General features: G+C 60.0%; 193 protein-coding genes, 3 tRNA genes, 1 other RNA gene and 1 pseudogene (1 of these 198 running past the window's edge). 84 read left to right on the plus strand and 114 right to left on the minus strand.

Translation table 11 applies throughout. The annotated features are described in order from the left end of the window. Nucleotides 1-720 precede the first annotated feature (720 nt). The 3 genes and pseudogenes from BUC36_RS05115 to BUC36_RS05125 all read right to left on the minus strand — a co-directional run bounded on the left by BUC36_RS05115 (nt 721) and on the right by BUC36_RS05125 (nt 4,132). A pseudogene (locus BUC36_RS05115) lies at nt 721-1,946 on the minus strand (IS256 family transposase). Nucleotides 1,947-2,288: 342 nt separating this feature from the next. Then, nucleotides 2,289-3,437 (minus strand): glycosyltransferase family 4 protein, encoded by a 1,149-nt coding sequence (locus BUC36_RS05120; RefSeq protein WP_073272349.1) that lies wholly within the window; start codon nt 3,435-3,437, stop codon nt 2,289-2,291. Next, complete coding sequence (locus BUC36_RS05125) at nt 3,437-4,132, minus strand: class I SAM-dependent methyltransferase (RefSeq protein ID WP_159435987.1); 696 nt, start codon at nt 4,130-4,132, stop codon at nt 3,437-3,439. Before BUC36_RS05125 ends, BUC36_RS05120 begins: the two co-directional genes overlap by 1 nt. A gap of 23 nt (nt 4,133-4,155) precedes the next feature. On the opposite strand from BUC36_RS05125, the gene BUC36_RS05130 reads away from it, so the two are divergent. Then, complete coding sequence (locus BUC36_RS05130; protein WP_073272354.1) at nt 4,156-4,554, plus strand: GtrA family protein; 399 nt, start codon at nt 4,156-4,158, stop codon at nt 4,552-4,554. Here BUC36_RS05130 and BUC36_RS05135 read toward each other — a convergent pair. The 4 genes from BUC36_RS05135 to BUC36_RS05150 all read right to left on the minus strand — a co-directional run bounded on the left by BUC36_RS05135 (nt 4,547) and on the right by BUC36_RS05150 (nt 8,920). Continuing rightward, the gene (locus tag BUC36_RS05135; RefSeq protein ID WP_073272357.1) at nt 4,547-5,125 is read right to left on the minus strand and encodes a class I SAM-dependent methyltransferase; all 579 of its coding nucleotides are present in this window, start codon (nt 5,123-5,125) and stop codon (nt 4,547-4,549) included. The two genes, BUC36_RS05130 and BUC36_RS05135, sit on opposite strands and share 8 nt — an antisense overlap. Then, the gene (locus tag BUC36_RS05140) at nt 5,122-7,032 is read right to left on the minus strand and encodes a hypothetical protein (protein WP_073272359.1); all 1,911 of its coding nucleotides are present in this window, start codon (nt 7,030-7,032) and stop codon (nt 5,122-5,124) included. Before BUC36_RS05140 ends, BUC36_RS05135 begins: the two co-directional genes overlap by 4 nt. A 19-nt stretch (nt 7,033-7,051) precedes the next feature. Continuing rightward, nucleotides 7,052-8,284, minus strand: coding sequence for a glycosyltransferase family 2 protein (locus BUC36_RS05145; RefSeq protein ID WP_084535625.1), 1,233 nt, complete (start codon nt 8,282-8,284; stop codon nt 7,052-7,054). 159 nt (nt 8,285-8,443) lie between these two features. Further along, nucleotides 8,444-8,920: a pilin gene (locus BUC36_RS05150; protein ID WP_200797188.1), complete on the minus strand. Its 477-nt coding sequence runs from the start codon at nt 8,918-8,920 to the stop codon at nt 8,444-8,446. 410 nt (nt 8,921-9,330) lie between these two features. Between BUC36_RS05150 and pilB the strand changes: the two genes are divergently transcribed. From pilB to BUC36_RS05165, 3 genes are all read left to right on the plus strand, one after another. Next, nucleotides 9,331-11,043, plus strand: a complete 1,713-nt coding sequence (gene pilB / locus BUC36_RS05155) for a type IV-A pilus assembly ATPase PilB (RefSeq protein ID WP_073272363.1) — start codon at nt 9,331-9,333, stop codon at nt 11,041-11,043. 130 nt (nt 11,044-11,173) lie between these two features. Further along, a complete protein-coding gene (locus tag BUC36_RS05160; RefSeq protein WP_073272365.1) occupies nt 11,174-12,385 on the plus strand; it encodes a type II secretion system F family protein in 1,212 nt (403 codons plus the stop codon). 5 nt (nt 12,386-12,390) lie between these two features. Further along, the gene (locus tag BUC36_RS05165) at nt 12,391-13,275 is read left to right on the plus strand and encodes a prepilin peptidase (RefSeq protein ID WP_073272367.1); all 885 of its coding nucleotides are present in this window, start codon (nt 12,391-12,393) and stop codon (nt 13,273-13,275) included. A gap of 72 nt (nt 13,276-13,347) precedes the next feature. Here the strand turns inward: BUC36_RS05165 and BUC36_RS05170 are convergent, their stop codons facing one another. Then, nucleotides 13,348-13,725: a type II toxin-antitoxin system VapC family toxin gene (locus tag BUC36_RS05170; protein WP_073272369.1), complete on the minus strand. Its 378-nt coding sequence runs from the start codon at nt 13,723-13,725 to the stop codon at nt 13,348-13,350. Continuing rightward, nucleotides 13,722-13,922: a type II toxin-antitoxin system VapB family antitoxin gene (locus BUC36_RS05175; RefSeq protein WP_073272371.1), complete on the minus strand. Its 201-nt coding sequence runs from the start codon at nt 13,920-13,922 to the stop codon at nt 13,722-13,724. Before BUC36_RS05175 ends, BUC36_RS05170 begins: the two co-directional genes overlap by 4 nt. 477 nt (nt 13,923-14,399) lie before the next feature. On the opposite strand from BUC36_RS05175, the gene coaE reads away from it, so the two are divergent. Both coaE and yacG read left to right on the plus strand, forming a co-directional pair. Continuing rightward, nucleotides 14,400-15,002, plus strand: coding sequence for a dephospho-CoA kinase (gene coaE, locus BUC36_RS05180; protein ID WP_073272374.1), 603 nt, complete (start codon nt 14,400-14,402; stop codon nt 15,000-15,002). Nucleotides 15,003-15,007: 5 nt separating this feature from the next. After that, complete coding sequence (gene yacG / locus BUC36_RS05185) at nt 15,008-15,217, plus strand: DNA gyrase inhibitor YacG (RefSeq protein ID WP_073272376.1); 210 nt, start codon at nt 15,008-15,010, stop codon at nt 15,215-15,217. 114 nt (nt 15,218-15,331) lie between these two features. Here yacG and mutT read toward each other — a convergent pair whose 3' ends face one another. From mutT to mraZ, 19 genes are all read right to left on the minus strand, one after another. Further along, on the minus strand, nt 15,332-15,733 hold the full coding sequence (mutT, locus tag BUC36_RS05190; protein WP_073272378.1) for an 8-oxo-dGTP diphosphatase MutT: 402 nt from the start codon (nt 15,731-15,733) through the stop codon (nt 15,332-15,334). A 10-nt stretch (nt 15,734-15,743) separates the two neighbouring features. Continuing rightward, nucleotides 15,744-16,946 carry a bifunctional glutamate N-acetyltransferase/amino-acid acetyltransferase ArgJ gene (argJ, locus tag BUC36_RS05195; RefSeq protein WP_073272380.1) on the minus strand — a complete coding sequence of 401 codons (1,203 nt, stop codon included), beginning with the start codon at nt 16,944-16,946 and terminating at the stop codon, nt 15,744-15,746. A 229-nt stretch (nt 16,947-17,175) separates the two neighbouring features. Further along, nucleotides 17,176-19,920 (minus strand): preprotein translocase subunit SecA, encoded by a 2,745-nt coding sequence (gene secA / locus BUC36_RS05200; protein WP_073272382.1) that lies wholly within the window; start codon nt 19,918-19,920, stop codon nt 17,176-17,178. A gap of 211 nt (nt 19,921-20,131) precedes the next feature. After that, on the minus strand, nt 20,132-21,067 hold the full coding sequence (locus BUC36_RS05205) for a M23 family metallopeptidase (RefSeq protein WP_073272384.1): 936 nt from the start codon (nt 21,065-21,067) through the stop codon (nt 20,132-20,134). 267 nt (nt 21,068-21,334) lie between these two features. Further along, a complete protein-coding gene (gene lpxC / locus BUC36_RS05210; RefSeq protein ID WP_073272386.1) occupies nt 21,335-22,246 on the minus strand; it encodes a UDP-3-O-acyl-N-acetylglucosamine deacetylase in 912 nt (303 codons plus the stop codon). A 521-nt stretch (nt 22,247-22,767) separates the two neighbouring features. Beyond that, nucleotides 22,768-23,985, minus strand: a complete 1,218-nt coding sequence (gene ftsZ, locus BUC36_RS05215; protein ID WP_073272388.1) for a cell division protein FtsZ — start codon at nt 23,983-23,985, stop codon at nt 22,768-22,770. 139 nt (nt 23,986-24,124) lie between these two features. Then, entirely contained in the window at nt 24,125-25,360 is a 1,236-nt protein-coding gene (gene ftsA, locus BUC36_RS05220) for a cell division protein FtsA (protein WP_073272394.1), read from the minus strand. A gap of 129 nt (nt 25,361-25,489) precedes the next feature. Beyond that, a complete protein-coding gene (locus tag BUC36_RS05225) occupies nt 25,490-26,290 on the minus strand; it encodes a cell division protein FtsQ/DivIB (RefSeq protein WP_084535629.1) in 801 nt (266 codons plus the stop codon). Between the two features lie 99 nt (nt 26,291-26,389). Next, on the minus strand, nt 26,390-27,850 hold the full coding sequence (gene murC / locus BUC36_RS05230) for a UDP-N-acetylmuramate--L-alanine ligase (RefSeq protein ID WP_073272396.1): 1,461 nt from the start codon (nt 27,848-27,850) through the stop codon (nt 26,390-26,392). Between the two features lie 18 nt (nt 27,851-27,868). Beyond that, nucleotides 27,869-28,966, minus strand: a complete 1,098-nt coding sequence (murG, locus tag BUC36_RS05235; protein ID WP_073272398.1) for an undecaprenyldiphospho-muramoylpentapeptide beta-N-acetylglucosaminyltransferase — start codon at nt 28,964-28,966, stop codon at nt 27,869-27,871. Continuing rightward, nucleotides 28,966-30,189, minus strand: a complete 1,224-nt coding sequence (ftsW, locus tag BUC36_RS05240; RefSeq protein WP_073272400.1) for a putative lipid II flippase FtsW — start codon at nt 30,187-30,189, stop codon at nt 28,966-28,968. The genes murG and ftsW overlap by 1 nt, the downstream gene beginning before the upstream one ends. Beyond that, nucleotides 30,186-31,610, minus strand: a complete 1,425-nt coding sequence (gene murD / locus BUC36_RS05245) for a UDP-N-acetylmuramoyl-L-alanine--D-glutamate ligase (protein WP_073272404.1) — start codon at nt 31,608-31,610, stop codon at nt 30,186-30,188. The genes ftsW and murD overlap by 4 nt, the downstream gene beginning before the upstream one ends. 138 nt (nt 31,611-31,748) lie before the next feature. Further along, entirely contained in the window at nt 31,749-32,834 is a 1,086-nt protein-coding gene (mraY, locus tag BUC36_RS05250; RefSeq protein ID WP_073272406.1) for a phospho-N-acetylmuramoyl-pentapeptide-transferase, read from the minus strand. Next, on the minus strand, nt 32,834-34,213 hold the full coding sequence (locus BUC36_RS05255) for a UDP-N-acetylmuramoyl-tripeptide--D-alanyl-D-alanine ligase (RefSeq protein ID WP_073272408.1): 1,380 nt from the start codon (nt 34,211-34,213) through the stop codon (nt 32,834-32,836). Before BUC36_RS05255 ends, mraY begins: the two co-directional genes overlap by 1 nt. Next, on the minus strand, nt 34,210-35,775 hold the full coding sequence (locus BUC36_RS05260) for a UDP-N-acetylmuramoyl-L-alanyl-D-glutamate--2,6-diaminopimelate ligase (RefSeq protein WP_073272410.1): 1,566 nt from the start codon (nt 35,773-35,775) through the stop codon (nt 34,210-34,212). Before BUC36_RS05260 ends, BUC36_RS05255 begins: the two co-directional genes overlap by 4 nt. Further along, complete coding sequence (locus BUC36_RS05265; RefSeq protein ID WP_073272412.1) at nt 35,772-37,532, minus strand: peptidoglycan D,D-transpeptidase FtsI family protein; 1,761 nt, start codon at nt 37,530-37,532, stop codon at nt 35,772-35,774. The genes BUC36_RS05260 and BUC36_RS05265 overlap by 4 nt, the downstream gene beginning before the upstream one ends. A gap of 38 nt (nt 37,533-37,570) precedes the next feature. Continuing rightward, nucleotides 37,571-37,846 (minus strand): cell division protein FtsL, encoded by a 276-nt coding sequence (gene ftsL / locus BUC36_RS05270; protein ID WP_073272415.1) that lies wholly within the window; start codon nt 37,844-37,846, stop codon nt 37,571-37,573. Continuing rightward, nucleotides 37,843-38,769 carry a 16S rRNA (cytosine(1402)-N(4))-methyltransferase RsmH gene (gene rsmH, locus BUC36_RS05275; RefSeq protein WP_073272417.1) on the minus strand — a complete coding sequence of 309 codons (927 nt, stop codon included), beginning with the start codon at nt 38,767-38,769 and terminating at the stop codon, nt 37,843-37,845. The genes ftsL and rsmH overlap by 4 nt, the downstream gene beginning before the upstream one ends. Before the next feature lie 23 nt (nt 38,770-38,792). Continuing rightward, nucleotides 38,793-39,236 (minus strand): division/cell wall cluster transcriptional repressor MraZ, encoded by a 444-nt coding sequence (gene mraZ, locus BUC36_RS05280; protein ID WP_073272419.1) that lies wholly within the window; start codon nt 39,234-39,236, stop codon nt 38,793-38,795. Between the two features lie 1,116 nt (nt 39,237-40,352). Here mraZ and BUC36_RS05285 point away from each other — a divergent pair. The 4 genes from BUC36_RS05285 to BUC36_RS05300 are packed head-to-tail and all read left to right on the plus strand — an operon-like array spanning nt 40,353 to nt 45,249. Beyond that, a complete protein-coding gene (locus BUC36_RS05285) occupies nt 40,353-41,567 on the plus strand; it encodes an NnrS family protein (RefSeq protein WP_073272421.1) in 1,215 nt (404 codons plus the stop codon). A 24-nt stretch (nt 41,568-41,591) separates the two neighbouring features. Next, nucleotides 41,592-42,656: an NAD(P)/FAD-dependent oxidoreductase gene (locus BUC36_RS05290; RefSeq protein WP_073272423.1), complete on the plus strand. Its 1,065-nt coding sequence runs from the start codon at nt 41,592-41,594 to the stop codon at nt 42,654-42,656. A gap of 16 nt (nt 42,657-42,672) precedes the next feature. Beyond that, nucleotides 42,673-44,058 (plus strand): oxygen-independent coproporphyrinogen III oxidase, encoded by a 1,386-nt coding sequence (gene hemN, locus BUC36_RS05295; RefSeq protein ID WP_073272425.1) that lies wholly within the window; start codon nt 42,673-42,675, stop codon nt 44,056-44,058. 18 nt (nt 44,059-44,076) lie between these two features. Continuing rightward, complete coding sequence (locus BUC36_RS05300) at nt 44,077-45,249, plus strand: NnrS family protein (protein WP_073272428.1); 1,173 nt, start codon at nt 44,077-44,079, stop codon at nt 45,247-45,249. Between the two features lie 104 nt (nt 45,250-45,353). Here BUC36_RS05300 and BUC36_RS05305 read toward each other — a convergent pair whose 3' ends face one another. Together BUC36_RS05305 and BUC36_RS19375 are read right to left on the minus strand one after the other, a co-directional pair. Further along, nucleotides 45,354-45,806, minus strand: coding sequence for an RrF2 family transcriptional regulator (locus tag BUC36_RS05305; RefSeq protein ID WP_073272430.1), 453 nt, complete (start codon nt 45,804-45,806; stop codon nt 45,354-45,356). 2 nt (nt 45,807-45,808) lie between these two features. Next, a complete protein-coding gene (locus BUC36_RS19375) occupies nt 45,809-46,294 on the minus strand; it encodes a YbaN family protein (protein ID WP_073272432.1) in 486 nt (161 codons plus the stop codon). 114 nt (nt 46,295-46,408) lie between these two features. On the opposite strand from BUC36_RS19375, the gene ytfE reads away from it, so the two are divergent. Both ytfE and BUC36_RS05320 read left to right on the plus strand, forming a co-directional pair. Next, complete coding sequence (gene ytfE, locus BUC36_RS05315; protein WP_073272434.1) at nt 46,409-47,074, plus strand: iron-sulfur cluster repair protein YtfE; 666 nt, start codon at nt 46,409-46,411, stop codon at nt 47,072-47,074. Nucleotides 47,075-47,085: 11 nt separating this feature from the next. After that, nucleotides 47,086-49,374, plus strand: coding sequence for a nitric-oxide reductase large subunit (locus tag BUC36_RS05320; RefSeq protein WP_073272436.1), 2,289 nt, complete (start codon nt 47,086-47,088; stop codon nt 49,372-49,374). Between the two features lie 460 nt (nt 49,375-49,834). Here BUC36_RS05320 and rnpB read toward each other — a convergent pair. Then, an RNA gene (gene rnpB, locus BUC36_RS05325) (RNase P RNA component class A) lies at nt 49,835-50,187 on the minus strand. Between the two features lie 429 nt (nt 50,188-50,616). Here rnpB and BUC36_RS05330 point away from each other — a divergent pair. Then, nucleotides 50,617-51,456 (plus strand): helix-turn-helix transcriptional regulator, encoded by an 840-nt coding sequence (locus BUC36_RS05330; RefSeq protein ID WP_073272438.1) that lies wholly within the window; start codon nt 50,617-50,619, stop codon nt 51,454-51,456. A 59-nt stretch (nt 51,457-51,515) separates the two neighbouring features. Here BUC36_RS05330 and BUC36_RS05335 read toward each other — a convergent pair whose 3' ends face one another. The 5 genes from BUC36_RS05335 to BUC36_RS05355 form a co-directional block, all read right to left on the minus strand. Continuing rightward, entirely contained in the window at nt 51,516-52,931 is a 1,416-nt protein-coding gene (locus BUC36_RS05335) for an NAD(P)/FAD-dependent oxidoreductase (RefSeq protein ID WP_073272441.1), read from the minus strand. Between the two features lie 35 nt (nt 52,932-52,966). Continuing rightward, nucleotides 52,967-55,300, minus strand: a complete 2,334-nt coding sequence (locus BUC36_RS05340; protein ID WP_073272443.1) for a TonB-dependent receptor — start codon at nt 55,298-55,300, stop codon at nt 52,967-52,969. 195 nt (nt 55,301-55,495) lie between these two features. Next, nucleotides 55,496-56,887: an APC family permease gene (locus tag BUC36_RS05345; RefSeq protein WP_234994890.1), complete on the minus strand. Its 1,392-nt coding sequence runs from the start codon at nt 56,885-56,887 to the stop codon at nt 55,496-55,498. 59 nt (nt 56,888-56,946) lie between these two features. Next, nucleotides 56,947-58,374 (minus strand): aldehyde dehydrogenase family protein, encoded by a 1,428-nt coding sequence (locus tag BUC36_RS05350; protein ID WP_143186887.1) that lies wholly within the window; start codon nt 58,372-58,374, stop codon nt 56,947-56,949. A gap of 143 nt (nt 58,375-58,517) precedes the next feature. Then, the gene (locus tag BUC36_RS05355; protein ID WP_073272447.1) at nt 58,518-59,477 is read right to left on the minus strand and encodes a LysR substrate-binding domain-containing protein; all 960 of its coding nucleotides are present in this window, start codon (nt 59,475-59,477) and stop codon (nt 58,518-58,520) included. Between the two features lie 132 nt (nt 59,478-59,609). Here BUC36_RS05355 and BUC36_RS05360 point away from each other — a divergent pair, with 132 nt between their 5' ends. Both BUC36_RS05360 and BUC36_RS05365 read left to right on the plus strand, forming a co-directional pair. Then, entirely contained in the window at nt 59,610-60,848 is a 1,239-nt protein-coding gene (locus BUC36_RS05360; RefSeq protein ID WP_073272449.1) for a Zn-dependent hydrolase, read from the plus strand. 180 nt (nt 60,849-61,028) lie between these two features. Next, nucleotides 61,029-61,940, plus strand: coding sequence for a dimethylarginine dimethylaminohydrolase family protein (locus BUC36_RS05365; RefSeq protein ID WP_073272451.1), 912 nt, complete (start codon nt 61,029-61,031; stop codon nt 61,938-61,940). Nucleotides 61,941-62,001: 61 nt separating this feature from the next. On the opposite strand, the gene rsmI is transcribed toward BUC36_RS05365, so the two are convergent. Further along, nucleotides 62,002-62,844, minus strand: a complete 843-nt coding sequence (gene rsmI, locus BUC36_RS05370) for a 16S rRNA (cytidine(1402)-2'-O)-methyltransferase (protein WP_073272454.1) — start codon at nt 62,842-62,844, stop codon at nt 62,002-62,004. 51 nt (nt 62,845-62,895) lie between these two features. Between rsmI and BUC36_RS05375 the strand changes: the two genes are divergently transcribed. The 4 genes from BUC36_RS05375 (at nt 62,896) to BUC36_RS05390 (ending at nt 66,428) form a co-directional block, all read left to right on the plus strand. Beyond that, entirely contained in the window at nt 62,896-64,815 is a 1,920-nt protein-coding gene (locus BUC36_RS05375; protein ID WP_073272456.1) for a penicillin-binding protein activator, read from the plus strand. Then, a complete protein-coding gene (locus BUC36_RS05380; protein WP_073272458.1) occupies nt 64,802-65,176 on the plus strand; it encodes a YraN family protein in 375 nt (124 codons plus the stop codon). Before BUC36_RS05375 ends, BUC36_RS05380 begins: the two co-directional genes overlap by 14 nt. Nucleotides 65,177-65,243: 67 nt before the next feature. Continuing rightward, nucleotides 65,244-65,834 carry an SIS domain-containing protein gene (locus BUC36_RS05385; RefSeq protein WP_073272460.1) on the plus strand — a complete coding sequence of 197 codons (591 nt, stop codon included), beginning with the start codon at nt 65,244-65,246 and terminating at the stop codon, nt 65,832-65,834. A 3-nt stretch (nt 65,835-65,837) separates the two neighbouring features. Beyond that, on the plus strand, nt 65,838-66,428 hold the full coding sequence (locus BUC36_RS05390; protein ID WP_073272464.1) for a BON domain-containing protein: 591 nt from the start codon (nt 65,838-65,840) through the stop codon (nt 66,426-66,428). Between the two features lie 199 nt (nt 66,429-66,627). Here the strand turns inward: BUC36_RS05390 and BUC36_RS05395 are convergent, their stop codons facing one another. Continuing rightward, on the minus strand, nt 66,628-67,818 hold the full coding sequence (locus BUC36_RS05395) for an acetyl-CoA C-acyltransferase (RefSeq protein ID WP_073272468.1): 1,191 nt from the start codon (nt 67,816-67,818) through the stop codon (nt 66,628-66,630). Nucleotides 67,819-68,179: 361 nt separating this feature from the next. Between BUC36_RS05395 and BUC36_RS05400 the strand changes: the two genes are divergently transcribed. The 6 genes from BUC36_RS05400 (at nt 68,180) to BUC36_RS05425 (ending at nt 77,672) form a co-directional block, all read left to right on the plus strand. Continuing rightward, the gene (locus tag BUC36_RS05400) at nt 68,180-68,776 is read left to right on the plus strand and encodes a LemA family protein (protein ID WP_073272472.1); all 597 of its coding nucleotides are present in this window, start codon (nt 68,180-68,182) and stop codon (nt 68,774-68,776) included. A gap of 3 nt (nt 68,777-68,779) precedes the next feature. Continuing rightward, nucleotides 68,780-70,744 carry a M48 family metallopeptidase gene (locus BUC36_RS05405; protein WP_073272475.1) on the plus strand — a complete coding sequence of 655 codons (1,965 nt, stop codon included), beginning with the start codon at nt 68,780-68,782 and terminating at the stop codon, nt 70,742-70,744. A gap of 495 nt (nt 70,745-71,239) precedes the next feature. After that, nucleotides 71,240-73,537, plus strand: a complete 2,298-nt coding sequence (locus tag BUC36_RS05410; RefSeq protein ID WP_073272477.1) for a TonB-dependent receptor — start codon at nt 71,240-71,242, stop codon at nt 73,535-73,537. Nucleotides 73,538-73,546: 9 nt separating this feature from the next. Then, nucleotides 73,547-75,547 (plus strand): amidohydrolase, encoded by a 2,001-nt coding sequence (locus tag BUC36_RS05415; protein WP_073272479.1) that lies wholly within the window; start codon nt 73,547-73,549, stop codon nt 75,545-75,547. A 23-nt stretch (nt 75,548-75,570) separates the two neighbouring features. Beyond that, nucleotides 75,571-76,911, plus strand: coding sequence for a serine hydrolase domain-containing protein (locus BUC36_RS05420; RefSeq protein WP_073272481.1), 1,341 nt, complete (start codon nt 75,571-75,573; stop codon nt 76,909-76,911). A 131-nt stretch (nt 76,912-77,042) separates the two neighbouring features. Beyond that, the gene (locus BUC36_RS05425) at nt 77,043-77,672 is read left to right on the plus strand and encodes a TetR/AcrR family transcriptional regulator (protein WP_073272483.1); all 630 of its coding nucleotides are present in this window, start codon (nt 77,043-77,045) and stop codon (nt 77,670-77,672) included. Between the two features lie 40 nt (nt 77,673-77,712). Here the strand turns inward: BUC36_RS05425 and BUC36_RS05430 are convergent, their stop codons facing one another. The 13 genes from BUC36_RS05430 to zapE form a co-directional block, all read right to left on the minus strand. Continuing rightward, nucleotides 77,713-78,327 (minus strand): Yip1 family protein, encoded by a 615-nt coding sequence (locus BUC36_RS05430; RefSeq protein ID WP_073272485.1) that lies wholly within the window; start codon nt 78,325-78,327, stop codon nt 77,713-77,715. A gap of 409 nt (nt 78,328-78,736) precedes the next feature. Continuing rightward, entirely contained in the window at nt 78,737-79,132 is a 396-nt protein-coding gene (locus tag BUC36_RS05435; RefSeq protein ID WP_073272487.1) for a ClpXP protease specificity-enhancing factor, read from the minus strand. Nucleotides 79,133-79,277: 145 nt separating this feature from the next. Beyond that, complete coding sequence (locus BUC36_RS05440; RefSeq protein WP_073272489.1) at nt 79,278-79,904, minus strand: glutathione S-transferase N-terminal domain-containing protein; 627 nt, start codon at nt 79,902-79,904, stop codon at nt 79,278-79,280. 113 nt (nt 79,905-80,017) lie between these two features. Then, complete coding sequence (locus BUC36_RS05445; RefSeq protein WP_073272491.1) at nt 80,018-82,219, minus strand: ubiquinol-cytochrome c reductase; 2,202 nt, start codon at nt 82,217-82,219, stop codon at nt 80,018-80,020. Then, the gene (petA, locus tag BUC36_RS05450; protein ID WP_073272493.1) at nt 82,216-82,815 is read right to left on the minus strand and encodes a ubiquinol-cytochrome c reductase iron-sulfur subunit; all 600 of its coding nucleotides are present in this window, start codon (nt 82,813-82,815) and stop codon (nt 82,216-82,218) included. The genes BUC36_RS05445 and petA overlap by 4 nt, the downstream gene beginning before the upstream one ends. A gap of 329 nt (nt 82,816-83,144) precedes the next feature. Continuing rightward, nucleotides 83,145-83,537 (minus strand): 30S ribosomal protein S9, encoded by a 393-nt coding sequence (rpsI, locus tag BUC36_RS05455; protein ID WP_073272495.1) that lies wholly within the window; start codon nt 83,535-83,537, stop codon nt 83,145-83,147. Between the two features lie 14 nt (nt 83,538-83,551). Further along, nucleotides 83,552-83,980 (minus strand): 50S ribosomal protein L13, encoded by a 429-nt coding sequence (rplM, locus tag BUC36_RS05460; RefSeq protein ID WP_073272498.1) that lies wholly within the window; start codon nt 83,978-83,980, stop codon nt 83,552-83,554. Between the two features lie 103 nt (nt 83,981-84,083). Next, nucleotides 84,084-85,343 carry a sensor histidine kinase gene (locus BUC36_RS05465; RefSeq protein WP_073272500.1) on the minus strand — a complete coding sequence of 420 codons (1,260 nt, stop codon included), beginning with the start codon at nt 85,341-85,343 and terminating at the stop codon, nt 84,084-84,086. Further along, a complete protein-coding gene (locus tag BUC36_RS05470; RefSeq protein WP_073272502.1) occupies nt 85,344-86,024 on the minus strand; it encodes a response regulator transcription factor in 681 nt (226 codons plus the stop codon). A gap of 22 nt (nt 86,025-86,046) precedes the next feature. Continuing rightward, entirely contained in the window at nt 86,047-87,147 is a 1,101-nt protein-coding gene (locus tag BUC36_RS05475) for a type 1 glutamine amidotransferase domain-containing protein (RefSeq protein WP_073272504.1), read from the minus strand. 67 nt (nt 87,148-87,214) lie between these two features. After that, complete coding sequence (locus tag BUC36_RS05480) at nt 87,215-89,710, minus strand: ABC transporter permease (RefSeq protein WP_073272506.1); 2,496 nt, start codon at nt 89,708-89,710, stop codon at nt 87,215-87,217. Next, nucleotides 89,707-90,378: an ABC transporter ATP-binding protein gene (locus tag BUC36_RS05485; protein WP_073272508.1), complete on the minus strand. Its 672-nt coding sequence runs from the start codon at nt 90,376-90,378 to the stop codon at nt 89,707-89,709. Before BUC36_RS05485 ends, BUC36_RS05480 begins: the two co-directional genes overlap by 4 nt. A 371-nt stretch (nt 90,379-90,749) precedes the next feature. Beyond that, nucleotides 90,750-91,874 carry a cell division protein ZapE gene (gene zapE, locus BUC36_RS05490; protein WP_073272510.1) on the minus strand — a complete coding sequence of 375 codons (1,125 nt, stop codon included), beginning with the start codon at nt 91,872-91,874 and terminating at the stop codon, nt 90,750-90,752. A gap of 158 nt (nt 91,875-92,032) precedes the next feature. Here zapE and BUC36_RS05495 point away from each other — a divergent pair, with 158 nt between their 5' ends. Continuing rightward, nucleotides 92,033-92,491: a Z-ring associated ZapG family protein gene (locus BUC36_RS05495; RefSeq protein WP_073272512.1), complete on the plus strand. Its 459-nt coding sequence runs from the start codon at nt 92,033-92,035 to the stop codon at nt 92,489-92,491. Nucleotides 92,492-92,616: 125 nt separating this feature from the next. Here BUC36_RS05495 and sat read toward each other — a convergent pair whose 3' ends face one another. Beyond that, nucleotides 92,617-93,807, minus strand: a complete 1,191-nt coding sequence (sat, locus tag BUC36_RS05500) for a sulfate adenylyltransferase (RefSeq protein ID WP_200797189.1) — start codon at nt 93,805-93,807, stop codon at nt 92,617-92,619. A 194-nt stretch (nt 93,808-94,001) separates the two neighbouring features. Between sat and BUC36_RS05505 the strand changes: the two genes are divergently transcribed. Together BUC36_RS05505 and BUC36_RS05510 are read left to right on the plus strand one after the other, a co-directional pair. Further along, the gene (locus BUC36_RS05505) at nt 94,002-95,141 is read left to right on the plus strand and encodes a S1C family serine protease (RefSeq protein WP_073272514.1); all 1,140 of its coding nucleotides are present in this window, start codon (nt 94,002-94,004) and stop codon (nt 95,139-95,141) included. 18 nt (nt 95,142-95,159) lie between these two features. Continuing rightward, nucleotides 95,160-95,597 (plus strand): nuclear transport factor 2 family protein, encoded by a 438-nt coding sequence (locus tag BUC36_RS05510; RefSeq protein WP_073272516.1) that lies wholly within the window; start codon nt 95,160-95,162, stop codon nt 95,595-95,597. A gap of 63 nt (nt 95,598-95,660) precedes the next feature. On the opposite strand, the gene hisD is transcribed toward BUC36_RS05510, so the two are convergent. The 5 genes from hisD to BUC36_RS05535 all read right to left on the minus strand — a co-directional run bounded on the left by hisD (nt 95,661) and on the right by BUC36_RS05535 (nt 100,250). Continuing rightward, entirely contained in the window at nt 95,661-96,968 is a 1,308-nt protein-coding gene (hisD, locus tag BUC36_RS05515; RefSeq protein ID WP_073272518.1) for a histidinol dehydrogenase, read from the minus strand. A 23-nt stretch (nt 96,969-96,991) separates the two neighbouring features. After that, complete coding sequence (gene hisG / locus BUC36_RS05520) at nt 96,992-97,621, minus strand: ATP phosphoribosyltransferase (protein WP_073272520.1); 630 nt, start codon at nt 97,619-97,621, stop codon at nt 96,992-96,994. Between the two features lie 204 nt (nt 97,622-97,825). Continuing rightward, the gene (gene murA, locus BUC36_RS05525; RefSeq protein WP_073272522.1) at nt 97,826-99,088 is read right to left on the minus strand and encodes a UDP-N-acetylglucosamine 1-carboxyvinyltransferase; all 1,263 of its coding nucleotides are present in this window, start codon (nt 99,086-99,088) and stop codon (nt 97,826-97,828) included. A 177-nt stretch (nt 99,089-99,265) separates the two neighbouring features. Beyond that, nucleotides 99,266-99,502, minus strand: coding sequence for a BolA family protein (locus BUC36_RS05530; protein WP_073272524.1), 237 nt, complete (start codon nt 99,500-99,502; stop codon nt 99,266-99,268). Between the two features lie 94 nt (nt 99,503-99,596). Beyond that, nucleotides 99,597-100,250, minus strand: coding sequence for an MlaC/ttg2D family ABC transporter substrate-binding protein (locus BUC36_RS05535; RefSeq protein ID WP_234994891.1), 654 nt, complete (start codon nt 100,248-100,250; stop codon nt 99,597-99,599). Between the two features lie 418 nt (nt 100,251-100,668). Between BUC36_RS05535 and BUC36_RS05540 the strand changes: the two genes are divergently transcribed. The 12 genes from BUC36_RS05540 (at nt 100,669) to yjgA (ending at nt 110,317) form a co-directional block, all read left to right on the plus strand. Next, nucleotides 100,669-101,640, plus strand: coding sequence for a KpsF/GutQ family sugar-phosphate isomerase (locus BUC36_RS05540; protein ID WP_073272528.1), 972 nt, complete (start codon nt 100,669-100,671; stop codon nt 101,638-101,640). 88 nt (nt 101,641-101,728) lie between these two features. Then, nucleotides 101,729-102,268: a KdsC family phosphatase gene (locus BUC36_RS05545; RefSeq protein ID WP_084535633.1), complete on the plus strand. Its 540-nt coding sequence runs from the start codon at nt 101,729-101,731 to the stop codon at nt 102,266-102,268. After that, nucleotides 102,268-102,834 (plus strand): LPS export ABC transporter periplasmic protein LptC, encoded by a 567-nt coding sequence (gene lptC / locus BUC36_RS05550; protein ID WP_073272530.1) that lies wholly within the window; start codon nt 102,268-102,270, stop codon nt 102,832-102,834. The genes BUC36_RS05545 and lptC overlap by 1 nt, the downstream gene beginning before the upstream one ends. Beyond that, nucleotides 102,821-103,375: a lipopolysaccharide transport periplasmic protein LptA gene (gene lptA, locus BUC36_RS05555; protein WP_073272532.1), complete on the plus strand. Its 555-nt coding sequence runs from the start codon at nt 102,821-102,823 to the stop codon at nt 103,373-103,375. Before lptC ends, lptA begins: the two co-directional genes overlap by 14 nt. Before the next feature lie 114 nt (nt 103,376-103,489). Further along, nucleotides 103,490-104,215 (plus strand): LPS export ABC transporter ATP-binding protein, encoded by a 726-nt coding sequence (gene lptB / locus BUC36_RS05560; RefSeq protein ID WP_073272534.1) that lies wholly within the window; start codon nt 103,490-103,492, stop codon nt 104,213-104,215. 272 nt (nt 104,216-104,487) lie between these two features. Then, the gene (locus BUC36_RS05565) at nt 104,488-105,942 is read left to right on the plus strand and encodes an RNA polymerase factor sigma-54 (protein ID WP_073272536.1); all 1,455 of its coding nucleotides are present in this window, start codon (nt 104,488-104,490) and stop codon (nt 105,940-105,942) included. 249 nt (nt 105,943-106,191) lie between these two features. Beyond that, the gene (gene hpf, locus BUC36_RS05570) at nt 106,192-106,482 is read left to right on the plus strand and encodes a ribosome hibernation-promoting factor, HPF/YfiA family (protein WP_073272538.1); all 291 of its coding nucleotides are present in this window, start codon (nt 106,192-106,194) and stop codon (nt 106,480-106,482) included. Nucleotides 106,483-106,485: 3 nt separating this feature from the next. Then, nucleotides 106,486-106,947 carry a PTS IIA-like nitrogen regulatory protein PtsN gene (gene ptsN, locus BUC36_RS05575; protein ID WP_073272540.1) on the plus strand — a complete coding sequence of 154 codons (462 nt, stop codon included), beginning with the start codon at nt 106,486-106,488 and terminating at the stop codon, nt 106,945-106,947. 125 nt (nt 106,948-107,072) lie between these two features. After that, nucleotides 107,073-107,954 carry an RNase adapter RapZ gene (gene rapZ, locus BUC36_RS05580; RefSeq protein WP_073272542.1) on the plus strand — a complete coding sequence of 294 codons (882 nt, stop codon included), beginning with the start codon at nt 107,073-107,075 and terminating at the stop codon, nt 107,952-107,954. Between the two features lie 32 nt (nt 107,955-107,986). Then, nucleotides 107,987-108,256: an HPr family phosphocarrier protein gene (locus BUC36_RS05585; RefSeq protein WP_073272544.1), complete on the plus strand. Its 270-nt coding sequence runs from the start codon at nt 107,987-107,989 to the stop codon at nt 108,254-108,256. A 137-nt stretch (nt 108,257-108,393) separates the two neighbouring features. Further along, entirely contained in the window at nt 108,394-109,737 is a 1,344-nt protein-coding gene (gene mgtE, locus BUC36_RS05590) for a magnesium transporter (protein ID WP_407661772.1), read from the plus strand. 64 nt (nt 109,738-109,801) lie between these two features. Then, nucleotides 109,802-110,317, plus strand: a complete 516-nt coding sequence (gene yjgA, locus BUC36_RS05595; RefSeq protein ID WP_073272550.1) for a ribosome biogenesis factor YjgA — start codon at nt 109,802-109,804, stop codon at nt 110,315-110,317. Nucleotides 110,318-110,385: 68 nt separating this feature from the next. Here yjgA and BUC36_RS05600 read toward each other — a convergent pair whose 3' ends face one another. The 8 genes from BUC36_RS05600 to BUC36_RS05635 form a co-directional block, all read right to left on the minus strand. Next, nucleotides 110,386-111,222, minus strand: coding sequence for a hypothetical protein (locus BUC36_RS05600; RefSeq protein WP_073272552.1), 837 nt, complete (start codon nt 111,220-111,222; stop codon nt 110,386-110,388). A 76-nt stretch (nt 111,223-111,298) separates the two neighbouring features. After that, nucleotides 111,299-111,835 carry a peptide-methionine (R)-S-oxide reductase MsrB gene (msrB, locus tag BUC36_RS05605; RefSeq protein ID WP_073272554.1) on the minus strand — a complete coding sequence of 179 codons (537 nt, stop codon included), beginning with the start codon at nt 111,833-111,835 and terminating at the stop codon, nt 111,299-111,301. 66 nt (nt 111,836-111,901) lie between these two features. Then, the gene (locus BUC36_RS05610; protein WP_073272556.1) at nt 111,902-116,056 is read right to left on the minus strand and encodes a YhdP family protein; all 4,155 of its coding nucleotides are present in this window, start codon (nt 116,054-116,056) and stop codon (nt 111,902-111,904) included. A gap of 159 nt (nt 116,057-116,215) precedes the next feature. Beyond that, on the minus strand, nt 116,216-117,706 hold the full coding sequence (gene rng, locus BUC36_RS05615) for a ribonuclease G (protein WP_073272559.1): 1,491 nt from the start codon (nt 117,704-117,706) through the stop codon (nt 116,216-116,218). Then, entirely contained in the window at nt 117,703-118,332 is a 630-nt protein-coding gene (locus BUC36_RS05620) for a Maf family protein (protein WP_073272561.1), read from the minus strand. Before BUC36_RS05620 ends, rng begins: the two co-directional genes overlap by 4 nt. 248 nt (nt 118,333-118,580) lie before the next feature. After that, a complete protein-coding gene (gene mreD / locus BUC36_RS05625; protein ID WP_073272563.1) occupies nt 118,581-119,060 on the minus strand; it encodes a rod shape-determining protein MreD in 480 nt (159 codons plus the stop codon). Next, on the minus strand, nt 119,047-119,895 hold the full coding sequence (mreC, locus tag BUC36_RS05630; RefSeq protein WP_327049686.1) for a rod shape-determining protein MreC: 849 nt from the start codon (nt 119,893-119,895) through the stop codon (nt 119,047-119,049). The genes mreD and mreC overlap by 14 nt, the downstream gene beginning before the upstream one ends. Before the next feature lie 132 nt (nt 119,896-120,027). Next, entirely contained in the window at nt 120,028-121,062 is a 1,035-nt protein-coding gene (locus BUC36_RS05635; RefSeq protein WP_073272567.1) for a rod shape-determining protein, read from the minus strand. A 373-nt stretch (nt 121,063-121,435) separates the two neighbouring features. Here BUC36_RS05635 and gatC point away from each other — a divergent pair, with 373 nt between their 5' ends. The 7 genes from gatC (at nt 121,436) to cysZ (ending at nt 129,522) form a co-directional block, all read left to right on the plus strand. Beyond that, entirely contained in the window at nt 121,436-121,723 is a 288-nt protein-coding gene (gatC, locus tag BUC36_RS05640) for an Asp-tRNA(Asn)/Glu-tRNA(Gln) amidotransferase subunit GatC (protein ID WP_200797190.1), read from the plus strand. A 65-nt stretch (nt 121,724-121,788) separates the two neighbouring features. Continuing rightward, the gene (gatA, locus tag BUC36_RS05645) at nt 121,789-123,249 is read left to right on the plus strand and encodes an Asp-tRNA(Asn)/Glu-tRNA(Gln) amidotransferase subunit GatA (RefSeq protein WP_073272570.1); all 1,461 of its coding nucleotides are present in this window, start codon (nt 121,789-121,791) and stop codon (nt 123,247-123,249) included. Nucleotides 123,250-123,260: 11 nt separating this feature from the next. Then, nucleotides 123,261-124,712, plus strand: a complete 1,452-nt coding sequence (gene gatB, locus BUC36_RS05650) for an Asp-tRNA(Asn)/Glu-tRNA(Gln) amidotransferase subunit GatB (RefSeq protein ID WP_234994893.1) — start codon at nt 123,261-123,263, stop codon at nt 124,710-124,712. A 263-nt stretch (nt 124,713-124,975) separates the two neighbouring features. Next, a complete protein-coding gene (locus BUC36_RS05655; protein WP_073272574.1) occupies nt 124,976-126,664 on the plus strand; it encodes an AMP-binding protein in 1,689 nt (562 codons plus the stop codon). 126 nt (nt 126,665-126,790) lie between these two features. Next, nucleotides 126,791-128,323: an amidase gene (locus BUC36_RS05660; protein ID WP_073272576.1), complete on the plus strand. Its 1,533-nt coding sequence runs from the start codon at nt 126,791-126,793 to the stop codon at nt 128,321-128,323. 52 nt (nt 128,324-128,375) lie between these two features. Beyond that, complete coding sequence (locus tag BUC36_RS05665; RefSeq protein WP_073272577.1) at nt 128,376-128,675, plus strand: PA4642 family protein; 300 nt, start codon at nt 128,376-128,378, stop codon at nt 128,673-128,675. Between the two features lie 13 nt (nt 128,676-128,688). After that, entirely contained in the window at nt 128,689-129,522 is an 834-nt protein-coding gene (gene cysZ, locus BUC36_RS05670) for a sulfate transporter CysZ (RefSeq protein WP_073272580.1), read from the plus strand. Nucleotides 129,523-129,626: 104 nt separating this feature from the next. Here the strand turns inward: cysZ and BUC36_RS05675 are convergent, their stop codons facing one another. From BUC36_RS05675 to BUC36_RS05685, 3 genes are all read right to left on the minus strand, one after another. Beyond that, nucleotides 129,627-130,775, minus strand: a complete 1,149-nt coding sequence (locus BUC36_RS05675) for a hypothetical protein (RefSeq protein ID WP_073272582.1) — start codon at nt 130,773-130,775, stop codon at nt 129,627-129,629. A gap of 173 nt (nt 130,776-130,948) precedes the next feature. Next, the gene (gene rhlB / locus BUC36_RS05680; RefSeq protein WP_234994894.1) at nt 130,949-132,511 is read right to left on the minus strand and encodes an ATP-dependent RNA helicase RhlB; all 1,563 of its coding nucleotides are present in this window, start codon (nt 132,509-132,511) and stop codon (nt 130,949-130,951) included. Between the two features lie 119 nt (nt 132,512-132,630). After that, nucleotides 132,631-133,260, minus strand: coding sequence for an HvfX family Cu-binding RiPP maturation protein (locus BUC36_RS05685; RefSeq protein WP_084535635.1), 630 nt, complete (start codon nt 133,258-133,260; stop codon nt 132,631-132,633). A gap of 77 nt (nt 133,261-133,337) precedes the next feature. On the opposite strand from BUC36_RS05685, the gene BUC36_RS05690 reads away from it, so the two are divergent. Beyond that, nucleotides 133,338-134,708 (plus strand): MATE family efflux transporter, encoded by a 1,371-nt coding sequence (locus BUC36_RS05690; RefSeq protein ID WP_073272586.1) that lies wholly within the window; start codon nt 133,338-133,340, stop codon nt 134,706-134,708. 137 nt (nt 134,709-134,845) lie between these two features. After that, nucleotides 134,846-136,381 (plus strand): succinylglutamate desuccinylase/aspartoacylase family protein, encoded by a 1,536-nt coding sequence (locus BUC36_RS05695; RefSeq protein WP_084535637.1) that lies wholly within the window; start codon nt 134,846-134,848, stop codon nt 136,379-136,381. Here BUC36_RS05695 and BUC36_RS05700 read toward each other — a convergent pair. The 4 genes from BUC36_RS05700 to hemA form a co-directional block, all read right to left on the minus strand. Further along, a complete protein-coding gene (locus BUC36_RS05700; RefSeq protein ID WP_073272589.1) occupies nt 136,378-137,295 on the minus strand; it encodes a cation diffusion facilitator family transporter in 918 nt (305 codons plus the stop codon). The genes BUC36_RS05695 and BUC36_RS05700 overlap by 4 nt on opposite strands. Before the next feature lie 63 nt (nt 137,296-137,358). After that, nucleotides 137,359-138,186, minus strand: a complete 828-nt coding sequence (gene prmC / locus BUC36_RS05705) for a peptide chain release factor N(5)-glutamine methyltransferase (RefSeq protein ID WP_073272591.1) — start codon at nt 138,184-138,186, stop codon at nt 137,359-137,361. Nucleotides 138,187-138,237: 51 nt separating this feature from the next. Continuing rightward, nucleotides 138,238-139,320: a peptide chain release factor 1 gene (prfA, locus tag BUC36_RS05710; RefSeq protein ID WP_073272593.1), complete on the minus strand. Its 1,083-nt coding sequence runs from the start codon at nt 139,318-139,320 to the stop codon at nt 138,238-138,240. Next, entirely contained in the window at nt 139,317-140,594 is a 1,278-nt protein-coding gene (gene hemA / locus BUC36_RS05715) for a glutamyl-tRNA reductase (protein WP_073272595.1), read from the minus strand. The genes prfA and hemA overlap by 4 nt, the downstream gene beginning before the upstream one ends. A gap of 238 nt (nt 140,595-140,832) precedes the next feature. Here hemA and BUC36_RS05720 point away from each other — a divergent pair, with 238 nt between their 5' ends. From BUC36_RS05720 to BUC36_RS05770, 12 genes are all read left to right on the plus strand, one after another. Further along, the gene (locus BUC36_RS05720) at nt 140,833-142,656 is read left to right on the plus strand and encodes a tetratricopeptide repeat protein (RefSeq protein ID WP_084535639.1); all 1,824 of its coding nucleotides are present in this window, start codon (nt 140,833-140,835) and stop codon (nt 142,654-142,656) included. Beyond that, a complete protein-coding gene (lolB, locus tag BUC36_RS05725; protein ID WP_073272601.1) occupies nt 142,640-143,260 on the plus strand; it encodes a lipoprotein insertase outer membrane protein LolB in 621 nt (206 codons plus the stop codon). Before BUC36_RS05720 ends, lolB begins: the two co-directional genes overlap by 17 nt. 63 nt (nt 143,261-143,323) lie before the next feature. Beyond that, nucleotides 143,324-144,217, plus strand: a complete 894-nt coding sequence (ispE, locus tag BUC36_RS05730; protein WP_073272602.1) for a 4-(cytidine 5'-diphospho)-2-C-methyl-D-erythritol kinase — start codon at nt 143,324-143,326, stop codon at nt 144,215-144,217. 13 nt (nt 144,218-144,230) lie between these two features. Then, a tRNA-Gln gene (locus BUC36_RS05735) sits at nt 144,231-144,305 on the plus strand. After that, nucleotides 144,274-144,516 carry a hypothetical protein gene (locus BUC36_RS18730; protein ID WP_143186888.1) on the plus strand — a complete coding sequence of 81 codons (243 nt, stop codon included), beginning with the start codon at nt 144,274-144,276 and terminating at the stop codon, nt 144,514-144,516. The genes BUC36_RS05735 and BUC36_RS18730 overlap by 32 nt, the downstream gene beginning before the upstream one ends. A gap of 75 nt (nt 144,517-144,591) precedes the next feature. Beyond that, a complete protein-coding gene (locus tag BUC36_RS05740) occupies nt 144,592-145,521 on the plus strand; it encodes a ribose-phosphate pyrophosphokinase (protein WP_073272604.1) in 930 nt (309 codons plus the stop codon). A 199-nt stretch (nt 145,522-145,720) separates the two neighbouring features. Further along, nucleotides 145,721-146,353: a 50S ribosomal protein L25/general stress protein Ctc gene (locus tag BUC36_RS05745; protein WP_073272606.1), complete on the plus strand. Its 633-nt coding sequence runs from the start codon at nt 145,721-145,723 to the stop codon at nt 146,351-146,353. A gap of 5 nt (nt 146,354-146,358) precedes the next feature. Beyond that, nucleotides 146,359-146,958: an aminoacyl-tRNA hydrolase gene (gene pth / locus BUC36_RS05750; protein WP_073272609.1), complete on the plus strand. Its 600-nt coding sequence runs from the start codon at nt 146,359-146,361 to the stop codon at nt 146,956-146,958. Nucleotides 146,959-147,028: 70 nt separating this feature from the next. Then, entirely contained in the window at nt 147,029-148,120 is a 1,092-nt protein-coding gene (gene ychF / locus BUC36_RS05755) for a redox-regulated ATPase YchF (protein ID WP_073272611.1), read from the plus strand. A gap of 79 nt (nt 148,121-148,199) precedes the next feature. Further along, a complete protein-coding gene (locus BUC36_RS05760; RefSeq protein ID WP_073272613.1) occupies nt 148,200-149,114 on the plus strand; it encodes a DMT family transporter in 915 nt (304 codons plus the stop codon). A gap of 107 nt (nt 149,115-149,221) precedes the next feature. Next, nucleotides 149,222-149,298: transfer RNA gene (locus BUC36_RS05765), tRNA-Met, on the plus strand. Between the two features lie 38 nt (nt 149,299-149,336). Further along, nucleotides 149,337-149,411: transfer RNA gene (locus tag BUC36_RS05770), tRNA-Gln, on the plus strand. Nucleotides 149,412-149,811: 400 nt separating this feature from the next. On the opposite strand, the gene BUC36_RS05775 is transcribed toward BUC36_RS05770, so the two are convergent. The 13 genes from BUC36_RS05775 to pgi form a co-directional block, all read right to left on the minus strand. Continuing rightward, on the minus strand, nt 149,812-150,855 hold the full coding sequence (locus BUC36_RS05775) for a sulfite exporter TauE/SafE family protein (protein ID WP_073272615.1): 1,044 nt from the start codon (nt 150,853-150,855) through the stop codon (nt 149,812-149,814). Between the two features lie 117 nt (nt 150,856-150,972). Then, nucleotides 150,973-151,689, minus strand: coding sequence for a SapC family protein (locus BUC36_RS05780; RefSeq protein ID WP_073272617.1), 717 nt, complete (start codon nt 151,687-151,689; stop codon nt 150,973-150,975). 212 nt (nt 151,690-151,901) lie between these two features. Continuing rightward, nucleotides 151,902-153,860: an alpha/beta hydrolase family protein gene (locus BUC36_RS05785; RefSeq protein ID WP_073272620.1), complete on the minus strand. Its 1,959-nt coding sequence runs from the start codon at nt 153,858-153,860 to the stop codon at nt 151,902-151,904. A 117-nt stretch (nt 153,861-153,977) separates the two neighbouring features. Further along, complete coding sequence (locus tag BUC36_RS05790; protein ID WP_073272622.1) at nt 153,978-154,988, minus strand: cupin-like domain-containing protein; 1,011 nt, start codon at nt 154,986-154,988, stop codon at nt 153,978-153,980. A 4-nt stretch (nt 154,989-154,992) separates the two neighbouring features. Further along, nucleotides 154,993-155,706: a SapC family protein gene (locus BUC36_RS05795; RefSeq protein WP_073272624.1), complete on the minus strand. Its 714-nt coding sequence runs from the start codon at nt 155,704-155,706 to the stop codon at nt 154,993-154,995. A 107-nt stretch (nt 155,707-155,813) separates the two neighbouring features. Further along, nucleotides 155,814-158,447 (minus strand): TonB-dependent receptor, encoded by a 2,634-nt coding sequence (locus BUC36_RS05800; protein ID WP_073272626.1) that lies wholly within the window; start codon nt 158,445-158,447, stop codon nt 155,814-155,816. 433 nt (nt 158,448-158,880) lie between these two features. Then, nucleotides 158,881-160,317 carry a pyruvate kinase gene (pyk, locus tag BUC36_RS05805; protein ID WP_073272630.1) on the minus strand — a complete coding sequence of 479 codons (1,437 nt, stop codon included), beginning with the start codon at nt 160,315-160,317 and terminating at the stop codon, nt 158,881-158,883. Between the two features lie 78 nt (nt 160,318-160,395). Continuing rightward, nucleotides 160,396-161,427, minus strand: a complete 1,032-nt coding sequence (gene gap / locus BUC36_RS05810) for a type I glyceraldehyde-3-phosphate dehydrogenase (RefSeq protein ID WP_073272632.1) — start codon at nt 161,425-161,427, stop codon at nt 160,396-160,398. An 84-nt stretch (nt 161,428-161,511) separates the two neighbouring features. Continuing rightward, a complete protein-coding gene (locus BUC36_RS05815) occupies nt 161,512-162,138 on the minus strand; it encodes a bifunctional 4-hydroxy-2-oxoglutarate aldolase/2-dehydro-3-deoxy-phosphogluconate aldolase (RefSeq protein ID WP_073272634.1) in 627 nt (208 codons plus the stop codon). 21 nt (nt 162,139-162,159) lie between these two features. Beyond that, on the minus strand, nt 162,160-162,870 hold the full coding sequence (pgl, locus tag BUC36_RS05820; protein WP_073272636.1) for a 6-phosphogluconolactonase: 711 nt from the start codon (nt 162,868-162,870) through the stop codon (nt 162,160-162,162). Between the two features lie 30 nt (nt 162,871-162,900). Further along, nucleotides 162,901-164,361 carry a glucose-6-phosphate dehydrogenase gene (gene zwf, locus BUC36_RS05825; protein ID WP_073272640.1) on the minus strand — a complete coding sequence of 487 codons (1,461 nt, stop codon included), beginning with the start codon at nt 164,359-164,361 and terminating at the stop codon, nt 162,901-162,903. Between the two features lie 53 nt (nt 164,362-164,414). After that, a complete protein-coding gene (gene edd / locus BUC36_RS05830; protein WP_073272642.1) occupies nt 164,415-166,232 on the minus strand; it encodes a phosphogluconate dehydratase in 1,818 nt (605 codons plus the stop codon). A 24-nt stretch (nt 166,233-166,256) separates the two neighbouring features. Then, entirely contained in the window at nt 166,257-167,921 is a 1,665-nt protein-coding gene (pgi, locus tag BUC36_RS05835; RefSeq protein WP_073272644.1) for a glucose-6-phosphate isomerase, read from the minus strand. A 342-nt stretch (nt 167,922-168,263) separates the two neighbouring features. Between pgi and BUC36_RS05840 the strand changes: the two genes are divergently transcribed. Further along, the gene (locus tag BUC36_RS05840) at nt 168,264-169,313 is read left to right on the plus strand and encodes a LacI family DNA-binding transcriptional regulator (protein ID WP_073272646.1); all 1,050 of its coding nucleotides are present in this window, start codon (nt 168,264-168,266) and stop codon (nt 169,311-169,313) included. 132 nt (nt 169,314-169,445) lie between these two features. On the opposite strand, the gene BUC36_RS05845 is transcribed toward BUC36_RS05840, so the two are convergent. The 4 genes from BUC36_RS05845 to nagK all read right to left on the minus strand — a co-directional run bounded on the left by BUC36_RS05845 (nt 169,446) and on the right by nagK (nt 174,003). Further along, nucleotides 169,446-170,786, minus strand: a complete 1,341-nt coding sequence (locus BUC36_RS05845) for a sugar MFS transporter (protein WP_073272649.1) — start codon at nt 170,784-170,786, stop codon at nt 169,446-169,448. Nucleotides 170,787-170,848: 62 nt separating this feature from the next. Next, complete coding sequence (gene nagA, locus BUC36_RS05850) at nt 170,849-171,976, minus strand: N-acetylglucosamine-6-phosphate deacetylase (protein ID WP_073272651.1); 1,128 nt, start codon at nt 171,974-171,976, stop codon at nt 170,849-170,851. A gap of 17 nt (nt 171,977-171,993) precedes the next feature. After that, entirely contained in the window at nt 171,994-173,037 is a 1,044-nt protein-coding gene (gene nagB-II, locus BUC36_RS05855) for a glucosamine-6-phosphate deaminase NagB-II (protein ID WP_234994895.1), read from the minus strand. A gap of 18 nt (nt 173,038-173,055) precedes the next feature. Beyond that, nucleotides 173,056-174,003 (minus strand): N-acetylglucosamine kinase, encoded by a 948-nt coding sequence (nagK, locus tag BUC36_RS05860; RefSeq protein WP_073272655.1) that lies wholly within the window; start codon nt 174,001-174,003, stop codon nt 173,056-173,058. Nucleotides 174,004-174,698: 695 nt separating this feature from the next. On the opposite strand from nagK, the gene BUC36_RS05865 reads away from it, so the two are divergent. From BUC36_RS05865 to BUC36_RS05875, 3 genes are all read left to right on the plus strand, one after another. Further along, nucleotides 174,699-176,018, plus strand: a complete 1,320-nt coding sequence (locus BUC36_RS05865; RefSeq protein WP_084535641.1) for a phosphate ABC transporter substrate-binding protein — start codon at nt 174,699-174,701, stop codon at nt 176,016-176,018. A gap of 91 nt (nt 176,019-176,109) precedes the next feature. Next, complete coding sequence (locus BUC36_RS05870; protein WP_073272660.1) at nt 176,110-176,976, plus strand: DUF6279 family lipoprotein; 867 nt, start codon at nt 176,110-176,112, stop codon at nt 176,974-176,976. A gap of 98 nt (nt 176,977-177,074) precedes the next feature. Beyond that, nucleotides 177,075-178,349 carry an aspartate aminotransferase type Ic gene (locus tag BUC36_RS05875; protein ID WP_073272662.1) on the plus strand — a complete coding sequence of 425 codons (1,275 nt, stop codon included), beginning with the start codon at nt 177,075-177,077 and terminating at the stop codon, nt 178,347-178,349. A gap of 51 nt (nt 178,350-178,400) precedes the next feature. Here BUC36_RS05875 and BUC36_RS05880 read toward each other — a convergent pair whose 3' ends face one another. The 5 genes from BUC36_RS05880 to BUC36_RS05900 form a co-directional block, all read right to left on the minus strand. Then, entirely contained in the window at nt 178,401-180,074 is a 1,674-nt protein-coding gene (locus BUC36_RS05880; protein ID WP_073272664.1) for a bifunctional ornithine lipid synthase OlsF, read from the minus strand. Continuing rightward, a complete protein-coding gene (locus tag BUC36_RS05885; RefSeq protein WP_073272666.1) occupies nt 180,071-180,862 on the minus strand; it encodes a UDP-2,3-diacylglucosamine diphosphatase in 792 nt (263 codons plus the stop codon). The genes BUC36_RS05880 and BUC36_RS05885 overlap by 4 nt, the downstream gene beginning before the upstream one ends. 180 nt (nt 180,863-181,042) lie before the next feature. Further along, nucleotides 181,043-181,807: a hypothetical protein gene (locus tag BUC36_RS05890; RefSeq protein WP_073272668.1), complete on the minus strand. Its 765-nt coding sequence runs from the start codon at nt 181,805-181,807 to the stop codon at nt 181,043-181,045. 20 nt (nt 181,808-181,827) lie between these two features. Continuing rightward, nucleotides 181,828-183,201: a hypothetical protein gene (locus BUC36_RS05895; RefSeq protein ID WP_073272671.1), complete on the minus strand. Its 1,374-nt coding sequence runs from the start codon at nt 183,199-183,201 to the stop codon at nt 181,828-181,830. Between the two features lie 324 nt (nt 183,202-183,525). Next, nucleotides 183,526-183,858, minus strand: coding sequence for a DUF1820 family protein (locus tag BUC36_RS05900; protein WP_200797192.1), 333 nt, complete (start codon nt 183,856-183,858; stop codon nt 183,526-183,528). 235 nt (nt 183,859-184,093) lie between these two features. On the opposite strand from BUC36_RS05900, the gene miaB reads away from it, so the two are divergent. The 6 genes from miaB (at nt 184,094) to BUC36_RS05930 (ending at nt 191,111) form a co-directional block, all read left to right on the plus strand. After that, nucleotides 184,094-185,473, plus strand: a complete 1,380-nt coding sequence (gene miaB, locus BUC36_RS05905) for a tRNA (N6-isopentenyl adenosine(37)-C2)-methylthiotransferase MiaB (RefSeq protein ID WP_073272673.1) — start codon at nt 184,094-184,096, stop codon at nt 185,471-185,473. Nucleotides 185,474-185,676: 203 nt separating this feature from the next. Then, entirely contained in the window at nt 185,677-186,702 is a 1,026-nt protein-coding gene (locus tag BUC36_RS05910; protein ID WP_073272675.1) for a PhoH family protein, read from the plus strand. An 18-nt stretch (nt 186,703-186,720) separates the two neighbouring features. Next, complete coding sequence (gene ybeY / locus BUC36_RS05915; protein WP_073272677.1) at nt 186,721-187,194, plus strand: rRNA maturation RNase YbeY; 474 nt, start codon at nt 186,721-186,723, stop codon at nt 187,192-187,194. Between the two features lie 80 nt (nt 187,195-187,274). Next, a complete protein-coding gene (locus BUC36_RS05920; protein WP_234994896.1) occupies nt 187,275-188,168 on the plus strand; it encodes an HlyC/CorC family transporter in 894 nt (297 codons plus the stop codon). A 191-nt stretch (nt 188,169-188,359) separates the two neighbouring features. Continuing rightward, nucleotides 188,360-189,925: an apolipoprotein N-acyltransferase gene (lnt, locus tag BUC36_RS05925; protein ID WP_073272679.1), complete on the plus strand. Its 1,566-nt coding sequence runs from the start codon at nt 188,360-188,362 to the stop codon at nt 189,923-189,925. A 268-nt stretch (nt 189,926-190,193) separates the two neighbouring features. Then, the gene (locus tag BUC36_RS05930; protein WP_073272682.1) at nt 190,194-191,111 is read left to right on the plus strand and encodes a TIGR01777 family oxidoreductase; all 918 of its coding nucleotides are present in this window, start codon (nt 190,194-190,196) and stop codon (nt 191,109-191,111) included. A 142-nt stretch (nt 191,112-191,253) separates the two neighbouring features. On the opposite strand, the gene BUC36_RS05935 is transcribed toward BUC36_RS05930, so the two are convergent. From BUC36_RS05935 to BUC36_RS05945, 3 genes are all read right to left on the minus strand, one after another. Further along, entirely contained in the window at nt 191,254-191,628 is a 375-nt protein-coding gene (locus tag BUC36_RS05935) for a hypothetical protein (RefSeq protein ID WP_073272684.1), read from the minus strand. Between the two features lie 171 nt (nt 191,629-191,799). Then, the gene (locus BUC36_RS05940) at nt 191,800-192,546 is read right to left on the minus strand and encodes a YdcF family protein (RefSeq protein WP_234994897.1); all 747 of its coding nucleotides are present in this window, start codon (nt 192,544-192,546) and stop codon (nt 191,800-191,802) included. A 32-nt stretch (nt 192,547-192,578) separates the two neighbouring features. After that, on the minus strand, nt 192,579-193,028 hold the full coding sequence (locus BUC36_RS05945; protein WP_073272688.1) for a zinc ribbon-containing protein: 450 nt from the start codon (nt 193,026-193,028) through the stop codon (nt 192,579-192,581). A gap of 162 nt (nt 193,029-193,190) precedes the next feature. Here BUC36_RS05945 and leuS point away from each other — a divergent pair, with 162 nt between their 5' ends. From leuS to BUC36_RS05970, 5 genes are all read left to right on the plus strand, one after another. Next, complete coding sequence (leuS, locus tag BUC36_RS05950; RefSeq protein WP_073272690.1) at nt 193,191-195,788, plus strand: leucine--tRNA ligase; 2,598 nt, start codon at nt 193,191-193,193, stop codon at nt 195,786-195,788. Nucleotides 195,789-195,834: 46 nt separating this feature from the next. Continuing rightward, the gene (locus tag BUC36_RS05955; protein WP_143186889.1) at nt 195,835-196,314 is read left to right on the plus strand and encodes a hypothetical protein; all 480 of its coding nucleotides are present in this window, start codon (nt 195,835-195,837) and stop codon (nt 196,312-196,314) included. Further along, nucleotides 196,311-196,838: an LPS-assembly lipoprotein LptE gene (locus BUC36_RS05960; RefSeq protein ID WP_073272695.1), complete on the plus strand. Its 528-nt coding sequence runs from the start codon at nt 196,311-196,313 to the stop codon at nt 196,836-196,838. The genes BUC36_RS05955 and BUC36_RS05960 overlap by 4 nt, the downstream gene beginning before the upstream one ends. 15 nt (nt 196,839-196,853) lie before the next feature. Then, nucleotides 196,854-197,855: a DNA polymerase III subunit delta gene (gene holA, locus BUC36_RS05965; protein WP_073272697.1), complete on the plus strand. Its 1,002-nt coding sequence runs from the start codon at nt 196,854-196,856 to the stop codon at nt 197,853-197,855. 191 nt (nt 197,856-198,046) lie between these two features. Then, on the plus strand, nt 198,047-199,720 hold the full coding sequence (locus BUC36_RS05970) for an acyl-CoA dehydrogenase family protein (RefSeq protein WP_073272699.1): 1,674 nt from the start codon (nt 198,047-198,049) through the stop codon (nt 199,718-199,720). Between the two features lie 126 nt (nt 199,721-199,846). On the opposite strand, the gene BUC36_RS05975 is transcribed toward BUC36_RS05970, so the two are convergent. From BUC36_RS05975 to BUC36_RS18735, 8 genes are all read right to left on the minus strand, one after another. Further along, on the minus strand, nt 199,847-200,587 hold the full coding sequence (locus tag BUC36_RS05975; protein WP_073274598.1) for an SDR family NAD(P)-dependent oxidoreductase: 741 nt from the start codon (nt 200,585-200,587) through the stop codon (nt 199,847-199,849). A 34-nt stretch (nt 200,588-200,621) separates the two neighbouring features. Continuing rightward, on the minus strand, nt 200,622-202,670 hold the full coding sequence (locus BUC36_RS05980; RefSeq protein WP_073274599.1) for an aminotransferase class I/II-fold pyridoxal phosphate-dependent enzyme: 2,049 nt from the start codon (nt 202,668-202,670) through the stop codon (nt 200,622-200,624). Nucleotides 202,671-202,917: 247 nt separating this feature from the next. Then, nucleotides 202,918-203,322 carry an NUDIX hydrolase gene (locus tag BUC36_RS05985; protein WP_073272701.1) on the minus strand — a complete coding sequence of 135 codons (405 nt, stop codon included), beginning with the start codon at nt 203,320-203,322 and terminating at the stop codon, nt 202,918-202,920. A gap of 2 nt (nt 203,323-203,324) precedes the next feature. After that, nucleotides 203,325-204,479, minus strand: a complete 1,155-nt coding sequence (locus BUC36_RS05990) for a phospholipase A (RefSeq protein ID WP_234994898.1) — start codon at nt 204,477-204,479, stop codon at nt 203,325-203,327. Between the two features lie 50 nt (nt 204,480-204,529). Continuing rightward, on the minus strand, nt 204,530-205,579 hold the full coding sequence (locus tag BUC36_RS05995) for a phospholipase A (protein ID WP_234994899.1): 1,050 nt from the start codon (nt 205,577-205,579) through the stop codon (nt 204,530-204,532). 117 nt (nt 205,580-205,696) lie between these two features. Further along, complete coding sequence (locus BUC36_RS06000) at nt 205,697-206,422, minus strand: hypothetical protein (RefSeq protein WP_073272706.1); 726 nt, start codon at nt 206,420-206,422, stop codon at nt 205,697-205,699. A 162-nt stretch (nt 206,423-206,584) separates the two neighbouring features. Continuing rightward, a complete protein-coding gene (locus tag BUC36_RS06005) occupies nt 206,585-207,082 on the minus strand; it encodes a GNAT family N-acetyltransferase (RefSeq protein ID WP_073272708.1) in 498 nt (165 codons plus the stop codon). A gap of 58 nt (nt 207,083-207,140) precedes the next feature. Further along, a complete protein-coding gene (locus tag BUC36_RS18735) occupies nt 207,141-207,338 on the minus strand; it encodes a hypothetical protein (RefSeq protein WP_143186890.1) in 198 nt (65 codons plus the stop codon). Nucleotides 207,339-207,474: 136 nt separating this feature from the next. Between BUC36_RS18735 and can the strand changes: the two genes are divergently transcribed. From can to BUC36_RS06025, 4 genes are all read left to right on the plus strand, one after another. After that, nucleotides 207,475-208,131, plus strand: a complete 657-nt coding sequence (gene can, locus BUC36_RS06010; protein WP_073272710.1) for a carbonate dehydratase — start codon at nt 207,475-207,477, stop codon at nt 208,129-208,131. A gap of 90 nt (nt 208,132-208,221) precedes the next feature. Then, nucleotides 208,222-209,883: an FAD-dependent oxidoreductase gene (locus BUC36_RS06015; RefSeq protein WP_073272712.1), complete on the plus strand. Its 1,662-nt coding sequence runs from the start codon at nt 208,222-208,224 to the stop codon at nt 209,881-209,883. Between the two features lie 122 nt (nt 209,884-210,005). Then, nucleotides 210,006-210,518, plus strand: a complete 513-nt coding sequence (locus tag BUC36_RS06020; protein WP_084535842.1) for a flavin reductase family protein — start codon at nt 210,006-210,008, stop codon at nt 210,516-210,518. 130 nt (nt 210,519-210,648) lie between these two features. Next, nucleotides 210,649-211,422, plus strand: a complete 774-nt coding sequence (locus BUC36_RS06025; protein ID WP_073272715.1) for a glycerophosphodiester phosphodiesterase — start codon at nt 210,649-210,651, stop codon at nt 211,420-211,422. 91 nt (nt 211,423-211,513) lie between these two features. Here BUC36_RS06025 and BUC36_RS06030 read toward each other — a convergent pair whose 3' ends face one another. From BUC36_RS06030 to BUC36_RS06045, 4 genes are all read right to left on the minus strand, one after another. Continuing rightward, a complete protein-coding gene (locus BUC36_RS06030; RefSeq protein WP_073272717.1) occupies nt 211,514-214,117 on the minus strand; it encodes a TonB-dependent receptor plug domain-containing protein in 2,604 nt (867 codons plus the stop codon). Between the two features lie 493 nt (nt 214,118-214,610). Next, nucleotides 214,611-217,091: a Lon protease family protein gene (locus tag BUC36_RS06035; RefSeq protein ID WP_073272719.1), complete on the minus strand. Its 2,481-nt coding sequence runs from the start codon at nt 217,089-217,091 to the stop codon at nt 214,611-214,613. An 88-nt stretch (nt 217,092-217,179) separates the two neighbouring features. Beyond that, on the minus strand, nt 217,180-218,379 hold the full coding sequence (locus BUC36_RS06040) for a pyridoxal phosphate-dependent aminotransferase (RefSeq protein WP_073272720.1): 1,200 nt from the start codon (nt 218,377-218,379) through the stop codon (nt 217,180-217,182). Then, nucleotides 218,376-219,818, minus strand: a complete 1,443-nt coding sequence (locus BUC36_RS06045; RefSeq protein WP_073272722.1) for an amidase — start codon at nt 219,816-219,818, stop codon at nt 218,376-218,378. Before BUC36_RS06045 ends, BUC36_RS06040 begins: the two co-directional genes overlap by 4 nt. A 233-nt stretch (nt 219,819-220,051) precedes the next feature. On the opposite strand from BUC36_RS06045, the gene BUC36_RS06050 reads away from it, so the two are divergent. Beyond that, nucleotides 220,052-220,660, plus strand: a complete 609-nt coding sequence (locus BUC36_RS06050) for a DUF2799 domain-containing protein (protein ID WP_073272724.1) — start codon at nt 220,052-220,054, stop codon at nt 220,658-220,660. Nucleotides 220,661-220,700: 40 nt separating this feature from the next. Here BUC36_RS06050 and BUC36_RS06055 read toward each other — a convergent pair whose 3' ends face one another. The 3 genes from BUC36_RS06055 to arfB all read right to left on the minus strand — a co-directional run bounded on the left by BUC36_RS06055 (nt 220,701) and on the right by arfB (nt 222,878). Continuing rightward, complete coding sequence (locus tag BUC36_RS06055) at nt 220,701-221,279, minus strand: HD domain-containing protein (protein ID WP_073272727.1); 579 nt, start codon at nt 221,277-221,279, stop codon at nt 220,701-220,703. Between the two features lie 98 nt (nt 221,280-221,377). Beyond that, nucleotides 221,378-222,436 carry an Ldh family oxidoreductase gene (locus BUC36_RS06060; RefSeq protein WP_073272728.1) on the minus strand — a complete coding sequence of 353 codons (1,059 nt, stop codon included), beginning with the start codon at nt 222,434-222,436 and terminating at the stop codon, nt 221,378-221,380. A gap of 25 nt (nt 222,437-222,461) precedes the next feature. Further along, nucleotides 222,462-222,878, minus strand: a complete 417-nt coding sequence (gene arfB / locus BUC36_RS06065; protein ID WP_073272730.1) for an alternative ribosome rescue aminoacyl-tRNA hydrolase ArfB — start codon at nt 222,876-222,878, stop codon at nt 222,462-222,464. A 420-nt stretch (nt 222,879-223,298) separates the two neighbouring features. On the opposite strand from arfB, the gene BUC36_RS06070 reads away from it, so the two are divergent. From BUC36_RS06070 to BUC36_RS06080, 3 genes are all read left to right on the plus strand, one after another. Further along, complete coding sequence (locus BUC36_RS06070; protein WP_073272732.1) at nt 223,299-225,284, plus strand: BCCT family transporter; 1,986 nt, start codon at nt 223,299-223,301, stop codon at nt 225,282-225,284. A 248-nt stretch (nt 225,285-225,532) separates the two neighbouring features. Beyond that, nucleotides 225,533-227,899, plus strand: coding sequence for an autotransporter outer membrane beta-barrel domain-containing protein (locus BUC36_RS06075; RefSeq protein ID WP_073272735.1), 2,367 nt, complete (start codon nt 225,533-225,535; stop codon nt 227,897-227,899). A 149-nt stretch (nt 227,900-228,048) separates the two neighbouring features. Next, the gene (locus BUC36_RS06080; RefSeq protein ID WP_073272737.1) at nt 228,049-228,576 is read left to right on the plus strand and encodes a GNAT family N-acetyltransferase; all 528 of its coding nucleotides are present in this window, start codon (nt 228,049-228,051) and stop codon (nt 228,574-228,576) included. Between the two features lie 106 nt (nt 228,577-228,682). Here BUC36_RS06080 and BUC36_RS06085 read toward each other — a convergent pair whose 3' ends face one another. Together BUC36_RS06085 and BUC36_RS06090 are read right to left on the minus strand one after the other, a co-directional pair. Continuing rightward, nucleotides 228,683-230,389 carry a sodium:solute symporter family protein gene (locus BUC36_RS06085; protein WP_073272739.1) on the minus strand — a complete coding sequence of 569 codons (1,707 nt, stop codon included), beginning with the start codon at nt 230,387-230,389 and terminating at the stop codon, nt 228,683-228,685. Between the two features lie 9 nt (nt 230,390-230,398). Further along, nucleotides 230,399-230,686, minus strand: partial view of a DUF4212 domain-containing protein gene (locus BUC36_RS06090; RefSeq protein ID WP_073272741.1) — the 3' portion only. It continues 30 nt past the right edge of the window; only the last 288 of its 318 coding nucleotides appear in the window; its start codon lies off the right edge, out of view; it ends in the stop codon at nt 230,399-230,401.

Consider the following 230,686-nt stretch of genomic DNA (forward strand, 5'->3'; position numbering starts at 1 on the left):
CGTCATACTATTAAGAGTACAGGAGAACGAAGGTCCGTCTTGATGCGCCCCGGCATCAGCCCCGCGTCAGGGTCAACGAGATATTCAAATACAGCCGTAGCGCTGCAGGCAGCCAGGCAATTTTAGGAATACTCTACGACCAAGAGATCGTCATTGGGCGCTTTAAAGTCCGCAGTTTAATACGTGAGGCGGGACTCTGAAGGCAGCCAGGGTCTCATGAGTACAAACCGGCAACAGTTGAGGGGTAGATATACCGAATCAGCTGATCCGACAATTCGATGTCCAAAAGCCCATTTAGGTTTGGTGCGGGGATATCACCTATATCTGGGTCGGCTCGCGCTGGTTCCACCTCACCACAGTCATAGACCCATTTGCTTGCCGGATCGTTAGCTGGACTATCTCGGTATAGCCGGATGCCGCGTTAACCGTGAAGGCATTGGAAATGGCTTGGGAGCAACTGGGCCGTCCGACGGACGTCATTTTCCACTCGGACCAAAGCAGCCAATGCGGCAGTCGTTTAATCTGTCAGCGGCTGTGGCATTATTGTATGACTCAGAATATGACTAGCCGAGGGAATTGCTGGAACAATGCAGCGATGAAAAGGATAGTCCGCAGTCTGAAAAGCGAATGGGTGCCGACTCTAAGCTACGGCTCCATCGCAGAGGCTAGCCGAGAGATCGAGAGTGTAAATAATTCTGTGTAACCGCCCCTGCCAGTTGTTTACTGGTAGTCGGCAAGTCGCTCGCCGAACTCGATCATAAAGCGCTTCAATGCCGGCTTCCAGTTGCGGATCGGCATTGTCCATTTCTTTGAGGCAGCCTGCATAGCCAGATACACCACCTTCATTGCAGAGTCATCTGTGGGAAACACTTTACGCTGCTTGGTTGCCTTGCGGATGACGCTGTTGAGGGACTCAATCGCGTTCGTTGTATAGATCACTTTGCGGATCTCAGGTGGATACTCGAACAGCGTGATTAGGTTTGGCCAGTGCGCGGCCCAGGATTTGCTGATCTGTGGATAGGTGTCATCCCACTTCTCTGCAAAGCGCTCTCGCTCGGCCTGTGCTGTCGATTCAGTGGCCGCGGTATATATCTCCTTCAGGTCTGCTGTAACCGCCTTGTAGTCCTTCCAGGAGACGTATTTCAGCGAGCTACGCACCATATGCACGATACACAGCTGAACCTTGGTCTCGGGGTATTCAGCCGCGATGGCTTCGGGGAAGCCTTTCAGGCCGTCGACACAGGCGATCAGGATGTCTTCCAAACCACGGTTCTTCAGCTCGGTGAGCACGGACAGCCAGAACTTAGCCCCTCGGTTTCGGCGAGCCACAAACCCAGTAGTTCCTTTTGGCCTTCCATGTTGACGCCGAGAGCGACGTACATGGACTTGTTTATCACCCGCTTGTTCTGGCGGATCTTCAGGACAATACAGTCGAGATAGACAATGGGGTAGACCCGATCCAGTGGGCGATTCTGCCACTCTGTGACGGCCTCTAGGACTTGCTCAGTGACCTTGGATACCAGCGTTGCAGAAACATCGGCACCGTACATCTCTTTGAAGGCGTCGACGATGTCTCGGGTACTCATACCCTTCGCGTACAAGGCCAGAATCTGATCATCCATCTGTGTAAGACGGGTTTGACCCTTGCGCACAAACTGAGGGGCAAAAGAGCCTGCCCGATCTCGGGGTACGCTGATCTCGACTTCTCCGTGCTGGCCCTTGAGGCGCTTGGAGCTTGTGCCATTGCGGCTGTTGCCAGAGCCTCGCCCATTGGCGTCATGCTTGGCGTAGCCGAGATGCTCGTCCAGTTCAGCCCCCAGGGCTGCTTCCACCGTCATCTTGACTAGCTTCTGGGTAAGGCTATTGAGGTCGGCTTAAGATTTAACGCCCTTTGCGAGCTCTGTGACGTGGGCTTTGAGTTGCTGTTCGAGGTCTTTATTGTCCATTGTTCTGCTCATTGTATCCTCCGGTGCAGAGTACGGGGGCATGAGCAGTTACACAATTTAAATTACAGTCTCGAGAGATCAGCTACTGCCTGGTGACCTACTACAACTGGCAGCGCCCCATCAGCACAACAACGGAATACCGCCTGGAAAGTGGAAGTAAAGCTTAATTTACTGTCCGGAAGTAGTTGACCACTAGATAGGGACCTCCAATCCAAGCTGTTGCCATCCACCTATCAACAGTAGAATTAACAATACTAACTCTCATCATCAAGACAAATCTCCTTGAACACAGGAGAAATCAAGCCTCTTAGGAGCGAATAGATACAGTGAATTTCGAAGGAATTAGATATCGACCAACTTGCGATAACATTCAATATATGATCGCGCAGAATTATCCCAGCTCCAGCGTTGAGAAAGAGCAACTGCACCTCGAGAAGCAGTAACCCTTAGCTTATTTAACTCAATCAAGCTCAAAATCCTCTCCCTCAGCGTATCGGTCTTACCAGAAGCAGAGATATTGACGGAGAATACACAACGAATGTCGACCTCAGGAAAAGTGTCATAGACATCCCTAGATACAAGTACAGGCACACCACACGCTAGCGCCTCCTGAACGACCAAAGGGAACCCCTCACCTACGCTAGGCAACACTAAAAGATCTGCCCAGTGGTAAAAATCCACTACATCTTTTCCGCGCACATTATCAAAAACCTCAACGTCTTTCCCCTCACACTCAGGCCAAAACACCGGTGAAAGCGGTCCATGCCCAACAAATCTCCACTTGGTGCCGGGTAAACTAAGGCTATTACGTAGCAGCTCAACGCCTTTTTTTTCAACAAAGCGCCCAACGAAAAGAATCTTGCAAAATCCATCCACATTCGTCTGCGGACCGGGTCGGTACACTCTGTGGTCTACGCCATTAGTAATAAGCGCAGGAGGATTATCGAACTTAACGAATCCGGAAAATAACTCGCGAACGTGAGCCGAAATGAACGAAACCTGACTCACAGACTGCATAACAAGGCGTCCGAGCAGGCGGTTTAGTAACCATATGCAAAACCGGCTAACTCGTGAATTATATGGAATATCACCAATATGCTGAGTAAGTAATACAGGCTTGTGGAGAATTCTCGCGAAGAAAATACTGAGCAAAGAGGGCAGGTACAGAAAATCATGAACATGAACAACATCTGCCCTTTTTACCTCAGCCCAAAGCGTAAGCACCCCTCGCACACCCCAGATTGGAACAGGCAATCTAAGCAATCGTTCGAATATCCCGATCGAACGAACAGGAACCAAGCGAACCCCGGTGAAGGCGTCAACATCCGGGATTTCATCTTCGCACCCTCCCGCAATCCATGCAAAATTTTCTATTACCCTGCCACAACGCTTCGCTATTTCGCCTGCGACGACCTCTATACCACCACCATGTCGCGGAAAGTAAGCACTGACCTGCAGTACAGAAATGCCGAGCAATTTATCTTCGCTCATTACGCCTTACTCGCCACTACGACATATATTGCTGCATTAGAATCCTTAAGCGCCGGAGGTGTTACAAAGTCTTCTGCCACCATCCGTAAGTAAAACAGAGCGTTGGACACACGCGCAAAAAAACGGCCTAAAACACCAAACTTTTGAAATAGGTGCGAATATGCGAGACACCTAAACTGACTCGTCCAGGCAAGCGGGCCGACCACAGGAATGATCGAATCAATTATATACCCTCTCGATTCAATTTCTTTTAGCAGACCATCTCGCGTCCAGCGGCGAAAGTCTGTGGGGTGAGGATGGTATAACCAAGTACCATGAGTGGAAAGTAACAGTTTGCCGTCAGCACTCAAAAGTCTACGACATTCCAAAAGATAAGCATCGATATCCCAAACATGCTCAAGAACCTGGAACGAAACCACACAATCGGCGAAACCATTACCTAACTCTACAGCGCGACCATTTTCCAGGACCACGTCAATACCCGGCCCATTACAGATATCACAAGAAACGTATGTTGCTCCGCGCGCCTGGAATAGCCGACAATAAGGGGCGCCACCAGCTCCCATATCGACAACAACACCCGGAAGAGTGCCATCTTCATCCAAATCATTTAATATTCGCTCAATTGCAACTTGCAACCTACGCAACGTAAAGGCATCCTGCTTCCATAATGGAGCATTTAGTCGTTCTCCCACGATAAAACCCTCAACACAATACAATGCAAACAGTATTCATCAGCAAGCAGTTCCTAAAATTTCTAATAGTCGGCGGAACCTGCTTTATCACCAATATTCTCGTTCTTTACATAGGAACCGACCTACTCGGCCTTCACTATTTGGTGTCGATGCTATTCTCAATTGCAACCGTCAACTTTATCGGCTGGGCTTTAAACAGACATCAAACGTTCAAAACTAAAGATGCTGACGCACTCCCGGAATTTACAAGATATATCCTGGTCAACCTTACAAGCATGATCACCAGCCTATGCACAATGTACCTGCTGGTATCCACTGTGGGTTTACATTATATAGTTGCCAGCACGGTCATTGCCGCCGGCATGACCACCATCAACTTTTATGCACATAGACAATGGAGCTTCAAAACTAAGCCTAGCTGACGCGCTCATATAGAGATATATATTGCAGTTGATTTGTCAGCGTGCCCAAAACCCCAATATGGCAACGTTCAGGAAACTTTTTATTTGCAACAGACCACCCCCGCTGCTGAAGGAACTCTTCCCACTCCCAACCTCTCTGATATGCGTAATTAGAAGGAATTCCAAATCTCCGGTTACCAATTTCATCCATCACCGCAAGGGCCATTTTTCCGAAGAGTCCGGAATAAGTATGGTCCTTGATCAGTAGATACCTGCTGCTAACCCGCGACAGCTCGGCAAGATAGTCGAGAGGGCTATCACAATGATGGAGAACATCCACCGAAAAGACGAGGTCAAACGAGCGATCCGAAAACGGCAGTCCACGCCCTCCATCGTAGATAAGGGGCTCCACGTACTGCGTGTGCCTCCGCTTTACATCGAGGGAAACGAGTTCCCCTGCAAATCCAGCCTCCGTCACTCGCTTCGAGAACCACCCATCCCCACAACCAAAGTCCAGCGCCTTACTCAGTGGCCCGAGGCGTGAGAGAATCATTTCCATGTCAGCCCAGATATTTTGCCTGTACGAATTCATTTTTTTTCCAACAACATCGAGCAGTCACCAACCAATAAATCAGGGGCCAAATCAGCCTCCGCTTCCGCCGCCCGAAACTGTGCAAATTTAGTGCTTCGCAAGCTCGGCCAGCGGCTCACCCAGATCGCCCCGGAACGATCCAACTTCAGACGAACGTCATTAAACATATAAAGTTTTGACCAAGCATCACCATTTTCCGAAGCACTTCCAACGGGTGACAACTCGCTCGGACAGTGTGCCTCGACTGCACTAAAAAACCTCTCAGCCTTGGCGAGTTCCTGGCGATAGCCTGACTTTACAGACTCGTCATAACGCATTCGACAGGTAAAAAGTGTGGTTGCAGCAGTCGCCGAGTCGAGCACAACATCAAAACACTGATCAACCGCAGGAACGAAGCCATACATCCGGAATTTTCCATACAGCCTATAGATATCTTCTGCCCCAATCTCGTGGACACTCGAATTCGACCGCAGATCATCCATGACAACTGCATAAACGCCCAGATCCCTAAACTCTGCAATTCGCTGCTCCAATTTAAGGTCAAGAGCCCCATTTAGCGGAGCCAAATAATCGCCACCAATCCCAATAAACACCGAACCTTTGGGAAAATTCTGATAATAAGAAGCAAAAGTGAGGTTTGAGGCGAAGAGATAAACTCCTTTCTGGAAATACTCACTCTTTGAAGACACTGAAAACCATGAATTTGACCAGGGCGCCTCTCCCCACCTCGGTATACCTGACATAAACAAAGAAAAAGCCTGGGCAACCAATGTCAACAGGAGAACGGGCTGCCAGTAACGCGGCATTACCATCGAGACTACCAATGGCAACCCCACCCCCAGCATCAGAAGTGGAAATAGACCATAACGTCCATTGCCGGTTGTAATCTGCCAAACCAGAAGACACGCCAGAACATAAATCAGGAACAGCGAATTCTTACTCACTAGACGATTGGGTCTGGAGCGAACAGTCAATAGCAAAATAGCAGTAAAGAAAAACACCAGGAAAATGAAGTAACGGACATCTGGTGCAATTAGCTCAAAGTATGCAAAAAAGCTGGGCAGTGCTACAAACACCGGAAACAATACATGATCTAAAATCGAATCAGGCTGAAAACGACTGTGATAGACACCCACTGCAGGGAAGTAAGGTGACTGAAAAATATTATTGAAAAGTGGGAAGAATGGGTTCCCAAACTCCTCATACAGGCGCAATCCCCACGGGAAGTACAGCACCACGAACGAAATTAAGGCGCAGAAGCCGAAAACGAAATTATCCCTAAGCCATGCTGAAAATCCACGACCGGGCTGGACCAAGAGTATCGTTATCAGAACGACAAAAGGAGCAACAGTGAACTTAAGTGCGACCGCCACACCCGCGAGAACACCAGGAAACCAAACGCCACCCTTTCCTCGCTCGAGCAATAAATAAACCGATACAAGAAGAGGAACTGTCGCGATGGCATCTCCCAAGCTTGACCCGAGGCCCGCCAGAAAAACTGGCGTAGCGAGTGCCAGAAAAAGACTGGAGACCGGCAGCAACAAACTCCCAGGTGCAAAAATGCGTCTCGCAATCAGATAGACGAAAACGATATTTGCAGAGTGAATAACCGCCAGGATAATTACAGTAGCTTTAGGCGACACGCCCAGTTTTAGCAACAGAAAAAATGGCAGGTATAGATAAGGAGTCTGGTACCCCTGAAAGCCCGCGGCCATCAAATCCTTATCTAGACGCTCCCCCCAGAACGCCCATCCCAAATAACCATGGTAATGCGCCGCGTCCCAGCTTTTTGGCTCACCAAAACATAGAATAAATAACACTGCTGCAAGTGGTATCAAAAGTAGCCAAAACAGGTTTTGCTTTCCACTTGGGAAGGCCAAGCTTCTCCCCGCTTCAAAAAAATACATCAACTATTCTCTAATACTGTCACAACACACGCCTATCTTGTATCAAGTAATCAACCGCTGAAAGCAAGATAGAATTCGCCACGACTAATACTCCGACGACAACCATCGTTACTGCCGGAATGGCCTGCCTCATGATATCGGATGGATCAAGGGCACCGAAATCGACACTAGCCCAAAATCCAAGTGGCTTAATTGCGAGCCCAACACCTATCGAGGTGATCACCGTGCCTAGGCCGATCACCCAATCCAAACGATCGACAAGCCGCAAGCGCCTCCATTTTGAGTCCACACTCAACAAGCCAGAAGCCTCAGAGAGAGTCGAAAATAAAAAATACATAAACAATAATTCAATTCCCACTACAATCATCGCCGACGCATATAACAGCGAGTGCACACCGGGCACCAGCCCGCTACTGGAGAAGAATATACCCGTACCAAATAACACATTTAGTGTAATTACCAGGCCCAGCAATATAGATATGGCACTAGGCCCCAGAAAAGCGACTTTCGGAGCAAGCATTAAAAGAAACTTCAGGTGTCGCCAACCATCACGCCAGGTTCTCAGGTGGGGGCTCCGGTCTCTTTTATCCACCCGCAAGGTGGTGGGCACCTCGCAAATATCCAATTTGTGCTTGGCAGCCTTTACAATCATTTCGCTCGCGAATTCCATGCCTGGACAGGACAGACCGAGCTTTAAAATAGATTCTTTGTTAACCCCACGAATGCCACAGTGAAAATCGCCTATTTCAATTCGATAGAAAAGACGGCCGAGAAAACTTAGGACTGGATTTCCCAGATATTTATGGAGTACCGGCATGGCCCCAGATTCTATTCCACCTTTGAATCGGTTGCCGCAAACCAAGTCAGCACCTTCTCGCAGTTTGCCGAGAAATTCGTCAATTGCACTGAAATCATAACTACAGTCGGCATCCCCCATAATTACATACTTGCCACGTGCAGATTCAATACCCTTAATGAGGGCCGCCCCGTAACCACGCTTCTTTACGCCAACAACCCGGGCACCATTACTGTGCGCGATTTCAACCGACCCATCTGTCGAACCGTTATCGGCAATTAAAACCTCTCCCACAACAGATAGTCGCTGAAGTGAGGAATATGCAGCCAAAATACACTCTGAAAGTGTTTTTTCCTCATTGAGGCACGGCATCAGTATGGTAACTTCTACACGTTCCGGTGTATTCGCAGTAACCGTATCAGTCGCAACCAAATGAGATTCACACAGTGCAGCCATATTGAGCCTCAAGCACCTCAATCAAAAATCATCGTCCCGGCAAAACATAGCCGAGTTAGACACGTCGGGAAATCTAAAAAAGGAAACATAAAAACAAAAAGCCCCGTGCAAACGGGGCTTTTATGACACAACCAAATCTTAGGTCTAGCACTAACCTAATTAGCTACGGCAAGACCCCGGCAGGTATTTGGGATCGATGCCGCTTGTAGCACCAGGACCACATCTCCAGTGGTGAACAACAACACCCACATTAGAAGAACCAATTGCGGTGGTGGCATCCAAGTAAGGAACCAGACGCACGGTTTTGCTCTGAACGGCAGACGGCAGGTCCGCAGCAGTTGAGGTGGTAACGGTCACAACACCATTACCGTCAGTCGCGATGGATGCAACATATTTAGTTGTTGCCGTGCTGCTTTCGCAACCCCAAGCACCGCCGGCCGGAAGTGAAGTACCTGTAGTAGATTGAATAGTTTCAGTAATACTGGTACGACACTGAGATGCAGCCAGCACTACTTCTGACATCTTGGCGCGCACGGTGTAGTCCTGGTAAGCCGGCAGCGCAACCGCAGCCAGAATACCGATGATCGCTACCACGATCATCAATTCAATAAGAGTAAAACCCTGTTGCTTTTTCATTGTAACCGTCTCCATACAGACTTGTGGTTTTAGATGAATCCCGTGAGGAAGTCGCGGAACAAGATACAAGCTTTGTGCCAACTGTGGCAAGCGCGACACGCCCCGTAAACACCACATTTGGGACAATAGTCACGCCAAAGCTGGATATTATCTGTTCACGGCACCTGTTTAGTGACGTATCGAATTCATAGCTGACAAATAATGTCAGATTTAGACAATGGAAAACATTTCTCGTAGAGGCCGCGCATCGCTCAGCAAGCCATTAGGAGGTTTGGCGGCGGGGGTTTAATTCGCTATATTTGGAAGCTTGGCAGCCATTTCTTGCTTACGGCCCTTCAGGTCAAAAAACAAGCAGCGGCCCCCGAGCAGCACAAATAATAAGCAGTAGCTTTCATGCGGCGGTCTTATCCATGAGCACTACCTCCCTGAGCGGCCTGGCCAAACGCTTGGTTGCCGACCAGATTCTCGACGAACCCACGGCAGCCTCCGCTGCCAAAGCGGCGCGCCGCGAGAATCAGACATTTGCCCAGCACGCTGTAGAGGCCAAGCTGGTATCGAGCCGCGAACTGGCAAGAGTCGCTTCTTATGCTTTCGGGTCTCCCCTATTCGACCTGAGCAGCTATAACTTCGACCTTATCCCAAAGGATATTGTTGATGAAAAGTTAATCAGCAAACACTTTGCCCTGCCCCTGTACAAGCGCGGCAACCGGTTGTTCGTCGCTGTCGCAGACCCTACTAACCTGGCAGGCCTGGACGAAATCAACTTCAATACCGGCCTGAATACCGATGCGGTGCTGGTCGAGGCGGACAAACTGGCCAAGGCGATCGACAGCTATCTCTCCGACAACTCGGATATAGGGGCCGGCCTTGAGGGGATGGATGACGAAGAGCTTGACGCACTCGATGTCGAAGGGGGGCAAGCGGAGCGCCCGGATGATAATGATCTGGGCGGCGACGAGGCCCCGGTTGTTCGTTTTGTAAACAAAGTACTTCTTGATGCAATCCGTACCGGTGCTTCGGATATTCACTTTGAACCCTATGAAAAGACCTACCGCGTGCGGCTGCGCACAGACGGTGTACTGCACGAAGTTGCCAAGCCTCCAATTCAACTGGCCCCCCGAATATCAGCGCGCCTGAAGGTGATGTCCAAGATGGATATCTCTGAGCGGCGTATCCCCCAAGATGGCCGCATCAAGATGAAGCTGTCGAAGAACAAGGCAATCGACTTCCGGGTCAACAGCCTGCCTACCTTGTGGGGAGAAAAGATTGTGCTGCGGATCTTAGATCCCTCCTCAGCCAAGCTCGGCATCGATGCACTGGGCTACGAAGAAGATCAGAAGAAGATCTACCTCGATGCCCTCGCCCAGCCCCAGGGTATGATCCTGGTTACCGGCCCGACAGGCTCGGGCAAGACCGTTTCCCTATATACCGGGCTCAATATCCTCAACACCCCGGAACGCAATATCTCTACCGCAGAAGACCCTGTGGAGATCAACCTGGAGGGGATCAACCAGGTGAACGTCTTGCCTAAAGTGGGGCTGAATTTTGCCGAAGCGCTGCGCTCTTTCCTGCGCCAGGACCCGGATATTGTGATGGTAGGGGAAATTCGCGATTTGGAGACCGCAGAAATCGCCATCAAGGCGGCCCAAACCGGTCACTTGGTGCTGTCTACTTTGCATACCAACTCGGCACCGGAAACCCTGACCCGCTTAATGAATATGGGTGTTCCCACGTTCAATATTGCCACTTCGGTCAGCGTGATCATTGCCCAGCGCCTTGCCAGGCGCCTGTGCAACGAATGCAAAACATCTGTAACTCTGCCGGACGAGGTACTTAAAGAAGAAGGGTTTGGCTCGGTAACTATCCCCAAAAGCGAATGGAAACTCTACCAGCCCGTTGGATGCGAACACTGTTCCAAAGGATACAAGGGCCGCGTAGGTGTGTATGAAGTGGTTCGCATCACCGATGGTATCTCCAGAATTATAATGGAAGGCGGGAATTCTATTCAGATTGCCGACCAGGCTCGCAAGGAGGGCTTCAGTAATCTGCGTACCTCCGCGTTGCGCAAGGTAGTAATGGGTGTTACCAGCCTGGAAGAAGCGAACCGGGTTACCAAAGACTAGACCGAAATACTGGATTCCGACCTTCGCCGGAATGACGAATTGCTGGATTCTGGCTTACGCCGGAATGACGAAACAAAAATAGAAATAGGCACGATAGTATCTGTGCCAGTTAGGAAATGGGAAGATAGCCATGGCCAACGCCACTGCAGTCGCTTACACCTTTAAGGGCGTAGACAATAAAGGCAATAAGGTCGAAGGAGAGATCAGCGCTGCCAGCCCAGCGCTGGTGAAGGCGCAATTACGCCGCCAGGGCATCATTGCCAATAAAGTACAAAAAAAACCAAAGCCTTTATTCGGCGGCAAGAAAAAGATCAAGCCCGGCGATATCGCAATATTCACTCGCCAGATGGCAACTATGATGAAGGCCGGTGTGCCATTGGTACAGAGTTTTGACATTGTTGCGGATGGTCTCGACAACCAGGGGCTGAAAGAGCTGATTTTCAAGGTTCGAGACGATGTCGCTTCTGGTACCGCCTTTGCCGAGGCTTTGCGTAAACATCCGCTCTACTTCGATGATCTATTCTGCAACCTGGTTGCGTCCGGTGAGCAGTCTGGTGCATTGGAAACCATGCTTGACCGGATTGCTACATATAAGGAAAAGACTGAAACCCTTAAAGCGAAAATAAAGAAGGCTATGACATACCCGATTGCGGTTGTCGTTGTTGCAATTATTGTTACATCTATTCTTTTGATAAAAGTTGTTCCTCAATTTGCTGAGACATTTTCGAGTTTTGGCGCGGAGCTGCCGGCATTCACTCGGCTCGTAGTCAGTATGTCCGAATGGATGCAGGCCAATTGGTTTATCGCCCTGATTGCAGTTGTGGGGGGCATCGGTGGCATTCTCGAAGTTAAAAAACGCAATAAAAAGGTAGCGGAATACTTTGACCGCCTCATTTTACGCTTGCCAATTTTTGGGCAGATTACCTACAACTCTATTGCGGCGCGTTTCGCCCGGACACTATCGACAACCTTTGCAGCCGGTGTTCCGCTGATCGATGCACTCAAATCTGTTGCCGGCGCAACTGGCAACTCGGTATACGAAGAAGCCACACTCAAGATACGTGATTCTGTGGCAACTGGTATTCCCTTAAATGGCGCCATGCGCCATTCAGGTCTGTACCCAACCATGCTGGTGCAGATGGCCGCTATCGGTGAAGAGTCCGGTGCACTGGATGAGATGCTCGCTAAAGCTGCTGATTTTTATGAGGAAGCGGTTGACAATATGGTGGACAACCTGACGACCCTGCTGGAGCCCATGATCATGGCGGTGTTGGGTGTTTTGGTTGGCGGTTTGATGATCGCGATGTACCTGCCGATCTTCCAGCTGGGTAATGTGGTATAAAATTAATGCTAGATTTTCTGATTTCGCACCAAGCGCTGCTATTAAGCAGCGCTTTTGTTTTGGGGCTTCTGCTCGGCAGCTTCCTGAATGTCGTTGTCTATCGACTGCCCATCATGATGGAGCGGGAATACAAGCGCGATTTTTACAGTTACTTTGAGACAAAGCCTGCCCCTGCCGAGCAGATAGAACTGGAAGAGTCTTTCAACCTGATACTGCCCCACTCCCACTGCCCCAAATGTGACGCCGAGATCAAACCCTGGCAAAACATCCCAGTAGTCAGCTATCTACTGTTGCGCGGCAAATGCGCTTTTTGCGGGACGGCTATATCCAAGCGCTATCCGTTGGTGGAGCTGGCTACCGGCCTGTTGACCGCCATCGTCGTATGGCAACTGGGCTTTACCTGGCAGGCGCTGGCGGGCTGTGTATTTACCTGGGCGCTGGTGGCCCTGACTGGTATCGACTTCGACAAGCAGCTACTGCCGGACAGCATCACCCTGCCACTGCTGTGGGCGGGACTGCTGATCAACCTGTGGGGTGTTTTTGTACCGTTGCAGGGTGCGGTAATCGGGGCCATCGCCGGTTACCTGGCCCTCTGGTCGGTATTCCATATCTTCAAGCTGGTGACCGGCAAGGAGGGAATGGGGGCCGGGGATTTCAAGATTCTGGCTGCTATCGGCGCCTGGTTTGGATGGCAGATGTTGCCGCTGGTGATTCTGCTCTCGGCCGCAGTCGGTGCCGTCGCCGGCCTGACCTGGAGCGTGATTGCCGGGCGGGATAGGAACCTGCCTATTGCCTTCGGGCCCTACCTGGCTGGAGCGGGGTGGATTGCGATGCTCTGGGGGGATCGGATTGTGGGGTGGTATCTCAGTTACTCCGGCTTGAATGGATAAATAGCGGGCCTTATGGCCCGCTTGCCGAGCTGGCGGCGGGCGCTCCCGAACTGCGCGGTTCCGGGGAAAAGGTCAATGATGCGGAATGTATGCTACGGCAAACCGCTCCGCCAGGTCGGCAAGACGCTTGTCCAGCGTCCATAGCTTGGCGCCCGGGGTGATCAGGGTGGATGCGAGCAGCGCCATGTCCACCAGACCGCAGCCCTGCCCGTACAGCTTTTCGCGCTCTACGAATTCGGTCAACTCAGCCAGACTTACCTGATTAGCTGCTTGCAAAAGCCCTATGTAGCCGAGCGTTTGCTGGCGCGGCTCTGGCGGCGTGCCACAGGCGAGTTCGACCAGGACCATCGGGTGCGTAAGTGCCCAGTCACTCTCGAGTAGCGTTACCAGGGTATTGTCGCGGCGTCTAAAGTGATTCACCCACACCGACGTATCAACGAGTACGCTCACGCCGCCGTGCCTCGCCGGCGAGGCACGTCTTTCATTTCTGGCGCGGCACCACCCAGAGCCGCCAGGCGTTTAGCCGCCTGCACCCTCACGAAGGTCTTGATGGCTTCTCTGAACAGTTCCGACTTGTCCATGTCTTGGTCGGCCATCTCCAGCGCCTTCTGGTACAGGGCATCGTCGATAGTGACTGTGGTTCTCATGGCAATGGCTCTCCCGCGTCTAATTTGATGTAAGAATACATCATTTTAGTCATCACGACTCTTGGAACCTATATCTGAACGGTGATGGGTAGCGGGTATTGCAGAGCATTGAAGCGTGATTTCGGGGCGGGACCGGAGTCTGCCGATTGCCTTTGAGCTCTATGTGGCCGGGGCCCGGTGGATTGCGATGCTGTGGGGGGAGCGGACAGTGGGGTGGTATCTGGATTATTCCGGGTTGGGGCACTAGAGCCCAATGCAGGCGGGCTATGTTAATCGCCTGCAGGGCAGGCTCCCTCAGGGGGACTGGATTAGGTGATGCGCCTGCTCACTTCGGCATCCATGCCTACGTGTCCGGCCTGCGCCGGAATGACGAGACGGTGTCGAAGGGCGAACCAAATGGTTCGCCCTTTGTTTATGGCCGCGTTAACAGGCCACCGCTACAATGGACCCTCTTTTTACGGATTCAGGGCTGACTCTGTGCTTACTATTGGCCTGACTGGCGGTATCGGCAGCGGTAAATCCGCAGCGGCGAGTTGCTTCCGCGCGCTGGGTATCAACGTCGTCGACGCGGACTGGGCGGCGCGGGTGGTGGTGCAGCCGGGGCAGCCGGCGCTGGCTAAGATTGCCGAGCACTTCGGTGCCGATGTGCTGCTGGAGAATGGCGAGCTGGACCGGGCCAAATTGCGCGGGCTGGTGTTCGACAATGCGAACGAGCGAAGCTGGCTCGAGGGGCTGCTACACCCTTTGATTCGCGAGGAGATACTGCGGGCACTGGCGGCCAGCCAGAGTGCCTACGCGATCCTGGAGTCACCGCTGTTAATCGAATCGGGGCAGTATAAACTGGTGGACAGGATCTGCGTGGTAGACTTGCCCGAAGAGCAGCAAGTGGCGCGCGCCGGGGCGCGTGACCGAAGCGATGCGGAGCAGATTCGCAAGATCATGGCCGCGCAACTGCCGCGCCAGCAGCGCCTGGAAAAGGCCGACGATGTGCTGGACAATTCCGGCGATCTGGCGAGCCTGGAAGCGCAGGTAGAAGCGCTGCATCAGCTGTACCTGCAATTAGTAGAAGAGAATTACTGAAGTACATGTCTAAAGAGTCACCTACCCTCAACTGCCCCACCTGTAAGAAGCCCATTGAGTGGAACGAGAAGTTCCCCTTCCGGCCGTTTTGCAGCGAGCGCTGTAAGTTGATCGACCTGGGTGAGTGGGCCAGTGAGGGGCACAAGATTCCGGGGGAGCCGGTTTACGATGATGTGTTGAGTGAAGAGCTGGATGAGTCCAAGACTCGGCATTGAGGTTCCACCCTCTCCATATACCCAATAGGGACTCTGGGTGTTCGCCTGCAAGCAGGCTCCTACGGCGGGCCTTCAGCCCGCTTGCCGAGCCAGGGCTCGGCGGTCCCGGCGCCTCTACGCGGGCCAGTCAGCCTGAATTGCTTCAATGATCGCCTGGTTGGCATCTGGAAACTGGTACTCCCCCAGCGCCGACAAGTCGACCCAGGCGATTTCCTGCCCTTCACGGCCGTGTGCCTCGCCTTCGAACTCCGTCACCCACCAGGTATCCAGCAGCACCGTCTTCTCCGGGTACTCGTGGCGGATTTCCGTCAGCGGGCGCAGGCCTTTCACCTCGATGGCCACTTCTTCATGCAGCTCACGGGTCAGTGCCTGCTGCACCGTCTCCCCGGCTTCGACCTTGCCGCCGGGGAACTCCCAGCGGCCGCCCATATGCAGGTGGTCCGGGCGGCGGGCGATCAATACCTTGCCGTCGCTGCGCAGCACGACGCCCACGGCCACATGTACTAGCTTGCTCATAACCTGCGCCTTAGGTCCGGTACTCCGCATTAATGGTCACGTAGTCGTGGGAGAAGTCGCAGGTCCAGATATGTTCGCTGCAGTCGCCGCGGCCCAGATCGACGGTAATGGTGAATTCCGGCTTGGAGAAGACCGCCTGGCCGGCCTCTTCGGTGTAGCCGGCGGCACGGCCGCCGGCTTCCACGACCTGTACCCGGTCGAGGTAAACATCCACTTTCGCGGTATCCAGCCCTTCGACACCGGCATTGCCGATGGCCATCACCAGGCGACCCCAGTTGGGATCCGACGCGTAGAGCGCGGTTTTAACCAGCGGGGATTCGCCGACCTCGAACGCGACTTGCAGCGCTTCTTCACTGTTCGCGGCACCTTGCACCTGCACGGTGACAAATTTGGTCGCGCCCTCACCGTCTTTGACAATCGCCTGGGCCAGCTCGATATGCACCTCGACGATTGCCGCTTTTAGTCGCTCGTATTCCGCACTGTGTTTATCGGCAATCTGCGGGCCGGTAGCACCGCTGGCAATCAGCACGCAGGCATCGTTCGTGGAGGTGTCGCCATCGATACTGATGCGGTTGAAGGAAGAACTGACCGCATCCCTGACCAGCTCATCCAGCAACGGCTGGGCGATGGCCGCATCTGTTGCAACGTAAGCCAGCATGGTGGCCATATTGGGCTGGATCATGCCGGCACCCTTGGCAATTCCGACAATGGTGATCTGCTCGCCGGCGATCTCCACACTGCGGCTGGTGGTCTTGGGGCGGGTGTCCGTGGTCATGATTGCGCGCGCGGCATTATCCCAACCATCGATACTGAGCTGGTCCGCAGCCACGGGAATCGCATCGAGCAGTTTCTGCAACGGCAGGTGTTCGCCAATAACGCCGGTGCTGAACGGCAATACCTGTTCCGCGCCGATTTTCAAAGCATCCGCGACCGCGGCGCAGCAGCTGCGCGCATTATCGATACCGCGCTCACCGGTAGCGGCATTGGCATTGCCGGCGTTGATCAGCAGCGCGCGAATATTGCCGTTGCGGATATGCTCTTTCGCCACGGTAACCGGTGCGGCACAGAAGGCGTTCTGGGTGAAGGTTGCGGAGACCGCCGCGCCTTCGCTGATGTCAATCAACAGCAGGTCGTCGCGCTGCCAGTTCTTGATTTTGGCGGCAACGCTGGCAAGACGAACGCCCGGAATTTGAGGCAGTGATGATTCTGGCATAACTGTAACGGCAACAGGCCGCCCCCGGCTGTGCGGTCCGCCGGTCGTGGCGGCACTCGCGGAAAAGGCGACATTATCGAAGCGGGCACCGGCCCTGACAAGCAGATCGCCATCAATTCTGCGGAATTAGAGTGCAGAACCGCAGATAATTCTGCACCCTGCATAAAAAAATGCCCCGCGCGAACGGGGCATTTCGAGAACTACTGCAGGCTACAAACGGCAGACTCGCTTAGCTCTGGGTCGAGGACGCCAGTTTGCCGTGGCACTGCTTGTACTTCTTGCCGGATCCGCACGGACACGGATCGTTGCGGCCGACCTTGGGTCCGCGGCGCTCCGGCAGCGGTTGCGCCTGCTCGGCAGCTTCCAATTCCGGCATGGCAGAGGCCTGGGCATGTTGCAGCTCCAGCTGCTGGCGGCGCTGCTCTTCCAGACGGCGGCGCTCCATCTCTTCCATCTGCTCGCGGGTCATCGGCTCGACGTGGGCGAGGATGCGCACCACTTCATGCTTCAGGTTGTCGAGCATGCTCTGGAACAGGTGGAAAGACTCACGCTTGAACTCCTGCTTCGGGTTCTTGTTGGCATAGGCGCGCAGGCCGATGCCGGCGCGCAGGTGGTCCATGCTGGACAGGTGTTCCTTCCACAGCTGGTCCAGTACCTGCAGCATGATCTGCCGCTCAACCGTCGGCATCAGGTTTGCATCGCCAGACGATTCGGCGATGCGCGCCACCTTGGCCGCATAGGCTTCCTGGGCTGTCGTGGCGATCTTCTCGCGCAGGCTCTCTTCGTGCAGGGTGCGATCTTCATCCAGCCACTGCTGGACCGGCAGTTGCAGCCCCAGCTCGCCGGCCAGCTGCTTTTCCAGTCCGGGGATATCCCACTGCTCTTCCACGCTCTGCGGCGGTACATAGCCGGAGATCAGCTCGTTGACCACATCTTCGCGAATCGCGGCGATGGTATCGCTGATCGTCTCCGCTTCCAGCAGCTCGTTGCGCTGGCTGTAGATGACGCGGCGCTGGTCATTGGCGACATCGTCGTATTCCAGCAGCTGCTTGCGGATATCGAAGTTGCGGCCTTCGACGCGGCGCTGGGCCTTCTCGATGGCATTGGAGACCATGCGGTGCTCGATGGCCTCGCCCTTCTCCATACCCAGCATCTGCATAAAGTTCTTCACCCGGTCGGAGGCGAAGATACGCATCAGGTTATCTTCCAGGGAGAGATAGAAGCGGGTCACACCCGGATCCCCCTGGCGACCGGCGCGGCCGCGCAGCTGGTTGTCGATACGGCGGGATTCGTGGCGCTCGGTACCGATGATATGCAGGCCGCCGGCCTCGATCACGGTGTCGTGGCGCTTCCGCCAATCTTCCTTGACCGCGGCGATCTCGGCCTCGGTCGGCTCGCGGTCTTCCTTCAGGCGCAGTTCGTTGACTTCCGCCTCCCAGTTGCCGCCGAGCACGATATCGGTACCGCGGCCGGCCATGTTGGTGGCGATGGTCACGGTGCCCGGGCGGCCGGCCTGGGCGATGATCTGCGCTTCGCGCTCGTGGTATTTCGCGTTCAGCACCTGGTGGTCGATGCCGGCCTTCTGCAGCATGCGCGACATTTCTTCCGAAGTCTCGATGGAGGCGGTACCGACGAGGATCGGTGCCTGCTTGTCACGGCAGTACTTGATGTCCTCGATGATGGCGTCCATCTTCTCTGCTTTGCTCAGGTAGACCAGGTCGTTCAGGTCGTCGCGCTGCACTTCGCGGTTGGTCGGGATCACCACCACGTCCAGGCCGTAAATCTGCTGGAACTCGAACGCTTCGGTGTCGGCGGTGCCGGTCATGCCGGACAGCTTGGGGTAGAAGCGGAACAGGTTCTGGAAGGTGGTGGAGGCCAGGGTCTGGCTCTCGCTCTGAATCTGCACCTTTTCCTTGGCCTCGAGTGCCTGGTGCAGGCCCTCGGACAGACGGCGGCCCGGCATGGTGCGGCCGGTGTGTTCGTCGATCAGCACCACCTGGCCGTTCTGCACTATGTAGTCCACGTCTTTATTGAACAGCACATGGGCGCGCAAGGCGGCGTGCACATGGTGCAGCAGGCCCAGGTTGCCGGGAGCGTACAGCGACTCATCTTCCTTCATCAGGCCACTGCGGGACAGCAGATCCTCGATCAGCTGGTGGCCGTCTTCGGTCAACTCCACCTGACGGGTCTTCTCATCCACGGTGTAGTGGCCTTCGCCCCCCTCTTCCGCGCGCTGCAGCTGCGGGACCAGCTGGTTCATCGCCAGGTAGAGGTGCGAGGAGTCCTCGGCGGCGCCGGAGATAATCAGCGGCGTGCGCGCCTCGTCGATCAGGATGGAGTCCACCTCGTCGACAATGGCGAAGTGCTGCGGGCGCTGGGTGCGATCTTCCTTGCGCAGCACCATGTTGTCGCGCAGGTAGTCGAAGCCAAATTCGTTGTTGGTGCCGTAGGTAATATCGGCCTGGTAGGCGGCTTTTTTCTCTTCCGGATGCTGTTGGGAGACGATCACACCCACGGTCAGGCCGAGGAATTCGTAGACCGGACGCATCCAGTTGGCGTCGCGCGAGGCCAGGTAGTCGTTCACGGTCACGATGTGCACGCCCTTGCTTTCCAGGGCGTTCAGGTAGGCCGGCAGCGTCGCAACCAGGGTCTTGCCCTCACCGGTGCGCATTTCGGCGATGCGACCCTCGTGCAGGGTCATGCCGCCGATCATCTGTACATCGAAGTGGCGCAGTCCCAGCGTGCGGCGGCTGGCTTCGCGCACAGCGGCAAAGGCCTCTGGCAGTAGCTGATCGAGCTTCTCGCCGTCGGCGAGGCGCTTCCTGAATTCGTCTGTCTTGGCTTTCAGGGCGGCGTCGTCGAGCTTCTCGAACTCCTCCTCCAACGCATTGATCTGCGTCACAACACGACGCATGCGCTTGAGTTCGCGGTCATTTTTTGAACCGAAGACCGATTTAATCAGTTTGCCAATCATTATGTAGAAACCACTTATCTTATTTACGCGGCCGACTTCGCGGACCGGGGGGAATCATTCCACACCAACGCTAATTTCAACGAGGGGTGCAAGTAAACAGGAAGGCGCAACGACTGGCAACTCCTATACCCTGAGCTGCCGGCGCCCTCCTTGGGCCGCGGGCATTCTCGGGGAAGCTACCAGTGGTGGCGCGATAAAGACAGGATAGATGTTATCTGCCGGTGCGGCGGATGTAGCTGGCCGGGTCCACGGCGCGGTTGTTCTTGTACACTTCGAAGTGCACATGGGGGCCGGTGGAGCGGCCGCTGGAGCCCATCAGCGCGACAACCTGGCCTTTCTTGACCACGTCACCGAGCTTGACCTTGATCTCACTGTTGTGACCGTAACGGGTGGAATATCCGTTGCCGTGGTTGATTTCCACCAGCTGGCCGTAGCCGGAACGATCTTCTGCCCAGGTCACCACGCCGGCGGCAACAGAGACCACGTCAGAGCCTTTCTTACCGGCGAAATCGACGCCTTTGTGCCAGGTGCGGCGGCCGGAAAACGGATCGGTGCGATAGCCATAGCGGGAAGACATCCAGCCGCGACTGATCGGGCGACCGGCAATAAACTGCTCGTCCTGCAACTGACGCTTGGCCAGCAGGGTTTCGAGGGTGTTCAGCTGCATCTGTCGGTCTTCAATCTGCTCCGACAGTTCGCCGATCACTTCGAGGAATTCGGGTGGCTGGTAAGGCAGCTCGGAGGCACCTGCGATACCCGGATCCTCCGGGCCGCCGACCGCGGGAGCACTGCCGAACTGGAATTCACCTTCATCCAGCTTGGCCGCGGTGGTCAGTCGCTCGCCGAGGGCATCCAGGCGGGTCAGGCGCGCCTGCATTTCCGCCAGCTTGACCGTCAGCGCGGTCAGCTGCTCACGGGCCTCGCGGTCCGCCTCGCCGATCTGTTCCTGCTGTTTGCGCAGTGCCTTGTTCCAGGCCTTGGCCGTGCGGGAGTCAAAGACATCGGTCTCTGCGACCGGCAGATTGACGCCGATCAGAAAGGCGCCCACTGGCAGACCCAGCAGACACAGGCTCAGCAGGGCCTTGCTCAGGCCGCCGAAGCTGAAGCTGCGCGTACCGCCGCGCTCATTAACTAGGATTACTTTCATATCAGGCGTGTGGAATTCGACAGTTTGTTGTTTTCGTTAGTCCTGTTGTGAGGCCCGAACAACCGGATTCCCGCCTCACTCTCACGCCTTTCCAATGGCAACTCAGCCGACCAACCCATCCAATGTAACACTGGCCGACTGACAATAATCGTTATCAGTGCACAGAACCGCGCTCAGCGACCCATCCACCAATAGTCGGCGGGCAATCTCTCCGGCCCCCCGATACGCAAAAGCCGGCAATTTCCATGCCGGCTTTTTTTATTTGGCTCAGACAGCCAGGATTGGCTTCACGTAGGAGATGGGCGCTTCCTGTTCGCCCTCGAAAGTCACCATCTCCCAGGCGTCTTCCTGCGCCATCAGGGTGCGCAGCGACTTGTTGTTGAGCGCATGACCGGATTTGTGCGCCCGGAATTCACCAATCAGGCTGGTGCCCAGCAGATACAGGTCGCCGATGGCGTCCAGAATCTTGTGTTTCACAAATTCGTCTTCGTAGCGTAACCCGCCCTCATTCAGAATGCGGTACTGGTCGATGACGATCGCGTTGTCCACGCTACCGCCCTGCACCAGTCCCTTGGAGCGCAGATACTCGATCTCGTGCATAAAGCCAAAGGTGCGCGCACGGCTTACTTCCTTCACGAAGGAAGTGCTGGAAAAGTCCACCGAAGAGGTCAGGTTGCGCCCCTGGAAAACCGGGTGATCGAAATCGATGGTGAAAGACACCTTGAAGCCATTGAACGGCAGGAAGCTGGCTACCTTGTCGCCCTCTTCCACGGTTACCGGCTTCTTGATGCGCAGGAATTTCTTCGGCGCAGACTGCTCCTGGATGCCAGCGGACTGGATCAGGAACACGAAAGGACCGGCGCTGCCGTCCATAATCGGCACTTCCTGCGCAGACAGCTCGACGACGGCGTTGTCGATACCCAGCCCCGCCATGGCGGACAGCAGGTGCTCGATGGTGGCTACCCGCACGTCACCCTTCACCAGGGTGGTGGACAGCAGCGTATCGCCGACATTTTCCGCCCGGGCTTCAATCTCAACCACCGGGTCCAGGTCGGTCCGGCGGAACACAATGCCGGTATCCACAGGCGCCGGTTTAAGGGTCAGGACAACCTTTTTACCGGTGTGCAGACCTACGCCAGTGGCGCGAATAGCATTCTTAAGTGTGCGCTGTTTGATCATGAAACACTCTTTTCCCAGTCGGTGAGCGGCATACGGGCCGCAGCGAGCCGGCGATCATAGCAGAAATATTACGCCAAAACTAGCAATGGACTGACAGTCATTTCGCTACGTCGGCTTCTATTTTCAGAATAGCCCAGCACGGCAACTGCGACGCCACGCCTATTCCTTTGACTGCATTGTAAGGCGGTGTTCTCCCCAACCGCTGTTAAAAATTGTTAACCCGGGACTAGCCCGGGTTAACAAATTTGCCGACCAATAAGTCAGCATCTGAACCGCTCGCCGTCTCGGCGATTGCCCGGCCCGAAGGCCGGGCGGACATGAGCGGGGTTCGCCTTAACGGCGCGGCGGTCCAGCAATCGCTAGTGTCCCGAATTAGAGGTTACTGTTCAATTTTGGCGGTGTCTTTTGCCGCCATGCTGCGTTGCGACTTCTCGCCATAGCCCTGCTATGACTCGTCGCCGCGCCTTGCCTGGCGACAAGATCCCCTCGCCAATTCTTGAACGAACCTCCAACTCGCGACACTAGTCCGCCTGACGGCGCAGGAACGCGGGGATATCCAGATATTCCATATCGGTATCGGCCGGGTTCAACGCCGGGGCCGGGCGCTTGGGACGCTCGGTTTCCACGCGGGCACGGTTATCGGCACCTTCGCGACCGGCCAGGCCGGACGCATTGGCCTGGCTGTCACGCGCCTCGCGCCCCTCGTGCAGTTGCGGACGACGGGTGTTGTCCACCACCTTAGTAGGGCGGGCAGCCTGCTGTACCCCCTCACCGAGACCGGCGGCAACGACGGTAACACGCATCTCGTCACCGAGTTTGTCGTCCACCGCGGTACCGATCACTACGGTGGCATCGTCGGAAGCAATCTCCTGAACGATCTCGCCAACTTCGGAGTATTCGCCCAGGGTCAGTTCCTGGCAGCCACTCTCTTCACTGCCGGTGATGATATTCACCAGGATGCCGCGGGCGCCCTGCAGATTGACGTTGTCCAGCAGCGGGCTGCGCACGGCCTTTTCCGCCGCCTCGCGCGCGCGATTCTCACCAACCGCGGAACCGGAGCCCATCATCGCCATGCCCATTTCGGACATGACGGTGCGCACATCGGCGAAGTCGACGTTCATGATGCCGGGGCGGATCATCAGGTCGGCGATACCCTGCACAGCACCCAGCAGTACATTGTCCGCTTCTTTATAAGCCGCCTTCATGGTGATCTTGTTGCCAAGCACTTCGAGCAGGCGGTCGTTCGGGATGGTGATCAGTGAATCGACCTTGTCGCGCAGTTCGAGGATGCCCTCTTCCGCGACCACAGAGCGCTTGCGCCCTTCGATCTTGAACGGACGGGTAACCACCGCCACGGTCAGGATGCCCAGGTCCTTGGCGATCTCCGCGACGATCGGCGCACCACCGGTGCCGGTACCACCGCCCATACCCGCGGTGATGAACACCATGTCGGCACCCTGCAGTACTTCGGCAATGCGCTCGCGGTCTTCCAGTGCGGACTGACGACCGACATCCGGGTTCGCACCGGCTCCAAGGCCGCGGGTAATGTTGTTACCCAGCTGCAGAATGGTACGCGCCTGAACATCTTTCAGCGCCTGCGCATCGGTGTTGGCACAGATGAAATCCACACCTTCCACTTCACTGAAGATCATGTGCTTCACGGCATTGCCACCACCGCCGCCGACACCGATCACTTTGATGACAGGTTTGTCCTGTACGCTATCGACTAGTTCGAACATCTCTGTTCCCCTTTTTTGCTCATGTCAAAATTTATTGTTCGATCCCTAAAAAAACCTTGCTTGTGGGAGCCTGCCCTGCAGGCGATATTTGCCAAAGCCCGAGGCAATTCGCCTGCAGGGCAGGCTCCCACCGCACTGATTACAGGTTTCCCCTGAACCAGTGCTTTACCTTGTCCCACCACTGATTTTCTTGGCGCACCGGGCGCTGCCCGCGCTCACTGCTCTCCTCCTGCCGCATCGCGTACATCAGCAGGCCGACGCCGGTGGAGTAGATCGGGTTGCTCACGATATCGGTCAGCCCCGCCAGGCCCTGTGGCACTGCGAGGCGCACCGGCATATGGAAAATTTCTTCGGCGAGTTCGACTGCGCCCTCCATTTTTGACGAGCCGCCGGTCAGCACCACGCCGGCCGCGCAGAGATCTTCGAAGCCGCTGCGGCGCAGTTCCGCCTGTACCAGCGTGAACAGCTCGTCGTAGCGCGGCTCAACCACTTCCGCCAGGGCCTGACGGGACAGATCCCGCGGTGCGCGATCGCCGACGCTCGGCACCTTGATGGTCTCACCTTCGCGGGCAAGTTTTGCCAGCGCACAGGCGTATTTGATCTTCAGCTCTTCCGCGTGCGGCGTCGGCGTGCGCAGTGCCATGGCGATATCGTTCGTCACCTGATCGCCGGCAATCGGAATCACACCGGTGTGGCGGATAGCGCCGCCGGTAAATACCGCGATATCCGTGGTACCGCCACCGATATCCACCATGCAAACACCGAGTTCCTTCTCATCGTCAGTCAGTACCGCGTAACTGGATGCCAGCTGCTCGAGAATGATGTCCTCGACTTCCAGGCCGCAGCGGCGGATACATTTTTCGATATTCTGCGCTGCGTTCACCGCACCGCTGACGAGGTGTACCTTGGCCTCCAGGCGCACACCGGACATGCCCAGCGGCTCCTTGACGCCTTCCTGGTTATCGATCAGGAATTCCTGCGGCAGAGTGTGCAGAATTTTCTGGTCTGCCGGAATCGCCACCGCACGCGCTGCATCTATCACCCGATCCAGATCCTGCTGGGTTACTTCGCGGTCCTTGATTGCAACGATGCCGTGGGAGTTCAGGCTGCGGATATGGCTGCCGGCAATACCGGCGTAGACCGAGTGAATCTCACAGCCGGCCATCAGCTCGGCTTCCTCCACCGCGCGCTGTATCGACTGCACCGTGGATTCGATATTCACCACCACACCTTTCTTCATGCCGGTGGATCGGTGCGAACCGATACCGACAATATTCAGCTCACCATCGCCGGAGACTTCGCCGACGATCGCGACCACTTTGGAAGTGCCGATATCCAGACCCACGATCATGCGGTGATCGGATGCTTGTGTCATTTTTGTACCAACCTCGCTGAACTGTGCTCCGAACCGCATTCCCCCTCTTCGGAATAAGAGACGGGCCAGGGCACAGCGTTCGCTTTTTAAATTTTGTTCTTCATCGCAGCCTGTGGACTGCGTTCAGTTTTACTCTTTATCGTTTTTCCACTGCACCGCCACTGCGTTGCTGTAGCGGGTATCCACCCTGGCAACCTGAGCCAGGTGTGGCGCCAGTATGCTGCGACTCAACTGCAGGAAACGGTTGACCCGCTCCAACAACTCGTCGTGTCCAAGGCGCAACTCCACACCGGAAACCAACTCCAAGTGCCACCCTGCCAGGTCGTCAAATGACAACCGTTTCACTTCCATATCCCGCGTGGTCAGCAACCCCGCGAGGGCCTGGTACTGCGACATGATGCGCTCGACCAGCTCCTCGTCGCCTGCCAGCTCCGGCAGGCGACCGGTATTCATCTGCACTGGCCGCGGCAACAACTCGCCACTCGCCACCAGCAATTTATCTCGCCCCCAAACCGCGAGCGGTTGCGCTTCCTCCACCGCCACCTCGACGCCGCGCGGCCAGCGCCGGCTGACCGATGCCGAGGTTATCCAGGGGTTTTCCTCCAGCGCCGCGCGCATGCCGCGGATGTCCACAGAGAAAAACCCTTCCCGCAAGTACGGCAGTAGTATCTCCTCGATCTGCCGCTGGGTCACGGCGTTAAATGGACCTTTGACCCTCACCTGCTCCAGTGCATCGACCCGGCTCAATTCCTGCACCGGGGTGCGCTGCCACAACCACAGGCCGCCATAACTCATCCCCGCCAGAACACCGATCGCCAACACCGCCATGAGCACCGGTCGCCAGTTGCGCTTCGCGCACTCGTTGCGGTCCTCAATCGGACGCGCGCCGCGCACATTTTTCTTTTGATGGGCACGCTGTGCTTTGCCCATCCTACGGAGCCTCTGTAGGAGCCTGCTCGCAAGCGACTGATTGCAGAGCTCCGTAGCCTTTCGCCTGCAAGCAGGCTCCTACAAGGTCAAGTGCCATCATCATTCCGCATTGCCCTCGCCCAGGCGCCACTGAGCCAGCTGCTGGGCCAGTGCACCCACGTTACCCGCGCCCTGCGTCAGCACGATATCACCGGGCTCAAGCAGGTCTGCCAGCACCGGGGGTACCTGTTCGATTGTCTCGACAAAAATCGGATCGACCTGCCCCCGGTTGCGCAGGCTGCGGGCCAGGGTTCGGCCGTCGGCACCTGGAATCGGCGATTCGCCAGCGCTATATACGTCGAGCAGAATCAGTTTGTCTACCTGCGAAAGCACCTGCACGAAATCCTCGAACAGATCCCGCGTCCGCGTGTAGCGGTGCGGCTGGTAAATCATGACCAGGCGGCGCTCCGGCCAGCCATCGCGAACCGTCTTGATCGTCGCGGCCACTTCGCGCGGATGGTGGCCGTAGTCGTCCACCAGCATGACCTTCTCTGCACCGCCATCGTCACTGACCGCAAAGTGGCCGTAGATCTGGAAGCGGCGGCCCACGCCCTGGAAGCCCTCCAGCCCCTTGCGGATCGCCTCGTCGGCAATGCCTTCATCCGTCGCCACGGCAATGGCCGCGGTCGCATTCAGCACATTGTGTATACCGGGCGTATTGACACACACTTCAAGCACTTTGCCGTCCGGGCGCTGCACGCTGAAATGGCTGCGCAGCGGCTCCTGTTTCACATCGACGATGCGGAAGTCATTGCCCTCGTCGAAGCCATAGGTCACAACCGGGCGGGAAAACTTCGGGATCACTTCCTGAATATGTTCATCGTCACCGCAGACAACCGCGAGACCGTAGAACGGCAGGTTGTGCACGAAATCGATGAAGATCTGTTTGACCTTCTCAAAATCGCCACCGTAGGTCTCCATGTGATCCGCATCGATATTGGTAATCACAGTCACCATCGGCTGCAGGTGGATGAACGATGCATCGCTCTCGTCCGCCTCGGCGATCAGGTAGCGACTCTCGCCCAGCGCCGCATTCGCACCGGCCGCATTGACCAGGCCGCCGATGACAAACGTCGGATCTTTCTTGTCCGCGGCAAAAATCGACGCGATCAGGCTGGTGGTCGTGGTCTTGCCATGTGTGCCGGCCACCGCGATACCGTAGCGGTAGCGCATCAGCTCACCGAGCATCTCCGCGCGGCGCACGACCGGAATGCGTTTTTCGTGCGCGGCGATCACTTCCGGATTGTCACCGTGGACTGCGGAAGAATTCACCACCACGTCCACGTCGCAGATATTTTCCTGGCTGTGGCCTATCTGGATCTTGATGCCCAGCTTGCCCAGTCGCTCGGTGACCGAGGACTCGCGCAAATCGGAACCGGAAACCTCATAGCCCTGGTTCTGCAGTACTTCGGCAATTCCGCTCATGCCGGCACCGCCGATACCGATAAAATGAATACGGCGGATCCGGCGCATCGTGGGCACGCTGTAATACTTGTCTGTGGTCGTCAGTTCTGATGGCATTCTCTTACCTCTCACCCACTATCTGGCCAGGGCCAGCTCTTCGCCGCAGGCCGCGAGCACCTGCGCCGTCGCATCTGTTTTGGCGACTCGCCTTGCGGCTTTGGCCATCGTCAACAGCTTTTGCGGCTCGGAAAACAGCTCCTGCAGCAGACCGGCCAGCATTTCCGCATCCAGTGCATCCTGTTGAATCACGATGGCGCCGCCGGCCTGTTCCAGCCACTCGCCGTTCTTGGTCTGGTGATCATCGATCGCGAATGGAAACGGCACCATAATCGCGCCCACACCGGCGGCGGCGATTTCCGAAACCGTCAGCGCACCGGCGCGGCAGATAATCAAATCGGCATTACTGTAGGCCGCCGCCATATCGGCAATAAACGGCACCACTTCGGCATCCACCTGCGCGAGGCGATAGGCCTCCCGCGCCACATCGAGATGGCGTTTGCCAGCCTGATGCACTATGCGCGGCCGCAGCGCCGGCTCCAGCAGCAAAACGGCCTGAGGCACCAGTTCATTGATCGCCACGGCGCCGAGGCTGCCGCCCAGTACCAGTAGGCGCAGCGGCTGCTTTTTGCCGATGCGCTCCTGCGGTTCCGGCAGCTGCGCGATTTCATTGCGCACCGGGTTGCCTACCTGCTGGGCACGCGGCAGTCCGCTGGGAAACGCCTCCAGTACACGGCTGGCGATGCGGGCCAGCAGGCGGTTAGTCGTGCCGGCCACGGCATTCTGCTCGTGAATAATCAGCGGTACGCCGCTTAGCCGCGCCGCGACGCCACCGGGCCCGGTGGCAAAGCCACCAAAGCCGAGCACGGCATCCGGCCGCACTCTTTTCACCACGGCGCGCGCCTGCGTGACGGCGCGCACAATTTGCAGCGGCGCCTTCAGCAGTGCCAGCTTGCCCTTGCCGCGCACACCTTCAACAGTAATAAAGTGCAGAGGTATATCTGCCTCTGGAATCAGCTGCGACTCGATGCCGCGTTCAGTTCCCAGCCACTCGACGGCGGCGCCCTGCTCCTGCAGCGCGCGTGCAACTGCCAGTGCCGGAAACACATGGCCGCCGGTACCGCCGGCCATGATCAGGAATTTCTTGCCGGAAAACGGCGCACTATTTACAGACATCAGGCCGCCTCCCCTTTTAATTCGCGATCTCCCACCTGCAGGGGATTAAAGATCGGCAACTGGCGAATTATGCCCGCGCCGGATTTCTCGCCGTCCACATTCTCGTGCAATTCAGCCTGCAGACGCATTGCCAGCGCGAACAGCGCACAGCAAACCACCAGGCTGCTTCCGCCGGAGCTGACAAACGGCAGCGTCAGGCCCTTGGTGGGCAGCAACCCGGAAGCCACCCCCATATTCACAAACGCTTGACCGGCCAGCAGCACCGCAATACCGAAGGCGAGCAGTGCGGCAAAAAATTTCTGCTGTTCAAGCGCACCGCGCACCAGGCGCAGGAGCGACCAGGTCAGGGCGACAAACAGTCCGATTACCACCAAGCCGCCGGCGATACCCCACTCCTCGGAGAGAATGGCGAAGATAAAGTCCGTGTGCGCTTCCGGCAGGTAAAACAGCTTCTGCACACTGTTGCCGAGACCGACTCCAAACCACTCACCGCGACCAAAGGCAATCAGCGACTGGGTCAGCTGGTAGCCACTGGCGAACTGGTCGCCCCAGGGATCCAGAAAAGTCATCAATCGCTGCAGGCGATAGGGACTTACCAGGGCCATCAAGGCCAGGCCGCAGGCCGCAACACCTACCAGCAGGAAAGTGTGCGGCAGGCGCGCGCCGGCGAGGAATACCATCGCCAGCACGGTGCCGGAAATCACCACCACCGAACCGAAATCCGGTTGCGACAGCAGCAGTACCGCGACGATACCCAGAATGACTACCGGCACCATGAAACTGCTCCAGTGGCGCAGTTGCTGGTTGCGGCGCGTCAGAAAACTCGCGAAAAAAATCAGCAGGCAGAACTTCGCCACTTCCGACGGCTGTACGGTGATGGAACCGAGTGCCAGCCAGCGGCGGCTGCCATTTACCTCGCGGCCGATGCCCGGCACCAGGACGGCCATCAGCAGCAGGCAGGAGAACAGCAGCAGCGGCCAGGACAGGCGCGACCACACCGACAGCGGCACCTGGCTCACTACCAGTGCGGCCAGGGCACCAACGCCCAGATACATCAGATGGCGCTTGAGGAAGTACCAGGAATCGCCATACACATCCGCCGCATAGGCAATCGATGCCGACGCCACCATCACCACACCGATACTGACCAGGGCCAGTACACAGAACGGCAGCAGCCAGTCCAGATTCTTGCTGTCCTGCACCAGCGCTTGCGCCTTGCTCATTCGGCACCTCCGGCCGTGAGGCTGCCGGACAGTGCCGCAACCGCACGACGGAAATCGTCGCCGCGCGCTTCAAAGTTGCGGTACATGTCGAAGCTGGCGCAGGCCGGCGACAGCAGTACGTAGTCCCCGCACCTAGCCAGTGCGCGCGCCTGCGCTACTGCGTCATCCATCGACTCGGCGCGGTGAATCTCGGTTCTGCCTTCGAACACCTGTGCAATCTTGTCCCCGTCGACGCCGATAGTAACCAGCGCGCGCAACGCCTCGGCGGCTTCTGCCAGCGGTGCGAAATCGGCACCCTTGCCGTCGCCACCGGCGATCAGCACTATCTTGTTCGTTGCCGTTGCGAGGCCATCCAGTGCTGCGCGCGTCGCACCGACGTTGGTGCCCTTGGAGTCATTCACAAAGGTGACGCCATCCAGGTCCGCAACCCGCTCGCAGCGGTGCGGCAGGCCCTTGAAGCTGCGCAGGACCGACAGCATGGCGGCCATCGGCAGGTCCACCGCATTGCCCAGTGCCAGGGCCGCCAGCGCATTGGCCACATTGTGCTTGCCGACCATCGCCAGTTCGCTGACCGGCAACAGCTTTTCCGTGCCCCGCACCAGCCACTCTTCCTGTGTTCCGCTTTCGCCGGCACCAGCGTAGCTGCGCAGGCCGAACTGCTGCAGGTCCGGCTGGTCCAGGCCGAAACTCCACTCGCGGCTGTCGCGGGACAGAGGCCCGCGCGTCAACGGGTCCGCACGGTTGACCACCAGCTGCTTTGCATTGCGATAAATACGCTGCTTGGCGCGGTGGTAATCCGCCAGGCTCGCATAGCGGTCCATATGGTCCGCACTCAGGTTCAGGATCGTCGCAACGGCGGGCGCCAGGGAATAAGTTGTTTCCAGCTGGAAGCTGGACAGCTCCAATATGAACAGCTGCGGCAGCGCGCTCTTCTGTTCTGCTAAAGGCGCCAGCAGGTCCAGCACCGGCACACCGATATTGCCGCCCACGCGCACATCCACACCGGCCTCTTCCGCCATCAGGCCCACCAGTGTGGTAACGGTGCTCTTGCCATTGGAGCCGGTGATGGCCACGACTTTCGGCGGCTGCTCGAGCTGCGCCAGCTCTCGCGCAAACAGTTCAATGTCGCCGATGACCGGAATGCCGGCATCGACCGCCTGCTGCAGCGCCGGCTCCGCCAGAGCGATACCGGGGCTGGCGATAATCTCGCTGGCCGCCAGCATCGTTTCGCTGTTCAGCGGCCCGGTTTCCACCGCCACTTCGGGAAACTCCTCTCGGAAAGCATCGAGCCCCGGCGGCTGCTGGCGGCTGTCGGCGACCACCGGAGAAAAACCGGCGCGCAGCAGGAAGCGCACTACCGAACAACCGGTAGCGCCCATGCCGATTACCACTTTTTTCTCCGAGGTCGCGATCAAAGCCATTCGCTTATCTGCTTATTTATCCAATCTCTTTTTTCGCAAGGGCCACATTCGTAGGATGGGCAAAGGAGCACAGCGACGTGCCCGTCACCACTGCCATCACCACTGATGGGCACGCTGCGCTTTGCCCATCCTACGGGTCTAGCGCAACTTCAGGGTTGCCAGGCCGGCCAGCACCAGTACCACGGTAATGATCCAGAAGCGCACGATTACCCGCGGTTCCGGCCAGCCTTTCAGTTCAAAATGGTGATGCAGCGGCGCCATGCGGAAAATACGTTTTCCGGTCAGCTTGAATGACGCCACCTGCAGGATTACCGATACGGTCTCCATCACGAAGACACCGCCCATGATGAACAGCACGATCTCATGGCGGGTAATCACCGCGATAATGCCGAGTGCCGCACCCAGCGCCAGCGCACCGACATCGCCCATAAATACCTGGGCGGGATAGGTGTTGAACCACAGGAATCCGAGCCCCGCGCCGCCCAGCGCCGCACAGAAGACAGCAAGCTCACCGGCTCCGGGAATCGACGGAATATGCAGGTAATTGGCAAACTCCACGTGACCGGCCAGGTAAGCGATAACACCCAGCGCACCACCGACCATTACGGTCGGCATGATCGCCAGACCGTCGAGACCATCGGTCAGGTTCACCGCATTACTGGTGCCGACCACGACGAAATAGGTCAGCAGAATAAAGAAGACCGGGCCCAGATCGATGGCCACATCCTTGAAAAATGGCACGAAGAGCTGTGTTTCCGCCGGGCTGGTCGCGCTCATGAACAGATAGATAGCGGCGCCCAGACCGGCAATGGACTGCCAGAAATACTTCCAGCGCGCGATCAGTCCGCGCGGGTTCTTGTGCACCACTTTCTTGTAGTCATCGACGAAACCCACGGCGCCGAAAATAAAAGTCACTATCAGGGTTACCCAGACATAGCGGTTGCTCAGATCCGACCACAGCAGTGCCGAGGAAAAGATCGAGGCCAGAATCAGGGTACCACCCATGGTCGGGGTGCCGGATTTACTCAGATGGGTTTGCGGGCCGTCATCGCGCACCGCCTGCCCCACCTGCAGCTGGTTCAGCCAGGTGATCATGCGCGAGCCTACGACCAGGGAAATACCCAGCGCGGTCAGCGCAGCGAGAATCGCGCGCACCGTCAGATAGTTGAACACCGCAAAGGTGCTCACATGTTGTTGCAGCAGTTCTGCCAGCCAGAGCAGCATTAGTTATCCTCTCCGTCGTTCCCGCTCAGCGCCTGCACTACCAGTTCCATACGGGCACTGCGGGAACCCTTCACCAGCACTGTGGTGTCTTGATTCAGTTCGTGAGACAGCGCCGCCACCAGCGGCTCCCTGTCCCGGTAGTTGTGCAGCGGCTGATGCCGCCCCGCACTGAAGGCGACACTGGCGGCAGTCCCCAGGGGCCCCAGGGTGAACAGCGCATCCAGACCGCGCTCCCTCGCCAGTTCGCCCACTTGCCGATGCATCTCCTCTGCGTCAGCACCCAGCTCGGCCATATCGCCGAGCACGAGGATTTTCTTTCCAGCGCGCTGCGCCAGCAGTTCTATCGCGGCACTTACCGAGCCGGGATTGGCGTTATAGCTGTCGTCGATGATGGTCGCACCCCGCAAACCCAGCAGTTCCTGCAGGCGACCGGACACGCCCTTCAAGTTGCCGAGACCGCTGGCGATGTCAGCAGCCGGCACGCCGGCGGCAAAGGCGCAACCGGCAGCAACCAACGCATTGTGCACATTGTGCTCGCCGAGCAATTGCAGCTTCACCGGATGCACCAGCCCCTCGATCACCAGGTCGAAGGCAGGGCAGCCGTGTTCATTCATCGCAATATTGTCGGCGTGAATCGCACATTGGTGCCCCAGGCCCACCTCCAGAGTGCGCACACCTGCCGGCATATGATCGCGCCAGTAATCCGCATAGCCGTCATCGGCATTGATCACTGCCGTTCCGCCCACTTGCAGGCCGGTATAGATCTGCCCCTTGGCCTTGGCGATAGCTGCCACTGAGCCAAAGCCTTCCACATGTGCGGGCATCACATTGTTCACCGCACTTACCTGCGGCTTGCCGATGCTGCACAGGTAACCGATGTCATCCGGACCGCTCGCGCCCATTTCGAGAATCAGCACGTCGTGATCCCGCGACAATCCGAACAGCGTCATTGGCAGGCCGAACTGATTGTTCAGGTTGCCACGCGTTACACAGGGGGTGTGGCGCTGGGAAAAAATGGCCGCGAGCATTTCCTTGACGGTTGTTTTGCCGCAGGAGCCGGTGATCGCGATCACGCGCCCTTTGAACTGCTCGCGACACAGCAACCCTATCTGCCCGAGGGCGATAGTCGTGTCCGCCACGCGCCACTGTGGCAGCTTGCAGCCGGGCACTTCCCGGTCGACCACCAGCCCCAGCACCTGCCCTTCCAGTTCGCCGACAAAGTCGTGCGCATCGAAGTTTTCGCCCACCAGCGCAACAAATAGAGCCTGGGCATCAACCTTACGTGTATCGGTGCACACGCGATCGAACTGCACGGAGCCATTGATCAGCTCGCCGCCGAAGCGCCCTTGTAACTGTTGCAGGGAAAGCGCGCTGATCACTCGGCTTCCCCCTTTATTTCGTCGGCCTGTGCCGAACTGCCGGCACGCCGCTGCAGCGCCGCGGCGGCCTGCTCGCGGTCACAGAAGTGAATTTTCTCACTGCCGATAATCTGGTAGTCCTCATGCCCTTTGCCGGCGATCAGCACTATGTCACCGGGCTGCGCAGAAGCTACGGCTCGCGCAATGGCGGTGGCGCGGTCGATTTCCACTTCGATATTGCTGGCGGCGTCATCTACGTTGCTGGCGGCGCCTTCGAGAATATCGTCGATGATTTTCTGCGGATCCTCACTGCGCGGATTGTCGCTGGTGACGATCGCGTGGTCGGCCATTTCCGAGGCTATGCGCCCCATCGGCGCGCGCTTGCCGGTATCGCGGTCACCGCCGCAGCCGAATACGCACCACAACTTGCCGCGGCAATAGGGGCGCGCTGCCGCCAGTGCCGCGCGCAGCGCATCCGGTGTGTGGGCGTAATCCACCAGCACACCCACTTCACCTTCGCCACCGGCACTCGCGCCAGCGATCTTCACCCGCTCCATACGGCCGGGCACGGCTTTGATGGTCGGGAAAACGGCGAGAATATCTGCAAACGGCATGCCCGCGGACGCCGCCGCGGCGACCACCGCCAGCGCGTTGTGAATATTGAAGTCGCCGATCAGCGGCGCCTTCAGCTCACCACTGCCCCACGGGGTGGTCAGCTTCACGGAAAATCCACCCTCGTGACGGCGCAAATCGGTCGCGTGCAGGTCACCCGCCTGCAGTCCGTAGGTGATGACTTTCAGGTTGCGCAGCTTGCAGCGCTCCGTGAGCTGCGCACCGAAGGGATCGTCGAGATTGATAATGCCGCGCTTCAGCTTCGGCAGGCCGAACAGTTTTTCTTTGGCGGCGCCGTAGGCGGCCATATTGCCGTGGTAGTCCAGGTGGTCCCGCGACAGATTGGTGAAAATCGCCGTATCGAAAATCAGACCGTGTACACGCCCCTGGGACAGGGAGTGGGAGGAGACCTCCATCGCCGCCGCGCGCACACCCTGATCGCGGAATGCGGCGTAGTCCGCCTGCAGGCGTACCGGATCGGGCGTGGTAAGGCCCGTCTCCTGCAGCTCGATATGGCCGTCGGTCCAGACGCCGTTGCCGATAGTCCCCATCAGCGCGGCGCTGCCGAAATGGTGCGCCAGCAACTGTGAAGTCAGGTAGGCACAGGTGGTCTTGCCGTTGGTACCGGTCACGCCCACCAGGTGAATCTGCTCGGTCGGATTGCCGTAGAAACGCGCGGCGATTTCCCCGACACGCTTGGCCAGCCCGGGAACGCTGACAACCTCGATACCGTCGCGGGTCTTGCACTCCAGCTTGTCGCCGTCGGCCAGTACGGCGCCGGCACCGGCGGCAATGGCCGCATCGATATATTCACGCCCGTCGACGACGGTGCCGCGCAGCGCCATAAACACATCGCCCGGCTGTATGAGGCGACTGTCCAGCGCCACACCGGTCACTTGTACATCTGGGATACCCGCATAGCCGGGCACCAGTTCTTGTAATGAAACGCTATGTTGTTCGCGCTGACTCACGATTTCTTACCTCTCTCGCTCAACTGCGCAGCCAGCTGCTGCTCCGCCGACGGCAACTCTGCGGGCGACACCTGCAGCAGGCGCATGGCGCCAGCCATTACCGAGCCAAATACCGGCGCGGCCACTTCGCCGCCGTAATATTTTGCGTGGCTCGGGTCGTCAATAACCACAACCGCCGCCAGGCGCGGCTTGTCGGCGGGAATAAAACCGGCGAAAACCGAGCGGTAGCGATTGTCGGCGTAGCCGTCGCTGCCCACCTTGTGCACCGTGCCGGTTTTGCCCGCCACCCGGTAACCCTCGACCGCGGCGCGCTTGCCGGTGCCTTCTTGACTGATCACGGTTTCCAGCATCGCGGTGACCTGCTCAGCCAGGCGGCCTTCCACGACCTGCTCCGGCTCGGCGGACACTTTATCGCCGGACAAAACCAAAGAAACCGGGCGCTTGAGCCCGGCGTTGGCCAGCACACTGTAGGACTGGGCCAGCTGCACCGCATTCACTGTTAAACCGTAGCCGAAGGCGAAGTTGGCCCGCTCGATTGGGTGCCAACGACTGCGGCTGGGCAGTATTCCCGCTGTTTCACCGGGGAAGCCACTGCCGACGGCCTCCCCCAGCCCCAGGCGGTAAAAGAGTTCCCGCAGCGAATTTGGTTCCAGATCCAGGGCGATTTTTGTCGTACCCACCTGGCTCGACTTGGTGAGCACCTTGGTCAGGTCGATCACCCCGTAGTTCCGGTGATCCACCAGGGTCTTGCCGGGCAGACGGATATAACCCGGGTTGGTATCGATCGGTGTATGCGGCTGGTAGCGACCGCTCTCGAGCGCCGCCAGCGCGGTCAGCGGCTTGACGGTGGAACCCGGCTCAAACTGGTCGATCAGGGCGCGGTTGCGCATCGCCGCCGCTTTCACACCGCGGCGGTTATTCGGGTTAAAAGAGGGCTGGTTGGCCATCGCCAGCACGTCGCCACTGCGGGTGTCCAGAATCACCATAAAGCCGGACGCGGCGCCGTTTTCGCTCACCGCACGCTTCAGCTCGCGATAGGCCAGGTATTGCAGGCGCATATCGATGGACAGGCGCAGGTCGCGCCCGGGGCGCGCTTCACGTTTGGTGGCCAGATCCTGCACGGTGCGGCCCTTCAGATCCTTGACCACCTGCTGGGCACCGGGCTGACCGGACAGCCAGTCGTTATACGCCAGCTCCAGCCCTTCCTGGCCACTGTCATCAATATCAGTAAAGCCCAGCAGCTGCGCCACCACCTCACCGGCGGGATAGAAGCGGCGGTACTCCTTCTTGGCGAAGACGCCGGCGGTATCCAGGCTCAACACCCTGTTCGCCTGCTCGGGCGCCAGGTGGCGGCGCAGGTACATGAATTCTTTATTGCGGTACTTGTCCAGGCGCTTGGCCAGGGCAGCCGGCTTCATTTCCAGGGCCGCTGCCAGTCGTCGCAGGTCATCGGCACTGGCTTCGCGCAGCAGTTGCGGATTGGCCCAGAGACTGTGCACCGGGGTACTTACCGCCAGCAGCTCGCCATTGCGATCGACAATGGAACCGCGGTAGGCGGCGATTTCTTCGGTGCGGATAGTGCGGGCGCGGCCTTGGTCCTGCAGGAAGCGGTAACCCCGCTCGGCCTCCGGCAGCACCTGCAGGCGCGCCAGGTGATAGACAAGGGCCAGGGCGAGCAGACACAGCAAGGCCGCCACCAGCGCAAAGCGCCAGCGGGCGATACCCGGCTGAATCTGCTGTTTCCTGACTGCGCCCATAACAAAGTCCCTGTGAGACTTATTCGAGATCGTAAACGTTATTTTTTCGGTACCAGTACCCGCTCACCCGCGGCCGGTACATGCATTTTCAATTTTTCCCGCGCCACCTTTTCAATGCGGCTGTAGGCGGACCAGGCGCCCTTTTCCAGCAACAGGCGCTCCTGTTCATAGCGCAGTTCATCCCGCTGCTTCTGTGCGCGCCCCAGCTCGGCGGTGAGCTCCCGGTTGCGCTGGGTGGTGTGCACCACCGCCAGCGCCGAGGCGATGGACGCCAACCACAGCAGCGCCGCCACCAGTAATTTCTTCCCGCTCAACCCAGCTTCTCCGCGACCCGCATTACCGCACTGCGTGAGCGCAGGTTCTCATCCACTTCCACCGTATCGGCCTTGACCGCCTTGCCGACGGAGCGCAGCGTCTTTGCGATCTGGCTATCCATCACCGGCAGTCCCCGCGGCAGTTGTGGGCCGCGCTCCTTGTCGCGAATAAAACGCTTCACCATGCGGTCTTCCAGCGAATGGAAGCTGATCACCACCAGCCGGCCGCCGGGGGCGAGCAGCTGCACTGACTTTTCCAGCGCCTGTTGCAGGTCTTCCAGCTCGCCGTTGACGTGGATGCGGATCGCCTGGAACACGCGGGTGGCCGGATGCTTGCCCTTTTCCCAGGCCGGGTTGGCAGCCTTGACCACTTCCGCCAGGTCCAGTGTGCGCTCGAACGGCTTCTCCGCCCGGCGCCGCACTATGGCTGCGGCCATACGGCGCGCGAAACGCTCCTCGCCGTACTCCTTAAACACCCGCGCCAGCTCCGCTTCCGCTTCCGTGTTAACCCACTCCGCAGCACTGATGCCGCGGCTGGTGTCCATGCGCATATCCAGCGGACCATCCTGCATAAAGCTGAAGCCGCGCTCGGCCTGGTCCAACTGCGGCGAGGAAACCCCCAGGTCCAGCAAGATGCCGGTCACCTGGCCCGCCCTCTCCGCAGCGGCCTCATCCATATCTGCGAACGAACCGTGCCAGATCGCAAAGCGCTTCTCGTTGGCAAAGCGCTCGTGCGCGTAATCTATTGCCTGCGGGTCCTTGTCCACCCCCAGCAGGTGGCCGCTCTCGTTCAGCCGCTGCAAGATCGCCGCACTGTGACCGCCACGACCGAAGGTACCGTCTATATAAAAACCGCCCGGGTCAGTGACCAGGGCGTCCACGGCCTCGCGCAACAACACACTGCGATGCAGTTCTTGAGACACCCTGATTCTCCTTAAAGAGTCCCTTATAAAGAGAGGGATGCCATCTCCTCCGGCATCTCACCCTCGCCTTCACTGTCGTCGAGCCAGTTCATCCAGCGATCCTCGCTCCACAACTCCAATTTCTTGCCCTGCCCCACCAGCATCAGCTTCTTCTCGAGGCCGGCATATTCACGCAGGGTCGGCGGAATCAATACGCGGCCATTGGCGTCCACCTGCAGCTCGCAGGCATAACCGATCAGCAGCCGCTGGGCGCGACGCGCCACTTTGTTAAAGCTGGACAGCGCTTCAATCTTCGGAAGAATTTCCTGCCACTGGGGCTCAGGGTAAACCAGCAGGCAGCGCTCCTCGGTGTGGGCAGTGACAACCAGGCGCCCAGCACAATCTTCCAGCAGGGTGTCGCGGACCCGTGCCGGAATTGCCAGACGCCCTTTAGCGTCCATGTTGATTGCGTGGCTGCCTAAATACACTGGATGTTCGTGTGCGCTGTTTATGCACCGCTGGTGCTATGTGTTTTTGTTCGAACTTCTCTTTATCGATCTCTTGTGGGGTGAAATTTTGCGCAATTTTCATCCGGACGGTGTAAATACCCACTCACAGCCACGAACGAACCACCAATCTCCACAAATTTCCACTTTTCCCCACTGCTCACACTATAAATCTGGACTGCATAAAGTCAAGGAAATCAACGGCAATCCGCCACGAAAACCCAGTGATTTCGCGGGCTGCAGACGAGAAAGATGAAAAAGAGGACGTTTTTAACGCGGCACAATTACAAAACGAAGCAAGTACTTACTCTTTGAAGGTGAGAGATTACTTTAACTTCTGAAGGGAAAAGGTTGAAACGAAAAATGTTAGCGGGCACTAACAGCGGTTGGCGCAACTTTCTACAGAATTGCCCAACCCTCACTATCACCCAGTGCGGCCGGTGATAATCAAGCCAATCAACCAGCGCCCGAAATAACTGAAAAAACTCCCAGCAACACCACAAACGAAGGCGTACCGTAAGCGCAGTACTGCCGTACCAGGCAAAGCGCCATCTACGCACGGACTAAGTCCACTCTAAGCATCGACGTTAAAGAGGGGCATCCGCCGCAATAGCCAACAGAGCCATAGCCGGTGCTGAAGTCGACTGGCACCCCGACAGCCGCATGGTGAGACGGGACCCTGGCCGCCCTGCAGACACCCGGCCCGCGAACCCAAAACGATCCCAACGCATATAGATTCTTCTTTTTATTCTTTTTGATTACATGTAACAAATAAGATGCATTTTACTTGCATCTTATTTGAATAGGCATAAACTGCCTACCTGAAAGTTGTATTGCGCATACATCTTTATAGCGAGAGCGAAGCTTCAACACCGCAGCGGAGGGCAGCCCCCCACCAAGGTCAGGTCACCCTATGAATAGTCGCCTTCAGGCAGTTAACCAGGCTCACCGGATGGCCATCGCACAAGGTTCACGGACCGCCAGCCGCGGGAAGAGCAAACACGCTACAGCGCTGATCCGCGCCAGTTTTGCAGGCGAGGAGCTCTGCCAACGTGAACAGCCTGCGGCTGCCTCACTCGCCTGGAAAGGACACAACGCATGAACAATATTTTGCTACAAGACGGCAGTATCGCACCGAAACAAGTCGACCGTACGTGGCCGCTATTCAGGCTGGCCTTCCGGCCTTTTTTCCTTTTTGGTGCCCTGTTCAGTCTTGTCAGCTTGGCCGCCTGGCTTGGCTTGTTGAGCGGCAAGGTAACGCTCAGCGTTCACGGAGGCCCGCTGTGGTGGCACATGCACGAAATGCTCTTTGGCTTCGTCGGCGCCATCGTTGTCGGCTTCCTGTTATCAGCCGTGCAAACCTGGACGCGACTGCCGAGCATCAAGGGCGTCCCGCTCTTTCTACTCTTTCTGTTGTGGCTGGCGGCCCGGGTTCTGCTGTGGCTGCCCGACCTGATTTCGCCCTGGACAATTGCCGCTATAGATCTGCTGTTCTTCCCCGCGGCGGCACTGGTACTGGCACGGCTGGTTGTCAAGGCGAAGCTGTGGCGGAATATCATTTTCATCCCCCTGCTGGCGGCCATGACACTGGCCAATGCAACCATGCACTACGCTGCCGCGACGCAGCGGCTGGACCTGGCATCGTCCTCCGCAACCGCCATGGTTTTGCTGGTGACCCTATTGATGTGCATGATGGGCGGCCGCGTCTTTCCGATGTTTACTGCCAACGGCACACAAACACCGCGTGTTCAGCCGATCGCCTGGCTGGAAAGAGCCGCCATCATCAGCATGCTGCTGGTGGTTATCTCTCAACTCGGCAGCTTCGCACTGCCAACCTGGCTAAGTGCCACACTGCTGTTTGTTACCGCCGGAATACATTTTATTCGCGTCTTTCGCTGGCGCATCTGGGTGACGTTCAAGACGCCCTTGGTGTGGCCGCTGCACGTCAGTTACTGGTGTATCCCCATTGGCCTGACCCTGCTCGGTATTGCTGAGCTCACCGACTGGATAACCCGCTCCCAGGCCATTCACAGCCTCACGGTCGGCGCCATGGGCATCATGATTCTGGCCATGATTGCCAGGGTATCTCTGGGCCATACCGGGCGGGCAATACAGGTGGGGAGGCTAATGAACGGCGCCTTCCTGATATTGACCGCCGCGTTTCTCGTACGGGTATTTGGCAACTTCGCGTTCTCCGACTACAGCCACATTTTCAAGGCCGCGACTGCCCTCTGGGTTCTGGCCTACGGTTGCTTCTTCGTTCTGTACCTGCCGATTTTGACGCGGCCGAGAATAGATGGCCAGCCCGGATAACCCTCCCCCGCTTTGGAGCAAGTTATGAATGTCCAAACAGAGTTCAACGCAGATGTCGGCATCATCGGAGCGGGCCCTTCCGGCCTGTTCCAGGTCTTTGAACTGGGCATTCACGGATTGACATCGATGGTATTTGAGGCGCGGCCGAACACCGGCGGGCAGTGCATCGAGCTCTATGCGGATAAGCCGATATACGATATACCGGCGTGTCCGGGCATTTCGGCCCGGGACCTGATCGGCAATCTGGAGAAACAGGTGCAGCCGTTCTCTCCAATTTGGAAATTCAACCAGACAGTTACCGAAATAGAAAAAACTGAAAATCCGTCGGGATTTCGCATAGGCACCAGCGGCGGAGAAACGTATCGGGTGAAATACATAGTGATAGCAACCGGCGCGGGGACCATGCGCCCGGTGCCCCTGAAGATCCCCGGAATAGACCAATTTGAAAATCGCTCTCTATTCTACCGCGTGGAAAATATAGACACACACAGGAACAAATCTATCGCCATTTTGGGTGGCGGCGATGCGGCGCTCGACTGGGCGCTGGAACTGAGCAAGATTGCCGGGGAAGTTGTGTTAATACACCGCTCAAGCCGTTTCCGGGCGATGCAGAAGTCTGTCGACGACTACATGCAACTGTGCCGCGATCAACGAGCCCGTTTTATACAGGGACAGGTGATAGATTTCAGTACAGACCAAAACCAAAACCTCTCCCACTTGAAAATCAGATCTGCGGATCAGGTAGTAAGGACGCTTGCCATCGATCAGCTGTTAGTGTGCTTCGGTATGTCTCCCAGCCTTCAGAACCTGCTGGATTGGGGAATAAAGCTGCACAATCACAAGATTGAGGTGAACACCGACTCGTTTGAATCGTCAACCGAAGGCATCTATGCGATCGGTGACAGCAACTACTACCTGGGCAAGAGAAACCTGATCCTGTCCGGATTTCACGAAGCGGCCCTGGCGGCTTTTGCCATCAAGCAGAAGGAACAGCAAGGCAGAAAGGTAATGCTTGAATACACAACCACGAGCCCAAGGATCCTCGAACGCCTCGGCATATCTGCAAATTCAATGCTGCGAAATGCATAGCTACCGGTGAATTAAGATGAAACTTAGCCCCAAATATGACAAAGAGCTGCTGCATCGTTACGACAGGCCATTGCCGAGATATACGTCCTACCCTACGGCCGTCAAGTTTGAAGAGGGATTCCGTTTGGAAGACTGGAGAAAGGGACTGGGCGAGAGCATTCAGAAACCCACACCATTCTCCCTCTATTTCCACATCCCGTTTTGCCGCTCTCCGTGCTTCTACTGTGCCTGCAATCGCATTATCACGCGGGACTCCTCGCGCAGCCAGCCTTACCTGGAAGCCATCTATAAGGAAATAGAGCTTGTCGCACGGCAACTTCCCGCTGGCGGGCGCAATGTCAGCCAGGTGCATTTTGGTGGAGGAACCCCCACTTTCCTGAGCAGCGTTCAGCTGGAAGAACTGTGGAGAACCATCAATCGGCACTTCGAACTGGATCCGGATGGGGAATATTCCATCGAGGTCGATCCACGCGCGTCCAGCGTGGAGCTGATCGAAAAGCTCACTCAGCTGGGATTCAACCGAATGAGCTTCGGAATCCAGGACCTCGACCCCGAGGTGCAGAAAGCGGTCAATCGCCTGCAAAGTGCCGAGGAGACATTTGCCCAGATCGCCGCCGCAAAGAAAAATGGTGTCAAATCGGTCAATGTCGATCTTATCTATGGATTGCCAAAACAGACCGCGAATACATTCGGCAACACCATAGAGCAGGTGATTGACGCCCGCCCCGAGCGGGTGGCGGTATATGGCTATGCCCATATGCCACACTTATTCAAGGCACAAACGCAGATCGACAAATACGACATTCCCAGCCTGTCGGAAAAATTAGGGCTGCTGGAGATCGCCATTGACCAGTTTCTGGCCGCAGGCTACGAGTATATCGGGCTCGATCACTTCGCCCTGCCAGATGACGAACTCGCAATTGCCCGCCGCCAGAATACGCTGCACCGCAACTTTCAGGGTTACTCGACGCAGAAAGAGTGTGACATGCTGGGATTCGGTGTCACCGCCATCGGCAAAATCGGCGATATTTTTTATCAGAACCTGAAGTCGGAAAAGGATTATCTGGACTGCCTTAAAGGGGAACAGCTCCCGATCAACAAGGGCTACCGAATGACGCCGGATGACAAAATTCGCGGCCAGCTCATCATGTCTTTGATGTGCCATGGCAGACTGGAATTTGATGATTTCGAGTCCCTTTCCGCGGCGAAATTTACCGACTATTTCAGCGATGTGATCGATGATATCGCGACGCTGGAATACGATGGCCTGATTGAGACAGACTCACATGGCGTCACGGTAACCCCTGTCGGCCAGCTGTTACTGAGAAACATCTGTCACGTTTTTGATGAATATCGCAAGCCTCGCGAGAGCAAAACGCGAATCCATGCGCTTTCTATATAGGAGCCAGATAGCAGGCTAATGCACAGATATCCGACGCAAAGGCTGTTCTTTGTTTCCGCTACAGTGCTGGCGATAATCGCTCCCTGGTTACTGTTACTGACCCTGACCGGGCAACTGGGCCTGCAATTTACCATCGCGGCCCACTCAAAGAGCATGCTGTTCGGATTCGTCGGGGCGCTGATTGCCGGCTATCTGGCCGGAAAACAGCGTCTGGCAAGCTTGCTTCTACTGTACGGATTGTGGCTTTCCGGCCGTATTCTGGAGGTCTTTGCGACCGACGAACTTGCCACAGGACTCGCATATTCCGCGTTTGGCATCCTATTGGCCCTGTTGGTAGCCCCCAAGTTCAAGGCGGCAAAGAAGTGGCGCAACAGGACGATGATGCCGCTCATTGCGCTTATCGGCTGCTTTCCGTTGGCAAGAGAGACTCTGCCGCTAATGACCGATACTTTCGAGTTTTCCAACATCAGCTTTGTACTGATGATATCGACATTGATGTATTTTATGGGCGGCCGCCTGATCACGCCGTCACTTACCCGGGCCTTTGCCGAATCGGGCCTGCCAATCGTTCATCGTGTGCAGCCACAATTGGAAGCTGCGACATTGGCGCTACTCTTTGCCGCCATCTGCGCCAGCCTTTTTTCCGCTCCGACCGGTTGGATAGCATCGCCGGCAATCGCCGCCGCCCTGCTGATCCTTTTCAGACTTTATCGTTGGAATCTGAGTAAACTGGGAAGCAGCTACTCTAGCCTGTGGGCCTTTGTCGCAGGCTATATTTGGCTCGCCCTGGGCATACTGGCTGTTAGCTTTGCTCTCGTGCTGGGCCACCCGCTTCAGTCGGGGATACATATCATTACGATTGGCGCGCTGGGCACTCTATCTTCGACAGTTATCCTGAGATTTTGCGTAGCGAACACTGATTCGAGCCGCCACTGGTATTATTCGTCCATATTATTGCTGGCTGGAGCGACGGCAATTCGATACTCGGTAAATCTGCTACCGGAGAATGCCACCGGACTCTTGTTTACCAGTGCCTGCCTCTGGAGCCTGAATTTTGCCGTCATTCTGTTTGGTGCTTGCCGGCGGAAATTGCAGGACAGGCCCTGCAGAAATCAGCGGGAGACAATAACTAATAACCCGGCAAATCTAAATTGCCGGGTTAATAGTGAGAGTTCGACCGGGCGCCAGTAACATTGTGCCATCGCGCGCGGGTACCAAGTGCCGCCAAGCGGGACGCGCCGCGCTATCCATGATCCCTTCCATGATCCCTTCCATAATCCCTTCGCACAGAAGTATCACTCTGACGACGCATCATCAACGGACAACAAATCGAGCAGTTCCAACTTCTGCCGGCCACCGACAAGGTCCTCGAGCGTATATTCGTCCAGAGTCGCAAAAAAGCTCTCCATAGCCTTGGCGAAAATCAACTTCAGCTGACAGGTCGGGGTAATGACGCATTGATTGTTCTTGCCAAAACACTCGACCAGCTTGCTCTCATTCTCGAGTTCGCGCACCAACTTGCCGATGTTGATACTGCGCGGCTCGGTGTTCAGCCGGATACCGCCATTTTTTCCCCGAATGGCCAGTAGGTAGCCTTTCGCATTCAGGTCCTGAACGATTTTCATCAGGTGGTTCTTGGAAATATCGTAACTCTTGGCGATGTCAGCAATGGTGCACAGGCCGTCGGTATTGACGGCCAGATAGATCAACACGCGCAAGGAGTAATCGGTATATCGAGTGATATGCATGGCTATTCCTGTTCAGTCGAAAGCAGGCAGCGGCTGCCGATCGTACTGGCTTCGTGACGGGTATTCGCGGTCGGGATACGGCAGATAAACAGTATTACCCCGCAGAAGATAACCCCCGAGAGAAGCAGCCCTAGCCGGCCAACTCCCAGGGCCAATAGTCCTATCCAGTTGGCGGCCAGCATTGCGACCACAAGGCGCTTGGTGGCCAACGACAGGCTACGCTCCCGCTGCCACTGCCGGATCGGCGGCCCGAACCGGCGGTGGTTGAGCAACCACTCTACCAGGCGAGAGTCTGCCTTGGCGCTGAACCACAGGCAACACAATAAGAATGGCGTAACAGGCAGCAGAGGCAGTATTGCTCCCAGGCAGGCGAGCAACAGACAGCACCAGGCCGCAAATCGATAGAGATGCCTGCGCCAAGCCACACACGGCTGATTCCGCGACAGCTTCATTGCCCTCAACATCCACCTCACCTCATAAACATGCATTGAGTTTACATCTTAAAAAGATGCAAGTACAATCCTCGCCATAAAGATGCATCACAAATACCTCTTTATAGTTCTAGCGTTCAGACTTGACCCCTCGGGGAAATGGGAGAAAACATGGACCTTTTAGACATTCCTTTAGCACTGTTGGCCCGGGAAATACCCGGCGCCACCTCGGTATTCAATCAGCACGGGTTGAGTTTCTGCAGCGGGGGAAAAAAGCCCCTCAAGGAAGCTATCGCCGATGCGCATCTCGACGAGCAGCAGGTACTGAATGACCTGCTCGAACTCACCGACCGAACTGCCGGCGACAAGCGGGACTGGAGTAACGCCAGCGACAGCGAATTGATCGAGCACCTATTGGAGCGCTTTCACCAGGTGCACCGGGCGCAACTGACGGAACTGCACCGCCTGGCGGAGCGCGTCGAGACAGCGCATTTTGCGAAACACGATTGTCCGCGAGGGCTGGCCGAACATCTGCGCCAGATGTCCGCCGAGCTCGAACAGCATATGCAGAAGGAAGAGCAAATTCTGTTCCCGATGCTGCTGCGCGGCCAGGGCCTCATGGCCGGGGGACCGATACGGGTGATGCTCCAGGAACACGACGAGCACGCAGCGGCAATCGCCAGGATCGACGAGCTGACCGACGGCATCACCACACCGGAAGACGCCTGCAATACCTGGCGAGCGCTGTATCTCGGCTTGCGCAGTTTCAAGGCCGACCTGCAGAAACATATCCAGCTCGAAAACGACATTCTGTTTGCGCGCAGTCTCGCAGCATAGGGGAATAAATCATGAGTAAGTACTACAAGCTATGGTGGACACTCATAGCCGTACTGGCCGTAACCTTCGGGGTACTGGGCTATTTCGGCAAGGAGGTCTACCGGGTAGCGCCACCGATACCGGCACAGGTCATGTCGGAAAACGGCACTGTCCTGATGACCAAAGACAGCATTCTCAACGGCCAGACAGCCTGGCAGTCCGTCGGCGGTATGCAGCTCGGCTCCATCTGGGGGCACGGCGCCTACCAGGCACCGGACTGGACCGCCGATTGGCTGCACCGCGAACTGGTTGCCTGGCTGGATCTCGCCGCGCAGGATAATTACGGCAAAGCCTATGCCGACCTGGACGCCGAGCAGCAGAACGCACTGCAGTTCCAGCTGAAAAAGGCCTACCGGAAGAACAACTACAACAAGGACGCCGATTCACTGGTCCTGAGCGAACGCCGCGTACAGGCAATCCAGGCCACCGCCGACTATTACCACAGGCTGTTCGGCGATGACCCGGAGCTGCAGCCCACCCGCAGCAGCTATGCGATGAAAGAGGCCACTCTGCCAAGCGCGGAGCGCCGCGATCGCCTGACCGAGTTCTTCTTCTGGACCGCCTGGGCCGCGGCCACTGAGCGGGAAGCCGGTGGTGCCACCTACACCAACAACTGGCCGCACGAACCCCTGATCGGCAATGTCCCTACCGCCGAGAATGTGGTGTGGTCGATTGTCAGTGTGGTACTGCTGATCGCCGGTATCGGCGGCCTGGTGTGGGCCTGGTCGTTTATGCGCAACGAAGATGAAAAGGAGCCGGCAGCACCCGCGCGGGACCCGCTGACCACCTTTAGTCTGACCCCATCGCAGAAAGCTCTGGGCAAGTACCTGTTTATTGTCGTTGCCCTGTTCACCTTCCAGGTTTTCCTCGGCGGCTTTACCGCGCACTACACGGTCGAGGGCCAGTCCTTCTACGGTCTGGAAACCTCCAAGTGGTTCCCCTACAGCCTGGTGCGCACCTGGCATATCCAGTCGGCGCTGTTCTGGATCGCCACCGGATTCCTCGCCGCCGGCCTCTTCCTGGCGCCGATCATCAACGGCGGCAAGGACCCGAAATTCCAGAAACTGGGCGTGGACATCCTGTTCTGGGCACTGGTGACTGTCGTTGCCGGTTCCTTTATCGGTAACTACCTGGCGATTGCTCAGATAATGCCGCAGGAGTGGAGCTTCTGGCTCGGCCACCAGGGTTACGAGTACGTCGACCTCGGCCGCCTGTGGCAGATCGGCAAATTTACCGGCGTCGCCTTCTGGCTGGTGTTGATGCTGCGCGCGATAGTGCCGGCGCTGCGCCAACCGGGCGACAAAAACCTACTGGCGCTGTTGACCGCCTCAGTAATCGCGATCGGCCTCTTTTACGGTGCCGGGTTCTTCTACGGTGAGAAAACGCATATTTCCATTATGGAGTACTGGCGCTGGTGGATCGTGCACCTGTGGGTGGAGGGCTTCTTCGAGGTCTTCGCTACCACGGCGCTGGCATTCATCTTCTGCAGCATGGGGCTGGTATCCAAGCGCATGGCAACCGTTGCCTCACTGGGTTCCGCGTCGCTGTTCATGCTCGGCGGCGTGCCGGGTACCTTCCACCACCTGTACTTCTCCGGCACCACCACACCGGTGATGGCGGTCGGCGCCACCTTCAGTGCGCTGGAGGTCGTGCCGCTGATCGTGCTCGGATACGAGGCCTGGGAACACTACCGCCTGAAGAACCGCGCCGCGTGGATGCAGCAGGTCAAGTGGCCGCTGCTGTTCTTCGTCGCCGTTGCTTTCTGGAACATGCTCGGCGCCGGTGTACTGGGCTTCTCCATCAACCCGCCGATTTCGCTGTACTACGTGCAGGGGTTGAACACTACGGCTACCCATGCCCACGCGGCGCTGTTCGGTGTATACGGCTTCCTGGCACTCGGCTTTACGCTGCTGGTACTGCGCTATATTCGCCCGCAACTGGTCTTCGACGAGAAGCTGATGAAAACCGCCTTCTGGTGGCTCAACGGCGGCCTGGTATTGATGCTGTTCACCAGCCTGCTGCCGGTCGGCATCATCCAGTTTGTCGCCAGCGCCTCCGAGGGACTCTGGTACGCACGCAGCGAGAGCTTTATGCAGGGCGACCTGCTGCAGACGCTGCGCTGGATCCGCACCATCGGCGATGTGGTCTTTATCGTCGGTGCCGTGGCGGTCGCTTGGCAGGTGGTCAAGGGTCTCTTGAATATCGGTACGCAAGGCGTAACCCAGCCAGAGATCAGCGACCAGTCAGCGCTGACGGACTAAACGCTTGATAGCACATAACGCCGGAGAGTGATTTCCTCTCCGGCCAAGCTTCAACGAAGTCTAATTTCATCTTTTGTTACAGCACCTTTTTCTAGGGTGCTGTACCTTTTCCTCACAGCTACTCGCGACCGGCCATGTCCGTCTCGCGGACCATCTCTCCGACTCTCCTTTGTTCCAACAGAAAATCCGGCAAACCAATCGACAATTCGTGCCGTTGAAAACACCGAAAATTTGAAGAATGGAGGAGCTCGCCGGCAAGCCCGGAGCCGCTGTGGAGAGGTATCGAGCGGATTGCCGCCCGCGACAATCATTCACCTGCCGCTGTAGCGGCAGGCAGATGACTGAAAGGAATTTGATGAGCTGGCCTGTAAGCCCAGAGCGGTTCTGAAGAGTCGTCGAGCGGATCGCCGCGCGGAACAATCATTCATCCACGGCGCAGCCGTGGCAGAATGTTGGGAATTTGGTGAGCTGGCCTGTAAGCCGGGTTCTGTCGAGGACAATCATTCATCTGGGATGCATGTCGCCACACACCTCAAGCGACCTACCCGCCCTCAGTGCGGGTCACACCTATAGAGGGCCTATTTGGTCTTGCTCCGGACGGGGTTTACCATGCCGCGGACTGTTACCAGCCGCGCGGTGCGCTCTTACCGCACCCTTTCACCCTTACCTGTGCCCGCGAACGGGCCATCGGCGGTCTACTCTCTGCTGCACTTTCCGTAGGCTCGCGCCCCCCAGGCGTTACCTGGCGTCCCACCCTATGGAGCCCGGACTTTCCTCCACCGCCTGAGCGACAGCGATTGTCCGGCCAGCTCGGACGCAAGAGTAATGACCCGGTTTCCCTTTGGCAAGTAAAACAGGCTCCTACGTAGCTGAGCAGCCGCTTCCGTCCCGGAGGACGGCAGCTCCGTCCATCCAGAAGTATAACCAGAATGTCGAACCACAAGCCTTCGCCCGCCATACGGGATGGCAACCGGACCCGTCGGGTGAGTATCGCAGAGCAAAGCAATAGTGCAGCGACAACCTGCACACATATAACGAATTAAATTTACTCCAACTTCAACCACAAAGAGTATTTTATTCCACGAACAGAGCCCAGCAACTTGCGGTGAAAAAACCTTTACAAGATCGCTCCTCACTCAATAGAAAATCCGCAAAAACGATCCGCAACATTCTGAAATTTTGCTAGTATTGACGGCCGTGATTCCCGCAATGGGACAGCCTTTATCGACTGCAAAAATAAAGATGATTACTGGCAACAATCTCACAAACTGGCATCAGACCATCGCCAGAATATTCGAAAGTGAAACTGACTCAGAGAGCATCTACGAGCTCCTAAAAGGGGTGGAAGCGCTGGTGCACGGCAACAGCAGTATGGCCATCCTCTATCCGAAAAAATCCACTCCCCAGGTCACACACCACCGCCTGCTCGCCAATGAGAAGCCCAGTGCTCAGGTCGACCGCTATATCGACGGCGCTTACCTGCTCGATCCCTTCTTTCGCGCGGCGATAGACGAATCCAGCGAGGGCCTGTTTCTGCTGCGTGAAGTGGCACCCGATGCCTTTGAGCAGACGGAATACTTTCGCGTCTACTACAGCGGGGCAAACCTAAGCGACGAGGCCTGCTACCTGGTGCAGGGAGAGGACGGCACTGTTGCCAGCCTGTCGATCGGGCGTGCGGCGGACCTGCATGGAGGGAGATTTTCGACCGATGAAGTCACTTTACTGCGCTCACTGTTTCCGCTGGTAAAGAGCGTACTGCGCAAGTGGATATTGGATCGCGATAGTGCGGAAACCGAGACGTTCGGCAATCGCCTCGACAGCGCGCTGGAAAATTTCGGCAATTCCGTGCTGACCAAGCGCGAATGCGAAGTCCTGCATATGACCATGCAGGGCCACTCGATCAAATCGATGGCGGAAAGGCTGGATGCGAGCGTCGATACCATCAAGACCCACCGCAAGCATATCTACTCCAAGCTCGACATCACCTCACAGTCAGAGCTCTTCTATCTGTTCATCAGCGCATTGCGCCACCACTCCGAATCCGACAAGGATCCACTGGTAAGCCTGGACCAGGCGAGCTGAAACCCCCAATAAAAAAACCCCGCAATAGGGATTACGGGGAAAGATAGGCAACAGGTGGATTACTTTTGCGTGACCGGGAAACCCATGCGCTCTACCATGCGAATCCAGGGTATGCGCCAACCACCCTTCTCATCGAGTGTATCCAAGGCATACATGGTGATCTTTGCCCCCAGCCAGCGAAAGGGTTCCGGCGGAATATAATTGGGCTGGGAGCTGGCAAATTTTAGCTTTCTCTCCGGCACATTTTTATCGTCGAGAATTGCCAAGCCGACTCGCGCACCAAAACGCGTCGCGGTGACGCCGAAACCGGAATAGCCGCCCGCGTATATCATCTTGCCGCCGTGGTAGTGCTGGTAGTGCACTGCCATACGCGTCGTCAGGGCGATAGGCCCACTCCAGGCATGGGAAAAACGGATCCCGCGCAGCATGGGGAAGGTGCGATAAAAATTGTCGATCAACCGCACATAGGGTTCTGGTGTCTTGTCCTGCTCCGGATCGGTGTTGTCACCGAAGAAATAGGCCAGGCGGCCGCCAAATAATATGCGGTTGTCCGCCGTCAGGCGCATATAGTTGAGCTGAGTACGAGTATCGTAGATGCCCTGACGGTTCTTCCAGCCAATCGATTCCATCTGCTCGTCGGTCAGCGGCTCGGTGACGACGATGCGGTCGCGAATCGCAGCGACCCGTCGGCGAATTTCTTTGCTGCCGTCCGCAAAGGCATTGGTGGCCAGCAATACCCGGTCGGCCTGGATACTGCCATCCGGTGTTTGCACAAACACACCGCCTTTTTTCTTGCGGTTGCGCAGCATGGGCGTATTTTCATAGATGCTGACCCCCAGCTCCATGGCCACACGTTTCAGGCCCCAGGCCAGCTTGGCCGGGTGCACGGTGCCGCTGCGCTTCTTCGACCAGAGGCCGCCGTTGAACAGCGGCGAGCGAACTTCCCGGTGGATGGCCTCCTTATCGAGCAGGTGCGCATCGTGACCGTAGCGGCGGTAGAGTTTGTATTCCTTTTCGATATCCGGAATTCCCTCCGGTCCCACGGCCACGGTCAGCTCACCGCCCCACTCGAGATCGCAATCGATGTTGTAGCGTTCAATGGTCGCGCGAAAACCGTCGAGATTCTCCTTGCCCAGCTGTTCCAGCACCTCCATATCTTCCGGAAACAGCCGCTGGGCATTTTCGAGGCCGTGCATCACCGAAGTGGACAGGATCGCCGCCGGGCGGCCGGAGGCGCCGATGGCGATGCTGTTGGCCTCGATCAGAACCACTTCCCGCTGCGGGTCCGCCTCCTTGGCCTGCACGGCCGCCCACAGGCCGGTAAAGCCGCCGCCGACAATCAGCAGGCTGCAGCGCAGATCGCGCGCGAGTGCGGGTTCTTCCGCCGGCCGCTCGGATGAATCCAGCCAGTAGGGAAAAAACGTAGTGTCCTCAAGCGCCTCTAGTGCCTGCGCCCTGATCTGTTCTTCACACATGATTACCTCACATCACCCTGAACCGTCGGCGCGGATTAATAGAAGTTGTACTTGACCGATACCCCGTAGATAGTGGGCATCTGGCGATAGAAGGAGCGACCGGCGAAGCTGGAAAATGCATAGGTCTCCCCGTCTTCGTCGCCTATATTTTTTACCCAGGCGCTGAAGCGCCACTGTTCCGCGGTGTCACTCAAGGCGGCCTCCGCATCCCAGGAACTGACCGGACCCGACAGCGCGTTGGTATCCGCCAGCTGCGCGGTCATTTCGTCACTGTGGCTGTAGCTGGTTTGCAGGCGCAGGTTCAGGTCGCTGCCGATAGGCAGGTCGTAGGCGGCGAGGCCGTTGTAGCTCCACTCCGGCGACTGCGACAATGCGGCGCCCGCGGGCAGGGGCGCGGCCAGTGCATCCACAAACAATTGGCTCACGCCGTCGGCCATGTCGTTGCCGCTGGGGTCAGCCGCAATACCGCGCATGTCTGCGGTGCCCGGCGCGCTGGTCACTTCGCTGTCGAGATAGGCGATACCCGCGATCAGCGTCAGGTTGTCGGTGGGCAACCAATGCATATCCAGTTCGAAGCCCTGGGTCTTGGATTCCGGCACATTGACCAGGGTGGTATCCGCGACCGGGAATTGCAGGTAATTACTGAAATCGTCGACGATGATGGTTACCAGCGACTGGCGGTCGGTGTAGTCGAGACTGAACACGGCACCGTTCAATTGCAGGGAGGCATCGAACAGTGTCGCCTTGAAGCCGGCCTCATAGGAAAGCACCTTCTCCGGCGCGACGTAGGCCCAGCTGATATCGTCGAGAATCGCCGCACCGTAGTAGGCGCCGCCCTTGTAGCTGTTGGCCACGTTGGCATAGAGCAGCAGATCGTCTTTCAGTTGCCAGTCCAGGCCCAGCTTGCCGGTCACCGCGCTTTCGCTGCTGCTATCGTTCAGTTCCGCAATCGTGTCGTTAAACGAGTAAACGTCATCGTGGTTGGTGGAAATACCGTCGAAGCTACGCTTGTCATTGCTGTAGCGCACCCCGGCGATCAGGTTCAGGGAGTCGTTGAGCGCGGTTTCCGTATGCAGGTAGGCACCGTAGGACCTGGTCACCTGTTCGTAGGAAGCGGTCAGCAGGTCCCAGCCCTGTACGGGCACATCCGTCGGGTCGAGTACAAAGGTGCTGGCCACCGAGTCGGTAACAAAGAAGGAATCGTCGAAGCGGTCCGTCACGTCCACTTGGTCCTCGGAAATATTGATACCCGCAATCCAGGTAACCGGGCCGTCGCCGGCACTCACCACACGGAATTCCTGCGACCATTGACTGATGCTGTTGTCCTGGTACAGATCCAGAATTGCCGCGGCGGAACCGCCGTAGTTATCCACCACTTCGCGGTCGTAACTGTCTACGGCGCTGATGGAGATAAAATCGAAATTCTCGAATCCGTAGCTCAGGTTCAGAGATGCGCCGTGACCAGACTCGTCACGGCCGACGTTCAGATCACCCACACTCACTCGCGTGGCATCTTCGGCGGAGTTGAGTACCGCGAAGGACGGATCGCCGAAAGCTTCGGCCAGACCGCTCACCTGTGGCGATACCGGCGTGGACTTGTCGGTGGTGACATAGACTTTGGCAATAGCCTCGCCGTTACCGGCAAACGGGAAGATCAGCTGGCCGCGTGCGGCGGCGCGATCCGTACCGCCAAATTCGCGGCCGGTATCCACGTCTTTCTGCCAGCCGTCCGCCCTGGACATTTGCACGCTGACCCGGCCGAGCACCTCACCGGCCACTTCGCCGCTAACCACACCGGTCAACTCCTTGGCGTTGTAGTTGCCGATACCGACATCCACATAGGCCTCGAATTCACTGCTCGGTTTGCGGGTAATAAAATTGATCGCACCGCCGGTGGTGTTCTTGCCGTACAGGGTGCCCTGTGGACCTTTCAACACTTCCACACGCTCAATGTCAAACAGCTGGCCGCCGAGAAATGCCGGGTTGCTGGCGAAGACTTCGTCGGTGTAGATACCCACACCACTGCTGTTGTTGGGGCTGAAATCGTCGAGGCCGATACCGCGAATTGCGAATATCGGCGTGCCACCGGAGGTGGAATTTACGGTGACCAGGCCGGGCGTGTGCGCCCCCAGGTCCACGGCACTGTCGATACCCAGGTTTTCCATCTGTTCACCGCCGAAAGCGCTGGCGGAAACACCGATATCGTTGACAGACTGCTCGCGCTTCTGCGCGGTAACACTCACTTCCTCGATCTGATTGGCGTGGGAAGCCGCCGAAAAACCCAGCCCCGAAAACAGGGCTCCGGTAATGGCGACGGTCAGAATTCTCTTGTCGAAACGAAACAGGCTTATTTCAGTTGGCGAACACATGTCTTTCCCTCTTCGTCGTTATTACTTTTATCGATGAGAGAAATATAAAAATTGTCGCGCGCGGAAGGTATCACCTGATGGGGTGAGAAAACCGAATTGAAATTCGAATTTATATTTTCGGCAGGAAACGCAAAAATCCCCGCAACCTTAATCGGCTGCGGGGCAAAAACTTTGACTGATTGGCAAAGAATTAAATCAACAGACGGCCGGCGAAATTTCTGCCCTATTCTGTTTTTCCGCCCAGACGATTGCCACCTCGCCCAGCAGGATCGTGATCACCGAACCGATCAACACCGGCCACTGGATTCCCTCACCGGGAGTGTAGGTAAACAGAACGATACAGATTACCAGCACCGTTACACAGAATCCCGTAAGAATCACAGCTACTGTGTCACCGCCGGGCACGGCAAAGGGTCGCGGGCGCGCGCCATCGATGCGGCGCATTTTCAGGAAGGCCAGGAACATGCCGATATAGGGCAGCAGAAAGATCACGCCGCTGAACGCAAACAGGGACCAGAACAGATCCTCGTTGGAATTCACCAGGAATCCGTACAGCAGCAGGATCAGCGTACTCGCCACCCCCATCAGCACCGCGGCGCCGACCGGCGTATTGCGAGTCTCGCTCTTCAGGGCAAAGGCCCGCGGCAGCTCGCCCTCTTCCGCCGCCTCCGCCGCGGCGCGGTTGCCGCCGATAGCCCAGGTCACGCCGTTGGAAAAAAACGTATAAAGTGCGGCGAGCCCCAGCAGTACCACGAAAGCCTCGCCTATTGCAGAACCACCGAAGAAAAGTCGGAGGGTATCCACCAGGCCTTCCACCAGGTCGATATCCGCTGCCGGGATGGCCGCCAGTATCGCGGTGGTGCCGAGGGTGTACAGGACGAGAATCAATATACCGGATACCAGGATCGACAGCGGCACATCCCGCCGCGGATTGCGCATCTCTTCACTGCTGGCACTGATCAGCTCGAAACCGAGCATGCCGTAGATGATCGCCGGCAAATACTGCAGGCTGCTGCCCCAGTCGGGCTTGATGCTGGCGAGGGAAATCGGGTTGGCGAGACCGTTGTCGGCGGCGTAATAGCCGGCGCCGACTATGATCGACAGGAAAATGAGGATTTTAAAAACCGCGCCGATGTTCGGTACCCACTTGCCGATATTCAGGGTCACCACATTGGCGGCCACCGCGATCCAGGTCAGCACTATGCCGATGGCGATCTGGTGGGCGACCGTCATTTGCGGAAAAAACAGTTGTTTCGCCACTCCGGCAAACAGGATAAATATTGCCGGCATCCAGATGGCCACATTGACCCAGTAGCTCCAGCTGATACGCGATCCCCAGCGACCGCCGAAGGCATCGCGCACCCAGGCGTAGATACCGCCCTGTTCCGGATAGGTGCAGCCCAGTTCCGCCGATACCAGCGCGAAGGGCACGAAAAAAAATACCCCCAGAAACAGCCACCAGAAAATGCTCGAAGTGCCGATGGCCGCGGTGGCCGCCAGGGTGTCCACCAGCAGAATGGCGGAGACGGTAAACAGGATCATATCCCGCTTGCCGAGGTTTTTTTTGACTGCTGCAAGCTCTGTCACGGTGACCTCCCGTGTTGACTATTGTTATTGACTTCCAGTCGCTCTATTTATTTGCGCTATTACTCGGCCGGTTTGCCCAGCTGCACCGATTTGATTTCGGTGAATTCCTCCACCCCGTGGGCGGAGAACTCGCGCCCGTTACCGCTCTGCTTGTAACCGCCAAACGGAGCGCGGTAATTGAACTCGCCGCCGTTGACGAAACACAGGCCCGCGCGAATGCGGCGCGCAATGGCCAGCGCATCCTGTTCGGTAGCGGCATAGACGCCGGAGGAGAGACCGTAGGGGGAATCGTTGGCGATGGCCACCGCCTCGTCGAGACTCGAGTACGGAATCACGCACAGTACCGGTCCGAATATTTCCTCGCGGGCGATGCGCATATCGTTGCGCACGTCGCTAAAGACCGTGGGCTTTACGTAGTAACCGGTGGTGTGTCCGTCCGGCTTGCCGGGGCCGCCGCACAGCAGGGTGGCGCCCTCTTCGAGGCCGATGCCGATGTAATCCTGCACCTGCTGCCACTGGCGCAGCGACGATACCGGCCCCATAAAGGCGCCCTCGTCGGCGCCCACAGAAATCTCTGCGACTCGCGCCCGGATCAAGTCCGCCACCTCGTCACTGCGCTCCGCCGGCACCAGCATGCGCGTCAGCGCGGTGCAGGTCTGGCCGCTATTGATCATCACATCGTCGACGCCGTAGCGCACCGCCGCCGCCAGATCCGCATCTGCGGTAATGATGTAGGGGGATTTGCCGCCGAGCTCCTGGGTCACCCGCTTCACGGTCGGTGCCGCGGCCCTGGCAATTTCCACACCGGCGCGGGTGGAGCCTGTGAAAGACACCATGTCCACCTGCGGATGCTCGCACAGTGCCTGCCCCACCTCGGCGCCGCGCCCGGACACCAGATTGAAGACACCGGCCGGCAGGCCTGCCTCGTGCATAATCTCCGCCATCAGGAAGTCCTGCAGCGGCGTCTGCTCGGAGGGCTTGACCACCATGGTACAGCCGGCCGCAAGCGCCGCGCCCAGCTTGCCGACGAACTGGTGCAGTGGATAGTTCCAGGGATTGATAAACGCGCAGACACCAACCGCTTCGCGCCACACCAGCGAATGGCCGGCCTCACTGGTCTGTTCGGTGATACCGGTGTGCTCGGCAAACAGGCGCATAGCCTCGATGGGCCCGTTCACCTGCAGCCAGGTGGCGATGTGCTGCGGGCAACCCATGCTGGCGGAGATGGCCGTGGTAAGTTCGGCCTTGCGCGCCTCCATCAGCTCGGCGATGCGCAGCAGTATGCTGCGGCGCTCATCACTGGAAGTTCTGGACCAGCCGTCAAAGGCACTGCGGGCGGCGCGCACCGCGCAGTCGACATCCGCGGCGCTGCCTTGCGGCACACGGGCAATACAGGTTTCGGTCGCGGGATTGATGACCTCGAGCTGACCGGCGCCGGCGGGCGGCTGCCAACGGCCATCGATAAAGAGCTTGTTATAGTTGTCCACCATGCCTCCGGGCTTTTATTGTCGGGCCCTTGAACGATTCGGCAATCCGGCCAACCCATCCAAACGGGTTAAAGATTAACCGAAACCGAATATTTCGTCAGTAATTAGTATGATGGCTTGCCGGTGGGGCAACTATCACCTGTTCAGGTGATGACGCCCTCCCCGCCCGCCGCCAGTTCACGCTGTAAGTCCTTAGCTCCCGCCTGCAATGGCGCACCCCGGCTGCTCAGCCACTCAAAGATCAGTCCCAGCACCAGGCGCGAACGGGCGTTGAGCTCGGGGCCGCGGCCGCAGGCCAGGTAGAGGGACTGGCCGATGGTGAAGGGGCGCTCGATCACCGTCACCAGCCGCCCCGCCTTCAGGTCCTCGCCGACCTCCTGGCGGTCCGCCAGCGCCAGCCCCATCCCCAAACGCGCCGCCTCGATTGCCTGATAGGCGTAGTCGAACTGCACTTCCCCGGCGCCTGGAACATAGTCCACGCCCTGGCTGGTAAACCAGCTCGGCCACTGCTGCAGGGTGTCGTGCAGCAGAGGCAGCTGCAGCAGGTCCCGCGGCCGGCCGAATCTGCGCTGTTGCAGCAGCTGTGGGCTGCAGACGGGCAGGTAATGTTCTTCATAGAGCGCCGTCACCCGCCGCTCCGGTGCCTCCGGCTCCCCCAGACAGATAGCGATATCGATATCGCTGTGCAGACGACGCGCGCGGGGCTCGATGGTGGTCAGGCGCAGGCGGATCTCCGGATACCTGGCGCGCACCTCGCGCAGCAGCCGCAGCATCCAGCTCAGAGAAATGGTGGCGGTGGTCGCGATCACCACCTCGCCGCTCAGGCTCTCGGGATCCAGATACAGAAGCCCCTTTTCCAGCTGGGTGAAGGCATCGCTCACGACCCGGTGCAGGCGCCGGCCGGCGGCGGTCAGTGCCAGGCGGTTGCCGCTGCGCTCGAACAGCGGCGTGCCCAGGCGCGCCTCCAGCTCGCGGATCTGGCGGCTGAGTGCCGGGTGCGACACGTGCAGCTCATCGGCCGCGCGCCGCATATGGCAGTGGCGCCCCACCGCGTGGAAGGTGCGCAGTGACGTGAGGGACAGGTTTCTGAGCTGGGCGGCCATGGAACTCTCGCTTTTGGTATCTAAAAGGCACCGTTTTGGCAATTAAAAGTTAATTGCCTGCAAGAAATCAAACCATAGACTCATGTTTCTCACCCCTAGACCTGCGAATGAATAACAACGGAGCCAGGCAAAATGACCGCCAGCAGTAACTTACGCGTAAACGGCCAGCGACTCTGGGACTCGCTGATGGAGATGGCCACCATCGGCGCCACCGCCAAGGGCGGCTGCAACCGCCAGGCACTGACCGAGCTGGATCGCGACGGCCGCGACCTGTTCGTGCGCTGGTGCCGCGAGGCCGGCTGCAGCATCGACATTGACGCGATGGGCAATATCTTCGCCCGCCGTCCGGGCCGCAATCCGGATCTGCCACCGGTGCTGACCGGCTCTCACCTGGACACCCAGCCCACCGGCGGCCGATTCGACGGCGTCTACGGCGTACTGGCGGGGCTGGAAGTAGTCCGCAGCCTCAACGACGCCGGTATCGAGACCGAAGCGCCGCTGGAAGTGGCCGTGTGGACCAACGAAGAGGGTGCGCGCTTCTCTCCGGCGATGATCGGCTCGGGTGTCTGGAGTGGTGAGTTCGACCTCGACTACGCCTACAGCCGTACCGACAAGGACGGCAAAACCTTCGGCGACGAACTGCAGCGCATCGGCTACCGCGGCCAGACCGCGGCCAAAGCGCGCCCGCTCGCGGCCGCCTTCGAGGTGCATATCGAACAGGGGCCGATCCTGGAACAGGAGCAGAAACAGATCGGTGTGCTCAGCGGCGTCCAGGGCATGCACTGGTACGACCTGACCCTTGTCGGCCAGCCGTGCCACGCCGGCCCCAGCCCGATGGAGGGCCGCCGCGATCCGTTTATGGCGCTGCACCGGATTCTCGAGCAGCTCTACCGCCTGGCCGAGGACCACGGGCCCTGGGCGCGGGTGACCTTCGGTGATATACGGGCCGAGCCCGGCAGCCGCAATACGGTGCCGGAACAGCTCGTCCTCGCCGTGGACCTGCGCCACCCGGACCAGCAGATACTGAATGCGATGGATCACAGCTTCCGCGAGATCGCCGCCGCGGCCGCGGCGGAAGTGGGCGTGGAGGCTTCGATCCGCGACGAGTGGCGCTCGCCGGCAGTGGCCTTTGCCCCCCAGTGCGTCGCCGCAGTGCGCGAATCGGTGGCCGATCTCGGCTACAGCAACAAGGAGATGGTTTCCGGTGCGGGGCACGACTCGGTGTACATCTCGCGCGTCGCCCCCACCGGCATGATCTTCGTGCCCTGTGAAAAGGGCCTGTCGCACAACGAGGCGGAGAACGCACAGCCCGAGGACCTGGAAGCCGGCGCCAATGTGCTGCTGCACGCGATGCTGAAAATGGCCTCATAAAGCTGACGAAGTAGATAAGCGCGAAGCGAAGGCCCGGTTGCCGGAGCTATTTGCGGGACTGTCGGCCGGAGGGACCCGGCCGACAAGCCTACAGGGACGTATTCACGGCGTGTCCCGCAAATGGCTCCGGCAACCGGGCCGCTCGAAAATTTGATAACACCCTATCTCTAGAGAACAGACATGACTGAATTTACTCTCAAACATCGCAACGACACCGGCAACACCCAGCCGCTCAAGCGCTGGGGCATCGACTCCGAATACGGCGTGCTCACCGACCTGCTCGTGGGCCCGATCGACCACTATACGTGGCAGACCGGCAATGCCGCCGCACGCCGCTCCCTGCGCCTGGGTCGCCAGTTCGACGCCGATGTGGCGCGCCGCCAACACCAGGAGATGCTCGATGCCTACCGCGAGGCCGGCGTCACCACACACCTGCTGCCGGCGGACTCGCACCTGCCCTATCAGCTGTACGCCCGCGACTCCAGCGTAATGACCCCTTGGGGCCCGATTGTCACGCAGATGTACAGCCCCTGGCGCCGCGGCGAATGGGTCGATGTAGTGAAAACCTACCAACAGCTGGATATTCCGATCTACGACATCATCACTGCCGGCAGCCTCGAAGGCGGCGACTTTATGGTGCTGGAACCCGGCGTGATCCTGTGTGGCTATACCGGCGAGCGCACCTCGCCCGAGGGCTTCGCGCAGATGAAACAGTGGATCGAGGCCGAGGGCTGGGAGGTGAAGGGCTACCAGTTCGATCCCTACTTCCTGCACCTGGACGTGCTCGTGGCCGCGCTGGCCGAGAAACTGGTGGCGGTGTGCGTCGATGCGGTAGAACCGGAGCTGGTGCAGTGGTTCAAATCGCGCAACTTCGAGATCATCGACATCTCCTACCCGCAGGTCATGGAGCTGGGCGTCAACGTCGTGGCCCTCGGTGACGAGCGGGTGATGCTGCCTTCCGACAACAAAGAGCTGAAAGAGAAATGCCTGGCCCACGGCCTCAAGGTGATCGATCCGGACATCTCCATGATCACCGCCGGTGGCGGCGGCGTGCACTGCATGTGCCAGCCGCTGGCCCGTCAGGCCGTTTAACGGTCGCCGACAAAGCCTGCTCCGCCGCCGGTAGAACCCCGCGGCGGAGCCGGATAGCCTTCTATTTCTGTTCGAGACTCCAGTTGTACAGAGCCTTCTTGTTGACCCCGGTAATCTCCGCCGCCAGCGCCGCGGCCCGCTTTGGCGGCAGTTCGGCCAGCAGCAGCTTCATGACCCGCTCGGCCTCACTGTCCAGCTCCGCGCCCTGCCTGCGCTCGGCACCCCGCACCAGCAGTACTATCTCGCCGCGCTGCTGATTGCTGTCGGCGCGCACCCATTCGGCGAGTTCCGCGAGCGGCGCCAGGTGGAAGGTTTCGAATGCCTTGCTGATCTCCCGCGCGATCACCGCCTCGCGTTCAGCGCCGAAGATCTCCGCCATCGCCGCCAGGGTATCCGCCACCCGGTGTGGAGCCTCATAGAACACCATGGTGCGGGTATCGGCGGCCAGTTCCTGCAGAGCCTTCTCCCTGGCTCCCGGTTTGGCCGGAAGGAAGCCCTCGAAACTGAAACGATCGCTGGGCAGGCCCGCCGCGCAAAGCGCGGCGACGAAGGCACAGGCACCGGGAATCGGCACCACCTGGATACCACGGGTGCGGGCCTCGCGCACGAGCCGGTAGCCGGGATCCGAAATCAGCGGCGTGCCCGCGTCTGAGATAAGCGCGACCGTCTGCCCCTGTTCCAGTCTCTGCAGGATCTGTTCGGTACGCTTGTCGTCCGAGTGGTCATGGTACGCCATCAGCGGCGTATCGATGTTGAAGTGGGAGAAAAGCCTCTGACTGTGACGTGTGTCTTCCGCCGCAACCAGATCGGCGCATTGTAGAACTTCGACAGCTCGCGGTACCATATCGGCCAAATTACCAATTGGCGTAGCGACGATATAAAGCAGCGCCTGATCCGGCCCCATAGTTCACGACCCCTTATTGCATATAAGAGTTAAATATTGCGGGAGAAGAATATGTACGCCTCTTCCCGGCGCGTATACCCAATCATCGCCAGAGTGGCAGCAAGCGCGCTGACCCTGGCACTGGCAGCCTGTCAGACACCGGCCCAGAAACCCGGAGTCCAGCTACCGGTGACGGATAGCGCTTCCGGCCCGAGCCGCAGCGCTGCCGTGCAGCTGCTGCACACTGCTGAGACGCTGCCCGCACCGCAGCGGGACAAGCAGCGCCTGCAGGCAGCCGCCATTCTATACGAGCTGGGCGACAAGCAGACGGCCAAACAGGCCGTGGTCACTATTTCGCCCGAGCAGCTGGATGACACCCTCTACGCCCAGTACGCGCGGGTCTATGGCGGCCTACTCGCTGCGGATGACGAATTTTTCCGGGCCCTCGACCTGGCCACCGCGCCGCGCCTGGATCACGTGTGGACCCAGCTGCCCAGGGAAACCGCCCTGCCGCTGCGCGACCTGCGCGCCGATCTCTGGGGTCTGTTAGGCGACCTGGACAGCGCCATCGCCGAGCGCCGGCAGATCGCCGACCTGGCGCAGACTGAAGAGGCCATCGCCGACAACAACGACGGTTTCTGGCAACTGCTGACCCAGCTGCCTTCCAGCGAACTGCAAACCCGCGCGGCCGAGAGCGTCGACCGGCAGATGCGCGGATGGTACCAGCTGGCCCTGCTCGGCCGCGACACCCAGGCCGATATCAGTTCGCAGCTCACCGCCTTGAGCCGCTGGCGCCAGCAGTGGCCCGGCCATAGCGCCAGTATCCATCCCCCGCAGGCGCTGCAACTGCTGGAACAGCTCGCCTCCCGGCGCGCCGAGCGCATCGCGCTGCTGTTGCCGCTGACTGGCCCGCTGGGCAGCGCCGGCCGCGCCATTCGCGACGGCTTTATGGCCGCCCACTACACCGCCCTGAACGCCGGCGCGCCGACACCGACGGTGATGGTTTACGACACCGGTACCGCGCAGCCATTTGAAGAAATCTATCAGAGCGCGGTCGATGCCGGCGCCCAGGCCATCGTCGGCCCGCTCGACAAGGGCAAGGTGGCCAATCTGCTCGCCACGGAAAAGCTCCCGGTTCCGACCCTGGCGCTAAATTACGGCGACGAAGGCCGCCTGACGGGCGACCTGGTGCAGTTCGGCCTGGCCATCGAGGACGAAGCGCGCCAGGTCGCGCAGCACGCCTACCGTCAGGGACACCGCCAGGCGATGATTCTGGCCGCCGACGCCAGCTGGGGCCAGCGCGGCGCCGAAGCCTTCCAGGAGGAATGGCAGCGCCTGGGTGGCAGCGTCAGCATCAGCAGAAGCTTCCGTGACAGCAGCAAGTTCTCCCAGTTGATCAGCGATGCGCTGTTGATCCCGGACAGCAAGTCCCGCGAGGCCGCTCTGCGCCGCCGGCTCGCCGCGCCGCTGGAGTTTACCCCGCGCCGCCGCGGCGACGTGGACATGCTGTTCCTGGTCGCACAGCCGCAGCAGGCGCGGCAGATCAACCCGATGCTGACCTTCTATTACGCCAACGACCTGCCGGTGTATGCCACCTCGCATGTATTCGATGGCAATATCGATCCGAACCGCGACCGGGACATCAACGGTATCCGTTTTACCGCGCTGCCGTGGCTGTTCGAGAATGACAATCTGACCAAGCGAAATATTGAACAACAGGCGTCGCCGGCGCCGGCCTTTGCGCGTCTCTACGCGCTGGGTGCCGACGCCTTCCGGCTCTACCCGCGAATCCCGATGCTGCGCCAGTTTCCGCAACAGCGGGTGCACGGCCTGACTGGCGCCCTGAGCCTGAGCGCGGACGGCCGCATCGTGCGCGAACAGATCTGGGCGCGCATCGACAAGGGCAAGCCGGTACCTGTCACCACCGTGGTGGAGCCGGTATTGCCGTCGCCTGAAAGCCTGGAATTGTCCGGGAACAGTGAAGCTTTTTAAGCGCACTACCGACAGCGTCGGCGCAAGGATGGAAGAGGCCGCAGCGCGCTATCTGCAAGCCGCCGGCCTCACGCTGATCGAGCGCAATTATCACAGCCGCCGTGGTGAGATAGACTTGATCGCCCGCGACGGCGACACGGTGGTATTTGCGGAAGTGCGCTATCGCCGAAGTGACCGCTACGGCACTGCCAGCGCCACCGTCGACGGTCGCAAACAGCAGAAATTGCTCGCCACGGCGTACAGCTACTTGCAGCACAAGAAACTGGATTGCCCCTGCCGATTCGATGTCATCGCGATTGACGGCGCAAGGGATGGCGAAGGACAAAAAATCCAGTGGATTAAAAATGCCTTCGGAGCCTAGGGCAAATTAATCACTACTGCCTTGCTAGAAAAAGGGTGAGCCTGGCGCTTACCCGTATAAGGAAACAATGGAACAGCGAGTTGTAACCCTATTCCACCACAGTCTGGAAGCCACCATGAATGCCGGCGAAGTGCTGGCTCCACTGATCGCCGAAGCCAGCGAAATGGTGGTGCACACGCTGCTGGCGGAAAATAAGCTGCTGTTGTGCGGCAATGGCGTCAGCGGCGCACTGGCGCAGAGTTTCAGTGCGCAACTGGTCGGCGGTTTCCAGCGCGAACGCCCGGGGTTGCCCGCTATTGCCTTGAACAGCGATGGCGTTTCCATCGGTACTATTGCCCGCAATCACGGCCGCGCCGAGTCCTTTGCGCGCCCTGTGCGCGCACTGGGCCAGCCCGGCGACCTGCTGGTTATCATCAGCAATGACGGCCGCGACTCCAACCTGGTGCAAGCCATGCGCGCTGCGCGCGATCGCGATATGGGTATCCTCGCACTGACCGGCGGCGACGGCGGCGACTGCGCTGCGCTGCTGGATACCCACGATATTGAACTGCGTGTGCCTTCCGAGGTCGCAGCTGAGGTACATCAGGTACACCTGCTAACAATCTTCTGCCTGTGCGACTTGATCGACAGCAGCCTGTTCGGTGGTTACGAGGACTGAACCATGAAAAAAAACCTGATCGCGCTCAAAAAGCGTTTCTTTATCGCCCTGGCGATGACAACTGCACTGGCCGGCTGCACCACCGTGCTGGAAGCCACCCATGACGGCCCCATCCAGCAGGATCCCGGCAAGCGCTCCCTGGGCACCTATATGGATGACCAGAAAATCGAGACCGTCACCACGGTCAATATCAACAAGGCGCATCCGGACCTGAAAGCGGCCAATATCAATGTGAACGCCTTCAACGGCGTTGTGCTGCTCACCGGCCAGGTAGGCAACAACGATCTGCGCCTGCTGGCCGGTCGCACCGCGCAGCAGGTGAAGTATGTGCGCCAGGTGTACAACGAGATCCAGGTGCGCGGCAATGTCTCCTTCCTCGCCACCAGCAGCGATGCCTGGCTGACCACCAAGGTAAAGAGCAACTTACTGGCGAACAAGGAGATAGACAGCAGCCGTATCAAGGTGGTCACCGAAAACGGTGTGGTCTACCTGATGGGATTGCTGACCCGCGCAGAGGCGGAGCGGGCTGCCGATGTGACCCGCAGCATCGGTGGGGTGCAGAAGGTGGTCAAGGCGGTGGAATACGTCGACTGACCTGAATGCGGAATGCGGAATGCGGAATGCGGAATGCGGAATGCGGAATGCGGAATGCGGAATGCGGAACAGGATGTGAGACTTAGGTACTGACTGTCAAATCCTTGTTTCGGGAGCACGGGCGCGGCCCCTGCTCCCGCCGGCTTCCGCGACGTCAAACCGCGTATTCCGCATTCATCATTCCGCTTTCCGCATTTAATCAGACCCGCTCGATTGCTACCGCCGTGGCCTCGCCGCCGCCGATGCACAGGCTGGCGATGCCCTTCTTCGCATCGCGTTTTTCCAGCGCCGCCAGCAGGGTTACCAGAATACGCGCACCGCTCGCACCCAGCGGGTGGCCGAGGGCGCAGGCACCGCCGTTGACGTTGACCTTGTCGTGCGGCAGATTCAGTTCGCGCATCGCGGACATGGTCACCACAGCAAACGCTTCATTGATCTCGAACAGGTCGACGTCCTCGGCAGACCAGCCGGTGTTTTCAAACAGCTTGTGCATGGCGCCTACCGGTGCGGTGGTGAACCACTCCGGCTCCTGGGCGAATTGCGTCTGGCCGCGCAGCACCGCCAGCACTTTCAGGCCGCGCTTGTTGGCCTCGCTCTCGCGCATCAGCACCAGTGCCGCAGCGCCATCGGAAATGGAGCTGGCGTTGGCGGCGGTGACGGTGCCGTCCTTGCGGAAGGCGGGTTTCAGTTGCGGAATCTTGTCCGGACGGGCAGCGCCGGGGCCCTCGTCGACGCTGACTTCCACATCGCCGCGGCGGGAGGCGACAGTCACCGGCGTGATCTCGCGCTCGAAAGCACCGCTCTCGATGGCCGCCTGGGCGCGCGCCAGGGATTCCAGCGCAAAGGCGTCCTGCTCTTCGCGGGTAAAGCTGTATTTGTCGGCGGTGCACTCGGCGAAGGTACCCATCAGCTTGCCGTCATAGGCGTTTTCCAGGCCGTCGAGGAACATGTGGTCCTTGACCTCGCCATGGCCCAGACGCAGGCCGCTGCGAACCTTCGGCAGCACGTATGGCGCGTTGCTCATGCTCTCCATACCGCCGGCGACGATCACCTTGCCCTCGCCGAGCAGCAGCGCATCGCGCGCCATCATCACGGTCTTCATGCCAGAACCGCACACCTTGTTAACCGTGGTGCACGGAGTGCCCTCCGGGATACCGGCACCGATCGACGCCTGGCGCGCCGGCGCCTGGCCGACACCGGCCGGCAGTACGCAGCCCATCAGTACTTCATCGACATCCGCGGGGGCTACGCCCGCATCCTCGAGGGCCGCGCGGATAGCCGCGGCGCCCAGTTCCGGCGCGCTCAGGGCAGACAGGCTGCCCTGCATGGCACCCATTGGCGTACGGGCCATACCTACAATCACTACCGGGTCGGAAGTTACGTCACTCATACTGGCTGCTCCCAAAATCTGTGCCGGCGCTATTGCCGGGATTCTTTATTTCGCGGCGCATTATACCCGAAGCAGGGGCCGGCGCCGCCATAGGCCCTTGGCATGATTTGGGAACTGGACTCTGAAAGTGATACTGAGGCCCGACGCGAAGGGGCTGATGCCTGGGAGCTTTTGCGGGACTGTCTGCGAGAGGGACCTCGCAGACAAGCCTACAGGGACGTATTCACGGCGTGTCCCGCAAAAGGTCCCCGGTAGCAGCGCCGCACCGCGCCTGTTTAGAACCGGGGGCACTACTCATGTGCTCCACTGCCACCGTGTTACTATCGGCGCCAGTCAATTCACAACAACGGCGAGAAGTAATATGGAAATCTCAAGCATCGTCTGGCTGGTGGCCATTGCCGCACTTTTATTCTACGTAGTCGGCATATACAACAAACTGGTTTCACTGAAGAACCGCTATGAAAACGCCTTTGCGCAGATCGAAGTGCAGCTGAAACGCCGCTACGACCTGATCCCCAACCTGGTGGAGACCGCCAAAGGCTACCTGAAACACGAGCGCGAAACGCTGGAAGCGGTGATCAGCGCGCGCAACACCGCCCTCGCCGGCCTCAAGGCCGCCGCTGCCAATCCGGGCAGTGCCGGCGCCATCGCCGACCTCGGCCACGCCGAAGGGGCACTGGCCAATGCCCTCGGCCGCCTAAATGTGGTGATGGAGGCCTACCCGGACCTGAAGGCCAACCAGAACATGATGCAGCTGAACGAGGAGCTGACCAGCACCGAGAACAAGGTCGCCTTCTCCCGCCAGGCGTTCAACGACGCGGTGATGTCCTACAACATCTACAAGCAGAGCTTCCCGCCGGTATTTTTCGCCGGTTTCTTCGGCCACCGCAACGACGGCAGACTGCTGGAATTCGCCGATTCCGAAGCCATTCAGGCCGCACCCCGCGTCGAGTTCTAACCGATGAACTTCTTCGAGTACCAGGACAGGGCCAGGCGCAACACGGGCCTGCTGGTGGGCCTGTTTGGACTGGCGGTCGCGCTGCTGATCGGTATCACCACGCTGCTCGCCGCGGCACTGGTGGCCTACTCCCGGGGCCAGGCGTTCTCACTGGCCAATGTCGACCAGTTGCTCGGCTGGGACACCGTCGCCACGATTGCGCTGACCATCGCCGCGGTCATCACGCTGGGCAGTCTGTACAAGCTGCGCCAGCTGGCCGCCGGCGGCCGCGCGGTGGCGGAGTCCCTCGGCGGGCGCAAGATCAATATCGCCCCACACGGCGATGCCGAACAGCGCGCGCTGAATGTGGTCGAGGAGATGGCCATCGCCTCGGGCACGCCGGTGCCCGATGTGTACCTGATCGAGGACGACGCGATCAATGCGTTCGCCGCCGGTTACAAGCCGACGGACGCGGTCATCGGCCTGACCCGCGGCTGTATCGAGAGACTCAACCGCGATGAACTGCAGGGCGTCGTGGCACACGAGTTCAGCCATATTTTTAACGGTGACATGCGCCTGAACATTCGTATCGTCGGCCTGCTGAACGGCATCCTGATCATCGGCCTGCTCGGCTACTGGCTGCTGCGCGGCAGCCACTTCAGTAGCGGCCGCGACAACCGCGGCCGCGCCGCCCTGTTCGGTATCGGCGCCGGTCTGATGGTGATCGGCTACACCGGCACCTTCTTCGGCAACCTGATCAAGTCCGCCGTCAGCCGCCAGCGCGAATTTCTCGCCGATGCCTCGGCGGTGCAGTTCACCCGCAACAATACCGGCATCGCCGGCGCGCTGAAGAAGATCGGCGGCTACAGCGCCGGCTCACAGCTTGCATCCGGCAACGCGGCGGAATTCAGCCACATGTATTTCGCCAGCGGGCTGAAGAAATCCTTCGCCAACCTGTTCTCGACCCACCCGCCACTGGCAGAGCGCATTGCCCGCCTGGACCCGCAGTGGAACGGCCACTTTGGCCGCACCGACAGCGAGCCCGCTGGCATCTCGGTAAGCGCGCAACAGGACGCGCAGGTAATGGGCATTGCCGCAACCGGCACCAACGCACAGGCGGCAACGCCCTACCAGCAGGTGCTCGACGCCGTCGACAACAGCATCGGCAACCCCAGTGAGCAGCAGATGAATTACGGCCGGGCGCTGCTGCAATCGGTACCGGCTGCGCTGCAGCAAGCCGCCCACGACCCTTTCGCCGCGCGCGCGCTGGTCTATTACCTGCTGCTGCACAAGGACGAAGACGAGCGCCACGCGCAGCGCGAGCTGCTGCAACAGATCGCCCATCCGGCAGTGGTGCGGGAAATAGAGAAACTGGAACCGCAGTTACAGAGCCTGCCCAGCAGCGCGCGCCTGGCGCTGCTGGATCTCTGCGTACCGGCACTGAAGGCACTGGTGCCGCAGCAGTACCAGGTCTTCAAGCGCAACCTGATCAAGCTGCTGCGCAGTGATGGCAAGGTGGAACTGTGGGAGTGGGCCCTGTACCGGGTGCTGATGCACGCACTCGAAGGCACTCCCGACCACCAGCGCCTCTCGCCCAAAAAAGGTGCCGAGAAGGATGCCGCGCGCTTTATCCTGGCCGCGGTCGCCCACGCCGGTAACAGCGAATACCTACCGGCCAAACGCGCCTACGAGAGCGGCCTCAAGGCACTGCAACTGGGGATTACGCCCCTGCCCACGGCGACAGATATCAACCTGCAGCGGCTGGATAAGGCCATCGCCATCGCCAGCACCATCAAGCCACTGCAGAAGCCGGCGCTGCTGAAGGCCATGGCGGCAACCATGAACCACGACGGCGTTATCGAGGCCGAGGAAATAGAGCTGCTGCGCGCGATTGCCGACAGTCTCGACTGCCCGATGCCGCCACTGCTGGTTGGGGCGCCCTCACACAGCGCAGGCGCCACTCGCACCGACCAAGTGCTTACCTCATAAGCCCTACCGAACGAATCACACTCACCCAAGCCCGGCCTTCGCCGGGCTTCAAACTGTTGATAAACCCCGTATTCCGTTCTGAGCTGGTGCGGTGGCGGCCAAGCACTAGGACGAGTATTTCGAAACGCTGTGAATACATCCCTGTAAGCTCCGGCGGCGACTTCCTGTCGCCGACGGTTCGAAATCCTCGTCCTAGCACTTCGCCTTAAATTTTTACCGCATTACTTTGTCAGCAACCTGAAGCCCGGCCTTTGCCGGGCTTTTTTTGTCGCAGCCACCAGGCTGCCCAGTGCGACACAACAGCAAAAGTGAATGATTTGTCATTTTTATAAAAAATAAAATACATATAAATCAATAACTTACAATTCCATTAAATTCTATGTTTGACTTTGATCAACTTAAAATCTTATTGTTTGAATAACCGAATAAAACTTCGGTTTAGCAGTGCAGTTGTAATAAATCTAAGAATCACGACCACTAGAGAGGGCCAAAACCATGCGGGCCATCGAATTTTCCAGGGCAGTACTGAGCGTGGCGGTCGCTACAGCATTAATCGGTGACGCCCACGCGAACGAAATCGAAGAAGTCACCGTAACGGCACAGAAGCGCGCCGAGAGCGCACAGGATGTCCCCATCGCTATATCCGCCTTTAGCGGCGATCAGCTGGATTCCCTCGGGACCGCCAACCTGCAGGAACTGACCGAACACATTGCCGGCGCCGAGCTATTCGACGACCGCGGCGCCGGCCAGCCCACCTGGGTAATCCGCGGCGTCGGCCTGGCGGACTTCAACTCTAACAACACCCCCACCGCCGCGATTTACTACGACGAGCAGTACCTTTCCTCCAATGTGCTCGGCGGCATCGGCATGTTCGATATCGAACGGGTGGAAGTATTGAAAGGCCCGCAAGGCGGCCTCTACGGTCGCAACACCAGCGGTGGTGCCGTGCGCGTTGTTTCGGCGCGCCCGGAGCTGGAAGGTGATTTCAACGCCTCGGTGACAACTTCTTACGGCAGCTGGGGCAAGTCTACGCTGGAAGCGGCGGCCGGCGGCTCGCTGGGCGCGTCCAGCGCCTTCCGCATTGCGGCGATGACCGACCAGGGCGGCGGCTGGCAGGACAGTCTCGCGACCCCAGGGGATGACGAACATGGCGACCGCGACTTTTCCGCGGTGCGCGCGCAGCTGCTGTTCGCTCCCACCGACCAGCTGGAAGTACTGCTGAAACTGGAGGGCGGCCGCGACGATTCAGAGACCAGCCTCGGCCTGGCGCGGGCGCTCTACGATCCGGAAACCGGTGACTTCTGCCAGTCTGCATGGCAGGGCCGCGCCGACTCGAATCAGTGCGCCACGCTCGCCAACCTGACCAACGCCTGGATACTGTCGCCGGGCAATCCAGGGCTGCTGCCATCGCAGCAGGAGCGCGACGGCAGTGCGGTGTTGTCCAACCCGATCAATGCGCTGGACAACGCCTGGAGCGGCTTTAACGGCCAGCTCAACTGGGATCTCGGCTTCGCCACCTTTACCTCGATCAGCGCCTTCCTGGAGTACGAAAACAACCAGATCTTCGACTTTGACGGCCAGCCACTGCGCCTGCTGCACGAAGATGGCCGCGCCGACCTGGAGTCCTGGTCGCAGGAGTTTCGCCTGGTCTCCAACAGCCAGGGCAACAGTACCTGGTTACTCGGTGCCACCTATGCCGAAGACACCATCGACGAGTTTCGGATCGCCGACCTGAGCGACAACTGGCTGGTATTCCCCGGCACCACCGAGCGGGGCTTTGCCCAGGAAAGTAAATCCTGGGCAGTCTACGGCCAGTGGGAGCAATCCTTTGCCGAAAACTGGCGCTTCAGCAGCTCGCTGCGCTACACCGCCGAGGACCGCGCCCTGCGCGACGCCTACCACTACGACAGGATCGGCGAGTTTGCCTACATAGCCGGCGTCGACAAGGACTACGAACTCACCGCCAACTGGTCCGGGCATGTCGGCGTCGACTGGCAGCCCAGCGACAACGCGCTGATCTACGCCAAGGCCACCAAAGGCTTCAAATCCGGCGGCTTCTTTGGCGGCTTTGCCTTTACTGCCGACGAGCTGGAGAGTTATAGCGAGGAAACCGTCTGGTCCTACGAGATGGGCTTCAAGAGCGATTGGAGAGAGCGCAGCCTGCGCCTGAACGGCGCCGTCTTCTACTACGACTACCGCGATGTACAGGGCTTCACCCAGGCCTACAGCGAAACCATCGGCGGGCCGATCACTCGCCTCGGCAACCTCGGCGACGCCGAACACTTGGGCGCGGAACTGGAAGTAGTCTGGCTGCCGCAGAGTGTCGACGGCCTGAGTCTGCAACTCGGCACGGCCTGGCTGGACGCCACCATCACCGACTCTGACACCATCGCCCTGGATCCAGCCGGACGGCCCAGCTCCATCGACGGCATGCCGCGCAATTTCGCCCCCGAGTGGAGCACGTCGGCCCAGGCGCGCTACGAGTTTGCGCTTAACGCGGACCTGCTGGCGGCCCTGCAGCTGAACTACAGCTGGCGCGACGCCCTCTCCGCGCGGGAGAACTTCAATAGCGATCTCGACTTCGCCGCCTACGGCTACGAGGGCTACCAGGTCGTCAATGCGCGCCTGTCGCTGCTGCCGAGCGACGACCGCTGGGAGGTGGCGCTGGTCGGCAAGAACCTGACCGACGAAGTCTATTTCGCCTCCGTTACCGGCGACGACGTGGGCAGCTACCTGGAAATCCCCACACGCCCGCTTAGCTGGGCCATAGAAGCCAGCTACCGCTGGCAGTAAGGAGTCACCATGCAACAGAAACTGATCGCCGGCCTGTTGGCCGGCATCTGCAGCGGCCTGCTTGGCGGCGCCGTCTTTGCCGCGGAACCGGCGGACACGGTGTTGCTGGATGGCAAGATCTACACAGCAAATGACAAGCGCGACATAGTGCAGGCGCTCGCGGTGCGCGACGACAGCCTGGTCTTCGCCGGCAGCAGCGAGGAGGCCAAAAAGTGGATAGGCCCGAACACCCGGGTTGTCGATCTGGACAACAAAATGGTGCTGCCGGGACTGCACGACACCCACGTTCACCCGGCGGGGATCATTCGCTACGACGGCTGCAATCTCCACAGCGAGGCGAAGTCCCTGCCGCAGCTGTCCGAGTTCGTCAAAGAATGCGTGGAGCGCTTCGCGCCGAAAGACGGTGAATGGCTGGCGGTGCGCCAGTGGAATTTCAGTGACAACAACCTGCCGGGCGGTGATATTCGCTCGCTGCGCCAGGCACTGGACGCCGCTTCGCGACGCGTTCCCATCGTGCTGCTGGGCAACGACGGCCACCACAATGCCACCAACAGCGCGGGACTTGCCCGCGCCGCCACGCGCGACGGGCGCACCCTCGGGCTATCCGCAAAAACCCTGCAGTCCGCTTTCGCCGAGCTGCAGCCGTTTGTCGGTGTCGACGAACGCGGTGAACCCAACGGCGCCATCAATGAGCATGTGATCGAGGTCCTCGGTGGTCCCTGGATTCTCACCGCGGACCTGCCCCTCTACATCAAGCACGTCGACCAGATTCCGGAGCGCTTGAACAGCCTGGGCATCACCTCGATTCAGGACGCAGCGGTGGCACCGGACCTGCTGCCGCTCTACGACGAACTGTCCAAATTGCCCTCGGTGCCCCTGCGCATCAGGCTGGCACAGCTGTTGAAACCGGAGCACTACCGGCAAGAAAACGGCGCGGTGGATTTCGAGGCGCTGTTCGAGGACGCGCGCGCGACGCGGGACAAATACCGGGCCCTGCCGAACGTCAAGGCGGATACCCTCAAGTTCTTCGTCGACGGCGTGCTGGAGGGCAACCCGCTGGCCTCCCCGCCTACCCTGCCCAACGCCGCCATGCTGCACGACTACCGACAACCGATGTTCCAGCTGGATGGTGACGAAGTAAAACTCAGCAGCTACGTGGACCTGGACTCGGCGGCCTGTCGCCAGGCCCGCGCCGAACGCGAGCAATCGGCCGACGGCCAAGGTGTTGAGGCATTTCTCCAGCAACACGGTTTCCACCCGGCCCAGTGCCAGCGGACCAACGGCGCACTGATGGCCAGCGCAGCGGTAGTACAGGAGTTTGCCCGGCGCGCGGACAAAGACGGCTTCGCGCTGCACTTCCACGCGATCGGTGACAGGGCCGTGCACACCGCGGTGGACGCGATAGGCGCGGTTTCCGACGGCAAAGGCCCGGTCAATCGGCACAGCATCACGCATATGCAGCTGATCTCGGACGAGGACATTGCGCGCATCGCCAAGCTGAAAATCCCGGCGTCTTTCACCTTCGCCTGGGCGGTGGTAAATCCGCCCTACGACATGACCGTGATTCCGTTTGTCGAGCAGCTCGACTCGCAGGAGGACATCTACCGCGAAGACAGCTACTACTACCGCAACTTCTATCCCGCAGCCTCTATTCTGCAGGCCGGCGGTATCGTCACCGCAGGTTCGGATGCACCGGTGGACTCCGATGATCCGCGCCCCTTCCTCAATATGCAGCGGGCAGTTACCCGCGATGCCGGGGCCGGTGCTTTCAACCCGGCGCAGGGACTGTCGATCCTCGATGCCATCGACGCCTATACCATCAACGGCGCGCGCATGCTGAACCAGGACGACATCACCGGATCCCTCGAAGTGGGCAAGAAGGCCGACTTTATCGTCCTCGACCAGGACATAGTGGCGCTTGCAGAAAAAGGCCGCGCCGAGCGTATTGGCGAAACGCGGGTTCTGCAGACCTGGTTCGACGGCGCCCCCGTCTACGCCGCAAAACAATAACAACGTCCTGTCAGGAGTGAATCATGATGCATACAAGAATCCGCACCAGGGTTAAAACCCTCGCGCGGGCAATCAGCTGTTTCGGGCTGGTCTGTGCGACGACCGCCTGCGGCCAGGACACACTTTCTGTACCGAAAACCGCAGCCGAGCTGGGATTGATGCAGGGCAGCCCGCCGCCCGCGGACAAACGCGTCGACCAGAGCAATTTTATGCAGGCGCCGTACAACCGCTGGGCTCTGCAACATATGCGCGAGCTGGTACCAACCCGCGAGGTCGGCCGCGGCACAGGTGCAGTTGTGGCACTGGAAGACAAGCGCATCGACCTGGACAACTTCGAGGTCCCGCTGACCGGCGGTAAACGGCTGACCGTATCCCGCTGGCTCGACGAATCCTACACTGACGGATTCCTGGTTCTGCACAAAGGCAAGCTGGTGTACGAGCGCTACTTCAATGGTCAGACGCCGTCCACCCACCACCAGATGTTTTCCGCTACCAAATCCCTGACCGCCACCATGCTGCTGATACTGGCCGACGAGGGGAAAGTGGACCTGGATGCGCCGGTGACCCGCTACCTGCCGGAGCTCGCGACCAGTGCCTTTGGCGATGCCAGCGTGCAACAGGTACTGGATATGACCACGGGGCTTCAATACAGCGAGGCCTACACCGACGAGAACGCGGATATCTGGAAGTACGGTTATCTGTTCGGCATCGGCAAAATTCCCGATGGCTACAGCGGGCCACTGACTCTCGACGAATACCTGGCCGGCCTGCAGAAGCGCGACGAGCACGGTGAGGCGTTTCACTACGCGACGCCGAACACCGACGTGCTCGGCTGGATAGTACGCCGTGTCAGCGGCCGCGATCTGGCGCAATTCTTCGCCGATCACATCTGGTCGAAGCTCGGCGCCGAGCACAGCGCTTTCTTTTGGCTGGATCGCACCGCCGTCGAATTTGCCGGCGGCGGCCTCAATATGACCCTGCGCGACGGGGGGCGACTCGGGCAGATGCTTCTGCAACAAGGCCGTTACAACGGCCACCAGATAGTACCCGCTTCGGTGGCAAAGCGCGTGCTCCAGGCGGGTGATCCGGCCCCCTTCAACCGCCTCTACCAGGACCCCTGGTACGAGCAGATTGGCTACGCCTATCACGACCAGTGGTGGACCTTTAACAACCCGCACAAGTCGGTCAGCGCCATCGGTGTGCAGGGTCAGTTTATCTACATTGATCCCGTGGCCGAGGTGGTCATCGTGAAGCAGTCGTCGCACCCGGAAGCCGAGAGCGAAACCAACGAAGTGGATGGGCCGCAGATAATGCACGCGATTGCAGAAAGCCTGATGGCAGGAGACAGGCGCGCAAACGGATGATCGCTGCGGGTACAGGGACGTACCCTGCCGGTCCCACAAATAATTGGCAGCGAGCCAACACGATATCCGAGTTGAAAAACCCTCTGAGGACTGTTTGAATTCGGCGCACGCAAGCAAAGATACGCCACACAATGAGCGCAGAAGTCAACGGCCGGAAGCAGCCGCAACAGGAGAGAGCGCGCCGGCGCAGACAGCAGATACTGGATACCAGTATCGAGATATTGCAGCAGGATGGGCTGGAGAAGCTCAACACCGCCTCCATCAGCGAGAAGCTGGGCATATCCGTCGGCTCGCTGTATCGCTATTTCCCCAACAAGCAGGCCATTCTCTATACCCTCGCCGAGCAGTGGCTGGGTGCCAACCGCGCGTCACTGGAAGAAATCGCACGCTGGCCCCTGGAAGCCATGGAACCCAAAGAATTTATCGAGCGGTTTCTGCAAAAGATGGCTGATGTCTACCGGGCACAGAGGGGCCTGACCCTTCTGCTGCAAACGATTATGGAGGTTCCCGAACTCAGGGAACTGGACGAGGAACACGACCGCTTTGTCGTGCAGTTACTGGCACGCATGTTAAAGCGGCTTCACGTGGGTAGCTCGCGGACAGAGCGAATACGCCTCAGTGAGCTGCTGCTCAACCAGGGGCATTTCGGCCTAACCCTGCTGGTCACCCTGGGGCCGCGCCTCGGCAGTCGCACGCTGGAAGATCTGCAGGCAATGCAGATCGCCCTGCTGCAAAAGCATCGTCAAGATAACCGGACGTGACGCATATAGAGAATTTTTTCTGATCACTGTGTAACAGCCACTAGTGCTGGTACACGGGCCCTACTCCCATACTCCACAGAATCACCGAACCAATCAGCACAGTCACCATCATTACCAGCGCGACGGTAACCACCGCGCAGGCATACAGGAAAGCGCGATCCTTGTTCATGTTCATCAGGATCGGAATACCTTCAAACATCAAATAGATGGAATAGGCACCGGCCAGCCCGATGACGGCGACGGTCAGCCACAGGTGCGGGTAGAGAACGACGATACTGGCGAGAAAAATCGGCGTGGTCACGAATACCGCCAGCGCCGTACCCTCGTAGTGCCGCGTCGGCTCGTCACCTTCGACGCCGTAGGACTTCGCCATCCAATTAATAAACTCACCCAGTAGGTAGACGCCGATCAGCATCGCAAAGTAGGTCACTACCGCCAGTACTCCGGCGCTGGCGGGTGTCAATTTGGTCAGATGGCCACCCAGCTCAAACCCGAAGCGGGTCACGCCGATGTAGCCGGCGACACAAGGGATAAGAGCCAGAAACGGCACATGACTCAGAAATACCTGCACAAAGGAATGGCGGTCGGCGCGGATTGCCTTCCACTCCCGGTCAGGATTGGTGAAGATACCGATGGTATGGCTTAGTAGTCGCACGCTTTAGCTCCCTTCACTGCTCTGCTTAGCAGTATCGGGGCCTAAGGCCCGATTAACCAATGCAAATCAGAAATAAGGCGCCATTTTTAACATCTACTGATATAGATCAGTTGCGGATGCAGGCTCGATTGCGGCCGCCGTACTGCGCCCGGCATAGGGCGTGATCGTTAACTTCAGGCACCCCTGCCGGCGATTTAAACGCATCCCAACTGCTGGCCGCGCCGACACTGCCTGCCGTTTATGGCATTGCGCAGCCACTGCAGATGAGGATGTATAGAAAAGCGGAAGGTGAAATTCGCCGCAGATCATTCGGCGCAGACGTGTCGCCCGAAGGGCACAGCCCTCAGATCGACAGCGCATTGTGGGGCCGGCCCTGGTTCCGACCCCATATAGTGACACTAGCCAGCGGTTACTTGACCACACGCAGCGCCGGCTTCTTCGCCGACTTTCTGCCGAGGCTGGTGGGGGGCGTCGGTTCCGGCGGCTCTGGCGTTTCCTCCGCCTCGAAGACCATGCCCTGACCGTTTTCGCGCGCGTAGATGCCGACAACGGCACCCACCGGTACCTGGATATCGGTGGGGACGCCGCCAAAACGCGCGTTGAACCTGATCGCATAGTTATCCATGGTCAGGCCCGCTACCGCAGTCTCGGAGATATTCAGGACAATCTGCCCATCGTCATTGACGTGTTGTTGCGGCACCAGCACGCCGGGCAGGTGAGTATCCACGAGGATATAGGGAGTGCACCGGTTGTCGGTAATCCACTCGTAAAACGCCCGCAATATATACGGACGATTCGATGTCATGGCCGGTTTACTCACCTATTTTTCTCCTGGCCCAAGGCCGTATTTCTCCTGGCTCAAGGCTGTTTCTGCCCTAGCTCAAGGCTGTATCTGCCCTGCCTCAAGACGGTAACTCCCCCGCCTCGAGGCTGCCCTCGTCAGGGACCTCTCAGCGCATTTCCCGTTCGTACTCGGTCAGGCTCTGCTGGAAGGCTTCGCGGCTAAACAGGCGATCCATATAATCCAGTAACGGCTTGGCCTGTTTGGTTTTTGGCAGGCTGATCTCGAACTGCTCCAGGCGCCACAACAGCGGAGCCATGCAGCAATCCACCAGAGAGAACTCTTCGTTGAAGAAGTACGGCAGGTCGGTAAACATCGGGGCAATGCCAACCAGGCTGTCGCGGAGATCTTTGCGTGCCGCGGCGGCGTCTTTGCCCCCGGCGAGGATCTTGTCTACCAGCGGACACCAGTCGCGCTCGATACGGTACATGATCTGGCGGCTCTGGGCACGCGCCACCGGGTATACAGGCAGCAGCGGCGGGTGCGGGAAACGCTCGTCCAGGTACTCCATCATTACCTTGGTTTCGAACAGCACCAGTTCGCGATCCACCAGGGTGGGCAGCGAGTTGTAGGGGTTGAGGTCAGCCAACTCTGCGGGCATATCGTCCGGATCTACGTCGATGATATCGACCGAGACGCCTTTCTCTGCGAGCACAATGCGCACTCGGTGGCTGTAATGACTGCGACCATCGGAAAAGAAGGTCATGGAGGAGCGCTTGTTGGTCGGCACACCCATGTTCTAACTACCTCAAACTAGTTGGTCGGCGACTGCGCCAACCATCGATCCAAAAATATAAAAAGGGTGGCGGAGCAACCCCACCACCCAGCAAAGAGAAAGCTGCGCCAGCTTTAGTGCTGCACGTCTTTCCAGTATTCGCGGTTCAGCAGCCAGGCGAAAACGAAGAACACCAGAATAAACGCCAATACATAGAAGCCGATACGCTTGCGCTCTTCCGCCATCGGCTCGGCGATATATTCCATGAAATTCACCAGATCGTACATCGCCTGGTCGAACTCTTCTTCATTCATCGAGCCCTTGACGCTACCTACTTTCAGGCTGCCACAGTCGGCATCCATAATCGGATTGCCGAGTTCGTCCCGTACGATATGGCCGTGTTCGCGTTTCGGTCCCGGCGCACACTCCGGCAGGCCCTGCAGTTCCAGCAGCACGTGAGGCATTGCCACACTGGGGAAGACCTTGTTGTTTACGCCGGTCGCGCGACTGTCATCCTTGTAGAAACTGCGCAGATAAGTGTAGAGCCATTCCGGAGAGCGGGAACGAGCAACCAAGGTCAGGTCCGGCGGCGCGGCGCCGAACCATACTTTGGAGTCGTCCGGGCGCATGGAAATTTCCATCAGGTCGCCGATCTTGCCGTCGCCCAGCACCAGGTTCTCCATCATCAGCTCGTTGGGGATGTCCAGGTCAGTCGCCACCCGCTCCCAGCGGGAGAAGTTGGCACTGTGGCAGCCCATACAGTAGTTGACGAAATACTTGGCGCCGCGCTGCAGGGACGGCTTGTCCTGCAGGTCGATATTGATGTGGTCCAGCTCCACCTCTACCTCGGCACCGACCGCCTTGATCGGCAGGAACGCCAGCAGCGCCACCACGATCAGGCCACCGAACAGCACCCCAAAGGTCTTGCCACCGGACGGGCTGGTTACCCGCTCGGGTTCCGGATGCACCTCGTCGCGCACGGTCAGCCACGGCAGCGCGGCGAAAAACGCCGTCAGCAGCAGGGCCGCAATACCGACAAACAGGCTCGCCTTGAAGTTGGTAACCGCCATCCACAGGAACATGATGGCGAAGACTCCGCTCACAACCCAGGATGCCAGGCCCTTGCGCTCCTTAGGATTGCTCCAGATCGGCATGGTCACGAAGAAGGCAAAGTAGAACAGGGTTGCCACCTGGGCCAGGAAGTTACGGCCCGGGGTCGGGGACTTGACGCCCAGGTAACCCAGAATGATAAACACCGCCGCAAATACCAGTAGCAGAGCCTTCGGCAGCCAGCCTTTGTAGCGGATCGAGCGCACCGGGCTCTTGTCCAGCCACGGCAGCACGAACAGGATCGCGATCGCCGCACCCATGGCCACCAGGCCGAGGAATTTGGCGGTCAGCGGACCAATATCGATGGTCACCGCACGCAGGATCGCGTAGAAGGGGGTGAAGTACCACACCGGCGCGATATGCGGCGGGGTCTTCAGCGGATTGGCCTCTTCGAAATTGGCGTGCTCGAGGAAGAAGCCGCCCATTTCCGGGAAGAAGAACACCACCACGCAGAAGATGAACAGGAATACGGCCACGCCGACCAGGTCGTGCACCGTGTAATAGGGATGGAAAGGTACGCCGTCTCTGGGGATACCGTTCTCGTCCTTGTTCTTCTTGATCTCGATGCCGTCGGGGTTGTTGGAGCCCACTTCGTGCAGCGCAAGGATGTGCAGAACTACCAGCAGTACCAGTACCAGCGGCAGCGCGATCACATGCAGGGAGAAGAAGCGGGTCAGGGTAATACCGGAGATCAGGTAGTCACCGCGAATCCACTGCACCAGGTCTTCACCGATGCCCGGAATGGCCCCGAACAGGGATACGATCACCTGGGCGCCCCAGTAGGACATCTGTCCCCAGGGGAGCACGTAGCCCATAAAGGCCTCGGCCATCAGCACCAGGTAGATACACATACCGAAGATCCACACCAGTTCGCGCGGCGGCTTATAGGAGCCGTACATCAGGCCGCGGAACATATGCAGGTAGACCACCACGAAGAAGGCGGACGCACCGGTGGAATGCAGGTAGCGGATCAGCCAGCCCCAGTCGACATCACGCATGATGTACTCGACAGAAGCAAAAGCGCCCTCGGCGGAGGGGTTAAAGCTCATTACCAGCCAGATACCGGTGAGCAGCTGGTTGACGAGAACCAGCATCGACAGCACGCCGAAGAAGTACCACAGGTTGAAGTTCTTGGGCGCGTAGTACTTGCCCATGTGCTTGTCCCAGGCCTGATAGATCGGCAGGCGCTGATCGACCCAGTCACCGAATGCTGTTAGCCACTTCATGCGCTGCCCTCCTGATCCACGCCGATCACAATTACGTCGTCACCCTCATAGGAATAGGGCGGTACGTCCAGGTTGGTGGGTGCGGGGACACCCTTATAGACACGGCCGGCCATGTCGTACTTGGAGCCGTGGCAGGGGCAGAAGAAGCCACCCATCCATTCGTCGCCGCCGAGATCGGTAGCGCCGACTTCCGGACGGTACATGGGCGCGCAACCCAGATGGGTGCAGAGACCGACCAGTACCAGTAATTGCGGGTTGATGGACCGGTTCTCGGGATTTACGTAGGGGGGCTGTATAGATTCTTCCGAATTGGGGTCGCGCAGCAGCGGCTCGATTTTGGTCAGATTTTCCAGCACCTGCTCGGTACGGCGCACGACATAGACCGGCTTGCCGCGCCACTCCACGGTGACCATCTGGCCCGGTTCGAGCTTGCTGATATTGTATTTGACCGGCGCGCCGGCGGCCTTCGCCTTGGCACTCGGATTCCAGGATGCGACGAAGGGCACGGCGACTCCCACCGCACCCGCGCCACCGACAACTGAGGTAGCGGCGGTCAGAAAGCGACGCCGTCCTACGTTTACACCGTCATCACTCATGACGTAGTTCTCCCATCACAGCGTCCCCAGAGTACCCAGAGACTGACTGGCCCAAACCCAAAAAAAATCTTGCCGCCGGCTCTGCCGGCAATACTTAAGAGTTCCGCCCGACGGACTGTCCGTGCGAATAAACCCCATAAATCAAGCGGATACAAATTTGCGCAATGTTAAAGAAAATGCCAATTTGATACAAGGCAATGAACTGGCTGAACGTCGGGAATCGCGCAGCGAACTGGCGACAATTTAAGCAGAAACAACAAGAAGTGTACGACGCCAGCGAGCCCGGAGGGCATAAAAAAGCCCGGCATGTGCCGGGCTTGAAGAAAAGCTTAACGCTTGGAGAATTGCGGCTTCTTACGCGCTTTGCGCAGACCCACTTTCTTACGCTCCACCGCACGGGCATCGCGAGTTACGTAACCCGCTCCGCGCAGCGGCTGACGCAGCGCTTCGTCGTACTGCATCAGGGCGCGGGTCAGGCCGTGACGGATAGCACCCGCCTGACCGAAAGAACCACCACCTTTAACAGTGACGTTGATATCGAATTTTTCCACCATGTCGACCAGCTCCAGCGGCTGACGCACGATCATGCGCGCCACTTCGCGGCCGAAGTATTCGTCCAGGGAGCGACCGTTAACGGTGATTTTGCCTTCACCCTGCTCGATGAAAACGCGAGCGGTAGAGGTCTTGCGGCGGCCTGTACCGTAGTATTGAGTAGTTGCCATCTGAGTATTCCCCCTTAGATCGCCAGTTCAATCGGCTGTTGCGCCGCATGAGGATGTTCGCTGCCGCTGTAAACTTTCAGCTTCTTGAACATGGCGCGACCCAACGGACCCTTCGGCAGCATGCCTTTGACGGCGCTCTGAATGGTGCGCTCGGGCGCTTTCTCGATCAGCTTCTCGAAGCTGATGGACTTGAGACCACCGGGGTAGCCGGAGTGGCTGTGGTAGATCTTGTCTTTGGCCTTGTTGCCGGTCACGCGGACCTTCTCAGCATTGATCACGATGATGTAATCGCCGGTGTCCACGTGGGGCGTATATTCAGGCTTGTGCTTGCCGCGCAGACGGTGAGCGATCTCGGCGGAAATACGGCCGAGAGTCTTGTCCGCAGCGTCGACAATGTACCAGTCGCGTTTTACCGCTTCCGGCTTGGCACTGTAAGTCTTCATGTTATAAACACCTGTAATGTGACCCCGGAAAAGGGGCCGTCCCACGAAAGAGCGCGGATAGTACATAAGGAGTGTATGCTTTTCAAGCGATTTTGGGCGGGATTTACCCTGCCCCGCCGGGCCAAATTACACGCACCCGACACCCCTGACCGCCGTCGTCAATCGCAAGCTTCAGCCGGTATCTGTCGCACAGCCGCTGCACGATAGAAAGCCCGATACCGAAGCCCTGGCTGGCTTGCCCCTTCACCAGCGGGCGGGTGACAAGCGGCTGCAGTTCCGGCGCTATACCCCCGCCGGTGTCGGCGATCACCAGGCCGCTCGCATCGGCGGTGATGGACACCTCTCCCTCGGCCGTGTACTGGAACGCATTGGCGATCAGGTTGGTCAGGAGTATGTCCAGCACACTCGGGGGCATCTCGATGGTCTGGCCCGGATCGATATCGATCTTCACCGCTATCTCCTTGCCCTCCAGCAGCCCGGCCTGGCTCACCACCACCTTTTCCACTGCCGCCAACAGGGACAGGCGCTCTGCCTGTAACTGATCACCCTCATCCCGGGCCAGGGTCAGCAGGGTCTGCACCGCTTGCGCCATGCTGCGGTTGGCGTGCCGAATGCGCTCCACCAGTATCCGCGCCTCGGGATCCAGGTCGCACCTGTCCGCCAGCAACTCCGCGGCGCCGCCCACTGCGGAGATGGGCGTGCGCAGCTCGTGGCTGGCGTCCCGGGTGAACTGCACTTCGCGCGCCACATATTCCCCAACCTGACCAAAGGCTTCGTCCAGCGCCCGGGCCAGCACGCCGATCTCATTGTCGGGATAGCGGGAGGCGAATCCGCCGGGAATTTCCCCGGGGGCCCGCAGCTCCACCTGCCGAGTCAGTCTGGACAGGGGGGCGAGAGCCCCGCGCGCAAAGGCGTAGGCCAGGGCGCAGCCAATCACCATCATCGCCAGCGTGAGCAGCCCGAGGGCCACCAGCATTGCCTTGGCGCGGGGACGCACCAGCAGGTCGGCGCTGACTTCCGCCAGCAGCATGGCGTCCCGGCCGGCCAGGCGCCGCAGATGATAGTGCCGCCCCTCTTCACCGAAAAACTCGGTGCGCTTGGTTTCGGCCGCGAGCGTTTCCCGCACCAGAGCCGGCAGGGATGCCGTGGTCAGGTGCAGGCTGTAGTTTTCCCGGCGCGGTTCCGGCCACTGCCCGTGACGCTGGAAGTGCGCCGTCAGGTAGTCCGCCTCCCGCGCCAGCTCGCGCTCGAACACCCGGTCTTCCAGGGTGTAGGCCACCAGGAAGTTCACGGCACTGAACAGGGCGCCGAGCAGCAGGGCGAAGGCGCAGAAAAATACGACGAAGCGGAACCTGAGCGTCAATCAAACCTCCAGCACGAAGCCGACGCCGTGCACTGTCTTCAACAGCGGCCGGTCGAAGGGTTTATCCAGCGCGCGGCGTATCTGGTAGATGTGGGTGCGCAGCGCATCGGATTCGGTGGGCTCGTCGCCCCAGATCTTCCAAACCAGTTCACTGCGGGTCATCACTTGCGGGTAGGCCTCGGCCAGGGCTTCGACGATGCGGTAGTCGATGGCGTTGAGCCTGACGGGCAGACCGTCGCGCCTGACCTCCCGGCGCTGGCGGTCGACCACCAGCGCGCCCAATTCCAGCACCTGCTCGGTGTTGAGCAGATGGCGGCGAGCCAGCGCCAGGGCGCGCACTTCCAGTTCCTCAAGGGCGAAGGGTTTGGTCAGGTAGTCGTCGGCGCCGGTGCCGAACCCTTCCACCTTGTCCGCCAGGCTGTCCCGGGCGGTCAACATCAGGACCGGGATGTGCCGGCTGGCCCTGGCGCGCAGCGCGCGGCACACCGCCAGGCCGTCCATGCCCGGCAACATCAGGTCCAGCACCACCAGGTCGTAGGGCTGCGCCAGGGCCAACGCCAACCCCTGGGCGCCGTCGCCGGCAAAATCCAGCACGTGGCCGCGCCCCTCCAGGTAAGTGGCGATGTTCGCCCGGATAGCCGCCTGGTCTTCAACCACCAGTATGTGCAAGGCGTTCGTCATACCCTATTACCATCACCCACTACTACAGTTCTTTTAACACGGCCCGGGCCTCCTGCATATCCGGGTGCTCTTCCAGCAGGCGGGTGAGCAGTGCCCTGGCCTTGTCCCGGTTGCCCAACTGCACGTGGCCGCGGGCCATGGCCAGTTCGACCGCGGGATGCTGGAAATGAACGCTGCCCAGCTCCATCAGGGCCACCGCCTTTTGCCGCTGCCGATCATCCTCACTGAATTGCAGCTGATAAAAACCGTAGAGCGACACCAGCTTGGGTTCATAGCCCGCGGCACTCAAGCGGAAAGACTCGCCGGCCTTAGCGTCGCCGCCCCACACCTCGGCGATCAAATCCATGGTGCGCTCCTCCACAAAGGGCTCGCGTGGTTTGGACACAATACCCAGGGACTCGACCAGGGCTTCCGCCAGCTTTGGTGTGGACGACGGGTTCTGGCCGGTGAGCAGGCGCTCGTCCGCGGCCACGTGTCCCAGCATCAAGTCGCTGTGCTGAAAGCGGCCACCGCGCTCGATCAGCTTGTCCTGCAGCAGAAAGGGAAAGTGCTCGATCCATTTTTTGCCAAACGCCCGCTCCTCGGCGTTGGTAAAACCGTTCACCGCCCTGCCCGACACCAGGTAGCTGCCATCGCTGAGTTTTACGTTCACCAGCGCCGCCGGGCCATGGCACACGGCCGCCACCACACCGTCGCGCTCGTAAATGCCGGCGATCAGGCGCTGCAGGTTCCGGTCCTCGGGCAGATCGAACATGGCGCCCTTGCCACCCACCACAAACACCGCCGCGTAATCCTCGGCCTTCAGCCCGTCCAGGGACAGGGTGTTTTCGAGTTTGGCCATGGCCGCCGCATCGTCGGTGACGGCCTTCACGAACGACTTGTCCGGGTTGTATTTATCCGCCTCCACGGCGCCGCCCCGGGGACTGGCGATATCCACCGCCAGGCCGTTTTGCCTGAAGATCAGGTAGGCTTGGGCGAATTCATCGAACTCGTAACCCGGCCGCTCTTCGCCCTGCTCCAGGCCGTAGCCACTCAGCACCATCAGCACCCGCGGGGCCTCGCCGGCCAGTGCCGGTGACAGGGTGCACAGACACAGACTCAACACTGCGATCAGTCGCTTCATGGAAATTGACTCCTTTTCATTAATGGACAGTGCCAGGCTATCGCCGCCGATGTGAAATGGATGTGAATCAGGATTCGGCCATCAATTCGCCCACCGACACCTTGAGACTGTGCCGGCAGCACCACAGCCCCAGCAGGCAGAGCGCGGCGGCCATGACGGCCAGCGTGCCCAGCAAGTAGAACGGGTCCGGACGGTAGTTGAGGTGGAACTGGGAGCGGTAGATAAGCTGCCCTGCGAGGCTGGTGCCGGCAATGGCGCCGCCGCCGGCGATGGCCGCGGTGATCAACCACTCGTAGAGATTCAGGCGCAGGCAGTGATACCGCCGCAGCCCCAGGCTCAGCAGCAGGCCGTTCTTGCGCCGGTCGTCCCGCTCGAATCCGCGCACGCAGGCCGCCACCAGCAACAGGGCCATCAGGCCCAGCAACAGGCTGTAGCCGGACACCACCCGGGTCACCAGGGCCAGGGTGGCATCGAAGCGTTCGCTCAGCTGTTTCACCGGCAAAAGCTCCAGGCCCGGATGTCGCCGCCAGAGTTCGCCCAGTTGGGACCAGGCGCGCTCGGGCAGCTCCATGCTGCCCATCTGCAGCACCTCCGCACCGAGCGACTTCACTGCTCCGGGCGGCACCTGGAACCAGAAGGTGATCGAACCGGCGCCGGGCCGATAGCCGTGGCCGGCGACCAGGGTAAATTCCACCTGCTGCCCGCCGATGGCGAACGCCAGGGTATCCCCCAGGGACAGGCCGAGGTCGGTCATCACCTCGTCCTCCACGGAGATCTGTCGCCTTTTCTCATCCCCCGTTTGCCACCAGCGCCCGGCCGTCAAACGGTTGTTGGCCGGCAGCTCCGCGGACCAGCTCAGCCGGATCGGCCTGGCGATGCGGCTCAGGCTTTCGCTGGGCTGGCCGCTGAACGCCTCCGGCGCCAAGCCGTTGATACGCACCAGCTGGGCGCGCACATAGGGCCGCAACTGCCGCAAGGCGCTGCCGGTGCGCCGGCTCCAGGTTTCGATATCCGCCATTTGCGCCGACGTGGCGCGGACGATCAGCAGGTTGCCGTCCATCGAGCGGGTATTCGCCTCCATGGCCTGGCCCAGATCCCGCAACAGCATAAAGGTGAACAGCAACAGGGTGGCGCACAGCCCCAACCCCATCACCTGGGCGGACTTGCCCAACAACCGCTGCCGCATGGTGAACAGGCAGAAGGCCAGCAGCCCGCCCCGCCGCCGGGTCAGGCGCTCGGCCAGTGTCAGCAGCGCAAAGGTCAGGGACGCAATCAGCACCAGTGTGACCAGCAGGGAGCCAATCATCAGCAGGGTCAGGCGGGTGTTGTCCGAATAGGCCGCCACCAGCAGACCGAAGCAGACCAGCATCCAGGCCAATCGCAGCGCCAGCGCCGGTAACCGCTGCCGCGGCCGCAACAATTCGAGCACGCTGGCGCGCCCGACGCCGATCAGGGTCGGCAACTGCAAACAGAGCAACAGCAACAACAGGAGTCCCAGGGTCCTCGCCAGCACTGCCGGGTGCCAGGCGACTTCGATGTCCACGCCAAAGGCTCCGGCGAGATGGCTTTGCAACAGCTGCAGCACCCACTGCTGCCCGGCCAGCGCCAGCAGTCCGGCCAGCAGGAATGACAGGGCGACCCCAAGCATCCACTTCACGCCGTAGAGGCACAGGCCCCGCGCCGGCGACAGCCCCAGACTCTGGTACACCGCCTGGCGATAGGCCTCCCGGCGCAGCAGGCGGCGGCCGATCAGATCCATGGCCACGCCGCCCAGCGCAAACAGCACCAGGGCACTCAGGCCAAAGAAGTTTTCCACCCGCTGCCAGAAGCCCGCCAGCGGGTGTTGCCCGCCGCGCTTGCGGATCAGGTGCGCGTCCGGCAACTCCCGCTCCACCCAGGCGACAATGGCGGCCTCCTGGGATGTGTCCGCATTCAGCAGGTAGCGATAGCGGGTATCGCCCGAAAAGGACGATCCGCCCGCTCCCGCCGGCAGCGCCGCCATGGCCCGCACCGCCACCGAATGACCTGCCATTAGCCGGTCCGGCTCGTGAAAGAGCGCGCGCGTGACGCGGTATTCTCTGCCGCGCAGGCGCAACGACTCGCCGGTGGCCAGCCCGAGCCCCGTCAGGGCCCTAGTGTCCAGCCAGATCTCCCCGGCGCCGGGCCCCTGCCCGACGGACTCGTGTTCCGAGGCCCGCGAGCGGCCCACCGCCAATCGCCCCTGCAACGGATAGCGGTGATCCACAAGCTTCAGCTGCACCTGCTGGTGTCGCCCGGCGTGACTCAGGGTGATGTCCACCAGCCGGGTTTCACTCAGGGCCGCGCTCAGTTCGGCCAGCGCGGACCTCTGCGTCGCGCTCAGCGGCCGGTGGCGCTCGAGCACCAGGTCCGCCCCCAGCATCTCACTCAGGTTTTGCTGCAGCGTGTTGCGCAGTGAGGCGCCGCTCAGGCTCAGCAACAACAGGAAAAAAGCCAGCAGGGTCTGGGCGAGCAGCTGCAGCCGGATATCCACCTGCCCCAGGTCGCCGCGGAAATCCTGCCAGGCCAGAGTGAGAAAGTTCATGCCAGCAGCTCCAGACGGCCACCGGAGAGTTGATGACGGCAATCCGCCATACGGCTTAAGGTGTTGCTGTGGGTCACCAGCACCAGGGCGCTGCCCTGCTCCTGTACACAGCCGAACAACAGCTCGCCGATGTAGGCGGCGGTGTGCTGATCCAGGTTGCCGGTGGGCTCGTCGGCGAACACAAAGGCCGGCTCGGCGACAAAGGCGCGGGCGATGGCCAGGCGCTGCTGCTCGCCGCCGCTCAACTGATTCGGCCTGTGGGCAGCGCGCGCGGACAGCCCGACCCGGTCGAGCCAGTGGCGCGCCTTTTCGCGGGCCTCGCCGTCGCCACGCAGGCGCAGCGGCAGCGCGACATTGCCCAGGGCGTCCAGCTCCGGCAGCAGATGAAACTGCTGGAACACAAAACCGGAGCGGCGGCGCAGGGATATGGCGTCCGCCACTTTGCCGTCCAGTTGGATAGCCACCTCGCCGGCCTTGGGCCGCTCCAGGGCGGCAATCATCGCCAGCAGGCTGGACTTGCCCGCGCCGGACGGCCCCAGTATGGCGTGGCTGCGCCCGGCGCGGACGGTCAGGTTCAGGTTGTCGAACAGGTGGATGGTCTTGCGCTCGCCGCGCTGTGAGCGGCCCTCGAACCAGTGTCCGAGGGCGCGAAGTTCAATGTGGTCCATGGCAGATTTCCGTGGCAGTCAACAGGGAATCTGCGCCAGCCTGGACCGGGGGGCGTCAAACGGATGTGAAATGGAGCGGGTCGACTAGGGCCTGTTGACACTAAATTCGATAGCCGCGTTGCCGCCCCAAAACGGGCCAGGCAAGGCGCGAGGAGCGTGGTTTAGCGCGCTAAATGAGCGATGAGCAACGCGGCATGGCCCGTTTTGGGGCGCAACCCGGAGGGACGGGGCCGTTTTTCCGCAATGCTGCGTTGCAGTTCGCTTATGTGGAATGACCACACGGCGCTCACTGCGCCTTGCCTTGCGAAAAAACGGCCTCCGTCGCGGCCATCGAATTTAGTGTCAACAGGCCCTAGCTCCGCCGGAGCGACTCAGTCCGGTCGGTGCGGCCGCGCCAGGTATTCGTGGGACTGCATCTCCAGCAGGCGGCTGACCGTGCGCTCAAACTCGAACCTCAGGTGCTTGCCGCCGTACAGCTGCTCTGCCGGCATCTCGGCGGAGATCACCAGCTTCACGCAGCGGTCGTAGAATTCGTCTACCAGGTTGATAAAGCGCCGCGCCTGGGCCTCCATGCGCTCGTCAAAGCGCGGCACATTTGCCAAAAGCACGGTATGGAACTCCCGCGCCAGCTCGATATAGTCATTCTGCGAGCGCGGACCGTCGCATAGATCGCTGAAATCGAACCAGGCCACGTCATCCGCTACCCGCAACGCACGGATCGGACGGCCCTCCACTTCCAGGTTCACCTTTTCCTGCACCTCGCAGCCCTCGACACTGAGACTCGCAAAGCTGCGCGCCAGGCTGGCATCGGCCGCCGCATCCAGCGGCGCGTGGTACAGCTCCGCCATCTCCAGCGCCCGCAGCCGGTAATCGGTGCCGCCATCGACGTTGACCACTTTCGTGTACTGCTTCAGCAATGCGATGGCCGGCAGGAAGCGCGCCCGCTGCAAGCCATCCTTATACAGGCCCTCCGGCTCGATATTGGAGGTGGCCACCAGCGTCACGCCGCGGCGGAAGAGCGCATCCAGCAGATTGGCAAGAATCATCGCGTCGGTGATATCGGAAACGAAGAATTCGTCGAAGCACAGAACCTGGGCCCGCGCCGCAATGCGGTCGGCCACTTTCTCCAGCGGGTTCCTCTCACCGGCGAGCGCCTTCAACTCGCGGTGAATCTCACGCATAAAACGGTGAAAATGGGTTCGCTGCTTCTGCGCGAATGGCAGCGACTCGTAAAAGGCGTCCATCAGGTAGGTCTTGCCCCGCCCAACGCCGCCCCAGAAATAGAGCCCGCGCTCCGGCGCCATCTGCTCCCGCCACAGCTTGCTGATTCGCCCGACCAGGCCGCGCTGTTTCGTTCTCTTGACCAGACGACTATAGAGATCCTGCAGTTCCTGCACCGCGGCTGCCTGGGCCGGGTCAGCGACAAAGTCCGGGCGCTGCAGATCGCGCTGGTAGCGCTCTATGGGGGAAAACGATGGCGGATTAACTGGAGACATGACTGGAGATATGATCAACTGCCTGGTAGCGAGGGGCGCCACTCTATCAAATTAGCCGCATACCCGCCTAGCGGCCCAACGCGACAGCGTTATTCGCGTATACTAGAGGCCTGTCACGGATGGTCAGTGCCATTTAATAAGTTGAGGAGGAAGTATCTGTGCACTCTACATCAGTATTGATTCTGGTTGGCATCCTCGGTCTGGCGCTCGGCGCCGTGCTGGCGTTTCTCGCCGTGCGTGGCCGCGGCGGCGTGGACCGCACCCAGGAACTGGAAATGCGCCTGCATGAAGCCAACAGCAAGCTGGAGGACTTCCAGCTGCAGGTGAACGAGCACTTTGACCAAACCGCACAGCTGGTTCACAACCTGACAGAAAGCTACAAAGAAGTGCACGAATACCTGGCCAACAGCGCCGTGCGTCTGGCCAGCCAGGACATCAGCCGCCAGATGCTGGAGGCCGGCAGCGGCAAGCTGAGCGAGAATGACGAAAACCTGAAAGCTGTCGCGCCGCCGCGGGACTGGGCACCGAAGGAGCCGGGCGCCAAGGGCACGCTGGCGGAAGATTTTGGCCTGGATAAGGAACCACTTGGCGAGGCCGAACGCGTGACCAGCCGCTGAATAGCCAACCTAAAAGCCAGAAGCAAAAAGGGCGGGTATCAACCCGCCCTTTTTATTGGGCACATTCCTGCACCCGACCCCACCAGCAGCTTCGCTGCACCAAATTGCTCCTGGCGATTTGATGATTACAGTTTCTGGTAATAATCCATCAGGATCTGCGCCACTTCCGGACGGGAGAATTCCGGGGGCGGCGCAATACCACCACCCAACATCTCGCGCACCTTGGTGCCGGACAGCAGGATAAAGTCCTCTTTGGTGTGATCCGGCACGTCGCGCATCATCACCACCCTATTCAGCTTTTTTGAGTAGGCCGTGTGGTCCGCGCGGAAGATCTCGATCTCCAGCGCACTCTCAGGCACCTTGTCGTCGAAGATACTCTGCGCGTCGAAGGCACCGTAGTAGTCGCCCACACCCGCGTGGTCGCGGCCGACAATCAAGTGGCTGCAACCACAGTTCTGGCGGAAGACGGCGTGCAGCACCGCTTCGCGCGGACCGGCATACAACATGTCGAATCCGTAACCGGTCACCATCACGGTGTTGGCCGGGAAATAGAGCTCCACCATCTTGCGAATGGACGCATCGCGCACCGGCGCGGGAATATCACCCGGCTTGAGCTGGCCCAGCAGCATGTGGATCAGCACACCATCGGCGTCCACACCGTCCAGTGCCATTTTGCACAGCTCTTCGTGGGCGCGATGCATCGGGTTGCGGGTCTGGAAGGCCACAACTTTATTCCAGCCGCGCTCGATAAACTCGTTGCGGATCTCGACCGCAGTGCGGAAGGTATCCGGAAAGTCGTTCTGGAAGTAGCTGAAGTTCAGCACTTCGATCGAACCAGAAATCAGCTTGCGACCGGCGGCCTTGAAGGTCGCCACACCCGGGTGTTTCTCGTCATGGGTGCCGAAAACATGCTCGACCATGGTGTCCATCTGCTCTTCGGTGACCGTCTCGATCGCCTCGACGTCCATGATCGCGAGCACCGGATTGCCCTCGACATTCGGGTCGCGCAGCGCGATACGGGCGGCGCCCTCGATGGCCGCGGTGTCCTTCACCATATTCAACACCGGAACCGGCCAGAACAAGCCGTCGACGGTGCGCAGTGTTTCGGCAACACTCAGCGCGTCCGCCAGGTTCATGTAGCCATGCAGTGGATTGAAATACCCTGCCCCCAGCATCACCGCATTGGCCGCCGCAGCGGAGCTGACCACAATGGACGGCAGGGACTCAGCCTCGTGCATCAGCTGGTGATGCCTTTCGCTGTCATATACAAAGCGGGGCTGCAGCTCAACGCTGCCGTGGGGGCGAACCAGGGACATTTTCCACTCCAAACAAACAGTTATCGATAAATCTTGGAATTTTGGACCCGCCATTATACGGATCCGCAGCCGCCAACCAATGGCTGGCCGAGCGAAATCCCCCCACCCCAGACACTTCCCCCCCATTAAGGGCAAAGTGGCCACGGTTCCCTTAGGCGAGCCATGTATAATGGCCACAAATTGAGGAGTCGCGAGTGTCCCTAAAACGTTTTTTCCAGGAATGGGCCGTCCCTGCCGGTATCGGCCTCGCCGTGGCGGCACTGCTGTTATTGATGTTTCCGCAGCTGCGCGGCGGCGCGCCCAAACCCGCGGCGGACGAATGGCAGGGCCCGGTTTCCTACGCCCGTGCAGTCAGCCTGGCGGGACCGGCCGTGGTCAATATCTACACCCGCAAAGCGGTGCCCCAGCGCCAGCATCCGCTGTTCAACGATCCCCTGTTTCGCCGCCTGTTCGACAGCATGAACCTGCCACAGCGCGAGCGGATGCAGTCCAACCTGGGCTCCGGCGTTATTGTCAGCGATGACGGCTACATTTTGACCAACCACCACGTCGTGGACCAGGCGGATGCCATTGTGGTGCTGCTGGCAGACGGTCGCGAGGCACAGGCTCAGCTCGTCGGCAGCGACGCAGATTTCGATCTGGCGGTCCTCAAGGTAGAGCTGTCCAATATCACGTCCATCGAAGTCGGCGAGCCGGAAAAGGCCCAGGTGGGTGACGTCGTCTTGGCGATCGGCAACCCCTTCGGGGTCGGCCAGACGGTGACCCAGGGCATCATCAGTGCGACAGGCCGCTATCTGGAAAACAGCGGCACCGGCGGCTATCTGCAGAACTTCCTGCAGACCGACGCGGCAGTAAACCCGGGCAACTCCGGCGGCGCCCTGGTGGATGCGCGCGGCCGCCTGCTAGGCATCAATACCTCCATCCTGAACCAGTCCGGCTACTCCGGCGGGATCAGCTTTGCGATTCCGGCCAATATCGCCTTCAAGGTCATGCAGGACATCATCGAATACGGCCGTGTCGTGCCCGGCTGGCTGGGTATCGAAGCGAGTGCGATTACGCCGCAATTGGCGCGCGCCTTTCACCTGGCTTCCACGAATGGTGTGATTATCACCGCCATATACAACCAGGGCCCGGCGCACGAAGCCGGCCTGAAGCCCGGCGACGTGATCACCCATATCGACGGCCAGCCGATCAATGACGGCAAGCGGGGTATCGCCACCATGGCCACTCTGCGCCCAGGCGATACGGTGTCGATCACTTTTGTGCGCAACGGAGTGGCCAATACCGTAGAGGCCACCGTCTCGGAGAAACCCAAAGAGCAACGTCGCAGCTGATAACAAGAGAGAAATAAGATGCGTACACTGATCTGCACCCTGCTTTTCACCCTATGCGCGGCACAGGCCAGCGCCGGCGATCGCGAACAACTGCAACAAAAACTCGACGCGTTCCTGGCCGGCGCCGCCGGCGATGCCGACGTCCACCAGCGCTTCTGGGCCGACGATCTTATTTACACCAGCTCATCGGGCAAACGCTTCGGCAAAGAAGTCATCATGCAGGGCCTGGAAGCGGCGAAAGGCCAGCCAGTGACCGCAAGTTACCGCGCCGAAGAGGTTGATATTCGCCTTTTCGATGATATTGCGGTGGTTGCGTTCAAACTGGTGGGAGAAGACAGGTCCAGTGGCGAGCCGGAAACCAGCCACTATTTCAATACCGGCACCTTCGTGAAAAGAGACGGGGAGTGGCGGGCAGTCGCCTGGCAGGCGACCAAGATACCGGCCGAAGATAACTAGGCCGGGTACTGTTAAGCCAGACACCAGCCCCGGAGCGGATACTCTATCCCTTGACCCGATACTCTATTCCTTGACCCGATACTGGGCCGAGAGCGCGTGCGCCTCCAGCCCCTCGCCGCGCGCCAGAGTCCTGGCGACCCGGCCGAGCGAATCCGCACCTGCCGGCGAGCAATAGATAATCGAGCTGCGCTTCTGGAAATCGTAAACCCCCAACGGTGACGAGAAGCGGGCGGTACCGCTGGTCGGCAACACGTGATTCGGCCCCGCGCAGTAGTCTCCGAGGGCCTCGGCAGTGTGGCGACCGAGGAAAATGGCCCCGGCATGGCGAATCTGCGCAAGGTATTGCTCCGGATCCTCAACGGATACTTCCAGGTGCTCCGGGGCAATGCGGTTTGCCAGCGCTATCGCCGCCTCAATACTCTGCACCTGAATCAGCGCACCGCGCCCGGCCAGCGACTGGGCAGCAATCTCCCGACGGGGCAATTCATCCAGCAGCCTGTCCAGCGACTTTTCCACCGCGTTCAGGAACGCGACATCCGGACTGAGCAAAATCGACTGTGCCTGCTGGTCGTGCTCGGCCTGGGACAGCAGGTCCATGGCGATCCAGTCCGGATCCGTCCCGCCGTCACAGATCACCAGGATCTCCGAGGGGCCGGCGATCATATCGATGGCAACCCGACCAAAAACTGCGCGCTTGGCGGCGGCAACAAAGATGTTGCCGGGCCCGACTATCTTGTCCACCTTCGGCACTGACTCGGTTCCGTAAGCCAGAGCCGCCACTGCCTGGGCGCCGCCGATGGTAAACAGCTGATCCACGCCGGCGATGGCCGCGGCAGCCAACACCAGGTCGCTGAGCTGATCGTCGGGCGCCGGCACCACCATGGTGACACAGTCGACCCCAGCCACCTTGGCCGGAATAGCGTTCATCAGTACGGAGGACGGATAACTGGCCTTGCCACCGGGGACATAAATCCCCACCCGCTCCATCGGCGTGATCTGCTGACCGAGAACGGTCCCGTCTGCTTCCTCGTATCGCCAGGATTCCTGTCGCTGGCGCTGGTGGTATGCCCGCACTCGCTCGGCAGCCGCCTCCAGCGCCTCGCGCTCCGCCGAGGGGATGCGCTCCAGGGCCGCTGCCAGTGCGGACTGCGCCAGACAAAACTCGCCGGCACTGTTTAGCTGGCGGCGATCGAAGCGATTCGTATATTCGATGACGGCGGCGTCGCCGCGAGAGCGCACCTGCTGCAGAATATCCGCCACCGTCGTTTCGACATGGGTATCGGCGACAGACTCCCAGGCCAACAACTGCTCCAGCTGCGCATCGAAGTCCGAGTCTGCGGCGTTCAGCCGGCGAATACTGTCGGTAGTCATGGTCACTTGTGTCGAAAATTCTTTCAGTCGGTAATTACAGCCGCGGCGAGCTTCTCGATCAGCGCGTTGATCGGCTGATACTTCATTTTCATCGACGCCTTGTTGACGATCAGACGGCTACTGATATGCGCGATGGTATCGCGGGCTTCCAGGCCGTTAGCCTTCAGCGTGTTGCCGGTATCGACGATATCGACGATTTCATCGGCCAGATCCATCAGTGGTGCCAGCTCCATGGCGCCGTACAGTTTGATGATATCCGCCTGCCGCCCCTGGGCCGCGTAGTGACGCTTGGCACTCTGTACGAACTTGGTTGCCACCTTAATGCGCCCCCGCGGCAGCGCCGCCCCCTTGACTCCGGCGGTCATCAGGCGGCAGCGGGCAATGCCCAGGTCCAGCGGTTCGTAAATACCCTCGACGCCGTGCTCGAGCAGAGTGTCCTTGCCCGCCACCCCCAGGTCCGCCGCGCCGTGCTGCACGTAGGTGGGCACATCCACGCCGCGCAACACCAACAGGCGCACGCCCTCCTGGTTGGTGGGAAATATCAGCTTGCGGCTCTTGGCGATGTCCTCCAAAGGCTCCAGTCCCGCGGCCGCCAGCAGCGGCAGGGTTTCCTTCAGAATTCTTCCCTTGGTCAGGGCGATGGTGATTTGCATGGCGGTTATCGTTTTATCACTTCGACGGCCAGTAGCCGGTCACTTTAAGCGGGTGCGGTGGCGGCCCTGCTTCCGGGGGCCATTTGTTCAACAGCCTCATCGGTCTGTTTATCAGCCGCAGGCGCTTTTCTCAAACGGCCCCCGGCAGCAGAGCCTTCCCATCAGGCCTGAATACAACTGTTGGGTCCCGAGTCTCCGCCAGCTTTAGCCGGGCACTCGGCGAATATTCGCCCCCAGCTGCTGCAATTTTTCCTCGATACACTCGTAACCGCGGTCGATATGGTAGATGCGGTCCACGATGGTGGTGCCTTCGGCAACCATACCGGCGATCACCAGACTGGCCGAGGCGCGCAAATCCGAGGCCATCACCGGGGCACCCTTCAGTTTCTCTACACCGGTAACGATAGCGGTGTTGCCCTCCAGCAGGATATTGGCACCCATGCGATTGAGCTCGTGCACCTGGATCAGGCGGTTCTCGAAAATGGTCTCCACCACTGCACCCTTGCCCTCGGCAACCGCGTTCATCGCGGTGAACTGGGATTGCATATCCGTGGGAAATGCCGGGTACGGGGCGGTGCGGAAACTGACCGCTTTGGGGCGGTTGCCCTTCATATCCAGCTCGATCCAGTCGTCACCGATACTCAGGTGAGCGCCCGCTTCTTCGAACTTGACCAATACCGCGTCGAGAATATCAGCGCGGGTGTGAGTCAGGCGTACCTTGCCGCGCGCCGCGGCCGCGGCCGCGAGAAAAGTGCCGGTTTCGATGCGATCCGGCATGACCGTGAAAGTGCAGGGATTCAGGCGCGGCACGCCGTGCACGCGCAGGGTGTCAGTGCCGACCCCTTCGATCTGCGCACCCATCGCGATCAGGAATTCCGCCAAATCTACGATTTCCGGCTCGCGCGCGGCGTTGTGCAGCACCGTGGTGCCCTCAGCCAGCACCGCCGCCATCAACAGGTTTTCGGTGCCGCCAACGGTGACTTTCTCCATCACGATATTGGCGCCCTTCAGGCGGCCATTTGACCGAGCGCGGATAAAGCCCTCGTCGATAGTGATCTCGGCACCCATGGCCTCGAGGCCCTTGAGGTGGATATCCACCGGACGGCTGCCGATGGCGCAGCCACCGGGGAAAGACACATTCGCAACCCCGTGACGCGCCAGCAACGGGCCCAGCACCAGGATGGAGGCGCGCATGGTTTTCACCAGCTCGTAGGGCGCCGTGAGATCGTTGACCGAACGCGGGTCTATTTCCACGCCCAACTTCTCGTCGATGGTGACTTCACAGCCCATGCAGCGCAGCAGCGTGATCATCGTCGTGATGTCATTCAGGTGCGGCAGGTTGTGGATGTGCACCGGTCCATCGGCCAGCAGCGCGGCGGCGAGAATCGGCAGCGCGGCGTTTTTCGCACCGGAAATCTTCAGGGTTCCGGAGATGGGGCTGCCGCCCTCAATTATTAACTTGTCCATTGAGTCTCGCGTATTCATTAGCTGAGCGGCGTAGCCGCATTTGAGCAGCACAAGGATGTGCCGCCGCCGGGCGCAGGCCGGCGCGAGCCCGCACAATACAAGCAGAATCGCACATCTGCGCCGGTATTGCGCGGGCGACGGTGAGATAGAACATGGATGATCTATCTCACCGCAAGGTCAAGACTGACCGGCCTCTTCCGGGGTGAGTGTCTGCATCTGCACGGCGTGCAGGGTGCCGTCGGCAATCTTGTCGTTGAGTGCAGCGTATACCAGCTGCTGCTTTTTCAGCCGGTTCAGGCCTTCGAAAGCGCTACTGACAACGGTCACCATCAGGTGGCTGCCCTCAAAGGCGACATCGGCACGGCTTTCGGGAATATGCCCTTCAATCAGGGCCTTGATTTCTTCGGGTTGCATAGGCGGGAATAGCGTTGAGTTGAAAAACAGCGCGAAGTGTACTGGAAACCGACCGGTCGCGCAGCCGCAGCCGCGCGAGCCGGAATGGAGCCGGTCAGCCTACCTGGTCAGCTACATCCTTGGCTGCCGACCAGTTGGCGATCACCTTGTCGATGTCGCCGTGCGTCTGCATGGATTGGGCAAACTGACTGCGGAAGGTCTTACCCAGGTTGACACCATTGAGGATCACGTTGATGAGTTTCCACTGCCCGGAGCGGTTGCGCACCAGGGTATAGGAGACCTTGGTAATACCCTCTTTACTCCGCACTTCCTGCAGCACGTTGACACGGTTGCCGCTCGGGGCGCCGCCCGGATTCACGACTTTCACGTCCATATCACCGAAGGTGGCGACACCGCGGGCAAACGTCGCCACCAGATCGCGACGGAAAGCGCTGGTGAAGCGCGAGCGCTGTGCCGCGGTCGCCTCTTTGGCGTAACGTCCCATTACACCGCGGGCGATAAAGTCAAAGTCCACCACCGGCGTCAGTACACTGTCCACGGCGCTGTAGTAGCGCTGCGGATCCGAATTCAGATATTGAGCGTTGGCGCGAATCACACCCAGCAAGTTCTGGGACACCCCTTCGATCATCACGTAGGGGTTCTGCGCAGCACTGGCGGAGGGTGCCCAGACAGACACCAGCAGAGTGCAGAGCAGGGCCTTGGCCCACAGCATAAAACCCTGCCGACCAATCATTGACGATGCGTTCACAAAAATTCTCCCATTGGCAAATCGTTCCTTGGACGCACATGGCGCAAATTAGTGCCATGACGCCGCCGTTTTTCCGGACTTCCCGCCGGGCTTCTGGACCCTGTCGATCATCCGTAAAGCGACAGAGCTGACATGGGCGGCGGCAAACTATACCATGGCCGCGCCCGACGGTGTGGCGGCGCGTCACAAGCGCAGTGCCGCCCGTCGCTATATATGGCGTATTACACCGAATTCAACCACTTAATAGATAGAGGTTAGCACGACAGGCCGCCGGCCGGGCTCACCCCCGCCACGCTTTGCAACGCCGCAGAGTCGGCCGCTCACCGTCGGCAACCCCCATCTCGGCCGTTTCACCACAGAACGGCACTTTTGGGATGTACCTACACTCAAAACAGAAGCAATTAACCAGAGACAGTCAATGACCCAGGACCCGATTTTGCAAGCTGGGCGCCGCACGATCCTGATGGAAACGGAAGCCGTGGCCGCGCTGGAAAACAGAATCAACGACGACTTCAAGCGCGCCTGCGAGATGATCCTCCAGTGCCGCGGACGAACCATCGTTACCGGCATGGGCAAGTCCGGGCATATCGGCCGCAAAATGGCCGCCACCCTGGCGAGCACCGGCACGCCGAGCTTCTTCGTACATCCGGGCGAGGCGAGCCACGGCGACCTGGGCATGATTACCCGCGACGATCTGGTGATCGCCATCTCCAACTCCGGCTCATCGGCAGAAGTACTGACACTGCTGCCGCTGCTGAAGCGGCTCGGTATCCCGATGGTCAGCATGGCCGGCAAGGCGGACTCCCCGCTGGCCCAGGCCGCGGATGTCAACCTGGACATTTCGGTGGAAACGGAAGCCTGCCCACTGAATCTGGCCCCCACCTCCTCGACCACCGTTACCCTGGTAATGGGCGATGCGCTGGCCGTCGCACTGCTGGAAGCACGGGGCTTTACCGCTGAGGACTTCGCCTTCTCCCACCCCGGCGGCGCCCTCGGCCGGCGACTGCTGTTAAGAGTGGAGGATGTGATGCATGCCGGCGACGAACTGCCCCAGGTTTTTCCCGAGACCTTGCTGTCCAAGGCCCTGCTGGAAATGACCAGCAAAGGTTTCGGCATGACTACCGTGGTCGATCACAAAGGCACCCTGCTCGGCGTATTCACCGATGGCGACCTGCGTCGGGTAATCGACCACAAGGTGGAACTGGACAGAGCCACCATGGAAGAAGTCATGAGCCGCCGCCCCAAGACCGTCTCCGCCGCGACACTGGCCGCGGAGGCGCTGCGCATCATGGAGGACCACAAGATCACCGCACTGGTAGTGGAGGACGATGCACACCACCCGATCGGCCTCCTACACATGCACGACATACTGCGCGCCGGGGTAATCTGACCGGCCCGGCCACCAAGGTGAAACGAATTGATGACGGCGCCAGTGCCGACCGCGGCGCCGCAAGACTGTACACAAGGACAACTGCTCTGTGATTTCCGAAGAAAAACTCAACAGCACCCTGCAGCGGGTTCGCTGGCTGGTACTGGACGTGGATGGCGTGCTGACCGACGGCAAGCTCTATTTCGATAACAACGGCAATGAGCTCAAGACCTTTAACACCCTCGACGGGCACGGTATCAAGATGCTGCAGAAGTCCGGGGTGCGCGTGGCTATTATCACCGGCCGGCGCAGCGCCGTCGTGGAGCGCCGCGCCCACGACCTGGGAGTCAGCAAGCTGATCCAGGGGCGCGAAGACAAATTTGCCGCGCTGCAGGAACTGCTTGCAGACGACCCCTGCCGCCTCGAAGACATTGCCTATGTGGGCGACGACTACCCGGATCTGCTGGTGATGACCCGCGTCGGCAGCCCCATTTCTGTTCCCAACGCCGCCCCGCCGGTGCGCGAGCGCGCGCTGTGGATCACCGAAGCCCGCGGCGGCGAGGGCGCGGTGCGCGAAGTGTGTGACCGCATCATGCAGGCTCAGGGAACCTTCGACGCGGCCCTCGCCCCCTACATCGGAGAAGACTGATGCGCACCTGGCTGCCACTGGTGATTGTCGTGCTCCTGGTCAGCGCCGGATTGTGGTTCTCCGAGAGCCCACCGCAGCAATTGCTCGGCAAAAAGCCGACACCGCAGCAGCAGAAGCGCGCCGCCGACCTGGTGATCAACGACGCCAAGACGCGCCATTTCAACCAGGAGGGCACCCTCGCCTACCGTGTGGATGCCGAGAGAATCACCTTCTTCAAGTTCGAGCGACGCGACCGCGCCGACCTGACCGAGCCGCGCATCGTCTTTTACCAGCAGGATGAGCCAAAGTGGCACACCGAATCCAGAAGCGGTGTCGCGCACAATAACGGCGAACGGGTAGTCTTGCGCGGCGATGTAGAGATCACCGAGATGCCGGCACCGGGCGGCCTTAAACTGAATACCCAGAGCATCACCATCAAGCCGCGCGAAGAATTCGCCGAGACGGATAAAGTTGTTACCATTACCGCCGGCCCGAACAGCACCACCGGCAAAGGCCTGCGCGCCTTCCTGAAGGAAGACCGGGTGGAAATCCTCTCCGACGTAAAGAGCAGCTATGAAACCGAATAATCTCCATCGCCACCTGCGGATTCTTGTTACCGCGACTTTGCTGGCACTGACGGCCGGTGAGATACAGGCACTGCAAAGCGACCGCGAGCAGCCCATCAAGGTGCAGGCGAAGAAACTGGAAGCCAACCGCAGCACCAACATGTCGGTCTACAGTGGCAATGTCGTCATTACCCAGGGTTCACTGGAGATTCGCGCCGATCGCGTCGAGGTGCATGGCAATGCCAGCGGCGAGATCAGCCGCGTTGTCGCCACCGGCAAGCCGGCACACTTCCAGCAGCAGATGCAACAGAGCCAGAGCCCGGTTAAGGCCCGCGCGCGCCGTATCGAGTACACCGTCGCCTCCGATGAACTCCACCTCAGCGGCGATGCCCATGTCGACCGCGACGGCAACACGCTGACCGCCGAAAAAATCGACTATGACCTGAATAGCGAACAGATGCAGGCTCAGGGTCAGTCCGGTGAGGGTCGCGTGGAGATGATCTGGAAGCCGGAGAAAAAGGACGACAGCCAGCAGGCCAACGGGACACAGCAGAACCAGTAGCGGCCACCGCGACCGTTCACAGGAAAATCGGCCGCGCCACTGCAAAAAAATTAAGCCGGCACAGGGCGGCCAACTTCGACCCTGCTGCCGGCCAGACAACACTCGGAATACACTATGCCGACGCTGAAAGCGTTACACCTCGCCAAGCAATACAAGAAAAGAAAGGTCGTCCAGGACGTTTCCGTCAGCGTTACCAGTGGCCAGGTAGTGGGCCTGCTCGGCCCCAACGGGGCCGGCAAGACCACCTGTTTTTATATGATTGCCGGCCTGGTGCAGGCGGATGCCGGCCAGGTAAAGATCGACGACGAGGATATCACCCGACTGTCCATGCACGGACGGGCGCGCAAGGGAATCGGCTACCTGCCCCAGGAAGCCTCGGTTTTCCGCCGCCTGTCGGTACGCGACAACATTCTCGCCATTCTCGAGACACGCAAAGACTTGTCCCGCGCCGAACGGCAACAGCAGGTGCAGGAGCTGTTGCAGGAATTCAACATTACCCACATTGAAAGCAGCCTCGGCATGGCCCTGTCCGGCGGCGAACGGCGCCGTGTGGAAATTGCCCGCGCCCTGGCCACGGACCCGGACTTCGTCTTGCTGGACGAACCCTTTGCCGGCGTCGACCCCATTTCGGTAAATGACATCAAACAGATCATCCGCCACCTACGCGATCGCGGTATCGGCGTACTGATCACCGACCACAATGTGCGCGAAACCCTGGATATCTGCGAGATAGCCTATATCGTCAGCGAAGGTCATATCATCGCCGCCGGCACTCCGGCCGAGGTCCTCGCGAACCAACAGGTGCGTGAGGTCTATTTGGGACACGAATTCACGATTTAATGCGGAGTGCGGAGTGCGGAATGCGGAATAGAATCGACCCGCAGCGCCACAAATGCCGCCAAAATCGCTAAGCCGCTCCTTCCAGGACCCGGCGCGGCCGGATCAATCTCCGCCTTCACGGCAACAGACCGCGCATTCATCATTCCGCATTCATAATTCTGCATTAAAAGTCGGCACAGTTATTGCTTGTAATCCGCCAGGCTCAGGGGTAGTCTGCAGCGTCTTGGATTTTTTGAAGAAACATCCGCCTCCTCGACCTGCAGTTCCTCACTATGAAGCAGTCTCTCCAGATAAAGCTCGGCACTCAGCTGACGATGACGCCCCAGCTGCAACAGGCCATCCGCCTGCTGCAGCTGTCGACGCTGGATCTGCAGCAGGAAGTGCAGTCGGCACTGGACAGCAATCCGCTGCTGGAGGTGGACGGCGAGGAGCACTCACCCGCTGAACCACAGCGGGATCAGCAGTCTCCGGAAAACCCCGCCACCGAAGATGCTGCGCACAGCAGTGCCGAGCAGGACAGCGAGGGCGACTGGAGCCAGGACATCCCCGATGAACTGCCGGTGGACACGCGCTGGGACGATATCTACAGCGGCGGCAGTTATAGCGGTGGCGACGGCGACGAGCTGCCCCTCGAGCAGCGCAATTCCGCCCCGGACAGCCTGCAGGACCACCTGCTATGGCAACTCAACCTCACCACCCTGTCCGAGCACGACAAACTGATCGGCGAGAACCTGATCGACGGCATAGCCCCGAGCGGCTTCCTGGAAACGCCACTCGAAGAAATTTCCAACAGCCTGGAAGTGGAAGAGGATGAGGTCCTCGCCGTACTCAAGACCATCCAGCAGTTTGAACCCGCCGGCTGCGGTGCCCGCGACCTGCGCGAGTGCCTGCTGTTGCAGTTGCGCCAGCTGCCGCCCCAGACGCCCTGGCTCGAGCATGCGCAGGCAGTGGTGGATCGCCACCTGGACCTGCTCGGCAAACGCGACTTCCGCCAACTTAGTCGCCGCACTCGCCTGAACGAGGCCCAGCTGGGCGACGTCGTGCGGCTTATCCAGACCCTGACGCCCTATCCCGGGGAAGCCTTCGGTGGCGAAGAACCGCAATACGTCATTCCCGATATTATCGTGCGCCGCCGGGAGCAGCGCTGGCTGGTAGAACTGAATCCGGAGACCACCCCGCGGCTGCGCATCAACGGTGACTACGCCGCATTGATACGACGCGCCGACAACTCCTCCGAAAACAATTTCCTGCGTGACAACTTGCAGGAAGCACGCTGGTTCCTCAAAAGCCTTCAGAGCCGCAACGATACCTTACTCAAGGTGGCCTCCTGCATTGTCGAGAAGCAGCAGGGCTTCTTCGAGGACGGCCCCGAGGCGATGAAACCCATGGTACTCGCGGATATCGCGGAAAGTATCGGCATGCACGAATCCACCATATCCCGGGTCACCACCCAGAAGTACATGCTCACGCCCCGCGGTGTTTTCGAGCTCAAGTACTTCTTCTCGAGCCACGTGAGCACCGACTCCGGCGAAGATGCCTCATCGACAGCCATTCGCGCCATGATTCGCAAGCTGATCGATGCCGAAACACCGCGCAAGCCGCTGTCCGACAACAAAATCACCCAGGAACTGGATAAGCAGGGTATCAAGGTGGCCAGGCGCACGGTCGCCAAGTACCGTGAGTCCATGGGCATCCCGTCATCCAGTGAGCGCAAGCGCCTTATTTGATCCACCGCCCGACCGAGTACCACTCCACCTTTACACCGCCGAAATTTTTAATCCGGCGGAGCACCTCACCACACGCCTTGACCCACTCCAGATGGCTGGTCACGAATTCAGGGGCGCCCATTGCCACCCGGGCCGCGACCAATGTCCAAACTTTGAGTGTATCCTTCCATTCTGGCGAACTTCCTAGTAGGGTTGCCGCCCAAACGGAGGGTTGCGCCGGTTTGCGATGCACTCGATAAGGAGAAATCCATGCAGATCAATATTAGTGGTCACCACGTCGATTTAACTCCGCCCATTCGCGATTACTGCGAAAGCAAGCTGGAAAAACTTTCCCGGCACTATGACAACATTACCAACGCACAGGTAATCCTCTCCGTCGAAAAACTGATTCAGAAGGCTGAAGCCAGGGTGCACATCAACGGGCACGACCTCTGCGCCGGCTCCGAAGACAAAGATATGTACGCGGCCATCGACGCGCTCGCCGACAAGCTGGACCGCCAACTGAAAAAACACAAAGAGAAGTTGCAGAACCACCGCTGAACTATGACATTGGAAGCATTACTTTCTCCCCGCCTGAGTCTTTGTCACCTGGCGGGGAGCAGCAAAAAGAAATTGCTGCTCAATATTGCCCAGGCCATTGCCGAACAATATCCACAACACGACTCCGACACTATCTTCAACCAGCTGATCGCCCGCGAGCGTCTCGGCTCAACGGGTATTGGCGATGGTGTCGCCATTCCTCACTGCCGCCTGCCCGGCTGTGAGCGCCCCATCGGTGTCCTCTGCACCACTGAACCCGCTATCGATTTCGACGCCGCAGACCGCCAACCGGTGGATCTCCTGTTTGCACTGCTGGTACCGGAAAACGCCGAGCAGGAGCATCTGGAAACCCTCGCCGAAATCGCCGCCCTCTTCTCCGACAGCCGGGTAAGAGAAAAACTGCGCCAGGCCGAGAGTGGTGATGAGCTCTACGCACTGGCCATCGACAGTGCCGCCGCTGCATAATCTGACACAGAAACACGATTCACCCAGGTCGAGATGAGCGGCGCCAGCGCCGATATTACTCGGATCACCTGGGCGACCGGTTGTTTTTCGAGCAATTCGCGCTACGTGAAGAAAGGATTTCCCCTATGCGCCTGGTGATTATCAGCGGCCGTTCCGGTTCCGGCAAAAGCTCTGCCCTGCAGCTGCTGGAAGATGTCGGCTTCAACTGTATCGATAATCTGCCCGCCAGCCTGCTGCCGGAACTGGTCAAGCGGGTTCGTGAGCAGCCGCCAGTTGACGATACCCAGGGCGCACTAGGCAACACCCGCCTGGCCCTCGGCATAGATGCGCGCAACCTCTGGCGGGATGTGCAACAGGCCCCGCGGGTGATCGAATCACTGCGCGAAAGTGGCGTACAGTGCGATGTCATTTACCTGGATGCGCGCTCGCCGGTGCTGGTGCAGCGCTTCAGCGAAACCCGCCGCAAACACCCCCTCAGCGATAACCGCACGCACTTGCTGGAAGCGCTCAATCGGGAAAAGGAACTGCTCTCCCCCATTTCCGCCATGGCGGACATGGTCATAGATACCAGCAGCCTCAGCCTGCACCAGCTGCGCGACCTGATTAAGACCCGGGTAGTCGGTGACGGCTCCGAAGGTATGGCCATCCTCTTTCAATCCTTCGGCTTCAAACACGGAGTACCGGTAGACGCGGATTTGGTATTCGACCTGCGCTGCCTGCCCAACCCCTACTGGGTCGCAGAATTGCGACAGAAGACCGGTCTCGACGCGGAAGTTGTCGAATTCCTGCGCACGCACCCGGAAACCGATGCCATGGAGCGCGATATCACCCAGTTTCTGCAGCACTGGCTGCCCTCCTACCAGAAAAGCAACCGCAGCTATACCTGCATCTCAGTCGGCTGTACCGGCGGACGCCACCGTTCAGTCTATATGGTGGAGCAGCTTGCCAAGAGCTTCGCCAGCCAGTTCGACAATGTGCAGGTTCGCCACCGCGAGCAGCAGAAATAAAGCCCGATAACAGCCGGAATCGCCGACACCCCATGCAGAAAAGCCGCCTCCTCATCATCAACAAGCTTGGCCTTCACGCCCGCGCCGCCAGTAAGTTTGCGCAGACTTCGGCGCGCTTCTCCGCCAATGTCAAGGTACACTGCCAGGGCAAGAGCGTGGACGGCAAAAGCGTGATGGCGCTGATGTTACTGGCAGCCGGCAAGGGAACGGAACTGGAACTCGAAGTCGAGGGCAACGACGAGGACGCCGCAGTCAGTGCCATCGCGGAACTGGTAGCGGATCGTTTTGGCGAAGCCGAGTGAAGGCCACGCGCACCCACCACCATATGGATAGAGGAGCGCGATAAGCATAGAATCGCCGCTGGCCGCTGCACAGCGATCACCCGCCACCACCTTCAATGCAGTAAGGAAACGCCGTGTCCAACACTCCCCCAGCCGATATCAAGTTCCGCACGCAGAGCCAGCTGGGTGAAGTATTTGCGGCGCTGGACAGCGGTACCGGGCGTGAGGTGCGGCGCATGCTCAGCACCCTCTCGCCGCAGAGCATAGCGCAGCTGCTCGAGAGCTCCCCGCCCCGTATCCGCCAGGTACTCTGGAAGCTGATCGACAAAGAAGTCGAAGGCGAAGTACTGCAGGAACTCACTGACGACGTGCAGAGCCAGATCCTCGCCACCATGGACACAGAGGAGATGGTGGCGGTCATGGAGGGCCTCGACGCCGACGACGTCGCCGACATACTGCAGCAGCTGCCCGACAGGGTGATGGCGGAAGTGCTCTCCGCCATGAGCGAAACCGATCGCCAACGGGTAGAGAGCGTCCTCGCCTACGACGAGGAGACCGCCGGCGGCCTGATGGACACGGATACTATCTCCGTGCGCCCGAACCTGACCCTGGATGTCGTGCTGCGTTACCTGCGCCGTCACGAGCAACTGCCTGAATCCACCGACAGCCTGTTCGTCGTCAATCGCAAGGGCCAGTACATCGGACTGCTGCCGCTCTCCAAGCTACTGACAACAGACCCGTCGGTAACGGTGCGCGAGGTGGTGAATACCGACGTGGAGCCGATACCGGCAGACATGTCCGATACCGAGGTGGCGCGGCTGTTCGAGAAATATGACTGGATTACCGCGCCGGTGGTGGACAGCAACAACCGCCTGCTGGGACGCATTACCATCGACGACGTGGTGGACGTGATTCGCGAGGGCGCGGACCACTCGCTGATGAGTCTCGCGGGCCTGGACGAAGAGGAAGACACCTTCGCCCCGGTGCGCCGCACCGCGCGTCGGCGCGCGCTGTGGCTCGGCATCAACCTGTTGACCGCACTGCTGGCATCCTGGGTAATCAGCCTGTTTCAGGACACCCTGGACAAAGTCGTGGCGCTGGCGATTCTGATGCCCATCGTCGCCAGCATGGGCGGCGTCGCCGGCAGCCAGACACTGACGGTGGTGATCCGCGGTATGGCGCTCGGCCAGATCGGCCGCAGCAACCTCAACTGGCTGCTGTCCCGCGAACTGGGCTCCGCGGTGCTGAATGCACTGCTCTGGTCACTGGTAATGGGCCTGATTGCCGGCCTGTGGTTCGGGGATCAGCGCATCGCGCTGATCATTGTCGCCGCCATGGTGATCAACCTGGTTACCGCCGCGCTCGCCGGCGCGATACTGCCAGTAGCGCTGCGCGCCATGCGTATAGATCCCGCCCTCGCCGGCGGTGTAGCCCTGACCACAGTCACTGACGTGGTCGGCTTTATGTCCTTCCTCGGCCTGGCCACCTGGTATTTCGGCTGACCTCGCTAAGCTTAATAGGCCACCTGCCGAGGCCGATCTTTTGGGAAATGAACTGGAAACCCGAATGTACGAACACGACGACTACGAAGACGATCTGCCGAAGAGCAAGACCAGGGTCAAGCAGGAGATGCACGAGCTGCAGGAGCTGGGCAAACAGCTGACCGAGCTTTCCAAAGCGCAACTTCAGGAAGTGCCGCTGGAAGCAGACATGCGCGAGGCGATCGACACCTTACACCGCATCAAGTCCAATGAAGCGCGCCGCCGCCAGATGCAGTATATCGGCCGCCTGATGCGCAGTGCCGACAGCGAGGCGATTGAAGAAGTACTGCAGCGTTTCAAGGAGCGCGACCAGCAGCACCTGCGCTTCGACAAGATGGCCGAAGACTGGCGCACGCGTCTGCTGGAGGAAGGCAATGCCGCGCAGAGCGACTTCTTCGACAGCTACCCGCAGGCGGACCACCAGCAACTGCGCCAGCTGATTCGCGATTCCAACAAGGAGATAAAGAACAACAAGCCGCCGACCAACCGTCGCAAGCTGTTCCGCTTTCTGCGGGATTTCTTTATGCAGGAAGCGCCTTAATCCGGCGGGAGACAGCTTTTCCAGTGATTAAGGTGCTGAGGCGAACCTCGGGTTCGCCTCCACAACACTCATTCGCCGTTGGTCTCAGCCTGCCATTCAAACAGGTTCAGCTCGATAAAGAAGAACGCCACCAGCCACAGGAAGGCATCCCAGAAGTCCAGGAAACTGCCGCTGAAGCCCCAGTAAATTGCGCACAGGAATAGCGTAAAATACAGCACCGCTTTCACCATCTGTGAATAGCGCATCACACGGTCAGACAGCTCGTGGCGCAGCTGCAGCCACACCTCGAACGCGAGGATCACCACAATCAACAGCCAGGCACCGGCATTGATCACGTCGGCCCAGGCGAGCCATTTGATTTCCGTCCAGATCGCCGTATCGCCGAGAATCTGCGCATCGGCCAGTTGCAGCACCCGGGAATCGGCCAGCGCCGTGCAGTTCGCGGTCGTCAGCGCGACGTAATCGTCCTGCCCAACCACCATCTGCCAGCCGCCCTGCGCCGCCAGTTCACAGACTGGCTGTGCCACCGGGAGCAGCTCGGTTACATACAACATCTCGGCCACGTAGCCGTAGTAGGAATAGACGATAAACAGGTAGCAGAATGCCGAAATGCCATTCAGCGCCCACTTGATCCAACCGCGTATCTTGTCGTCGGCGAGAACAAAGGTCTCCAGCTCGAACACCAACAGCAGCAATACCCAGGCCAGGGTATCGATGGAGTCGTTGTAGGCCTCGATTACCCTGCCCCACTGCAAGCCATCGCCAAAGACGGAACCGGCGGCAGCGTGATTTTCCAGAAAAAAGGCGTAGACGTTATAGGCGAGTAACAGATAGACGGTGTATTTAAACACCCGGAACAGCGTGTAGCGGTTGTTGGGCAACGCCACCGAAGCCACATCGGACATCAGCACGGACCTCTGTTGATTATTGTTTTACCTCATCGCAGCGGCCGCGAGGGCCGCAAGCGACAATATCGAATAATTATTCGGTTTTTGCAATACCTGGCACGAAATCCAGTGCGAGCGAATTCAGGCAATAGCGCAAACCGGTGGGTTCAGGACCGTCCTTGAAGACATGGCCGAGGTGCTCACCACAGGCCGACAGCACTTCGGTGCGTCTCATACCCCAGCTGTAATCGTCCTTCAGCACCACATTTTCCGGATAGGCAATCTCCCAGAAACTCGGCCAGCCGGTGCCGGATTTGAACTTGTGCCGGGAGCTGAAAACCGGCAAGCGGCATCCGGCAGTCACATAAGTGCCCTCTGCTTCATTCTTCAACCATTTGCCGCTGAAGGCGCGCTCTGTGTCCTTTTCCCACAATACCTGGAATTGATCCTCAGGCAACAACTGGCGCCAGACGGACTTGGGAATGGCAGACAGGTTGGTGCCGGCGGCGATATGCCCCCTGGCCTCCGCCACTGTCATGGACTGATCGCGGTTTTCATCGGCCTCCGTGCAGGCCGGCAACGCAAATACCGCCAGCAGCAATGTGACCAAATGCAGGGATCTATTCATCATTCGACGCCCTCCGCGGGTAGCTTGTTCCCGCCACTATCAATTTGGAGTCCGGACGGGCCCCGCGGTTCAAATAACCGGAGCCAGCCGGGGCGGCGCGTTATCGGGCTCGGCGCGCAGACCTTCCGGCGCAGCCTCGAGCCGGCGGCGCTCCTCCTGCTCCGCGGCTTCACCCTGCCGCTGGGCGCCATCGCCGTCAAACAGCTTGTCAAAGCGCACTTGCGGCTCCTCCCAGTCACCGCTGATGCGGTAACTGACGCTGGCCATTTTGCTCACCTGTTTCTTGAACGCCTTACTGATCAGGTAGACCCCCGCCGCCGCCGGCAGGCCGCCAGCCAGTGCCGCCACCAGGGCCAGGTTATTGCCCACCGGTAGCGTCGCCACCAGGGTCAGGTTCAGGTCCTCGCGCTTCAGGTTGACCCTGCCGGCCATCTGCAGCTCACTGGTCGGCCCCTCTACCTGAATGGGCACCGCGATCAGCAACTGGCCATCCCCCTCGAACACCACCTCTCCTCGCACCTGATCGAAAGCCATGCCGCTCTGGTAGAGGTCGGAAAAATCCAGTCGCAGGCGGCGCGCCCAGGTATCGAAGTTGAACAGCGACAACAGCCGCAGCAACGCCGAGCCGGCATTATCGGTCGCGCGCAGGAAGCGGCCATCGCGGATATCGATCTTCAATTCGCCGGACAGCAGGTTACCGGCCACCCGCGCCGGCGAGCCGTCCCAGCGCAGCGCGGTATCGAAACTCGCAAAGCGACTCTCGATAACCGGGTCCTGCCCCCAGGCTCGCTGAACATCCGCCAGATCATCGGCCACCAGGCGGCCGATAAACTGGGACGAATCGCGACCGTCCGCATCGCGCATCCACATCAGCTGGGCCCCGAGTTTTTTCTCGCCGCTGCCGCGCCCCTCCAGGCGCACACCGCGCGCAGCACCGCGGATATCGCTGAGCACAAGGCGGTCTGCGGATGGGCGCAAACGGAAGGACCAGCGCCCCATATCCTCGTCACCGATTCGCAGGCTGTCGGTACTGAAGTCCACTCTGGGGAGAGTCGTAAAATCGTATCCGGCCCAGGGATCCGTCTCCTGTGAAGCTTTGGCGCTGTCGGCACCGGGCGCAGCCTCGGCCGGCGCCGGCAGGTGCAGGTGCGTCAGGTCCAGCCGCAGTGGCGTCGAGCCGTTCATGACGCCACTGAGCTGCCCGGCAGCGGTTTCACTGTCGAATTGCACTTGCCAATCGGCACCGAGACCGCGGCCGCGCACGTGGATATGTGCAATTTCGGTTGTCCCGAACAGCAGGCGATCGGTACTCAGATCGAGAGTCACTGGCAGTGGCTCCGGCGCAGTGCCCAGGTCATCACCGCCGCTTGGACCAGCTTCGTATATCTGCAACAGCTCGCGCCAGCGCGGCAGGTCTATGCGCGACAAGTCGCCGCGGATTGCCAAACCGCGATCCTGGGGCAACTTCGCTTCGGCATTCAGCGCGATAATGCCGCGCTCCATAGCCCCCTGCACCAGCCAGAACTGCCCCTGCACATGTTCGCCGTAGGTTAAATGGAAAAGGCTGCCCTGCTCCCCGATGGGTACCCGCAACACGAAGTTGGTCTTGGCTTCGTCCTGCTTGCCCAGTGGCGCCGGCAGATTGATGGCGACCCCGGCCATATCGGAGTTCAGTTCAAAAATCGCCGCATAGGGCTTTTGTTTCGCCTTGGCCGGGATAGTCACCAACGCCTGGTAGGCAAAGACGCCGTCCAGCCACTGTAATTCCGGGCGGCCACTCCAGCTGCGCACGGACTCAGTACCGGCACTGCCATCGACCACCACCTGGGTGTCGCGCTGCTCGCCATCGCCGAAATGGCGAATCCTGGCGCTTAGTGGTCGTCCCCAGAGACTGCCATTGAGCTGCGTGCCGGCCAGCCCGTCTTCACTGTCGTAGTCCACGCGCCCCTGTAGCTGGTCGATTTCCAGCTTGAGGTTTTGCAGCTGCAGTGCCCCCTGCTGCAGGTCCACCTGCACACGCTGGCGGGCGGGCAGATCTGCACCGCCCAATGGCTGCGACAGGGCCAGGCTGCCATCGATCTGGCCATTCAGCTGCCACTGATCGAAGGCGCTGCCCAGATGCTGTCGCAGCGGCGACTGCTGCAACAGCCGGAGTCCGTCCGCCGCAGGGCCGGCCAACTGTGCGCGCACGTCGAGCATAGAGCCGCGCCCGGCCGGGTTCGGGGTGACAGCCACCGCGATATCCCGCGCATCGATATTCCACAGTCGCGCCGCCGTGGCATCGACTCGAACATTGCCGTCATTGACCAGCAGGTGCCCGTCGACCTTGCGAGCGTCGGGCCAGCCGGCGGCATAATCGAGGTTGGCCCCGGCGAAGTCCGCCGCCAGCTGCACCGTCTGCCGATCGGCGTGTTCGCCCAGTGCCAGCAGCGCTTCGTCGTCACCCTCCCGGTAACTGGAACCGCGGTAGACAAAGCCGGCACTGACGACCCGACCGGGGTTCTGCGTGCCGAGCCCGTCATTGAGCCAGCGGCGCAGGTCGTCGCTGACGGTTTGTGGCACCAGCTGGCGCTGCGCCGATACCGCGGCGTCGCGCAGCCCCAATGCCAGGGTAAAGTCCGCCGCGCGGCTATGGGCAACATAGGGCAACTCCAGCAGGAACTGCCCGTTTACCCTGCCAAGCTCGCCGTCGAGCTGCAGCGGCCCCGACAGCACGTGCACAGAATTGCCCTCCCGATCCACGGACCAGGCGACAGTGCCGCTGGCGCTTTCGAAGTGAAACGGGTCGGTATAGAGCGTTGGGAAATGGGCGCTGAAACTGCCGCCGCCCAGTTCGACGCGTCCATCGGCGCCCTGAACCTGCAAAAAACCATTCAGCCCTTCGACTGCCGGCGCACCGCGGTGGGCCTGGGCGCTGATATTGTGCAGGTTGGCGCTGAGCCGGACCTGGCCGTCGGCAGCCCGAGCCAGCTGCACGTTACGTACCTGGCCGCCGGGTTGCAGTGCCCGCAACCACTCGTCCGCCGCCCCCTGCAAGAGTTCCAGTCGCTCCAGAATGCGGCTCCAGCCGCCGAGATCGATCACATCCGCGGCCAGCTGCAGGCCCTGCTCAGTACTGTTGCTAGCCTGCAGGTTCAGCGGTGGCATCTGCAGATCGAGCCAGCCCAGCTGGATATCCTGCAGGGCCAGACGCCATTGCTGGCCCGGCTGCCAGCGGCCGGAAATGTCGCCGGCAAGCGACTGCAGCGGCGCGAGTACCGATTCCGGCGACGCCTGCTCGGACGCGGTCGGCGAAAGATCCGCCTGCGCCAGGCTGTCAGCATCAACCTGCTCAAGACTGAGACGGCCGAGCAGCCGGTAGCCGCTGTCTGTCTCGCTCTGCAACCAAAGTCTGCCGCGTGCCAGCTTGGGCCCATGCCAGTGGTACTTCTTCGGCAGCGGCGTCAGTTGGTGCAGCAGGGTGACGATATCGTCGTCGAGCAGCAGCTCGTTCAGCTGGATATAGCCACTCAGGGAGAAGCGGGTCTTGTCGCGTGGATTGCCGCGCCCCTCGAGAATCAGGCGCAGGGTTTCCCGATCTGCCGACACCACCTGAGGATCGTCGTCGCGGGAAATAAAGGCGCGGGCACTGAGGCGGTGAAAATAGCCACTATTTTCCAGCTGTATCTGTGGCAGGTTCATCTGCGCTCGCTGGCCATCTGCCAGGCGCAGGGAGATGCGGGCATTGCGCACCTGCACCTTGGGGCCCAGCTGAAAGATGCGCGCGGGATCCCCTACGCGCACGCCCCCTTCTCTCCCCCCCTCAACAGTTTCCAGTGCGGACTTTGGAAAACCGTCGATATGCCAGTGGCCGCTGTCGTCGCGACTCAGCCCTGCGGCAAACTCGTGCACCTGCAGGTTTTTCCACACCAGTTCGCGATTCCACAGGCTCGCGAGCAGGTCCAGGTGAAACAGACCGTAGCCCATCTGCACTTCGCCATTTTCGCCGAGGCGCAGCCCGTCCAGCTGCAATGCCACCTCCAGCGCCTGCCAGCGCAGTGACAGGCGATCCATTTGCACCGGCACGCCGAGGCTGTTGGACAGCCAGGCACTGATTTGCGGTCGGTACTGCTCCACCTGTGGCGACAGGATACGACCGGTCTGTACCAGTATTGCCAGCGCGATCACCACGCTGACGGTCAGCAGCCAGAACTTGCGCGCCAGCCAGCGCAGTATCCCGATCACGCCCCCTCCTCACCGGTAGCGGCACAAGGATGTGCCGCCGCAGGCCTATGGCCTGCGCGAGCCCGTGAAACACCAGCAGAATGACACTTCTGCGCCAGTGTTTTTCGGGCGAAGACCCGATAGATCAGGGATGATCTAGCGGGTCTCCAGGAATAGGTATCAGACCAGAACAATGTCGTACTGCTCCTGGTTGTAAATTGGCTCCACCTGGAACTGGATCGGGCGGCGGATAAATTCCTCCAGATCGGCGACGTTGGCAGACTCCTCATCGAGCAACAAGTCGATGACCACCTGGCTCGCCAACACCATGATTTTTTCGCTGTCGTAGGCGCGCGCCTCGCGAATGATCTCGCGGAATATTTCGTAACACACCGTCTCGGCACTCTTCAATGTGCCGCGTCCACCGCATACCGGGCAGGACTCGCACAAAATCTGGCCGAGCGATTCGCGGGTGCGCTTGCGGGTCATTTCTACCAGGCCCAGCTCGGAGACACCGGTGATGCTGGACTTGGCGTGATCCCGCTCCAGCGTCTTTTCCAGCGTGCGCAGAACCTGGCGCTGGTGCTCCGGGTCCTTCATATCGATAAAGTCGATAATGATGATGCCGCCCAGATTGCGCAGGCGCAGCTGGCGCGCTATGGCAGTGGCCGCTTCCAGGTTGGTCTTGAAGATGGTTTCTTCCAGGTTGCGGTGGCCGACAAAAGCACCGGTATTCACATCGATGGTGCTCATGGCTTCCGTCTGCTCGATGATCAGATAGCCGCCGGACTTGAGGGTGACCTTGTTCTGCAGTGCCCTGCGAATCTCCTCCTCCACGCCGTAGAGATCAAACAGTGGGCGCTCGCCCGGGTAGTGCTCCAGGCGCCCGGCGATCTCCGGTGCATACTTGCCGGAAAACTCCGCCGCGCGACCGTGGGCCTCGCGGGAGTCGATTCGGATCTTCTCGGTATAAGGGCGCGCGAGGTCGCGCAGCGCGCGCATAAACAGCGGCAGGTCCTCGTAAATGACCGAGGGCACGGGGCGCTCCTTGATGCGCTGCTCCAGCTCCCGCCACAGCTTGTACAGGAAAGGGATATCGCGCAGCAGCTCCTCTTCGCTGACGCCTTCCGCCACAGTGCGCAGAATAAAGCCGCCGTCGCCCGACTGGCCCTCATCCGCCAGTTTGGTCGACGCCAGTTCCACCAGCGCCCGCAGCCGTTCGCGCTCTTTTTCGTCTTCGATGCGGTTGGAGATGCCGATATGACGGGTCTGCGGCATATATACCAGGTAGCGCGCCGAGACCGACAGATGCGTCGTCAGGCGCGCGCCTTTGCTGCTGATCGGGTCCTTGACCACCTGCACCACCAGCGACTGCCCCTCGCGCACCAGCGCGCGGATATCGGCGACTTCGCTCGACTCGCGGGACTCCATGCCCTCCTCGTCGAGCGGCGCGATATCCGAGGCGTGGATAAAACCGGCCCGCTCGAGACCGATATCCACGAATGCCGCCTGCATGCCCGGCAAGACCCGCACCACCTTGCCTTTGTAGATATTGCCGACAATACCGCGGCGCGCGCTGCGCTCCAGGTAGACTTCCTGCAACACACCGTTTTCCACCAGCGCCACGCGGGTCTCGGTGGGCGCGACATTGATAAGCAGCTCTTCGCTCAAGAATCGGCCTCCTGCCAATAGGACTCACACCAATAGGGAATGGCGGCGTGCTCCAGCATCGGCACCAGCGCCTCCAGTGGCAAGCCGACCACATTGCTGTAACTGCCGCTAATGGACTCCACCAGCGCCGCACCCAGGCCCTGTATGCCGTAGCCGCCAGCCTTGTCGGCAGGTTCGCCGGTGCGCCAGTAAGCGTCGATCTGCGTCGTGGTCAGATGGCGGAACCGCACTCGGGTTTCCACCTGGCGGCTGAACTGGCGTTCAGTTGAGCGCAGGCACAGGGCAGTCAGCACCGAGTGCTCGGTGCCGGAAAGTGCCCGCATCATGGACTCAAAATCGGCGAAATCCCGCGGTTTCTCGAGGACGCGGTCACCGGCGAGTACCAGTGTATCGGCGCCCAGGGACCAGAGCCCAGCATTCGACTCATCAGTCAACTGCAGCCCCGCCTCGGCCTTGTCATGGGCGAGGCGCTGGATATAGTCCTGGGGACTCTCACCGGCCTGGCGCTGCTCCGGCACGGCGGGGGTAACCTGCGAGAAAGGCACGGCGATCTGTGCCAGCAGCGCTGCGCGGCGCGGGGAGCCGGAGGCTAGGAGAAGTCTGCTTGCGGCGAAAGAATTTGGCACAGTACTGCTTATTGTTAATGGATCAGCGGCTGATTATAGCGGTATCGGTCGAAAAGTGATCTGCCTTTTACAGTGTTTAACAGTAGGTGGTTCGAGTGGTGGATTCAGCAACCAAAGCTCACAGCCACAGACTTCAGGGCAAGGCGAAAAAGCGAAGGACTAGCAGGGCTAATTCAAGCTTTTTCAACGCAGCACTGGAGCCTGTGGCGAAGAGATCGGTTTCAGAATTCACCGCTCGGACCACGTGTTCAGCGCACCTGCAAACGCCCGGCCATAACACTGAGCCCCGGCGCCACCCAGGGCCACAATAATGCGCTGGTAAGCGCCGGCCACAGGAAGGTCAGCCCCGGCACCGGTTTACCGGCCAGGCTGTGCACCCAGTTGCCCACCACCTGGTTGATGCCCACCAGCACAAACACCCACAACAGCTGTTGCGCAGGGTTGAAGGCGCGAGTGCGCCGGTAGGTCAACAGGCTGAAATAGGCCAGCACGGCCAATGCCAGGGCGTGCGTGCCCAGTGTCGCGCCGGTCACCAGATCCTCCAGCAGCCCCACCAGCCAGGCAAACCCGACGCCCAGACTCTGTGGCATGCGGGTGATCCAGAAGATGACCAGCAGCGCCGTAAACGCCGGGCGGAACCACAGCCAGTGGTGTGGCAGCGGCATCACGGCCAGCAGCAGCGCCACCAATACGGTTGCGGCGATAAACCAGCGGTTATTCGGTTCCAAGGCTGTCGTTCCTGTCCCCGATCACCGCCAGCACGAAGCGACTGCGATTCATTCGCCCGCGCGGTTGCACTTCGGCCTCGGCAAAGGCTCGGCCGGGATCGCGCTGCACCGAAATGACCTCACCCACCGGGTAACCGGCCGGGAAACGCCCGCCGAGCCCGGAGCTCAGCAGCAGGTCGCCCTCGCGAATATCGCTGGTATTGGCCAGGTGGCGCAACTTGAGTCGGTAGAGGTCGCCGGTGCCCTCGGCTACCGCGCGCACACTGTTGCGCAGCACCTGGACCGGAATGGCGTGACTGGCGTCGGTGATCAGCAATACGCGGCTGGAGGAATCGCCGGCTTCGATCACCTGGCCCAGCAGGCCGCTGGCGTCCATGATCGGCGTGCCGAGTTCGACGCCATCGTCGCGGCCCTTGTCGATCAACAGCACATGCTCGAGCGGATCCGGCGAGATACCGATTATCTGCGCCACCAGTACCCGCTCGTCCACCGTATCGGCGGAGTTCATCAGCTCCTTGAGCTGGGTGTTCTCCGCCTTTACCGCCGCGAGCAGCTGGCTGCGCTGCTCCAGCAGCAACACCTGGCGCTTGAGCCGGCTGTTCTCCTCCAGTAGCTCCTCGCGGGTGCGCCACTGTTCACCGGCCCAGTCGCCGACACGCTCGGGGGTGCCGGTGACCCAGTAAAAGGGCGCAACAAAGCCGGCCAGCCGCTCGCGCAGCGGTTGCAGCCAGTCGGTATAGAGGTTGATCGCGATCAGTGCCGCCGCCACCAGGCCCAGCACGAGGATGCGGGACTCCGGCGAAGGGCCGCGGGTAAATAGCGGTTTAATGGGCAGACCCCCATTAACAGGTCAGTATGTGTTCTTGTTATCGGATCATACATGTAAAAGCGGCCCCTGGTCGCGATCTTCCTCACGTCGCCGCAGCGACCGATCGCGACCAGGGGCCGCTCTTACAGAGATAGCCAGTTAGTTGGACACCAGGTACAGACGGCTCTTGTCCATCATGTCCAGCGCCTTGCCGCCGCCGCGCGCCACGCAGGTGAGCGGGTCATCGGCAACGATTACCGGCAGGCCGGACTCTTCCATCAGCAGGCGATCCAGGTCGCGCAGCAGCGCACCACCGCCGGTCAGTACCATACCGCGCTCGGCGATATCGGAGGCCAGTTCCGGCGGTGACTGCTCCAGTGCACTCTTCACCGCCTGGACGATGCCGGACAGCGGCTCCTGCAGCGCCTCGAGAATTTCATCGGAGTTCAGGGTAAAACTGCGCGGCACCCCTTCCGCCAGGTTGCGGCCACGCACGTCGATCTCACGCACCTCGCTGCCGGCATAGGCACAGCCGATTTCCTCTTTGATGCGCTCGGCAGTGGCATCGCCGATCACGCTGCCGTAGTTGCGGCGCACATAAGTGACGATGGCCTCGTCGAAACGGTCACCGCCGATACGTACTGAATCGGAGTAAACGACACCGTTCAGGGAGATGATGGCGATCTCGGTGGTGCCGCCACCGATATCCACCACCATGGAGCCGCTGGCCTCTTCGACCTTGAGGCCGGCGCCGATCGCGGCGGCCATGGGTTCTTCGATCAGCCACACCTCGCGCGCACCGGCGCCCATCGCCGATTCGCGGATCGCGCGGCGCTCCACCTCGGTGGACTGGCAGGGCACGCACACCAGCACCCGCGGGCTCGGGCGCATCCAGCTGTTCTCGTGCACTTTCTTGATAAAGTGCTGCAGCATCTTCTCGGTCACCTGGAAGTCGGCGATAACACCGTCTTTCATCGGGCGGATAGCGGTGATGTTGCCCGGAGTCCGGCCCAGCATACGCTTGGCCTCCACACCGACGGCCTCGACGATTTTCTGGCCATTGTAGTGGCGAATGGCGACGACGGAGGGTTCATCGAGGACTACGCCGCGATCGCGGACATAGATCAGCGTGTTGGCCGTTCCCAGGTCGATAGAGAGATCACTGGAGAACATGCCCCGCAAACGTTTAAACATGGAATTCGATTACCTTGTACTAATTATCAGCGCCCCGGGGCGGGCACCGCAGGCGCGGTTCAAACCCGGTCTCAAAGCCTAGTTAGTCCGCGCGAATAATTCTGAGTTCCGGACCGCAATTCCGACCCGAATTTATGCCTGTCGACCGGGAACGCGCAGACCCCGGCCAGAATCGGCAAACTCTAACAATGGCGCGGGTCCAGGGCAAGGCTGAAAAACCATCAATTGTGGACTGTGGTCCACATCGCGGGTCGGCCGCCGGACAGCGGGCTGGCCAGCCGGTGAGAATAGCGCCCTTCTGTGCTAAATTTGCGTCCCCCTGCCCGACGCGGGCAGTTTTCCATTCGCGAATGAAGCTGGAGCCCCAATCGCCATGGCCGTGGATACGCAAACCGTAGAAAAACTGGCGGAGCTGGCCCGCATCGCTATCTCCACCGAAACCATCGAAGAAGTCAGCACTCGCCTGGGCGATGTCCTGCAACTGGTAGATCAGCTGCAGGCCGTGAGCACCGAAGGCGTGGCGCCCATGGCCCACCCGCTGGACGAGGAACAGGTACTGCGCGCGGACGAGGTCAGCGAACCCAATCGCCGCGAAGAATTCCTGCAGCTGGCACCGCAGTCCGAAGAGGGCCTCTACCTGGTCCCGAAAGTGATCGACTAACCGCACAGAAAGCTCCGCGAAATCCGACAGAGCACCCAGCCGCTCTTAAGTCTTTAGGGAAGAAAATGCACCAGTTAACCATCGCTGAGATTATCCGAGGATTGCGGGACAAGCAGTTCTCCAGTGTCGAGATCACTCGCCACCTGCTCGACCGCATCCAACAGCTGGATGGCAACTACAACAGCTTTATCACCGTCACCGAAGAGCTGGCCCTGGCCCAGGCGACGGCGGCGGACGAGCGCCTGGCCAGGGGCGAGGCCCCGCCCCTGTGCGGTGTCCCCATCGCCCACAAGGACATCTTCTGCACCAGTGGCGTGCGTACCAGCTGCGGTTCGAAGATGCTGGATAACTTCGTGCCGCCGTACGATGCCACCGTAGTGGAAAACTTCAACCGCGCCGGTGCCGTGACTCTCGGCAAGACCAATATGGACGAGTTCGCGATGGGCTCCTCCAACGAGACCAGCTACTACGGCCCGGTCAAGAACCCCTGGGACACCGACTGTGTGCCCGGCGGCTCCTCCGGCGGTTCCGCCGCCGCCGTCGCGGCGCAGCTGGCCCCCGGCACTACCGCTACCGATACCGGCGGCTCCATTCGCCAGCCGGCGGCGCTGACCAATACCACGGGCCTGAAACCCACCTACGGGCGGGTGTCCCGCTGGGGCATGATCGCCTTTGCTTCGAGTCTCGACCAGGCCGGCCCCATCGCCCGCAACGCCGAAGATGCGGCCTATATGCTGTCGGTGATGGCGGGCCACGACGCGAAGGATTCCACCAGCCTGAACCGCCCGCTACAGGACTACACGCTGAACCTGAATGACAGCATCGCCGGACTGAAAATCGGCGTGCCGAAAGAGTACTTCGGCGAGGGCCTGAATGCGGATACGGCGGCGCGGGTCCAGGACGCGCTGCAGGAATTCGAAAAGCTGGGCGCCGAACTGGTGGAGGTCAGCCTGCCCCACACCGGCCTGGCGGTGCCGGCCTACTACGTGATCGCACCGGCGGAGGCCTCCGCCAACCTGTCGCGCTTCGACGGCGTGCGCTACGGCCACCGCTGCGAGGATCCGCAGGACCTGCGCGACCTCTATATGCGCTCCCGCGGCGAAGGCTTCGGCGACGAGGTCCAGCGCCGCATTCTCGTCGGCACCTACGCCCTGTCGGCCGGTTACTACGATGCCTACTACAACAAGGCGCAGCAGGTACGCCGCCTGATCAAACAGGACTTCGTACAGGCGTTCGACAAGGTCGACGTCATCATGGGCCCGACTTCGCCGTCGCCAGCGTTTGCGCTGGGGGCAAAGAGCGCGGACCCGGTGGCCATGTACCTGGAGGATATCTACACCATCGCCACCAACCTGGCGGGCCTGCCCGGTATGTCCCTGCCCTGCGGCCTGGTGAACAATATGCCCGTGGGCCTGCAGATCATCGGCAACTACCTGGACGAGGCGCGCATGCTCAACGTCGCGCACCAATACCAGCAGGTCACCGACTGGCACCAGCAATACGCAGGCTCGGCCAGCGCCGCATAAGGAGAATCACTGTGGAATGGGAAATCGTTATCGGGCTGGAAGTCCACGTCCAGCTCGCCACCAAGTCGAAACTGTTCTCCGGCGCCAGCACACAGTTCGGCGCCGCCCCGAACACCCAGGCCTGCGCCATCGACCTGGCCATGCCGGGCACCCTGCCGGTCCCCAACGAGGAGGCCTTCCGCTTTGCGGCGATGTTCGGTCTGGCGATGAATGCGGAAATCGGCCGGCGCTCCGTATTCGAGCGCAAGAACTATTTCTATCCGGACCTGCCCAAGGGCTACCAGACCACCCAGCTGGCGGAACCGATCGTCGGTCCCGGTGAAATCGAAATTCACCTAGAGGATGGCAGCAGCAAGACGGTGCGCCTGCACCACGCACACCTGGAAGAAGATGCGGGTAAATCACTGCACGAAGACTTTCACGGTATGTCCGGCATCGATCTGAACCGCGCCGGCACACCGCTGATCGAAATCGTCTCCGAGCCGGACATGCGCAGCGCCGCCGAGGCGGTCGCCTACCTGAAAAAGATCCACAGTATCGTCACCTACCTGGGCATTTCCGACGGCGATATGTCCCAGGGCTCGATGCGCTGCGACGCCAACGTGTCGGTGCGCCTGAAGGGCGAGGAAAAACTCGGCACCCGCACCGAGCTGAAAAACATCAACTCCTTCCGCTTTGTCGAGCGCGCCATCAAGGTCGAAGCCGAGCGCCAGATCGACATCCTCGAGGACGGTGGCAGCATTGTGCAGGAGACCCGCCTGTACGACGCAGACAAAAACGAAACCCGCTCCATGCGCAGCAAGGAAGTGGCCAACGACTACCGCTACTTCCCCTGCCCGGACCTGCTGCCGGTAGTGCTCACCGACGACTACGTGGAGAAGCTGCGCACGGAGCTGCCGGAGTTGCCGGATGCCAAAGCCGCGCGTTTCCGCGACGAGTACAAACTGTCCGCCTATGATGCGGACCTGCTGACACAGGAACGCGCCTCTGCAGATTATTTCGAAACCGCGGCGAAAAAATCCGGCGAGGCCAAACTGGCAGCCAACTGGATGACCGGTGAACTGGCCGCACTGCTGAACCGGGAAGAGCTGTCCATCGAACAGTCGCCGGTCTCCGCCGAACAGCTGGCCGGCCTGATTCTGCGCATCAAGGACAACACCATCTCCAGCAAGATCGCCAAGCAGGTGTTCGACGCCATGGCCAAGGGCGAGGGCGATGCGGACCAGGTGATCGAAAAGCGCGGTCTCAAGCAGGTCTCCGACACCGGCGCCATCGAGAAGATGGTCGACGACGTCATCGCCGCTAACGCCGCGCAGGTGGAGAACTACCGCAGTGCCGACGAGGCCAAGCGGCCGAAAATGATGGGCTTCTTTGTCGGCCAGATCATGAAAGCTTCCAAGGGCCAGGGCAATCCGCAGCTGATCAACAAGATCCTCAAGGAAAAGCTCGACGCCCTGCTCTGATCCCCGCCGGCATCGGGGGAGCCTCTTCCGCTATAGGGGCTCCCCCGGAATCCCCAGTCCGTCCCGCTCCCGTCCCACCCCCGCTTCGCACCACCGCCGGCCGCTATCCGACTCGCGAACAATTCAATCCTATCTCGCTTCTACGTGGGAACAGCCCGCTATTCGACTAATGGTTACTGGACAAAGGGAACGAGAGTCACGAAAGTAACGGCAATAATCGATAACGACAAACGCAGTACGATAACAACAACGAGGTACCGGCGATGACAGACACGCTTCTCAGCTATGCCCGCGGCGACAATACCCAGCCGCTGATCGATATGACTATCGGCGACAAGTTCGACGAGATCGCGGCGCGCTTTCCCGACAGGGACGCGCTGATCGTGCGCCACCAGGGGCTTCGCTGGACCTACCGGGAATTCCAGCAGCAGGTGGACACCTGTGCCCGGGCACTGCTGGCCATCGGCATCGGCAAGGGCGACCGGGTCGGCATCTGGTCCCCCAACTGCGCCGAGTGGACCACGCTGCAATTCGCCACCGCCAAGGTCGGCGCCATCCTGGTCAATATCAACCCGTCCTACCGCCTGCACGAACTCGAATACGCCCTCAACCACTCGCAAATGCGCATGCTGGTGATCGCCGAGCGTTTCAAGGGTTCGGATTACACCCAGATGCTCCACGAACTGGCCCCGGAACTGACTACGTCAGCGAAGAGCGAGCTCACAGCCGCCAAGCTGCCGCACCTGCAGGTTGTCGTCAATCTCGCCGAGACGAGCTACGACGGTATGTGGCGCTGGAGCGAACTGCTCGAAGAGGCCGGCAAGGCCAGCGCGGCCCAACTGGCGGCGGTGCAGCAATCACTGAACTATCACGACCCGATCAATATCCAGTACACCTCCGGCACCACCGGTTTCCCCAAGGGCGCCACCCTGTCCCACCACAACATCCTCAACAACGGCTTCTTCGTCGCCGAGAGCATCGAGCTGAACGAGTGCGACCGCCTGGTAATTCCGGTGCCGCTGTATCACTGTTTCGGCATGGTCATGGGCAACCTGGGGTGCGTCACGCACGGGGCGACCATGATCTACCCCGGCGAGGGCTTCGATCCCGGCGCGGTACTGGAAACCGTGGCGGCGGAGCGCGCCACGGCCCTGTACGGCGTGCCCACCATGTTTATCGCCGAGCTGGAACACCCGGATTTCGCCGACTACGATCTCGGCTCCCTGCGCACCGGAATCATGGCCGGCTCCATCTGCCCCGCGGAAGTCATGAAGGCAGTCAATAACAGGATGCACATGCGCGAGGTGCAGATCGCCTACGGCATGACCGAAACCAGCCCGGTGTCGACCCAGACCGCCGCCGACGACCCGTTCGACAAGCGCGTCACCACCGTCGGCCGCACGCAGCCGCACCTGGAATCGAAGATCGTCGATCCCGCCAATGGCGAGACGATACCGCGCGGCGCAATCGGCGAACTGTGCACCCGCGGCTACAGTGTCATGCTCGGCTACTGGAACAACGAGGAAGCCACCAGCGCTGCCATTGACGGCGACGGCTGGATGCACACCGGCGACCTGGCCACCATGGACGAGGACGGCTTCATCCAGATCGTCGGCCGCATCAAGGACATGGTGATCCGCGGTGGCGAGAACATCTACCCGAAAGAGGTGGAGGAGTTTCTCTACACCCATCCGGCCATCGCCGATGTGCAGGTCACCGGTGTGCCGGACAAGAAATACGGTGAGGAACTGGTCGCCTGGGTGCAACTGCGCGCCGATGCCGGCACAGTTTCCGAGGGGGAATTGCGGGATTTCTGCAAAGGCAGGATCACCCACTTCAAGGTGCCGCGCTACTTCAAGTTCACCGACAGCTTCCCGATGACCGTGACCGGCAAAATCCAGAAATTCAAAATGCGCGAGATCTCCATCGCCGAGCTCGGCCTCGAGGAATAGAAAAGCGGCGGGCGCGGCCTTTCTGCGCCCGCCACCCGCGCGCAACACTTGCATCGACTCCCCCAACATCAAGCTTCTTCTGTACCATGGGAACGCAACCACTCACCTCAGCGCTGAAGGTTTCCCATGAAAACAATAAGAGCAATAACTCTCACCGCAGTGTCACTGCTGGCCGGCTCCCCGAGCTGGGCCAACGATTCTCCTTCCGTCACAGAGATACGCCGCGCGCTCGATAGCGGCAGCACCACATCCGAACAACTGGTTATCGGCTATCAGAAGCTGATCGAAAAGCACAACGGCGAGCTCAGGGCGGTAACCCAGATCAGCCCCGCAGCCCTGCGGGAAGCTGCGCGGCTCGACCAACTGCGCACCCAGGGCAAGTTGCTGGGGCCCCTGCACGGCATTCCAGTACTGTTGAAAGACAATATCGATACTGCCGACGGTCTCGCCAACACCGCCGGATCGGGACTGCTCGCAGACAATTTTCCCGAGCGGGACGCATTTCTGGTCGACCAGCTGAAAAAGGCCGGCGCGATCGTGCTCGGCAAAGCCAACCTCAGCGAGTGGGCCAACTTCCGCTCGACCAACTCCTCCAGCGGCTGGAGTGCCACCGGCGGCCAGACTCGCAACCCCTATGACCTGAGCCGCTCTCCGTGCGGCTCCAGCGCCGGATCGGCAGTGGCGGTCGCCGCCGGGCTAGCGCCCCTCGCCGTAGGCACCGAGACCGACGGATCCGTCACCTGCCCGTCGGCGATCAACGGCATCGTCGGCATCAAGCCCACGCTGGGGCTGATCAGCCGCTCCGGCATTATTCCCATCTCCGTGCACCAGGATACCGCCGGCCCCATGGCCACTACGGTCACCGGGGCAGTGCTGCTGCTGGACGCCATGGTGGGACGCGACAGCGCCGACCCCTTCGCCGTAGCCCCGCGTGGGCGCTACGCGGACAACCTAGTTGCCGGCGGCCTGAAGGGAATGCGGATCGGCGTGGCGCGCAACCTGATGGGCTACAGCGCGCGCACCGACGAGGTCTTCGAGCGTGCGCTGGATACCCTGAAAAGCCAGGGAAGTGTCATTGTCGACAACGCCAATATCGAAACCCTGGATGCGATTCACGAGAAGGAATTCGATTTGCTGTCCTGGGATTTCAAGGACGCACTCAACGACTATCTGGCCGGCACCACCGGCGACTACAAAAGCCTGGATGCACTGATCGAAGGCAACGAGGAACGGCGCGAGCGGGAAATGCCTTACTTTGGCCAGGAGATATTTATCAAGGCGCAGACCTCCCGCGGACGCAGCGAACCCGACTACGACCAGCAAATCGCCAGGCTCAAGTCACTCGCCGGCAAGGAGGGCATTGATGCAACCCTAAAGAAATACGGCGTCGATATTCTGGTCGCGCCAACCGTGGGCCCGGCGTGGAAGATCGATCATATCAACGGCGACCACTACCAGGGCTCCGCCACGACGCCGGCGGCTGTGGCCGGCTATCCGCATATCACCGTGCCGATGGGTTTTGTCGAACACCTGCCGGTCGGCATCTCGTTTTTCGCTGGCGCCAATCGGGAGGACATACTGATCCGCGCTGCGTACAATTACGAGCAGGCCAGCCTGCAGCGCCGCGCGCCGGAATTTCTCGCCGGCGACCCAATGTAAACCGCACTGTACGGCTGCCCCACCAATTCCGTGACAAGTTAAGGAAGAGTCTGTGAGCCTGAAAAAAGACAAGCAAAAAGTACTCGGCGAAGTTTTCGACGATCAACGTATCGCCGGCTTTCTGATTGGCGAAGCGCCTGAAGGCGTCAATCGCGATTACTATCTGCTGGAGCGCGCCTACCGCAGCATGAAAGCAGAAAGTTTCGCCACTTTCGTGCGCCTGTTCCAGGAACAGAATCTGGACCTCGACAGCCCCGGACCGGAGGGTAAAACACTGCTGGCACGAATCGAGGATCACCGCCAGGGGGCAGAATATGCAGAGGTCCTGAAGGCCGCCGGCGCCCGCGCCTGACGGGAGACAAGTCATGACCTCGAATCCCGCACATGGCATCGACGCGCTGATGCGCGGCGCCCGCCTGCTGACCAGGCGCGAACTCCGTCCGTTTATCATCGTTCCGCTGCTGATCAACCTGGTGCTGTTTATCGCCATCAGCGCGGTGATGATTTCGCAGCTGGGCGGTCTCGTGGACTACCTCAGCAGCCTGCTCTCGCACACACCGGTAAACACTGAGAACATGTCCTGGTGGGAAGCGGTAATGGCGAAAGGGGCGGCCTGGGCCGCGGATGCATTCCGCTGGTTGGCCTGGGTGATAGCACTGGCGGTACTGGTGCTGTTTTTCTTCGTTTACGGCTACCTGTTCGGCATTATCACCAATATCATCGCCGCACCCTTTAACGGCTTTCTTGCGGAGAAGGTCGAGGAACTCCTCACTGGCAAGGCGCCGCCACAGGAGCCACTGGGGAAAATGGTCCTGCGTACCCTGGGCCGAGAGTTGCGCAAGCTGTGCTACTTTATCGGCTGGGGCCTGGTTATCCTGATTATCGCACTGTTTACCAGCTGGACCGTATTTGTGCCGGCGGTTCTCGGCGGTCTCTGGGGCGCCTGGTGTATGGCCATTCAATACGTGGACTACCCGTTGGACAACCATCAGCGGCCGTTCGACGAACTGAAAAGCGTTCTGCTGCGGCGCAAGCTGACCTCCCTGAGCTTCGGCGGCGCTGTAATGCTGGCAAAGATGGTGCCGATACTGAACATCTTTGTGATGCCCGCGGCGGTGGCTGGAGGTACCGCACTGTGGATTGAACGATTGCGGCAGGAGGGCGATCCTGGCACGGACAAGCTGCCGCTCGACCAATAAAAAACGCGGGCAGAGCCCGCGATTTTATTGACTAACGCTACCTGCCACTCCCTTGCTCACGCGCACTAACCAGCGGGAATACGATCCAGCAGGTCGGGCAGCAGTTACCTGCCGCTACTCTTCCTTTTCCTGACCCGCCTGTACCAGGGCTCCCGGTGTGCGGCTATCTCGGTCGTCTGTGCCAGGCAGCGCTGGAGCGCAGACAGCTCCTCGCGAAGCGCTTCGTTCCGGCAATCGGCAACTAGTAGCGCGTGCACTCGGTCTGCCAGCAAGGCGTCTCTGAGCCCGAGCGGGTTGTCCAATCCCGCGTTGAGAAGATCCACCGTCCAGTGATCTACATCGGAGAAAGAAATCCTGTCGTTACCCTCATCGGGGTAAGCACTGAAATCTGCGCTGAATGCCAGTCCGCTCTCGCAAGTCAGATAGTGATCATTCAGGTTGCGGTTAGATGTTTCAAACTGCTGAAAGAACGCCAGTGCCGAGGCGCGGCTGGGGGTCAGGGGAGTGGTATCGGTCGACATCAGCGGTTTCAGCTTGTCGATTTCCGACCGCCCCACTCCCAGTTCGATCAGCTTGTGGGTCAGCAGAAACTGTCTGCGGCAGACGCCTTCATTGACGCGACACGGCGGAATATCGACCTCGCCGCCCAGCAGTGCGGCAAAATCCGTCACTATATCGCCCTGGCACTTTCTGGCGACATCGAAGTCCCGCACACGCAGAGAATCCCGGCCAAAACCCTGCGCCCACAGCTGCAACTTGGCGAAATAGTCGTAATAGGTTTTGACATCGTCGGTGAGTTCGGGGAAAGCGCCCTCGCTGTGCCCCATCAGCTTGCTGGAGGAACTCCAGTCGCGCTCACTGGCCCTGGCCGCCTGCTGCTTGAAGGACATTGCCTGCCGGTCCTGCCGACGCAGATAGACAATGACCACGATATCGTCAAAGATTTTCCTGCAGACGTCGCGAACCTTTTCGATTTCTTCCGCGGTATGCAGGAAAGAAAAGTGCTCGCCAGACACGATCACGCGCTGGCCGCGGCTGTCTGCCAGCAGTTGTTCAAGACGCTGATTTAGGCTGAAGAACAGGCGCCCGTCCTGTTTGCGCACGTCTACCGCCGCGGATGAGTTGCCCTTCTTGCCCAGGGAAACAAACTCATAGCCCTGCTCGAGCAACCGGTCGGCGTGGCGCTTCAGGGCCAGCTGCAACGAGCTCGATGCGGTCTTGTGAAAACCGATATGCAGATACAGGGTGCGCATGGTGACATCGTTATTCTGAAAAATCGGTATAAAGATAAAAACAATCGTCGCCCGAGTACAACTTTTGCTAGTCGCAATCTCTCAATTGTCCCAGAGATTTTACAGGCGGTCTGTTTATTCTTTGTCCGCGTACAATAAAAAGCGCGGGCTCAGCCCGCGCTTTTTCGGTTTGCCTAGTGGCGCGGCCGACGGCCGCCGCCGCGACGACCGCCGCGGTTGTCCCGGTTGTCCCGGTCACCGCCGCTGCGCTGCACTTTCACTTTCGGCGGCTCTACCAGCAGCTCCTCGGGGGGCATTTCGCACTTCAGCTTTCCTCCCAGCAGCTGCTCGATCGGCTCGAGGCGCATGGCATCGTCTTCACAGGCAAAGCTGATGGAAGTGCCGGTCTTGCCGGCGCGGCCGGTGCGACCGATGCGGTGCACGTAATCTTCCGGCTCTTCGGGAAGGGTAAAGTTAACCACGTGACTGATGCCGTCGATGTGGATACCCCGACCGGCCACATCGGTAGCCACCAGCACTTTGGTCTTGCCAGACTTGAAGTCCTCCAGCGTACGCACGCGCTTGTTCTGTGCGATTTCACCGGACAGCAGGCCAGCGGAGATACCGTGGGCCAGCAGGTTTTCGTGCAGGCGGCGGCACTGGTCGCGGCGATTGGCGAACACGATCAGACTGTCCACTGCATCGCTCTGCAGAATGTTGTAGAGCAATGTGTACTTTTCCTCGCTCGCCGCCAGGTAGACATGCTGCTCGACGGAATCGGTGGCCACGCGCTCCGGCTCGATTTCGACAATGGTCGGATCATCGGTCCACTGCTCCACCAGCGAATCCACTTCCGGAGTGAAAGTCGCGGAGAAAAACATCGTCTGGCGGTGGGTCTTGCGCGGTGTCTGGCGGACGATGCGGCGCACCTGGGGAATAAAGCCCATATCCAGCATACGGTCAGCTTCATCGATCACCAGCACTTCCACCTGGTCCAGGTAGCAATCGCGGTTGCTGGCGAAATCCAGCAGCCGGCCGGGCGTCGCGACGAGAATGTCCACCAGGCGCTCGTGCAGGTTGCGCTGCTGCTTCTGGTAATCCATCCCGCCAACCAGGGTGTGGATCTCCAGATCGGTGTACTTGCACAGGGCCTTGGCGTCGTCGGCAATCTGCATCACCAGCTCGCGGGTCGGCGCAATGATCAGTGAGCGCGCCTCGCCAGCATAGCGTTCGCCCTCGAAGGGATTTTTGAGCAGGTCATCGATAATGGTGACCAGGAAGGCGGCGGTCTTGCCGGTGCCGGTCTGGGCTTTGCCCACCAGGTCGTGGCCATTCAGGGTGTGCGGCAGTGAGCGCCCCTGAATCGGTGAGCAGTACTGGAAGCCGAGATCGTAAATTGCGTGCATCAGCTCCGGGGGCAGTCCCAGATCGTGAAAACGCACCTTGCCTTCCTGTTCCGGCACCTTGAATTCATCCAGTGACCAGGGAGCACTCTGCGCAGGCGCGGTCTTCCGGCTCTTGCCGCCCCGCCCCCGGCGGGACTCGCCCTTGCCGCCGCCCGCGGAAGCGGACTCAGGGCGCCTTTCCGCTTTGTTGGGTTTAGGGCCTTTCTTGCCCTCAGGTTTGGCGCTTTTGCCGGGGCGCTGGCGCTCTCCCGCGCGCTTGGGGCTCTCCTCCCCACGCTGGGTGCTCTTTTCCTGCTGCGGCTGCTTCTCGTCTTTTTTGGCCCCGGAACGGCGGAACAACTTTCCTATCAAGTGAAATACTCGCTTAAATGCTCACAAATTCGCCAGGAGCGAATTTGAACGCCGCAGGCGCCCGCAGGGCGCACGCCATGGGCGGCGTGGGTTAAATAATCGGCGAGTATACCACCACTCTAGCGAGATTCTCTCCTGCCACAGTGACGGCAGATCCAATAGTCCAGACTGAAGAAGCGCCCCGCACCGCTGGACAGCAGTGCCAGCAGCATAATGAAGTAGGTGGCGGCGAACTCGATACCGTTTTTCAGGATGGTGAAATTACCGGCCTCGGTCAGCCACTCGTAGTGGCCATGCTCCTTGAGCAGCTCCACCGCCTTCTCCTTGCGTACCGCAGCCTCGGCAATCAGGTCCTTGCGCCACTCCCAGGGCATTACCAGGGTCTGGTCGGGCAGCGCGGACCAGCCGTACTGCCAGTGTGCCGTCACCGCGGCGACGGCCATCACGAACATCAGCGGTATCGCCACCAGTCGCACCCCCAGCCCGAGCAACAGCGCAATGCCGCCGAGCAGTTCAGTCAGGGCCGCCAGCCAGGCCATCAGCAGCGGTGCTGGCAGGCCCAGGCCCCAGTCCGGATTGCCGAACCAGGCGGCGACGTCGTCGATATGCCTTACCTTGTTCATCCCCGACAGGATAAAGATGGGCGCCAGGTAGATTCGCAGTGCCAGTGGAGCCAACCAGTCTATCGAGCGCACGCCGCGCAGGAAGCCGCCATAAAGCCGATTGAACCGGTCCGGTGTGCCATCCATAATTCGCCCTCTTTGCCCGCGTTCGTTTTTCACTTTAGCCGACTAGTCGACGCACTACCCCCAGTTGTTACATCCCTATGCTCAAGCTTTACCGACGGGCCACAGCCACCGAACTCTCGCACCTGACCACACTCGGCGGACCGCTGGTGGTCAGCAACCTTGCTGTCGTCAGCATGGGCGTTACCGACACCATCGTCGCCGGTCGCGCGGGCGAGGTGGACCTGGCGGGCCTGGCCCTGGGAGCGAGTATCTGGGCGGTCTTCGCAGTCACCCTGATCGGCCTGCTGGCGGCGGTTTCGCCCCTGGTGGCGCACTTGCGCGGCGCACGGGACGAACAGGGCTGTGCGGCACATCTGCAACAGTCGCTGTGGATCGCGCTGGTCGGGGGCCTGATCGTGGTTGGCGCCCTGCTGGCGGTGCCGCTGTGGAGCCACTGGATTGACACCGAGGAGCCGGTGCGCCGGGTACTGGAGCAGTACATGCTGGCGCTCGCCACCGGCACCCTGCCCTTTGCCGTCGGCACGGCGCTTCGCGGCTATTGCGAGGGCATGGGCCAGGTGCGCCCGGCCATGCGGATATATCTCGCGGCGGCGGTCCTGAATATCCCGCTGGACATTCTGTTCGTGTTCGGCGCCGGACCGATACCCGCCATGGGCGGTGCCGGCTGTGGCTGGGCTACAGCCCTGGCGAGCTGGTCAATTGCCGCGGCACTTTTCTGGCACGCGGGCAACGACCCGGCCTACCGCGCGCTGCAACTCAGGCTGTTGCCGCCCCGCCCCCACTGGCCGACGCAGCGGCACCTGCTGGCGGTGGGACTGCCGATCTGCATCGGCGCGGCCAGTGAAGTCACCTTCTTCGCCAGCCTGACGATATTGCTGGCCCCCTACGGCGCCACCATCCTGGCAGCGCACCAGATAGGCCTGAATATCGGCTCGATCTTTTACCTGGTAGCACTCGCGCTGGCACAGGCGCTGAGTATCCGCACCGCACAGCTGCTGGGCCAGGGGCGCCCCAAGCGCGCCCGTTTCACCAGCAAGGTCGGGATCAGCAGCGGCGTGCTGTTTGCATTCGCCACCGGTGTGCTGCTGATCACCCTGCGCCATCCTTTCGTACTCGCCTACACCAGTAACGCCGATATCGTCGCCGTCGCAACCAATCTCCTGCTGCTGTGCGCCGCCTTCCAGCTGGTGGATGTGGCCCAGGCCATGGCCTGGGGCGCACTGCGTGGCTACCGGGATACCCGCGCCCCCATGTACATACAGCTGTTCTCCTACTGGCTGGTGGGGCTGACGGCCGCCTACTGGCTGGGAGAGAACTTTTGGGGGGTCTACGGTTACTGGGTAGGCATATGTATCGGACTGGGTACCGCGGCAATTCTGCTGGGGCTGCGCCTGTGGCGCACCAGTCACCGCGCTATCGCGGCCGTTCACCAAGGGGGCTCTAAGTAGCTCTATGGCCTCCCTGGCCCTGAGCGGTCAAATATCGTCGCCGGCCAAGGGAACGCTTTCGCTATAATCGCGCTCCAAGTCTTCACTCGACAGGCGCGTATTTCTGCCTGCAATCAAGTTTTAACCGGAGTGACTGAATGTTCTTGCGCTCGCCCCTGAGCCGATCTCGCCGCACACTGAGCATCGCAATACTGCTGGCATCCACCCAGGCCCTGGCCATGAACGAGGCGGAGGAGCCGCAGGACAAGCCCATCCCGCAAGCGGAAAACGTGCAGCTGGACCAGCCGCTGACGGAGGAGCAGAAGCCGGCCGCGCCCGCTGAGACCGAAAAGCAGACCCAGGACAAGTCCGCACCGGCTGGCACGGAAGGGGATCCCCTGCCCCAGGCGGAAAACCTGCAACTGGACCAGCCGATCGAGGAACTGGAAGAGCTACCTGCGGCCGCCTCGGAGCCACAACCGGCAGAAACCGCACCCGCCGATGCCCAGCAGACACCGGCAGACAGCAAGCCGCGACAGACCGACGCGCCCGCGCCGGAACAGGCCAAGCCATTGCGCCTGCTGGGCGCCGAGGTGCCGCCGGCCACCGCCACTCGCCTGGCCTGGTCCCCGTCACAGCATTTCGAGGGCGTCTACAGCTCCACCGCCGTACTGGTGGTCAATGGCGCCAATCCGGGGCCGACGCTCTGCCTGACTGCCGCCGTGCACGGTGACGAGCTGAACGGCATAGAGACGGTGCGCCGGGTAATGTACAACCTCGACGCCAACAATCTGAGCGGCGCTGTCATCGGTGTGCCCATCGTCAACCTGCAGGGCTTCCACCGCGGCTCCCGCTACCTGACCGACCGCCGCGACCTGAACCGCCATTTTCCCGGTGACCCCCGCGGCTCCTCGGCATCGCGTATCGCCCACTCGTTTTTCCACGAGGTGATCAGCCACTGCAACGCCGTCGTGGACCTGCACACCGGTTCTTTCTACCGCACCAACCTGCCGCAGCTGCGCGGCGATCTGAGCAATCCCAAGATCGTCAAGATGACAAAGGGGTTCGGCTCCACCGTGGTGCTGCACAGCGAGGGCGCCAAGGGCACCCTGCGTCGCGCGGCAGTTGAGGCCGGCATTCCGACAGTCACGCTGGAAGCTGGCGCGCCGATGGTGCTGGACGAGCTGTCGGTGAGTCACAGCGTCAAGGGCATCCGCACCCTGCTGAACCAGCTCGGCATGGTGACCAAGTTCCGCCTGTGGGGTGAGCCGGAGCCGGTTTACTACAACTCCACCTGGCAGCGCGCCACTACCGGCGGCATCATCTTCAGTGATGTGAAGCTGGGGCAGTTCGTGCGCAAGGGCGATCTGCTCGGCACGGTGACCAACCCGATCACTAATGTGCGCACCGAGATCCGCTCCCAGCACAACGGCCGCATTCTGGGTATGGCGATGGACCAGGTGGTACAGCCGGGCTTTGCCGCCTACCACATCGGCATTCAGGCTCCGCAGGAACAGATCAGCCCGCCGGAAGAAGTGACCGCAGAGGGCGAGCAGGCGGCACAGGAAACCGCGGCCCCTGCCGCGGAAGCCAAGCCGGTGGAAAGCGAGGCGCACGCCGATGAAGCCGCAGATGGCACCGCGGAAATGACGGAGAGCCAGTCGACCGACAACGACGGCCGCGACGAGGATTAATCGCCGGGCGTCTGCGCACCGCTGACCCGGTCGATAATCAGCACGCCGGCGAGACTCAGCGGCTCCGGCTGCAGCGTGATGTGATCGATATCGAAGCGCTTGATCAGGGTTTCGCGCAGCCGCTCCAGCACCGCCGGCCAGGCCTGCAGGTCGTCGACGACGATATGCGCCGACAGGGACACGGTGCTGCTATCCAGACGCCAGATATGCAGGTCGTGCACGGAGCGCACGCCTTCCACCGCCGCCAGCGTCTCCCCCACCACCGGCAGGCTCAGCTCCCGCGGTACCCGTTCCATCAGCACATCTACCGCATCGCGCAGCAGGCGCAGGCTGGACACCAGGATCAGCAGGCAGATCAGCATCGACAGCAGCGGATCTATCGGCAGCCAGCCGGTGAAATAGATCACCGCGCCGGAAATCAGCGCTGCCACCGAACCGAGCAGATCACCCATGACATGCAGCAGTGCGCCGCGAATATTCAGCGTCTGTTCGCCGCGGTGCAGTGTCCAGGCCACCAGCAAATTGACCAGCAAGCCGATAAACGCGATCAGCATCACGGTGCCGCCCTGCACCGGCTGTGGCGCGCGCAGTCTGCCCACCGCCGCATAGCAGATGCCGATCACGATCAACAGCATGAACACCGCGTTGACGATCGCCGCCAGTACCTCCGCCCGGCCCCAGCCGAAAGACAGCTCGCGGTCCGCCGGCCGCTGGGCCAGCAGTGCGGCCACCGCGCCCAGTGCCAGCGCCAGTGAATCGGTGGCCATATGTCCGGCATCACCCAGCAGTGCCAGCGAACCGGACAACCAGCCACCGACCGCCTCAACTATCGCAAAGACGAAGGTGATAATCAGGCCCCAGACCAGCGGACGCAGGTGGCCGCTGCCGTGGCGGTGATGGACGTGTTCGTGCACGGATTCCCTCCCGGTGAAATCATTTTCTGCAATGCGCGCCGGACAGGAGCCATTGCGATGGAATTATTTTTGCCCCAGCGTCAGCCGCTCCCAACCGGAAAAGTCCTCGCGGCTCTCGACATTGTGGAAACCCGCCGCGGCGAAAATATCGCGCACCGCCGCCGCCTGCTGCCAGCCGTGCTCCACCAGCAGCCAGCCGCCGGCAGTTAGAAATTCAACACTGCGCACGGCGATATGTTCAATATCCGCCAGCCCCTCGCGGTCTGCCACCAGCGCCGAGCGCGGCTCAAAGCGCACATCGCCCTGCTCCAGATGCGGATCGGCGGCATCGATATAGGGGGGATTGCTGACGATCAGCTCGAACACCTGCGGCGCTATCTGTGCAAACCAGTCGCTTCGCACAATCTGCACATTGTCGAAACCCAGTGACCGTCGATTTTCCTCCGCCAGCCTCGCGGCGTCCGCGGAACGTTCCGCGGCAACAATCTGCCAGCCAGGCCGTTCCGAAGCCAGCGCCAGCGCAATGGCACCGGTGCCGGTGCCCAGGTCCAGCGCGCGCAGCTGTTGCTGCGGGCAGAGCTCCAGTGCGGTTTCCACCAACAGTTCGGTTTCCGGGCGGGGGATGAGAGTGGACGCGTCGACTTTCAGCGGCAGCGACCAGAACTCCCGTTCACCGGTCAGGTGGGCCACCGGCTCGCCGCTGTGGCGGCGCGCCAGCAGCGCGTCGAACTGCCCCTGTTCCGCCACAGTCAGCTCGTATTCCGGCCAGGTATACAGCCAGGTGCGCGGGCGGCCGAGTACATGACCGAGCAGCACCTCGACATCGAGGCGGGCGCTGTCGCTGCCGGCGAGTTCGGCACTGCGGGCAAGATTCTGCTTGACGGTACTCATTGCCAAATATTCACTGCGTGGCAACCGCGTTAACAGTTACCGCGCAAGCCATCACTGGCCCAGCGCCGCCAGCTGGTCCGCCTGGTGCTCGGTGCGCAGCGGTTCGATCACTTCCTCCAGCGCACCCTGCATAATTTCGTCCAGCTTATACAGAGTCAGGCCGATGCGGTGGTCGGTGACGCGCCCCTGGGGAAAGTTATAGGTGCGGATACGCTCGGAGCGATCGCCGCTGCCCACCAGACTTCTGCGCGCATCGGAAATCTCCCTGGCCGCCGCGGCTTCCTGTTCGCTGGAAAGCTTGGCCTGTAGCAGGGCCATCGCCTTGGCGCGGTTCTTGTGCTGCGAGCGCTCGTCCTGGCACTCGACCACGATACCGGTCGGAATGTGGGTCAGGCGCACCGCGGAGTCGGTCTTGTTGACGTGCTGACCACCGGCACCGGAGGCGCGGTAGGTGTCCACGCGCAGGTCCGCCTTGCTGATCTCAATGGCATCGCGCTCGTCGGGTTCCGGCATAACCGCCACGGTACAGGCGGATGTGTGGATGCGCCCCTGGGATTCGGTTTCCGGGACCCGCTGCACGCGGTGCGCACCAGACTCGAACTTTAATTTTGCGTAGACGTCCTCGCCGGCAACGCGGGTGATGATTTCCTTGTAGCCGCCGTGCTCGCCGGGGTTCTCGCTGATAATCTCGATGCGCCAGCCCTGCTTTTCCGCGTAGCGGGAATACATGCGGAATAGGTCGCCGGAGAAAATCGCCGCTTCGTCACCACCGGTGCCGGCGCGGATTTCCAGAAAGACGTTCTTGCGGTCATTGGGGTCCTTCGGCAGCAACAGTGTCTGCAGCTCGCGCTCCAGCGGCTCCAGTTGCACTTCCGCCTCGCGCAACTCCTCCTGCGCCATCTCGCGCATTTCCGGGTCGCTCTCGTCGAGCATCTCGCGCGCCGCGGCCATATCGTCCTGCAGCTGTTTGTAGCGGCCGTAGCATTTCACCACTTCCTCCAGTTCGGAGTACTCGCGGGAGAGGTCGCGGAACTGCTCCTGATCGGATATCACCTCGGCGTCACCGAGCAGCGCCGACACCTCTTCGTGGCGCTCCTGCAGGTTTTCCAGTTTGTTCAGTAGCGAGTCTTTCATCCGTCTTTTTTCTCTAAATCGATATCGGTCAGCGGGTCCAGCCCGACGATTTCCCGCGCGATACGCAGCCGCTCGAGGTCGCCCTCGGCGGTGGCGCGCTTGAGGCTGACGGTGGGCGCGTGAATGAGTTTGTTGGTCAGTGAACGGGCCAGCTGTTCGAGCAGCCGCCGCGGTTCCACTCCTTTGTCCAGCTGTTGCAGGGCGCGCTCCAGCTCGGCACCGCCGATTTCCTGGGCGCGCTGGCGGTAGCTGCGGATGGTGTCCACCGCACCGAGCGCCCGGCGCTCGCGCATAAACTCCGCCGCCGCTGTCTCGACGATAGAGTGCGCGGCCTCGGCGGCCTTCTCCCGCGAGCGCTTGCCCTCGTCGATCACGCCGCGCAGGTCGTCAACGGTATAGAGGTAGACGTCGTCCAGCTGCCCCACCTGAGATTCAATATCCCGCGGCACGGCGATATCCACCATGAATACCGGTCGGTGGCGACGTTTCTTCAGCGCCGATTCCACTGCGCCCTTGCCGAGAATCGGCAGCTGGCTGGCGGTGGAGCTGATGACGATGTCCGCACGGGGCAAATGCTCGGGAATATCCGCCAGCAGTATTGCCTCGGCGCCAAAGTTTTCAGCCAGCTGCTGCGCGCGGTTCAGGGTGCGGTTGGCGACGATCAGCCGACGCACCCCCTGCTCCAGCAAATGGCGCGCCACCAGTTCGATGGTCTCGCCGGCGCCGATCAGCAGTGCCGTCTGCTCCTTTAAATCGGTGAAGATGCGCGACGCCAGAGATACGGCGGCAAAAGCCACCGACACCGGATTTTCGCCGATGGCGGTCTCGGTACGCACCTTTTTCGCTACCGCAAACACCTGCTGGAACACACTGTGCAGCAGGGTGCCGACGCTGCCGCTTTCCCGCGCGACCGCGTATGCGGACTTGATCTGCCCGAGGATCTGCGGCTCACCCAGCACCAGCGAGTCGAGCCCGCAGGCCACCCGCATCATATGGCGCACCGCCGCCTCACCGCTGTAGCTGTAGCTGCAGCTGTCCAGCTGCTCGCGGGAGACGTGGTGGTAAGCGGCCAGCCATTCGAGCAGGCGTTCGCGCTCCACTTCGCCGTAGATTTCGGTGCGGTTACAGGTCGACAGTATCGCCAGTTCCGGGCAGCTCAGAGCCTTGCGCGCTTCCGCAAGTGCACCGGGCATCACTTCGGGGGCAAAAGCCACCCGCTCGCGCACGTCGACGGGTGCGCTGTCGTGATTGATACCCAGAGCTAGGATTGGCATAGATTTCCGTTGGCGTTAAATCTTGAGGTGCGGAACCCGCGTTGGGGGCGCATTTTCCCGGGCAGCCGCCCCGCTTGCAAGGTCAGGAGACGGTTTAATTGCGCGCAGACTAGGGGATAGCACCGCCGCCGTACGGCCCCACACGCAATTCGCGACTAGAATTATACGGCGATAATCGTTTACAACACGCCACCCGCGCGCAGGCCCCCGCGCGGGGCCAACGTACGGATACGCCTATATGTTCCCTGTACCTCACCCGAATCCAGCCGCCAGATCCGTTTCGCCCCTGTCCCGCAAAAGCCTGATCGCGGCCGCCTTGTCGCTGCTCCTGGGTGCCTGCGCCCAGCAACAGGCCCAGGCTCCGGATCAGGCCCCTCCGCAGGAACCGCAGCAGGCCACCCCGCAGGAAAATGTGGCGCCAGTGCCCGCCGTCGCAAACGAAACGGCGGTGCGCGCTTTCCCGATCGATACCTTCTATACGCTGCTGGTCGCCGAAGTCGCCGGCAACCGCGAGCAGTACGATGTCGCCCTGGCCAACTATTTCCACCAGGCCGAGCGCACCCAGGATGCCGGCGTGGCCGCCCGCGCCACGCGCATTGCGCGCTTCCTCAACGCCCGGCGGGCGGCACTGCGCTCGGCGCGGCTGTGGGCGGAGCTGGAACCCGAAGATCCGGAGGCGCAGCTGGCCGCCACTGCCGAACTGACCCTGGCCGGCGACCTGGCCACCGCCCTGGTCCATGCGAAGAAGGCACTGGCGCTGGGCGGCGATGCCCCCCTGCAATCCCTCGCCGCCACCGCCGTATCCAACCGCGAACTGACAGAGCAGATGATGCCCGAATTCCGGCGACTGGCGGAGAAATACCCCACCAATGGTGAGGTGGTACTGGCCTATGCCATGATGTTGCGCGCCTCCGAACAGTACCCGCAAGCGCTGGCCCTGGTGCGCCGCGTGCAGGAACAGCATCCGCGCCTGCTTGATGCGCCGCTGCTGGAGACACACCTGCTCGTCGACATGGACAAACGACAGGAGGCGATTCATCTGCTGGAGAAACTGGTCAGCATCTACCCACAGGAAAGTCGTCTGCGCCTGCAGTATGCGCGCCTGCTGATCCGCGAGGATCTCGCGCTGGCCCAACAGCAGTTTGCGGAACTGGTAAAACAGAACCCCAGGGACGGCAACCTGATCCTCTCCCTGGCGCTGATTCGCTACGAAACCGACCATATCGACGAAGCCAAACCGCTGTTCGAACGGCTGCTGACACTGGAACAGCACCAATCGGCCGCGCATTTTTACCTGGCCGGCATCGCCGAAAAGGAAAAGGACATTCCCACCGCAGTGGCCCACTACCGCAAGGTTGAGCCGGGCAATGACTATGTCGAGGCCATCACTCGCGGCACAGAGCTACTTGCAGTCTCCGGGCAGAGTGACGACAACCGCGCGTGGTTTGTCGAGTTGCGACAGCGGCATCCGCAACAGGAGGAACACTTTTACCTGATGGAAGCCGAACTACTGCGCAAAAACGATCTGCACCAGCAGGCCCTGAAGCTGGTTGATCAGGCCCTGGAAAAGCACAGTGATAGCGGCAGGCTGATTTACACCCAGGCCCTGCTCAATGACAAACTCGGCAACGGAGCCGCTTTTGAACAGGGCATGCGCAAACTGCTGGAGCGGGATCCCGACAACGCCACCATTCTCAACGCGCTGGGTTACAAGCTGATAGACGACGAGTCCCGCCACGACGAGGCCCTGCAACTCATCAGCAAGGCACTGGAACTGCGCCCGGATGACGCGGCGATCATCGACAGCATGGGCTGGATACAGTACCGTCTCGGCAATCACAACGAAGCCGTAAAATATCTGCAGGAAGCCCTGGAGAAATTACCCGACCACGAAATTGCCGCCCACCTCGGCGAAGTATTGTGGGTGCAGGGTAATCGCGAAAAGGCCATGGAAGTCTGGCAACAGGGCATGAAAAACAATCCGCAGAGCACCATCATTCCGGCCGCGATGAAACGCCTGCAAATCAACGAATCATTGGAGCAACATGCATCCGACAACTGAATCTTCCCGCGCCGCGAAAAGGGTTCAATTTGTATCGCTGGCACTGCTGGCCTTTTTGCTCGCCGCCTGTGCCGGCCAGAAACCCCAGCCACCCAGCGCTGCGGAACAATCGGCCATGCAGCTGCAGAACTGGACCATCCGCGGCAAGCTCGGGGTGCGCTCACCCACAGATAACGGCAGTGCCAACCTGACCTGGGAACAGCAGTCTGCGCCGGTTTACCGCATCCACCTGAGCGGCCCCCTCGGCGCCGGCGCCACGGTGATCAGTGGTTCCCCGGGCGGAGTCAGCCTGCAGCGCGGCAACGAACCCCCTCTGCAGGCGAGCAACCCGGCGCAACTCACCATGGATACTCTCGGCTGGCCGCTGCCGGTCAACGAGATGTTCTACTGGGTGCGCGGCTTGCCCGCCCCCGGCGGCGCCAGCAACCAGCAGCGCAACGCACACGGCCAGCTGCAATCCCTGCGGCAATCCGGCTGGCAGCTGAATTTCAGCGAATACCTGAACCGCGGGCCCTATGTACTGCCCACCCGCATCAAGGCGGAAACGCGCGGCGCGGCGGGACCGGTAAAAGTGACACTGGTGATCAAAGAGTGGCTTTTTTGAATGATGGATCACGCGCAGATCGGTATCATGCACCGCTCTGCTTAACTGACCCAGCCATCATTCATGATTCTGCAGTTGCCCGCACCCGCCAAACTCAACCTGATCCTGCGAATTCTCGGCCGCAGGGCCGACGGCTATCACGAGCTGCAGACCCTGTTCCAGCTACTGGACTTTGGCGATCTGCTGACCTTTGAAACACGCGACCAGGGCGAACTCACAGTGGATGCCGGCGCCCTGGAAATTCCACAGCAGGACAATTTGATTTATCGCGCCGCGCGACTTTTGCAAGAGCGCACCGGCTGCACGCTGGGCGCGCACATCCGCCTACAGAAAAACCTGCCTCAGGGCGGCGGCATCGGCGGCGGCAGCAGTGACGCGGCCACAACCCTGCTCGGCCTCAATCACCTGTGGCAATGCCATTTGACCATCGATGAGCTGGCGGACTTTGGAGCACAGCTGGGCGCAGATGTACCGGTGTTCGTGCGCGGCCGCACAGCCTGGGCCGAGGGTATCGGTGAAAAGCTTACCCCGGTGATCACCGAACCCCAGTACTATCTGGTGCTGGTGCCCAACTGCGCGGTCAGCACTGCGGCGGTTTTTGGCGATCCGCGTTTGACAAGAGATTCCACCGCAATTACATTAGCGGCCCTTCGCGAGGGGCAACCCGGCGACATACGTCTGGACAGCGACTGGCTGGAGCAAAGCTCCGGCAACGACTGCCAGGCGCTGGTCGAAACGCTCTACCCGGAAATCCGCGCAGCCCGTGAGTGGCTGCAACAGTTTGCCAAGGCGCAACTGACCGGTACCGGAGCCTGCGTTTTCGCCGCTTTCGATTCGGCACAGGCAGCCAACGATGCGCTCGCCAAGCTGCCGCCAAAATGGAGCGGATTTGTCGCCGCCGGGGTGCAGGAATCTCCCACCCACCGGCAACTTGCGAAGACTGCGCCGGCCACTTAAGGCGCAAACTTACTGGGGCGTAGCCAAGCGGTAAGGCAGCGGGTTTTGATCCCGTCATGCGTAGGTTCGAATCCTACCGCCCCAGCCACTCTTTCAGTTTTGCAGAATTCATCCTGAATTCTGCAAAAGACGCCGATCGCGGCACAGGTCCGCAATCGACTCCCGCCAATTCAACGGCTTCGCCGCTGAATTGCGAGCGTCACATCCATGTGACGCCGGGTAGTAATGAAGAGCATTATCTTATTTCCCTCGCGGCCGCCTGTGCCGCCCGGCATAAAGGTGACGCAATCGCGCGCTAACAGCTCATAGACGCAGGCATCTACACTTCATTTCATTTGCAGACAGAACTAAAGGAACTCGCAGTGGCTGACTTAATGGTCTTTACCGGTAACGCAAACCCGGAACTGGCACAGAAAATTGTCGACCATATGGCGATCCCCCTGGGCGAAGCGGTGGTCAAGCGCTTCTCCGATGGCGAGATTGCAGTAGAAATCACCGATAACGTGCGCGGCCGCGACGTCTTCGTTGTGCAGTCCACCTGCCAGCCCACCAACCGCAACCTGATGGAGCTGATCCTGCTGGTCGACGGCCTGCGCCGCGCCTCCGCCGGCCGCATCACCGCGGTGGTGCCCTACTTCGGCTACGCGCGCCAGGACCGCCGCGTCCGCTCGCAGCGGGTGCCGATCTCCGCCAAGGTGGTGGCCGACATGATGGTGAGCGTGGGCATCGACCGCGTACTGACCGTCGACCTGCACGCCGAGCAGATCCAGGGCTTCTTCGACGTCCCAGTGGACAACGTCTATGGCTCCTCCGTACTGCTGGACGACATCGAGCGCCAGAACTACCAGGACCTGGTGGTGGTGTCCCCGGACATCGGCGGGGTCGTGCGCGCCCGCGCCGTAGCCAAGAGCCTCGACTGCGAACTGGCCATCATCGACAAACGCCGCCCGGCCGCCAATGTGGCCGAGGTAATGAACATTATCGGCGAAGTCAGTGGCCGCACCTGCCTGCTGGTGGACGACATGGTCGACACCGCCGGCACCCTGTGCAATGCCGCCAATGCCCTGAAAGAACACGGCGCCAAGAAGGTCGTGGCCTACTGTACCCACCCGGTGCTGTCCGGCAACGCCATCGACAACGTGAACAACTCGGTTCTGGATGAACTCGTAGTCACCGACTCCATCCCACTGGGCGACAAGATGGCGCGCGCACCGAAGATCCGCCAACTGACCCTGTCCGCGATGCTGGCGGAATCCATGCGCCGCATCAGCAACGAGGAATCGCTGTCCGCGATGTTCCGCTGATCTCCCGCTGGCAGGGTGCTGCGATGCACGCAGCGCTTTGCCTTTCCTCGCGATTCCCGTAGAATACGCGCCCGCCCGGCCCCGCCGGGCGTTTACTATTGGATTGAAGCAATCCGATTTACAGCAACTCTTACTGTAAAGTAAGACCAGAGCGGTCCGGTCGCAGGTCGCCCTGGGCAGACAACCAGAGGTTTACCCCATGTCTGATATCAAACTGAACGTCAACGTCCGCAGCGACGAAGGGAAAGGTGCGAGCCGCCGCCTGCGTCGCCTGGAAGGTCTTGTCCCCGGCATCGTTTACGGTGGCAAGTCCGAGCCGCAGTCTATCTCTGTACTGCAGAAAGACCTGTTCAAGGCCCTGGAGAACGAAGCCTTCTTCTCCTCCGTACTGACCCTGGACATCGACGGCAAGGAAGACAAAGTGATCCTGCGCGATCTGCAGCGTCACCCGGCCAAGCAACAGCTGCTGCACATCGACTTCCAGCGCGTTTCCGCCGATACCAAAGTTCACGTGAAAGTGCCGCTGCACTTCCTGAACGAAGAGACCTGCAAAGGCGTTAAAGCTGGCGGCATCGTGTCTCACACCCTGACCGAGCTGGAAATCAGCGCGCCGGCTGCCAAGCTGCCCGAGTTCATCGAAGTGGACCTGGCCAACCTGGAAATGGACGGCATCCTGCACATCTCCGACATCAAACTGCCGGCCGGCGTTGAGTCTGTGGACCTGAGCCACGGCGCCGACCACGACCTGGTAGTCGCTTCCGTGCACAAGCCGCGCGGCGCCATCGAAGCCGAAGCCGCTGAAGGCGAAGGCGAAGGCGAAGGCGAAGAGTAAGCACTTTGTCAAAGGCACCGGATACGCCAATCCAGTTGATTGTGGGGCTGGGCAATCCCGGCCCCGAATACGACCGGACGCGCCACAACGCCGGTGCCGACTTTGTCACCGAGCTGGCCCGCCGCCACGGCGCCCAGCTCGCGTCCGACAGCAAGTATCACGGTCTCAGTGGCCGTGTGCGGATTGGCGGCCAGGACGTGCGCCTGCTGATCCCCACCACCTATATGAATCGCAGCGGCCAGTCTGTAGGCCCGCTGGCAAACTTCTTCAAGATTCCCGCAGAAGCCATCCTGGTCGCTCATGACGAGCTCGACCTGCTCCCGGGCACCGCGCGCCTGAAGGCCGGCGGCGGCCACGGTGGTCACAATGGGCTGCGGGACATCATTTCCGCGCTGGGCAACAATCGCGACTTCATGCGCCTGCGACTCGGCATTGGCCATCCAGGCAGCGCCCGCGAAGTGGTCAACTTCGTCCTGCAGCGCGCCCCCAGAGCGGAACAGGAACAACTGGCCGAGGCGATCGACCGCGCTGTCGACGTCATGCCCGCCGCCGCTGCCGGCGACTGGGGCGCGGCCATGAAAGAACTCCACACTAACGCCAAATAAGCCGGGCACAGGCTTGCTGGCCGGCGGAACCGATCCGCCCGCGCCCGGATTAGCAGACAGGAACCAGACCATGGGTTTTACTTGCGGTATCGTCGGCCTGCCCAACGTGGGCAAATCCACGCTGTTCAACGCCCTGACCAAGGCGGGCATCGACGCTGAAAACTTCCCCTTCTGTACCATCGAGCCGAATGCCGGTGTGGTACCGGTGCCGGATCCGCGCCTCGACAAGCTGGCGGAAATCGTCAAGCCGCAGAAGGTTATCCCCACCACCATGGAGTTTACCGACATCGCCGGCCTGGTCGCCGGCGCCTCCAAGGGTGAAGGCCTGGGCAACAAGTTTCTGGCGAATATTCGCGAAACCGACGCCATCGCCCACGTAGTGCGCTGCTTCGAGGACGACAACGTCATCCACGTGGCCAACCAGGTGCACCCGGTCGCCGACATCGAAGTGATCAACACCGAACTGGCGCTCGCCGACCTGGATACCGTGGAGAAGGCCCTGCAGCGCTACACGCGCGCCGCCAAGGGCCAGGACAAGCACGCCATCAAGATGAAGGCGCTGCTGGAGAAGGTGCTGCCGCACCTGAACGAAGCCAAGCCGCTGCGCTCCTTTGGCCTGCCCGACGAGGAACTGGCCGACCTGCGCGAACTGAGCCTGCTCACGGTCAAGCCCACCATGTACATCGCCAACGTGCACGAGGACGGCTTCGAGAACAACCCGCACCTGGACGCCGTGGCCGCGATTGCCGCCGAGGAAAACGCGGTACTGGTACCCATCTGCAACAAGCTGGAATCCGAGATCGCCGAACTGGACGACGATGAGAAACTGGAGTTTCTCGAGGAACTGGGCATGGAAGAACCCGGCCTGAACCGGGTTATTCGCGCCGGCTACCAACTGCTCGGGCTGCACACCTACTTCACCGCCGGCGTCAAGGAGGTTCGCGCCTGGACCATCCCTCTGGGCGCCACCGCGCCGCAGGCGGCGGGCAAGATCCACACGGATTTCGAGAAGGGCTTTATCCGCGCAGAGGTGATCAGCTACGCCGACTTCGTCGCCTACAACGGCGAAGCCGGTGCCAAGGAAGCCGGCAAATGGCGCCTGGAAGGCAAGGATTACGTGGTCGCGGACGGCGACGTGATCCACTTCCGCTTCAACGTCTGATCCCCCGCTTCACTCCTCTCCCAACCGGGAGAGGAGGCCGGAGAGGCCCCTCTCCCCCACACAGTAACGCCCCGAGCCCATGACCCAATCCAACTGGAAAATCGGCCTGCCGCTGGCGCTGACCACCGCGTTTATGTGGGCCATGCTGCCAATCGCACTGAAAGGCCTGCTGGACGACATTACCGCGACGACGGCCACCTGGTATCGCTTTGTCGGTGCCGCCGTACTGGCGGGCGGCTACTACGGCTGGTCACGACAACTCAACCTGCGCCAGTTATTCGGGCGAGCGCTGCTGCCGTTTACCCTCCTCGCGGTCGCAGGGCTGCTCACCAACTACCTGACCTACGCCACCGGCCTCAATCACATCACCGCCGGTGCCGCACAGATAGTGATCCAGCTGGCACCATTGATGCTGCTGATCTCCAGCGTGCTGTGGCTGGGTGAGCACTTCTCCCCGCGCCAGTGGCTGGGCGTCATGATGGTAACCATCGGCCTGCCGCTGTTTTTCAACCAGCGACTGCCCGAGCTTGTCAGCGGAGCCAACCGCGAATACCTGATCGGCCTCGGCTTTATTGTGGTCGCGGCAGTAGGCTGGGCCATCTACGGCTTCTACCAGAAGAAAATCCTCAGCCGCGCCTACCCCCAGGATCTGCTGGTGCTGATCTACCTGACCGGCACCCTGTGCTTCCTGCCCATGGCAGACCCACTCAGCGTGGCCGGCCTGGACTGGCTCGGTTGGGCACTGCTGATCTTTCTGACCGCCAACACGCTGATCGCCTACGGCGCCTTCAGTAAGGCACTCGCCAACTGGGAGGCGTCCCGTGTCAGCGCCACCCTGGCACTGGTACCCCTGCTGACACTCGCGCTGAGCGCGCTGATAGGCGCCGTGTGGCCCGACTATATTGAAGTGGAACCCCTCAACTGGATCAGCTGGCTGGGAGCGGCGGCGGTGGTTTGCGGTTCGCTGTTTGCGGCGATCGGCCGGGGGCGCTAGTGCCGGGACAGGCACGCTAACTTACTGATTAATTTACTAAAATGGGGGTTGACACACCCCCATAGTCGCCCGATAATGCGCGCCCTCGGTTAGCCGAGACTTTCAGTGGCAAGGTAGCTCAGCTGGTTAGAGCGCAGCACTCATAATGCTGAGGTCGGGAGTTCAAGTCTCCCCCTTGCTACCATTTTCAAACTGTGAGCGATCGTCTCACAGTCCTGAAACTGGGGCGTAGCCAAGCGGTAAGGCAGCGGGTTTTGATCCCGTCATGCGTAGGTTCGAATCCTACCGCCCCAGCCATTTTCTAAGCATGAGATAGAGCTGAGCGAAACTCCAAAGCTCGATGGGTTCGAGCCGACTAATTTGCGAAGCAAATTTGGGCGCCGGAGCCTGCGACGGCGGGGTGAAACCCCGAGCACGCAGTGCGAGCCCACGTGGCAAAGCCAGCGTAGACCAGCGAGCCGAAGGCGAAGCTACCAACTTGCGAAGCAAGTTAGGGCGCCGGAGTGTGCGACGGCGGGGTGAAACCCCGAGCACGAAGTGCGAGTCAATCCTACCGCCCCAGCCATTTTCCTTTCGATAGAATTCCCAGAAAACCGCAAACCCGAACGACCAGTCGCGCGCCCGCTTAATTCGCGAATAAGTTACGCACGCCTGCGGTCACAGATTCGGATCCACCAGCGAGATAAAAAAAAGGCAGTCATACGACCGCCCCTTCAACTGCAAAATTCTGCGGGACCTGCGCGCCCCCCTCCCTTCGCAAGCGACGCCGCGCTTCCCGGCGCAATCCGAGCAGGCGCAGCCACTCGAAGCCCGCCAGGCACAAGACCACGGCCAGCAGCGCCAGTGCGATACCGACGGCGCCCAGGGTGGCCCGCTCGGATGCACAGGCCCAGACAAATTGCCCGACACACAGAACCGCCACCACAAACAAGGTCGGCCGTCGACCGATCAGCCCGACGACAAATACCCCCAGCGGCGCACCGAGCGCCACCACCGGCGCCGCGGCCAGCCAGTTGCCAAATACCCCGGGCTGCCATTCACCGGCGAGGGATTTCACGGCGACGCCGACGACGGATGTGAAGGCCATAATGACCACCGAAGTGGGGATCGCCACCTTGAGGTCGACGCGGCTGAGCAGCACCAGTGCCGCATAGATCACCATGTCGATGCCGACACCGGTGACTGACACCGCGCCGAAGCCGGCGATCGCGCCGAGCAAGAGCCCGACCCGGAAGTCCAGCGGACAGTTGGGATCGCCGGCGTGGTCATGAGCGGTAATTTCGCGCAGACGGTATAAATGCAGGATACCGAAACTCCCCCAGAGCACGGCAAACGCGATCGTCACCCAGAGTTCGGGAACCAGTGGCGCGAAGAAGAGGATACCCGCCGGCGTGGCGACCAGCGCCCCGATCAGCGCACCGCGCAACATCGCCCAGGCCAAGGGCTGGCGGCGGCAGAGAATAAAGATACTGGCACTGACCATGCCGATGGACTGCACCGCAAAGCTGAAGTCCCGACCGAGGCTGGCCGGCATATCGAACAGCAGCACCAATACGGGAAACCCGACCGTCCCGCCACCCATCGGAGTAGACCCGGCGGCGTAGCTCCCGATCGCCATGGAAAGCGCCATCGGCCAGTGCTCGAGGGCCACACCCCAGAGATCGAGGCCGATAACCAGCAACAGCCATACACCATAGAAAGCCGCCAGGAAGAGCAGCCACAACCAGATTGAGTTACGCATGGGTTGACTAGAAAAACAGGTGGGGCAAAAAAGGAATCAGGGCTCCATGGAACGGCAACTGCCGACACGGAGCCCGAGGCGCGCGGACCGATATGGCCGCGCGCCTCGCAGGCTTACTTAAACAGCAGCCTGCAGCTTGGCCAGACGCGAGAACTGGTGCAGGGAGCCCAGCTGCGCGTAGAGCGCAGGCAGGAAACCGCGCTTGCGGAAGTCAGCAAAGTCTTCCTCGCTCAGTTCGCCCAGCTTCTTCTCGTCAACGATGTAAATGCCGGCAAGGTTGATCTTTTCCTCTCCCGCATTCACCGCGACACTCTGCGAAACCAGCAGATCTTTCTCGACGAGAATGCTGACGAACGCCTTGGTCATCTGGTCACTTTCCAGGTAACTCACCAGGGCTTCCTTCTTGGCCTTCAGATAGTCGGTTTCTTCACCGGCTTCGGTAAACAGGGCGTTGCCCTCTTCCTCACTGACCAGCGGGCTGTTTTCCAGCAGGCCGACCATCAGCTGATCACTGCCTTGTGCGGCCGGAGCCAGAACAAACGGGTGGTTGCGGATGGCGCCCGGCACGAATACGCCCTGCCACTTGTCACCATCGACAAACAGGTTCTCCCCGGCCTTCAATCCCATGAGCGCGACCGACTGGAACTGATCAGTATCAGAATTCTTGACAAAAACGATCGGGTATTCAGCGCCCAGACGCGCAAACTCATGCGCGGTGACAGGCACCATGTGGCTACCCTTGACATGCTCAAAGGTCCCCAGCTCGCGGATTTTCAGTTTGCTGTGGGCATCGCTACGCAAAGCGACAACTTTGGGGGGCTGATTCTCAGACATACAACACTACCTAAATTAGTTATTAGCTGATTATTATGCTCAGTGGGTCCACAGTATATTTCCCTGCCTGCAAAAGGAAAGTGTTTATCACCGCTCACCTCTAGCCGCCCAACCGGCAAATTGCTCAAAGAGTAACCACCTCCGTACAGCAAGGCAAGAGTGGGAATCGCCTCCGGCCGACTCCGACCATCCACAGTCATCCTGTCTATATTTCAGGGCGCGCGCTCGCCAATATGTGACTCCAGGAAGGCAAGCACCTTGCGATAGGCAGCCACCCGGTTCTCGAGTAAGTAAAAACCATGTCCCTCCCCCTTCACGACGAGGGACTCGACCGGCTTCTCCGCCTTTCGCAGCGCTCGCCGCATTTGATCGAATTGCGAAATCGGCGCCCGCTCGTCCTCCCTGCCATGGATAAGCAATACTGGTACTGTAATTTTCTGCGCATTTCTGGCTGGCGAGTAGCGGGCCAGCTCAGTCGGATCGCGTCCAACAGCGTCCTCGAGATAGTCCAGAACCGAGCCATATTCGGGCATATCTCCATCACTCCACATCAACTCGAGATCATAGACACCGGCAAAGCCTATGGCGCAGCGAAACAGGTCCGGAGCCAAAATGGGGGACATCAATGCGGAGTAACCGCCAAAAGATGCTCCAAATATGCATATCCGGTCCGGATCGATATTGCGAGATTCAATCGCCCAGCGCGTGGCCTCAATGATGTCTTTTTGAACCCTGTCTCCCCACTGGTGAAACCCTGCGGTTTCAAACGCATTGCCATAACCCGCAGAACCGCGAAAATTCACCTGTAAAACAGCGAAGCCACGCGAGGCCAGCATCTGCACATCATCGTCGTACTCCCAGTAATCCCTCACACCGTGAGGACCACCGTGCGGCTTAACCACCAGAGGCAGCAGCCCCTTACCCCCCTCCGACCTGGTCAAAAAACCGGCTATCTTTCTCCCGTCTGACGCCTCGAATTCGACAGCCTCACTCCTCGCCAGCGACTCCCCCTGCAGCCAGGGCTTTGACGCCAGTATGTATCGCAGCTCTTTGGACTCTGCATCATAAAGATGGAACTGTCCCGGCTCATTGTCTGCCGTCACTTTGATCACCAGCTTCCTGCCATCCCTGCTGCCACTGATTATTTCCACCCTTTGCCCACCAAAGGCATGAAACAAGGAGACATAGGCCTGGGTGATAGGATGACTGGAGTCCAACAAGGCGACGTCGGGATAACCGGGCTCAAAATGTATCGCCAATGGTTTCCCCGTTACCGGGTCCCGGAGGAACCCCCTGTGGTCCACTCGACCATGACTGTAGATCAGCTTTTTCTTTCTGCCCTTGAGATCGTAGCGATAAAGCTTCTCCGGTCCATCTTTAGATTTTTCGGCCAGAATTATTTCTTCAGCGCCCAGAGTGGACGCAATCGGAACAGTACCCTCTTCATGTTGCGATAGCCGCCCTGTCAACTCCCATTTCTTTTCCACGAAACTGTGCACCACGACATCAAATGTGTCCTTGTCGGTGCCCACGCTGTGGGTGATTTCCCCTTCCGGAGACAGTATGAACTCACCCCAGTATGATGGAGCGACCGCAATCCGCCGAACCCGTCCATCGTTGATATTAAGTTCATACACCTTGGGAGTTTTATCCCGTCGGGTGGTAGCGAACTCAAAATACTTGATCAATACCTTGTCGGGCTTACTAGGCAGGTTATGGATAACCTCAGAATAACCTTGCAGATTGTTTTTTGGCCCTCGGTCGCGATTACTCGTAAGTAACTCCCGCCTGTTTTGGGTAAGCATCTTCCGGCCTGAACCATCGGCGTTCATGATGACAAGCTCGCCATTCAATCGCGGCGACTCAAGGTCACCATGCGTGATCGACAACTGGCTTATAAAACTGTTATCCGTCACCCAAACGGGGTTTACCGGCTCAGTTCCGCCTGCCGGGGGAAGATAGGAAACGAGTTCCATGTCCGAAGTGCGCAAAACCGCAATCACTCTGCGGGAGTTTTCGTCGTGCATTTCGACAGCCAGGTAATCCCCAGTCGGAGAAATCTGCACATCCTCATATTTTCTTTTCTTGGCGAAGCTTTCAATTGGAATCTCCTTGGCAATCACCGATGCGCAAAGCCCAAACAGCAGAACCCCAAAAATTAATCGTCTCATTTTTATTCCCCGAGTCCTTATTCGTTATCGGTACCGGATCTACAGCTGGAGTTTCGACGTAAAAAAGGGAGTCGACAGAACGGAACTCCCTTCATGAAAGCTTGATGGTCAAGTGAACTAGGTTTTAGAACCCAGCTTATTGGAAAGGTAGGCGCGCATTTTCCTCTTTTGCGACTCACTCATCCCTCCAAGGATTCCCTGTATATCCTTGGGAATATGCGCTAGCGGATCCCCTTTTCTGCGGAAAACGAAATAGTCGAATACCTCACTCCAGGCTTTCAACTTCTCAGGCGACAGAGACTGTGTTGCCATTAGCACATGCAGAAGTGCATCAAATACCGAATCTGCGTCGGCATCACCGACTGCACCACCGTGCCAGTAATTTACGAGGACATTAATTTTGCTGAGCGCCTCCACCTGGTGCCACCAAAGCGTGGGAATGAAGATCGCATCGCCGGGAGCCAGTACAGCACTCTGAGCCACTGACAGGGATTTCTCGAACTTGGGATACTGGCCGAGATCCGCTTCGGGCGGCATTAGTGTGGTGGGAGCACCGGCAGGCGTATAGTCAATTGGACCGATATAAAGATTCTCTATTTGGCCCGGCGGAAACAAGATAAATTTCCGCCTGCCCATCGCCACACACGCGATATTATCTGCATCGTCAAAATGAGCACCCACACTGCTTTGGTTTCCAATCCAGATCCTTGGCCGGACCGCAGAAGAAAAAAGTGGGAAACTCAGCTTACTGGCAAGCTCCGGAAAGATTTCGTCAACGAAAGTACTTTGCAAGGCTAAGGCCATGACATCTTCGATTTGCGCCAATTGCCCCAGCTTTTCCACGAAAGCATCGAAACGCATATCCCTTCGGGAAAAATTCAACCTCCCGGACTGCGCCGAATAGCCGATAAATCCGCGCTCCTTTCGTTGCGCCTCAACCACCCGCACTCTTCCGGGGCGCTCGTCCAGGACAAGCTGCCGCAGCCTAGCCAGCGCCTCTGCTGGCGAATCCGCTAACAGCGGCCAGCCGGTCACCAACCCACGAATCACAACCGGAGTCTGAGTGCTCAAATATTCAGTTTCAAAAACCGATAAGTCTCCGGCGTGAATCTCAGCTATCGGCCGCATTTCACTAGCCGCCCTGCCTGGCTTTCAATTCCAGTATCCGACCAATCTGTCCGAGGGAGACCAAGTGTGCATACACGGCGCCGAAATAATTGCGCTGGTGCATTTCAAGTACTGAAGCCTCGTCCAGGTCGCGCAGTGCCTGTTCCGAAATACAGAAAATCCCGGAAATCTTGCGATCCTTACCATCCACTTTGAAGTTGATCTCTCGCTGCACAAGCAGGTCATTCTTGTCTAGAAATTCAATAAATGCTCTCGTCTCCGCTTCACTGCGCGCGTATTCGCTCAGGAACTTCCGCATCGAATTGACGATTTCAGCTGGATTGCCATCCTCATCAAAGAGTGGCTGACCATCTTCCTCGGAAAACTTTTGAGATGACTGGTTGATACAAAGCGTCATTTCCCCGGTATCTGGATTACCGGCGATATAAAACGGGTAGCGCCTGATATCGAGTGGAATATAGGTGGAGTTCACCTGGCCATCTACAAATACTACGTTCTCTCCCTCTTCCACTCCCAGCAATCCCGCCGCACGGAACTCGCCCGTTGCGCCATCTTTTACAAAGATAATTGGAAAGGAACTGGCCGCATGGATAAATTCACCGGCGGTCAGAGGAACCAACTGCTGGCCATCCAGGTGTTCAAATTCAAATCCTGGCCGGATACGCAGATTCCGGTGCTCGTTCGAATCGAGAGCAACAACATTTCGCTCAATGGTCATACACTTACCTAGCTGTCTGTTTTTCGATATTCAGATTACATGGCACTCCCGCGAAAGGCCATAAAAAAAGCCGGGCAAGAGCCCGGCTTTTTAAGTGTTAACGACCGTTAAAAGTCGTAACGAGCACCGATTACAAAGCGGCGTCCGTTCTCATACAGAGACATCAGACGATCTTCGTAGTCACTGTACTCAATGATCTGCTCATCGGTCAGGTTAACCGCTTCAAACGTCAGCTGTGCGTTGTCAGTGACGTTATAGGAGAAGCTCGCATCCCATTGGCCGTAGGCATCGTTTGACAGCGGGTTGCCGTTCCAGTGGAAACCTTTGCTCCACTCGGAGCGATAGTTGTACATGAGGCGGGCACCGAAGGTGTCGTTCTCATAGTAGCCCATCAGGTTTGCCATCGTATCGGAGATACCAACTACAGTGTCTTCACCGGTGCTGGTGTAGGTGTAGTTGGCCTGCAGGCCAAAACCATTGTCGAAGTCGTGCAGCACGGCCAGTTCGACACCTGCCACCAGGCCGCCCGGACCGTTTACATCGCGCGAGAAATCGACATCCACATAGCTGTCGCTCTGCTCGTCGTAGCGGGCCTCGGTGTAGGTTTCTTTGGTCAGGTAGCTGTGATTCTTCTTGACGAAGGTAGTCGCGGAAAAGGCGGAGACATCACCGTAGTACCATTCGTAAGAGACATCCAGCTGGTCAGCGATAAATGGCTTCAGGAACGGGTTGCCGGATTGACCCTGTGGGTCCGGTGCATTCAGAGAACCGAAAGTTTCAAAGGCAGAAATCTGGTTCCAGTTCTGACGCGCCATCACGCGGGCAACACCAGTGCGTACAACCATGTCGTCGTTCAGGTCGTAGGCGATGTTGAAGCTCGGCAGGAACTCACTGTAATCGTTGTCTTCAGTAACCCACTCGAGGTAGGCAGGATTCAGCCAGTCGCGATCGATGGTCTTGAAGCCCCAGGAATCGCTGCTGAACTCGTAGCCGGAGGAAGCCTGGTCGGTGGTTACGTAGCGCAGGCCGAAGTTACCACGGTAACGCTCGCCCTCGAACTCGGCCTGTGCGTAGACGGCGAAGATATCCTCTTCCACCGCCCAGATATTGGCCAGCTCCAGGGAGCGGGCGTAATCCGCCGGAACACCGTTCAGGCCACCGAACGCAATTTGCTCCATTACGTCGCGAACCTGCTTGACGACGTTGGTCGCGTTACCGGCAACCGGGGAATCGATGTCAACAGTTCCGCCGGAATTCAGATCACAGCTGGCCAGAGTCGGACAGGTGTTGAAGATGTACTGGAGGTAAACCGGCCAATCAGAAGCCAAGTCTTCGTTGCCCGCCAGGGTTTCCGGGCCGTGCCAGCTGTAGACGGTGCGGTCCTGGGTACGCTCTGCACTGCGAGACTTGATACCGGTCTTGATGGCGGTGAAGGCGCCGGCGTCGATCGGCAATTCAAGGTCGATCTGGAAGTAAGTCTCTTCGTCAGTGGTGGGTTTCTCGCCGCCCCAGATCCAGCCAGCGCCGTAGGCTTCCGCGTCGTTCGGAGCCGGATCGGTAGTCAGCGACGGCTTTCTCAGGTCGAATGCGTAGTCTCCGCCGGTCCAGCCGTACTCCCAAGAGGTCTCACGATAGGTACCACCTTCGGCAGAAGTCTGGCCAGCCACTACGTCGAGGCTGAACGCGTCGGATTCATACTCAGCGGTCAGGGTAAAGGACTGGGACTCGGAAGAGGATACGCGGTTAATCCAGTTGACCACACCGCGACCTTCACCAGTGATCTCGGAAGCGACCACACTGGAACCGCTCATTACACCATTCGCGGCGTGATCCACAGCGTTGTCGCCGGCAAATACCAGCCAGTTACCGTTCATGTTGTCGGCATTGACGCTGGTATCGAGGGCATCCAGAGTGAACAGCAGCTCATCGGTGGCGCGGAACTGAGTGGAGACGAAGAAAGTCTCGCGCTCGCGCTCCTGATAGAAGGTAGGCGCGCCCATGGTGCCGGGCACCATGACTCCCGGAGTCGCTTCATCGGTCCAGGACAGCACTTCAAAACCGGAACGCTGTACGGTGCGATCCTGCTTCGTCGCCGCTACCAGAATACCGAAGGTTTCACTGTCGTTTTTCCAGGAGTACTGGCCGGAAACGCTCGGATCAAACTCTTCGGAGGTTTCGGAATAGACACTCTCGGCAGAAATGGAGGCCTGACCGGCGTCCAGGTCCAGCGGGCGGTGGGTACGAACATTCACCGTACCACCCAGGGAGCCTTCGTCCTGGGAGGCCTGCGGGCTCTTGCTTACTTCGAGGGAGGAAATCAGTGTTGACGGCAGCAGCGTAAAGTTAAAGCTGCGCGCCGGATTATCCAGAATAAACCAATCTGCAGTACCGACGGACTGACCGTTGAGGGTGGTGCGGTTGTAGTCGGGACCAGCGCCGCGGATAGATACCTTTTCGCCCTCACCGAATTCACGGCTTACTGCGACACCAGTGATACGCGACAGAGATTCGGCGATGTTCTTGTCCGGGAACTTACCCACGTCCTCGGCAGAGATCGCATCAACAATGCCACCGGCATTGCGTTTAATGCTGAGGGCATCCTGCAGAGAACCGCGAATACCGGTAACGGTAACCTCTTCGAGGGCCTCACCACTGGTCTGGGCAACTGCCAGCGGTGCCACTAGGCCACCGGTCAGGACAGCCGCACTGATGGAGAGTGCGAGTTTGTTGCGCTTAAGCATCGATTTCCCCTTCCTTTTTTATTGATATAAAGGTTTGGTTTGAAATTTTTTATCACCTTGTACCGCTAAATGATAGCGCTGTCATTTAGCTTTATGATAGCGCTGTCATTCTCACGCTCGACAATACACAGAAAAAAAATAAAAAGCTACTGGTCAGGAAGCGATTTAACCCGATATCCACCTAATTTAACGCAACAGTCGTCAACTACCACGTTGCGCGACTTGAAAATGTATTTGAAACAATAAGTTAGGGGAACGGTTAGTGAATTGGCGACAACAGATAAATAGTCACAAATGACAGGAGGCCGTTAGCAGCGCGTTCAGAGACGGCGCACTTTTTAACCAGATCGGTAGGGAATTGGAAACAGGGTCGGGAGAGAAGAACTTGTGCTGCCCTCACCCGCGGGCGAAGGCAGCAAGATTCGATCAAGAATCACTCAATTTCTTTGATGCGCATCGAACTCGTATGGCCGCCGACATTCAGGCGCTCACCCTGGGTAATCAGGATACGCTGGCCCTTTTGCAGCTCCAGACGCGATCCCAGCACTTCGATGATCGCTTCCGTCAGGTGACCCAGGGGTACCGGTGCCGGGTCGAATTCCACCGGCTCGACGCCGCGCAGCAATACCAGCTGGCGCGCCACGCGAGGGTGGCGGGTCAGCGCGTAGATCGGCAATTGGGTGGTGGCTCGAGACATCATTCGCGGCGTGCGGCCAGACTCCGTCAGTGCCGCAATCGCACAAAGGTTCTCCACCCGCGCCGCCACATCGATTGCCGCCTGGGCGATCACCGTATCGATGCGGCCGGACGCGCTCTGGTTCGCCGCCGGGCGCGGCACGCTGCCGAGATACTGCTCCGCACCGACGATGACTTCACTCATGGATTCCACCGCAGCCACCGGGTAATCCCCGGCCGCGGTTTCCGCGGACAGCATCACCGCATCGGTGCCGTCGAGCACGGCATTGGCCACATCCATCACCTCCGCACGGGTCGGTGTCGGGCTGGTGATCATCGACTCCATCATCTGCGTCGCAGTAATCACACCGCGATTCAGCGCGTTGGCGCGGTTGATCAGTTTTTTCTGCACACCGACAAGGGCGGGATCGCCGATCTCAACGCCCAGATCACCGCGGGCCACCATGATCGCATCCGCGGCCAAAATCAGGTTGTCCATCTGCTCGTCGTCAGCGACCGCTTCAGCGCGCTCCACCTTGGCGACAATTGCCGCCTGGCTGCCTGCTTCCTGCATGGCACTGCGGGCTGTCTCCAGATCCTCCGCACAGCGCGGGAAACTGACCGCGAGAAAATCCACTTCGAGCTGGGCGGCGAGTTCAATATCGCGATAGTCCTTTTCCGTCAGCGCCGGCGCCGACAGGCCGCCGCCGAGCAAATTGATGCCCTTGTTATTGGACAACTTGCCCCCCTGCAGTACGCGACAGTAGAGCTTGCGCGGTGTGGCACCGGTCACCTCGAGGCGGATCTTGCCATCATCCAGCAACAGAATATTACCGGCCTTGCAGTCGCTGATCAGGCTTGGGTAATCGACCCCGACTCTGTGTTGATTGCCGCCCTCCGGCGGGCAATCCAGGTCGAGGGCGAACTCAGCGTTGTTGTCCAGCCAGACACTACCCTCGTTAAACCGGGCGATGCGGATCTTCGGACCCTGCAGGTCGCCAAGCACCGCAACGAGTTTGTTCTGCGCCACTGCGGCACGGCGCACTTCGTCCACACGCCGGCGGTGATCTTCCGCGGATCCGTGGGAAAAGTTCAGGCGCACGATATTCACACCCGCACGGATCATCTCTTCGATGACGTGCGGCTTGTCAGTACCGGGACCGAGAGTGGCGACAATTTTGGTATGGCGAATCATAGAGTCCAGCTGGAAATTAATCTGAAAAACTTAAGGGCATAGCCCTCCCCGGAGAGAGGGTACAACAAACGATAAGGATTATGCGGTTTCCGCTACAAGCTCGTGAAGCTGCAGCGCTTCCGCCATCGCGAGGCTGGTGTCGAGCATACGGTGGGAGAAACCCCACTCGTTGTCGTACCAGGCCATCACCTTCACCAGGTTGCCATTCACACGCGTGTGGTTGGCATCGAAGTGGCTGGAGGCGGTGGTGTGATTGAAATCCACGGATACCAGCGGCTGGTCGCAATAGGTCAGTACACCACTGGTTTCCGCCGCCTCTTGCATAATGCGATTGACTTCTTCCACGGTAGTCTCGCGACCAGCGATAAACTGGCAATCCACCAGAGAGACATTGCTCACCGGTACACGCACGGCCATGCCATCCAGACGCCCTTTCAACTCGGGCAACACGAGGCCGACGGCCGCCGCAGCGCCGGTCTTGGTGGGAATCATATTATCGGCGGCGGCACGGGCGCGGTAGATATCCGCATGTACCGCATCCTGGGTATTCTGATCGTTGGTGTAGGCGTGAACGGTGGTCATAAAGCCACGCTCAATACCCAGCGCGCGGTGCAGAGCCTTGGCGACCGGCGCGAGGCAGTTGGTGGTACAGGATGCGTTGGAAACCACTTTGTGCTCGGCCGTAAGTTTATCGTCGTTCACGCCGTAAACAACAGTCAGGTCGGCGTCCTTCGACGGGGCGGAAATCAGTACCGCCTTGGCGCCAGCAGCAAGATGCGCGGACGCGGAGGCTTTGTCAGTAAAGCGGCCGGTACACTCGAGCACCAGATCAACACCCAGCTCGCCCCAAGGTAATTTGGCCGGATCGCGCTCCTGGCAAACCTGCACGCGATCGCCACCAATCAGCAGCGTATCGCCATCCACCTGCACTGCAGTGTTAAAACGGCCGTGAATAGTATCGTAACGGGTCAGGTGTGCATTGGATTCGACCGGTGCCAGGTCATTGATCGCCACCAGTTGTACCCGATCATTGTAACCGGATTCATAGATCGCACGAGTGACATTGCGGCCGATACGGCCGTAGCCATTAATGGCAATTTTAACTTTCATCTCACTTTACCCTCATTATTTGAATTCAGTCATTCCCTCGGGAAACAGCCGGCCAACGCAAAGCCAACACTGCGGCGGGAGCACTTACTTCAGTGCAGATGCGCCTTTGGCCAGGCGGGTGATTTCTGCCCAGTTCCTGTCCCTCACCAAATCCGCGGAGGCCATCCAGGAGCCCCCCACACAAACCACATTGGCGAGTGCGAGATAGTCCGCCGCATTACCCGGTCCAATGCCCCCGGTCGGGCAGAACTTCACCTGCGCCAGCGGACCGCCAATAGATTTCAGCATCGGCACGCCACCCGCTGCCTCGGCCGGGAAAAACTTCTGGTAGCGATAGCCGCGTTCCAGCAGACGCATCACTTCGGACGGGTTGGCCGCGCCGGGCAGCAGCGGCACATCACATCCTGCCGCCGCGTCCAGCAGCTGCTCGGTCGAGCCGGGGCTGACCAGGAAACTCGCTCCGGCATCCACGGAGCGGCGCAGATCGTCACCGTTCAGCACTGTGCCAGTCCCCACGTGCGCACCCGGCAGGTGTTTCGCTATCTGCTCCACGGCGCCCAGTGCCGCCTCGGTGCGCAGGGTAACTTCGAGAACATTCAGTCCACCCTCTACCAGCGCTTCGGCCAGAGGCAGAGCATCCTCAACTTTATCGATAACCAGTACCGGAACGACGCCAGCCTGCTCCAATACTTCAGCGAGATTTTTTTGCATCAGTAAATTCCAACTTCTTCCTTAAGGTGCCCAGTAAACCGTGACCGGTTTTAAACCCTGCTTGAGAATGCTGCGCACCGGCATTGTCAGCTCGTCACTGTCCAGCAGTGCTTCGCGATAGACTTTCAGTTTTTCATCGCCGGTAATCAGCAGCTTGATATCCCGAGCCTGCAGGATGCCGGCCAGTGTCAGCGTCATGCGTTCGGTGTGTTTGCCGGTAACCGCACTCTGCTTTGCGGTGATAGCGCTGCACAGCTTTGCAGACGCCGGATCCAGTGCGGCCTGCAGGCCTTCGGCATGTGGAAACAGGGAGGCCGTGTGTCCGTCGTTACCCATACCCAGTACGCAGACGTCGAAGGGCCGCGGCAGCTCGCCATAGGCGCGCTCGCAGTCTGCCTCACCTTCGGCGGCAGTCGCATGCGGAGTTTTCATACCCAGAAACGGAGCTGCCGCCGCACAGTTCTGCAACAGGCAGTCTTCGATAAAGGCGTGATTGCTGCCGCTCTCCGACTTATCCACCCAGCGCTCGTCGACCAGGGCTACATTGATCCGCGCCCAGGGCAGCGGCCGCTTGGAGAGCTCGCGATACACCGGCTCGGGCGTGCTGCCGCCGGACACCAGAAAGCTGGCCTGCCCACGCTCCTTGATGCCCTTCTGCAGATCACAGGCGCAATCGTGTGCCAACGCCTGTATCAGGCGCTCGCGATCGGGAAAAAATTTTTCTTCTACCATGTGAATTTCCATTTACCCGCGAACAGGGTGCTACTGCGGGTTGAACCAGTGACGACCGTCGCGGTCGAGCAACTCATTGGCCGCCTGGGGTCCCCAGCTGCCGGCGCGATACAAATGCGGCTGATTGTTGGTCTCGCGCCAGTAATCAATGACCGGATCTACCCAGGCCCAGGCCGCGGCGACTTCGTCGCGGTGGATAAACAGCGCGGAGTTATTGGCCGCGGCATCCAGCATCAGGCGCTTGTAGGCATCACTCCGGAAACTGTCGTAGGTGTCCGACAGCGTCAGGTTCAGTTCCGCCGGCTGCAGTTCAGTGGTCAGGCTGTCCATCTTTTTCGCCATCAACACCAGCTTGATGCTCTCTTCGGGTTGCAGGCGGATTACCAGGCGGTTCGGGATGATCTGGCCGGCGGACTCGTCGTAGACGCGGTGCGATACTTTCTTATACTGAATCACAATCTCGGCGCAGCGCTTTTCCATGCGTTTGCCGGTGCGCAGATAGAAAGGCACGCCCGCCCAGCGCCAGTTGTCGATATGCGCCCGTATTGCTACGAAGGTTTCGGTGTTGCTGCCCGCCGCTTCGAGTTCTTCCAGATAGCCGGGCACCAACTGAGTGCCGAGACCGCCGGCGACGTACTGTCCGCGGACAACATTTTTATCCACGCTCTCACCAACCAGCGGACGCAGGGCTTCCAGCACCTTGATCTTCTCTGCCCGAATATTCTTCGCGCACATCCGGTTGGGGGACTCCATCGCGATCAGGCATAACAGCTGTAACAGGTGGTTCTGCACCATGTCGCGCAGCGCACCGGTCTCGTCATAGAAACCCGCCCGCCCCTCGAGGCCGACCGTTTCGGCGATAGTGATCTGGATATGATCGATAGTGCTGGCGTCCCACAGGTGCTCAAACAACACATTGCTGAAACGCAGTGCCAACAGGTTCTGGACGGTTTCCTTGCCCAGGTAGTGGTCGATACGGAAAATATCTTTTTCCGGGAAATAGCTCGCTATCTTGCTGTTGATCTCATCGGAAGTCTGCGCGTTGTAACCGAGAGGTTTCTCGACCACGACGCGGGAGCGCTCGTTGATCAGCCCCTTCAGGGAGAGGTTTTCACAGCAGGGGCCAAACACGGCCGGCGGAATCGCCAGATAGAACAGGCGTCCGCGCTCTTCATCGGCGCCGAGAATATCCGCCAGCTGGTCCCACTGCTCATCGGGCACAGCAATATCCAGTGCCACGGGGCGCAGCAGCTGACTAAACGCTTTCCAGACCGACTCACTGTATTCACCATCGCGGAGATGCTTTTTCAGCGCGTCCTGTGCGGTATCCAGGTACTGGTTCGCATCTTCCTGACGGCGGCACACCGGCAGAATGCGACAGCCTTCTTCCAGGCTGCCTTCCATGTGCGCGCGGTATAGCGCCGGAATCAGCTTGCGCAGCGCCAGGTCTCCGCCGCCGCCAAACAACACCAAATCAAATGGGTTTGCCATAAAATTTTGCTCTGCGTTTTCCGTTTCTTCGGTGCGTTAAAGACACCACAAAATTAGTAGAGAATACTCGCGCCGCTCTCGGCGCCGCTGGCGATCTGGCGCATATTGGCGAACAGCTCGCGGCCCATTCCCCGCGCCCCCTCGGACAGATCGCACTGAACCGGCTCCCGCGCCGCAAGTTCCGCGTCGTCGACAAGGACCCTTAGGGTGCCCGCTTCGCAATCCAGCTCGATCACATCGCCGTCCTGCAATTTAGCGATCGGGCCGCCCTCGACCGCCTCCGGCGACATATGGATGGCCGCCGGTACCTTGCCCGAAGCGCCGGACATGCGCCCATCGGTGACCAGCGCCACCTTGAATCCCCGGTCCTGCAAAACACCCAGTGTCGGGGTCAGTTTGTGCAGTTCCGGCATCCCGTTAGCGCGCGGGCCCTGAAAGCGCACCACCGCGATAAAATCTTTCTCCAGTTCGCCGGCCTTGAAACGCTCCAGCAACTCGTCCTGGCTGTCCAGTACAATGGCCGGCGCTTTCACCTTGAGGTGCTCCGGTTTCAGCGCCGACACCTTGATCACGCTGCGCCCCAGATTGCCTTCGAGCAACTGCAGACCGCCATGATGGGAGAAGGGGTCGCTTACCGGGCGAATCACGGTCGGGTCGCCGCTCTCCTCGGCGGTCGGGCGCCAGATCACCCCACTCTTTTCTTCGTTCAGGAAAGGATCGTTGCAGTAGGCCCGCATGCCGGAATTGCCGAGTACCGTGTGCACGTCGTCGTGCAGCAGGCCGGCACTGAGCAATTCGCGAATCAGGAATTGCATGCCGCCGGCAGCGGCAAAATGATTAATGTCCGCCGTGCCGTTCGGGTATACGTGGCACAACAGCGGCACCACTTCGGACAGCTCCGCCATATCCTGCCAGGTCAGCTGGATACCGGCAGCCCGGGCCATGGCGACCAGGTGCAGGGTATGGTTAGTGGAGCCACCGGTGGCGAGCAGGCCGACGATACCGTTGACGAAAGCCTTTTCGGTCAGGATCTTCGCGATGGGCGTGTGCTGGCTCGGCTCGGTGATCTGCACCAGCTGTCTCACCGCCGCTTCGTTCAGAGCCGTGCGCAGTTCGGTGCCCGGATTGACAAAGGAGCTGCCCGGCAACTGCAACCCCATGATCTCGACCAGCATCTGGTTGCTGTTGGCAGTGCCGTAAAAGGTACAGGTGCCGGGGCTGTGGTAGGAGGCACTCTCCGCCTCCAGCAATTCCTTGCGGCCCACCTTGCCCTCGGCGTACAGCTGGCGCACGCGCACTTTTTCCGCGTTGGAAAGCCCGGTCGGCATCGGCCCTGCCGGCACAAATACCGCCGGCAGGTGGCCAAACGCCAGTGCGCCGATGACCAGCCCCGGAACAATCTTGTCGCAGATACCGAGGAACATGCTGCCCTCGAACACGTCGTGGGACAGGGCAACGGCCGTCGACATGGCGATAACGTCGCGGGAAAAGAGGCTGAGTTCCATACCCGCGCGCCCTTGGGTAACGCCATCGCACATGGCCGGAACGCCGCCGGCGACCTGGGCGGTGGCGCCGTTGCGCGCAGCGGCCTCTTTCAACAGCTGCGGATAAGTACCATAGGGTTGATGCGCGGACAGCATGTCGTTGTAGGCGGTAACGATTGCCAGGTTGGGCCCGCGTCCGGAGGCGATCAGATTCTTGTCTTCCTCCGGGGACGCGGCGATCGCGTGCGCCAGGTTGCCACATGACAGACGGCTGCTCGCGCGGCCGTCGAAGTGCGCTTTGTCTACTTGTGCGAGATACTGCGCCCGGGTCTCCTCGCTGCGCTCGATGATCCGCTCGGTAACTGCTCGAACCTTGCTGTGTACCATAACCCTTCCATTCTATGCTGTTCGTCAGCCGGCAAATTCCAGCGCAGCCGCGCCGGCCTTCACCCGCCCGTAATAGTTGATCAGCCCGGCAGTGGAAGCGTCCTGATTGTGACAATCACCGCTTTCCAATTGTGGTTGTAGTGCCGCGGCCAACCCTTTGCCCAGTTCAACACCCCACTGGTCAAAAGAATAAATTTGTAAGATCACACCCTGGGCAAAGATCTTATGCTCATACAGCGCGATCAGCGCGCCCAGGGAATGCGGATCCAGCTTCCTTAGCAGAATTGTGTTGCTGGGACGGTTTCCGCTATGCACTTTGTAGGGCGCCAGCTGGCGAATTTCATCGCGACCCAGGCCTCGGGCCGCCAGCTGTTTTTCTACTTCTCCCCGACTGACACCATTCATCAGCGCCTGACTCTGGGCGAACATATTGGCCAGCAGTATTTCGTGATGGCCGGGCAACCCATGGCCCGGGGCAACACTGCCGATAAAGTCCGCCGGCACGACCTCCGGGCTCTGGTGCAAGTACTGGTAAAACGCGTGCTGACCGTTGATGCCGAGCATGCCCCATATTAGAGGGCCGGTTCTGTAGTCCGCCTCCTCCCCTGCCCTGGTAGTAGATTTTCCGTTGCTCTCCATCTCCGCCTGTTGCAGATACGCCGGCAACATATGCAGCGCCTGCTCGTAGGGCAAAATCGCGTGCGCCGGATACCCCATAAACGTGCAGTACCAGAGGCTTACCAGGGCCATCACTACCGGGGCGTTCTGTTCCAGCGGCGCCTGCCGGAAATGCCGGTCCATACTCGCCGCGCCGTCCAGTAACGCGCGGAAACCGTCAAACCCGATCGCCATCGCAATGGGCAATCCGATCGCAGACCACAGCGAGAAACGCCCGCCGACCCAATCCCAGAACCGAAACACGCGTTGCGGCTCAATGCCGAACGCACAGGCCTTTTCCGGGCTGGCTGTCACCGCGACAAAATGCCGCTGCAACAAGTCCGCGCGCGGCGCCAGACTGCCAAACCACGCCAGTGCGCTGCGCGCATTGGTCATCGTCTCTGTGGTGGTGAAGGTCTTCGACGAAACCACGAACAGGGTGGTGTCCGGATTCAGCTGCGTCAGCACGTCGGCCAGCTGGGCTCCGTCCACATTGGAGACGAAGTGAATACGCACTTCGTCGCGACGGTAAGCCCGCAGCGCCTCGATCACCATCTCGGGACCGAGATGGGAGCCCCCGACCCCCAGATTGACCACATCGGTGATGGACTTGCCAGTGCACCCGATCAGGTCGCCATTATGTAGTAAATTTACAAACTCTTTCAAGCGCCCCAGCTCATTGGCGACCAGCGCCTCCACGGAGACACTATCGACTTTCACGTCGCCAGGCAGCTCACCGCGCAGTGCGGGGTGCAGAACGGGACGCCCCTCGGTGCGATTGATGGGCTGGCCCGAGAACAGCCGATCTCGCCAGGACTCCAGGCCGGCATCGCGGGCAAGCTGTAACAAATTTACAAAAATTTCGTCATCGAGCAGGTTTTTGGAGAAATCGAACAGAAACTCTGGCAGCTCGAGAGAAAAGCGCGCCGCGCGCTGCGGATCATCTGCAAACAGATCACGCAGATGGCGGCCGTGCATGTCTTCGGCCAGATTGGTGAGACGCTGCCAGCTGGGAAACTGGGTAATATCCATGGAAAGCCCCCTGTTTTGTGGGTGCCGACAGTGGAAATCTGGCACCGTTTATTGTTCTTTTGACGCCGCCTGTCGATCCCTGCCGACTAATGACAGCGCTGTCATATCGAACAAAGACTCCCACACGGAGACAACGCTGTCAATTTGAAATGTAGTAAATTCCACAAGGCAACGCGGGGCCCGGGGGGCTGGCACAATCGCAGCGCCGCAAGCGAAGAAAGAAAATAGTGACCTTTTACTGATAAAATGCCACCTTCGGCCGATAAGCCCCGCGCCCCTCGCCTTCTCGACAATTCAAGGTCGGACGCATAGAGGCTTTTACAATAAGGACAAGCGCCCTAGATGAAAGTCACCATCAACGATGTCGCCGCTATGGCCGGCGTCTCCATCAAGACCGTATCCCGGGTTATCAATAACGAACCCTCAGTGCGCCCGGCGACCAGGAAAAAAGTAATGGATGCCGTGGCGGCGCTGAACTACCAGCCCAATCTCGCCGCGCGCAACCTGGCCGGCACCCGCTCCTACACCATCGCCTTTATTTACGACAACCCCAACGCCTACTACGTGATCGACATGCAAAACGGCATCCTCGAAGCATGCAAGGCGCGCGGCTATGAGCTGTTGATTCATCCCAGCAATTCCAAATCCGCATCGGTACACGACGAGCTCAAGAACCTGGTCGAGCACTCCAAAGTGGCCGGCCTGGTGCTGACCCCACCCTTTTCCGAAACGGCCGCGGTGATTGAGACAGTCAAATCGTTGAATGTTGACTATGTACGTATCGTCTCGGCCGCGGCGGCGCACGAAGATGAAGAAAACTGTATTCAGGTGGACGACAGTGCTGCGGCCTACGATATCACCCAGCATCTGTTGCAACTCGGCCATAAACGCATCGGTTTTCTCTGTGGTGGTGAGGAACACGTCTCCACTCACGGACGCCTGGACGGCTACCGCCGGGCCCTGCAGGATGCCGGCCTGCCGATTGAAGACAACCTGATCCTGAAAGGCGAGTACTCCTTTGACTCGGGTGTAGAGGGAGCCAAGGCATTACTGCAATCGGACAATCCACCCTCGGCAATTTTTGCCAGTAACGATGAAATGGCGGCCGGCGCCCTCTTTGCCGCGCGCCTGATGCATATCGAGATTCCGCAACAATTGTCGATCGTCGGATTCGAAGACAGCCCCTTCTCCCGCCAGACCTGGCCGAAGTTGACTACGGCCCACCAGCCGAACAATGAGATCGCAAAATGTGCCGCGGCACTGGTCCTGAGCAAAGCGCGCAGCAAGGGCGCCACGGAGAATGGCAAGGCCAGCAAAGAGGCGGGCATTCAGCGGGAATTTACTCCCTCCCTGGTAGTGAGAGACTCGAGCGGACCGGCCCCGAAGCAGTAGCACCCCGCCCTCAGGCGAACCTCCCGTTCGCCTGCCTCCCCCCCACCTGCAACCAAAAAAAAAGCCCTCACAAAGAGGGCAAGATGACGAGAACCAAAGAGAAAAACAACAGACGAGTCACGTCGAACAGCGTTACTTCCAGCTGCGCAATTTGTGTCCTTTAAGGGCATAGAACAGAATAAAGAGATAGGCAGGGATCGAGATCAGGTAGGCGAACTGACCGTCGCCGGTATCGGCAAAATGTCCGTACAGCGGCGGCAGGATAGCGCCACCGGAAATACCCATAATCAGCAGTGCCGCGCCCTTGGAAGTGAACTTGCCCAGTCCCTCCAGCGCCAGCGGCCAGATCGCCGGCCAGCACATGGCGTTGGCAAACCCCAGCAACGCCACAAAGAAAACCGCATTGGGAATTTCCGGCAGGCCGAACAGCGACAGGGTTCCGGCAGAAATAGCGGAACTCTCCAGTGAGCCCGTCACTACCAGAATGGTAAACACAATTCCCATTACCGCGGAGAACAACAGCGCAGTCTGCTGGCTGATAAAGCGCGGAATGGCAATAGTGCCGTAAATATAGCCCAGCACCATAAAGATCATCGTGTAGGAAGTCAGCACAGACGCGGCCGCGGTATCCATACCCGCCTGCTTGCCGAGCAGGCCAATCGCATCACCGGCAATTACCTCCACACCAACGTAGAAGAACAGCGCCACCGAGCCCAGCACCAGCTGCGGGAACTTCATCAGCCCGGACAGGGTGACCGCGGCATCTTCCTGGCCCGCAACCGCCTCATCTTCGATATCAGGCAGAGGGGCGAACGTCATGGCCACGGCGAGCAGACCAGCGAGAATCGCCATGCCGATATACGGATTGACCAGCTGGCTCGCCAGCTCATCCAGCTTGGCATCTTTGGCAGTGGCGGAGAGTGCGGCCAATTCGGATTCAGAAATGCCGCTGATACCGGTCATTACGAGAATCGCAAAAACCCATGGCGCTACGATACCCGCGCCTTTATTCAACAGCCCCATGATGCAGATACGCACGGCGGCGGTATCGCTGGAGCCAAGCTTGACCACATAGGGATTGGAGGCGGTCTGCAGAATAGTCAGACCGGAGCCCACCACGAACTGCGCCAGCAGGAAAACACCGAACATGCGACTGTAAGCGGCGGGGATGAAAATCAGGGCCCCTACGCCCACCAGCGCCAGACCGAGCGCCATACCATTCTTGTATCCGGTGCGCTCTATGATCGCCGCCATCGGCAGCGCCATAACCGTGTAGGCGATATAGAAGGCAGAAGCCACCAACATGGCCTGGAATGCGGTCAGGTCACAAATGGTTTGCAGGAACGGAATCAGCGCGCCGTTCAGCCAGGTTACAAAGCCGAAAACAAAAAACAGCATGCCGATAATGGCCATCGGCAGCAGGGTACTGTTCGCCCCACTTGGGGCCCTTTCATTGACTACAACGGTTTCCATAGGAGCACCTTCTTATCGTTATGTTCGTTTTTCGAATGATCGTTACGGTCGTATTTCGAACGCTACCGTGAAAAAACTTCCCTGCCACCTATCCAGGTCTTCGCAACCTGCAACTTCTCGTCCAACAAAATCAGGTCCGCCTGCACACTGGGCTCCAGCCTTCCGCCGGCAACCCCGAGGAATTCCGCCGGATACCGGCTCGCCATTCGCAGCGCTTCCGGCAACTCGACACCACACCAGTCGCGGATATTGCGCACCGCGCTGATCATATCCAGGTGCGATCCCGCCAGTTCGCCCGTTGTCGACGTCAACCTGTCGCCCTCGCGCGTCACCACTCGATCGAACAGAGGAAAGCTGGTTTCCTCACTGCCTACCAGTGACATCGCGTCGCTCACCAGCATGATCTTGCCGCGCGGCTTGGCCTTCAGGGCCAGTAGCATGGCTTCGGCACAAACGTGGTGGCCGTCGGCAATCAACCCGCACCAGGCGTCGTCACTGATCAGTGCGGTGCCCACCATACCCGGCTCGCGGGACTGCAGTGGCGACATCGCGTTGTACAAGTGCGTAAAGCCGGTCGCGCCAGCCGCGACTGCCGCAGCGACTGTGGCGCCGTCGGCATTGGAGTGGCCGAGGCAAACCTTGACACCCAGCGCCACCAGCTGGCGAATGTCGTCCGGCGATACATTTTCCGGTGCCAGCGTGACCACCTTGATGCCCAGGTCATCGCGGGCATAAATCGCCAGCTCTTCGCCCGTCAGCGGGCGGATAAACTTTTCTTCGTGGGTTCCCTTTTTCGGTGCACTCAGGTGCGGCCCCTCGAAATGCACACCGATGACACCGGGAACACCCTCGCACAGCGCTGCACTGACGGCATCCGCGGCCTGCTGCATGATGTCCACCTGATCGGTGATCAGCGTCGGCACGAAACCGGTGGTGCCGAAACGCGCATGGGCCCTGCTCATCTTGCCCAGCGCATTGACAGTGGGGTCGTTATTAAACAGCGCGCCACCACCGCCATTCACCTGCACATCGATCAGCCCGGGAGCCAGCAGCCCCTTGAGCTGCTCCGCGTCAGCGGGGACTTCGCCACCAATGGACTGAATGCGACCGTCCTCACCGATGGTCAGCGGAATGTCGCGGCGAATCTGTTCGCCATCGAAAAGCTGTTCCGCGATCAGAGTGCGCGCCACGATACTCTCCCGATCACTCAGACGGTCTGGGTGACTTTCTTCAGGCCGGCCGGTTCATCTGGGTTGATACCCCGGCTAACGGCGACGTGGGCCACATCGATATAAAAACGCTGCAACAGCGCCAGCGGCGCCACGCGCGGGTGCACCCCTTTGCTCGGCACATGCAGATTTACCAGCGTGCCGCCGCGCCGGATGATGTCGGCAATCTGCTCGCTGTGCGCCTGGAAGGATTCATCCTCGATCGGTACATTGACTACGGTCAGCTTCTGCTCAACCAGCGTTACCGGCCCGTGCAGGAATTCCGCACTGGAGAAGGATTCAGCGTGAATATTGCAGACCTCCTTCAGCTTCAGTGCCAGCTCACGGGTAATGCCGTAACCCGGTCCACGGCCCAGCACCACGAGATTTTTCACCGCGGCCAGGTCTTCCGGACGCAATTGAATATCGGAATTGACCGCCTCGGTCAGGGTTTGCGGCAGCCCGTTGACGGCGTCCAGCAGTGCGGCATCTTCCGTCCAGTTGGCCACCAGCTGCAGCACAGCGGACAAGGTACTCAGGTAGCTCTTGGTCGCGGCGACCGCTTTTTCCGGCCCCGCCTTCAGCGGTACCACCAGGTCGACGACATCCTTGATCGGTGCACTTTCATCGTTCACCAGCGCCACGGTATAAGCGCCCGCTTCTTTCGCCATTTTCGCCTGGGCGAGAATGTCGGGACTGCGGCCGGACTGGGAAATCACCAGTACCAGGGCGCCTTCCAGTTTGAGTTTGCGTCCATAGACACTGGAAACGGACGGCGCCGCAGCGAAGGTCGGCGTGCCGGTTTCGATTTCGATCAGGTACTTGGCAAAAACTCCGGCGTGATCCGAGGAACCGCGCCCGACAATCATTACAAACCGAGGCGGCTCGCGCCGCAGGTGTTCGCCCAATTCAGCCATGGTGGCCGCGTTGTTCTGCAATTGCTCGGCAATACGCGCGGGCGCCTCGCGGGCCTCGGTTTCCATAACAGTGGTAGCCATACCGCTATTTACCTGTGTTGCCTCGGCGGGAGTTACTGCAGTCATAAAAATTCTCGGTTTCCGTTATCCAAACAGCGCTTTCGAATCGGCTTCCTGCGCAGCCGGCCTGGCCTCGCTCGCCTCTCTCGCCAGCGACTGCTGGGCAAAATAGACACAGCCAATCTCCGGTGCGTCCAGCGGCTCAGCCAGGCGCTCCACCACATGCGGTGCCAGCCAGGGGCGCAGCCGCGGTGCCAGGCCACCGATCATCGACAGCCGGGGCGGCTTCAATTCCAACAACTTGTCGGCCAAGTCACTGATATAAGCGGCACCGTCGCGCACTATCGCCACGGCTACCGGGTCGCCTGCTTCGGCACACTCGATCACCGGCACTGCGATACGCGCGTAATGGCTGGAAGACTTTCCACCAATCTTTTCAAAAACCTCATTGGCATCGCCGGCATCGAGGGTCTTCAGTACCTCGCTCTTCAAGCGCGAGTCCTCGGCCAGCCCATCCAGGGCCATCAGCACATACTTGACGGCTTCCATGCCCATCCAGGCACCACTGCCTTTGTCGCCGTGGGGAAAACCGTGTCCGCCCACCAGCTTGCTCTGGCCATTGACCCAGGCGTAGCCACAGGAACCGGTGCCCGCAATGATCACTGCACCGTCACCGCCGCGATGCGCGCCGAGACAGGCAGAGTGCTGGTCGGTGGTGAGGTACATTTTCTTGAAGGGATGGGCCCAGGAGGCCATTTCGCTGTAGAGCCGCGGCATATTGACGCCGGCCAGGCCGACGCCAGCCACCAGCTCACCGAGAGTTTCCGGCGGGAGTTTCGCTTCCGCCAGCGCCAGCGCGGCCGAGCGGACGATGGAATCGATAGTCTGTGCATATCCGTGCAGCGGGTTGGCAGGTCCAGCCACACCGGTACCGAGGACGCGGTTGTCGGCATCCACTATAGAAGCCCGGCACTTACTGCCGCCGCCATCGATGCCAATATAAAGTATGTCCCTGTCTCTCAAAGCAACCATCTGAACCGGCCTCTAAGATTTTGTATTGTTATGTGTCTTTACCAGGCTTCCCAATACATTTCCCCCGGGAAGCCGGCCGGTGCGCATTGGGCACCAGAGCCAATATAGGAGGGATACTACAGGAGAAATGACAGCGTTGTCATCCCATTTTCTAAAAAAAACCAATGAAACACCGGTACGGGAGCCGGGACCGCGCAAGAATCAACCGACTTACCATTCGGTGACACCGGAGTATATAACCTCCCGTTTGTCCCGCCCACCGAAGCCGGGAGCGGGATTGAACCCGCCCGCAATACGCTGCGGCGACCGTCGACAGCCACGGCCGGACCGCGCCCCCCAGATACGGAAGGCGTGAAGCCGGATCCTCGCAAGGCGACTATTAGATAGAGCCCAGTAGAATCCGGGCGCCTGCCAACGCCACCGGCCAGCGCTGCCGATCACTTGTGCCGGCACCACTTCCGACAACAAGGCGCCCCGCAACAAACAAAAATTGCGAACCGATTAACACCTGTTTGCAATAATCACGTCACACTTTTCTGCGATAAAGCACCCGCCCGGAATGGCGCTCGTATTTTAGAGTGCCACCCGCATCACGCGAAACCGCCACCGATACAGGCATCGGCACCGCAATAATGAAAGCTGCGGATTTCGCGCCAGACATTTCCGTACAAGGATGCAAGCGAGAGGTTATTTAAATGGGGGGCTTGTCCATGCGCGCGATGGTTGCCGCGCTCCTTTGCTGTCAGCTGCTGATGACACCGGCGCTGGCCGCCGATAAGAAGACGCTGTTCCGCCTTACCGGTTCAAATACCATTGGCGCCGAACTGGCACCAAGACTGGTAAAAGGCTACCTGCACAGCCTGGACGCCAGCGACATACAACAGCGCAGCGAGGGCGAGCGCCACTGGATCACTGCCAATCTGGGTGCACGCGCAGTGGAAGTCCCGATTGTGGCCCTCGGATCCAGTACCGGATTCAAGGCACTTGATGGCGACAGTGCCGACATCGGCATGGCCTCGCGCAAGATCAAGCAGAAGGAAGTGGATATGCTGACGCGCTTCGGCAATCTGGCCGGCGCCGAAGCGGAACACGTGATCGGCCTGGACGCCCTGGTGATCGCCATTCATCCGAGCAACCCGGTCGGCCAGCTCACCATCGCGCAACTCAGGCAGATCTACAGTGGTGAAATCAGCAACTGGGCGGAACTGGGGGGTGCGGACCTGCCGATTCGGCCCCTGCACCGCGATATCGAATCCGGTACCCGCGCCACCTTCGATGAGGAGGTGTTTGGCGGAAGCCGGCCGACTCGCGGCATCTATGAGGTCTCCGGCAACGCGGAGACGCACCAGTTGGTATTGCGCCAACCCGGCGCCATTGGCTACCTGCCCTTTGCGGATGCGGGGGACGTGAAGAAAGTCGCGATCAAATCCGCAGGCCTGGCCGCGGTGGTGCCGGACCGCGGCATCATCGCAACCGAGGATTTCCCACTGACCCGGCGGCTCTACCTGTACAAGAACCCCAGCCAGTTCAAACCGCATGTGGACAGTTTCCTGCATTTTGTCGAGTCGCCCGAGGGGCAAAAGCTGGTTGCAGAAACCGGCTTCATCAACCTGACGCCGGTGGCGCTGAAAATGTCGCCCTACCCCAATGCACCCGAAGCCTACCGGCAACTGATGGAACAGGGAGAGCGCCTGAGTATTTCTTTCCGCTTTGCCAACGGCAGTTCAGAGCTCGACAGCCGGGCGCTCAAGGACCTGCGCCGCCTGGAACACTACATGGATAATGCCGAGCGCGAGCTCAATCTCATTCTGGTAGGCTTTTCCGATCAGAAATCCAACAGCAACATTGCAGACATCATCTCCCGCTTTCGCGCCCTCAAAGTCCAGGGCGCCCTGTTGCGGGAACATCAATTGGGTGACAGCAAAATCCTCGCCCTGGGTGCTTTCGCACCACTGACCGTCGACAGCGAGCAGGCACCGATCAAAAACAGTCGTGTCGAGGTGTGGATTAACTGAACGACCTGCCGCCGGGCTACTGGCGCGGTTTGACTATGCTAGTGATTGCCCCGACAAATCGTGCGGGCCAAAGCTCATTAGGATAACGTGAATGGCGGCTCCGGCTACCAAAATACTGAACCGACTGTGGCGCACCGCAACCCTGTTGCTGGTGTTGTTTCTCCTCAGCAGCTGCTCGAGCATTCAATTCGCTTACAACCAGCTGGACCTGTGGATGCGCTGGCAGATCGACGACTATGTCGATTTCAATAGTGTGCAGAAGGGCCAGCTACAGGGCGCCCTCGACAGTTTCCACCGCTGGCACCGCCAGACGCAGCTGCCCCGTTACGCCGAATATCTCGCGCAACTCGCCGATCAGGTCGACCAGGGCCACCTGGAGCAGGTCGAGCTGGCAGCGGTCGAGGGCCAGGTGAGTGCATTCTGGGATGCCGCCAGTACGCAACTCTATGACGTGTTGCTGCCACTCGCGCCACAACTCAGTGACGAACAGATTGACGGGCTGGAGGAAAACCTGCGCGAAAAGCGCGAAGAGTCACTGGAGAAATGGCAAAAATCCCCGGACAAGATCGAGCGCCGCCGAAAAAAACAGATTCGCAAGCAGAGTGAGCGATGGCTCGGCTCCCTGAGCGATGAACAGGAACAGCTGATTGCCGATTGGGTAGCACAGGTAGCCTACAACCCTCTGCTGCGCGATCAACAGAGAAAGATATGGCAGGCAAATTTTATCGACCTTCTACGCCGCAAGCCGGATGGTTACCTGAACAAAATGCGCGACCTGCTCCTCAATCCGGAGCAGCTCTGGTCGGAGGATTACCGGCAGATGCAGGAACAGCGGCACCAGCAGGCCCGCGAGCTCAGCCGGGAAATCCTCGCCAGCACCACCGAGACACAGCGCCGCCACCTGACGCGAACGCTGCGTGAGTACGCAGCGGACTTCCGCACCCTGGCCAGCCAATAGCGCAGCCCCCAATCCACCATTTCTTGCTGAGATAGCTGACGGCTCCCGCCTCTGGCTGCTAAGCTCGCCGCTTCCATTGATCAGACAGGGGGAACCTCGTGCGTATCGACTCCGCCACACGCGACCAGCTACAGGCTTGGGAAAAAGAACTCAGTGCGCAATACCAGCGCATCTGCCAGCATGAATTGAGCCTGGATATCACCCGGGGCAAACCTTCGGCGGAACAGCTGCAACTTTCCGATCGCCTGGACGGCATACTGAACGGCGACTACCGCGCTGCCGACGGCACCGATACCCGCAATTACGGTGGCCTGGAAGGGCTGCTCTGCGCGCGCGAGCTGGGGGCGGATATCCTGCAGGTACCGACCGCGGAAGTCGTGGCCGCGGGAAACAGCTCCCTGACGCTGATGTACCACGCTGTGTTGACCGGTTACCTGTTCGGCTTCGCCGGCAACGTACCCTGGCGCGACCTGCAAGCGCCAAAGTTCCTGTGCCCGGTACCCGGCTACGATCGCCATTTCGCCATCTGTGAGCAACTCGGCATTGGCATGGTGAATGTTCCGATGACCGACAGCGGTCCGGATATGGATGCAGTCGAGGAGCAGATTCGTCAGGATCAGGACATCATCGGTCTCTGGTGCGTACCGAAGTTCTCCAACCCCACCGGCGTTACCTACAACAAGGAAACCGTCGACCGCCTGGCACAATTGGCACAGTTCGCCAACCCGGGCTTCCGTATTTTCTGGGACAACGCCTACGCGATCCACGACCTGGAACAGCAGGTTAACCTGCCGAGCATCCGCGCCGCGACACTGGAAAATGACACCGCGGATTCTGTTCTGCAGTTCGCCTCCACTTCCAAGGTCACCCATGCCGGTGCCGGCGTTGCCTTTATCAGTGCCAGCAGCGCCAACCTGGCATCACTGAAAAAGCAGATGCAGGCGATGACCATCGGGCCGGACAAGGTTAATCAACTGCGCCACTCGCGCTTCTTTGCCGAATTCACCATGCTGCGGGAGCATATGCAGAAACACGCACAGATATTGAAACCAAAGTTCGAATGTGTGCTGAGCCAGCTGCACAATGCCTTCGGCGATGCGGATCTGGGAACCTGGGAAACGCCCAAGGGCGGCTACTTCGTTTCCTTCAATACGCGCCCGGGCTGCGCCACGGCCGTGGTCAAGCTGGCTGCGGATGCCGGAGTAAAACTGACACCAGCCGGCGCCACCTTTCCCTACGGCAAGGACCCGGAAGACTGCAACATCCGCATCGCGCCGAGCTTCCCGCCACTGGAGGAACTGGATACGGCCATGGCGGTGTTTATTCTGTGCGTAAAACTCGCCAGCGTACGCCAGCAGTTAGCATTGCCCTGAGGTATCTGCGGCAGTCGCGGCCAGCATGAGCGCGACTGCCTGCCGCCATTCTCAAGCGTTCAGATAGCGCCTCGCGAATTTGGAGTCCACCTGTTCGAGGTCGACCACCACCAGCCCGTCCACAGAATCACAGAAATCCGGATCCACGTTGAACGCGTGAAAGCTGGTCCCCCCCGGCCTGGTGACCGCCGTGTATTTCTTGAACAGCGGCGGCAACATCACGCCCTCTTCCTTCAGGGTCTGTTTCAGCTGGACCATGTCCTTGGCCGCGTCGCCATGTAACGGCGGCAGGTCATCGCGCGCCTCGGCAAATGGCAGGCGCGCATCGCCGAGGGGGTTACCGGTCGCGTAGTGATGCAGGAAATAGCGCACAATGGCCGACTTGGCACGCACCGAAAAAGTACCCGGCATGGACACAGGACCGAACAGATAACGCACGTCGTTGCGCGCAATCCACTGCCCGATACCGCACCAGAGCAGATCCAGTCCCCGGCCGCGCCAGTATTCCGGCAACAGGAAACTGCGCCCCAGTTCCGCCGATCCCGGCAGGCACTGCTGCGGCGGGCGCGGGTAATTGAACAGCGTGCTGCTATAGATCTGCTCCGGCTGCAAACCGTCAGTTTTTGCCAACCGGTAGGCGCCGGCGATCTGGCCCCGCAGCGAATCCCATAACAGCAGGTGGTCGTAATGCGCATCGAATGCATCCCAGTCACGACTCAGGCCGGTGCCTTCACCCACAGCCCGAAAGGCGATTTCACGGATACGCGACAGCTCGCGCATTACCGGGCAATCCACCTGCTGGCGATACAGCTTGACGGAGTACTCGCCCTGTTCGATCAATGTGGCGCAGCTGTCCATTACCCGCGTGACGTCGTCGACCGGCTCGGCAGCGGCGATGAGTTCCGGGCCTAGCGGTCGCGGCGACTTGTGCAGCCGGTGCACATGCTTGCGCCACAGCGCCGCCTGGGCCCGCGGAGCCAACGGCCAGTTGCGGAAGTGCTCAGCCTCCACGGGACTGCCGATGCGAATGTCGATGCCGCGGCTCATTTGTTTAAACATTTCGCGGATGAGCCACAACGTGGACAGCGGCTTGTTCAGCATCGACAGGCCGTAAAACCACCACGAATTTCTGCCGCGCACCTGTACCGGCAGAATCGGCGCGCCGGCTTTTTCGGCAAAGCGGGTGAAGCCCGGGTTCCAGCGACCATCGCGCACGCCCTGGGGGGTCAGGCGCGAGACCTCGCCGGCGGGGAAGACAATGATGACACCGCCCTCCTGCAGGTGCCGATAGATCCCCTCTACGTCGCCGCGGCGCGTGCGGCCATTGAAGTTGTCTACCGGTAACAGGTAGGGGCGCAGCGGTTCGATGTTCCACAGCAGCTGGCTGGCTATCGCGCGCACATCCTTGCGCACCCGCGCGACCATGTCGATCAGCGCCAGGCCGTCGAGGCTGCCCAGGGGGTGGTTGGCGACGATCACCAGCGGGCCGCTGCGCGGTATCCGCTCTAGCTCCAGCGGATTCAGGTCATAGCGGAAATCGAAATAGGCAAACACCTGGCGAATAAAATCGAGTCCGCCCAGGTGTGGATAGCGGCGGCCGAACTCCCGTAACTGCTGTTCGCAACAGATTTTTTTCAGGGTTGCCGATACCAGCTTGCGCGTCGCCTTGTCCGGCGCGGCGCTGTACCAGGCATTTTTCTGCAGGAGGTTTTCGAGCTGAATCATGCGGCCACCGCTTCCGTCATAATACGGGCTATTTTCGGTGTCCTGTGCCAGTGCAGCAGATCCAGACTGCCGTCATGCTGCTCCACTACCGCACTCATGGAATCCACCCAGTCGCCGCAGTTGGCATAGGTAACTTCCGCTTCGGCGGCATCGCCATGGCGGATCGCGGCGCGGTGTATGTGTCCGCAAATAACGCCATCGAAACCGCGGCGGCGAGTCTCCCGAATCGCAATTTCCTCAAAACTGTTCATCATGCGCCGGGCGGCATTTACGCGGTTCTTCACATGGTTGGCCAGCGACCACCAGGGCTTGTCGAAGCGACCGCGCCAGTAATTGATCCAGCGGTTCAGGCGCAGCATCAGATAATAGCTCTGGTCGCCGATGTGGTAGCTGAGCGGGTGGACGTCGATCTGGTGCTCGAACTGATCCCCGTGCGTGACCCAGTAGCGGCTGCCGTCTTCAGCGGTGTGAATCCACTCGCGCTCTACGCGAATATTGCCGAGGCGCTTCCCGGCCCAGCTGCGCATCGGCGCATCGTGATTGCCGGGAACGTAGATAATCTCGGGAGTCTTGCTGCTCAGTTCGGACAGCATTTCCAGCAACATCGAGGAAGCTTTACACCAGCTGCCCTTGCCCTGGGCGAGAGCTTTCATGTCGAAGATATCGCCGACCAGGTAAACGGTATCCGCGCGGTTCTGGTCGAGAAAGTCCGCCAGCCGTTGCGGCTCGCTGTCCCGGCTGCCCAGGTGAACATCGGAAATCCACAGTGCGCGATAGCGGTTGCTCATAGCAAGGCCCCAAATAGCGGTTTGAGATACCTTGCTTGAGTATTCTTACAAAAAGTGGCAATTCCTGTGAAAAATTTATGTCAGCAGCGGGCCAGCCCAAAGTGCTGGCAGCCCTCGGCTGATAAGGGGGCGTCGGCCCGCCGGGGCATTCGACGGGGGGGGATTTTAAAACACCGACAATTAATTCCTGACCCTTTCGATCTGCTCGAACCGGGATACGCTGGCCAGATAATCCTCCCAGCTGCTGACCAGATCCGTCGTCTGGTAGCGCTTGTATTTTTCCCTGTCCAGCCAGAACACCCTGGTTCTGGCCCTGCGCAGATCAATCGGCGGCAGGCCGTCAATCGCCTCAGGCCCGGCTCTGAAAACCGATCCGGCCCGGGAGTTCTGGATCATGTCGCTGACGATTATCAGCCGGATATCCTCGGCGCGCTGATCGATCCTTCGCAAGGCGGCAATGTCCGAAAGCGCTTCAAAGATCGGCGATCGCTTCTGTTCCCCGGACGCAACAACGGCAGCGATGGCTCTATCGAGCGGTTCGGCAAAGCGATCCTGATACAGCCGTTCAACGAAGACGCGATTTGAAGTGAGCATATTCACGTCATCTGCTGAACTCGGCTTACACAGGTCGACCACGGGATCAGACAGGCCGTTGTATTTTTCATCGAGAACGAATATTGAAAAGCGGTCATTTACCCTGGCACTCTGCAGCATCTCCGAAATATGAGTGCGCAGAAAATGCTCCTGGTGCGCAGACAGCGCATCGGAGACGTCGATGATCAGCAGCTGGTGCGCATATCTGGGGGTATGCTCGTTGCAGAGCGTCACCCGGTCATAATCCTTTTCGGGTGCATTGACGACGGTGAATATAAAAGCGGCCAGGGCGATCAGTATGGCACCACCGACAGCGAATATCAGCAGCCCTCTCCTATCTTCGGACGACATAGCTCCGCGGGAATATCTCATCACATTCCACTCAATCCATTGTCTCGCTCGATGGTGCTGATCAGACCTGCTAATTCCCTCTGTGTTTCTCGGCACTTGCTGTTGATCGCCGCGATAGAGTCCGCATAAGCCTGGTCCAAATCCTTCAGCACCAGATCGAACGCGGTTAGATCAACCTTGTGCTGTTCCAGGCCGGTGGTGTTCAGCGTTGGCAACTTGTCCAGCTCGAACCTCAGCAGCTCGCCGAAGTAAGCGGCCCGGCGATTCATCATTCTCGCGGAGTAGGACTGGTAGTAACGGACCAGCTCATCCAGTAACCCCTGCGCCTTGACGATGTCCTCCTCGTAGTGACGCCGGATTTCTTCACTGTGCTCGATACTGGATTTGAAGCCGATGTACTGGGTGCGAATCTCTCTCTCCTTGTCGGAAAGCTCCTGCTGGGAAACCTCTGCCACCTCATTGATCTCGTCGATAGCCACCGCGCAGCTCCTGGCCCACTGATCCTGCAGCTTCGTCAACCGACGGGTCATGGCGGTGTAGCCCGGGTAGCGGTCATCGACCACGAAAAACTTGGCGGTGAGCAATATCAGGGCAATAGCACTGACGATCACCATAATCCAGGAGTTGAAGTCGTGTATGCCAAAAGGGTCACCCAGCAAGTTCAGCACTGCGAGCTTGGAGGCAATGAACGGGTTTACTTCCAGGGCTTCCCGGTAGTGGCCGACGCCGAGGACAAATGCCGTGGCGATCGCGCCGATTGCCGCAAACACGAGCAGAGCACTCAGCTTGCGCGCAATATTGCGGTGAAATGTGTTTCGCAGGGCAACGGCGGCAAAGGCGGCGAGACCGAGATTGACCAGGGAGATAATGAACGCCTGGAAGAAGCCGCCCACCAAACCTAGCTCACTGCCCTTCGACAGGAAGAAGGAATTCAGTGCTGTTTCGAAAATAACAATAAAAAATATGACCGAGTAATGGAGGATCTTTGACTCGCGATAGATAGCGTCCCGCGTCAGGCCATTTCTGTGCCGGAATATCTCAAGATCCGTCCGCACAGAAGAAAGCTCCTTGGCTGCCCTTTTCAGGTCCTGGGCGATGACCGCGAAGCGACTCTCGATCCTTTTGCAGATGGCGCTTTCTGTATTTTTGATGTCCTGATACAGCTGGCGAATGCCCACATCATTGCGAGCTTCCACCTCTTCGTCGAGCTGTTCCTGCCTGCCCTGGTGGACCTTGCCAATGATCTCCCGCATCACATAGGAGCGCAGACTCTCTTCGCTCTCGGTGTGATTGTTTCGGTCGATCTCGGGAATGCCTGCCTTGACGTCGCGCTCAACGCGCTCTTCGAGACGGAGGGCGGAAATAGCAGTTTGGGTTGCCGGGATAGAGGTCATGACTTCACCTAAAAGACATCCACTACATTTTAGGTATCGATTTCGACGGTCCTTTCGCTGTCACCGGCGGAGCGCCACCAATTCCAGTCCGTGCTCCATTAATGGATCACTTCTCTTTTATCGCCTAAGTGCGACTGGCTGCAGGGACCGTTCGACAGCGAAAATTTTCCTTATCTTTCAGAATAGCTTTCCGGGAGAAACTCGGATGGCAATACGATGAATGGTTAGCTTTTTTTGGCTGCGGTGAGCCGCTCCGGCGGAAATCGGCGGGGAACGAGAATCAAAAAAGAAGGAGTAAGCGACAGCGGGCGCTGCCGCGCGAAATCACTCGGGGTCTACCGGCGGGCGAATCGGTGTCGGGAAGGGGAATTTGGCGACCTTGTCACCTTTTACTTCAACGATCTTGCCTACCCCCTCTTTCTCCACCTCATCGATGCGCACGATGCTGTGCATCGGGATATAGCAGCGGGTCACCGAGGCGAATTCATTCTTCAGTTTTTCCTCGCTGGGATCCACTACCAGCTGGGCCTTTTCGCCAAAGACAAACTCCTCGACCTCGATAAAGCCATACATATCGCTCTGATAGATGGCCCGGGCGTAGAGCTCGTACACCTGGTTCTGGTTGTGGAAGATGACTTTGTAAATAGGGTTGGCCATAGGACTCTCTAACTGGGGACTACCCCCGTGGATTCAAGCGCGGGAGGCTGCATAATTTAGTGCCTGCCCTCTCTGGCGCTTCTACCGTGCATTCGAGCTGGCTCCGGGCCAGCCCAAAAAAGCGCGCAAGAATAGCACAGGATTTACGCAGCTAATATAGCCGTCTATGCAGTGCGAGACGGTATCGCTATAATGCCCCACCATTTTAATTGACTAGTTTTTAACCAGGCGCGATATGTCCGATACCACACCCAAAACCGGGGTGAAAAAGCTGTATATCAAGACCCACGGCTGCCAGATGAACGAGTACGACTCCGCGCGCATGCGCGACCTGCTCGGCGAGTCACACGCCATGGTGCCCACCGACGACCCGGAGGATGCGGATGTTCTGCTGGTCAACACCTGTTCTATCCGCGAGAAGGCACAGGAAAAATTGTTCCACCAGCTGGGCCGCTGGAAGCACCTGAAGCAAAAAAATCCCGATCTGATTATCGGCGTCGGCGGCTGTGTCGCCAGCCAGGAGGGCGAGGCCATCGCCACCCGCGCGCCCTACGTGGACCTGATCTTCGGTCCGCAGACCCTGCACCGCCTGCCGGAAATGATGCAGACCCGAGAGCAGAAAAACGGCGTTGTGGTCGTGGACGTGAGCTTCCCGGAAATCGAGAAATTCGACCGTCTGCCGCAGCCGGAGGCCGACGGTGCCACGGCATTCGTGTCCATCATGGAAGGCTGTTCCAAATACTGCACCTTCTGTGTGGTGCCCTACACCCGCGGCGAGGAGGTCAGCCGCCCAGTGGCGGACGTGCTGGAGGAAGTGGCACACCTGGCGGATCAGGGTGTACGCGAGGTCAACCTGTTGGGTCAGAATGTAAACGCCTACCGCGCGCCCGGCGACGACGGCCAGATTGTCGATTTTGCCGAGCTGATTACCTATGTCGCCGCCATCGACGGTATCGACCGCATCCGCTACACCACTTCTCACCCGGTGGAGTTCTCCGATGCGCTGATCGATGTCTACGCCGAAGTGCCGGAACTGGTGAACCACCTGCACCTGCCGGTGCAGAGCGGCTCCGACCGCATCCTGATGGCGATGAAACGCGGCCACACGGCACTGGAGTACAAGTCCAAGATCCGCCGCCTGAAGAAGATCCGCCCGGATATCTGCCTGTCTTCCGACTTTATCATCGGCTTCCCGGGGGAGACCGAGAAGGATTTCGAAGACACCATGAAGCTGATCCAGGACGTGGGCTTCGATATCTCCTTCAGCTTCATCTATTCGCCGCGCCCGGGCACGCCGGCGGCGGACCTGCCGGACGACACGCCGGAGGAAGTGAAGAAGCAGCGACTGCAGCTGCTGCAGCACCGCATCAACCAGCAGGCGGCGGAGATCGCCCGCCGCATGGTCGGCAATACCGAGCGAGTGCTGGTGACCGGCGTATCGAAAAAGGACCCGGGCCAACTGCAGGGCCGCACCGAAAACAATCGCGTGGTCAACTTCCGCTTCGACGACCTGGCGCTGATCGGCAAGTTCGCCGATGTCCTGATCGAGGAGGCGCTGCCCAATTCACTGCGCGGCACCCTGGTGGCCTCCGAGCTCGATGGCCCGCTGATGTAATCCTATCCATCCTGCCACGGGAGCGGTGACTCGCCGCTCCCTCCGGGCACACACAGACAAGTTTTCCCGGTTCTGTAATATCAACCTGTTATAAAAGCCATATAAGGTTAGAACCTATTTGTCGCACACTGCCCTTTCCCCTACCGGGAAAATGGGTATACCCTAGCAGTGAAACCCCCAGATAAAGGTGCACGGAAACCAATTTGGAAACTCATACTCTCGCTCACAGTATCACTCTTGAGCCCAACGACGCCCGCCGCCTGGCCAACCTCTGTGGCCAATTCGATCAACACCTGCGCCAGATTGAACAGCGATTGGATATCGAAATCCGCAATCGCGGCAATCAATTTGCCTTTTACGGAGAGCCCAAGTCCGCCCGCGCTGCCGGCGAGCTGCTGAGTTTCCTGTACAAGGAGACGGGGACGAGAGATCAGCTGACGCCGGACGAGATCCACCTGGCGCTGCAGCAGGCCGGGGTCGAGGAGCTGTTGAACAGGAATGACGAGAGCGAGGGCGCGGAGGCGGAACAGGTGGTACTGATCCGCACCAAGAAGTGCTCCGTGCGCCCCCGCGGCCTGAACCAGCGCAAGTATGTGCGCGCCGTGCAGACCAACGACATCAATTTCGGCGTAGGTCCGGCCGGTACCGGCAAGACCTATCTGGCGGTGGCCTGCGCCGTGGAGGCCCTGTTGAAAGACCAGGTCGAGCGCATCCTGCTGGTGCGCCCGGCGGTGGAGGCGGGTGAAAAGCTCGGCTTCCTGCCCGGCGACCTGAGCCAGAAGGTGGACCCCTACCTGCGGCCGCTGTACGACGCCCTCTACGAAATGCTCGGCTTCGAGACGGTCGGCAAGCTGATCGAGCGTAATGTCATCGAGGTGGCGCCGCTCGCCTATATGCGCGGCCGCACCCTGAACAACGCTTTCGTAATCCTCGATGAGAGCCAGAACACCACCCGCGAGCAGATGAAGATGTTCCTGACCCGCATCGGTTTCGGCTCCACCGCGGTGATCACCGGCGACCCCAGTCAGATCGACCTGCCCCGCGGCCAGGCCTCCGGCCTGCGCCACGCCATCGAGGTGCTGCGCAATGTCAATGGCATCAGCTTCACCCACTTCGGCGCCAAAGACGTGGTGCGCCACCCGCTGGTTCAGCGCATCGTCGAAGCCTACGATATCCACGAGGCAGAGCGCGAGGCGATGACAGCCAAACCTGACGAAGACGCGGCCTGAGGCTGTCGCGCGAAAATCATGATCGATTTACACGTCGACGTGCAGCGGGCCAGCCGCTGCACCGATCTCCCCTCCGACGACAGCATCCAGACCTGGGTCGCGGCCGCCCTTTCGGGCCGCCGCGAGGCAGCGGAACTGGTGGTACGCATCGTCGACGAGGAGGAGAGTCGCCAGCTCAACAGCCAGTATCGCGGCAAGGACAAACCCACCAATGTCCTGTCCTTCCCTGCCGAACTACCTGAGGACCTGGATCTTCCTATACTCGGGGATCTTGTGATCTGTGCCCCGGTTGTCGCGCAGGAAGCGGAACAACAGCGCAAAGCGCCCTCCGCGCACTGGGCACATATGGTGGTCCATGGCACACTGCACCTCCTGGGTTACGACCATATCGATGACACCGACGCCGAGGTGATGGAAAAGCTGGAGACAGGCCTGTTGGCGGGCCTCGGCTTCGCGGACCCCTATACCCCCGCAGAAGATGTAAAGGAATAACAGCGCGCTTGTACCATTCATAGAATCAGTACAGTCGCGAATCGCTACAGACTAGAGTACAGACGAGAGAAAACCGGAGCATGGCCACTTCCATGACCACAGACGAACCCCCAAGTAGCCAATCCAGCAAGTCCCGATCGGGTGAAAAAAACTGGCTCGAAAAGCTGTTCGGTGCTTTTTCTGCCGAACCCAAATCCCGCGACGAACTGCTGGATATCATCAAGGATGCCGCGGATAACCAACTGGTGGACGCGGAGGCCCTGTCTATCATCGAGGGCGCGCTGGACGTCTCCAGCCAGCAGGTGCGCGAGATCATGATCCCCCGCTCGCAGATGGTAGTGGTCAGCCTGCAGGACAAGCCGGAGGAATTCCTGCCCAAAATTATCGAGTCCGGCCACTCCCGTTTCCCGGTCATCGGCGAGAGCATCGACGATATCCGCGGTATCCTGCTGGCCAAGGACCTGCTGTCACTGGTTCTGAAGGGCCTGGAGGAGTTCCAGCTCGAAGATATCATCCGCCCGGCCAATATCATTCCCGAAAGCAAGCGCCTCAATATCCTGCTGCGGGAATTCCGCGAGAATCGCTATCACATGGCCGTCGTGATCGATGAGTACGGCGGCGTTTCCGGCGTGGTGACCATTGAAGATATCCTCGAGGAAATCGTCGGCGAGATCGAGGACGAGACCGACGAGGAAGAAGAGGACAGCTATATCCGCAAGGTGGGTGACAACGACTTTATCGTCAAGGCGCTCACCCCCATCGAGGATTTCAACGAGTATTTTGACTGCGAACTCAGCGACGAGGAGTTCGATACCATCGGTGGTTTGATCATGCAGTCCTTCGGGCATTTGCCGGGACGTGACGAAATCACCCGCCTGGGCGACTTTATGTTCCGGGTACTCTATGCGGACAACCGGCAGATTCACCTGCTGCGGGTCAGCCGCATGGAAAAGCCACCAGCGGAAGACGCCTGACGATATCTCACTGAACTCCGGAGGAATTATCCGGACTAAGTGGCGCGGGCGATAAAATCGGGTTCATTGCGCGCCCCTCATCGGCAGGGGCGACCGCGAGACCTCGATATACGGATCCGCGGCTCGCCTCGCAAAAAACTCCCCCGATAGCAGAGCCGCCCAACTGCAAAATGAATGCGACGAAGCCAATAATGCGCAGACTACTCTATTCCCTCGCCAGCGCCATTGCCGGCGGCTTGATGACTCTCTCTTTCGCCCCCTACGATTTCTGGATAGCCGGTCTGGTCTCCCTGTCCGCGCTGGCCTGGCTCTATCTGCGCGTATCCGATGGACAATTGCTGCGCGGCCGCAGCGCACTGTGGCTCGCATTCTGTTATGGCCTGGGTCTCTTCGGCAGCGGCGGTTCCTGGGTCTATGTCTCCATCACCGAATTCGGCAACTCCTCGGTGCCTCTGGGGCTGGCCCTGACCGGGGGGTTCGTCGCCATAATGGCGCTGCTGCTGGCCCTGCCGTTCTACCTGCTCGGGCGCTTTACCGACCACAAGATCAGCTTCGCGCTCGCCTTTTCCGCGCTCTGGTTTATCAGCGAATGGCTGCGCAGCTGGATATTCACCGGTTTCCCGTGGCTGTTTGCCGGCTACGGCCATATCGAGACCTGGCTCTCCGGCTGGGCGCCTGTGCTCAGCGTGTACGGCATAGGGCTACTGCTGGCCTTCACCGCGGCGGTCATCGCGCTCGCCGCAGCGCGGCGCCTGATGCCAATCAGGCAGGGCACACACCTGGCCCTGATCGGAGCGGCGCTGCTGCCCTGGCCACTGGGTGCCCTGCTGGCACAGGTGGATTGGACCCAGCCCGAAGGCGAGGAGATTACCGTCGGCCTGGTGCAGGCCAATATTCCTCAAGATAAGAAGTGGCTGCCGGAATTCCGCGGTGAAACCATCAGCCGCTACCAGGACGGCACCCGGGCGCTAAGCGAGAAAGGTGTCGACGTCATCATCTGGCCCGAAGCGGCACTGCCGCTGCTCTACAGCCAGGCGCCGAACCTGATGCAAGCCCTGCAGCGCAATGCCGAGCAGACACAAATAGACCTGATCAGTGGCGTACTCTACGACCGCGAAGACAACGGCGCCGAGCATCGCCGCGTGATACACAACTCCGCCGCCGTGTTCGGCCGCAGCCCCAGTGTCTACCACAAACGCCACCTGGTGCCCTTCGGCGAATACGTGCCGCTGGAGGAGTGGATTCGCGGCACCATCGAATTCTTCGACCTGCCGACTTCCTTCATTCGCTCTGGTCCGCAAGATCAGCAGCCCCTGAACGCCGGCGGTGTCACCTGGGCGCCGTTGATCTGTTACGAGATTGTCTACCCGCGCATGGTTGCCGACACCGCGCTGTCGGCGCAGGTACTGCTGACGATCAGCAACGACGCCTGGTTCGGGGATTCCATCGGCCCGCTACAGCATATGCAAATGGCACAGATGCGCGCACTGGAAACCGGCCGCTACCTGGTGCGCGGCACCAACACCGGTGTCACGGCCATTGTCGACCCGAACGGCCGCATTCTGGAGCAACTACCGCAATTTGAGCGCGCCAATATGATCGGCGAGATCCGCCCCATGCGCGGCCGCACGCCGTTTATGCTGGCGGGCATTTCACTGGTGTTTGCGCTGGCACTGCCAATGCTCGCCGTCGCGACACTGCTGCGGCGCAAGCGCAAAGCGCAACGGGATATCGCCGTCGGCCAGGCCACTGACTGAAATCCCGTCCCGCTAGAGGCTGCGCCCCGGGTCTGACGGCGCCATAACGCCACGAGCACATTCACCGCGCCTATTTATATGACCTATTCGTATAAGGGCGCGGCAAATCACCACCATTCAGATAGATATCGCCTACACTCGGCTGTATTTGTGCCAGAGGCCGGCTTGCGACCTCTGGCTGCTACTATTTGTGCCGAATGCGCGAACGGAATCGCGCTCGGCGGAAAAACGGATACAACGACAAGAGCACGGCAAGGATGCCCACCCTATGCATTGTTTAATCAGCGGCGGCACCGGCTTGATCGGCCGACTGTTCTGCCAGCAATGGCTCGCCCGCGGCGATACGCTGACCGTATTGAGCCGGCGGCCCGAGCAGGTGCGCAGGCTGTGCGGTGAAAAGGCGCAAGCCTGCCGCGAACCCCAGGAAGTGGACACACAGGTCGATGTGGTAGTGAATCTGGCGGGGGAACCGATTACCCACCGCTGGACGGAGAACCGCCGCGAGGAGATTCGCAGCTCGCGCCTGCAAATGACCGAGAAACTGGTGCGCTGGTCCCTGTCCCAGGCCCCGCGGCCGCGCTATTTCCTGTCCGGCTCTGCCGTCGGCTTTTACGGCGACCGCGGCGGCGACCTGCTGCGCGAGAGCAGCCCCCCTGGAGGCGGATTCGCCGCGCAACTATGTCGCGATTGGGAGGCCGCCACCCTGCCGCTGCAACAGGCAGGTATCTGTGTCGGCATCATGCGCACCGCCATTGTCCTCTCTACCCGCGGCGGTGCCCTGGCGCAAATGCTGCCGGCATTCCGCCTGGGCCTCGGTGGCCCCATGAGTTCCGGCGAACAGTGGATGAGCTGGATTCACGAGGACGATATCGTCGGCCTGATGCTACACGCCATCGACAAGCACCTGTGCCTGCCATTCAACGCCTGCGCCCCCGAAGCGGTGACCAACAACAGCTTCGCCCGGCTGCTGGCCAAGGAACTGCACCGCCCGGCGTTATTGCGTACGCCGGCGTGGCTGCTGAAATTGATGTTCGGGGATATGGCGGAGGAGCTGCTGCTGGCCAGCCAGAGGATGGAGCCGCGCACGGCGCTGGACAGCGGCTACAGCTTCCAGTTTCCGACGCTGGAACAGGCCCTTGCGGACCTGCTGCAGGGTAACGGCCACGCCAGGAAGGCGCGGGTCTAGGGCGGATCTGCCCCTGGGGGAAAGGGGCGGACCGGGGATTGTGCCGCCAGTAGAGTAGGATGGGCAAAGCGCAGCGTGCCCATCACAGCGTCAGATGGGGGGCACTTCGCTACGCTCCATTGCCCATCCGACGCGGCCCATCTTACGCGGCCTCGACGCTGCGGCTCAGCGCCTGCGCCAGATAGCGGCGCCCCGAATCGCTGGCCACCAGCTCCGCCTTGCATTCCATCGGCGCCGAGCCGACCCACTGCGCGTGCCAGCGATACCACTGCTGTTCTTCACCTTCGCTGCGCAGCTCGACGAAGTCCACTTCAGCCGGATTGATGCGAAACTCCCGCACAATCTGCCCGGCAAAAGTCTCGAAATTCTTGCTCACCTGAGCGGCACCTTCACCGCCGGCACAAAGGAACACCAGTTCGCGGTCATCCTGCACCACACGGTTGAAACCGATCCACACGGCGCGATTTAGGCGATTGTGCAATTGAATAGGGGAAAATGATGCGGGAATACCCTTCATCTTAGTGATACCTCTTTTATTGTTATGGTTGCTATCCACTGCCACAGCTCCATTTGACAATAATCGTACGGGTTCGCTGCAGGGGCCCGCCATCTTATGCCCGGCGTGCCCAGCAGACAAGGTTCGATGGTGACCCGAAGTCCTTTGGCCGCCACCCGCCCAAAAGGTTCCTCAACAGGACCTGACTGGCGGCAGTGGCATCCAGCGATACCACTGACGCGCCAGTATTTCGCGCCAATACACCTGGGTGCGCAACAGCGCCGCAGCGCTCGGCATCCAGCGTAGCAGACCGCTCTGGGCACGGGGCAACAATTCGGCAGAACTGCCTACCGATAGCGGCCGCACCTGCAAGCCTGCGCGGGCGAAAACTTCCGCCGCCCTCCGCATATGCCACCAGTGGGTCACCAGCACCACGCTCTCGACACCGGAATCGTGCAATACGGCCGCCGTATTGACCGCGTTCTCAGCGGTTGTACGGCTGCAATTCTCGCGCCAGGTCACCGGGCGCTGGAAAACCTCCTGCATCAGGTTGGCCATCAGGTCCGCCTCGGATGCCTGTTCCTGCTCATAGACACGCCCGCCGGAGACCAGCACCGGCAACTGTGCCGGCGCCCGCTGCGCACCCCACAACACCCGCTCCAGGCTGGTGGCTGACAGGCGTTCACTGCCGGAGCCCTCTTCGCGGTAGCGGCCACCGCCGAGCACTACCACTACCTGCGGCACCGTATCGGGCGCAGCAGGGGTGCCGCCCAGTCGCTCGCCCAGCCAATAGGAAAAGGCCGGTGTCGCGCAAATCCACAAGACGGAGAACGAGAGCATAGCCAGCGGCAATGACAGTTTTGCGAACGGTGAGCTCGCGGGGAAAAACCACAGAATCAGCGCCAGCAAAATCCCCAGCAGCGGCGCGAGCGGAGGCATAACCAGCGAAGCCAAAATGGCATGCACCTCCATCAGCGTTCCAGGCCGCCCTCAATCTGCCGGAAACAGCCGTATCCGCAGCGATGGCAGGGGGTAATCTGGCTGTTTTCCGGTGGCGTCACGCGGTAGCCGCAGCCCAGACACTGCAGCTCCTCGCCGTGCCCCACCCTCTCCCCGGCCAGAGCCCAGGGCCTGCCCTGCTTGATACAGCGCATCAGGTTCGGCCAGGCGGTCTCGGTGGGATCGGCGGCGTCCAGCAGCCAGCTGCCGCCGCGCTCTTCCAGTGTCTGCAACTCGCCGCCGAGTCCCCGCAGGTAGTCGGCTGCCCGATGCATGTCATCCTTTAGCCAGGCGCGCAGGAAGGCAATCTTGGTGGCGGTCAGGTCCTCCACCGCCAGCTCCCCCTCGACCAGGTCTTCCAGATCCCGGCGCAACTCTTCCGCCAGATCGTCCTCCGGCGGCAACTTCGGTTCCTTCGTCACGGCATCCCTCCTATAATTCCGCGTTTGCGCATCCTAGCCGATGCGGCCGGGACGAACATTGATCGCGATCAACCTCAGCTGAACGCGGTCGGTAGACGCCCCGACAACACGCTGAATGGTTTCCCCGCAAATTTTTGATCACAGAGTATAGGTCCCGAATCGATGGAAGAGCAGTACAACCCCTCCGCAGTCGAAGCGTCCGCCCAGCAGTACTGGGACGAGCAAAAAAGCTTTGAGGTGACCGAGGACGCCAGCAAGGAAAAATTCTACTGCCTGTCCATGTTTCCCTACCCCAGCGGCAAGCTGCATATGGGGCATGTGCGCAACTACACCATCACCGATGTGATCTCCCGCTACCAGCGTATGCAGGGCAAGAACGTGCTGCACCCGATGGGCTGGGACGCCTTCGGTCTGCCGGCTGAGAATGCCGCCATCCAGAACAAGACGGCACCGGCCAAGTGGACCTACGCCAATATCGACTACATGAAAGGCCAGCTGAAAGCGCTGGGCTTCGGCTTCGACTGGTCCCGCGAACTGGCCACCTGCCAGCCGACCTACTACCGCTGGGAACAGTGGTTCTTCACCCGCCTGTATGAGAAAGGCCTGGTCTACAAGAAGAATTCGGCGGTGAACTGGTGCCCCCACGACCAGACGGTCCTGGCCAATGAGCAGGTTGAGGACGGCTGCTGCTGGCGCTGCGGCACCACCGTGGAGCGCCGCGAACTGGCGCAGTGGTTTATCAAGATCACCGATTACGCCGAAGAGCTGCTCAACGACCTCGACAAACTGCCCCTCTGGCCGGAGCAGGTGCGCACCATGCAGCGCAACTGGATCGGCAAGAGCAAGGGCGTGGAACTCTCCTTCGCGCTGCCCCGAACCATTGCCGGCGTGGACCATTTCGACGTCTACACCACCCGCCCGGATACGCTGCTGGGTGTGACCTATGTCTCGCTGGCCGCCGAGCACCCCATTGCCCTCGAGCTGGCGGAGAGCAACCCGGAACTGAAAGCGTTCATCGCCGAGTGCAAGAAGCAGTCCCTGTCCGAGGCCGATATGGCCACTATGGAGAAAAAGGGCATGGACACCGGCCTGGTGGCCATCCACCCGATCACCGGCGAGGAAGTGCCGGTGTGGATCGCCAATTACGTGCTGATGGATTACGGCTCCGGCGCGGTCATGGCGGTACCGGCCCACGACCAGCGCGACTGGGAGTTCGCGCGCAAGTACGGCCTGCCAGTCAAGCAGGTGGTGGCGCCGGCCCATGGCGAAACCATCGACCTGGACCAAGAGGCGTTCACTGAAAAAGGCACACTGGTGAACTCCGGCGGCTTCGACGGCCTCGAATTCCAGGCCGCCTTCGACGCCATCGCCGATGCGCTGTCCGCCGCCGGCAAGGGCCGCGTGACCACCAACTACCGACTGCGCGACTGGGGCGTATCCCGCCAGCGCTACTGGGGCGCACCGATTCCGATGTTCAACCTGCCCGACGGCGGTGAAATCCCGGTGCCGGCCGACAAGCTGCCGATCCTGCTGCCGGAAGACGTGGAGCTGGACGGCGTCCAGTCGCCGATCAAGGCCGACGCCGAGTGGCGCAAGGACGACCTGAACGGCGAGCCGGTGGAGCGCGAGACCGATACCTTCGACACCTTTATGGAGTCCAGCTGGTACTACGCCCGCTACACCTGCCCCGATTTCGAGCAGGGCATGCTGGATCCGGACCGCGCCAACTACTGGCTGCCGGTAGACCAGTATGTCGGCGGCATCGAGCACGCCATCCTGCACCTGCTGTACGCGCGCTTTTTCCACAAACTGATGCGCGACGAGGGCCTGGTGGAAAGCGATGAGCCCTTCAAGCAGCTGCTGTGCCAGGGCATGGTGCTGGCGGAATCTTTCTACAAGGAACAAGGCGGCCACAAGACCTGGATCAATCCCGCCGACGTCGATGTCGAGCGCGATGACAAGGGCAAGCCGATCCGCGCAGTCGAGCGCAGCAGCGGCGAGGAAGTGATCACCGGCGGCGTGGTGAAGATGTCCAAGTCCAAGAACAATGGTATCGATCCCCACGCCGCGGTGGAGCAGTATGGCGCGGACACCGTGCGCCTGTTCACCATGTTCGCCGCACCGCCGGAGCAGACCCTGGAGTGGCACGATGCCGGTGTCGAGGGCGCCAGCCGCTTCCTGCGCAAGCTGTGGAAGACCGTACACGGCCATATCGCCGCAGGCGACGGCGGTATGGAGTTTGACGCCGGTGCCCTGAGCGACCAGCAACAGCAGCTGCGGCGCAAGACCCACGAGACTATCCAGAAGGTCGGCGACGACTACGGCCGCCGGCAGACCTTCAACACCGCCATCGCCGCGGTGATGGAGCTGCTGAACGAAGTCAATAAACTGGCCGAGCGCGACGGCGCACAGGGCCTGGCGGTGGAGCGCGAAGCGCTGCAGGCCGCAGTACTGCTGCTGGCCCCGGTCACCCCGCATATCTGTCACCTGCTGTGGCAGGTACTGGGTAACGAGTCTCCGCTGGTGGACACCGAATGGCCGCTGGTGGACGAGAATGCCCTGCTGCGCTCCAGCATCACCCTGGTGGTGCAGGTGAACGGCAAGGTGCGCGCAAAGCTGGAAGCCCCGGCGGAGGCCGACAAGGAAACCCTGGAGAAGATGGCGTTGTCCAACGACAACGTTCAGAAATTTATCGGCGATGCCACTGTGCGGAAAGTCATCGTGGTGCCCGGCAAACTGGTCAATATCGTAGCCAAGTAATGCCGTGGAGTCGCCGAAGTATTGCAACCTTCGGGGGGATCAGGCAGTGAAGAATCTCATGGCAATTTCCGTGGCGGCCCTGCTGGCCGCCACACAAGTACAGGCAGCCCAACTGGACAAGCAGTTGACCGGAAAATGGCAGAGCCTGTGCAAAAAGGCCTCGGGAAGCTATCTGCAGATCACCAGTTTTTTCTCGACTGACGGCTACTACTCGGCCAAGTCGGTGTTCTACTCCGACGCCGCCTGCCGGGCATCCACGGGAATGGAGATCGTCTCCAACGGCAAATACCGGCTCGGCCGGTCACTTACCGCCGTAGGGGGCGAGTCCGCCCAGGAAATAGATATCGATGTTCACGAGCTGATCGGCGGTGGCCTGCAGCTCCCGGGCAGCGGCCAAAAAATTGCACAGGTCATCGCCATCATCGACGGCAAGCTGGTCTTCGGCGATGCGCCGGGACTGCAAGCCGTAACCAGTGGCGAGCGACCGCAAAAACTCAATCACAAATTCTATTCGCGAAAACAATGAAAAAAATATTCAGTAGACTCCTGATCTGTTTTGCCAGCGCCGCCCTGCTGAGCGGTTGCGGCTGGCACCTGCGCGGTGCGCCGAAAAACTTCCCGCCGGGCAGCCAGCTGTATATTTCCGCGGAAGACCCGCGCAGCGATATCGCCGAAGAACTGACGCGCCTGCTGCAGAACGCCGGCCTGCCGATGGCGGAATCGCCACTGGAAGCAGATTACGACCTGACCATTCACAAGGAAACCGAGCGCAAGCGCACCGTGTCGGTAGATGCCCAGGGGCGTGCCGCCGAGTACGAGCTGATTACCAGTGCCCTTTACAGCGTGCGCGACAGCAGCGGCAGAACCCTGCTGAACAATGCCCAGGCCGACGTCTACCGCTCCCTCGAGTGGAATTCCAACGAGATTGTCAGTAAAGGCGAGGAAGAGCGCCTGCTGCGCGAAGAAATGCGCCGCGAACTGATCAGCCGCATCATCGACCGCCTGCGCCGCATCGACGTCAACGCCCCGGCGGAAGAAAAGAGTTACTAGGAAGCCCCCGCTCTTATGCGCATCAATCCCCGCCAGTTACAGCAAAACCTGAACAAGGGCCTGGCCCCCATTTACGTGGTATCGGGTGACGAGCCGCTACTGGTGCAGGAGTGCTGTGACAGTATTCGCACCGCGGCCCGCAACAGCGGCTTCAGCGAACGCGAACTGCTACATGCGGAGCACAACTTCGACTGGGGCCAGCTGATTGCCTCGGCCGGCAGCATGTCGCTGTTTGCCGAGAAAAAAGTGATTGAAGTGCGCTTGCCGGGCGGCAAGCCCGGCGACAAGGGCAGCAAAGCGCTGCAGGAGTTCGCAGCGCTTGCCAGTGATGATCTACTGCTGTTACTGGTGCTGCCCAAGCTGGACAGATCCCAGCTGAACAGCAAGTGGATCAAAGCGCTGGAGCAGCAAGGTGTACTGATCCAGATTTGGCCGGTGGATGCCCAGGAAATGCCGCGCTGGATTCACCAGCGACTGCGCGCCGCCGGGCTCGATGCGGAACCGGAGGCGATCCAGATTCTCGCCGAACGGGTCGAGGGCAACCTGCTCGCCGCCAGCCAGGAAATCGAAAAACTCAAACTGCTGAGCCAGGACAACCTGATCACGGCCGCAACGATGAGCGATGCCGTGGCCAGTTCGGCCCGTTACGACGTCTTCGGCCTGATCGACCGCGCCCTGGCCGGCGATGCCGAAAGTGCCGTAAAAACGCTGCACGGTCTGCGCGCCGAAGGTATCGAGGCCCCTGTGGTGCTCTGGGCGCTGGCGCGGGAAATCCGCAGCCTGCTGGAGATCGGCGAGAAGCTCGATCAGGGCCAGCCGCTGGCGCGCCTGGTACGAATCCAGAAGCGCCAGCCGTTGATCCAGGCGGCGCTGGCGCGTCTGCGCCCCCGGGCACTGGAAAGCCTGCTGCTGCGCGCCCGCGCGGTGGACACCGCGATCAAGGGCGGCAGGGACCAGGATCCCTGGACAGGCTTGCTGGAACTCACCCTGAACCTGTGCGGCAGGCGCAGTATCTGATGACGCCACCGCGGCGAGTGATCATCGCCGCGCTAAGCCAATCTCCCGGCACGAAAACAATCAAACGACCACTGCTTTTGGAAGGAAATACATTTTGCTTTGCCTCCGGCGACGGCTAAATTGAAGCCTATAGGCCGGCCGCCCATCTCAGGCTGGCGCGCAATATAACCAAGCCCCGAGCGAGGAATGCGATGAGCGAAGCCGAATCCCCCTCTGCACTAGCCACCACCCACCAAGTTCTGAACCAGGCACCGCCGCTCACCGGCCACAACCTCTATGCCGGCGACACCGCACTGCGCGAGGCCGTGCAACACAATGGCGGCCACTGGGCTGAAGACGACCTGCAGCGCTACGGTGAAGTCTGCGGTCGCCCGGAGATGATCGAGCGCGGCTACAACGCCAACGAGTTCAAACCGATTTTCGAGAGCCACGACCGCGTCGGTAACCGTATCGATCTGGTGCGCTATCACCCGTCCTACCACCAGCTGATGCAGCTGGCCCTGTCCGAAGGGCTGCACAGCGCACCCTGGACCGATCCCGGTCCCGGCGCCCATGTGGCACGCGCGGCCAAATACTATCTGCACAGCCAGCTGGAAGCCGGGCACGGCTGCCCGGTCACCATGACGTTTGCGTCGGTGCCGTCCATCCGCCTGAATCCGCAGCTCGCCGAGGTTTGGCTGCCGAAGATAACCGCACGCGGCTACGACTCGAGCAATCGGCCATTTACGGAAAAATCCGCGCTGACGATCGGTATGGGCATGACCGAAAAACAGGGCGGTTCCGACGTGCGCGCCAACACCAGCACCGCAATACCGCTCGGCGACGGCACCTATGAAATTGTCGGGCACAAGTGGTTCATGTCCGCACCGATGTGCGATGCCTTCCTGATGCTCGCCCAAGTCGAGAAGGGAAAGACGCCCGGGGGCCTCTCCTGTTTCCTGGTGCCGCGCTGGCGGCCAGATGGCACAAAAAATCCATTGCAGGTGCAGCGCCTCAAGAACAAGGCCGGCAACGTATCCAACGCTTCTTCAGAAGTGGAAATGCGCGGTGCCCTCGGCTGGCTGATCGGCGACGAGGGGCGCGGAGTCAACGCCATCATCGAGATGGTCGCCACCACCCGCTTCGACTGCATGATCGGCTCCTCCTCCGGTCAGCGCCAGGCCGTGCTGCAGGCGATCTACCACACATCCCAGCGCAGCACCTTCGGCAAGACACTGATCGACCAGCCGCTGATGCAGAATGTGCTCGCCGATCTGCAGCTGGAATTGGAAGGGTCTATCGCAATGACGATGCGCATTGCCCGCGCCCTGGATCACCTCGACCGCGAACACGAGCAGATGTTGATGCGCCTCGGTACAGCTGTGGGCAAATACTGGATCTGCAAACGCACGCCCCATCACGCCTATGAGGCGATGGAGTGTCTCGGCGGCAACGGCATCATCGAGAACTTCATCACCGCGCGCCTGTATCGCGATGCACCGATCAACGCGATCTGGGAAGGCTCCGGTAATATCCAGGCTCTGGACGTGCTGCGCGCCATCGCCAAGACGCCGGCCATAATCACCCACTGGTTCGACGAGCTGGAAAAGAGCAAAGGCACCGACCTGCGCTACGACCGCGCCCTGGTTCGCCTCAAAAACGAATTTTCGAATAGGGATGAAATCGAATACCGCGCCCGCCACCTGGTCGATCAGATGGCACTTACCATGCAGGCACACCTGCTGGTCCAGGGCGGTAACAGTGCGGTGGCCGAGGCCTTTATTGCGTCGCGCCTGAATAGCGCCGGTGCGCACAACACCGGCTGCCTGCCCACCGGACTCGACGTTGCAACCCTGATCGAGCGCGGCAATCCACTCGCTATATAACGGCTGACGGAGTTGCCGCGGGCGATTCGAATGGCCGGCTCGGGACAAGCCAAAAGGCCCCGGTGTCGACCGGGGCCTTGCAAGTATCGCCAGTTTTTGCGCTTGCCTTTCCAGTAGACGAAAGCCCTACCAAGGCAGCGGTGTCCCATCCCAGAACAACAGCTGACCACTGTCTTCGGATTTGAGCCCCCGCAAAACGTCGACGATACGTTCGGCACTGAGCTGCGGGCTGTAGAGTTTGTCGACGGGGATATTTTCCTGGAAGGGTTGGGACAGATCGGTGTCGGTGGTGCCCGGATGAATCGCCACCACGCAGCAACTTTCGAGGCGCCGGCCCCACTCGATGGCCAGATTCCGGATCAGCATGTTCAGCGCCGCCTTGCTGATGCGATAGCTGTACCAGCCGCCCAGGTGATTGTCGCCGATACTGCCCACCTTGGCCGACAGCGATGCCCACAACAGCGGCTGTCGACGCTGCAGAAGTTTCCCCAGCGCCTGGGCCAAATGCAGATGCGTGAGCAGATTGACGCGCATGGACTGGAGCAGCCAGTCGTCAGCGCACTGGTCGAGGGATTTTTCCGGGCCGCGCTCGCGATCGTGCAAAAGGCCGCAGCAGTTGATGACCCAGTCCGGCAGGCTTGCCGAGTCGGACAGGAACTTCTCCACTTCTCCGATCGACGCAGCGTCACCCAACTGAACGGACAAGTGCCGCTGGTCGCCGCGGTGTCCTGGAAAAGGCTCCGCCTCACCGCGGCTCAGGGTTAGCAGTGATACCTGCGGATAGCGCTTTACCAGCTCGCCGCCGATGGCCCGCGCGAGGCCACCGGATGCACCGGCAAGCAGTACCGTCTCGGGTCGATCGAACATGCCGGCCTCCATGCCGGACAGCAACTTGCCGCCTTTAGCGGCCGGATTTTTTCTCCGCAGCTTTCTTCGGCGATGATTTCGGCTCGTGTTCCTTTACCACCCGCAGTAACGGTTCGTCGGAGCGGAATATCAGACCGTGGATCTCGGTCGCGTTCTGCCCCTGCAATAGCTGCTGCAGGTATTGCACTATCTGCGCAGAGATCTCCTGGCCCGGTACCAGCACCGGGATACCCGGTGGATAGGGCACTATCTCATCCGCGCTGGTGCGGCCAACCAGATTTCGCGTCGCTTCGACGCCGTTGTCCATCAGCGGCAGTTCTTCAGTTTCGGCAAAGTAGGCATCCGCCGGCAGGCAGTTGAAGTGGGTGAATTCCGGCAATTTTCTGGCTGAAACCACGTGGCTGCGCTTGCGCGCACTGCGCGCCAATTGCTTGAGCGCATGAATCAGGCGCAGCAGTTTGCTCTCGGTGCTGCCCAGGGTCACCAGTACCGTCACGGTGTTATAGGTGGTCTTTTCCACCTGGATACCGTACTGGTCGAACAGTTTGATCTGCATTTCCTTGCCGGAGTAGCCGCTCTCGGAAATATCGATCGTGACCTTGGTCGGATCCAGGCGGATATTGTCATTGGCGAGCGGTTCGGCGATCAGGTCATCGCGAGTCAGCGCGCGGAAAACTCCGGTCTCGTTCACCGCCCGGCGCAGCGTCTCCACCATCTGCAGGCACTGGTTGAGGCGGCCGTAGCCCTCCATCGCCATCTGCTTACGCGCCACATCCAGGCTCGCAATCATCGCGTACTGCGGACTGGTGGAGGCGTGCATATTCAGGTTTTCGCGGAAACGATGATCGTCGAAATCCGGATCCTGCACGTGAATCATGCTGGCCTGGGAGAAGGCCGACAGCATCTTGTGGGTACTCTGGGTGACGTAGTCGGCACCGCACTCGAGCGCCGTCGGGCGCAGTTCCGGATGGAAGTAGCCGTGGGCGTACCAGGCCTCGTCCACCAGAACTTTGACACCGCGCTCGTGGGCGTAGTCGATAATCGGCTTCAGGTCGTAGCGCAGGCCGTCGTAGGTGCAGGAGGTGATCACCAGCAGGCGCGCGTCACCGTGCTCATCGAGGGCCTGCTCAATGTCGGAACGCTTGACCGGGCCGTATATACCGAACTCCGGGTGCAACACCGATTTCAGGTATACCGGCTCGCAGCGGTTCATCACGATCGCGTGGTGCACCGACTTGTGGCAGGCCTGGTCGACGATGATCTTGCCACCGCCGCCGAGAATCTGCTGGATCACCACCTTGTTGGCGGTGGAGGTGCCGTTGGTCAGGAAAAAGGTGTGGCGCGCGCCGAAAGCCTGCGCAGCCAGGTCCTGGGCTTCCTGGATGACCGAGTGCGGTTCCAGCAGGCTGTCGAGCACCTGCACCGAAACCGACAGGTCGGTATTGAATACGTGCTCGCCCATAAAGCGGTAGAAGTCACCGACCCAGGGGCTGTTGCGCAGACTGTCGCCGCCGGAGTGTCCCGGGGTGTGCCAGGCGTCGCGCGCGGAAAATACGTATTCCTTCAGGGTATCGGCAAAGGGGGTGGAGGCCCGGCGGGCGATAAATGCCTGTACCAGGCGGAACATATGGTTGAAGTTGCCCTCGCGGCGGTCGAACAGTTCGTCGAAACGCTGGCGCAGGTTGGCGAGGGACTGCGCACTGGGGGCCGCGGTCTGGGGCGCACTACCGGCACCGGCCATGGAGCCGTGCGCCACCAAAAATATGTTGAGCTGCGAACGCAGGTCGTGCACCCGTTCGGCCAGCTCATCCGCCGCTTCCAGGCCCTGGGGGTCGCAACCGCCGTCGACGATCAGCGCCTGCAGGGTGTCCTCTTCCTGCACCAGGCGCTCCACGCCGGCCGGGGTCACAGCCTCGAAGCGCAGGCCAAAAGGATTTTCGTGCTGTGCGGCGGTGGCATTCAGAGCATTGACCCAGTCGCCCGCCAGCTGGCGATCGGCACTGATCAGGGCCACGCGGCACTCCAGTGGCTGTGCGCTCTCAGTCAGGTTGCCCAGATCAGGCATCTTCAGTTCCAAACCCATAGTCTTATCCATCAGCATAGCCCGAATTTTCCCGCGGGCTGCCGTCTCGTCCTGTTAACTTTTTGATTTTATTTGGTTTTTCGATCACCAGAGGCAACCGCAATGGCCGCGGAGGGCAGTGACTCACTGGCCAAGGGGGCAAATACTAAAGGAGGACAACGGGGAATTCCGCGAAGTCGTTGGATTTAGCGTTAATTGCCAAAAGGTGACAGGCAAACCAGATCTGCTGCCATTGAAATGGTCAAACTTAGAACTTTGCGCTGCGCACTCGGCCGTCGAATTCCAGGCAGTCCCGCACCCGCTGCAGCTGTACCGGCGACAGTGATTCCAGCGGGAAAAAACCGAACTCAGAATGCTCGCCGGATAGCCTGATTTCGCTTGAATCGACAAAGTGAGCGCAGAAGATAAAAACGTGGGAACTGTAAACGCGGTGGTAATAGACACCGCTGAGGTAGTCGACGCACACGTCCCGCCCCAGCTCCTCGCGGCACTCGCGCAACAGCGCCTCATGGATGGTCTCGCCGGGATCCAGTGCGCCCCCGGGTAATCCCCAGTTGTGATCGGCGTAGGTGGCGCGCAACAGCAACACCTCGCCTAGCTCATTGGTGATCACCGCATGAGCGCTGAGGCGGTAGGTGTCTTCGAATCCCATGCTTATAAGCCCCGAGCCAGTTCAAAGCCGAAACCCAGCGTCTGTACCGACTCATCGTAGTCGATCAGGCTCTCGCCGTAGCCATTGAAATACTTTACATAGCCGCGCACGCGACTGCCGATCGGAAAGCTCCAGCGCAATTCCACCGCGCCGCGGTTGTCGGAGCGCAGATTGTTGCGCAGCATGATCCCGTATTGATGTCCTCCACAGCGATAGGCACCGGTCAATTCAAAGTGCCCCAGGTAAGCCTCGATATCCGGGTTGTCATCCTTCTCGCGCTTCTCGGGGATTCGGTACCAGGGTTTGAACGAAATAAAGTAGCGGTCGTCCTTCTCGAACAGCAGGTTGGTGTAGATCCGGTTCCAGCTGCGGGAAAGGGGTTCGCTGCGGCCGTTTGACTGGTGGTTGATCGCCACCTGGTTGGCAACATTCTGCCAACCGAACAGGCTCCAGTCATTCAACCAGGTCATGATCAATTCCGGCTCGTGATTGGTTTCCCGGAATGGCGCCGAAATTTCCGAGTTGTAGGCCTGCCAGAAACTGCGGTTGGTATAGGCGACACTCATAAAGGAGGCCTGCCCGAGAAATCCGCGCCAAACCGGCACCTGGACCGACAACTGGAACTGCACTTCGACCTTGTCCAGTTTGTCCAGGGTTTCACCGGCAAACTCGACACCCTCGAGCCCGGCCTTGTTTGGCGACGGGTTGTAGACGGCGGGCAGCAGATAGTTCACCTTGTGGGATGCGAGGGTGAATGGATTACTGGCGGCTTCACGGATGGCAAGGGCAGCCTGCGAAGTGCCAACGACCGGGACTTCCTCGACAGGAGACTGTCCCCTGGGCTCAGGCAGCGTATCTACAGGCTGCATCCCCTCGGGCGGGCGCGCTTCCCGCTGCATCGGCGGACCATAGACCTGCTGCGCGCAGAAGCGCCGCATCTCATCCAGGGTGGTGCTGGCAGGCGCCCCCACCAGCTGTTCGCGCAGGCAGTTTTCCTCCTGCTCCTCCGGGCTGATCGCGGTAGCTTCTTCCAGCGCCTTCTGTACGGATTCAGTGGCTTCCTGCAGCGCGTCTTGCGATACAGCCTCCGCAGCCCCGACATCTACCGCGAGCAAAGCGGCGATGCCGAGCCCCCCAAACAACTTAAATAGCGGCAAAACTGGATCTCCGTGGCATAGCTCTGAGCAAACCAGAATTATTCCACGGTCTAGAATCCCTCTGCCACCTCTATGCCAATCCCCAGCGATTCCTGCAGCCGATCGTAGTGCATCAGACCTTCGCCGTAGCCATTAAAATACCGCACAAATCCGCGCAACCGCTGCCCCACGGGAAAGCTCCACCGCAACTCAACGGCACCGCGGTTGTCTGAACGAAGGTTGTTACGCAATATCATCGAGGTGCCAAAGCGATCGCCGCGAAACCCACCACTCAGCTCGAAATTCCCCATGTAAAACTCGATATCCGGGTTGTCGTCCCCAACTTTATCTTCCGGAATACGGTACCAGGGCTTGAAGGCGAGGAAATAACTCTCTCGCTCGAAAATGAAATTGGTATAGATGCGATTCCAACCCCGCGACATCTCACCATCGCTTCCATTGGATTGATGACTGAAAGCTAACTGGGTGGCGACGCTGTCGAATCCGAAAAGCTGCCAGTCCGTGAGCCAGGTGAAAATCAGTTCCGGCTCGTGAATACTCTCGCGGAAAGGCGCGGAAGGAGTATAAGCCTGCCAAAAGCTACGATTGGTATAGGCTGCGCTGATAACCGACGAAGGTCCCAGCAAGCCGCGCCAGACAGGTACCTGCACCGAAAGCTGGAATTCCATTTCAAGTGATTGGGCGTCAATGCTTTCGGCATTACCGACATCCAATTCCTCATTAGTATTGTTATAAGCGGCGGGAAGCACATAACTGGCTTTATGCGAAACCAAGGAGAAGCGATTACTGGCCGCGTCATGGACGGCCTGCATGTTATCTCTCAGGCTCGAAGATTGGCGACTTGACCCGCTGGGGCGGCGCGTAACCGCGGGATACTGCTCGGACGCTTCCGGCGTGGCTATGCCCACTGGCGCCGGTTCAGGTAACGGTGTCTCTCGCTGTTGTGCAGTGACATATTTGGCGCCGCTGTATAGCTCCCGACTGCCCTGTTCGGCCAGGGCCACCGCTTTCAGCAGCGACTCCTGACCAAAAGACATTACCGGGAAGCAAAGCAACGACACCAACCACATCAAACTTCCCTGTTGACGGGTGGTGATCACGGTGGTGGCTCCTTGCCATTAACCCCGCAAGTTTAGACAGAAGACTGCCGGCTCACCGCAAGCTGCTCACCGGCGCCGGGGCTTTCAACGGATCGAACGCTGTCCTGCCCAGCAGCTTCAGATGTTGATACCAAGCAACTGCGGCGACCACTCCAGGTCCCGCAACCTCACCTGCCACAGGCGACCAGTGCTGGAAGGCCAGTCGTATCCGACCAGCAGACCACGGCTATTCACATAGCAGTGCGCGTCCCGCTCGGCCTCGTCGCCCTGGTAGATATACGCGCTGATGTCCGGGCCCAGCTCCTGAGTCCGCGGGATCGCGATATCACCGACCATGGGCCTGGCGCTGCGGTGACTGACACGCGGCGCCAGTAGCTTGCCCCGCTGGGACGGATCGACGATATCCGGCGTGACCACCTCCAGGCCGTCGGTGAACTGCTCGAGCTTCAGTAACAGAGGCCCCATGAAAATCCGCATCAGCGGAAACAGCAGACGGCCGCGACCGGCTACCGTCGCTTGCTGTGGACCGTTGGGACCAGTCCAGTCAACCTCTATCAAGTCGCCCAGTTTCGGGGCTTCGCCGTCGGCGCTGCGCAGGCGGTAGTGTGCATTGACCTCGTCCACCTCATCGCGCCAGCAAACCCGACACTCGCTGACCAGCCCCTCGCGCAGCCGCGCGCGCACCTCCATGCCAAAGCCCTGCTCGCCGACCAGGCGTTGGCTGACCAGGGTACGCACGCCCTCGTCATCTTCACCCAGTTGCCAGCTGTCCTGAACCGGCATCTCGCGGCCGTCACAGCTGTAGTGATAGCGCCCCTGTGCCAGTGTTGAAATCAATCGCATTGCAGACCATCCTCCCTGTCCACCGCACGCACCAATTTGATGCATTTATTGGTGCGTGACACCGAACTCATGTCTGCAGAAAGTATTGCACATGGGGGCAATATTGCGCCGCGATTGACGCCCGGATTCTCCCCAATAAAACGAGTATCTACCCGGCAAAAATTACAGGTAACGCTGCCAGAAATGGGCCTGTCCCATCTCCTCATCCAGCGTGTAAGGTTTGAACCCGGCCCTGCGATACGCGATTTGCGCGGGCAGGTTTTTCTCCAGTACTTCCATCGTCAGTTTGCAGCAGCCGCGGCTCCGGGCCTCATCCGCAACCAGGTCCAGCATTGCGCCACAGACACCGCCACCGCGCGCATTTTCGCTGACGATCACATCGTGAATATTCACCAGCGGCGCGCAGACAAAGGTCGAAAAGCCCATAAAGCAATTGACCAGCCCGAGCGCTTGATCGCCGCGATATGCGAGCACGCTGAAGGCGCCGGGAAATTCTGCCAATTTTCCCACCAGCTGCTCGCGACAATATGCGGACAGCGGCTCGCCGCCACCGAACGGATCGCGCGCGTATTCATCCATCAGCTCGAGAATATCCTGCGCATGTTTTTCATTGCGGTAATCCGCGATCAGGGTACTTACCTGCGTGGCAGCATCGAACATAATTCCATCCAATTATTTCTTCTGAGTTCTGACTGTGAGAGCGCCGTCAGAACAGGGCTCAATCGGGTCGGTTTTCCAGGCCGGGAGAGACTGAGTCTTCAGCCTCTTCAGTGTTCGCAAAGCGGCGCAGGTAATTGCGCAGGCGCGTGCGCTGCGCGAGAAGCCAGCGAACGCGGATGCGATGGCGGCAGAGCGGACTGGCGCGATAGGAGATGCGTCGGCGCCTGCCGGGCGCGCGGGTTCTTCTTCTGCCCATAGTTTCCACACTCCAGGTTAAAGGCGCAGACTAACAGATAGCGGTGCCGGAGTTCACGGCCAATCCTATTGGCCAGCGCGGACAAAGCCGTTATCCTCGCAGGCTAATGGACAATCAGTCACACTAGGAAAGCCCCTTGCGCCCGCTCAAGCATCTAATTGAAAAAAACCGTCACTGGTCACTCGCCACCCGCGAGCAGAAGCCCGACTTCTTTATCAAGCTGTCCGAACAGCAGTCACCTGAATACCTGTGGATCGGCTGCGCCGACAGCCGCGTTCCCGCCAACGAAATCGTCGGCCTGCTGCCCGGCGAGCTGTTCGTACACCGCAATGTGGCCAATGTCGTGGTACACACGGATCTCAACTGCCTGTCGGTACTGCAATACGCCGTCGAGATTCTCAAGGTCAAGCACATCATCGTCTGCGGCCACTACGGTTGCGGTGGCGTTCAGGCGGCACTGCAGAATCAACAGCTGGGGCTGATCGACAACTGGCTGCGCCATATTCAGGATGTACGCGACAAGCACCACACGCTGATCGATCTGTTCCAGCAGCAGGAACGCACCGACTTACTGTGCGAACTGAACGTGCTGGAGCAGGTTATCCACGTGTGTCAGACCACTATCGTGCGCGACGCCTGGCGCTCCGGGCAGAAGCTGTCGGTCAATGGCTGGGTCTACGGGCTCAAGGATGGCCTGGTGCACGACCTGGGGATCTCCATCACCCACCCGGGAGAGATCGCAGAGGTCTATCACAGTGCGCTGACCACTATCGCCCAGCGCGACACCGAGTAGCGACTTTCGCGAATATTTTCCTTAATATTCCCCGTCCAAATTCAATAGGCCCGGCTCTGCCGGGCTTTCTATATCTGTCCGGGGGAATCAATGGCCGAATACCGCGTTTGGGAATGTCAGATCTGTGGCTGGATTTACGATGAAGCCAAGGGCTGGCCCGAAGACGGTATAGCCCCGGGCACCCGCTGGGAGGACATCCCCGACGACTGGTGCTGCCCCGAGTGCGGCGCGGCCAAGCAGGATTTCGAGATGCTGGCGGTGACTCCGCAGCGCCAGCCGCAGGAGACCGCGCCCCTATCCGCGGCCACATCGACCGGATCTGAGCCGGCGTTGCCCGAAACCGCGGGCACCAAGAGCGGCTACCGCATCTGGGAGTGCATGGTGTGCGGCTGGGTCTACGACGAGTCCCAGGGCTGGCCGGAAGACGGTATTGCCCCCGGCACCCGCTGGGAGGATATTCCGGAAGACTGGTGCTGCCCCCAGTGCGGCGTGGGTAAGGACGAGTTCGATATGGTGCTGGTGGCCGAGGCGGTGGCAGAACCGGCGCCTGCGACAGCGAGCGAGCGCGGCCCGCAGGCCGAAAAAGAGCCTCTAGTCATCATCGGCACCGGCCTCGCCGGCTACAACCTGGCGCGCGAGTTCCGCAAACTCGATCAGTCCACCCCCCTGCTGCTGATTACCGGCGACGATGGCACGGCCTACTCCAAGCCACTGCTATCGGCGTCCCTGGCGCACGGCAAGACACCGCAGCAGCTGGCCAGCGCGTCCGCCGAGGAAATGGCGCGGGAGCTGAATGCGGAAATCCTGGTACACACGTTCGTTACCGGCATCGATGCCGCAGCGAAAACCCTGGCGCTGGCAGCGGAAAACGGCAGCCACAGCGCCGAATTGCGCTACGGCAAGCTGGTGCTGGCCACCGGTGCAGGCTGTCGGGCGCTGCCGGCCATCGACGGCGACGGCCTCGCGCGCCTGTTCCGCGTCAACAGCCTCGGCGACTACCACCGTTTCCGCACCGCCCTGGTGGGGCGCAAGCGTGTGCTGCTGCTGGGCGCCGGCCTGATCGGCAGCGAATTCGCCAACGACCTGATTCAGGCCGGATTCGCCGTCGATATGGTGGACCCTCTGGACTGGCCGCTGGCCACCCTGCTGCCGGAGGCCGCCGGCCGCGACATCCAGCGCACCCTCGAGTCTCATGGCGTCCGCTTCCACGGCAATACCCGGGTCGCCCGGCTGGATCGCTGCGGCGGAGGTATCCGCGCGCAGCTGGACAGCGGCGAACATATTGAAGCCGATATCGCCCTGGCCGCCCTCGGCCTGCAGGCCAACACCGAGCTCGCCGAGATGGCGGGCCTCGCGGTTAATCGCGGTGTCGTCGTGAACCGCCAGCTACAGAGCAGCAATGCCGACATCTTCGCCCTCGGTGACTGCGCCGAGGTGGACGGCCACCAGCTCTATTTTGTCGCACCGCTGGTGGCCTGCGCCCGCGCCCTGGCCAAAACCCTGAGCGGCGAGCCCACATCGGTCCACTACGGCACCATTCCGGTAGCGGTCAAGACCACCCTGCGCCCGACCACGGTCTGCCCGCCGCGCCGCGGCGCCGAGGGCAGCTGGCATATCGACAGCTCGACGAGCGGCGTACAGGCGGAATTCCGCGACACCGACGGCCGCCTGCTCGGCTTTGCGCTGACCGGTTCGGCCATCGCCGCGCGGGACAAACTGACCACCGAGTGTGTCCCGCTGATGGACGACTAACGACCTGGGCAGCACCCCGAACACAGCCGGAAATGGCCGTTCCGAGGCAAAACGCGCAATATCGACGCTTTTGCCGTAGAATGGCCGCCAGCACAGATTTTGCACAAATATTGATCGACGGTATGACCACAGAAAGCACTCCAGCCATAGCCCCCTCAGCCCTGCAGAGCCGCGCCCTGCGCGACACCCTGGGCCAGTTCACCACCGGTGTTACCGTGGTGACCACGCGGGATGCGGCTGGCCAGCCGGCAGGTATGACGGTCAACAGCTTCAATTCCGTATCGCTGGAGCCGGCACTGGTACTGTGGAGCATCGACAAGCAGTCGCTCGGCTACGACTCTTTTACTCAGCAGGAGCACTTCGCCGTGCACGTGCTGAAAGCCGATCAGCAGCACATCTCCAACCTGTTTGCCGGCCGCGGCGCCGACAAATTCGGCCAGGTGCACTGGCACGCCGGCCCCGACGGCGTACCCCAGCTGGAAGACTGCGCCGCCTTTTTCCACTGCCGCCGTGTACAGTGTATCGACGGCGGCGACCACACCATCCTGCTTGGAGAAGTCCTGGAGTTCACCGCCAATGGCGGCGAACCGCTGGTCTTTCACCGCGGCCGCTACCGCGCACTGGCCGGCGACTGACTTAGCCGTTATCAGCCCGGCAAACTTCAGCGCCAATTCGTCTAATAACAGCCACAATTAATGGTGGCGGTGTAACCCCGGCGTCATACTTCATAGGCATGCTGTTGCTGGAAATTTCACCAGGCCCAAAATGCAGACACCCGGAACACTCTTCTGCTTCGCCCACCGCGGCTATCGCCAGCGGGCCACCGAAAACACCCTGCAGGCCATCGCCCACGCGCTGGAATTCGATGTCGACGGTATCGAGGTCGATATCTGGAATGTTGGCGGCCAGCTGCTGGTCAAGCACGACCGCCGCCTCGGCCGTCTGATCGCCGGCAGCGAGTTGCTCACCGAAATGTGCCCGGAGGTGCTGCGCGAGAAGCTGCTGCCCTGCGGCGGCCAGGTGCCGACACTGCGCGAGGTACTGGAAGTGGTGGGCAATAACGCCCAGCTGAACATCGAAATGAAGGGCCCCGGCTGCGCCGCGCTGGTGGCGCGGGAACTGGAATCCTACGTGCGCGACAGCGGTGCCTCCTTCGAGCAGTACCTGATCTCCTCATTCGACCACCGCCAGGTTTACGAGAGCCTGCAACTGCTGCCCGAAGTCCGCCGCGGCGTACTGCTGGACGGCGTGCCACTGGATCTGGCCGCCTGCGCCGAACCGCTGAAAGCCTACTCCATGCACCTGAGCCTGGATTTCGCCGACCCGGAGCTGATCGCCGATGCGAAGAGACGCGGCCTGAAGAACTACGTGTTCACCGTCAACAATCCGGACGACCTGGTGCTGCTTGCGGCAATGGGCGCGGACGGCGTCTTTACCGACGAGCCGCAAATGGTGATGGATTACAACGCGCGGATAACTGCGGAAGTGCTGATGCAGCAGATGGAGACCGGCGACAGCGATATGCCACAGGCGCTGTAAAGGCCCGGACTTCTATCGATCGCGGCATATATGCAAAAAAAGCCGGCACTGATGTGCCGGCTTTTTCGTTGTGTTGCGGAGAAAATTGACCTTAGAAATCTGCACTCGCGCGCAGGTACCAGAAGCCGCCGTTAAAACCAAACGGAGAGGTCAGAGACTGGCGCACCCCCAGGAACTGCAGGGTCGGGTCGGCCTCGTCATCCGGCTGCACGTCGAAAATATTTTCGCCGCCCAGAGCCAGCTTGTAGTTTTCCTGAATGGTGAAAGTCGCTTCCAGGTCCACCAGAATTTCGCCACCGTAGCTCGATGCATCGGAAGCATCACCGGGACCGAACAGGCCAAAGGTGGACTCCCAGCCACTGTAGCGGTTGAAGCGCAGGTAGCCGCTGAACATGTCTCCAGTGTCGATATCGAACGTCAGGGTTGTGCGATCGCTGGGAACCTGGTTTTCCAGGTCAAACACCCGTGACTGATTGATGGTGTTATCTGCCACTTTGCTCACTTTCTGCTGGTTGTGATTGTGGCGCAGATCAACGGTCAGCAAATTACCGCCGACTTCAAAGTCGCTGGTGATCGCCAGGTCAATGCCGGAAACCTCTGAGTCGTAGGCGTTGACGAAGAAGTTGGCATTGCTGCCATTCAGCAGCGCCGCGTTTTCAACACCGACACCCTCCAGCAGCGCCACTTCAGCGTCGCCGATGGTGTTATTGCGCAGCGCCAGGCGATCCTCGATATCGATGTTGTAGTAGTCGATGGTCACGCTGGTATTGTCGAACGGATTGATCACCGCACCGATGGTGAAGCTGGTTGACTCCTCGGGAGTCAGAGCGACCGCGCCCAGGGCTTCAGCCACCGGGTGATTTACCGGGTAGGTGCCGTTGGGAATCAGGTTGCCGCTGGCATCCGCAGTGGTGGTGACATTCAGGGTATTGACCTGGCCCGGCGTAGGAGCGCGGAAGCCGGTGTTGGCGGTTGCGCGCAGTGCGAAGCGCTCATTGAAGTCATAGCGCGCAGACAGTTTCCAGTCGGAAGTGGAGCCGAACTGATCATAGTCCTCGAGACGCAGCGCAGCGCCGAGCGTCAGCTGATCGGTAACGTCGGCTTCCAGATCCACATAGGCCGCCATACTCTCACTGCTGTAGCTGCCCGCGGCCTCCGTGGGGAAGCCCTGGAAACCGTCGGAACCTACGCCGAACACCGCCGCGGTCGGTCCGACTGCGATGGATGCGGCATCGCCTGCACCGATCTTGTAAGTCTCCTCGCGCCACTCCGCACCAAAGGCAACGTTAAGTGGGCTTGCGAGCCATGCCAGATCGACCGGCTGCACAAAGTCCGCGTTCAGACTGTTCTCTTCCTGAGTCAATGTGCCCGGATTAAAGGTGGTGGGCGACAGGGCGCCGAGGCTTGGATTGATGGAGTCCTTCAGTACATAGGACACCTCGTTTTCCGCAGTGCGGGCGCGAACATCCCAGCTCATGCCGGAGGCCAGCTCGCCGCGGGCACCGAAGACCGCAGAGATATCGGTGATATCCGCGCCGAACTGCGGGTTATAACCGCCCGGGAACATGGTGTAGATCGGGTTGCGCAGCACGTAGCCGCTGGCACTGGAGCTATCGGCAACCAGATAATCGGCCGGATTCAGGCCCTGAGCGTTGATACTGTCGATCAGGGATTGGGGCGCCGGATCCGGTATAAAGTCACCATCGGCATCCGCCTGCAGGGTCGCACGAGCGCCGAATTCATGCTGCGGATCCATTACCGGGCCGCGGTAGAAGAAGTCAGAGATGGTGGAGTTATCGGAGTAGCCAAAGTTACCGTACAACTCGACGCTTTCGCTCAGATCAAAACCGGCGTTTACGAACAGCTTGGTGGTCTCCACTTCGGGATCACCCCAGCGCTGGCCCAGGCCGTCCAGCGGCACCTGATCCACGCCGACTACAGAGCCGACAAACTCTGCGTCCGGACGCGCGGCGCCACGCCAGGTCTTGTCGGCAGTGGAGTGTTCGACCGTCGCATTGACGAACCCGTTATCACCGAGACCGAAACCGGCGTTGGCCGCCAGACTGGTGCGGGTGCCATCGCCTTCGAAGTATTCACCGGTCTGCGCGGACACGCTGATACCCTCGGCGTCGTCCTTCAGGACCACGTTGACCACGCCGGCAATCGCATCCGAGCCGTACTGTGCCGAGGCACCGTCGCGCAGCACTTCTACACGCTCGATCGCCATGGACGGCAGCGCAGCGAAATCCACCGCCTGGGCGCCCTGGTTGACGGTACCCAGCGGCGCCAGCTGTAGGTTTACCAGTGCCGAACGGTGGCGGCGAGTGCCGTTGACCAGAACCAATGTCTGGTCCGGGGACAGATTGCGCAGGGTTACCGGGCGAATAAAGGCGGTGCCATCGGCGATTGGGAAGCGCTGGGTGTTAAAAGACGGCGCTATCTTCGCCAGGGATTCGGTCAGGTCAAAACTGCCCTGATCCGCCAGATCCGCGCCGCCGACCAAATCCACCGGCGACAGTGTTTCTGTTGGAGAAACGCCTTCCTTGCGCGTACCGATAGTAACGACCTCTTCGAGAGCGCCGTGGTCCGCAGAAGGTTTCTGTTCTGCCTGTTCCTGCGCCAGCGCGCTACCGACCGGAATGGCGAGCGCCGCGGCGATGGCCAGCGACAAAGGTTTGAATGAATAGGTTTGCATGATTGCCGGATCTCTCTTCTCGTTATTGCTGTGAGCACCACGCTGTCCGATACCCCTAGACTGCAACGTGTGGCGGATATTTTTTGTGCAGCCAGAATTGTTGGTCGCACTTTTATTGTGCGGTCAGAGTATTCAAATCCCCCTAGCCGGGCAATGAGTAACGGGAAATCACAAAGATCAGCGCCAATGCCGGAGAAGATTGTTACAAGTGGAAATATTTTTCGCGCCAATCAGGACATCGGTTGCTGTTAACTTTTATTTTTAGGCGAAATCTTCTTTTCTGGTGCGATAGTGCCGGAGTGTTATCCGCGTTAAAAACACCTTCGACGTGACCAAGTGCTGAGGCCCTGTCCCCGAACAGACTGCAAATACAGCTAAGTCAGGAAAGTACGTTTTTGACCAGGATATGCCTGCGCTGATTCGCGGGATGGGAAACATGGATGCGCGTTATGCGCACCAAGTCAGGAGAGGAATACGAAAAACCGCGACCCAGCTAGTAACGATCACGCCCCGGAGAATCGTCGTCCGCACCTGTGGCCGGCGGGGATGCTCCCCCTTCACCAGTGGCATCCTTCATTTCCTGTTCGAGCAGGTGCGAACGGGTCTCCTCAAACTCGCCCAGGCGTTTCTGAACGCGCCCGTTGAATGAGTCTTCCGGATACCCTCCCTGCTCGTCAACGACACCCGCTGCCAGACCAGTGAGCAGCGCGATAGCCTCATCGACGGTCGCCACCGCAAACACGGAAAATTTTTTCTCGCGCGCCGCCTGCACCACCTCCTCCTTCAGCATCAGGTGCTGGATATTGGCCGCCGGGATAATCACGCCCTGCTCCCCGCTGAGACCGCGGGCCTCGCAGATATCGAAGAAACCCTCGATCTTTTCGTTGACGCCGCCCACCGCCTGCACCATGCCCAGCTGGTTGACTGAGCCGGTCACCGCGATGCTCTGGCGCAGCGGTACTTTGGCGATCGCGGAGAGCAGCGCGCAGAGTTCGGCGAGAGACGCGCTGTCACCATCGATCGGCCCATAGGACTGTTCGAACACCAGGCTGGCAGACAGGGAAAAGGGCTGTGACGGCGTGTAGCGGTTGGCGAGAAAGGCGCTCAGGATCATCACCCCCTTGGAGTGCAGCGGGCCGCCCAGTTCCGATTCGCGTTCGATATCCACCATCTTGCCGCTGCCGAGGCGCGCGGTGGCGGTGATCCGCGACGGGCGCCCGAAGGTCATATCGCCGAGCTGGATAACCGACAGGCCATTGATCTGCGCCACCTGCTCCCCGGCGGTATCGATCATCAGTATGTTGCGGGTGATGGATTCCTGCATCCGCTCCTGCCACTGGCGCTGGCGATATTCGCGCTGCTCAATCGCTTTCTGCACGTGAGATTTTTCTATCTGCTGACATCCTTCGCGTCGACACCAGTAGTCGGCCTCGCGCACAAGATCGGCCAGGCGCTCGCCATGCAGGGAAAGTTTGTGCGCATCGCCAGCGAGGCGCGCCGCCTGTTCCACTATCCGCGCCAATGCTTCTTCTACCAGCGGTCGCAGCCGCTCCCGCTGGACCAGACCGAGGATACTTCGCGCGAAGGTGGCGACATTGTCGCGCTCACGCGCTATATCTTCAGCGAAATCCGCATAGACCTTAAATAGCGGTTTGGCTTCCGGGTCATGGGCCTTCAGCAGATAGTAGAGCCAGCGATCGCCGATCAACACCACGTTGACGTTCAGCGGTATTGGCTCCGGCTCCAGGGTGATGGTCGACAACAGGCCCATCTGCATTTCCAGTGGCTGGATTTTCAATTCCCGTGAGCGCAGCGCGCGCTTCAGCGTCTCCCACGCAAACGGCGTCATCAGCACACGGTGCGCGTCCAGAACCAGGCAGCCGCCGTTGGCCCGGTGCAGCGCACCGCCCTTGATCAACTTGAAGTTGGTAATCAGGGTGCCCATCTGTGATTCGTGCTCGACGCGGCCAAGCAGATTCGTGTAGGTGGGGTTATCTTCGTAAATAACCGGCGCGCCATCGACATCGCCGTTGTCCACGAGGATATTCACGCGAAAGCGATTAAATTCCCGCACGCGGATAAGTTTTCTCGGTGCCACGCCCTCCTTCTGACCCTGCTCGCCAGCCGCGCGAAAATCGTCGGCATTCTCGATCACACCGCGTTTGATGTTCTCGATAAAAGCCTGCACCTGCTCCAGGTTCTGGTAGCGGCGGCGCAACCAGTCGATGCGCTCATCCAGGGTCAGGTGCAGGTACTCGCGATTCAGCCGCTTGAGATCCTTGGCAAGTTTCTCGTGCCAGCGCAGCACGTGCGCCAGGGTCTCTTTCAGGTCTACGTTTACTTTTTCGATATTTTCCTTGAGTCGCTGCTGTTCTGCTTCCGGCAGCTCGGCAAATTCCTTCGGGGTAATAAATTCACCGTCGACCAGGGGGCCAATGGTGTAGCCGGACGGTGTGCGCACGAGGCCGATGCCGAGATCCCGGGCGCGTTCCACCAGATCCGCAAAGGCCTGCTCTTCGCGATCCTCCAGCTGCTGCTTGAGCTCGTCGCGGCGGGCCCGGTACTCGTCGCTGCGGAAAATATCGGGGACGGCGGTCAGCAAGTGCTCGAGCAGGTCCTCGGTATCGCGCTTCAGTTGACGGGCGGTACCGGCGGGCAGCACCAGTGCGTGGGGTTTGTGCTCGGCGTCGAAATTGTGGATGTAACAGAGATCGGCAGCCTGATCCTGCCGTTTTGCCCAGTCTGCGATGCGCCGATTCACCAGCGCATGTTTGCCGAGACCGACGGATCCGGCCACGTAGAGGTTGTAGCCGTTGCCGGACATGTCGAGCGCGAATTCCAACGCGTCCAATGCGCGCTCCTGTCCAAGCGGGCGACTCTCTTTGGCGACTTCAACCTCTTCCGCCTGCACTTGCAACCAATCCAGCGGACAGTGCTGATAAAGCTGTTCAGGAGTCAGGGGAACGGGATTCATTCACGTGCCTAAACGGGAAGGGAAAGACAATCTTCAGCGGTATCCGGCCGAACGGACACCTTTATTGCATCCGGCACTTCAGCTTAGCTCAGTCAAAGTCCTGCTTCTCCATCCACGGAATAATCCGCTCAAATGCCTTTTCGATATTATCGATGGAAGTGGCATAGCTGATTCGCAAGGCGTTGCGGCAGGTTTCACCAAATGTATCACCGGCGATGGTACAGACGCCGGTCTCCCGCAACAGGCGCAGCGCGACGTTGTTGCCATTGACGCCTTCCGGCAGCGACGGAAACAGATAGAAGGCGCCCTCCGGCATATAGCCTTCCATATACGGCGTCTGTTCCACCAGCTGCACCAAACGGTCCCGCCGTTTTCGGTATGTCTCAATGATGTCATCGACAAAGCTGCGATCGCCGCGCAATGCGGCAACGCCGGCCCACTGGCAGGGTGTATTGGCGACAGTGGTAGTGAACATATGGTAGCGGCGCAGTTTCTTGATCGCGCCCTGGCTGGCGATCATCCAACCGATGCGCATGCCGGCCATGCTGAAAGTCTTGGAAAAACTGCTGATCACCATTACGTGATCGAGGTCGGAACAGCAGGAGAGCACACTGGCGTATTCGCGGTTGTCATAGACGAGGTGATCGTACACTTCGTCGCTGATCACATAGAGTCCGCGGTAGGCGGCTTCTTGCACGATCGTTTCGATCGTCTCCCGGGGGTAGACAGTACCGGTGGGATTACTGGGAGAATTCAGCACTATCGCGTGGGTGTTCTTGTCGATCGCGTCGATGACGTCCTGTGGATCCAGCTGGTGGTTGTTTTCCGCGCGAGTGGGAATATATTTCACTTCGCCGCCATTCATGCGGATCAGCGGCGCGTACAGCATAAAAGAGGGATCCGGCACAATAAATTCACGTCCCGGCGCAGACACCGCGGTAAGCGCCAGGTAAATTGCCTCGGTCGCACCGGTAGTGACGAGAATATTTTCCGGGGAAATTTGCCGGCCATAGCGCTCGCCGTTGTACTCCGCCAGCGCGTCGAGCAGTTCCGGCAGACCGGCATCCATGGTATAGCCGGTCTGCCCGGCCTCCAGCGCATCCACCGTAGCCTGGATGACATGGGGCGGCGCCGGCGCATCCGGCTGGCCGATGGACAGGTGGATCACGTCGTCCATGGTCGCCGCCAGATTGACCATCTTGCGAATACCCGGTACCGGGATCGTCAGCAGTGCCGGGTTCCAGACCGGATCCTCGGACTCGTAGAAATCGAAGTCGAGCCGGCTCACACCTCCTCCCCGGCTGCGGCGTCGGCACTGAAGAGTTCCGGGCGCCGGTCGGTCAGCGGCGCCGCCAGCTGATATGCCTGTCCCGCGCGCAGCACAGTCGCGTCCTCAAAGCGCCGCCCAACCAGCTGCAAGCCGATCGGCAGGCCAGCGGCGGAGAAGCCGCAGGGCACCGACAGCGCCGGCTGGCCGGTAAGGTTGAACGGGTAAGTGAACGGCGTCCACGAAGGCCAGCGGGTGCTCGGCCAGTCATCGGGTACTTCGCGCCCGGCCTTGAACGCGGTAACCGGCAGTGTCGGCGTCAGCAACAGGTCGTATTTCTGGTGGAAATTCGCCATGCGCTCACACAGTGCCGTGCGTTCATTGACCGCCGCCAGATAGTCGAGCATCGACAGCTGCGCTGCCTTATCGGCCACCGCGACCAGCTGCTGGTCCATCAGGGCGCGCTGGCGTTTGCCGAGGCTGCGCAACGCATTGGCGGCACCGCCGTAAAACAGGTGGCCGAAAGCCGCCAGCGGATCGTCGAAGCCCGGATCCACCTCGGTGACCTCGGCCCCCAGTTCCTGCAGTGTCTTGGCTGCCGCGTTCACCGCCGACTCCACCTCGCGATCCAGCTGCACGTAACCGAGCGCCGAACTGAACGCGATGCGGAGTCCCTTCAGTAGCTCCTGCGGCTCGCCCTGAACCGCGCCAAAATAATCGGTGTTGCGGCGCGGGATTGCCTGGGTATCGCGGTGGTCAGCTTCCGTCAGCACATTCATCATCAACGCGCAGTCGGCCACCGTCCAGGTCATGGGTCCGGCGTGGGCGAGCGTGCCGAAAGGGCTCGGCGGCCAGTGCGGCACTTCGCCGAAACTCGGCTTGAGGCCGACCAATCCGCAGAAGCCGGCGGGGATACGGATGGAGCCGCCCGCATCGGTACCGAGGGCCAGCGGCCCCATACCCAGCGGCACCGCGGCAGCGCTGCCACCGCTGGATCCGCCGGCGGTCCTGTCGGTATTCCAGGGATTGCGGGTGACGCCATCGATGGGATTGTCGGTGACGCCCTTCCAGCCGAATTCCGGTGTGGTGGTCTTGCCCAGCGGCACATAGCCATTGCGGCCGAGTGCGGCAACGCACGGCGCCTGCTTGCCCAGGGTGGATTCCGGATCGATCGTCTTGGAGCCCTTGACCGTGGGCCACATCGGCGTCAGGAATACGTCCTTGATCGCCACGGGCACACCGTCCAGCAGCCCCTGCGTTTCATTGCGCCGGTAGCGTTGCTCCGATTCACGCGCCCAGGCGAGGCTGGTTTCGCCGTCCACCAGGCAATAGGCATTGACCGCGGGATTGCAGCGCTCTATCTGGCGCAGCAGTGCTTCGGTGACCTCGACCGGGGAGAATGCCTTGTCCTTATACCCTTGCAGCAACTCCACCGCCGTCATGTGGATAAAATCACCCATTGGCGAACCCTCTTCTTCTCGACTTATCCCCCCATCCTAGTACGAGGTGGCGCGTATCCATTACCAGTTGGCCCGGATTCGCGTAGACTCACCCGCCCCGATCACCGCCCATGAATTTTGCGACACAGGTCTCACATCTGGTGATTCCTTCAGGCTGCAGTCAGCCTCGGTGAGATAATTTGCCATCTCGAGACACCCTTGGACGGGAACTGACAGTGAAACTAAGAACGACAATGATCCTACTCGCGGCCCTGGTACTGCTCGCCAGCGGCTGCGCCACTATGAGTGAAGAGGAGTGCCTGGTCGCCGACTGGCACGCGATCGGCTATGAGGACGGCGCCGCTGGCCTGCAGGTCGCGCAGCTCGGCAAGCGCCGCGAGGCCTGTGCGGATTACGGCGTGCGCCCGGATGCGACCGCTTACCGCGCCGGCCGCGACGAAGGACTGCAGCTGTACTGCACCGAACACCGCGGTTTCCGCCTTGGCCGCGCCGGCGGTGGCTACAACGGTGTCTGCCCGGCGGACCGGGAAGGACTCTTCCTGCACGGCTACGAAGCCGGCCGCGAGGTATATCTGGTCTGGAGCGCGATGAATCAGGTTTCCAAGGCCATCAACGACCGCGCGCAAGAACGCGAACACATACTCGACGACATCACTGAAATGAGTGCGCGCCTGATTAGCGATGAGTCGACCAAGGAAGAGCGCATCACCCTGCTGGCCGATATCGCCCGCCTCAAGGGCCGACACACCGAGCTGGGTATGGAACTCGATGACCTGGAACACGAGCTGGCGATGCGCGAAGCGGACTACCAGGAAGTACAGGCGCGCGCGCCCTACCAGTAACGTTTAAAGTCGAGCTGCCGGGCGCCGCTGTGGGTAATGATTACTCGAGCAGGCCGCTGGCCACTGCGCCCTGCAGCTTTTCCTCGATCACCTGCCAGAGCTCGCGACTGCCGTCGCCGATGCGGCTGTTGAGGGCGAAGACTTTTTCTTTCGGGATGTTGTTTTCCTTCCACGCGTGGCCCCCACCGCGCAGATTGTGCAGCAGCGGTGGCACGCGATCGATGGCGCGGGCATAGCGGGATTCCGCAGTCTCGCCGGCCTCGAACTCCTGCCACAGAGCAAACAGCTCTTCACCCCGGCCATTCGGCAACAAGGCCAGCACCCGCTGTACGCCGGCGGCCTCGGCCGCTTTCTGTTCTGCGGTTTCACTCGCATAAATTATTTTGTCGCCGGCATCTATCTCGCCCAGGTCGTGAATCAGCAGCATCCTGATCACGCGGTCGATATCCACCGGCTCGTTGGCGTATTCCCTGAACATCAATGCCGTCAGACACACATGCCAGCTGTGCTCGGCGGAGTTTTCCCGGCGCTCCAGCCCGACCGGGCGGGTCTTGCGCAACACTGCCTTCAACTTCTCGACTTCAACGACAAATTCCAGCAGCTGCTCAATTTCTTTCATCGTTCCCGTTTCTCTATTGGTTACCCTGTAGGAGCCTGCTTGCGGGCGAAGGGCTCCGGAGCTCGTGGCCGCCTCCTGATTCGCCTGCAAGCAGGCGCCTACGAGTTCAGTGGCTGCGGCATCGCGACGCCGAGTTTTTCCGACCAGGGCTCGAGGTCTTGCATAATCGACGGGTACAGCTCCACGCCCTCACGCAGCTGCTTTTCCCGCATGGCCCAGGCACGCTGGCCCGGCACCCGCACCGGAGAGTCGCCGTCGCCGCGGCTGTTTTCCCACAGGTCGCACAGGGCCACCGCCTGCCGCAGGAAGTCGGCGCGGGGACCAAACGCCTGTGGATCAATGATCTGTAGGAACACCGAGTTGGCCTCGTCGTCACCCTTCGCCGCCGCATCTGCGCGCCCATAGCCGCCGAGCGCCATCGATAACACTTCCAGCATCGCCGACAGCGCCGCGCCCTTGTAGCCGTGATCGGCACCGCCAACCGGCAGTATGCTGCCGCCATTCTTGAACGCGGCGGGATCATCGGAAATATTGCCCTCACTGTCTTTCAGGCACGGCTGCGGCATCTTCCCGCCCTCGCGCTGGGCGCGCGCCACGTAGCCGCCGGCGGTAACCGACATACTGATATCGAACAGCAGCGGGTAGTCACCGGCAGGGGCGGCAAAGGCCAGCGGATTGGCGGAGAACAATGGGTCGCGGCTGCCCTGAGGCGACACGGTATTTTCCGCCGGCGTCGAACAGGTCAGGATCGCCACATAGCCGGCTTCGACAATCGGCGGCAGATAGGCAGCCAGGCAGGCGATATGCTGGCTGCGGCGAATCGTGGCGGTCACCACACCGTGCTCCGGTACACGCTCCAGCGCATGGTCTATCGCCCGCGTCAGTACCCAGGGGCCCGGCAGAAAGTCCGCATCCCAATTGAAACAGTTACCCCGATCGGCGAGCACGAAGGGTTCGCCGTCCCTGCGGGACTGGCCGTTCAGCAGCCATTCCAGGTTACTCGCCACACGGTTCAGGCCATGGGTGGTAAAGCCGAGCAGATCGGCCTGCAAGAAAACTTTTGCCATCACATCGGCCCGCACCGCGGCGAGACCGGCGCGCTGGAACATTTCGCTGGCGAACTGCTGTATTTCGCGCACGTCATAGCGTTTCGACATATTGACTCCGTTCCTTAAAAAACCGTTAGTGATCTGAGACTTTTCCACGCATTGCTTTCACCTGCCCGCGCCGGGTCTTGTGCTGCAGCCGCCGCTCCTTCGCCCCCTTGCTGGGCTTGGTCGGAATGCGCTGCTTGGGCTTTACATTTGCCTTTTCAATCAGCAATTTCAGTCGCTCCAGTGCGTCCGCCCGGTTTTTTTCCTGGGTGCGAAAGCGCTGCGCCTTGATCACGATCACGCCGTCAGTACTGATACGCTGATCTCTCAGTTGCAGCAGTCGCGCCTTGATCTCCTCCGGCAGTGAGGACGCGGCAATATCGAAACGCAGGTGAATGGCGCTGGACACCTTATTGACGTTCTGCCCACCGGCGCCCTGGGCGCGCACCGCCTGCATCTCCACTTCATCCAGTGGAATCGCCAGATTTCTAGTAATTTTCAACATATAAGACTGATGGCTTATTCAACATCTTGATAGCAGCACCTATTGTCTATGCTAGGGCCTGTTAACACTAATTTCGATAGCCGCGTTGCCGCCCTTACAGGCCGTCCCCAAAGGGGCCAGGCAAGGCGCGAGGGCCGAAGGCGCCGCGAATTCATGGAGCGGCCGGGGCGTGGTTTAGCAGGCTAAATGAGCGACGAGCAACGCGGCATGGCCCCATTGGGGGCGCAACCCGAAGGGACGGGGCCGTTTTCCCGCAATACGGCGTTGTAGTTCGCTTATGTGGAATGACCACACTGCGCTCACTGCGCCTTGTCTTGCGGGAAAACGGCCTCCGTCGCGGCCATCGAAATTAGTGTTAACAGGCCCCACAGGCGCAAAATTTAACCCATTACCACAGTATTTCCAGGCGGTACCCGCGCGATGTCCGAGCAGAGCCCCCGCGGCAAGGCCCATTTCGACCCACCGGTGTTCTATATCTCGACGGCGGTACTATTGCTGCTGGTAGCCTACGCCGTTATTTTTCCAGAGACGGCTACCGCCCAGTTCAAGGAGCTGCAGGCGGACATCGTCACCAACATGAGCTGGTATTACGTGCTGGTGGTGGCGATCATCCTGATCAGCGTGCTGGTGATCGGCATCTCCAAATTCGGTGAAGTGAAGCTCGGCCCGGAACACGCCGAGCCCGAGTACGATTTCTGGTCCTGGTTTGCCATGCTGTTCTCCGCCGGCATGGGTATCGGCCTGCTGTTCTTCGGCGTGGCCGAGCCGGTGATGCATTATCTGCAACCGCCGGTGGGCGAAACCGGAACCGTGGCCGCGGCGCGCGAGGCGATGGTGCTGACGTTTTTCCACTGGGGTTTTCACGCCTGGGCAATCTACGCCATTGTGGCCCTGATCCTCGGCTATTTCAGTTACCGGCACAAACTACCACTCACCCTGCGTTCGGCGCTCTACCCGATGATCGGCGAGCGCATCCACGGCCCCATAGGCCACGCGGTGGATATCTTTGCCATTGTCGGCACCGTATGCGGAGTAGCCACCACCCTGGGTTACGGCGTATTGCAGATCAACTCCGGGCTCAACCATTTATTCGGTCTGCCGGTGAGCCACACGATTCAGGTGGCGCTGATCGTCGTCACCACCTTGCTCGCCACCATTTCTGTGGTGTTGGGCCTGGATACGGGAATCAAGCGGCTGTCGCAGCTGAATATGACCCTGGCAGCCATTTTGCTGATCATGGTGCTGTTGCTCGGCAGCACCGTCTACCTGCTGCAGGCCTTCGTGCAGAACTTTGGCAGCTACCTGTCGGTGATCGTCAACAAGACGTTCAATCTCTACGCCTATCGGCCTACCGACTGGCTCGGCGGCTGGACCATTCTCTACTGGGGCTGGTGGATGTCCTGGTCACCTTTTGTGGGACTGTTTATTGCGCGCATCTCCCGCGGACGCACCATCCGCGAGTTCGTTGTCGGCGCCATGATGGTACCGGCCCTGGTTACCCTGCTGTGGATGACCTTCTTTGGCAACTCTGCCATCCATATGATCCTCAACGAGGGGCTGACCTCACTCGGCGACATTGTCGCCAAGGATCAGTCGGTGGCGTTGTTTCAGTTTCTGGAGCAGTTTCCGTTTTCCAGCCTGTTTTCTTTCGTCGCAGTAGTGATGGTCGTGGTGTTTTTCGTGACTTCCGCCGACTCCGGCGCACTGGTCGTGAACATGCTGTCGTCCCACGGTCGCGACGACACTCCCCTGTGGCAGCGTATTTTCTGGTGTTTCCTGATCGGCGCAGTCGCCATCGCGTTGCTGCTCGCCGGCGGCCTCGGCTCCCTGCAAACGGCGGTGATCGCCAGCGCCCTGCCGTTCTCGGTCATATTGCTGGTAGCCATCTACGGACTGGTCACTGCGCTGCGCGCGGACACCGTGAAACGCATTACCCAGAGCGCGCCGGTATCACCAATCAGCGCGCGCAACCCGGTGGTATGGCAACGGCGGCTGAAAAATGCGCTGCAGTTGCCGTCACTGGAAGAGGTGCGCGAATACATACGCGATATCGGCAAACCGGCATTGCGCGAGCTGGCCGAGGAATTCAAGAAAAACGGCTACACCGCCAAGGTCACCGAGAGCCAGAACGAGTCGGTACAGGTCGAGGTTCTGCAGGGCGAGGAAGTGAGCTTTGTCTATGGGCTGCACCCCAAGGCAACCCTCAAGCCCGATGCCGCCAATCCTGACGAGGAGCTGGACGATGCTCACGACGTCGGCTCGCCGGATATCTATTTCCGCGCCGAAGTCCATCTTTTTGAGGGCGGTCAGGACTACGACGTGATGGGCTGGACCAAGGACCAGCTGCTCACCGACATGGTCTCCCAATACGAGCGCCACCTGCAGTTTTTGCATACGGTGCGATAGCGCACCGGATCTCCACTCGCTGCTTCCACTGCCGCCTGCAAGGGCGGAACAGGTCGCGGCAGAATGTGACCAACCAGCCAGCCTTAGCGTCAATGACTCCTTTCATTGCCTGAGTCAATTCCGCTAGTATTGAACGGATTCCTTGAGGTGCAGGAATAACAACAATAATGACGCGCGCCCCTATCTACCTTTGGAACTCTCCCGAAGCTGTCGGCGGCGCGCGGTGTATCCGCGATTAGGAGAAGACCATGCCGAACGTCAAGCGCAGCCTCGCGGCCGCTATCGCACTCGCATCCCTCAGCAGCTCCGCTGCATTTGCCAACGAATCCGCTTTTTCCCAGGTAGTTGCCTTCGGTGACAGCCTGACCGACGTCGGCAATGCCGGCGTGTTTACCAGTGGTGGCGAAGACCGCCAGGCGGCCATCAGCCTGATGTCCCAGCAGCTGGGGCTCGGCCCGGTAACGCCGTCCTGCGGCGGCATGCAGCTGTGCCTGCCCAGCGTGGACCCGAGTCTGAGTGAAGCGGAACTGCTGGCGTCGGCGCAGGCTCAGGTACAGGTAGCGCTGGCTAACTCGGGCAACGGCTGGGCGGTCGGCGGCCACCGCGCCGGCGATGTGCTGCTGAATATTCTCGGCACCCGCGGCTACTTCAATTACCTGAGCGAACGCGGGCTGACGCTCGACGTCACCGACCACAGTTTTTACAGCGCGCTGCTGCCGGACCCGACCCGCGAAACCAGCACCGGTCTCTATCCCGACCTGGATCTGCTGGGCCTGATTCTGCAGGGCCCCGCTGTGGTTGCCGAGCTGCGCGCGGCGGCGGACGGCTTCAGAGCCGCCGGCGACACTGCCACCGCGGACGCCTACGACGCCCAGGCCGATGGCCTGCAGGCACAGATCGACGCCGCACCGGGCCAGATCGTCGCGGACTCCGGTATTACCGGTAACCCGCACCCGACCGGCCTCGGCTATCTGGAAACCACTGGCGGCAAAGCCGACCCGAATGCCCTCTACTGGGTCAACGGCGGCGGCAACGATCTGCTGGGTGGATTCGAGGCGATGGTTACCGGCAGCATCACCGAGGCGCAGTTCGGCGAAAATATCGGCATGGCGGCCACCATGCTGGCAGACGCGGCCGGCGCTCTTTCCGATGCCGGCGCCAACTATATCCTGCTGTCCAACGTACCGGATGTCAGCAAGACCGCGGGCGTCTACGCCAGCACCATGCAGGCAGTGCACAGCAGCCCCGCGGCGCAGCAACTGGCCGACGCCGTGAGCGCCGGCCTGATAACCCAGGAAGAGGCCGATGCACAGCTGCAGGCGGCCGTCGACGCCACGCTGATGCAGACCAGCGCCGCCAGCGAAGCCTTCAATTCCACCCTGCTCGCTTCCGCCAAAGACATCGACGGCGTGCTGATGGTGGACCAGGCCGGCGTGCTCAAGGTGACCCTGGCCAATGCCGGCGCACTGGGTTTCTCCGCCGAGTTCGACCAGACCACTGCCTGCTACAACGGCAACCAGTGTATCGAGCACCCGGTGTACGGCATCAACGGTACTGCACCGGACGACAGCAAGCTGATTTTCAACGACGCCGTGCACCCGACCCAGGCGGCCCAGCAGATGCTGGCCGACTACTACACCAATGTGGTCAACGCGGCACAGGTTGCCGGCCAGCTGCCGGATATCGGCGTCCAGGCGGCGCGCACGCACACCAACACGCTGGATGAAAGCCTGGTCGGCGCGCGCTACCGCGAAGCGCAGAGCGGTGTTTTTGTCGGTACCGTGTTCGGCAATACCGATTACGACAGCGCCTTCGCACCCAACGTCAGCGGCGACAACAGTGGCAACCTGATCGGCGCCACCTACGCCCTGCGCAATAACACCGAACTGGGTTTTGCCGTCAGCCGCACCGATATCGATGTCGACAACGACCAGGCTGCGGTGGAGTCCACCTCCACCAACTACAGCCTGTTCGGCCGCTTCCATTACGAAATTTTCTTTGTCGATGCCAGCGCGACCCTGACCGATGTCGACTACGACAATGTCAGCCGCGCCTTCGGCCTCGGCAACAATTTCAACAGCAGTCTCGACGCGACCACTGCCGGCGAGAACCTGTCCCTGAGCATGACCGCCGGTGTGAACATTCTGAGCGGCGCCACCCAGTTCGGCCCCTTCGCCAATGTCACCCGCGCGACCGTGGATGTGGACGGCTACACCGAGGATGCGATCGACGGCTTCACCTACACCGATCTCAGCGGCATCGAGCGCGATCCGTTCGGCATGCACTTCGGCGACCAGGAACGCCGCTACACCACCATGCGTATCGGTGCCTTCGCCAGCAAGACCTGGGAGAACGTCAGCGCCTACGGCCAGATCTGGTACGAAGACACCACCGGCACCGACAGCGATTCCGTCGAGGTGGGTGTGAAATCCATGGAAGGCAATATGAATGCGATGCCGAGCTACGCCAGCGAAGGTGTCGGCCTGTTCGAAGACGGCGCCGGTGCCATTGCCGGTCTGCGCTGGCAGGCCGCCGACAGCATTGCCGTCAGCGCCAACCTGGCTGCACGCCCGACCAGCGAAACCGGCTCCATCAGTGTGAGCTACCGCTTCTAAGCAACCCTCAGTGCGCCCCCTTTCAGGGGCGCACAACATTTTCTGCCTCGCCCCGCCTACCTTTCCGACCACCCCATTGCTTCTCGCCAAGGCATCGACAGAGATGCAAAATGGTGTCCCGACTTATTCGAAGGACGATACGAGACACCATGTTCCAACTGGAAACACCAAGACTAGTTCTCAGCGAACTTACTGAAAAAGATGCACCGCTGATGCTCGCCGTACTGAACGATCCCGACTTCCTGCGCAATGTCGGCGATCGCGGTGTCCGTACCGAGGCCGATGCCCGCCGCTATATCGTCGACGGCCCCATGGCGATGTACCGCCAGTACGGTTTCGGCATGTACAAGGTGGAGCTGAAAGATAGTAAGGCCATCGGCCTGTGCGGGCTGGTGAAGCGCGACGGTCTCGACGACGTCGATATCGGCTTTGCCTTCTTGCCGCAGTATCGCAGCCAGGGTTATGCACTGGAGGCCGCGCAGGCGGTGATGCATTATGGTCAGGCCGAAATAGGGCTCAAGCGCATCGTCGCTATTGCGCTGCCCGACAATGTTCCTTCGGTGCGCCTGCTGGAAAAGATCGGGCTGCAGCCGGAAAAGCGCATCACTTTGCCCAACAGTAGCGAAGAACTGCTGCTGATGGCCTGGGACGCAGCGTTCCAAGAAAATCAGCAATAAAAAAAGGCGAGCCATGCCTGAGGGAGCAAGAGCCTCGCCGAAAATAAAACAGTTCAGTGGCGGGTGAGGACGGGGCTAGCCCGCCCCACCCGCAAGCAGTGACAACTCAGTGCGCGCTGGCCTCACCGGCCCCTTTCGGGAAGCGGATATGGGCCACCATTTCCTGCACATCTTTCGGCGCGTCGGACGTAAAGCGGGCCACGCCAATCGCCACGGCAAAGTTCAGCATCATACCGAGGGTACCGATACCCTCCGGGGAGATACCGAACCACCAGTTATCCGGTGTATTGGCGGCCGGGTTGATGAACTTGAAGTAGATGATATAGAGCGCGGTAAAGGTGATACCGGAGATCATGCCCGCAATCGCCCCCTCCTTGTTCATGCGCTTGCTGAAGATGCCGAGAATAATCGCCGGGAAGAAGGACGACGCCGCGAGCCCGAATGCAAACGCCACTACCTGTGCGACAAAGCCCGGTGGATTGATGCCCAGGTAACCGGCGATACAGATGGCCACCGCCGAAGCCGCCCGCGCATAACGCAGTTCCTGCTTGTCAGTGATATGGGGCATCAGGTTACGCTTCAGCAGGTCGTGGGAGATAGAGGTCGAAATCACCAGCAGCAGGCCAGCCGAAGTGGACAGCGCCGCGGCGATGCCACCGGCCGCCACCAGCGCGATCACCCAGGCCGGCAGGTCGGCAATTTCCGGGTTGGCCAGCACCATGATGTCGCGGTCGATCTTCATCTCGTTGCGCTCATCGCCGGAGTAGAACATCTTGCCATCGCCGTTCTTGTCCTCCCAGGAGATCAGGCCGGTGCTCTCCCAGTTGCTGATCCAACTCGGCGCCTCCTCGTAGGCGGTGCCCTCGGCTTGCGGGCCGTTGATGGTGTCGATCATATTCACCCGGGCGAAGGTGGCGATCGCCGGCGCCGTGGTGTACAGCAATGCGATAAACAGCAGCGCCCAGCCGGCGGACTTGCGCGCGTCGCGCACTTTCGGCACGGTAAAGAAGCGCACGATCACGTGCGGCAGGCCGGCGGTGCCGACCATCAGCGCGGCGGTGATAAAGAAGACATCGATGGTGCTCTTGGTCCCCGAGGTGTACTCGGCAAAGCCGAGCTCCGTCGACAGGCCATCCAGCTTGTCCAGCAGATAGGTGCCGGATCCGTCATTCAGCTCCGCACCAAAGCCGATCTGCGGGATCACATGACCGGTCATCATGATGGAAATAAAAATGGCCGGCACCAGGTAGGCGCAGATGAGTACACAGTACTGGGCGACCTGGGTGTAGGTGATGCCCTTCATGCCGCCGAGCACCGCGTAGAAGAACACGATCGCCATACCGATGATGACACCAGTGGTGATGTCCACTTCCAGGAAGCGCGAGAACACCACGCCAACACCGCGCATCTGCCCCGCAACATAGGTGAAGCAGACGAACACCGCACAGATCACCGCCACGGTACGCGCGGTGTTCGAATAGTAGCGGTCGCCGATAAAGGCCGGCACCGTGAACTTGCCGAACTTGCGCAGGTAGGGCGCCAGGCACAGTGCCAGCAATACATAGCCGCCGGTCCAGCCCATCAGATAGACGGCGCCGTCATAGCCCATAAAGCTGATCAGGCCCGCCATCGAGATGAACGAGGCCGCCGACATCCAGTCGGCCGCCGTGGCCATGCCGTTGGCCACCGGATTGACGCCGCCGCTGGCGACGTAAAAGTCGTGGGTAGATCCGGCGCGGGACCAGATCGCGATACCGATGTACAGCGCAAAGGTAGCGCCGACGATCAGGAAAGTAAGGGTTTGGATATCCATGATCTGCTCCTATTGACCGAACTCTTCTTCGAGTGCTTCTTCAAACTCATCCGGTTCTTCATGATCCTCATGCACGTTGTACCTGCGATCAAGCTTGTTCATCTTGTGCACGTAAACGACGATCAGCGCCAGGAACACGTAAATGGAACCCTGCTGGGCAAACCAGAAACCGAGCTTGAAACCGCCGAGGCGAATCGCGTTGAGCTCGTCGACCAGCAGGATGCCGCAGCCGAAGGAGACCGCGAACCAGATCGCCAGCAGCGACAGCATCAGCCGCAGGTTTTCCTTCCAGTAATC

It is taken from the genome of Microbulbifer donghaiensis (assembly GCF_900129095.1).
GTDB lineage: Bacteria > Pseudomonadota > Gammaproteobacteria > Pseudomonadales > Cellvibrionaceae > Microbulbifer > Microbulbifer donghaiensis.

Coding starts and splice junctions, on each gene's coding strand:
- lnt (WP_073272679.1), top strand. CDS start 188,360: ATGCGCAGACTACTCTATTCCCTCGCCAGCGCCATTGCCGGCGGCTTG.
- pgi (WP_073272644.1), bottom strand. CDS start 167,921: ATGGATATTACCCAGTTTCCCAGCTGGCAGCGTCTCACCAATCTGGCC.
- pilB (WP_073272363.1), top strand. CDS start 9,331: ATGAGCACTACCTCCCTGAGCGGCCTGGCCAAACGCTTGGTTGCCGAC.
- pgl (WP_073272636.1), bottom strand. CDS start 162,870: ATGGTAGAAGAAAAATTTTTTCCCGATCGCGAGCGCCTGATACAGGCG.
- BUC36_RS05960 (WP_073272695.1), top strand. CDS start 196,311: ATGAAAAAAATATTCAGTAGACTCCTGATCTGTTTTGCCAGCGCCGCC.
- BUC36_RS05920 (WP_234994896.1), top strand. CDS start 187,275: ATGGCCACTTCCATGACCACAGACGAACCCCCAAGTAGCCAATCCAGC.
- hisG (WP_073272520.1), bottom strand. CDS start 97,621: ATGCAAATCACCATCGCCCTGACCAAGGGAAGAATTCTGAAGGAAACC.
- cysZ (WP_073272580.1), top strand. CDS start 128,689: ATGACCTCGAATCCCGCACATGGCATCGACGCGCTGATGCGCGGCGCC.
- BUC36_RS05225 (WP_084535629.1), bottom strand. CDS start 26,290: ATGGGCAAAGCACAGCGTGCCCATCAAAAGAAAAATGTGCGCGGCGCG.
- BUC36_RS05300 (WP_073272428.1), top strand. CDS start 44,077: ATGCACAGATATCCGACGCAAAGGCTGTTCTTTGTTTCCGCTACAGTG.
- hemN (WP_073272425.1), top strand. CDS start 42,673: ATGAAACTTAGCCCCAAATATGACAAAGAGCTGCTGCATCGTTACGAC.
- BUC36_RS05980 (WP_073274599.1), bottom strand. CDS start 202,670: ATGGGTTTGGAACTGAAGATGCCTGATCTGGGCAACCTGACTGAGAGC.
- murC (WP_073272396.1), bottom strand. CDS start 27,850: ATGCCATCAGAACTGACGACCACAGACAAGTATTACAGCGTGCCCACG.
- rplM (WP_073272498.1), bottom strand. CDS start 83,980: ATGAAGACTTACAGTGCCAAGCCGGAAGCGGTAAAACGCGACTGGTAC.
- BUC36_RS05795 (WP_073272624.1), bottom strand. CDS start 155,706: ATGACCATTGAGCGAAATGTTGTTGCTCTCGATTCGAACGAGCACCGG.
- BUC36_RS05335 (WP_073272441.1), bottom strand. CDS start 52,931: ATGTGTGAAGAACAGATCAGGGCGCAGGCACTAGAGGCGCTTGAGGAC.
- BUC36_RS05970 (WP_073272699.1), top strand. CDS start 198,047: ATGAGCGAAGCCGAATCCCCCTCTGCACTAGCCACCACCCACCAAGTT.
- BUC36_RS05760 (WP_073272613.1), top strand. CDS start 148,200: ATGACCCAATCCAACTGGAAAATCGGCCTGCCGCTGGCGCTGACCACC.
- lpxC (WP_073272386.1), bottom strand. CDS start 22,246: ATGATCAAACAGCGCACACTTAAGAATGCTATTCGCGCCACTGGCGTA.
- BUC36_RS05475 (WP_073272504.1), bottom strand. CDS start 87,147: ATGAAGCGACTGATCGCAGTGTTGAGTCTGTGTCTGTGCACCCTGTCA.
- BUC36_RS06045 (WP_073272722.1), bottom strand. CDS start 219,818: ATGGGTGATTTTATCCACATGACGGCGGTGGAGTTGCTGCAAGGGTAT.
- BUC36_RS05720 (WP_084535639.1), top strand. CDS start 140,833: ATGTTCCCTGTACCTCACCCGAATCCAGCCGCCAGATCCGTTTCGCCC.
- BUC36_RS05695 (WP_084535637.1), top strand. CDS start 134,846: ATGTTCTTGCGCTCGCCCCTGAGCCGATCTCGCCGCACACTGAGCATC.
- BUC36_RS05485 (WP_073272508.1), bottom strand. CDS start 90,378: ATGGACCACATTGAACTTCGCGCCCTCGGACACTGGTTCGAGGGCCGC.
- gatC (WP_200797190.1), top strand. CDS start 121,436: ATGGCCGTGGATACGCAAACCGTAGAAAAACTGGCGGAGCTGGCCCGC.
- BUC36_RS05800 (WP_073272626.1), bottom strand. CDS start 158,447: ATGCTTAAGCGCAACAAACTCGCACTCTCCATCAGTGCGGCTGTCCTG.
- ychF (WP_073272611.1), top strand. CDS start 147,029: ATGGGTTTTACTTGCGGTATCGTCGGCCTGCCCAACGTGGGCAAATCC.
- BUC36_RS06055 (WP_073272727.1), bottom strand. CDS start 221,279: ATGAAAGAAATTGAGCAGCTGCTGGAATTTGTCGTTGAAGTCGAGAAG.
- leuS (WP_073272690.1), top strand. CDS start 193,191: ATGGAAGAGCAGTACAACCCCTCCGCAGTCGAAGCGTCCGCCCAGCAG.
- rapZ (WP_073272542.1), top strand. CDS start 107,073: ATGCGCCTGGTGATTATCAGCGGCCGTTCCGGTTCCGGCAAAAGCTCT.
- BUC36_RS05410 (WP_073272477.1), top strand. CDS start 71,240: ATGCGGGCCATCGAATTTTCCAGGGCAGTACTGAGCGTGGCGGTCGCT.
- ftsZ (WP_073272388.1), bottom strand. CDS start 23,985: ATGTTCGAACTAGTCGATAGCGTACAGGACAAACCTGTCATCAAAGTG.
- pyk (WP_073272630.1), bottom strand. CDS start 160,317: ATGATTCGCCATACCAAAATTGTCGCCACTCTCGGTCCCGGTACTGAC.
- BUC36_RS05530 (WP_073272524.1), bottom strand. CDS start 99,502: ATGCAACCCGAAGAAATCAAGGCCCTGATTGAAGGGCATATTCCCGAA.
- BUC36_RS06015 (WP_073272712.1), top strand. CDS start 208,222: ATGGCCGAATACCGCGTTTGGGAATGTCAGATCTGTGGCTGGATTTAC.
- BUC36_RS06085 (WP_073272739.1), bottom strand. CDS start 230,389: ATGGATATCCAAACCCTTACTTTCCTGATCGTCGGCGCTACCTTTGCG.
- BUC36_RS06060 (WP_073272728.1), bottom strand. CDS start 222,436: ATGTCGAAACGCTATGACGTGCGCGAAATACAGCAGTTCGCCAGCGAA.
- BUC36_RS05600 (WP_073272552.1), bottom strand. CDS start 111,222: ATGTCCGATGTGGCTTCGGTGGCGTTGCCCAACAACCGCTACACGCTG.
- BUC36_RS05145 (WP_084535625.1), bottom strand. CDS start 8,284: ATGGCTGCACTGTGTGAATCTCATTTGGTTGCGACTGATACGGTTACT.
- BUC36_RS05470 (WP_073272502.1), bottom strand. CDS start 86,024: ATGACGAACGCCTTGCACATACTGGTGGTTGAAGACCAGGCGGCTATC.
- murG (WP_073272398.1), bottom strand. CDS start 28,966: ATGTCTGTAAATAGTGCGCCGTTTTCCGGCAAGAAATTCCTGATCATG.
- BUC36_RS05400 (WP_073272472.1), top strand. CDS start 68,180: ATGGAAATCTCAAGCATCGTCTGGCTGGTGGCCATTGCCGCACTTTTA.
- BUC36_RS05320 (WP_073272436.1), top strand. CDS start 47,086: ATGAGTAAGTACTACAAGCTATGGTGGACACTCATAGCCGTACTGGCC.
- BUC36_RS06075 (WP_073272735.1), top strand. CDS start 225,533: ATGCCGAACGTCAAGCGCAGCCTCGCGGCCGCTATCGCACTCGCATCC.
- BUC36_RS05285 (WP_073272421.1), top strand. CDS start 40,353: ATGAACAATATTTTGCTACAAGACGGCAGTATCGCACCGAAACAAGTC.
- BUC36_RS05635 (WP_073272567.1), bottom strand. CDS start 121,062: ATGTTTAAACGTTTGCGGGGCATGTTCTCCAGTGATCTCTCTATCGAC.
- hemA (WP_073272595.1), bottom strand. CDS start 140,594: ATGCCAATCCTAGCTCTGGGTATCAATCACGACAGCGCACCCGTCGAC.
- BUC36_RS05150 (WP_200797188.1), bottom strand. CDS start 8,920: ATGAAAAAGCAACAGGGTTTTACTCTTATTGAATTGATGATCGTGGTA.
- BUC36_RS05565 (WP_073272536.1), top strand. CDS start 104,488: ATGAAGCAGTCTCTCCAGATAAAGCTCGGCACTCAGCTGACGATGACG.
- BUC36_RS05360 (WP_073272449.1), top strand. CDS start 59,610: ATGACCGCCAGCAGTAACTTACGCGTAAACGGCCAGCGACTCTGGGAC.
- BUC36_RS05375 (WP_073272456.1), top strand. CDS start 62,896: ATGTACGCCTCTTCCCGGCGCGTATACCCAATCATCGCCAGAGTGGCA.
- yjgA (WP_073272550.1), top strand. CDS start 109,802: ATGTACGAACACGACGACTACGAAGACGATCTGCCGAAGAGCAAGACC.
- BUC36_RS05880 (WP_073272664.1), bottom strand. CDS start 180,074: ATGATTCAGCTCGAAAACCTCCTGCAGAAAAATGCCTGGTACAGCGCC.
- BUC36_RS05775 (WP_073272615.1), bottom strand. CDS start 150,855: ATGCGTAACTCAATCTGGTTGTGGCTGCTCTTCCTGGCGGCTTTCTAT.
- lptB (WP_073272534.1), top strand. CDS start 103,490: ATGCCGACGCTGAAAGCGTTACACCTCGCCAAGCAATACAAGAAAAGA.
- BUC36_RS06030 (WP_073272717.1), bottom strand. CDS start 214,117: ATGCAAACCTATTCATTCAAACCTTTGTCGCTGGCCATCGCCGCGGCG.
- nagB-II (WP_234994895.1), bottom strand. CDS start 173,037: ATGACTGCAGTAACTCCCGCCGAGGCAACACAGGTAAATAGCGGTATG.
- edd (WP_073272642.1), bottom strand. CDS start 166,232: ATGGTACACAGCAAGGTTCGAGCAGTTACCGAGCGGATCATCGAGCGC.
- hisD (WP_073272518.1), bottom strand. CDS start 96,968: ATGACTACCGACAGTATTCGCCGGCTGAACGCCGCAGACTCGGACTTC.
- BUC36_RS05135 (WP_073272357.1), bottom strand. CDS start 5,125: ATGAATTCGTACAGGCAAAATATCTGGGCTGACATGGAAATGATTCTC.
- BUC36_RS05130 (WP_073272354.1), top strand. CDS start 4,156: ATGCAAACAGTATTCATCAGCAAGCAGTTCCTAAAATTTCTAATAGTC.
- BUC36_RS18735 (WP_143186890.1), bottom strand. CDS start 207,338: ATGGGCAGAAGAAGAACCCGCGCGCCCGGCAGGCGCCGACGCATCTCC.
- BUC36_RS05985 (WP_073272701.1), bottom strand. CDS start 203,322: ATGGGATTCGAAGACACCTACCGCCTCAGCGCTCATGCGGTGATCACC.
- BUC36_RS05930 (WP_073272682.1), top strand. CDS start 190,194: ATGCATTGTTTAATCAGCGGCGGCACCGGCTTGATCGGCCGACTGTTC.
- BUC36_RS05340 (WP_073272443.1), bottom strand. CDS start 55,300: ATGTGTTCGCCAACTGAAATAAGCCTGTTTCGTTTCGACAAGAGAATT.
- lptA (WP_073272532.1), top strand. CDS start 102,821: ATGAAACCGAATAATCTCCATCGCCACCTGCGGATTCTTGTTACCGCG.
- BUC36_RS05900 (WP_200797192.1), bottom strand. CDS start 183,858: ATGGCCAACCCTATTTACAAAGTCATCTTCCACAACCAGAACCAGGTG.
- BUC36_RS05815 (WP_073272634.1), bottom strand. CDS start 162,138: ATGCAAAAAAATCTCGCTGAAGTATTGGAGCAGGCTGGCGTCGTTCCG.
- BUC36_RS05870 (WP_073272660.1), top strand. CDS start 176,110: ATGGCGGCTCCGGCTACCAAAATACTGAACCGACTGTGGCGCACCGCA.
- rsmI (WP_073272454.1), bottom strand. CDS start 62,844: ATGGGGCCGGATCAGGCGCTGCTTTATATCGTCGCTACGCCAATTGGT.
- BUC36_RS06050 (WP_073272724.1), top strand. CDS start 220,052: ATGATCCTACTCGCGGCCCTGGTACTGCTCGCCAGCGGCTGCGCCACT.
- BUC36_RS05440 (WP_073272489.1), bottom strand. CDS start 79,904: ATGGGTGTGCCGACCAACAAGCGCTCCTCCATGACCTTCTTTTCCGAT.
- BUC36_RS05160 (WP_073272365.1), top strand. CDS start 11,174: ATGGCCAACGCCACTGCAGTCGCTTACACCTTTAAGGGCGTAGACAAT.
- BUC36_RS05390 (WP_073272464.1), top strand. CDS start 65,838: ATGAAAAAAAACCTGATCGCGCTCAAAAAGCGTTTCTTTATCGCCCTG.
- BUC36_RS05790 (WP_073272622.1), bottom strand. CDS start 154,988: ATGCGGCCGATAGCTGAGATTCACGCCGGAGACTTATCGGTTTTTGAA.
- BUC36_RS05395 (WP_073272468.1), bottom strand. CDS start 67,818: ATGAGTGACGTAACTTCCGACCCGGTAGTGATTGTAGGTATGGCCCGT.
- BUC36_RS05780 (WP_073272617.1), bottom strand. CDS start 151,689: ATGTCTGAGAATCAGCCCCCCAAAGTTGTCGCTTTGCGTAGCGATGCC.
- BUC36_RS06005 (WP_073272708.1), bottom strand. CDS start 207,082: ATGTTCGATGCTGCCACGCAGGTAAGTACCCTGATCGCGGATTACCGC.
- BUC36_RS05840 (WP_073272646.1), top strand. CDS start 168,264: ATGAAAGTCACCATCAACGATGTCGCCGCTATGGCCGGCGTCTCCATC.
- BUC36_RS05420 (WP_073272481.1), top strand. CDS start 75,571: ATGATGCATACAAGAATCCGCACCAGGGTTAAAACCCTCGCGCGGGCA.
- BUC36_RS05140 (WP_073272359.1), bottom strand. CDS start 7,032: ATGTATTTTTTTGAAGCGGGGAGAAGCTTGGCCTTCCCAAGTGGAAAG.
- BUC36_RS05885 (WP_073272666.1), bottom strand. CDS start 180,862: ATGAGCAACCGCTATCGCGCACTGTGGATTTCCGATGTTCACCTGGGC.
- BUC36_RS05690 (WP_073272586.1), top strand. CDS start 133,338: ATGCTCAAGCTTTACCGACGGGCCACAGCCACCGAACTCTCGCACCTG.
- BUC36_RS05675 (WP_073272582.1), bottom strand. CDS start 130,775: ATGCGCACCCTGTATCTGCATATCGGTTTTCACAAGACCGCATCGAGC.
- ispE (WP_073272602.1), top strand. CDS start 143,324: ATGATTCTGCAGTTGCCCGCACCCGCCAAACTCAACCTGATCCTGCGA.
- ptsN (WP_073272540.1), top strand. CDS start 106,486: ATGACATTGGAAGCATTACTTTCTCCCCGCCTGAGTCTTTGTCACCTG.
- ftsA (WP_073272394.1), bottom strand. CDS start 25,360: ATGACACAAGCATCCGATCACCGCATGATCGTGGGTCTGGATATCGGC.
- BUC36_RS05740 (WP_073272604.1), top strand. CDS start 144,592: ATGGTCTTTACCGGTAACGCAAACCCGGAACTGGCACAGAAAATTGTC.
- murA (WP_073272522.1), bottom strand. CDS start 99,088: ATGGACAAGTTAATAATTGAGGGCGGCAGCCCCATCTCCGGAACCCTG.
- yacG (WP_073272376.1), top strand. CDS start 15,008: ATGTCTAAAGAGTCACCTACCCTCAACTGCCCCACCTGTAAGAAGCCC.
- BUC36_RS05510 (WP_073272516.1), top strand. CDS start 95,160: ATGCGTACACTGATCTGCACCCTGCTTTTCACCCTATGCGCGGCACAG.
- msrB (WP_073272554.1), bottom strand. CDS start 111,835: ATGATGAATAGATCCCTGCATTTGGTCACATTGCTGCTGGCGGTATTT.
- BUC36_RS05385 (WP_073272460.1), top strand. CDS start 65,244: ATGGAACAGCGAGTTGTAACCCTATTCCACCACAGTCTGGAAGCCACC.
- petA (WP_073272493.1), bottom strand. CDS start 82,815: ATGAGTGATGACGGTGTAAACGTAGGACGGCGTCGCTTTCTGACCGCC.
- BUC36_RS05175 (WP_073272371.1), bottom strand. CDS start 13,922: ATGAGAACCACAGTCACTATCGACGATGCCCTGTACCAGAAGGCGCTG.
- BUC36_RS05845 (WP_073272649.1), bottom strand. CDS start 170,786: ATGGAAACCGTTGTAGTCAATGAAAGGGCCCCAAGTGGGGCGAACAGT.
- BUC36_RS05785 (WP_073272620.1), bottom strand. CDS start 153,860: ATGAGACGATTAATTTTTGGGGTTCTGCTGTTTGGGCTTTGCGCATCG.
- arfB (WP_073272730.1), bottom strand. CDS start 222,878: ATGTTGAAAATTACTAGAAATCTGGCGATTCCACTGGATGAAGTGGAG.
- BUC36_RS05445 (WP_073272491.1), bottom strand. CDS start 82,219: ATGAAGTGGCTAACAGCATTCGGTGACTGGGTCGATCAGCGCCTGCCG.
- BUC36_RS05655 (WP_073272574.1), top strand. CDS start 124,976: ATGACAGACACGCTTCTCAGCTATGCCCGCGGCGACAATACCCAGCCG.
- BUC36_RS18730 (WP_143186888.1), top strand. CDS start 144,274: ATGCGTAGGTTCGAATCCTACCGCCCCAGCCACTCTTTCAGTTTTGCA.
- mraY (WP_073272406.1), bottom strand. CDS start 32,834: ATGCTGCTCTGGCTGGCAGAACTGCTGCAACAACATGTGAGCACCTTT.
- BUC36_RS06035 (WP_073272719.1), bottom strand. CDS start 217,091: ATGAATCCCGTTCCCCTGACTCCTGAACAGCTTTATCAGCACTGTCCG.
- BUC36_RS05435 (WP_073272487.1), bottom strand. CDS start 79,132: ATGACATCGAATCGTCCGTATATATTGCGGGCGTTTTACGAGTGGATT.
- rpsI (WP_073272495.1), bottom strand. CDS start 83,537: ATGGCAACTACTCAATACTACGGTACAGGCCGCCGCAAGACCTCTACC.
- BUC36_RS06020 (WP_084535842.1), top strand. CDS start 210,006: ATGACCACAGAAAGCACTCCAGCCATAGCCCCCTCAGCCCTGCAGAGC.
- BUC36_RS05935 (WP_073272684.1), bottom strand. CDS start 191,628: ATGAAGGGTATTCCCGCATCATTTTCCCCTATTCAATTGCACAATCGC.
- ytfE (WP_073272434.1), top strand. CDS start 46,409: ATGGACCTTTTAGACATTCCTTTAGCACTGTTGGCCCGGGAAATACCC.
- miaB (WP_073272673.1), top strand. CDS start 184,094: ATGTCCGATACCACACCCAAAACCGGGGTGAAAAAGCTGTATATCAAG.
- mutT (WP_073272378.1), bottom strand. CDS start 15,733: ATGAGCAAGCTAGTACATGTGGCCGTGGGCGTCGTGCTGCGCAGCGAC.
- BUC36_RS05305 (WP_073272430.1), bottom strand. CDS start 45,806: ATGCATATCACTCGATATACCGATTACTCCTTGCGCGTGTTGATCTAT.
- BUC36_RS05425 (WP_073272483.1), top strand. CDS start 77,043: ATGAGCGCAGAAGTCAACGGCCGGAAGCAGCCGCAACAGGAGAGAGCG.
- BUC36_RS19375 (WP_073272432.1), bottom strand. CDS start 46,294: ATGCATGTTTATGAGGTGAGGTGGATGTTGAGGGCAATGAAGCTGTCG.
- BUC36_RS05685 (WP_084535635.1), bottom strand. CDS start 133,260: ATGGATGGCACACCGGACCGGTTCAATCGGCTTTATGGCGGCTTCCTG.
- sat (WP_200797189.1), bottom strand. CDS start 93,807: ATGTCCCTGGTTCGCCCCCACGGCAGCGTTGAGCTGCAGCCCCGCTTT.
- gatA (WP_073272570.1), top strand. CDS start 121,789: ATGCACCAGTTAACCATCGCTGAGATTATCCGAGGATTGCGGGACAAG.
- BUC36_RS05120 (WP_073272349.1), bottom strand. CDS start 3,437: ATGAGCGAAGATAAATTGCTCGGCATTTCTGTACTGCAGGTCAGTGCT.
- holA (WP_073272697.1), top strand. CDS start 196,854: ATGCGCATCAATCCCCGCCAGTTACAGCAAAACCTGAACAAGGGCCTG.
- BUC36_RS05355 (WP_073272447.1), bottom strand. CDS start 59,477: ATGGCCGCCCAGCTCAGAAACCTGTCCCTCACGTCACTGCGCACCTTC.
- ybeY (WP_073272677.1), top strand. CDS start 186,721: ATGATCGATTTACACGTCGACGTGCAGCGGGCCAGCCGCTGCACCGAT.
- BUC36_RS06000 (WP_073272706.1), bottom strand. CDS start 206,422: ATGCGATTGATTTCAACACTGGCACAGGGGCGCTATCACTACAGCTGT.
- BUC36_RS06070 (WP_073272732.1), top strand. CDS start 223,299: ATGTCCGAGCAGAGCCCCCGCGGCAAGGCCCATTTCGACCCACCGGTG.
- hpf (WP_073272538.1), top strand. CDS start 106,192: ATGCAGATCAATATTAGTGGTCACCACGTCGATTTAACTCCGCCCATT.
- ftsW (WP_073272400.1), bottom strand. CDS start 30,189: ATGAGCAAGGCGCAAGCGCTGGTGCAGGACAGCAAGAATCTGGACTGG.
- BUC36_RS05405 (WP_073272475.1), top strand. CDS start 68,780: ATGAACTTCTTCGAGTACCAGGACAGGGCCAGGCGCAACACGGGCCTG.
- BUC36_RS05660 (WP_073272576.1), top strand. CDS start 126,791: ATGAAAACAATAAGAGCAATAACTCTCACCGCAGTGTCACTGCTGGCC.
- BUC36_RS05895 (WP_073272671.1), bottom strand. CDS start 183,201: ATGACCTCTATCCCGGCAACCCAAACTGCTATTTCCGCCCTCCGTCTC.
- BUC36_RS05975 (WP_073274598.1), bottom strand. CDS start 200,587: ATGTTCGATCGACCCGAGACGGTACTGCTTGCCGGTGCATCCGGTGGC.
- lptC (WP_073272530.1), top strand. CDS start 102,268: ATGCGCACCTGGCTGCCACTGGTGATTGTCGTGCTCCTGGTCAGCGCC.
- BUC36_RS05890 (WP_073272668.1), bottom strand. CDS start 181,807: ATGTCGTCCGAAGATAGGAGAGGGCTGCTGATATTCGCTGTCGGTGGT.
- murD (WP_073272404.1), bottom strand. CDS start 31,610: ATGGCTTTGATCGCGACCTCGGAGAAAAAAGTGGTAATCGGCATGGGC.
- BUC36_RS05330 (WP_073272438.1), top strand. CDS start 50,617: ATGATTACTGGCAACAATCTCACAAACTGGCATCAGACCATCGCCAGA.
- BUC36_RS05480 (WP_073272506.1), bottom strand. CDS start 89,710: ATGAACTTTCTCACTCTGGCCTGGCAGGATTTCCGCGGCGACCTGGGG.
- gap (WP_073272632.1), bottom strand. CDS start 161,427: ATGAAAGTTAAAATTGCCATTAATGGCTACGGCCGTATCGGCCGCAAT.
- BUC36_RS06080 (WP_073272737.1), top strand. CDS start 228,049: ATGTTCCAACTGGAAACACCAAGACTAGTTCTCAGCGAACTTACTGAA.
- BUC36_RS05540 (WP_073272528.1), top strand. CDS start 100,669: ATGACCCAGGACCCGATTTTGCAAGCTGGGCGCCGCACGATCCTGATG.
- lolB (WP_073272601.1), top strand. CDS start 142,640: ATGCATCCGACAACTGAATCTTCCCGCGCCGCGAAAAGGGTTCAATTT.
- BUC36_RS05940 (WP_234994897.1), bottom strand. CDS start 192,546: ATGCCTCCGCTCGCGCCGCTGCTGGGGATTTTGCTGGCGCTGATTCTG.
- secA (WP_073272382.1), bottom strand. CDS start 19,920: ATGATTGGCAAACTGATTAAATCGGTCTTCGGTTCAAAAAATGACCGC.
- BUC36_RS05165 (WP_073272367.1), top strand. CDS start 12,391: ATGCTAGATTTTCTGATTTCGCACCAAGCGCTGCTATTAAGCAGCGCT.
- BUC36_RS05585 (WP_073272544.1), top strand. CDS start 107,987: ATGCAGAAAAGCCGCCTCCTCATCATCAACAAGCTTGGCCTTCACGCC.
- zapE (WP_073272510.1), bottom strand. CDS start 91,874: ATGTCTCCAGTTAATCCGCCATCGTTTTCCCCCATAGAGCGCTACCAG.
- prfA (WP_073272593.1), bottom strand. CDS start 139,320: ATGAAAGACTCGCTACTGAACAAACTGGAAAACCTGCAGGAGCGCCAC.
- BUC36_RS05365 (WP_073272451.1), top strand. CDS start 61,029: ATGACTGAATTTACTCTCAAACATCGCAACGACACCGGCAACACCCAG.
- prmC (WP_073272591.1), bottom strand. CDS start 138,186: ATGAGTACCGTCAAGCAGAATCTTGCCCGCAGTGCCGAACTCGCCGGC.
- BUC36_RS05290 (WP_073272423.1), top strand. CDS start 41,592: ATGAATGTCCAAACAGAGTTCAACGCAGATGTCGGCATCATCGGAGCG.
- argJ (WP_073272380.1), bottom strand. CDS start 16,946: ATGCCAGAATCATCACTGCCTCAAATTCCGGGCGTTCGTCTTGCCAGC.
- BUC36_RS05415 (WP_073272479.1), top strand. CDS start 73,547: ATGCAACAGAAACTGATCGCCGGCCTGTTGGCCGGCATCTGCAGCGGC.
- BUC36_RS05205 (WP_073272384.1), bottom strand. CDS start 21,067: ATGAAAGTAATCCTAGTTAATGAGCGCGGCGGTACGCGCAGCTTCAGC.
- BUC36_RS06025 (WP_073272715.1), top strand. CDS start 210,649: ATGCAGACACCCGGAACACTCTTCTGCTTCGCCCACCGCGGCTATCGC.
- nagK (WP_073272655.1), bottom strand. CDS start 174,003: ATGGTTGCTTTGAGAGACAGGGACATACTTTATATTGGCATCGATGGC.
- zwf (WP_073272640.1), bottom strand. CDS start 164,361: ATGGCAAACCCATTTGATTTGGTGTTGTTTGGCGGCGGCGGAGACCTG.
- BUC36_RS05265 (WP_073272412.1), bottom strand. CDS start 37,532: ATGGGCGCAGTCAGGAAACAGCAGATTCAGCCGGGTATCGCCCGCTGG.
- BUC36_RS05865 (WP_084535641.1), top strand. CDS start 174,699: ATGGGGGGCTTGTCCATGCGCGCGATGGTTGCCGCGCTCCTTTGCTGT.
- BUC36_RS05745 (WP_073272606.1), top strand. CDS start 145,721: ATGTCTGATATCAAACTGAACGTCAACGTCCGCAGCGACGAAGGGAAA.